Annotated in this window: 187 protein-coding genes, 2 tRNA genes and 1 pseudogene; 117 read left to right on the top strand and 73 right to left on the bottom strand. The window is 35.8% G+C overall.

All coding sequences use genetic code 11. The features are described from left to right. Nucleotides 1–114: 114 nt before the first annotated feature. The 3 genes from EKL99_RS07540 to metG all read right to left on the bottom strand — a co-directional run bounded on the left by EKL99_RS07540 (nucleotide 115) and on the right by metG (nucleotide 4,615). On the bottom strand, nucleotides 115–1,371 hold the full coding sequence (locus EKL99_RS07540) for an OmpA family protein (protein WP_126576685.1): 1,257 nt from the start codon (nucleotides 1,369–1,371) through the stop codon (nucleotides 115–117). Between the two features lie 284 nt (nucleotides 1,372–1,655). Then, the gene (locus EKL99_RS07545) at nucleotides 1,656–2,348 is read right to left on the bottom strand and encodes an HAD family hydrolase (protein WP_126457686.1); all 693 of its coding nucleotides are present in this window, start codon (nucleotides 2,346–2,348) and stop codon (nucleotides 1,656–1,658) included. Between the two features lie 206 nt (nucleotides 2,349–2,554). After that, on the bottom strand, nucleotides 2,555–4,615 hold the full coding sequence (metG, locus tag EKL99_RS07550; protein ID WP_126576686.1) for a methionine--tRNA ligase: 2,061 nt from the start codon (nucleotides 4,613–4,615) through the stop codon (nucleotides 2,555–2,557). A gap of 385 nt (nucleotides 4,616–5,000) precedes the next feature. Between metG and EKL99_RS07555 the strand changes: the two genes are divergently transcribed. Further along, complete coding sequence (locus tag EKL99_RS07555; protein WP_126576687.1) at nucleotides 5,001–6,548, top strand: aldehyde dehydrogenase family protein; 1,548 nt, start codon at nucleotides 5,001–5,003, stop codon at nucleotides 6,546–6,548. 295 nt (nucleotides 6,549–6,843) lie between these two features. On the opposite strand, the gene EKL99_RS07560 is transcribed toward EKL99_RS07555, so the two are convergent. The 4 genes from EKL99_RS07560 to EKL99_RS07575 form a co-directional block, all read right to left on the bottom strand. After that, complete coding sequence (locus EKL99_RS07560) at nucleotides 6,844–7,569, bottom strand: metallophosphoesterase family protein (RefSeq protein ID WP_126576688.1); 726 nt, start codon at nucleotides 7,567–7,569, stop codon at nucleotides 6,844–6,846. Between the two features lie 274 nt (nucleotides 7,570–7,843). Next, on the bottom strand, nucleotides 7,844–8,983 hold the full coding sequence (locus EKL99_RS07565) for an ATP-binding protein (protein WP_126457683.1): 1,140 nt from the start codon (nucleotides 8,981–8,983) through the stop codon (nucleotides 7,844–7,846). Between the two features lie 244 nt (nucleotides 8,984–9,227). Further along, nucleotides 9,228–9,980 carry an SDR family NAD(P)-dependent oxidoreductase gene (locus EKL99_RS07570; RefSeq protein ID WP_126457682.1) on the bottom strand — a complete coding sequence of 251 codons (753 nt, stop codon included), beginning with the start codon at nucleotides 9,978–9,980 and terminating at the stop codon, nucleotides 9,228–9,230. 49 nt (nucleotides 9,981–10,029) lie between these two features. Beyond that, nucleotides 10,030–10,902, bottom strand: a complete 873-nt coding sequence (locus EKL99_RS07575; protein ID WP_126452142.1) for an aldo/keto reductase family oxidoreductase — start codon at nucleotides 10,900–10,902, stop codon at nucleotides 10,030–10,032. A gap of 212 nt (nucleotides 10,903–11,114) precedes the next feature. Here EKL99_RS07575 and EKL99_RS07580 point away from each other — a divergent pair, with 212 nt between their 5' ends. From EKL99_RS07580 to EKL99_RS07615, 8 genes are all read left to right on the top strand, one after another. Next, nucleotides 11,115–12,119, top strand: a complete 1,005-nt coding sequence (locus tag EKL99_RS07580; RefSeq protein WP_126576689.1) for a MoxR family ATPase — start codon at nucleotides 11,115–11,117, stop codon at nucleotides 12,117–12,119. Between the two features lie 80 nt (nucleotides 12,120–12,199). After that, on the top strand, nucleotides 12,200–13,063 hold the full coding sequence (locus tag EKL99_RS07585) for a DUF58 domain-containing protein (protein ID WP_126457681.1): 864 nt from the start codon (nucleotides 12,200–12,202) through the stop codon (nucleotides 13,061–13,063). Between the two features lie 17 nt (nucleotides 13,064–13,080). Next, nucleotides 13,081–14,709 (top strand): hypothetical protein, encoded by a 1,629-nt coding sequence (locus EKL99_RS07590; RefSeq protein ID WP_126576690.1) that lies wholly within the window; start codon nucleotides 13,081–13,083, stop codon nucleotides 14,707–14,709. Next, nucleotides 14,709–15,710 (top strand): VWA domain-containing protein, encoded by a 1,002-nt coding sequence (locus EKL99_RS07595; RefSeq protein WP_126576691.1) that lies wholly within the window; start codon nucleotides 14,709–14,711, stop codon nucleotides 15,708–15,710. The genes EKL99_RS07590 and EKL99_RS07595 overlap by 1 nt, the downstream gene beginning before the upstream one ends. Nucleotides 15,711–15,840: 130 nt before the next feature. Then, nucleotides 15,841–16,872: a VWA domain-containing protein gene (locus tag EKL99_RS07600; RefSeq protein WP_126554062.1), complete on the top strand. Its 1,032-nt coding sequence runs from the start codon at nucleotides 15,841–15,843 to the stop codon at nucleotides 16,870–16,872. Between the two features lie 46 nt (nucleotides 16,873–16,918). Then, the gene (locus EKL99_RS07605; RefSeq protein WP_126576692.1) at nucleotides 16,919–17,671 is read left to right on the top strand and encodes a tetratricopeptide repeat protein; all 753 of its coding nucleotides are present in this window, start codon (nucleotides 16,919–16,921) and stop codon (nucleotides 17,669–17,671) included. A gap of 20 nt (nucleotides 17,672–17,691) precedes the next feature. Then, nucleotides 17,692–19,437 (top strand): BatD family protein, encoded by a 1,746-nt coding sequence (locus EKL99_RS07610; protein WP_126452129.1) that lies wholly within the window; start codon nucleotides 17,692–17,694, stop codon nucleotides 19,435–19,437. Between the two features lie 73 nt (nucleotides 19,438–19,510). Further along, on the top strand, nucleotides 19,511–20,254 hold the full coding sequence (locus EKL99_RS07615) for a tetratricopeptide repeat protein (protein ID WP_126576693.1): 744 nt from the start codon (nucleotides 19,511–19,513) through the stop codon (nucleotides 20,252–20,254). Nucleotides 20,255–20,490: 236 nt separating this feature from the next. Here EKL99_RS07615 and EKL99_RS07620 read toward each other — a convergent pair whose 3' ends face one another. The 4 genes from EKL99_RS07620 to EKL99_RS07635 all read right to left on the bottom strand — a co-directional run bounded on the left by EKL99_RS07620 (nucleotide 20,491) and on the right by EKL99_RS07635 (nucleotide 27,227). After that, a complete protein-coding gene (locus tag EKL99_RS07620) occupies nucleotides 20,491–20,928 on the bottom strand; it encodes a hypothetical protein (protein ID WP_126576694.1) in 438 nt (145 codons plus the stop codon). Nucleotides 20,929–21,164: 236 nt separating this feature from the next. Beyond that, complete coding sequence (locus tag EKL99_RS07625) at nucleotides 21,165–21,554, bottom strand: Dabb family protein (protein ID WP_126576695.1); 390 nt, start codon at nucleotides 21,552–21,554, stop codon at nucleotides 21,165–21,167. Between the two features lie 294 nt (nucleotides 21,555–21,848). Continuing rightward, nucleotides 21,849–25,070 carry a glycosyl hydrolase gene (locus EKL99_RS07630; RefSeq protein WP_126576696.1) on the bottom strand — a complete coding sequence of 1,074 codons (3,222 nt, stop codon included), beginning with the start codon at nucleotides 25,068–25,070 and terminating at the stop codon, nucleotides 21,849–21,851. Nucleotides 25,071–25,583: 513 nt separating this feature from the next. After that, the gene (locus tag EKL99_RS07635; protein ID WP_126576697.1) at nucleotides 25,584–27,227 is read right to left on the bottom strand and encodes an amidase family protein; all 1,644 of its coding nucleotides are present in this window, start codon (nucleotides 27,225–27,227) and stop codon (nucleotides 25,584–25,586) included. 706 nt (nucleotides 27,228–27,933) lie between these two features. Here EKL99_RS07635 and EKL99_RS07640 point away from each other — a divergent pair. Next, nucleotides 27,934–28,926: an HNH endonuclease gene (locus tag EKL99_RS07640; protein ID WP_231507402.1), complete on the top strand. Its 993-nt coding sequence runs from the start codon at nucleotides 27,934–27,936 to the stop codon at nucleotides 28,924–28,926. Here EKL99_RS07640 and EKL99_RS07645 read toward each other — a convergent pair. The 3 genes from EKL99_RS07645 to rseP form a co-directional block, all read right to left on the bottom strand. Further along, nucleotides 28,892–29,509, bottom strand: a complete 618-nt coding sequence (locus EKL99_RS07645) for a phage integrase SAM-like domain-containing protein (RefSeq protein WP_126576698.1) — start codon at nucleotides 29,507–29,509, stop codon at nucleotides 28,892–28,894. The genes EKL99_RS07640 and EKL99_RS07645 overlap by 35 nt on opposite strands. A 224-nt stretch (nucleotides 29,510–29,733) precedes the next feature. Beyond that, nucleotides 29,734–29,807, bottom strand: a tRNA-Asn gene (locus EKL99_RS07650). A 138-nt stretch (nucleotides 29,808–29,945) separates the two neighbouring features. Continuing rightward, nucleotides 29,946–31,289 carry an RIP metalloprotease RseP gene (gene rseP / locus EKL99_RS07655; protein WP_126515356.1) on the bottom strand — a complete coding sequence of 448 codons (1,344 nt, stop codon included), beginning with the start codon at nucleotides 31,287–31,289 and terminating at the stop codon, nucleotides 29,946–29,948. A 200-nt stretch (nucleotides 31,290–31,489) separates the two neighbouring features. Here rseP and EKL99_RS07660 point away from each other — a divergent pair, with 200 nt between their 5' ends. From EKL99_RS07660 to EKL99_RS07670, 3 genes are all read left to right on the top strand, one after another. Further along, nucleotides 31,490–32,557 carry an NADH:flavin oxidoreductase/NADH oxidase gene (locus EKL99_RS07660; protein WP_126576699.1) on the top strand — a complete coding sequence of 356 codons (1,068 nt, stop codon included), beginning with the start codon at nucleotides 31,490–31,492 and terminating at the stop codon, nucleotides 32,555–32,557. A 374-nt stretch (nucleotides 32,558–32,931) separates the two neighbouring features. Further along, nucleotides 32,932–33,972, top strand: a complete 1,041-nt coding sequence (locus EKL99_RS07665; RefSeq protein WP_126576700.1) for a Gfo/Idh/MocA family oxidoreductase — start codon at nucleotides 32,932–32,934, stop codon at nucleotides 33,970–33,972. Nucleotides 33,973–34,143: 171 nt separating this feature from the next. After that, entirely contained in the window at nucleotides 34,144–35,355 is a 1,212-nt protein-coding gene (locus EKL99_RS07670; protein ID WP_126452111.1) for an MFS transporter, read from the top strand. A 45-nt stretch (nucleotides 35,356–35,400) separates the two neighbouring features. Here the strand turns inward: EKL99_RS07670 and EKL99_RS07675 are convergent, their stop codons facing one another. Continuing rightward, the gene (locus EKL99_RS07675) at nucleotides 35,401–35,847 is read right to left on the bottom strand and encodes a hypothetical protein (protein ID WP_126576701.1); all 447 of its coding nucleotides are present in this window, start codon (nucleotides 35,845–35,847) and stop codon (nucleotides 35,401–35,403) included. A gap of 103 nt (nucleotides 35,848–35,950) precedes the next feature. Here EKL99_RS07675 and EKL99_RS07680 point away from each other — a divergent pair, with 103 nt between their 5' ends. Next, entirely contained in the window at nucleotides 35,951–37,096 is a 1,146-nt protein-coding gene (locus EKL99_RS07680) for a cystathionine gamma-synthase (protein ID WP_126576702.1), read from the top strand. A 79-nt stretch (nucleotides 37,097–37,175) separates the two neighbouring features. Here EKL99_RS07680 and EKL99_RS07685 read toward each other — a convergent pair whose 3' ends face one another. Further along, nucleotides 37,176–37,886 (bottom strand): glutamate dehydrogenase, encoded by a 711-nt coding sequence (locus EKL99_RS07685; protein ID WP_231507403.1) that lies wholly within the window; start codon nucleotides 37,884–37,886, stop codon nucleotides 37,176–37,178. Between the two features lie 364 nt (nucleotides 37,887–38,250). On the opposite strand from EKL99_RS07685, the gene gdhA reads away from it, so the two are divergent. The 8 genes from gdhA (at nucleotide 38,251) to EKL99_RS07725 (ending at nucleotide 48,396) form a co-directional block, all read left to right on the top strand. After that, nucleotides 38,251–39,594, top strand: coding sequence for an NADP-specific glutamate dehydrogenase (gene gdhA / locus EKL99_RS07690; protein WP_126457645.1), 1,344 nt, complete (start codon nucleotides 38,251–38,253; stop codon nucleotides 39,592–39,594). Nucleotides 39,595–39,719: 125 nt separating this feature from the next. Continuing rightward, nucleotides 39,720–42,008 carry a T9SS type A sorting domain-containing protein gene (locus EKL99_RS07695; protein ID WP_126576704.1) on the top strand — a complete coding sequence of 763 codons (2,289 nt, stop codon included), beginning with the start codon at nucleotides 39,720–39,722 and terminating at the stop codon, nucleotides 42,006–42,008. A gap of 54 nt (nucleotides 42,009–42,062) precedes the next feature. Further along, the gene (gene recO / locus EKL99_RS07700; protein ID WP_126576705.1) at nucleotides 42,063–42,776 is read left to right on the top strand and encodes a DNA repair protein RecO; all 714 of its coding nucleotides are present in this window, start codon (nucleotides 42,063–42,065) and stop codon (nucleotides 42,774–42,776) included. A gap of 109 nt (nucleotides 42,777–42,885) precedes the next feature. Further along, nucleotides 42,886–43,350: a hypothetical protein gene (locus EKL99_RS07705; RefSeq protein ID WP_126576706.1), complete on the top strand. Its 465-nt coding sequence runs from the start codon at nucleotides 42,886–42,888 to the stop codon at nucleotides 43,348–43,350. Further along, complete coding sequence (locus EKL99_RS07710) at nucleotides 43,340–43,543, top strand: helix-turn-helix transcriptional regulator (RefSeq protein WP_126457642.1); 204 nt, start codon at nucleotides 43,340–43,342, stop codon at nucleotides 43,541–43,543. The genes EKL99_RS07705 and EKL99_RS07710 overlap by 11 nt, the downstream gene beginning before the upstream one ends. A gap of 316 nt (nucleotides 43,544–43,859) precedes the next feature. Further along, entirely contained in the window at nucleotides 43,860–47,324 is a 3,465-nt protein-coding gene (gene ileS / locus EKL99_RS07715) for an isoleucine--tRNA ligase (RefSeq protein WP_126567751.1), read from the top strand. Between the two features lie 6 nt (nucleotides 47,325–47,330). Beyond that, complete coding sequence (locus EKL99_RS07720; protein ID WP_126561423.1) at nucleotides 47,331–47,711, top strand: TraR/DksA C4-type zinc finger protein; 381 nt, start codon at nucleotides 47,331–47,333, stop codon at nucleotides 47,709–47,711. A gap of 85 nt (nucleotides 47,712–47,796) precedes the next feature. Further along, nucleotides 47,797–48,396, top strand: coding sequence for a lipoprotein signal peptidase (locus tag EKL99_RS07725; RefSeq protein WP_126576707.1), 600 nt, complete (start codon nucleotides 47,797–47,799; stop codon nucleotides 48,394–48,396). 66 nt (nucleotides 48,397–48,462) lie between these two features. Here the strand turns inward: EKL99_RS07725 and EKL99_RS07730 are convergent, their stop codons facing one another. Genes EKL99_RS07730 through EKL99_RS07740 form a run of 3 tightly spaced genes read right to left on the bottom strand, consistent with a single transcriptional unit; the run spans nucleotide 48,463 to nucleotide 50,272 of the window. Continuing rightward, entirely contained in the window at nucleotides 48,463–48,660 is a 198-nt protein-coding gene (locus tag EKL99_RS07730) for a hypothetical protein (RefSeq protein ID WP_126567750.1), read from the bottom strand. Nucleotides 48,661–48,696: 36 nt separating this feature from the next. Further along, a complete protein-coding gene (locus tag EKL99_RS07735) occupies nucleotides 48,697–49,260 on the bottom strand; it encodes a 5-formyltetrahydrofolate cyclo-ligase (protein ID WP_126576708.1) in 564 nt (187 codons plus the stop codon). 49 nt (nucleotides 49,261–49,309) lie between these two features. Then, nucleotides 49,310–50,272, bottom strand: coding sequence for a succinylglutamate desuccinylase/aspartoacylase family protein (locus tag EKL99_RS07740; RefSeq protein WP_231507404.1), 963 nt, complete (start codon nucleotides 50,270–50,272; stop codon nucleotides 49,310–49,312). Nucleotides 50,273–50,399: 127 nt separating this feature from the next. Between EKL99_RS07740 and uvrC the strand changes: the two genes are divergently transcribed. The 12 genes from uvrC (at nucleotide 50,400) to EKL99_RS07800 (ending at nucleotide 70,524) form a co-directional block, all read left to right on the top strand. Beyond that, nucleotides 50,400–52,199 carry an excinuclease ABC subunit UvrC gene (uvrC, locus tag EKL99_RS07745; protein WP_126563583.1) on the top strand — a complete coding sequence of 600 codons (1,800 nt, stop codon included), beginning with the start codon at nucleotides 50,400–50,402 and terminating at the stop codon, nucleotides 52,197–52,199. 74 nt (nucleotides 52,200–52,273) lie between these two features. Beyond that, nucleotides 52,274–54,472 carry a patatin-like phospholipase family protein gene (locus EKL99_RS07750; protein ID WP_126576709.1) on the top strand — a complete coding sequence of 733 codons (2,199 nt, stop codon included), beginning with the start codon at nucleotides 52,274–52,276 and terminating at the stop codon, nucleotides 54,470–54,472. Between the two features lie 189 nt (nucleotides 54,473–54,661). Then, nucleotides 54,662–55,819, top strand: a complete 1,158-nt coding sequence (locus EKL99_RS07755) for a homogentisate 1,2-dioxygenase (RefSeq protein ID WP_126576710.1) — start codon at nucleotides 54,662–54,664, stop codon at nucleotides 55,817–55,819. Nucleotides 55,820–56,014: 195 nt separating this feature from the next. Beyond that, a complete protein-coding gene (gene hppD, locus EKL99_RS07760) occupies nucleotides 56,015–57,175 on the top strand; it encodes a 4-hydroxyphenylpyruvate dioxygenase (protein WP_126457633.1) in 1,161 nt (386 codons plus the stop codon). A gap of 292 nt (nucleotides 57,176–57,467) precedes the next feature. Next, nucleotides 57,468–58,238: a DUF3108 domain-containing protein gene (locus tag EKL99_RS07765; RefSeq protein WP_126457632.1), complete on the top strand. Its 771-nt coding sequence runs from the start codon at nucleotides 57,468–57,470 to the stop codon at nucleotides 58,236–58,238. After that, a complete protein-coding gene (locus EKL99_RS07770) occupies nucleotides 58,238–59,173 on the top strand; it encodes a tryptophan 2,3-dioxygenase family protein (RefSeq protein WP_126457631.1) in 936 nt (311 codons plus the stop codon). The genes EKL99_RS07765 and EKL99_RS07770 overlap by 1 nt, the downstream gene beginning before the upstream one ends. A gap of 22 nt (nucleotides 59,174–59,195) precedes the next feature. Beyond that, nucleotides 59,196–60,416: a peptidoglycan DD-metalloendopeptidase family protein gene (locus tag EKL99_RS07775; RefSeq protein ID WP_126457630.1), complete on the top strand. Its 1,221-nt coding sequence runs from the start codon at nucleotides 59,196–59,198 to the stop codon at nucleotides 60,414–60,416. Nucleotides 60,417–60,596: 180 nt separating this feature from the next. Then, nucleotides 60,597–62,240, top strand: a complete 1,644-nt coding sequence (gene pgi / locus EKL99_RS07780; protein WP_126457629.1) for a glucose-6-phosphate isomerase — start codon at nucleotides 60,597–60,599, stop codon at nucleotides 62,238–62,240. 379 nt (nucleotides 62,241–62,619) lie between these two features. Then, entirely contained in the window at nucleotides 62,620–65,856 is a 3,237-nt protein-coding gene (locus tag EKL99_RS07785) for a carboxypeptidase regulatory-like domain-containing protein (RefSeq protein WP_126567736.1), read from the top strand. 261 nt (nucleotides 65,857–66,117) lie between these two features. Continuing rightward, nucleotides 66,118–69,411: a TonB-dependent receptor gene (locus tag EKL99_RS07790; protein WP_126561432.1), complete on the top strand. Its 3,294-nt coding sequence runs from the start codon at nucleotides 66,118–66,120 to the stop codon at nucleotides 69,409–69,411. 96 nt (nucleotides 69,412–69,507) lie between these two features. After that, nucleotides 69,508–69,942, top strand: a complete 435-nt coding sequence (locus tag EKL99_RS07795) for a hypothetical protein (RefSeq protein ID WP_126457626.1) — start codon at nucleotides 69,508–69,510, stop codon at nucleotides 69,940–69,942. 84 nt (nucleotides 69,943–70,026) lie between these two features. After that, nucleotides 70,027–70,524 (top strand): septal ring lytic transglycosylase RlpA family protein, encoded by a 498-nt coding sequence (locus tag EKL99_RS07800; protein WP_126561433.1) that lies wholly within the window; start codon nucleotides 70,027–70,029, stop codon nucleotides 70,522–70,524. A gap of 1 nt (nucleotide 70,525) precedes the next feature. Here EKL99_RS07800 and EKL99_RS07805 read toward each other — a convergent pair whose 3' ends face one another. Further along, nucleotides 70,526–70,993 carry a CYTH domain-containing protein gene (locus EKL99_RS07805; RefSeq protein WP_126457624.1) on the bottom strand — a complete coding sequence of 156 codons (468 nt, stop codon included), beginning with the start codon at nucleotides 70,991–70,993 and terminating at the stop codon, nucleotides 70,526–70,528. 422 nt (nucleotides 70,994–71,415) lie between these two features. On the opposite strand from EKL99_RS07805, the gene EKL99_RS07810 reads away from it, so the two are divergent. From EKL99_RS07810 to EKL99_RS07820, 3 genes are all read left to right on the top strand, one after another. Continuing rightward, nucleotides 71,416–73,500 (top strand): site-specific recombinase, encoded by a 2,085-nt coding sequence (locus tag EKL99_RS07810; RefSeq protein WP_231507405.1) that lies wholly within the window; start codon nucleotides 71,416–71,418, stop codon nucleotides 73,498–73,500. A 54-nt stretch (nucleotides 73,501–73,554) separates the two neighbouring features. Continuing rightward, the gene (gene dinB / locus EKL99_RS07815) at nucleotides 73,555–74,637 is read left to right on the top strand and encodes a DNA polymerase IV (protein ID WP_126554018.1); all 1,083 of its coding nucleotides are present in this window, start codon (nucleotides 73,555–73,557) and stop codon (nucleotides 74,635–74,637) included. A gap of 94 nt (nucleotides 74,638–74,731) precedes the next feature. Continuing rightward, complete coding sequence (locus tag EKL99_RS07820) at nucleotides 74,732–75,247, top strand: PAS domain-containing protein (RefSeq protein ID WP_126457622.1); 516 nt, start codon at nucleotides 74,732–74,734, stop codon at nucleotides 75,245–75,247. Between the two features lie 60 nt (nucleotides 75,248–75,307). On the opposite strand, the gene EKL99_RS07825 is transcribed toward EKL99_RS07820, so the two are convergent. After that, the gene (locus EKL99_RS07825) at nucleotides 75,308–76,078 is read right to left on the bottom strand and encodes a Bax inhibitor-1/YccA family protein (protein WP_126457621.1); all 771 of its coding nucleotides are present in this window, start codon (nucleotides 76,076–76,078) and stop codon (nucleotides 75,308–75,310) included. Nucleotides 76,079–76,250: 172 nt separating this feature from the next. Next, the gene (gene lepA / locus EKL99_RS07830) at nucleotides 76,251–78,047 is read right to left on the bottom strand and encodes a translation elongation factor 4 (RefSeq protein ID WP_126452060.1); all 1,797 of its coding nucleotides are present in this window, start codon (nucleotides 78,045–78,047) and stop codon (nucleotides 76,251–76,253) included. A gap of 294 nt (nucleotides 78,048–78,341) precedes the next feature. On the opposite strand from lepA, the gene dusB reads away from it, so the two are divergent. Next, nucleotides 78,342–79,334, top strand: a complete 993-nt coding sequence (gene dusB / locus EKL99_RS07835; RefSeq protein ID WP_126561434.1) for a tRNA dihydrouridine synthase DusB — start codon at nucleotides 78,342–78,344, stop codon at nucleotides 79,332–79,334. 122 nt (nucleotides 79,335–79,456) lie between these two features. Here the strand turns inward: dusB and EKL99_RS07840 are convergent, their stop codons facing one another. Beyond that, on the bottom strand, nucleotides 79,457–80,656 hold the full coding sequence (locus EKL99_RS07840) for an FtsX-like permease family protein (RefSeq protein ID WP_126554014.1): 1,200 nt from the start codon (nucleotides 80,654–80,656) through the stop codon (nucleotides 79,457–79,459). Between the two features lie 3 nt (nucleotides 80,657–80,659). Then, entirely contained in the window at nucleotides 80,660–81,052 is a 393-nt protein-coding gene (gene rbfA / locus EKL99_RS07845) for a 30S ribosome-binding factor RbfA (protein WP_126452046.1), read from the bottom strand. A gap of 557 nt (nucleotides 81,053–81,609) precedes the next feature. Here rbfA and EKL99_RS07850 point away from each other — a divergent pair. The 3 genes from EKL99_RS07850 to EKL99_RS07860 are packed head-to-tail and all read left to right on the top strand — an operon-like array spanning nucleotide 81,610 to nucleotide 86,335. Beyond that, on the top strand, nucleotides 81,610–84,447 hold the full coding sequence (locus EKL99_RS07850; protein ID WP_126576711.1) for a carboxypeptidase-like regulatory domain-containing protein: 2,838 nt from the start codon (nucleotides 81,610–81,612) through the stop codon (nucleotides 84,445–84,447). Nucleotides 84,448–84,457: 10 nt separating this feature from the next. After that, a complete protein-coding gene (locus tag EKL99_RS07855; protein ID WP_126576712.1) occupies nucleotides 84,458–85,813 on the top strand; it encodes a DUF5689 domain-containing protein in 1,356 nt (451 codons plus the stop codon). A 60-nt stretch (nucleotides 85,814–85,873) separates the two neighbouring features. Continuing rightward, entirely contained in the window at nucleotides 85,874–86,335 is a 462-nt protein-coding gene (locus EKL99_RS07860) for an FKBP-type peptidyl-prolyl cis-trans isomerase (RefSeq protein ID WP_126576713.1), read from the top strand. Between the two features lie 326 nt (nucleotides 86,336–86,661). On the opposite strand, the gene EKL99_RS07865 is transcribed toward EKL99_RS07860, so the two are convergent. Then, entirely contained in the window at nucleotides 86,662–88,842 is a 2,181-nt protein-coding gene (locus EKL99_RS07865) for a glycoside hydrolase family 97 protein (protein WP_126563591.1), read from the bottom strand. A 597-nt stretch (nucleotides 88,843–89,439) separates the two neighbouring features. Between EKL99_RS07865 and hflX the strand changes: the two genes are divergently transcribed. Beyond that, nucleotides 89,440–90,690 (top strand): GTPase HflX, encoded by a 1,251-nt coding sequence (gene hflX / locus EKL99_RS07870; RefSeq protein ID WP_126456307.1) that lies wholly within the window; start codon nucleotides 89,440–89,442, stop codon nucleotides 90,688–90,690. A 226-nt stretch (nucleotides 90,691–90,916) separates the two neighbouring features. On the opposite strand, the gene truB is transcribed toward hflX, so the two are convergent. From truB to EKL99_RS07890, 4 genes are all read right to left on the bottom strand, one after another. Beyond that, nucleotides 90,917–91,618: a tRNA pseudouridine(55) synthase TruB gene (gene truB, locus EKL99_RS07875; protein WP_126457614.1), complete on the bottom strand. Its 702-nt coding sequence runs from the start codon at nucleotides 91,616–91,618 to the stop codon at nucleotides 90,917–90,919. A gap of 6 nt (nucleotides 91,619–91,624) precedes the next feature. After that, complete coding sequence (locus EKL99_RS07880; RefSeq protein WP_126576714.1) at nucleotides 91,625–92,446, bottom strand: undecaprenyl-diphosphate phosphatase; 822 nt, start codon at nucleotides 92,444–92,446, stop codon at nucleotides 91,625–91,627. A gap of 69 nt (nucleotides 92,447–92,515) precedes the next feature. Then, nucleotides 92,516–92,758, bottom strand: coding sequence for a DUF3098 domain-containing protein (locus EKL99_RS07885; RefSeq protein ID WP_126455479.1), 243 nt, complete (start codon nucleotides 92,756–92,758; stop codon nucleotides 92,516–92,518). Between the two features lie 71 nt (nucleotides 92,759–92,829). Then, complete coding sequence (locus tag EKL99_RS07890) at nucleotides 92,830–93,705, bottom strand: ABC transporter permease (protein ID WP_126516266.1); 876 nt, start codon at nucleotides 93,703–93,705, stop codon at nucleotides 92,830–92,832. 273 nt (nucleotides 93,706–93,978) lie between these two features. On the opposite strand from EKL99_RS07890, the gene EKL99_RS07895 reads away from it, so the two are divergent. Both EKL99_RS07895 and EKL99_RS07900 read left to right on the top strand, forming a co-directional pair. Next, nucleotides 93,979–97,326 carry a class I tRNA ligase family protein gene (locus EKL99_RS07895; RefSeq protein WP_126576715.1) on the top strand — a complete coding sequence of 1,116 codons (3,348 nt, stop codon included), beginning with the start codon at nucleotides 93,979–93,981 and terminating at the stop codon, nucleotides 97,324–97,326. A gap of 161 nt (nucleotides 97,327–97,487) precedes the next feature. Continuing rightward, entirely contained in the window at nucleotides 97,488–98,174 is a 687-nt protein-coding gene (locus EKL99_RS07900; protein ID WP_197037224.1) for a zinc metallopeptidase, read from the top strand. A 167-nt stretch (nucleotides 98,175–98,341) separates the two neighbouring features. On the opposite strand, the gene EKL99_RS07905 is transcribed toward EKL99_RS07900, so the two are convergent. The 3 genes from EKL99_RS07905 to EKL99_RS07915 form a co-directional block, all read right to left on the bottom strand. Continuing rightward, complete coding sequence (locus EKL99_RS07905; RefSeq protein WP_126457606.1) at nucleotides 98,342–98,812, bottom strand: Lrp/AsnC ligand binding domain-containing protein; 471 nt, start codon at nucleotides 98,810–98,812, stop codon at nucleotides 98,342–98,344. Nucleotides 98,813–99,093: 281 nt separating this feature from the next. Then, the gene (locus EKL99_RS07910; RefSeq protein ID WP_126457605.1) at nucleotides 99,094–99,843 is read right to left on the bottom strand and encodes a uroporphyrinogen-III synthase; all 750 of its coding nucleotides are present in this window, start codon (nucleotides 99,841–99,843) and stop codon (nucleotides 99,094–99,096) included. A 13-nt stretch (nucleotides 99,844–99,856) separates the two neighbouring features. After that, nucleotides 99,857–100,528: a DUF4271 domain-containing protein gene (locus EKL99_RS07915; protein ID WP_126457604.1), complete on the bottom strand. Its 672-nt coding sequence runs from the start codon at nucleotides 100,526–100,528 to the stop codon at nucleotides 99,857–99,859. A gap of 103 nt (nucleotides 100,529–100,631) precedes the next feature. On the opposite strand from EKL99_RS07915, the gene EKL99_RS07920 reads away from it, so the two are divergent. The 3 genes from EKL99_RS07920 to EKL99_RS07930 are packed head-to-tail and all read left to right on the top strand — an operon-like array spanning nucleotide 100,632 to nucleotide 103,165. Beyond that, a complete protein-coding gene (locus EKL99_RS07920) occupies nucleotides 100,632–101,357 on the top strand; it encodes a polyprenol monophosphomannose synthase (RefSeq protein WP_126576716.1) in 726 nt (241 codons plus the stop codon). A 12-nt stretch (nucleotides 101,358–101,369) separates the two neighbouring features. Continuing rightward, nucleotides 101,370–102,710, top strand: coding sequence for a dihydroorotase (locus EKL99_RS07925; RefSeq protein WP_126576717.1), 1,341 nt, complete (start codon nucleotides 101,370–101,372; stop codon nucleotides 102,708–102,710). Between the two features lie 11 nt (nucleotides 102,711–102,721). Next, nucleotides 102,722–103,165, top strand: a complete 444-nt coding sequence (locus EKL99_RS07930) for a DUF4296 domain-containing protein (RefSeq protein WP_126561444.1) — start codon at nucleotides 102,722–102,724, stop codon at nucleotides 103,163–103,165. On the opposite strand, the gene EKL99_RS07935 is transcribed toward EKL99_RS07930, so the two are convergent. Further along, nucleotides 103,162–104,163 (bottom strand): NAD-dependent epimerase/dehydratase family protein, encoded by a 1,002-nt coding sequence (locus EKL99_RS07935; RefSeq protein WP_126576718.1) that lies wholly within the window; start codon nucleotides 104,161–104,163, stop codon nucleotides 103,162–103,164. The two genes, EKL99_RS07930 and EKL99_RS07935, sit on opposite strands and share 4 nt — an antisense overlap. Nucleotides 104,164–104,259: 96 nt before the next feature. On the opposite strand from EKL99_RS07935, the gene tyrS reads away from it, so the two are divergent. The 3 genes from tyrS to EKL99_RS07950 are packed head-to-tail and all read left to right on the top strand — an operon-like array spanning nucleotide 104,260 to nucleotide 106,051. Next, complete coding sequence (tyrS, locus tag EKL99_RS07940) at nucleotides 104,260–105,558, top strand: tyrosine--tRNA ligase (protein ID WP_126576719.1); 1,299 nt, start codon at nucleotides 104,260–104,262, stop codon at nucleotides 105,556–105,558. A 32-nt stretch (nucleotides 105,559–105,590) separates the two neighbouring features. Further along, nucleotides 105,591–105,797 carry a hypothetical protein gene (locus EKL99_RS07945; protein WP_126457598.1) on the top strand — a complete coding sequence of 69 codons (207 nt, stop codon included), beginning with the start codon at nucleotides 105,591–105,593 and terminating at the stop codon, nucleotides 105,795–105,797. Further along, nucleotides 105,797–106,051 (top strand): type II toxin-antitoxin system RelE/ParE family toxin, encoded by a 255-nt coding sequence (locus EKL99_RS07950; RefSeq protein WP_126553988.1) that lies wholly within the window; start codon nucleotides 105,797–105,799, stop codon nucleotides 106,049–106,051. Before EKL99_RS07945 ends, EKL99_RS07950 begins: the two co-directional genes overlap by 1 nt. 51 nt (nucleotides 106,052–106,102) lie before the next feature. Here EKL99_RS07950 and EKL99_RS07955 read toward each other — a convergent pair whose 3' ends face one another. From EKL99_RS07955 to EKL99_RS07970, 4 genes are all read right to left on the bottom strand, one after another. Next, entirely contained in the window at nucleotides 106,103–107,209 is a 1,107-nt protein-coding gene (locus EKL99_RS07955) for an acyl transferase (RefSeq protein ID WP_197037225.1), read from the bottom strand. Between the two features lie 143 nt (nucleotides 107,210–107,352). After that, nucleotides 107,353–107,691: a T9SS type A sorting domain-containing protein gene (locus tag EKL99_RS07960; protein ID WP_126561447.1), complete on the bottom strand. Its 339-nt coding sequence runs from the start codon at nucleotides 107,689–107,691 to the stop codon at nucleotides 107,353–107,355. Between the two features lie 106 nt (nucleotides 107,692–107,797). After that, on the bottom strand, nucleotides 107,798–109,009 hold the full coding sequence (locus tag EKL99_RS07965; protein ID WP_126576720.1) for a hypothetical protein: 1,212 nt from the start codon (nucleotides 109,007–109,009) through the stop codon (nucleotides 107,798–107,800). Between the two features lie 178 nt (nucleotides 109,010–109,187). Next, nucleotides 109,188–111,968 carry a TonB-dependent receptor gene (locus EKL99_RS07970; protein ID WP_126576721.1) on the bottom strand — a complete coding sequence of 927 codons (2,781 nt, stop codon included), beginning with the start codon at nucleotides 111,966–111,968 and terminating at the stop codon, nucleotides 109,188–109,190. 175 nt (nucleotides 111,969–112,143) lie between these two features. On the opposite strand from EKL99_RS07970, the gene EKL99_RS07975 reads away from it, so the two are divergent. The 3 genes from EKL99_RS07975 (at nucleotide 112,144) to EKL99_RS07985 (ending at nucleotide 116,503) form a co-directional block, all read left to right on the top strand. After that, nucleotides 112,144–112,827, top strand: coding sequence for a response regulator transcription factor (locus tag EKL99_RS07975; protein ID WP_126455532.1), 684 nt, complete (start codon nucleotides 112,144–112,146; stop codon nucleotides 112,825–112,827). Then, nucleotides 112,828–113,880: a cell wall metabolism sensor histidine kinase WalK gene (locus EKL99_RS07980; protein WP_126457593.1), complete on the top strand. Its 1,053-nt coding sequence runs from the start codon at nucleotides 112,828–112,830 to the stop codon at nucleotides 113,878–113,880. A gap of 361 nt (nucleotides 113,881–114,241) precedes the next feature. After that, entirely contained in the window at nucleotides 114,242–116,503 is a 2,262-nt protein-coding gene (locus EKL99_RS07985; protein WP_126576722.1) for an inorganic phosphate transporter, read from the top strand. Nucleotides 116,504–116,574: 71 nt separating this feature from the next. On the opposite strand, the gene EKL99_RS07990 is transcribed toward EKL99_RS07985, so the two are convergent. The 4 genes from EKL99_RS07990 to EKL99_RS08005 form a co-directional block, all read right to left on the bottom strand. Continuing rightward, a complete protein-coding gene (locus EKL99_RS07990; protein WP_126567713.1) occupies nucleotides 116,575–117,666 on the bottom strand; it encodes a glycosyltransferase in 1,092 nt (363 codons plus the stop codon). 94 nt (nucleotides 117,667–117,760) lie between these two features. Then, on the bottom strand, nucleotides 117,761–121,192 hold the full coding sequence (locus tag EKL99_RS07995) for a hypothetical protein (protein ID WP_126576723.1): 3,432 nt from the start codon (nucleotides 121,190–121,192) through the stop codon (nucleotides 117,761–117,763). Nucleotides 121,193–121,350: 158 nt separating this feature from the next. Further along, nucleotides 121,351–122,607, bottom strand: a complete 1,257-nt coding sequence (locus tag EKL99_RS08000; RefSeq protein WP_126553975.1) for an aspartate kinase — start codon at nucleotides 122,605–122,607, stop codon at nucleotides 121,351–121,353. Between the two features lie 26 nt (nucleotides 122,608–122,633). After that, nucleotides 122,634–123,140 (bottom strand): GNAT family N-acetyltransferase, encoded by a 507-nt coding sequence (locus tag EKL99_RS08005; RefSeq protein WP_126561452.1) that lies wholly within the window; start codon nucleotides 123,138–123,140, stop codon nucleotides 122,634–122,636. Between the two features lie 259 nt (nucleotides 123,141–123,399). Here EKL99_RS08005 and fbp point away from each other — a divergent pair, with 259 nt between their 5' ends. Next, nucleotides 123,400–124,419: a class 1 fructose-bisphosphatase gene (fbp, locus tag EKL99_RS08010; RefSeq protein WP_126457587.1), complete on the top strand. Its 1,020-nt coding sequence runs from the start codon at nucleotides 123,400–123,402 to the stop codon at nucleotides 124,417–124,419. Between the two features lie 46 nt (nucleotides 124,420–124,465). On the opposite strand, the gene EKL99_RS08015 is transcribed toward fbp, so the two are convergent. After that, nucleotides 124,466–124,897: a TerB family tellurite resistance protein gene (locus EKL99_RS08015; RefSeq protein WP_126457586.1), complete on the bottom strand. Its 432-nt coding sequence runs from the start codon at nucleotides 124,895–124,897 to the stop codon at nucleotides 124,466–124,468. 179 nt (nucleotides 124,898–125,076) lie between these two features. Between EKL99_RS08015 and EKL99_RS08020 the strand changes: the two genes are divergently transcribed. From EKL99_RS08020 to EKL99_RS08035, 4 genes are all read left to right on the top strand, one after another. Next, nucleotides 125,077–125,670, top strand: coding sequence for a HupE/UreJ family protein (locus EKL99_RS08020; protein WP_126457585.1), 594 nt, complete (start codon nucleotides 125,077–125,079; stop codon nucleotides 125,668–125,670). Between the two features lies 1 nt (nucleotide 125,671). Continuing rightward, nucleotides 125,672–126,103: a dCMP deaminase family protein gene (locus tag EKL99_RS08025; protein WP_126576724.1), complete on the top strand. Its 432-nt coding sequence runs from the start codon at nucleotides 125,672–125,674 to the stop codon at nucleotides 126,101–126,103. A 70-nt stretch (nucleotides 126,104–126,173) separates the two neighbouring features. Further along, nucleotides 126,174–127,745, top strand: a complete 1,572-nt coding sequence (locus EKL99_RS08030) for a S41 family peptidase (RefSeq protein ID WP_126576725.1) — start codon at nucleotides 126,174–126,176, stop codon at nucleotides 127,743–127,745. A 20-nt stretch (nucleotides 127,746–127,765) separates the two neighbouring features. After that, complete coding sequence (locus EKL99_RS08035) at nucleotides 127,766–127,948, top strand: hypothetical protein (RefSeq protein ID WP_126457582.1); 183 nt, start codon at nucleotides 127,766–127,768, stop codon at nucleotides 127,946–127,948. A gap of 44 nt (nucleotides 127,949–127,992) precedes the next feature. Here EKL99_RS08035 and EKL99_RS08040 read toward each other — a convergent pair whose 3' ends face one another. The 4 genes from EKL99_RS08040 to EKL99_RS08055 all read right to left on the bottom strand — a co-directional run bounded on the left by EKL99_RS08040 (nucleotide 127,993) and on the right by EKL99_RS08055 (nucleotide 130,324). Beyond that, entirely contained in the window at nucleotides 127,993–128,742 is a 750-nt protein-coding gene (locus EKL99_RS08040; RefSeq protein ID WP_126576726.1) for a 1-acyl-sn-glycerol-3-phosphate acyltransferase, read from the bottom strand. 67 nt (nucleotides 128,743–128,809) lie between these two features. Next, complete coding sequence (locus EKL99_RS08045) at nucleotides 128,810–129,376, bottom strand: NAD(P)/FAD-dependent oxidoreductase (protein ID WP_126576818.1); 567 nt, start codon at nucleotides 129,374–129,376, stop codon at nucleotides 128,810–128,812. A 44-nt stretch (nucleotides 129,377–129,420) separates the two neighbouring features. After that, complete coding sequence (locus EKL99_RS08050; RefSeq protein ID WP_126456406.1) at nucleotides 129,421–129,621, bottom strand: hypothetical protein; 201 nt, start codon at nucleotides 129,619–129,621, stop codon at nucleotides 129,421–129,423. Between the two features lie 127 nt (nucleotides 129,622–129,748). Next, nucleotides 129,749–130,324, bottom strand: a complete 576-nt coding sequence (locus EKL99_RS08055; RefSeq protein WP_126457580.1) for a MarC family protein — start codon at nucleotides 130,322–130,324, stop codon at nucleotides 129,749–129,751. Nucleotides 130,325–130,753: 429 nt separating this feature from the next. Between EKL99_RS08055 and EKL99_RS08060 the strand changes: the two genes are divergently transcribed. From EKL99_RS08060 to EKL99_RS08100, 9 genes are all read left to right on the top strand, one after another. Further along, complete coding sequence (locus EKL99_RS08060; protein ID WP_126456402.1) at nucleotides 130,754–131,320, top strand: DUF3109 family protein; 567 nt, start codon at nucleotides 130,754–130,756, stop codon at nucleotides 131,318–131,320. 261 nt (nucleotides 131,321–131,581) lie between these two features. Then, nucleotides 131,582–132,559, top strand: a complete 978-nt coding sequence (locus tag EKL99_RS08065; RefSeq protein WP_126457579.1) for a ribonucleotide-diphosphate reductase subunit beta — start codon at nucleotides 131,582–131,584, stop codon at nucleotides 132,557–132,559. A gap of 335 nt (nucleotides 132,560–132,894) precedes the next feature. Then, nucleotides 132,895–135,309, top strand: a complete 2,415-nt coding sequence (locus tag EKL99_RS08070; RefSeq protein WP_126576727.1) for a ribonucleoside-diphosphate reductase subunit alpha — start codon at nucleotides 132,895–132,897, stop codon at nucleotides 135,307–135,309. Between the two features lie 19 nt (nucleotides 135,310–135,328). Next, complete coding sequence (locus EKL99_RS08075; RefSeq protein ID WP_126576728.1) at nucleotides 135,329–135,949, top strand: hypothetical protein; 621 nt, start codon at nucleotides 135,329–135,331, stop codon at nucleotides 135,947–135,949. Between the two features lie 47 nt (nucleotides 135,950–135,996). After that, a complete protein-coding gene (locus EKL99_RS08080; protein ID WP_126576729.1) occupies nucleotides 135,997–136,899 on the top strand; it encodes a hypothetical protein in 903 nt (300 codons plus the stop codon). 73 nt (nucleotides 136,900–136,972) lie between these two features. Next, nucleotides 136,973–137,815, top strand: coding sequence for a DNA damage-inducible protein D (dinD, locus tag EKL99_RS08085; protein WP_126576730.1), 843 nt, complete (start codon nucleotides 136,973–136,975; stop codon nucleotides 137,813–137,815). A gap of 57 nt (nucleotides 137,816–137,872) precedes the next feature. Beyond that, complete coding sequence (locus tag EKL99_RS08090) at nucleotides 137,873–138,352, top strand: RDD family protein (RefSeq protein ID WP_126576731.1); 480 nt, start codon at nucleotides 137,873–137,875, stop codon at nucleotides 138,350–138,352. A gap of 104 nt (nucleotides 138,353–138,456) precedes the next feature. Beyond that, complete coding sequence (gene dgt, locus EKL99_RS08095) at nucleotides 138,457–139,800, top strand: dGTP triphosphohydrolase (protein ID WP_126459023.1); 1,344 nt, start codon at nucleotides 138,457–138,459, stop codon at nucleotides 139,798–139,800. A 90-nt stretch (nucleotides 139,801–139,890) separates the two neighbouring features. Further along, nucleotides 139,891–142,548, top strand: coding sequence for a T9SS-dependent M36 family metallopeptidase (locus tag EKL99_RS08100; RefSeq protein WP_126576732.1), 2,658 nt, complete (start codon nucleotides 139,891–139,893; stop codon nucleotides 142,546–142,548). 43 nt (nucleotides 142,549–142,591) lie between these two features. Here the strand turns inward: EKL99_RS08100 and EKL99_RS08105 are convergent, their stop codons facing one another. Next, on the bottom strand, nucleotides 142,592–143,542 hold the full coding sequence (locus EKL99_RS08105) for a DUF3078 domain-containing protein (protein WP_370453908.1): 951 nt from the start codon (nucleotides 143,540–143,542) through the stop codon (nucleotides 142,592–142,594). A 123-nt stretch (nucleotides 143,543–143,665) separates the two neighbouring features. Continuing rightward, nucleotides 143,666–145,447, bottom strand: a complete 1,782-nt coding sequence (locus tag EKL99_RS08110; RefSeq protein ID WP_126576734.1) for a 1-deoxy-D-xylulose-5-phosphate synthase — start codon at nucleotides 145,445–145,447, stop codon at nucleotides 143,666–143,668. Nucleotides 145,448–145,570: 123 nt separating this feature from the next. On the opposite strand from EKL99_RS08110, the gene EKL99_RS08115 reads away from it, so the two are divergent. After that, entirely contained in the window at nucleotides 145,571–146,014 is a 444-nt protein-coding gene (locus EKL99_RS08115; protein ID WP_126576735.1) for a nucleoside deaminase, read from the top strand. A 192-nt stretch (nucleotides 146,015–146,206) separates the two neighbouring features. Here the strand turns inward: EKL99_RS08115 and EKL99_RS08120 are convergent, their stop codons facing one another. Further along, nucleotides 146,207–147,751: a ribonuclease E/G gene (locus tag EKL99_RS08120; RefSeq protein WP_126457572.1), complete on the bottom strand. Its 1,545-nt coding sequence runs from the start codon at nucleotides 147,749–147,751 to the stop codon at nucleotides 146,207–146,209. Between the two features lie 315 nt (nucleotides 147,752–148,066). Further along, nucleotides 148,067–148,357, bottom strand: a complete 291-nt coding sequence (locus EKL99_RS08125; RefSeq protein WP_016989051.1) for an HU family DNA-binding protein — start codon at nucleotides 148,355–148,357, stop codon at nucleotides 148,067–148,069. 132 nt (nucleotides 148,358–148,489) lie between these two features. Between EKL99_RS08125 and mutY the strand changes: the two genes are divergently transcribed. From mutY to gldD, 4 genes are all read left to right on the top strand, one after another. Next, complete coding sequence (mutY, locus tag EKL99_RS08130; protein ID WP_126553957.1) at nucleotides 148,490–149,527, top strand: A/G-specific adenine glycosylase; 1,038 nt, start codon at nucleotides 148,490–148,492, stop codon at nucleotides 149,525–149,527. A 44-nt stretch (nucleotides 149,528–149,571) separates the two neighbouring features. Next, nucleotides 149,572–150,012, top strand: a complete 441-nt coding sequence (locus EKL99_RS08135) for a single-stranded DNA-binding protein (RefSeq protein WP_126576736.1) — start codon at nucleotides 149,572–149,574, stop codon at nucleotides 150,010–150,012. A gap of 23 nt (nucleotides 150,013–150,035) precedes the next feature. Then, nucleotides 150,036–151,331: a gliding motility-associated protein GldE gene (locus tag EKL99_RS08140; protein WP_126576737.1), complete on the top strand. Its 1,296-nt coding sequence runs from the start codon at nucleotides 150,036–150,038 to the stop codon at nucleotides 151,329–151,331. A gap of 80 nt (nucleotides 151,332–151,411) precedes the next feature. Then, nucleotides 151,412–151,975 carry a gliding motility lipoprotein GldD gene (gene gldD, locus EKL99_RS08145; protein WP_126455137.1) on the top strand — a complete coding sequence of 188 codons (564 nt, stop codon included), beginning with the start codon at nucleotides 151,412–151,414 and terminating at the stop codon, nucleotides 151,973–151,975. Between the two features lie 193 nt (nucleotides 151,976–152,168). Here gldD and EKL99_RS08150 read toward each other — a convergent pair whose 3' ends face one another. Continuing rightward, nucleotides 152,169–152,546 carry a heavy-metal-associated domain-containing protein gene (locus EKL99_RS08150; RefSeq protein WP_126455139.1) on the bottom strand — a complete coding sequence of 126 codons (378 nt, stop codon included), beginning with the start codon at nucleotides 152,544–152,546 and terminating at the stop codon, nucleotides 152,169–152,171. Between the two features lie 108 nt (nucleotides 152,547–152,654). Here EKL99_RS08150 and EKL99_RS08155 point away from each other — a divergent pair, with 108 nt between their 5' ends. Continuing rightward, nucleotides 152,655–153,521 (top strand): DMT family transporter, encoded by an 867-nt coding sequence (locus EKL99_RS08155; RefSeq protein ID WP_126576738.1) that lies wholly within the window; start codon nucleotides 152,655–152,657, stop codon nucleotides 153,519–153,521. A gap of 95 nt (nucleotides 153,522–153,616) precedes the next feature. Here EKL99_RS08155 and EKL99_RS08160 read toward each other — a convergent pair whose 3' ends face one another. Together EKL99_RS08160 and EKL99_RS08165 are read right to left on the bottom strand one after the other, a co-directional pair. Continuing rightward, complete coding sequence (locus tag EKL99_RS08160; protein WP_231507406.1) at nucleotides 153,617–155,665, bottom strand: insulinase family protein; 2,049 nt, start codon at nucleotides 155,663–155,665, stop codon at nucleotides 153,617–153,619. Nucleotides 155,666–155,676: 11 nt separating this feature from the next. Next, nucleotides 155,677–157,002 (bottom strand): pitrilysin family protein, encoded by a 1,326-nt coding sequence (locus tag EKL99_RS08165; protein WP_126457567.1) that lies wholly within the window; start codon nucleotides 157,000–157,002, stop codon nucleotides 155,677–155,679. Nucleotides 157,003–157,239: 237 nt separating this feature from the next. Here EKL99_RS08165 and rplU point away from each other — a divergent pair, with 237 nt between their 5' ends. From rplU to EKL99_RS08185, 4 genes are all read left to right on the top strand, one after another. After that, nucleotides 157,240–157,662 carry a 50S ribosomal protein L21 gene (rplU, locus tag EKL99_RS08170; protein ID WP_126455145.1) on the top strand — a complete coding sequence of 141 codons (423 nt, stop codon included), beginning with the start codon at nucleotides 157,240–157,242 and terminating at the stop codon, nucleotides 157,660–157,662. A 23-nt stretch (nucleotides 157,663–157,685) separates the two neighbouring features. After that, the gene (gene rpmA / locus EKL99_RS08175) at nucleotides 157,686–157,952 is read left to right on the top strand and encodes a 50S ribosomal protein L27 (RefSeq protein WP_086453627.1); all 267 of its coding nucleotides are present in this window, start codon (nucleotides 157,686–157,688) and stop codon (nucleotides 157,950–157,952) included. Between the two features lie 1,158 nt (nucleotides 157,953–159,110). Continuing rightward, nucleotides 159,111–162,698 carry a M4 family metallopeptidase gene (locus EKL99_RS08180; protein ID WP_197037226.1) on the top strand — a complete coding sequence of 1,196 codons (3,588 nt, stop codon included), beginning with the start codon at nucleotides 159,111–159,113 and terminating at the stop codon, nucleotides 162,696–162,698. A gap of 70 nt (nucleotides 162,699–162,768) precedes the next feature. Further along, the gene (locus tag EKL99_RS08185) at nucleotides 162,769–166,059 is read left to right on the top strand and encodes a reprolysin-like metallopeptidase (RefSeq protein WP_126576740.1); all 3,291 of its coding nucleotides are present in this window, start codon (nucleotides 162,769–162,771) and stop codon (nucleotides 166,057–166,059) included. Between the two features lie 290 nt (nucleotides 166,060–166,349). Here EKL99_RS08185 and EKL99_RS08190 read toward each other — a convergent pair whose 3' ends face one another. Together EKL99_RS08190 and EKL99_RS08195 are read right to left on the bottom strand one after the other, a co-directional pair. Then, a complete protein-coding gene (locus EKL99_RS08190; RefSeq protein ID WP_126561469.1) occupies nucleotides 166,350–166,688 on the bottom strand; it encodes a DoxX family protein in 339 nt (112 codons plus the stop codon). Between the two features lie 7 nt (nucleotides 166,689–166,695). Beyond that, a complete protein-coding gene (locus EKL99_RS08195) occupies nucleotides 166,696–167,034 on the bottom strand; it encodes a DoxX family protein (RefSeq protein WP_126553940.1) in 339 nt (112 codons plus the stop codon). Nucleotides 167,035–167,259: 225 nt separating this feature from the next. Between EKL99_RS08195 and EKL99_RS08200 the strand changes: the two are divergent. Continuing rightward, nucleotides 167,260–167,346, top strand: a pseudogene (locus tag EKL99_RS08200) (transposase); the annotation flags it as partial. 28 nt (nucleotides 167,347–167,374) lie between these two features. Here EKL99_RS08200 and EKL99_RS08205 read toward each other — a convergent pair. Then, nucleotides 167,375–168,439 carry a serine hydrolase gene (locus tag EKL99_RS08205; RefSeq protein WP_126576741.1) on the bottom strand — a complete coding sequence of 355 codons (1,065 nt, stop codon included), beginning with the start codon at nucleotides 168,437–168,439 and terminating at the stop codon, nucleotides 167,375–167,377. A gap of 252 nt (nucleotides 168,440–168,691) precedes the next feature. Here EKL99_RS08205 and EKL99_RS14530 point away from each other — a divergent pair, with 252 nt between their 5' ends. Then, nucleotides 168,692–169,015: a hypothetical protein gene (locus tag EKL99_RS14530; protein ID WP_197037227.1), complete on the top strand. Its 324-nt coding sequence runs from the start codon at nucleotides 168,692–168,694 to the stop codon at nucleotides 169,013–169,015. 215 nt (nucleotides 169,016–169,230) lie between these two features. Here EKL99_RS14530 and ahcY read toward each other — a convergent pair whose 3' ends face one another. Next, complete coding sequence (ahcY, locus tag EKL99_RS08215; RefSeq protein WP_126457562.1) at nucleotides 169,231–170,547, bottom strand: adenosylhomocysteinase; 1,317 nt, start codon at nucleotides 170,545–170,547, stop codon at nucleotides 169,231–169,233. 281 nt (nucleotides 170,548–170,828) lie between these two features. Between ahcY and EKL99_RS08220 the strand changes: the two genes are divergently transcribed. The 8 genes from EKL99_RS08220 (at nucleotide 170,829) to EKL99_RS08255 (ending at nucleotide 179,891) form a co-directional block, all read left to right on the top strand. Continuing rightward, complete coding sequence (locus EKL99_RS08220) at nucleotides 170,829–171,458, top strand: 4'-phosphopantetheinyl transferase superfamily protein (protein WP_126576743.1); 630 nt, start codon at nucleotides 170,829–170,831, stop codon at nucleotides 171,456–171,458. A 138-nt stretch (nucleotides 171,459–171,596) separates the two neighbouring features. After that, nucleotides 171,597–172,316 carry a geranylgeranylglyceryl/heptaprenylglyceryl phosphate synthase gene (locus tag EKL99_RS08225; protein WP_126576744.1) on the top strand — a complete coding sequence of 240 codons (720 nt, stop codon included), beginning with the start codon at nucleotides 171,597–171,599 and terminating at the stop codon, nucleotides 172,314–172,316. After that, nucleotides 172,316–172,945, top strand: a complete 630-nt coding sequence (gene pnuC, locus EKL99_RS08230; RefSeq protein WP_126561472.1) for a nicotinamide riboside transporter PnuC — start codon at nucleotides 172,316–172,318, stop codon at nucleotides 172,943–172,945. Before EKL99_RS08225 ends, pnuC begins: the two co-directional genes overlap by 1 nt. Continuing rightward, nucleotides 172,900–175,020, top strand: coding sequence for a DUF4301 family protein (locus tag EKL99_RS08235; RefSeq protein ID WP_126576745.1), 2,121 nt, complete (start codon nucleotides 172,900–172,902; stop codon nucleotides 175,018–175,020). Before pnuC ends, EKL99_RS08235 begins: the two co-directional genes overlap by 46 nt. Nucleotides 175,021–175,033: 13 nt before the next feature. Further along, entirely contained in the window at nucleotides 175,034–175,438 is a 405-nt protein-coding gene (gene arfB, locus EKL99_RS08240) for an alternative ribosome rescue aminoacyl-tRNA hydrolase ArfB (RefSeq protein WP_126457557.1), read from the top strand. 314 nt (nucleotides 175,439–175,752) lie between these two features. After that, nucleotides 175,753–177,843 carry a TonB-dependent receptor gene (locus tag EKL99_RS08245; RefSeq protein ID WP_231507408.1) on the top strand — a complete coding sequence of 697 codons (2,091 nt, stop codon included), beginning with the start codon at nucleotides 175,753–175,755 and terminating at the stop codon, nucleotides 177,841–177,843. A 209-nt stretch (nucleotides 177,844–178,052) separates the two neighbouring features. Further along, entirely contained in the window at nucleotides 178,053–178,769 is a 717-nt protein-coding gene (locus EKL99_RS08250) for a DsbA family protein (RefSeq protein ID WP_126455170.1), read from the top strand. A 138-nt stretch (nucleotides 178,770–178,907) separates the two neighbouring features. Then, nucleotides 178,908–179,891, top strand: coding sequence for a Gfo/Idh/MocA family protein (locus EKL99_RS08255; protein ID WP_126457551.1), 984 nt, complete (start codon nucleotides 178,908–178,910; stop codon nucleotides 179,889–179,891). A gap of 81 nt (nucleotides 179,892–179,972) precedes the next feature. On the opposite strand, the gene EKL99_RS08260 is transcribed toward EKL99_RS08255, so the two are convergent. Beyond that, nucleotides 179,973–180,644, bottom strand: a complete 672-nt coding sequence (locus EKL99_RS08260) for a hypothetical protein (protein WP_126576747.1) — start codon at nucleotides 180,642–180,644, stop codon at nucleotides 179,973–179,975. 390 nt (nucleotides 180,645–181,034) lie between these two features. Between EKL99_RS08260 and EKL99_RS08265 the strand changes: the two genes are divergently transcribed. Then, entirely contained in the window at nucleotides 181,035–182,309 is a 1,275-nt protein-coding gene (locus tag EKL99_RS08265) for a Y-family DNA polymerase (protein ID WP_126553926.1), read from the top strand. Next, nucleotides 182,300–182,740, top strand: a complete 441-nt coding sequence (locus tag EKL99_RS08270; protein ID WP_126576748.1) for a LexA family transcriptional regulator — start codon at nucleotides 182,300–182,302, stop codon at nucleotides 182,738–182,740. The genes EKL99_RS08265 and EKL99_RS08270 overlap by 10 nt, the downstream gene beginning before the upstream one ends. A gap of 108 nt (nucleotides 182,741–182,848) precedes the next feature. Here EKL99_RS08270 and EKL99_RS08275 read toward each other — a convergent pair whose 3' ends face one another. The 4 genes from EKL99_RS08275 to EKL99_RS08290 form a co-directional block, all read right to left on the bottom strand. Next, nucleotides 182,849–186,025 (bottom strand): efflux RND transporter permease subunit, encoded by a 3,177-nt coding sequence (locus EKL99_RS08275; RefSeq protein WP_126456161.1) that lies wholly within the window; start codon nucleotides 186,023–186,025, stop codon nucleotides 182,849–182,851. Nucleotides 186,026–186,101: 76 nt separating this feature from the next. Then, nucleotides 186,102–187,169, bottom strand: a complete 1,068-nt coding sequence (locus EKL99_RS08280) for an efflux RND transporter periplasmic adaptor subunit (RefSeq protein ID WP_126457547.1) — start codon at nucleotides 187,167–187,169, stop codon at nucleotides 186,102–186,104. 5 nt (nucleotides 187,170–187,174) lie between these two features. Continuing rightward, nucleotides 187,175–188,539, bottom strand: coding sequence for a TolC family protein (locus tag EKL99_RS08285; RefSeq protein WP_126561480.1), 1,365 nt, complete (start codon nucleotides 188,537–188,539; stop codon nucleotides 187,175–187,177). Beyond that, entirely contained in the window at nucleotides 188,536–189,135 is a 600-nt protein-coding gene (locus tag EKL99_RS08290; protein WP_126561481.1) for a TetR/AcrR family transcriptional regulator, read from the bottom strand. Before EKL99_RS08290 ends, EKL99_RS08285 begins: the two co-directional genes overlap by 4 nt. Nucleotides 189,136–189,336: 201 nt before the next feature. Between EKL99_RS08290 and EKL99_RS08295 the strand changes: the two genes are divergently transcribed. Continuing rightward, nucleotides 189,337–190,311, top strand: a complete 975-nt coding sequence (locus EKL99_RS08295) for a polyprenyl synthetase family protein (RefSeq protein WP_126553913.1) — start codon at nucleotides 189,337–189,339, stop codon at nucleotides 190,309–190,311. A gap of 127 nt (nucleotides 190,312–190,438) precedes the next feature. After that, nucleotides 190,439–190,789, top strand: coding sequence for a hypothetical protein (locus tag EKL99_RS08300; RefSeq protein ID WP_126457543.1), 351 nt, complete (start codon nucleotides 190,439–190,441; stop codon nucleotides 190,787–190,789). Here the strand turns inward: EKL99_RS08300 and EKL99_RS08305 are convergent, their stop codons facing one another. After that, nucleotides 190,790–192,121, bottom strand: coding sequence for an alkaline phosphatase (locus EKL99_RS08305; protein WP_126576749.1), 1,332 nt, complete (start codon nucleotides 192,119–192,121; stop codon nucleotides 190,790–190,792). A 9-nt stretch (nucleotides 192,122–192,130) separates the two neighbouring features. Then, a complete protein-coding gene (locus EKL99_RS08310) occupies nucleotides 192,131–192,673 on the bottom strand; it encodes a hypothetical protein (RefSeq protein WP_126576750.1) in 543 nt (180 codons plus the stop codon). Nucleotides 192,674–192,793: 120 nt separating this feature from the next. Between EKL99_RS08310 and EKL99_RS08315 the strand changes: the two genes are divergently transcribed. Continuing rightward, entirely contained in the window at nucleotides 192,794–195,568 is a 2,775-nt protein-coding gene (locus tag EKL99_RS08315; RefSeq protein ID WP_126568961.1) for a 2-oxoglutarate dehydrogenase E1 component, read from the top strand. 159 nt (nucleotides 195,569–195,727) lie between these two features. Further along, nucleotides 195,728–196,954, top strand: a complete 1,227-nt coding sequence (gene odhB, locus EKL99_RS08320; protein WP_126553909.1) for a 2-oxoglutarate dehydrogenase complex dihydrolipoyllysine-residue succinyltransferase — start codon at nucleotides 195,728–195,730, stop codon at nucleotides 196,952–196,954. A 54-nt stretch (nucleotides 196,955–197,008) separates the two neighbouring features. Here odhB and EKL99_RS08325 read toward each other — a convergent pair whose 3' ends face one another. After that, a complete protein-coding gene (locus EKL99_RS08325; protein WP_231507409.1) occupies nucleotides 197,009–197,764 on the bottom strand; it encodes a hypothetical protein in 756 nt (251 codons plus the stop codon). 28 nt (nucleotides 197,765–197,792) lie between these two features. After that, on the bottom strand, nucleotides 197,793–198,230 hold the full coding sequence (locus EKL99_RS08330; RefSeq protein WP_126457538.1) for a retropepsin-like aspartic protease: 438 nt from the start codon (nucleotides 198,228–198,230) through the stop codon (nucleotides 197,793–197,795). 155 nt (nucleotides 198,231–198,385) lie between these two features. On the opposite strand from EKL99_RS08330, the gene EKL99_RS08335 reads away from it, so the two are divergent. The 5 genes from EKL99_RS08335 (at nucleotide 198,386) to EKL99_RS08355 (ending at nucleotide 202,584) form a co-directional block, all read left to right on the top strand. After that, a complete protein-coding gene (locus EKL99_RS08335; protein ID WP_126576751.1) occupies nucleotides 198,386–199,165 on the top strand; it encodes a TatD family hydrolase in 780 nt (259 codons plus the stop codon). A gap of 67 nt (nucleotides 199,166–199,232) precedes the next feature. Further along, nucleotides 199,233–200,369: a 1-acyl-sn-glycerol-3-phosphate acyltransferase gene (locus tag EKL99_RS08340; RefSeq protein ID WP_126553905.1), complete on the top strand. Its 1,137-nt coding sequence runs from the start codon at nucleotides 199,233–199,235 to the stop codon at nucleotides 200,367–200,369. Beyond that, nucleotides 200,359–201,387 (top strand): asparaginase, encoded by a 1,029-nt coding sequence (locus EKL99_RS08345; protein WP_126553903.1) that lies wholly within the window; start codon nucleotides 200,359–200,361, stop codon nucleotides 201,385–201,387. The genes EKL99_RS08340 and EKL99_RS08345 overlap by 11 nt, the downstream gene beginning before the upstream one ends. Nucleotides 201,388–201,447: 60 nt before the next feature. Further along, nucleotides 201,448–201,532, top strand: a tRNA-Ser gene (locus tag EKL99_RS08350). 350 nt (nucleotides 201,533–201,882) lie between these two features. After that, the gene (locus EKL99_RS08355) at nucleotides 201,883–202,584 is read left to right on the top strand and encodes a porin family protein (protein WP_126454357.1); all 702 of its coding nucleotides are present in this window, start codon (nucleotides 201,883–201,885) and stop codon (nucleotides 202,582–202,584) included. Here EKL99_RS08355 and EKL99_RS08360 read toward each other — a convergent pair. Further along, on the bottom strand, nucleotides 202,579–203,184 hold the full coding sequence (locus EKL99_RS08360) for a hypothetical protein (protein ID WP_126457532.1): 606 nt from the start codon (nucleotides 203,182–203,184) through the stop codon (nucleotides 202,579–202,581). The genes EKL99_RS08355 and EKL99_RS08360 overlap by 6 nt on opposite strands. Before the next feature lie 223 nt (nucleotides 203,185–203,407). Here EKL99_RS08360 and EKL99_RS08365 point away from each other — a divergent pair, with 223 nt between their 5' ends. From EKL99_RS08365 to EKL99_RS08415, 11 genes are all read left to right on the top strand, one after another. Continuing rightward, complete coding sequence (locus EKL99_RS08365) at nucleotides 203,408–205,849, top strand: bifunctional UDP-N-acetylmuramoyl-tripeptide:D-alanyl-D-alanine ligase/alanine racemase (RefSeq protein WP_126576752.1); 2,442 nt, start codon at nucleotides 203,408–203,410, stop codon at nucleotides 205,847–205,849. Between the two features lie 92 nt (nucleotides 205,850–205,941). Next, entirely contained in the window at nucleotides 205,942–206,358 is a 417-nt protein-coding gene (mscL, locus tag EKL99_RS08370; RefSeq protein WP_126576753.1) for a large conductance mechanosensitive channel protein MscL, read from the top strand. Nucleotides 206,359–206,720: 362 nt separating this feature from the next. Further along, nucleotides 206,721–207,710 (top strand): aspartate-semialdehyde dehydrogenase, encoded by a 990-nt coding sequence (locus tag EKL99_RS08375; protein ID WP_126457529.1) that lies wholly within the window; start codon nucleotides 206,721–206,723, stop codon nucleotides 207,708–207,710. A gap of 100 nt (nucleotides 207,711–207,810) precedes the next feature. Beyond that, nucleotides 207,811–208,164, top strand: coding sequence for a hypothetical protein (locus EKL99_RS08380; RefSeq protein ID WP_126553897.1), 354 nt, complete (start codon nucleotides 207,811–207,813; stop codon nucleotides 208,162–208,164). A gap of 128 nt (nucleotides 208,165–208,292) precedes the next feature. Further along, nucleotides 208,293–210,500 (top strand): TonB-dependent receptor, encoded by a 2,208-nt coding sequence (locus EKL99_RS08385; RefSeq protein ID WP_126576754.1) that lies wholly within the window; start codon nucleotides 208,293–208,295, stop codon nucleotides 210,498–210,500. 352 nt (nucleotides 210,501–210,852) lie between these two features. Next, nucleotides 210,853–212,955 (top strand): prolyl oligopeptidase family protein, encoded by a 2,103-nt coding sequence (locus tag EKL99_RS08390; protein WP_231507416.1) that lies wholly within the window; start codon nucleotides 210,853–210,855, stop codon nucleotides 212,953–212,955. Between the two features lie 333 nt (nucleotides 212,956–213,288). After that, on the top strand, nucleotides 213,289–213,684 hold the full coding sequence (locus tag EKL99_RS08395) for a (deoxy)nucleoside triphosphate pyrophosphohydrolase (protein WP_231507410.1): 396 nt from the start codon (nucleotides 213,289–213,291) through the stop codon (nucleotides 213,682–213,684). After that, on the top strand, nucleotides 213,681–216,821 hold the full coding sequence (locus EKL99_RS08400) for a DEAD/DEAH box helicase (protein ID WP_126576756.1): 3,141 nt from the start codon (nucleotides 213,681–213,683) through the stop codon (nucleotides 216,819–216,821). Before EKL99_RS08395 ends, EKL99_RS08400 begins: the two co-directional genes overlap by 4 nt. 20 nt (nucleotides 216,822–216,841) lie before the next feature. After that, nucleotides 216,842–217,111, top strand: a complete 270-nt coding sequence (locus EKL99_RS08405) for a hypothetical protein (RefSeq protein WP_126576757.1) — start codon at nucleotides 216,842–216,844, stop codon at nucleotides 217,109–217,111. 120 nt (nucleotides 217,112–217,231) lie between these two features. Continuing rightward, on the top strand, nucleotides 217,232–217,546 hold the full coding sequence (locus EKL99_RS08410; RefSeq protein ID WP_126576758.1) for an HPF/RaiA family ribosome-associated protein: 315 nt from the start codon (nucleotides 217,232–217,234) through the stop codon (nucleotides 217,544–217,546). A 189-nt stretch (nucleotides 217,547–217,735) separates the two neighbouring features. Next, the gene (locus EKL99_RS08415; protein WP_126576759.1) at nucleotides 217,736–218,563 is read left to right on the top strand and encodes a Bro-N domain-containing protein; all 828 of its coding nucleotides are present in this window, start codon (nucleotides 217,736–217,738) and stop codon (nucleotides 218,561–218,563) included. Nucleotides 218,564–218,751: 188 nt separating this feature from the next. Here EKL99_RS08415 and EKL99_RS08420 read toward each other — a convergent pair whose 3' ends face one another. Continuing rightward, on the bottom strand, nucleotides 218,752–220,329 hold the full coding sequence (locus EKL99_RS08420; RefSeq protein WP_126576760.1) for a murein L,D-transpeptidase: 1,578 nt from the start codon (nucleotides 220,327–220,329) through the stop codon (nucleotides 218,752–218,754). A gap of 505 nt (nucleotides 220,330–220,834) precedes the next feature. Here EKL99_RS08420 and EKL99_RS08425 point away from each other — a divergent pair. The 7 genes from EKL99_RS08425 (at nucleotide 220,835) to EKL99_RS08455 (ending at nucleotide 225,589) form a co-directional block, all read left to right on the top strand. Continuing rightward, nucleotides 220,835–221,344: a nuclear transport factor 2 family protein gene (locus EKL99_RS08425; RefSeq protein ID WP_126576761.1), complete on the top strand. Its 510-nt coding sequence runs from the start codon at nucleotides 220,835–220,837 to the stop codon at nucleotides 221,342–221,344. Between the two features lie 359 nt (nucleotides 221,345–221,703). Continuing rightward, the gene (gene trmB, locus EKL99_RS08430; protein ID WP_126459008.1) at nucleotides 221,704–222,381 is read left to right on the top strand and encodes a tRNA (guanosine(46)-N7)-methyltransferase TrmB; all 678 of its coding nucleotides are present in this window, start codon (nucleotides 221,704–221,706) and stop codon (nucleotides 222,379–222,381) included. A gap of 45 nt (nucleotides 222,382–222,426) precedes the next feature. After that, a complete protein-coding gene (locus tag EKL99_RS08435; protein WP_126457519.1) occupies nucleotides 222,427–223,062 on the top strand; it encodes a LysE family transporter in 636 nt (211 codons plus the stop codon). A 49-nt stretch (nucleotides 223,063–223,111) separates the two neighbouring features. Next, nucleotides 223,112–223,441: an MGMT family protein gene (locus EKL99_RS08440; protein WP_126568968.1), complete on the top strand. Its 330-nt coding sequence runs from the start codon at nucleotides 223,112–223,114 to the stop codon at nucleotides 223,439–223,441. Nucleotides 223,442–223,631: 190 nt separating this feature from the next. Beyond that, nucleotides 223,632–224,786, top strand: a complete 1,155-nt coding sequence (locus tag EKL99_RS08445; RefSeq protein WP_126563637.1) for an Mrp/NBP35 family ATP-binding protein — start codon at nucleotides 223,632–223,634, stop codon at nucleotides 224,784–224,786. A gap of 71 nt (nucleotides 224,787–224,857) precedes the next feature. Beyond that, nucleotides 224,858–225,097: a NifU family protein gene (locus EKL99_RS08450; protein WP_126454312.1), complete on the top strand. Its 240-nt coding sequence runs from the start codon at nucleotides 224,858–224,860 to the stop codon at nucleotides 225,095–225,097. A gap of 174 nt (nucleotides 225,098–225,271) precedes the next feature. Then, nucleotides 225,272–225,589: a 2Fe-2S iron-sulfur cluster-binding protein gene (locus EKL99_RS08455; RefSeq protein WP_039110363.1), complete on the top strand. Its 318-nt coding sequence runs from the start codon at nucleotides 225,272–225,274 to the stop codon at nucleotides 225,587–225,589. An 85-nt stretch (nucleotides 225,590–225,674) separates the two neighbouring features. Here the strand turns inward: EKL99_RS08455 and EKL99_RS08460 are convergent, their stop codons facing one another. The 5 genes from EKL99_RS08460 to EKL99_RS08480 form a co-directional block, all read right to left on the bottom strand. Then, nucleotides 225,675–226,457, bottom strand: a complete 783-nt coding sequence (locus EKL99_RS08460; RefSeq protein WP_126457517.1) for a DUF3050 domain-containing protein — start codon at nucleotides 226,455–226,457, stop codon at nucleotides 225,675–225,677. Between the two features lie 91 nt (nucleotides 226,458–226,548). After that, on the bottom strand, nucleotides 226,549–227,727 hold the full coding sequence (locus EKL99_RS08465; RefSeq protein ID WP_126562149.1) for an acyl-CoA dehydrogenase family protein: 1,179 nt from the start codon (nucleotides 227,725–227,727) through the stop codon (nucleotides 226,549–226,551). 372 nt (nucleotides 227,728–228,099) lie between these two features. Next, the gene (locus tag EKL99_RS08470; protein WP_126454304.1) at nucleotides 228,100–228,807 is read right to left on the bottom strand and encodes a tRNA1(Val) (adenine(37)-N6)-methyltransferase; all 708 of its coding nucleotides are present in this window, start codon (nucleotides 228,805–228,807) and stop codon (nucleotides 228,100–228,102) included. A 77-nt stretch (nucleotides 228,808–228,884) separates the two neighbouring features. Beyond that, nucleotides 228,885–229,409, bottom strand: a complete 525-nt coding sequence (rimM, locus tag EKL99_RS08475) for a ribosome maturation factor RimM (RefSeq protein WP_126457515.1) — start codon at nucleotides 229,407–229,409, stop codon at nucleotides 228,885–228,887. A gap of 15 nt (nucleotides 229,410–229,424) precedes the next feature. Then, entirely contained in the window at nucleotides 229,425–229,979 is a 555-nt protein-coding gene (locus EKL99_RS08480; RefSeq protein WP_126454300.1) for a 30S ribosomal protein S16, read from the bottom strand. A gap of 201 nt (nucleotides 229,980–230,180) precedes the next feature. Between EKL99_RS08480 and EKL99_RS08485 the strand changes: the two genes are divergently transcribed. Further along, a complete protein-coding gene (locus EKL99_RS08485; RefSeq protein WP_126562148.1) occupies nucleotides 230,181–230,657 on the top strand; it encodes a DUF6252 family protein in 477 nt (158 codons plus the stop codon). Nucleotides 230,658–230,686: the final 29 nt, after the last annotated feature.

Raw genomic sequence — 230,686 nt, forward strand, 5'->3', positions numbered from 1 at the left:
AATGAGCCCGATAAAATATCGAGCTCATTATTATCAAAATTAATTATAAATTTGTCTAAACTTTTGGGTGCAGTCTATTTTCCTTTAGGGCTTTTTTATAAGTAAGTATGAAGCTTATTTTACGGAGAACGTAACTCTTCTAACTAATTTTCTTGCATTTACTGAATTTTTATCTACAGAGGTATCTTCACCGTTTGCAACAACATTCAATCTTGATGCATCAATGTTAGCTTTTACCAATGTAGTTTTAACATGGTTAGCTCTTGCTGTAGATAATTTATCATTGTAAGCAGATCCTCCTAATTCATCAGCATGACCAATAATGTCTACTGAAGCAGAAGGATTGTCTCTCAAGTATGTTAAAATAAAACTAGTAGCTTCTGTAGATACGTCAGTTGGTCTTGATTGATCAAAGTTAAAATAAACAGCAACATAACCACCATTAATTAAACTTTTGATCAATTCATTATCGTAAATAACAGTACTGTCACCTGTTTTGCTCGCATAATTTTTCATTATAAAAGCTTCTGTTTCATCAGGAACATTGTTGTTGTTTTTGTCAATTGATCTTCCTTTAGTATCCACCATTGCTCCTGCAGGAGTATTTTCTTCTTGATCTAAATAATTAGCTACGCCATCTCCATCCGTATCCAGCATTTTATTTTCGATAGCCATAAATCTTGTATCAATTGCATCAAATTTACCTTCGTGATCGATAACCCAGTCCGCATGTTTTTCGTTTTTACCTAAGTAAACTGTTAAACCTACTGTACCATTAAAAAGAATTCCTGAGAAACCTCTGGCATCACGAGTACTTGCACCATCAAAAGCGGCATCTTGCGCAGCATTAAGAATAGTTGTGAAATCTCCCGTTAGAGCAATTCTGTTTGATAGTTTAATTTGACCTGTAACACCGGCCATAAAGTTACCCATTCTGTCTTTCAACGCCGAATTTTGGTCTTCTAATTGTGCTAAACCAAAACCTGCATGACCCAATAAACCGAGAGTGTTTGTCCATGTTTCAAAATTCATGATTCTTCCTAAATTAGCGACGGCTTGAATATCTGCTCTGTAATATTTAGTGTCAAAATCAATTGAATTGTTTTTGCCTTGGAAGCTGTTGTATCCAATGTCAGCCTTTAAACCAAATTTGTTGTTGAACATATATCGAACTCCAAGATCAGCAACAAAAGGACTAGGTGTAGAGGTGAAATAACCAGCAGTCATTGGTCTTTGTGTTTTATTAACACCACCTGCTAATTCAACAGACCATTTGTTGTAATCGTTTTCAGTATTTTTCTGAGGTTCTGTTTGAGCGCTTAAAGTTGTAATCGCTGAAGCAAAAACTAACGTAAGTATGATTTTTTTCATCATATAAAAATTTAAAGTTTTTACAAACCTACAGTACAAAAATGGAGGATAGCCGGTAAAGAGTAAATTATATAAGGATTCGTTCCAATTGTAATAAACAATGTACTAAAACGGGCATTTTTTGAATGTTTTAAAGCGTTTTTGATAGCTCAAAATAGGTATTTATATGCTGAATTTGTGTCTTTTTTACTTAAAAAAGAGGTTTAAAGGGGCTAAATTTAAGACAGAACAGATCCGACAAATGCACTCGCATACTCTAATTTTAGCCAATTGGATTGGTGGATTTATCGTAATTCCAATCGTTTTAAAACGTCTGTTATTTTTTTGAAAGCAATGAAATTTTCGTGTTCTATTTTATGGTCAATTTTTTCATGTGCCCAAGTGGTATGAAACGGAATGTGAACGGCATGTCCGCCAATGGCTAAAACCGGAAGTATATCTGATTTTAAGGAATTGCCAATCATAAAAAATTCCGAAGGTTGTATTTCCAATCGTTTGATGAGATCGGAATAATCTTTTTCCTGTTTGTCTGACATCACTTCTATATGGTGAAAATAATGTCCCAAACCAGAATTGTGCAATTTTCGGCGTTGGTCTAATAAATCGCCTTTGGTAGCTACAACCAATTTGTATTTTCCGTTCAATGCGTCTAAAGTTTCTTGAACACCATCCAATAAAACGATAGGTTTCTCCAGCAATTCTTTTCCATATTGAATAATTTTTTCGATTATTTCAATAGGAATGGTATTATTCGAAATATTCATCGCGGCTTCAATCATCGAAAGAATATAGCCTTTGATTCCGTAGCCGTATAATTTCAGATTGTCAATTTCGACCTTGAAAAGTTCTTTAGAAATTCCCTGATGCGATAAATAATCTTCCATCAAACCGCAGAATTTTTTCTCCGTTTCATCAAAATAGGTTTCGTTGATCCATAAGGTATCATCGGCATCGAAGGCAATTACTTTTAAGCTCATATTTTTTTATTTACCGCGAATTCGCTAATTAAGTAAGTCGAAAGTTTAAAAGTCGTAAAGTCAAAAGAATTAACTTTAAGTAAAACAGCTTAAAATCAGATTGTTACATAATTTCATCCTGATTTTAAAATACGACATTATACCATGGTTATTACTTAATATATTTAAGATTACATATTAATTAGCAAATTTGCGGTTGTTTTTTCTTAATTTATAGTCTCTCCATTGGCAACGCCATCGGTATCCGGATTTACAAAAACCAGTTTTCCTTCGGCATTAGTGGTCATCAATATCATGCCCTGACTTTCTACGCCACGAAGGTTTCTTGGAGCCAAATTCACTAAAACAGTAACTTTTTTCCCTATTATATCTTCGGGCTTAAAACTCTCCGCAATTCCTGAAACAATGGTGCGCACGTCAATTCCAGTATCTATTTTCAAAATCAAAAGCTTGTTCGCTTTTGGCATTTTTTCTGCTTCCAAGATTGTTCCCGTACGGATATCCATTTTGGCAAAATCCTCAAATTGAATTGTTTCTTTCTGTGGTTCGGCTACTTTATTCTCTGCTTTGTTAGCCGTTTTAGTCGCCTCTAATTTGTCAATTTGTTTCTGTATTTCCTCGTCTTCAATTTTGGCAAACAATAATTCCGCTTCTCCAATTTGGTGACCAGCTGGAATCAAATCAGAGTTTTGAGCAACAGTATTCCAATTCAAAGGACTTTTTATTTTTAGAATTCTTGATAATTTTGTAGCTGTAAACGGCAAGAAGGGTTCGCAAAGTGAACTCAACGCAGCCGCAATTTGCAACGCAACGTACATTTGTGTCTGCACGCGCTCCGGATTGTCTTTGATTACTTTCCAGGGTTCTTCGTCGGCTAAATATTTATTTCCTAAACGAGCCACATTCATCAACTCGCTCAACGCTTCCCGGAATCTGTAACGCTCCAGAGAACTTGAAATCACCGCTGGATACGCTTTCAATTCCGTCAAAGTAGCTTCGTCCACTTCCGAAAGTTCATTTGGAGTAGGTACAATTCCGTTGTAATATTTATTGGTTAAAACTACCACGCGATTAATGAAATTTCCGTAAATCGCCACCAATTCATTATTGTTTCTCGCCTGAAAATCTTTCCAGGTAAAATCATTGTCTTTTGTTTCCGGTGCATTTGAGGTCAACGCATAACGCAACACGTCTTGCTGATTCGGGAATTCTTCCAAATATTCGTGCAGCCAAACCGCCCAGTTTTTTGAAGTCGATAATTTATTTCCTTCCAAATTTAAGAACTCATTTGCAGGCACATTGTCCGGCAAAATATAACTTCCTTCGGCTTTCAACATCGCTGGGAAAATAATGCAATGGAAAACAATATTGTCTTTCCCTATAAAATGAACTAGTTTCGTGTCTTTATCTTTCCAGTATGGTTCCCAATCTTTTCCTTCGCGCAAAGCCCATTCTTTTGTAGAAGAAATGTAGCCAATAGGCGCATCAAACCACACGTATAATTTTTTTCCTTCGGCACCTTCAACAGGAACGTCAATTCCCCAGTCCAAGTCACGAGTTACTGCACGAGGCTCTAAACCACCGTCAATCCATGATTTTACTTGTCCGTAAACATTCGGTTTCCAGTCATTTTTATGTCCAACAAGAATCCATTCTTTCAGGAAATCTTCATAACGATCCAAAGGCAAAAACCAGTGTTTCGTTGCTTTCATAATTGGCGTTTCGCCTGTAATGGTCGATTTTGGATTAATCAAATCCGTAGCATTCAACGTAGAGCCACATTTTTCGCATTGATCGCCGTAGGCTTCTTCGTTGCCACATTTTGGACACGTTCCCACCACAAACCGGTCTGCCAAAAATTGATCCGCTTTTGCATCATACAATTGCTCGGTCACTTCCTCAATAAAATCACCTTTATCATACAGCTTTTTAAAAAATTCCGAAGCGGTATCATGATGGATTTTAGCCGAAGTTCTGGAATAATTATCAAATGAAATTCCAAAATCAGAGAATGATTTACGTATAATTCCGTCATATTTATCGATTACTTCCTGTGGTGTAATACCTTCTTTTTTAGCTTTCATCGAAATCGCCACGCCGTGCTCGTCACTTCCGCAAACAAACAAAACGTCTCTTCCCTGCAATCTTAAATATCTGGAATATATGTCCGAAGGTACGTAGACACCCGCCAAATGGCCAATGTGAATTGGGCCGTTCGTATAAGGCAATGCCGCTGTTATTGTATATCTTTTTGGATTCTGTATCATGATTCTATTTTATTGAGCACAAAAATAAGCAATCCAATTTTTATTTGGAGCTATTTCCCACTATCCCTTGCAAATATATTCACGGAACGTCGCAGGAAATAAAAGTTAAGATAAGTAATTGTTCTGTTTTTAAGATAAAATAGAATAGATTTACAACTATAGGGGATTAAAACTATAGTGTGTATCCGATTTTATTTTGCCTACCGATAACAAGGAACCTCAAAAGAAGATCATTTGGATAGAATTCTGAGATCTATAAAAGGGTTTGTTTTATAAAAAACAGATTTTGGATCCAAAGAACAAAATAAAAGTAGCAATGTTTAGTATTTGACGTTAAATCAATATATTTGTAAATAATATAACAATTTTTAATAAAAAAGTTACAATGATAACAATAGCAGATCAATTCGGAATCAAAGACGCCCTAAAGCAATTAGGGATTGAGGAGGTAAATGAAGGAACATCAACAGGAGCAGCTAATTTTGCCAATGGAAAAATCATCGAAAGTTATTCACCAGCAGATGGGACTTTAATTGGAAAAGTAAAAACATCTTCTAAGGAAGACTATGAAAAAGCAATGAAAAAAGCTTCGGAAGCATTTTTAGAATGGCGTATGGTTCCAGCTCCTAAAAGAGGGGATATCGTTCGCCAGATGGGAGATGAATTAAGAAAATTCAAAGAGCCTTTAGGAAAACTAGTTTCTTATGAAATGGGAAAAAGTCTTCAAGAAGGATATGGCGAAGTACAGGAAATGATTGATATCTGTGATTTTGCGGTGGGATTATCCCGTCAATTGTACGGATTAACCATGCACTCTGAAAGACCTTTGCACCGGATGTATGAGCAATACCATCCAATAGGAACGGTTGGAATCATTTCAGCGTTTAACTTTCCGGTAGCAGTTTGGAGTTGGAACGCTATGATTGCTTGGGTTTGCGGTGATGTTGCCATCTGGAAGCCAAGTTCAAAAGTACCTTTATGTGGAATTGCTTGTCAGAACATCATTAAAACAGTGTTAAAAAGAAATAACGTTCCTGAAGGCGTTAGTTGTTTAGTAACAGGAAATGAATCCGGAGACTTAATCAATAATGATAAGAGAATTTCGCTGGTTTCTTTTACAGGTTCAACTAGAATAGGTCGTCACGTATCAAAAACTGTTGCCGAACGTTTTGGAAATACTATCCTTGAATTAGGAGGGAACAATGCTATTATCGTTTCGGAACACGCGGATATCAGTATGGTATTAGTCGGAGCGGTTTTTGGAGCGGTAGGAACAGCAGGACAGCGTTGTACCTCAACCAGACGTTTAATCATTCACGAAAGTGTATATGACAAAACGATCAGCGTGTTGAAAAATGCGTACGGACAATTGCAAATAGGAAATCCATTGGATGAGAATAATCACGTAGGACCGCTGATCGATAAAGGTGCTGTTCAGGAATATTTGAATGCGATTGAAAGCGCTAAAAAAGAAGGTGGAAAAATTATTGTTGAAGGTGGTTTGGTTGAAGGCGAAGGATATGAAAGTGGTTGTTATGTAAGACCATGTATCATTGAAGCTGAAAACCATTTTAACATTGTGCAAACAGAAACTTTTGCTCCTATTTTATATGTAATGAAATACAGCACGATTGAAGAAGCGATTGCGTTGCAAAACGGAGTTCCACAAGGACTTTCTTCTTCTATTTTTACAAACAGCATGAGAGAAATGGAATTGTTCCTTTCTCAATCGGGTTCCGATTGTGGAATTGCCAACGTAAATATTGGTACTTCAGGAGCTGAAATTGGTGGTGCTTTTGGAGGGGAAAAAGAAACTGGCGGCGGCCGTGAATCGGGTTCTGATGCATGGAAAGCCTACATGAGAAGACAAACTAATACTATCAATTACGGAACCCAATTGCCATTGGCACAAGGAATAAAATTTGATTTGTAACCCCAAAATAGAATTAACTAAAAAAGGCAATTTGAATATTTCAAATTGCCTTTTTTAGTATTACAAATTCCTTGTAAACTTATTAAAAAACACGCACAATAATCTTTGTGATGTAATCTAACCCGTCATACACATCGAAAAAAACAAACCCTTTTCTACAGCAATAATAAAATCCAAAGTGCCCAGACAAATATATTTGACTTAGACGATTTTTTTTTGTTTTTTAAAGCTTGTGCAAGTGTTAATGTGGCAGTAATAGATCACTTTTAAACACAGGTTTAAAAAAATAGGACATCTAATTTCTTCCTTTTTCGTCAAAATACAATTGGTTCAAAGGTTCACTTTGCCAAAACTCCTTGGTGTCAACATCCATAATAGTCAATGGTCCTTTGAAGGCTGCTCCGGTATCTACATTCCAAACATTTGCCTTTTGAACGGGAGTCATTTCACCTATTCGGGTGACAGGCGTGTGACCAATATAGATTTCATTATATAAAGTAAAGCGTTTTGGGTAAAACGCATGGTCGGTTTTCATTGTCGTGTCTAATGCCAAGGCCGTTTCCCATAAGGTTCTGTCCCAATAGAAAAGCCCGGGAAAATATTCAAAGTCAACACCATTCATATTCGTAAAACCGGCATGGACAAAAAGCCGTTGTTGCTCGTCCAGATGAAAATTTTCTAATGATTTCAGGAATTCAATGTGTTTTTTCTTGGTTTCTAAGCCAACCGTTTCGTAGGCTAAAACAGTTGCTTCTCCACCATGTTTGTGCCAAAGCAGATTGTCTTTGCTTTCGCCGAGCCATTCCAGCAATAAATCATCATGGTTCCCACGGATGCAGATGCAGTTTTGTTTGGTTTTCAGAGCAATGATAAAATCTAGTACTTGAGGCGATTGACTCCAGCCATCGACGTAATCTCCCAGAAAAATCAGGGTGTCGTTTTTAGTAACATTGGCTCTTTCCATAATTTGGTGCAATGCTCGCAAACCACCGTGGATATCGCCTATAACAAGTGTTCTCATGTACGGGTTGTTCATTTATTAGTCTAAAAACAGCAAGAAATACGAGCTGTCTTTCAAGGTATAAAATTAAGTAAAAGAGTGGTGAAGTACTACTTTTTAACTTATTTTTTTAACTAAAGTTAAAGGAGCTCTTTTTTAAAAATTCTGATTTTTATAGCAAATAACAGGGCTAAATTCCTCAAATCTCATTTTAAAGTAAAACTTAAAATATCACTGCTTTACGGGCTTATTTTACTTTTCAGGACATTTTAAAAATAAATAAATCAACAAAAAATTACTGCACATCATATTTCATCTTTCTCAAAATTCGCAACGCTTCCTTAAACGATAAATACACGTGGTTGAAAGGTTTCAACAGTACTTTGGCATCTATTAGCTTTTGTTTGGCTTCTTCAAAACCGTTGAGGTAGCAAATCATAAATGTTGAGGGTAAATTCTCTAAATCTTTTTCTTCTCGTTTGCTTAATGAAAGTCCTTTTTGGAGTTTGTTCAGCAAAGTAATATTGGCATTATAAATATGGAACAGCATTTTCTTGTTGAATTCCGGTGGTTGAAAAAGCATCTCTCTCTCAATTTTATAATAGCCATTGTCGTGAAAATGAATCGTTTGTTTTTCTAAAGGATAATAACTCGTTTTATCATTCAGACCCAAAGGAACATACTCAATAATGGTAAAAGTATCTTCGTCAAAAGTGATTTCGACCACATCCTGAGCCGAATAAAACAGCTTGATTTGTTCGTTGATCAATTCAATATCCACGCGGGATAAATACGTTTTATCACGGGATTTTTTTGCAATTCCTGCCCAGCAAATCACAAATAACTCCTTGAATACTTTATACTTTGGCGACATGTCTTTGTGGCGTAAATTCATAAAATCAATCACGCCATCAAGTGTGTATTCAATGCTGTTTCGGGAGTTGTTTTCAATGCCAATTACGGTTTCCGTATTCTGATAATTCTTTTCAATTTCGCCTTCAACCGGTGTCGTGTTGCTGCCTCTTCGGATAAAAATACTGTTGGCAGGAATCGTGTGAATTCCTTTTTTGAAATAGGAGGTGTTGCTTTTTGGCTTGATTGTTACCAGTCCGATAACCTTGTCCTTTGGTAGATTTGGAAAAGGTATATTTTCATATTGAATTTTGGGTGGATTCTCCAGATAGGCATTCACTAAATTCTGAATCCGACTGTCATCAAAAAAATCATCCCCCACAATAGTATTGTCTTGGTCTTCAACCCCCACTACAATATAGGAGTTATTCATAGGGTTTGAATTGGACAGCGCGCAAATGTGTTTGAGAAACTTGGCTTTTCCTTCCCGTGTATGCAAATTTAACTGGCGCTTTTTGTCATAAAAACTACTTTCATCATTGTGAGCAAGCAGGTTTTTAATAAGAATGCGTTTGTTGATCATTGGTACTGTTTATTATGTATTTTTTTTTTCAGTGTTGTAAAGACATATTTGTTGATCCTATTTTGATCCTTTTCTATCAGAATATTTTAATAAACTACCGCTAATTCGCAGATTTTAAAATTAATTAGAAAATCTGCGAATTAGCGGTTGCATTTTTACCTGTTGCATTTTTTGTTTATTCCCTTTTATAAATATAATGATAACTCGATGTATTGTAGTGTTTTATAATAAATAATGGGGATAATCAATTCCTTTTTAAAATAGTAGCAGCGGCTTGTGCGGTTGGCAACACCATCAAATCGGCAATATTTACATGGTACGGTCTGGAAACTACAAAGTGAATAATGTCAGCAATGTCTTCAGGATGTAATGGCTCAAAACCTTTGTATACATTGGCGGCTCTGTCTGTATCGCCTTTGAAACGCACTTCACTGAATTCTGTTTCCACGGCACCGGGATGAATGGCTCCCACCCGGATTCCATAAGGATTCAAGTCCATTCGCATAGCTTGGTTTAAGGCATCAACAGCATGTTTGGAAGCACAATAGACGTTTCCGTTTGGATATACTTCTTTTCCGGCTATGGACCCAATGTTGATAATATGACCTGATTTTCGTTCGATCATTTGTGGGATTATGGCTTTTGAGACATACAAAAGTCCTTTTACATTGATGTCAATCATGGCATCCCAGTCGTCTAAATCTCCTTTTTGAATGGGGTCTAAACCATGTGCATTTCCGGCATTATTAATCAAAACATCAATTGTAGCAAAGACTTCCGGAATAGAATTGATGCTTTCGAAAACCGCTTTTTTATCTCGAACGTCAAAAGACAACGTATGCACTTTGGTAAATGCTGAAAGCTCCTTTTTGAGTTCAGTCAATCGGTCCTCACGGCGTCCGCAAAGAATAATCTGATAGTTATTTTTAGCTAATATTTGTGCTGTTGCTTTACCAATTCCGCTGGTGGCTCCGGTCACTAAGGCTGTTTTAGTCATGAAATTTTTTTCTTTTTTGATTCTAAAGTTGTTGAGTTGAATAGGGATTCTAGGCTACATTTGTTCCCATACTTGCTGCCCAAATAGCAAACCAATCTTCTTTGTCTAATTCTAATTCAACGGCTTTCATCAAGGATTGGATTCGGGCTACATTTACCGTTCCGGCAATAGGAATTACTTGAGCAGGGTGTTTTAAAATCCAGGACAGCAAAATCGAGTCGGAGCCTAAATGGTATTTTGAAACTAAGGTCGCCAATAATTTTTTTAAGCGATGGGTTTGCGGAATATCTTTTCTGAAAACAGATCCAAGTGGATTCCAAGACATAGGCCGAATGTTATTGGCCTGCATATAATCAAAACTTCCATCCACCATAGGTTCGAAATTAGTGGCCGAAAATTGGACTTGATTGTACAAGACTTCTGTTTTTTGACCAATTAATTCGGTTTGTGTAGAAGTGAAATTAGAAACTCCAAAATCGATGATCTTCCCTTCTGATTTTAGCTTCAAAACGGCTTCGGCAATTTCATCCGGCTGCATCAAAGGACTGGGTCTGTGTAGTAAAAGCACGTCTAAATAATCGGTATGCAGGTTTTTTAAGGAGTTTTCAACGGACCAGATGATGTACTCTTTTGAATATTCATAATGTTTGATCGTATTGTTCCGGTTTTCGGTCACCATTTGGATTCCGCATTTGGATATCAATTGCATTTTTTCCCGGTCAATACTGCTGGCTGCAAATGCTTTTCCAAAATCAGACTCGGTGGTGTAATCCCCGTAGATATCAGCATGGTCAAAAGTGGTGATTTTATTTTCTAAACACACATTAATCATGTTTTCCATTTCTTTGGTATTGAGATTTTTATCCCAAATCCCCCAGTTCATGACGCCTGCTACAATGGGTGATAATTTAGTTTTATTCATGTTTTTTATTTTTTATTAAAATGCGTAAATCTTCAAATTCGAAATATATTTTTCAAAGTTCTTAAAAATATAAAAATTGTATCATAATTCGGCCTTAAAATTAAGTCTTTTGTCGAAGTTTTAACCATTTTTTAACATCTTACTTCTAAAAAAAAATTCAATTTGCACCTTCAAAACGACGGCATTAAATTCAAGGTTTTAAAAATAATAAAATGGAAGAAAATACAGCGGCTTTAGACATCAGAGCAATCAATGAAAAAATTGAAAGAGAGAGTGCTTTTATAGACCTTCTCACAATGGAAATGAACAAGGTTATTGTAGGTCAAAAGCACATGGTGGAGCGTTTGTTGATTGGACTTTTGGGTCAGGGTCATATTTTATTAGAAGGAGTTCCCGGATTAGCAAAAACATTAGCGATCAATACGCTTTCACAAGCGGTACATGGCTCTTTCAGCAGAATACAATTTACGCCGGATTTATTGCCTGCGGATGTTGTGGGAACAATGATTTACAATATTAAGCAAAATGAGTTTTCGATAAAAAAAGGACCAATTTTTGCTAATTTCGTCCTTGCGGATGAGATAAATCGTGCACCTGCCAAAGTACAATCCGCCTTACTGGAAGCCATGCAGGAAAAGCAAGTAACTATTGGAGACACTACTTTCAAACTAGACCGTCCATTCTTGGTTTTGGCTACTCAAAATCCTATTGAACAAGAAGGAACGTACCAATTGCCTGAAGCCCAGGTGGATCGTTTTATGTTGAAAACGGTTATTGATTACCCAAAAATGGAAGACGAACGTTTGATTGTTCGCCAGAACCTGAAAGGGAGTTATGAAAAAGTTAATCCAGTAGTTTCAGTAGAGCAAATCTTGCGCGCACAGGAAGCCGTTCGGGAAGTATACATGGATGAAAAAATAGAGAAATACATTCTGGATATCGTTTTTGCCACACGGTACCCGGAGAAATACAAATTGGCTGATTTGAAACCGTTAATCAGTTTTGGAGCATCTCCTCGAGGAAGCATCAATTTAGCAAATGCTGCAAAATGTTACGCTTTTGTCAAACGTCGCGGTTATGTAATTCCAGAAGATGTTCGGGCGGTAGTGCATGATGTATTGCGTCATAGAATTGGTGTTACCTACGAAGCAGAAGCCGAAAACATTACTTCGGTTGATATTATTAACAAAATTGTAAACGAAATAGAAGTACCATAAAAGTGAATAGTAAAAAGTGAATAGTAATTAGCCTTTTTTGGTTGCTACTCACCACTCACTTCTCACTAATTACCAAAGAAATGGATACAAAAGACCTCTTAAAAAAAGTACGAAAAATAGAAATCAAAACCCGAAGATTGAGCGATCACATCTTTTCGGGGGAATACCACACATCTTTTAAAGGGCGCGGAATGACGTTCAGCGAGGTGCGTCAATACCAGTTTGGAGATGATATTCGTGCTATTGATTGGAATGTTACGGCGCGATACAATGAAGCGCACGTAAAAGTGTTTGAGGAAGAACGGGAATTGACCATGATGTTGATGGTGGATATATCAGGATCAGAAAGTTTTGGTTCGAAAAATCAATTCAAGAAAGATATTGTTACGGAGATTGCGGCAACAATGGCTTTTTCAGCCACACAAAACAATGATAAAATAGGTTTAATTTTGTTTTCTGACGCAATCGAATTGTATATTCCGCCAAAAAAGGGAAGATCGCATGTATTGCGCATCATCAGGGAATTGATCGAATTTCAGCCCAAAAGCCGTAAAACAGATCTTGCCCAAGCCTTAAAATTTTTATCGGGAACCCAGAAAAAGAAAGCTATTGTGTTTGTAATTTCTGATTTCATGTCGGAAGAGTATGAACATACATTAAAAATAGCCTCTAAAAAACACGATATAACTGGGATTCGCGTGTACGACATTCGGGAAGAAAAAATGCCGAATTTAGGGATGGTTTCTATGCTTGATGCCGAAACCGGAGCAATTGAATTGATAAATACCAGCTCGAAAGCAGTGCGAATGAATTATGAAAAACAGTACCATAATAAAGTAACCTATTTTAAAGAAACATTCAGTAAATCAGGTTCAGGTGTGGTAAACACAAGAGTTGATGAAAGTTATGTGACTAAATTGCTGAGTTATTTTAAATCGAGATAAGGGTTCAATAATAAAAGATGAAAAAACAATTATACCTACTATTGCTGCTTTCTACGGCTGTTTTTGCACAACAAAAGCAAGTAGTCACAAGTATTGATACAATTAAAAATAAAATTGGTGCCGAATTTAAATTATCCATAAAAACTACTGTTGATACTTCGTCTAAGGTCATTTTTCCAAACTTAAAAAACCTTGGCGCTTTAGAGGTGATTCAGTCGTATCCTATTGATACGGTCAAAATGGATGGCCGTTATGAATTAATCAAGAAATACGGGTTGACCCAATTTGATTCTGGCAGATATGTGGTTCCAAGTATCAAGATTTTTATCAACAGCAAACCGTTTTTTACGGATTCGCTTTTGGTTGAGGTAGCGAATGTTCAAGTGGATACTTTGAAACAAAAAATGTACGACATCAAGGACATTGCTCCTGCGGATAATTCAATTGGGGATTGGTGGAAATACCTGCTGATTGTTGCTTTGATTGGTGGTATAGGAGCGTGTATTTATTGGTTTATTAAAAAACGACAAGAGAAAAAACTACACAAAGAAATTTATAAAACGCCTATAGAAAGAGCGACTAGTTTGCTGGATTCTTTGGAGAAAAAAGAACTTTGGCAAAAAGGAGAAGTCAAGGCCTATTACAGTGAATTGACTGATATTGCCCGAAATTATATTGAAGAAGCCATAGAAATTCCAGCTATGGAAAGTACTACATCAGAGCTGATTCTTGGACTTAGAGCGGCTTCTGTCAAAAAGAAAATGACGCTTTCGAAGGAAATTATCGATAATCTGGAGCGTGTTTTGAAACAAGCCGATTTAGTGAAATTTGCCAAATCGAAACCATTGGATTTTGAAATAACCGAAGACCGAAATAAAATTCAAAAAGCAATTTTAACCCTGGACAGCTCCATTCCGCTGGAAGTTCCAGAAGCAGAAGAGATACTGTTGAATGAAGCACAAAGACAAAAACAAATTCAAATTCAGTTGCGCAAACAAAGAAATAAACGGATTCTTACGGCCAGCGCTATTGTACTTTTTTTATTGGCAGCGACCACCACTTTTTTTATTGCTACCAAAGGGTTTAGTTATGTGAAAGACAATATCATTGGTCATCCTACAAAAGAATTATTAGAAGGCGAATGGGTAAAAAGTGAATATGGAAATCCAGGAATTATCATAGAAACACCAAAAGTACTCAAGAGAATAGATCTGACTAAAACGCTTCCTAAAAATGGAATGGCATTGATTAAAGAGATGCAATCGTTTGTGTATGGTAGTGTTTTAGATCGTTTTTATGTGATGGTTTCTACGTTAAAATTCAAAGCAGAAACGCAAATTGATTTGGCTAAATCGATGGACGGGATATTGCAATCATTAGAATCCCAAGGAGCTCAAAATATGATTGTTAAACAAGAAGAATTTGAAACCAAAGAAGGGGTCAAAGGGATTAAAGCCTACGGCACTTTTTCCCAAGTTGATGGCGGTGATGCGACAGGTGTAAAAATGTACTATGAAGCAGTATTGTTCAGTCAGGAAGGTGGATTACAACAAATTTTACTTTTTCATGAAGAAGGAGATACCTATGGCAATGAAATCTCAGAACGAGTTTTGAACTCGGTCGAATTAAAACAAGCAAGTAAATAATGGATAAAATAACTTTTTTGAACCCAGAATTTTTTTGGCTGTTTCTACTGATTCCAGTTGTGATTGCCTGGTTGCTTTGGACAAAAAACGAACAGATCGCAACATTAAAAATTAGTTCTATAGCAGGATTTAAAGGCGCAGAGTCGTATTTGACAAAGTTAAAGCCACTGTTGAATGTATTCCGGGTTTTGGCATTGTGTTCTTTAATTGTTGCCATGGCCAGGCCAAGAACGGTGGATGTAAGCAGTAGAACAAAAACAACTAAAGGAATTGATATTGTTATGGCAATAGATGTTTCTGGAAGTATGCTGGCCAAAGATTTGAAACCAAACCGAATGGAAGCATTGAAAAGAGTCGCAGCTGATTTTGTTGAAGAACGACCAAATGACAGAATAGGATTAGTGGTGTATGCCTCGGAAGCGTACACAAAAACACCGGTGACCAGCGATAAAGCAGTAATCCTAAATGCGATTAGCACTATAAAATACGATACTGTTTTGCAGGACGGAACCGGAATCGGGATGGGATTAGCCACTGCCGTAAACCGATTAAAAGACAGTAAAGCCAAAAGTAAAGTCATTATTCTTTTGACAGATGGTGTGAATAATGCTGGGTTCATTGAGCCGGAAACAGCCTCAGACATCGCCAAGCAATATGGAATAAAAGTATACACAGTAGGAATTGGAACTAACGGAATGGCCATGTTTCCCTATAAAATAGCACCTAATGGAACGTTTTTATTCCAAATGATGAAAGTGGAAATCGACGAACAATTAATGAAAAGTATTGCCAGAAAAACGGACGGAAAATATTTTAGAGCCACCAGCAATAGCAAGCTGGCCGAAATTTATGCCTCCATCAATAAACTGGAAACTACAGAAATAGAAGAATTAAAATTCTATGATTACGATGAAAAATTCAGGCCTTTTATATGGTTTGCCGGTTTTTTGTTGTTGCTGGAAGTAGGACTAAGGAATACAGTTTTTAAAAGCTTTATATAAAATCCCCACCCCAGCCCTCCCCGAAGGGAAGGGAGCACGAACTGGAATATTGGAATTAGAATGACCAAGTTTAGAATTTTTGATTTAGGGTAAAAATCTAAGATCAAAATTCATAAATCTAAAATTAAAAATGGAATTAGACGAAAAAAAATATTTATACCTTCTTTTTATACTGCCTCTTTTAGTGCTGGTTTTTCTGGCTAATTTATATTGGAAAAGAAAGAAACAGCGCGAGTTTGGAGATTTAGAAATGGTAAAAAAATTAAGTCCGGAAAGTTCCGTTTTTAAGCCAGTATTAAAAATAGTCGTGCTGATTTTAGCTTTTCTTGGGCTGATTTTTGCTTTGGTAAACCCAAAGATTGGCACCAAGATGGAAACCGTAAAACGGGAAGGGATTGACATTGTTTTTGCAATGGATGTTTCTAAAAGTATGCTGGCCGAAGATGTTGCGCCCAATCGATTGGACAAAAGCAAGCAAATTGTCTCACAAATCATCAACCAGCTAGGAAGCGATAGAATAGGTATTGTGGCGTATGCCGGAAGTGCTTTTCCGGTATTGCCCATCACTACGGATTACAGCGTTGCAAAAATGTTTTTGCAAAGCATGAATACTGATATGGTTTCCTCCGTAGGAACATCGTTCAACGAGGCAATCAAATTATCGTCAACCTATTTTGATGATAAAAAAACGAGTAAGTTATTGATCATGATTTCGGATGGTGAAGACCATAATGAAGGTGCTGAAGAAGCGGCTGAAGAAGCCAATAAGTTGGGAATTAAAATTATTACAATTGGTGTTGGAACTGAAAAAGGAGGTACAATCCCATTGAAAAGAAATGGAATTATTGAAGGTTTCAAGAAAGACAATAACAACCAAGTGGTTATAACGAAGTTGGTTCCAGAAAGTCTGACAGCGATTGCTAAAGCCACAAAAGGGGGTTATGTAAACGGAAATAATACCAAAGAAGTGCTTGAATATGTAAAAAATGCATTGAATAATATTCAAAAAACCGAATTTGAAGCGACGGAAATGGCGGATTTTCAATCGCAATTTCAATGGTTTTTGGGCTTTGCCTTCTTGCTGTTATTTGTGGATGTCTTTCTGTTGGAGAGAAAAACAAGCTGGGTTAAGAAATTGAATTTATTTAACGAAAATAAATAATTATTTCCTAAAGGTTCTTAGCCTTCTGGATTTATAGATACAATAAATGAAAAGATTTAAAATTATCATAATTGCTTTTTTAATGATTGCTTTCTGCGGAACGGCCGGTTTGTACGCACAACAAAAAGACCGAATTTTGCCTAAAGCAAATGCAGAATATGCGGAAAACAAATTCGCAGAGGCAGAGGCTAATTACAGAATTTCGGATTCAAAATTCCCTAATAGTACCGCTGCGTCCTTCAATCTTGGAAATAGTATTTACAAGCAAAAGCAGTCTGGAGAAGCCAAATTTGCGTACGCCAAAGCATTTAAAAATTCAAAAACGAGACCTCAAAAACACAGAGCCCTGCATAATTTGGGAAACGTATTCATGAATGAAAAGGATTATACTCAGGCGGTAGAAGCGTATAAAAACGCCTTGCGAAATGACCCAACCGATGAGGAAACCCGTTATAATTTTGCTTTGGCCAAAAAAATGCTGAAAGACAATCCGCCAAAGGATGACAAGAAAAAAGACGACAAGAAAGATAAAGATAAAGACAAGAAAGACGATAAAAAGGACGAGAAGAAAGACAAAAAAGAGGACGATAAAAAAGACGATAAAGGCGATCAGGACAAAGATAAAAATGAGCCAAAACCCAATGAAAATGGGGAGCCAAAACCAGCACCTGGAGGTATCTCCAAACAACGTCTGGAAAATTTACTAGATGCTGTAAATAGAGAAGAAAAGAAGGTTCAGGATAAGGTGAATGCCCAGAAAGTAAAAGGAAAACCAGTTAAAACGGAGAAGGATTGGTAATTCAATTAGACAGTTTGAAAATGAAAAAATATATAGCAGCAATCGTTTTATTGGTGTGCAGCTCCCTTAATGCTCAGGTTCAGTTTGAGGCCAAAGTCAGCAAAAGTACGTTGGGCTTAAATGAGAGGTTGCGTATTGATTTTATGATGAATGTAGATGGGGATAATTTTGTGAAGCCTTCATTTGAAGGATTTAGAATTGTTGCCGGGCCCAGCCAGCAAGTAAGTCAGTCCTGGGTAAACGGGAGAAGTTCTTTTGAGAAAGTCTATTCATATATTCTTTTGCCAAATCAAAAAGGAACCTTGGTTATCAAGCAGGCAGCCATAGAGTTTAATGGTCAAATTTATAAGACAGCACCAGTAAAAATAAATGTTACTGAGGCTACGCAACAACCCAGAGATCCAAACGATTCACAAGTGTCTGCGGATGAAAACTTATATCTTGTTGCCGATGTGTCTAAAACAAATCCGTACATCAACGAACCCATTACGGTCGTGTACAAATTGTATTTTGCAAATATTGGCATCTCAAATTTAGGAGAACTGACCAAGCCAAAATACAATGATTTTTGGAGTCAAAATATTGAAATAAAACAGCTTGCTGCCGAAGAGGGGATGTTTAAAGGCCAAAATTATCGCTATATCGTGCTAAAAAAAGTAGTGCTATATCCGCAAAAATCAGGAAAACTTAAGATCGAGCCCCTATCATTAGCAGTTGATGTGCAGTTACCAACGAACCAAAGGGATATGTTTGGTCGAATGGTACTAACGGAAACGACCCAAAGAGTTTCGGCCGGAGCCAAAACCATTACCGTTAAACCACTACCCGAGTCTGGAAAACCAGAAAATTTTACCGGAGCGGTTGGAAGTTTCGACTTCAAAGTCACACCGTCTAAAACCGATTTAAAAAACGGAGAAAGTCTGGATCTTGTTGTCAGCGTAACCGGAAAAGGGAATCTAAAATTGTTCAGTTTGCCAAAACCAGTTGTGCCAAATGCGCTGGAAATGTATGATGCCGTTCACAGCGAAGACATCAGTACACCACTTTCCGGTATGAGCGGAAAAATGTCAGACAGTTATACTATAATTCCGCAATACAGAGGAAATTATCCGGTAAAACCAATGCTGTTTTCTTATTTTGATCTGGATTCCCGTACGTATAAAACACTCCGTTCTCCAGAGATTATGATCCATATTCTTGATGGCCCTTCTCCGGCAGATTCTTCTGCTACAGCTGGAAATAAAAATAAAATTGCAGCGGTTGAAGAATTTAAAACGATCAAGTCAAAAACCAATCTGGTTACCATTGATAAAGAGGATTTCTTTGGATCGAATTTGTTTATTGGATTGTTAGTACTGCCTTTTTTATTGGTTCCAATAATTGTGTTATTCAAAAAGAAAAAGGAAGCTATGGATGGCGATATTTCCGGAAACAGAATCCGAATGAATAATAGACTGGCCAAGAAATATTTATCAGTGGCCAAGAAACAAATCAATAACAAAGAACTGTTTTACATTGCACTGGAGAAAGCGATGCATAATTTCCTGAAGGCAAAATTACACATTGAAACCTCTGAAATGAGCAAGAATAATATTCAGGAATTATTGTTGTCCCGAAATGCAAAACCAGAAGCTGTAAACGATTTTATTGCGCTTACTGAAAATTGTGAAGTGGCTCGTTATGCACCTTCATCCAGTGTTACAATACAACAGGATTTTGATAAAGCAGTTTATATCATCGCTGCGTTGGAAAAACAGATTGCTTAATAAAAGTACTAAAATTAATTTTTGAGTAAATACACTTTGAGCCTTTGTGCCCTCGTTGCAAAAAAAGATAATGATGAAAAATATACTATACATACTTTTACTTTCAACTCAGTTTTTCTTTGCCCAAAACGGCTTTGAAAAAGGGAATGCGTATTATGAAAAGGCAAAGTACACTGAAGCCGTGGCTGCCTATGAAAGTGTTTTGAAAACCCAGCAGCACTCTTCGGAATTGTATTTTAATTTAGGAAATGCCTATTATAAATTGAATCAGGTTGCGCCTTCGATCTACAATTATGAAAAAGCATTAGTGCTCAATCCAAACGATCAAGGAAGTATAAACAACCTGAAATTCGCTCAAAAAAGAACAATTGATGAAATTAAAGTAATCCCAAAAGTAGGTTTTGCAAAATTAGTTCGTGATTTCACGGGAATTTATCATTATAATACCTGGGAATGGGTTTCTGTAGGATTGGCTGCCGCTTTTTTGTTGTTTTTTATCGGGTACTATTTTTTACAAAGAACACTTCCTAAACGGATTTTCTTTTTTGGAATGTTTCTGGCTGTTTTTCTTTTACTAATGACGCTGGTCGCAGCTATTATTGAGAAAAGTCATTTTGATACCGAAAAACCAGCCATTGTTTTTGCCGAAATGGCGAATGTGAAAAGCGAACCCAGAAATGGCGGTAAATCTATTTTTGTGCTGCATGAAGGAACTAAAGTTTATGTGAAGGAAGTCATCGAAAAATGGAAAAAAGTGCAACTAACGGATGGAACCGAAGGCTGGATAGAGAGCAGTGCAATTAAGGAAGTGAAATAATAGTTCACGGTTTCAAATTGTCCAGTTTCTTTATTTATAGCAGAAACAGGGCGGTTTTCATGGTAATTAAACTGACCGCCACCATATTTAAAATCAATTTCAAAATTGCAAATTCTACAGTTGGCATTTAATATTTGTCCCATGTTTTTATATTGAAACTTTAAAAACATAATCACCCCATGACATAAGTATTATTGCGATTAAATGCCCAATTTACTCTGAAACTTAGTGAGAATTTAATGCAGATATAAATACAGTAAATTATGAAAAATTGTTTTCCATTTAATTTGGTTAATTTTACCATCATGAATTAATAAAATCCTCCCTTTCGTAAGTTTTAATGATTGACTTTCTGCAATTTCAGAGTTTATAAAAACGCTATCACCTTTTGATATCTCCCAGTAATTTTTTTGATGTACTGTAATTTCTGTTTCAGAAGAAGTTTTGTAAATGTTAACTGTAAAAATCTGTATTATTGTATTGTTTTTGACTTCATATATTTTTTTTTCGTTGCTTATTTGATATGAGCCGTCTTTAATAACCTCATTGTTTATAGATACTTTATTTCCAATTTCTACTTCTGCTAAATAATATGATCTTTCTATTTCAAAAATTTTGCCATCAACAAGTTTTTGCTCAACAATAAATAATTTTTCCCGACGAATGTTATTCAAATAATTTCCAATATCTAAATCTGGAATTACATTTTCATTTGCTAAAGTGAAAAGCTTAATGCCTGTTTTGCACGAAATCGCAAGCTGGGGTAATTCAAATCAAGCAAAAAAGATTATTGCAAAAATGGTAAAGTAGAAAATTGTAATGGCTGAAAAAAATAAGAATTCATTAATTTTTGTTTAGAATCTCTTAATTATGGTAAAAGTATTTGATCTAATATCTCAAGATTCAAGGCCTATAAGTCTATTGCATCATAAACCAAAACTTTCTCCCAAAGATGGGAACAGTTTTTTACAAAATCCTGATGAATAGGGTGGTCCTGATATATTTTTTGACCCGCTTCATCATCAAAAAATAACAGCTCTGAAACGTCCCAAGAAGTGTCTACTACTTCCCGTTTTTCCGTAGAAGCTAATATACCCAAATGAAATTGGCGAACCGTTGGAATTGCTGCTAAAGTTTTCAAGCCGGAAATCAATTGCTGTTTATCTTCTTCCGATTGGGGGTTCTTTAACCAAAAAAACACATGGTGTATTAAATTTTTTTCATTGGAGTGTTTTGTGAATCCAAAAGCAGCTGCAATACCTACTAAAGCCGCCGAACCAATAAACTGTCTTCGTATCATCTGATTAATTTTAAATGTAAATATCTAAATTAAAAATAGAATAGGATCACTATTTATCTCAAATTTTAAAAGGAGAATGACTGCTGTTTTTGAAACAGAACGGTTTTTGCAAAACAAGATAGTTTTTCTCATTAATCACCATGAAGCCCGGCTTTCACTAAAGCCTTAAAACAAAAAAGACCTTACATTGCTGTAAAGTCTTTTTAAAAAGCTCCTCTCTTGGGCTCGCCCCTCGGGACAGATTAGCAGTTAAATCTCGACTGCGCTCCATTTGACAAGATTGATACGATCTAATTATTTTATTTCCTTATCTAAAATAATGGCAGGAATTTGCTGTTTCATTACAAAAGCATTAAATTTCTTGACATCGTTATCCACGATATCTTTTATTTTCTGGAGTTCGGCATCTATTTTCATAGCTAAATCTTCATAAACAACATAAGCATTTCGGGTTGGTTTTGATTCCGATGACGAAATATTGGATCCTAATCCAGCCATTTTATCGTTCAATTGAATTGGGAAAGCTAACACATCTTGTGGTGCTTTAGCTTTTGGCTGCATTAATGATGACTCAATTTTATCCAAATTTTCCAGAGTCGATTTCGTCATTTTTTTCATTTGATTGACTGCCACAGTATCTTTTACAGTTGCTATGTATCCATTAATTTGCGTGCGTATTTTTCGCAGTTGGTTAATCGCGAGATGAGCTTCATTGACTTTTTTATTTACTTTTTGGTGCAAGTCAAATTGCTCTTTTAAATCAGCATCACTCGTGGTCATTCGAGGATCAAGTTTGATTTCAACAGCTGACTCTGCAATAATGGTTTTGTCTTCAATTAACCGAACAATATAAGATCCCGGTACTACTTTTGCGCCAATACCAGATCCTGCCCACATTACATTAGTTCCGTCAACTGCAGTTGCATTTGGATAGCGCATGTTCCATACAAATGAATTCATACCTGCTTTTGCGGTGATGAAACCCGCTTGCTCTTTTTTTGGATCTTGATAAAATTCCTTGGAAATTTTCATGGGTTCACCCTTCATGTCTTTGGTTGAAGAGTAGGTATTTATCGTATCTCCTTTGAGTGTTAGAAACTGTAATCTTATCTCAGTTGAAGGTTTCTTTTTGAAAAAGTAACGTACAATTACTCCATTTGGGGCATTAGTTCCTGAACTCATGTCATCGCTTTGTCCGCCTTGCATTCTATAAGCAGGACGCGGTTTGAAAAGGTGTTTGTCTCCTTTTACTGTTTTGTCTTTTATTTCATAAAGCGGTGTAATATCATCTAATACCCAAAAAGATCGGCCGTGGGTTGCAACGATTAAATCCTTTTCTCTTTTTTGAATTTGTAAATCTCTAATAGGAGTAACCGGTAAATTCAAGTTTAGTTTTTGCCAAGAATCTCCATCGTTGAAAGAAACATAAACGCCTCGCTCAGTTCCAGCAAACAGTAATCCAGGTTTGTTAGGATCTTCACGCAATACTCTGCAATATTCATCAGATGGAATTCCATTGGTTATTTTAGTCCAACTTTTTCCATAATCAACCGTTTTGAACATATACGGTGTACGATCGCCGTACATGTATTTATTGGCTGTTAAATATGCTTTTCCTTTTTCGTGTTCTGAAGTGTGAATCATACTAATCAAAGAAAAGTCAGGCAATACTGTTGTTGGTAATGAGATATTCTCCCATTTTGCTCCATTGTTTTTAGTGATATGTACTAAACCGTCATCAGATCCGGTCCAAATTACCCCTTTTTCTAGCGGTGATTCTGAGAGGGTGAATATGGTAGCGTATACTTCCGCTCCTGTTTGATCCTTAGTTATTGGTCCGCCCGTTTCTCCTGTAGTTTTTGGATCATTTCGGGATAAATCAGGACTTATAATTTCAAATGAATGACCTTGATCTTCCGTCACGTGTACTACCTGAGAGGTAACATACATTCTTTTTGGGTTGTGAGGCGAAAAAACAATTGGGTACGTCCATTGAAAACGGTATTTTTTAGCACTAGAAGGAGCCCCAATATTCGATTCTGGATACGGAGAGATATCTTTTCCTTGGCCTGTTTTTTTGTTGTAAGAACTCAATTGACCGTCGTACTCGCCACCGTATGTAATGTCAGCATTCGTTGGATCTGCCTCGATGTATCCTGCTTCGCCACCCGCAACGGCGTACCAAGATTCAGGACCTATACTATTGCCACTAGTTCTAGAAGCAATCCGAATGGAAGAATTGTCCTGTTGAGCTCCGTAGATATTATACGGGAATTCATTGTCTACTGATACATGATAAAATTGAGCGGTTGGTGTGTCTAATTCCGTGAAGGTTTCCCCACCATTAAAGGTAACTTCGCCACCGCCATCATCGCCAATTATAAAGTTATCTGGGTTTAAAGGATTAATCCATACATCATGCGTATCTCCGTGTCGGACATTTATTTTTTTAAAGCTTTTACCGCCATCGCTAGTTTTCCAAGCATCTACATTTAATACAATTAATCCATTTTCGTTTTTAGGATCGGTTTGTAAATTCATGTAATACCATGGTCTTTGCCAAAGATTTTTATCTTCATTAATCAATTCCCAGTGCTCGCCTGCATCGTCAGATCGATACAGTCCGCCTTTTGTATTTTCGATCAAAGCATACAAGCGATTCGAATTTATTGGAGACACAGCGATTCCTATTTTTCCGAGGATTCCAATTGGCATTCCTGGTTTTTCGTTAAGCGATTTCCAAGTATCACCGCCATCAATAGATTTGTACATTCCAGATCCTTTTCCTCCTGATGACATAGAATGACCGTTACGATACCCTTCCCAAAGCGTTGCGTAAACAATTCTAGGATTGGTAGGATCGATACGAACACACATGGCGCCCGTTTTTTCATCTTTAGAAAGAACTAATTGCCATGTTTTTCCACCATCTTTTGATCGGTAAACACCGCGTTCCGGATTAGATTTAAAAGGATTTCCCATTGCTGCAACAAAAACGATGTTAGCATCAGAAGGGTGTACTTCAATATTAGCGATTGCATCCGCTTTATCGAGGCCAGATTTTGACCAAGTTTTTCCGCCGTTTACAGATTTATACATTCCGTCACCAAAAGAGATATTGGATCTCATATCTGCTTCGCCCATTCCTACATATACCACATTTGCATCAGATGGGGCAACTGTAATTGCACCTACAGCAGATGATTTAAAAATACTATCAGAAATAGGAAACCACTCATTTCCTCCATCAATTGTTTTCCAAACGCCACCTCCTGTTGCACCAAAATAATACGTCAAAGGGTGGTTGGCATGTCCTGCTACCGCAAGTGATCTTCCCGATCGAAAAGGTCCGATATTTCTCCATTTAAGCGCATTAAATACGCTATCTGAGACAAAATTTGAAGTTGTTTTGTTTTTTACATTCTTTTTTTGAGCATAGCCTAAGCTAGTGGAAAGTGTTATAAAAAAGACAAGAACGATACTAAAGTTAATTCTTTTAAAATAAGTTTGGTTCATAGGTTTTAATAGATTGGTTAGTGGTTATTAAATTTTAAACTTCAATAAGGATTTGCCATTTTTAGTTTTAAACACTGCATATTGGAAAAACACATACCTAGTTATTTATCAAATATAAGAATTAATTTAGTAGTAATTGTAGTTGTTAAACGGCGTTGCATGGAAGCACAGATTTGTAACCAAGTTAAAATGGTTATCAACAAATTTTCCTATTTCTATCTTTGAACTAGGTGAGGTCTTACTTTCATTGTGAATTTAAAACAAAAAAGACCTTACATTGCTGTAAAGTCTTTTTTAAAAAGGTTCTACCGATAGCTATTGAGGCTTGTTCGGGTGATTTATTCGATGATTAACTTTTTATATGTTTTCAAGTAATCTCATTGAAATTTCAGGATTCTGTATTAGGTTTTCAATATCAATTTTGCTTTGCATCTTCTTGCTTTAAATTAAAGTTGTAGCCAACGTACAAGTGATTTAATAGATGCGGGTATTTTTAATTTTAATCTTTTAAAACTATTTATAGTCTTGCGGTAATTTTCGAATTTTTGTTGCTTTTTCAAAGGCAAATCCCATTTTTAAAAGGCTGTCTTCATGATACGGTCTGGCTATAAATGTAAGACCCCATGGCTCTCCCGTTGTTTTGTAGCCCATAGGAATAGTAAGGCAAGGGTAGTTGGCCGCAGCGGCATGACCGGCGTTATTATTGTTTATGGATAAGATAGCGTCGAGTTGGTATTTTACCATCGGTTTTTCAAAAAAATTGACTCCTTCTTTTTTGATTTTGGCCTTTATTTGCAGTAATTCTGCTTCAGTAGTGTTTTCGGCTAGCATTTGTTCAAAACGTCCTTGTCCGTAGGGAATTTTTAGTATCGAATCATTTTTATTGTACGCTATAATGTCAGCAATAGAGCGGATAGTAAGTTCATTTGATGCATATTTATTCAAATAATTAGGAAGATCAACTTTCATGTCGGCACTAAGTATGGTGCCAAAACCGTCGAAGTTCATTGGTTCTGGATCATATTCAACGACTATACCACCTAACTTAATTATGGTATTGATACTCTGCTTATAAATTGAATCTCCTAAAAAGTTTTTAATGGCACCAAATCGTAATCCTTGCAGCGTTCCCGACTTTAGATCATCGAGGTACTTTATGTTTTTTGGATTGTTCTTGGTTGCAGGATCATTATTGTCTTCTCCACTCATAGCCGAAAGAAGGATTCCACTATCAGTAACATTTTTTGTCATTGGCCCAGGCGTGTCTAATGTACTTGAGATTGGAATAATACCCGTTCGGCTCAATAAACCAGTAGTTGGTTTTAGACCAATAATTGAATTTTGCCACGAAGGAGAAAGAATAGAACCTGAAGTTTCAGTTCCCACTGCTGCCGCTGCATAATTGGCGGCTACCGCAGCACCACTTCCTGAGCTCGAACCACCAGTGTCAAATATTTTCCGTCCATAGGGATTAAGCGTTTGCCCTCCCACTGCACTATAGCCATTAGGACCAGTCAGGAAAAGGAAATTAGCCCATTCGCTTAAGTTTGTTTTACCTAAAACAATAGCACCTTTATCTTTTATTTGGGTAATTATAAATGCATCTGCAGCGGTATTGTTTCGTAACAAATGTGTTCCTGCGGTGGTAGGCATGCCCTTTACGTTTGTATTGTCTTTTACAAGTATTGGTATGCCGTAAATTGGATGGTCGTGATTGGATTTGTTTTTGTCTCTCTTTCGTGCTTCATTAACTGCTTCAGGGTTAATAGCTACAATTGCATTTAGCATCTTATCTTTATCATTTTCATATTTGACAATTCTGTATAAATACCACTGTGTCAGTGTTTCATAGCTAAGGCTGCCAGATTTAATATGGAATTGAATGGTGGGAATGTTTTGTTCTAAGATTAAAGGTTTTAGTCTTTGATAATCGTCCTCCGAAAAAGCACCTATCTGTTGTGTTATGTTTTCCCAAATAGTGTTTTTATCCAGAATTTTTGACTGGATCAATTTGTATTGCATTCTTGTTGATGCGTTGGTAGCATTTTTTGCTAGTTCTTCGGTTTCGTCATAAGGGGCCCATGCCGGAATAACTGTTTTTTGAGTTGGCTTACAAGCCAGTATAAAAAAGAGAGAGAGGAAAAGAATTTTCTTCATTAAATCTAAATTTAGGGTTATGTATTGGTTTTTTTTAGGTCAGTTCTAGTTCGTTTTTACACTATTTACTTAATCGAAGCAACTATAAACAAAAGGTGTTGGATGTATATTCGAAAGAAAAGATATTAAAATCCGCAAGTTCAAACAGCATTAAGTGTCTTTATTTATTCCCGAACCTATTTGTAAATAATAAGTCATGTGATCGAAATTCAAAGATATACAATTAATGTACTATTAGCGTAAAATTATAGTAAAGACAGGATAGGATTCTTCAAAAAAAGGAGGTGGGTTTTTGGCAAGAGGCACCATTAGAATTGTAGTTTTTTCTTGATTCATGTTTCAGTTTTTTAGAGTTAAACAATTGGCATGACAAGTCAGAATATAAAATGGGTACCTCGAGATTTTAGATGGGTACCGAATAGGGTGCCTTTTTTTTATAAACGAACCTAGCAACTTGGCAAAATCTAGAATTAGCTTTTATCTACTGAATCACCCTGAAGTCCCGATTTCACTACCGCTTTAAAACAAAAAAGACCTTACATTGCTGTAAAGTCTTTTTAAAAAGCTCCCCTAGATATTGTGTGATAGAACCAATTTAAGCATGGTTTAATAAAAGTTATTTGTTTTAAGCAAAGAGATTCAAAATAATTATGACTTTGTGTTTTAATAATGAAATATTCATAGTTTTACTAAAACTTATTCGAGTATGATTATTGAAGAATTATTGGAAAAATATATAAAGCAGTTTAAGATCCTTAACCGAGCGTCGCATAAAATAATGGGGAAAGCACCTCATAAACCAATTTTATTGTTGTCGGTATTACAGTTAATTAAAAAAGGAGATATTCAGACGAATAGGATATATATTACTGGTGAGCTGGTTATAGCTTTTAAGAGTAACTGGAACCGATTAGTAGAAACAAACCATACTCCAAATTTTTCTTTACCATTTTTTCATTTGAATAGTGAACCATTCTGGCGGTTAGTTTTTATAAATGGACTTACTAATGGCCACGATAAAATAAAAAGTATCGGTAGTTTTAAAAATCTAAAGAATAATGTTGCTTTTGCTGAAATAGACAGAGATTTATTTAATCTATTGTTAAATCCAGTATCAAGGACTATGATTGAGAATTTTTTATTAAATAATTATTTTCCTTCATCAAAAGATAATTATCAAGCAGTAGAGATTTTGGGTAAGTATGATATTGAGAGAATAATAGAAGAGCAAATTGTTAACGATACAAAAGAAGAATATCAGAGCTTAATGAATGAAAATCTACAGAAATTATCCGAGGATGAGATTGAAGAAGATAGATTTATTAGAGGAAGTATTTTTAAAAGAGAGGTTCCTAAAATTTATAAGTATCAATGTTGTATCTCAGGAATGCGAATAGAATCATCTAAAAATGCGCAAATGATTGACGCTTGTCATGTGGTTCCATTTTATATTTCTAATGATGATACTTTACCAAATGGTATTTCATTATCGCCAAATTTACATAGAGCTTACGATAGAGGATTAATAACAATTAACGAGGATTATATTGTTAGAATTTCACCAACAATTAAGGAAAATGATTCTCCATTTTCAATTTCACAATTTGGTGGAATTAGAATTTTTTTACCAGATGATAATAAAAATTACCCCTCGCCTGAAAACCTTATGTGGCATAAAAAAGAGGTCTTTGTGTTTTAGATATTATTATTTTTAGCCTTTTGGGTATCCGTATTTGTTCTTGCTTCTTCTCGGTCTTTAAATAGTAGTCAAAATCACTTAGAAACTGCAGACTTAGTTCTTTTAGTGGGTAATCTGTTTTCTTATATTTCCATTTTAGGAAAGCTTCTAAATGGTTGCCTACATAAATGAACTTGTTATAGGTATTGTCTTTGATTTCTAGTCCTACTAGTTTTTCGATTTTGGAGAGATACTGTTTGTAGTAGGAGAGAATAAATTCACTTTTCTTTAGTTCTTTGCCTAAGTATTTGTCGTGAATGTCTTCAATAGAAAAAGGATTTTCCTGTAATTGTAAAATCATGTAGATGCTATTGATCTTGGATTTTATTTTGTCAAGCTGAGAGTTGTATAGAACTGCAGATTTATGGGATTTTAGAATTACTTGGTTCTTGGTATCCCAATGCTCGGACTCAATATTAATGCCTGTGCTAAGCTGTTTTCTATTCCCATTTAGGGTTAGTCGGCAAAATAATGGAGATTGATTCTTCTTGTTTTTTCTATTCTTTCCTTCAATAAATAGAATTTTGAAATTGTCTGTTGTCATAACTTTTTGTTTTAGTCAGACATGCAATTGGTTACGATAAAAAAAGTGATGCCTTTTAGAAAAAGAGATGATGCCTAATATGTTGCCTTTTTTTGCAAAATAAGTTGGCAAGTTGGCGAAATTCAAAAAATCTCTATTCTCTACTGAATCCCCATGAAGTCCCGTTTTCACTACCGCTTTAAAACAAAAAAGACCTTACATTGCTGTAAAGTCTTTTTAAAAAGCTCCCTCTCTTGGGCTCGAACCAAGGACCCTCTGATTAACAGTCAGATGCTCTAACCAACTGAGCTAAGAAGGAAACTGTATATTTTTATTCTGGTAAAAAATGAACGTTTTTGTGTGCTTATTAATGAAGTTTATTTCACTTGTAAAGCGGTGCAAATATAGGGCTTAATTTGATTTCTGCAAGCAAAAATAAATTTTTTTTTAATTTTTTTTACTTCCCTACAATTGCCTTGTAAATGTCGTTTCCGTTAGCAAATAATAACAGTGTTATAAGTAATACGAAACCAACCATTTGCGCATTCTCTAGGAATTTGTCACTTGGTTTTTTACCACTGATGATTTCATATAATAAAAACATAACGTGACCTCCATCAAGTGCCGGAATAGGCAATAAGTTCATTACACCTAGCATTATGGATAACAATGCAGTGATGTTCCAGAACACTTCCCAGCTCCAAGTATTAGGAAAAATGTCGAAGATGGCTTTGAAACCTCCCACTTGTTTGTAGGCTTTAGTCTCCGGATTGAAAATCATTTTCAACTGTTTTCCGTATCCTACTAATTGATCTTTTCCTTTAGTAATCCCAACCGGAATAGATTCTAAGAAACCAAATTCTTGTTTGCTAATTTTGTAATAGCCCAGTTTTTCAAGTGAAGCCATTCCTAATGACCCAACAGTAATCCCTAATTCTCCATTGCTAGAAACAATAACAGGTACTTTTATCTCTTTTTCATCTCTTAAAACAGTGGCTGCAATTGTTTTATTCTTGTTTTTTTCTAAAACAGATTTTACTTGGTCAAAATATTTTGTGGACTGTCCGTTTAATGAAGTAATAATATCTTTAGGCTGCAGGGCAGTGTTCAAAGATCCTTCGGAGATAGATGTTATTGCATACGGCATTCGGATCGATACCAATGGTACTTTTTCCTGTTTTGACAATTGGTCTACAAAGTCATTTGGCATTTTGATTGCTTGTTCCGCACCATTTCTTTCAATAAGAATCTGTTTTGCCATAATAACCTTCATGGTTAGATCATTGTCAAATCGGGTAATTTTTTCACCATCAACAGATAAAATATGATCACCGGTTTTGAAACCAACATTTTGCATCGCTTTATTTTCAATCAATAAACCATCTTTCAAATCCGCATTTGCTATGAAAATATCGCCATAAGCAAATGCCATTCCGATATATATAATGAAAGCCAAAATAAAATTTACGGTAACGCCTCCCAACATAATAATCAAACGTTGCCAAGCCGGTTTAGAGCGAAATTCCCAGGGTTGCGGAGGCAAGGCCATTTGTTCCTTGTCCATGCTTTCATCAATCATTCCGGAAATTTTCACATAACCGCCAAGAGGCAACCACCCGATACCGTATTCAGTTTCGCCAATTTTCTTTTTGATAAGGGAATATTTAACATCAAAAAATAAGTAGAATTTTTCGACTCTGGTTTTAAACAGTTTAGCAGGAATGAAATGTCCTAATTCGTGAAGTATAATCAGTAATGATAAGCTCAATAAAAATTGAGAAAGCTTGATAACTATGTCCATTTTTTAATTTTAGTTCTTTTACAACTCACAAAAGTAAGGTTTTCTATTTGTTTAATTCGCAATAATTGTTCCATACCGTTTTAAATGTTTGTTAATTAATGAAAATTCAGTCCCTCGTTTCGCTGCTGTCTCGTAACTTTACTTTTTTTAAAAGGAAATTCCCTTTGTCTTTATTTTAATTACATACTTAAATTACTACTATGTCATCTCAATTATTTTCTCCACTCCAAATAAAAAGCATCACGCTTAAAAATAGAATTGCAATTTCTCCTATGTGCCAATATTCTGCTCATGATGGCTTTGCTAATGATTGGCATCTTGTGCATCTGGGAAGTCGCGCCAGCGGAGGCGCAGGATTAATCATTCAGGAAGCGACTTCGGTTTCTCCAGAAGGCAGGATTTCTCCGGGCGATTTGGGACTTTGGAAAGACGAACAAATCGAAAAAATGCAGCAAATTAATCAATTTATCATCAGTCAGAATTCAATTCCCGGAATCCAATTGGCACATGCCGGAAGAAAAGCCAGCGCCGCATCACCATGGAACGGAGGTAGAAAAGTAGCTAAAATACAAGACGGTTGGGATCCAGTAGCGCCAAGTGCTGTAGCCTATCATGACAATGAAGCAATACCAATTGCATTAGACCAAACAGGAATTCAAAAAGTAGTTTCCGACTTTAAATCAGCCACAAAAAGAGCGCTTCAAGCAGGTTTTCAAGTGATGGAAATCCATGCCGCACACGGGTATTTGTTGCATCAGTTTCTTTCGCCTTTGTCTAATTTTAGAACCGATGAATACGGTGGAAGTTTCGAAAACCGAATCCGATTGACACTCGAAGTCGTTGTAGCAGTTCAAGCTGAGTGGCCGGAAAACTTGCCTTTATTCGTTAGAATCTCAGCAACAGACTGGGCAGAAGGCGGGTGGAATTCTGAGGAATCTGTACAACTTTCGAAAATACTAAAAGAAAAAGGAGTGGACTTGATTGATGTTTCTTCGGGAGGATTAGTTTCGCACCAACAAATTCCGTTGGGACCAAATTACCAAGTCCCTTTTGCAGAAAGCATAAAAAAAGAAACCGGAATCCGGACTGGCGCCGTAGGTTTAATCACTGTTGCCGCCCAAGCCGAGGAGATTGTTGCTTCAGGTAAAGCGGATTTAGTGTTATTTGCCAGAGAGTCCCTGAGAAATCCAAATTTAGGATTGACATTTGCCCATGACTTAAAGGCGGAGATCGAATGGCCAAAACAATACGAAAGAGCAAAAAAGTAAAATTTTGAAACATATAAGTAATGACTAAAATTTAATGTCGTATTTTAATAAAGCACTAAATTTCTTTGCCACAGATTTCACAGATTAGCACAGATTAATTCGTTATGTAATTTTAAAAATCTTTTTAATCCTTACAATCTGTGGCAAAAATTTTTTTTAATAATTGCGACAATATATCTTTCTTGCTACTTAAGTCATATAAGTAACAGCCACTGTATAATGTCGTGTTTTAAAATTAGACAAAATGACGCAACAGATTGATTTTAAACTACTGTTTGCAATAGTGTTCCTTTTGACTTTATGACGTTTAAACTTTCGACTTACTTAAGTTTTGTTTTTAAAAAGTATAAATCAATGTTATATAAAATAATACCATGCAAAAAATAAAAACAGCTTTGCTTTCCTACGGAATGTCCGGAAAAGTATTTCATGCTCCTTTTTTAGAATTTCATCCCGGATTTGAGCTGCTTGGTTCTTGGGAACGAAGTAAAAAATTGATTCATCAAGATTATCCTTCGGTGAAAAGTTATGCCACGATGGAAGAGCTATTAGAGGATGATCTTGATCTGGTGGTAGTCAATACCCCTGTAGAGACACATTACGAATATGCTAAAAAAGTGCTGTTGGCCGGGAAACACGCCATTGTCGAGAAAGCATTTACCACAACGGTTGCCCAAGCGCAGGAATTAGCTGCTATCGCTAAAGAAAATGGATTGAAACTGGCCGTTTTTCAAAACAGACGATGGGACAGTGATTTCAAGACCGTCCAGAAAATCATTTCAGAGAAAGTTTTGGGAGATCTTATAGAAGCCGAAATCCATTTTGATCGGTACAATCCGCTTTTGAGTCCAAAACAACACAAAGAAACCGCCAATTCCGGTGCTGGAATTCTCAAGGATTTAGGGCCACATTTAATCGATCAGGCCTTGTGCTTGTTTGGATTGCCACAATCTGTTTTTGCTGACATCCGCATCACACGGGAACATTCTTTGGTTGATGATTATATCGATATTTTACTGTATTATTCTAACTTTCGTGTCCGATTAAAAGCGGGTTTTTTTGTCCGGGAAGCGATTCCCGCTTATATTATTCATGGAAAAAAAGGGTCATTCCTGAAACCGCGTGGCGATGTACAGGAAGACGAATTAAAATTAGGAATGAAACCCAATCTGGATGTTTGGGGAACGGAATCAGTTGAAAAAAGAGGGTTGTTACACACGGAAATAAAAGGCAAAACGGTTCAAGAAATCACACCTACGCTTCAAGGGAATTATTATGACTTTTTTGACGGCGTATATCATTCGATTACAAATGAATCTATAGAACCGGTTACGGCACAAGGGGGTGTTCAGGTTATGCGAATTATTGAAGCGGCAATCCAAAGCAGTGCGCAGAAAAAAGTAATTGACCTATAAAATCTACCGCGAATTCGCTAATTTTTTTAAACTTTTGTGAAAATTAGTGAATTCGCGGGAATTACTTTTTATGAACAATAACGTTGTAGCTTGCATCAAATGTGTGGCTCTGACACAACCAATCGTTGCTTTTTGTAATTTTGGCACAATAAAATTCTAAAACAAATCACTTTGATAGATTTAAACTTTTTAGGAAGGTCAAAAACGAAAGCTAAATTCAAGAAAACATATAAAGATGCTAAGATTTCGTATCTGAAAAGAATTCGTTGGGCAGTTTCTATGTTCTATTTTGGTATGGGTTTGTGTTTTGCTACTTGGGCCAGCCGAATTCCGGATATTAAAACAGCATTGCACCTAAGCGAAGGGGATTTAGGGAGTATTTTATTTGCTTTGCCACTAGGACAACTGGTGGTGATGCCTTTTTCCGGTAAATTGGTCACTCGTTTTGGCAGTCATCGGATCTTGATTTTTTCCTTGCTTTTTTATGTTTTTAGCTTGACAAACTTGGGCTTGGCTGTTGCGGCTTGGCAATTGTCATTGGGATTATTCGTGTTTGGAATTTTTGGAAACTTGTCTAACATAGCCGTGAATACACAGGGTGTTTACACAGAAGTACTTTTCAAAAAAACAATTATGTCCTCTTTTCATGGGATGTGGAGTTTTGCCGGATTTACAGGTGCTTTAGTAGGATTGGGTATGCTGGCATTTGAGTTGACTCCGTATGTTCATTTTTTGATTGTTGCCGGAATAGTACTATTGATGATGGCATTTAATTATAATTTTTTGGTCAAAGCCAAAGAAACGATCCAAGTCGAGAAGAAAAAAATGTTTTCAAAACCAGATAGCGGTTTAATTTGGCTTGGTGTCATTGGCTTTTGTTGCATGGCCAGTGAAGGTGTTATGTTTGACTGGAGCGGCGTTTATTTCAAAGATGTTATCAAAGCACCCGGACCATTAGTGATTTTAGGATACACTTCTTTTATGATTATGATGGCAGGTGGGCGTTTTTTAGGGGATGGACTGATTCGTAAATTTGGAAGAAAAAGAGTCTTACAAATAAGTGGTATCATGATTTCGGCAGGACTTTTTACAGCAGTACTTTTTCCTTTTATTATTCCCGCAACCCTCGCTTTTATGTTTGTAGGACTAGGTGTTTCTACTATTGTGCCTACTGTATATAGTGTTGCCGGGAAAACACCAAACGTTTCTCCCAGCGTAGCCCTAACCACAGTTTCCAGCGTAAGCTTTCTTGGATTTTTGATGGGTCCGCCTATTATAGGGTACATCGCTGAGTTGTCCAGTCTGCGATTTTCATTCGCATTTATAGGTATTTTTGGATTTCTGATAGCACTGATGGTATCCCGAATTAAAGCTATAGACTAATTGAATTTTTGATTTGTAAAACAAGTTGTCTTCGTGTTTTTAGAATCAGATCTCCAAAAGACCTCTGTTGGAGTAAATTAAACCGAAAGACTGGTGGTCAGACATGCTTTTATAATTTAAAATATTTTCAGATTTGTATTTTATGCTTTCTTCAACCTGAGCTTCCCATCCAAAGGTATCATTCGGAAAATCGTTTTGGAATTTTTCGTAGGAACCAATAAAAGCAGTCGTTAGTTCCTTGTAATTTGATGCAGTGTATGGCTTTTCGCCAAAATAAATAATTTTCTTCAGTACAGAAAATACTTTTTTATTAATGCTGTCTGCTGCAATTGGGACTTCTTTAGCAATTGGGATTTTTAAGCTTATTGTAGGACATGGCTTTTTGCAGGGTAATGTAGTTGTCGTTACAAAATTCTGGTATTCAAAAACTAATTCATTAGAGCACCGTGTGATAGAAAAAAGGATAAGTGAAAATAAGACAATGTATTTCATCTTGTAATAGATAATTAAATACTATGGTACCTACTTGAGGCTTGGTAAGAATGAATTAAACGGTAAATTTGTAAAACAATCGAGCATTTTAAAATTAGAAGATATGAAATTTAATACTAAAGTGATTCACGGTGGACAACACCATGACCCAAGCACAGGAGCCGTTATGCCACCGGTATATCAAACATCTACATTTGCACAAACAAGTCCCGGACAACCCATAAATCCGGATTATGAATATAGCAGAGCTGCAAATCCTACCAGAACCGCACTGGAAAATGCATTAGCAAGTATAGAAAACGGAACCCGAGCATTGGCTTTTTCTTCAGGGTTAGCGGCTACAGATTGTGTTTTGCGTTCTTTCAAAGCAGGGGATGAAATTATAGCAATGGATGATTTATATGGAGGAACCTATCGCATGTTTACCCGTATTTACAAAGATTCCGGAATAAAATTTCATTTTGTGGATATGAATGACATAGAGAAATTCAAGTCATTGATAACTGAAAACACAAAATTAGTTTGGGTAGAAACGCCAACAAATCCTTTGATGAAATTAGTAGATATTCAGGAAATTGCTAAAATCACCAAAGAAAAGAAAATACTTTTTGCAGTTGACAATACTTTTGCAACGCCTTATTTACAAAAACCATTAGACTTAGGTGCTGATATTGTCATGCATTCGGCGACGAAATATCTTGGCGGTCATTCTGATGTAATTGCGGGAGCTTTAATTGTAAAAGAGGAGGCGCTTGGGGAACAATTGCATTTTCAACAATTTGCAACTGGAGCTACATTAGGGCCAATGGATAGTTTTTTAGTACTTAGAGGAATAAAAACGTTGCATTTGCGTGTCGAAAGACATTGTCAGAATGGAGAGAAAGTAGCGAATTTTTTAGACAATCATATAAAAGTAAAGACGGTGTATTATCCAGGATTGCCAAGCCATCCGTTTCATGCAATTGCAAAAAAACAAATGAGCGGTTATGGAGGAATGGTCTCGTTTACCTTTGTTTCTGGTAAAAAAGAAGATGCTATTGCATTTCTAGAAAAAATTAACGTATTTACCCTTGCAGAATCCCTTGGAGGTGTAGAGTCATTAGCAAATCATCCGGCTTTGATGACTCACGCATCAATTCCGGAAGACAAACGGGCAGCAGTTGGTATCACAGATGATTTAGTCCGGTTAAGCGTAGGAATCGAAGATATCGAAGATTTACTGGAAGATTTGAAACAAGCCTTAGCGTAAGATTTTTTCAAAATAAAAACAAACCCCCAATTCTAATTTAGAGTTGGGGGTTTGTTGTGTAAAAGTATTGCCATTATTATTACAAATAATAAATATACCCTACATTAAACCAGACCAGCCAGTCGTTTGCTTTGTTTTCTTTATAAATTTCCGGATTAGGATTTAAACCATCTACCCAGTTGGAAAAATAATACTGCATTCTTAAGTCGACCATTAAATCCGATAATGGAGATAATTTATAGCGGGTTCCCACGCTGGATACCACGGACCAGACAGATCCGCTTTCAGAAGAAAACCCATACGGACGACCATCAGTTGGGGTTAGATATTTAGGAAATGTAGTTAACGGAGTTCCTAAAGGGCCTAGTGAGGACGAAGCTTTTGCATTGTAATAACTAAACTGACCTCCCAGGCTTATAAAAGGTCCTAAGCTTCCTGTTCGGGAACTGAAATCACGAATACTCCAGGGAAAATATTCCAGTTGCATTCCAATGTTAGTAACAGCAGTGCTTCCTGTCATTGCGCGCAATTGATCTGCTTCCAGTGAGGGTTTCTCTGGAGCGACCCATTCGCCAAAGTGTTTTAAGTGGGTTTTATTATACGATAGCTCACTTCTTAATTTGAAGTGGTTGTTAAAATACGTTTCCGGGGTATAACAATTACAGTCGGCTTTATAAGAAAAATTCAAATAATGAATAATCCCTATTCCTATACCTGTATTTCCTGAGTTTGTTGAAAGGTCATTTCGTTCCCCATAATCAGATTGAAAAGCAACAGGCCCAACAACCACTCCTATTTCATGCGAAAAACCACCGAATTGTGCATTAGAATGAGGTAAAAACCCAAAAAAAAAGGGTAAGCAGGGTTATTTGTTTGATCATTAGGGGGATAAATTTTCTAATCCTGACAAATATATAAAAACATCATTCACTAATAAAAATAAAATTATAAATAAGTTTACAAATTCTTATTTTACTTACGAAAGTCATAGTGATTTTAGATTAAATGGTATATCTTATACACAATTGATTGCAAATGGGTAATAAAAAAATAATTCTATTGATAAAGTGGAAAAACTAAGTCTGAATATTTTTATAAAATGTATCTTTGTATAGTTTAACGAAATCGTTTTCTTAATCAATTATTTATAATCTATGTTACTAAAAGTAAATGAATTTATGGCTCAAGTTGAAGCCAAAAATCCAAATGAACCTGAATTTATTCAAGCTGTTAGGGAATTCGCTGAAACTGTAATCCCATTTATTGCAGAACAGAAAAAATACGACGGAAAAAATTTGCTTCTCAGAATAGCTGAACCAGAACGGTCGATTATATTTCGTGTTCCGTGGGTTGACGATAGTGGTGAAATACAGGTTAACAGAGGTTTTAGAATTCAAATGAATTCAGCAATCGGACCATACAAAGGGGGAATACGCTTCCACCATACGGTAAATTTATCAGTGCTTAAGTTTTTAGCATTTGAACAAGTATTCAAAAATAGTCTGACCACTTTGCCAATGGGCGGAGGAAAAGGAGGATCGGATTTTGATCCACAAGGAAAATCAGATGGGGAAGTGATGCGTTTCTGTCAGTCTTTCATGACGGAATTGTGCAGACACATCGGGCCACAATTAGACGTTCCTGCAGGAGATATTGGTGTTGGAGCCAGGGAAATTGGGTATCTATTTGGTCAATACAAAAGAATAAAAAACGAATTTACTGGAGTGTTAACCGGTAAAGGACTGGCTTACGGAGGTTCTTTGATCAGACCGGAAGCAACAGGGTATGGAGTGGTTTATTTTGCGGAACAAATGCTTAAAACCATAGGCCAAACTATCAATGGAAAAACAGTTTCCATTTCTGGATTTGGGAATGTGGCTTGGGGAGTCGCTTTGAAAGTAAATGACCTTGGCGGAAAATTAGTTACTATTTCAGGTCCGGATGGGTATATTTATGATGAGGAAGGTATTTTCGGAGAAAAAATTGACTTTATGCTAGAGATGAGGGCAAGAGGCGATAACAGATGCGAATCGTATTTAGAAAAATATCCAAATGCCGCTTTCCACAGAGGTAAAAGTGTGTGGGAAGTAAAAACAGATATTGCCATTCCTTGCGCAACTCAAAATGAGTTGAACGAGGAAGATGCAAAAAACTTAATTGCAAATGGAGTTATTTGTGTAACCGAAGCAGCAAACATGCCATGTACGTTAGAAGCTATCAAAGAATTCTTAAACGCAAAAGTCCTTTTTGCACCAGGTAAAGCGGCAAATGCAGGTGGTGTTGCAGCCTCTGGATTAGAGATGACACAAAATTCTATTCGTTTAAACTGGACCAGTGAAGAAGTAGATAGCAGACTAAAAGAGATTATGGTAGGAATCCACAATCAATGTAAAAGATATGGTACGGACGAAGAAGGATATGTGAACTATGTAAAAGGAGCAAACATTGCTGGATTTGTAAAAGTAGCAGATGCTATGCTGGCACAAGGGGTCGTGTAAATCAGCTTTAATTATTGTATAAAATGCCTTTTGTCTTTATTCTGGACAGAAGGCATTTTTTGTGTGTAACAAAATGCTAAGACTTTCGTTTGTTCTATATTTGTAATTCAATAGTCATACAGATAATGAACAAGAGCGTTTTATTTTTTTTGCTGCTACTTTTTGTGCAAATGGGTTTTGCTCAAAACGATTTGTCGTGGCAGGGTTATTTCTCCTATAATGAAATAAAAGATGTCTCCGTATCTGCAACAGCCGTTTTTGCTGCTTCTGAAAATGCGTTGTTTTCTAAAAACACAACCAGTAATATAATCAAAACCACCAATACAGTAGACGGACTCTCCGGACAAACCATCTCGTCGGTATTTCATAGTACAGCCTCCAATAAAACAATTGTAGGATATGAAAACGGACTGCTAATCGTGATTAATGAAGTTGATGGAAGCATGCTCAATGTAGTCGATATTATCAACAAACAACTTCCTTCGGATATAAAGAAAATCAATCATTTCATGGAATTTGAAGGGATAGCTTATCTCTCGTGTGATTTTGGTATTGTCCAATTTAATTTGGCCACCATGCAATTTGGGGATACTTATTTTATTGGGAATGCCGGTGCCGAAATCAGTGTGAGCCAAACCGCATTGTACAATGGTTTTATTTATGCTGCCACAAATAATGGAATAAAAAGGGCTGCTGTTTCTAATAAGAATTTAGTCGATTTTAACCAATGGACCACAATAGCCTCTGGAATCTGGTCTGGCATAACAACAGTAGGTTTAAATCTGTATGCTGTGGACGCTTCGGGATACATTCATAAATTTAATTTGGTTACGGATTCGTTTGCGGGATCTGTTCAGCTTTCTCAACCTGCATTGGATATGAGAACATCGGATGGTTATTTAGTAGTTACAACTTTAAGCAGGATTTATATTTATAACAGCCAAATGGCATTGGCACATCAAATAAACACCAACCAACTGCCGGAACCCAATATTAGTTTTACGTGTGCTACTATAATAGGCGACACTGTTTTTATTGGAACAAAAGAAAATGGATTGACTACAACTACGCTTTCTTTGGGGGTAACTTTTGAAAACATAACACCCATTGGTCCGTCAAGAAACAATATATTTTCGCTTCAGGTGGCGCCCAGCTCGCTTTGGGGGGTTTACGGAGATTATACGTCCGATTATAATCCGTATCCGTTAGACAGTTATGGGATTAGTAAATTTAGCGCTACAGGGTGGTTAAATATTCCGTATGAAGCAGTTTTAGGAGCGCAATCAATGACCAGAATAATAGTTAATCCAAGCAATGAAAACGAAGTATATGCCAGTTCTTTTTTCTCAGGACTGTTGAAAATAGAAAATGACGTACCAAAAATTTTGTACAATCAAACCAATAGCGGCTTAGAGTCATTAACCTTTGCAGGGCCTAATTATAAAGACATTAGGATCAATGGAACCGCATTTGACAAAACAGGAAATCTTTGGGTTACCAACAGCCGAATAAAAAATGGATTGAAAGTCTTGAGGCCTTCGGGTCAATGGCAAAGTTATGCGATGGATGCTATTTTGGACTCGCCAAATGACAACAATTTTGGAACAATTGCAATAGATAGAAATGGAACCAAATGGCTTTCTACGAATGGTGATGGTGTGATTGGTTTTAACGAAAGTAACACTAGATTTAAAAAAATAACAACAGGCGCTGATTTGGGTAATTTACCAGTTTCGGATGTTCGAACTATTGCAATAGATACCAGAAACCAGCTCTGGATCGGTACTACAAAAGGGTTGCGAATTTTGTCAAATGTAAGTAGTTTTCAATCGGATGACCAGATGACGACCAATCCCATAATTATTACAGACGATAATCTGGCCCAAGAATTGTTATACGAGCAATTTATTACGGATATTGCTGTTGATGGTGCCAATAATAAATGGATAGGAACGGCTGATTCCGGTTTGTTTTTAGTCTCGCCAAACGGTCAGGAAACCAAATATCATTTTACAATAAGCAACTCGCCGTTGCCCAGCAATGTGATCAATGACATTGAGATCAATAGCGCTACGGGCGAAGTTTTTATTGCTACTGCAAAAGGGCTGATTTCTTTCAAAGGAATTGCAACTGCTGCTAATGATGATTTAAGTAACGCGTATGTGTATCCAAATCCGGTACGACCGGAATACCAAGGAACCGTTAAAATTGCCGGATTACTGGATAAAGCCAACATTAAAATCACTGATATTGGAGGAAATCTGGTTTATGAAACCACTTCCGAGGGTGGAACAATAGAATGGGATACCACCGCCTTTGGGAAATATAAAGTGGCTTCCGGTGTGTATATGATTTTTATTTCGGCACAAGACGGAGTGGAAACTAAAGTTAAAAAAGTAATGATAATCAGGTAATTTAGAAGAATGAATTTTTCAATCTTTAATTTTTTCAATCTTTAAATTAAAATTGTGCTCGTAAAAACCAAAGCCATTGTTCTTTCATCTTTAAAATTTCAAGAAAAAAGCTTAATTGTGAAATGCTTTACGCTGTCACATGGCTTGAAATCGTACTTCGTTCGGGATGCTTTTTCGAGTCGAAAATCAAATCAAAAAATCGCTTATTTTCAACCTTTGACGATACTCGAAATTGAAGCCGTTCATAAAAACAAAGGTACTTTAGAAAATTTCAAGGAAATAAAAATCGGGACTCCTTTTCATTCGATACATTCGGATATTTATAAAAGCACGATTGTAATGTTCATTTCCGAAATGCTACACCATTCCATTCACGAAGAAGAGGCAAATGAACATCTGTTTACCTTTCTGGAAACCGCTTTGCATTGGCTCGACAATCACGATGAAATTGCTAATTTTCATTTGATTTTATTATTGGAAACCACAAAATATCTGGGTTTTTATCCGGATATTTCTGATATGGACATGCCTTTTTTCGAAATGAACGAAGGTGTCTTTACGCCTTTCAATGCCATCAGTTCGCTCACGGAACATGAAAGCAATTTGTTCAAAAAACTAATCGATTTGAAATTCGATACCGATCAAAAAACATTCCATGTCATCGAACGGCAAATCGTTTTAAGAATACTGATCGATTACTACAGTTTTCACTTGGACGGCTTCAAAAAACCAAAATCGCTGGATGTTTTAAAAGAAGTTTTTTCTTAAACTTAAAATTTTTGAGAAAATATAGTTTTGTGTTTAAAAGTAAAGTATATTTGTCTTTTAATCAAGTTTGTTGTTCTTTATGGAAAGCAGACTTTAACTAATTAACTTTATGGAATTAAAAGTAAAACAAGGTGGGGAAATCGAAAAAATTGAAAAAATCACCGGCTACCAACTTCCTAATAAATTTAAAATTGTTGGTTTAGTATTATTTGTTGTTTCAGTCCTTTCAATTATTACATCGCTTAAGCTGTATTTGGTGGGAGTAAAACACTATGATTTATTTGAGCGAATAGCTTTGACTAATATGGTTTTAGGATTACTTATCATTTCAATTTCGCGAGAGAAAATAGAAGATGAGTTAATTGCGAAAATTCGTTTGCAATCTTATAATTATGCAGTTATAGGAACAGTGTTGTTGTATCTAATATTGCCATTTATTCATTATGCTATTACTTTTAGTTTCTCATCTACGCCAAAAATAGAAGGTAGTAAGGATATTCCTCTTTTAGCAGTTATGCTCGCAATTCAGATTATTACCTTTAAAAAGCTAAAAAGAGCATATAATGAAGAATAGATTAAAAGTAGAACGCGCCATTTTAAATTTAACTCAAGAGGAATTAGCGGAGAAAATAGGAGTTTCAAGGCAAACTATAAATTCAATTGAAACCAATCGCTTTGTGCCATCAACAGTTCTTGCGCTAAAATTATCAAGGTTGTTTGGAAAATCAGTTAATGATTTTTTCGAACTGGATGATGATGACAAATAAGGGTTAAATACTTCAATTTGATAAGAAATTGTATTTAATACAAATTCTTTCAAAACAAATTCACTTTAGAAAATTGCAAAGCCATAAAAGTTTCAAGAAAACCAAAATCGCTGGATGTTTTAAAAGAAGTTTTTACCTAGAAATTCGGGCGTGACCCTACGTAAAAACTTCGGGTCGGGCTGTTCGTTCCAATCTTTTATTTCGTAAACTTCATAAAAGGATTTCCTCTTCCATCCCTCACGCAAAAACTCGTAACTCATAACTCATAATTCATAACTATTCCTTACTTTCGCACCTCGATTTAGAAAAGGATAAAATGAGCACAAAATTTACTGAATACAAAGGACTTGACTTACCAACTGTAGCGTCAGAGGTACTTGATTTTTGGAAGAAGGAAAACATATTCGAGAAAAGTGTAACCACTCGTGAAGGAAACACCCCATTCGTGTTTTTTGAAGGGCCGCCTTCGGCAAATGGATTACCGGGAATTCACCACGTAATGGCACGCGCCATTAAAGATATTTTTTGCAGATATAAAACTCAAAAAGGGTTCCAGGTAAAGCGTAAAGCCGGCTGGGATACGCATGGCTTGCCGGTGGAATTAGGAACCGAAAAAGAATTGGGAATCACCAAAGAAGATATTGGAAAAACCATTTCCATCGAAGAATACAACGAAGCGTGCAAAAAAACCGTAATGCGTTATACAGATGTATGGAACGATTTGACCGAAAAAATGGGCTATTGGGTTGATATGGAAGATCCGTATGTGACCTATAAATCTAAATATATGGAAACGGTTTGGTGGATTTTGAAACAAATCTACAACAAGGATTTGATGTACAAAGGCTACACCATTCAGCCTTATTCCCCAAAAGCAGGGACAGGATTGTCATCTCATGAAGTCAACCAACCAGGAAGTTATCGTGATGTAACGGATACGACTGTTGTGGCACAATTTAAAGTCCTTTCCCCAACCCTCTCCAAAGGAGAGGGAGCTGAAACTGAAAATTCGGTATCAAAGGCTTTCGGACTCGACTCCCTCCCCAAAGGGGAGGGCTGGGCTGGGGATTTTTATTTCCTCGCTTGGACGACAACGCCTTGGACATTGCCAAGTAATACCGCTTTGACTGTAGGTCTAAAAATTGAATATGCTTTAGTAAAAACATTCAATCAATATACATTTCGTCCGGCAACATTGATTTTGGCTAAAAAATTAGTTGCAAAACAATTCGGGAAAGGGTTCTTTGAAAGTACAGAACCTGCTGATTTTGAAAATTTCAAAGAAGGCGACAAGAAAATTCCGTTTCAGGTTTTAGCAGAATGCAAAGGAGCTGATTTAGTTGATATTCGGTACGAACAACTAATGCCATTGGTGCTTCCGTATCAAAATGCTGAAAATGCTTTTAGAGTAATTTCAGGAGATTTTGTAACTACCGAAGATGGAACAGGAATTGTACATACCTCACCTACTTTTGGTGCTGATGATGCAAGAGTAGCAAAAGAAGCTACGCCAGAAATCCCGCCGATGTTGGTGCTGGATGAAAATGGAACTCCGGTTCCATTAGTAGATTTACAAGGAAAATTCACCTCACATGTGGGCGAATATGCCGGTAAATATGTGAAAAATGAATATTACAACGACGGTGAAGCGCCAGAGCGTTCAGTAGATGTTGAAATTGCCATTCGATTAAAAGAAGAAAACAAAGCCTTCAAAGTAGAGAAATATGTCCACAGTTATCCGCATTGCTGGAGAACCGATAAGCCGATTTTATATTATCCATTGGATTCCTGGTTCATAAAAATCACGGAGGTTAGAGACAGAATGTTCGAACTGAACGAAACGATTAACTGGAAGCCAAAATCGACTGGAGAAGGACGTTTTGGAAACTGGATAAAAAATGCCAATGACTGGAATTTATCGCGATCCAGATTCTGGGGAATTCCATTGCCAATTTGGAGAACTGAAGATAAACAAGAGGAAATCTTAATTGGTTCTGTTGAAGAATTATACAACGAAATTGAAAAATCTATCGCTGCAGGTTTTCAAAAAGAAAATCCTTTTAAAGGTTTTGAAATTGGAAATATGGCTGAATCCAATTACGATTTAGTTGATTTGCATAAAAATGTAGTCGACGAAATCACCTTGGTTTCTGCTTCTGGAAAGGCAATGAAACGTGAAGCTGATTTGATTGATGTTTGGTTCGATTCTGGTTCCATGCCTTATGCGCAATGGCATTACCCTTTTGAAAACAAAGATAAAATAGACGCAAACAAGGATTTTCCTGCTGATTTCATTGCTGAAGGAGTGGATCAAACGCGTGGTTGGTTTTATACTTTACATGCCATTGGGACATTAGTTTTTGATAAAGTTGCCTATAAAAATGTAGTTTCTAACGGATTGGTTTTAGACAAAAACGGACAAAAAATGTCTAAACGTCTGGGCAATGCCGCAGATCCATTTGAAACATTAAAAGAATACGGTCCAGATGCGACGCGTTGGTACATGATTTCGAATGCAAATCCTTGGGACAATTTGAAATTTGATTTAGAAGGAATCGCTGAGGTACGTAGAAAATTCTTTGGAACCTTGTACAACACGTATTCGTTTTTTAGTTTGTATGCTAATATTGATGGTTTCAAATATGAAGAAGCAGAGATTCCATTAAGCGAAAGACCGGAAATTGACCAATGGATTATCTCTGAATTGAATACCTTGATAAAAGATGTAGATACCTATTATGCAGATTATGAGCCAACGAAAGCGGCTCGCGCAATCTCTGAATTTGTTCAGGAAAATTTGAGTAACTGGTACGTTCGTTTGTGCAGAAGACGCTTCTGGAAAGGGGAATATGCACAAGACAAAATCGCGGCATATCAAACTTTATATACGTGTTTGTTAACCATAAGTAAACTTGGTGCGCCAATCGCTCCGTTCTTCATGGACAAACTTTACAGAGACTTAACTGTAGCAACACAGTCGGAAAAATATGACAGCGTACATTTGGCCGAGTTTCCAATTTCGGTTGAAAACTATGTTAATAAAATGTTGGAGAGCAAAATGCAGAAAGCACAAACCATTTCATCATTGGTTTTATCACTCCGAAAAAAGGAAATGATCAAGGTGCGTCAGCCGTTGCAAAAGGTAATGATTCCGGTGCTTGACGACAATCAAAGAGCCGAAATTGAAGCTGTTTCTGACCTGATAAAAGCAGAGGTAAACGTGAAGGAAATCGTACTTTTGGATGATGCATCCGGTGTTTTGGTGAAACAAATCAAGCCTAATTTTAAGGCACTTGGACCCCGTTTTGGAAAGGATATGGGGTTGATTTCTAGGGAAATACAAGGGTTTTCTGCGGCACAGATCAGTCAATTGGATAAGGATGGAAGCCTAAGTATTGTTATTGCAGGAAATACCGTAATTTTAACACAAGAAGATGTCGAAATTACCTCACAGGATATTGAAGGCTGGTTGGTAGCAAACGCTAACGGAATAACGGTTGCGCTGGACATTACAATTTCACCAGCATTAAAACAAGAGGGAATTGCCAGAGAATTAGTAAACAGAATTCAGAATATTCGTAAAGATTCCGGATTTGAAGTTACGGATAAAATTAAAGTGCAACTGAAGAGAAACGGACTTTTAGAGCAGGCAATTTTAGAAAATGAAGCCTATATAAAATCAGAAACACTGACCAGTGAATTGGTATTTGTAGATGAAATAACAAACGGTACGGAAATAACATTTGATGAAATAAAAACAATGATATTAATTTCAAAATAATATAAGATGACAGATGAAATCACAAGATATTCTGATACTGATTTAGCAGAATTCAAAGAGATAATCCTTGGGAAAATTAAAAAAGCACAGGCTGATTTAGATCTGATAAAAAGTGCGTACATGAATGATTTAAATAACGGAACTGACGATACTTCTCCAACTTTTAAAGCCTTTGAAGAAGGAAGCGAAACGATGTCTAAAGAAGCAAACTCTCAACTGGCAATTCGTCAGGAAAAGTTTATTCGGGATTTGAAAAATGCCCTTTTCCGTGTCGAAAATAAAACGTATGGAGTGTGTAAAGTCTCAGGCAAATTAATCGGGAAAGAAAGATTGAAAATTGTCCCTCACGCTACAATGAGTATTGAAGCAAAGAACCTGCAACGATAAACTACTAGTTAAACAATATTTAACGCTCCATTGGGAGCGTTTTTTTTGATTAAATTGCTATTTTTGCGCCATTAAAATTTATAAAATGTCATTACGAAAAGCCTATCTCCTTATTTTTATTTTACTGCTTGTTGATCAAGTCACTAAAATCTACATCAAAACTAATTTTATCTTAGGGGAAGAAGTCGAAGTATTCAAATGGTTCAAAATCCTTTTCATTGAAAATGAGGGAATGGCATGGGGAACAGTAATTCCGGGGGTTTACGGAAAATTATTTTTAACCCTTTTTAGATTGGTCGCTGTAGGCGGAATTGGGTACTGGCTATGGGATTCTATAGAAAGAAAAAATAGTTCTAACTATCTAATTGTTGCCATTTCATTGATTTTGGCAGGTGCTTTTGGGAACATCATCGATTCTGTTTTTTACGGAATTATTTTTGATGATAGTCAGCAAGAAGTGGCTACTTTATTCTCGGATCAACCGTATGGAACCTGGTTTCACGGAAAAGTGGTAGACATGTTTTATTTTCCTTTTTGGCACGGAAATCTACCCAGCTGGTTGCCTGTTTGGGGCGGAAAAGAATTTACTTTTTTCAACGCTATCTTCAATATTGCCGATATGGCGATTTCAACAGGAGTTGGAATCTTGATTTTTTTCAACAAAAAAGCTTTTCATCACGAATAGGTTCGACGTTTTTTATAACATACAAAAAGACCTGTTCCTGATTTGAGCAAGTCTTTTTTGTTTGTATTAATTTTTATTGTGTCCGGGGGCATATTGCTTAGCGCTTTTCCCTCCATATTTTTTTTTTGCTTGACCTGGAGGTAGTTTTTTAGCTTTATAGGATGATCTGCTGGTTCCAGTGTGAATACTGCAGCTTGAAAAGGAAACTGCAAAAAGGATGACCATAACGCTTACGGCAAATCTTGAATTTTTGAATGTTCTCATAAGTTAAGTTGATTGTATCAGTTACAAAAGTACGGATTAAAATTTATAAACTTGATTCGGAGTCACACAGTAATCCAGTTGTATATCGCCTTCAAAAATATCGGTAATCAATTCTTCGGGTTCGAAGAAAGAAAGTCCAATTTTGATTGCATCCGGTTTGCACTCTGATAAAAATTTGTCATAAAATCCTTTGCCGTAACCCACCCGATGTCCTTTTTTGTCGAAAGCCAAAAGCGGAACAAAAATCACATCGATTTTAGTAGAAGGAACTTCAATACCATCTACCGGTTCGGGAATGTTATATTCATTTTTTTTGATTCGGGTATTATCAGTCAAAAGAAAATGCGTCATCTTTCGGGTGGCAAAATCAGCTTTGGAAACAATAATCTCTTTGTCTTTTCCGGATAATATGTGAAGAATAAATTCAGTATTAATCTCTTTTTGTTCTGTTATAGGTAGGAAAATATGAAAGTAGGTTTGCTCCCAAAGAGGAAGTGTCAGTATTTTATTGGCTATAGCCAAACTCTTTTCCTCGATTTCATTTTCGGAAAGGAAGTTCCGTAAGGCTTTGTATTTTTTCCGTAAGGCTGTTTTATTCATGTTTTATTATTTTGAACCGGATGCAAAAGTATGGATTGTATACTCGTATTTAAAGAGAAAGATGGTAGATGGCATCACCTTGGTATACGATGGGCGCATCATTTACATTAAAAATATAACCTGAATTGGGTGCTTTTACTTTGTGTTCAACCTTTCCGTAAGGATCAGAAATCGAGCCCAAGAGTTGTCCTTTGGTTACGTAATTGCCAATTTTAGTATAACCGTGAAACATCCCGGAGTATTTGGCTCTGACCCAGACGGATTTTTCTATATAAATCGTTTCTTTTTCAGGAATGATGGTTTTTTTCTTTGCATTTAACATCCCCAGATGATGCAATATTCGTTTAGAACCTTCAACTCCTTCCTGTGTGACCGTTTCATTTATGTCAATGGATTTTCCGCCTTCAAACAGCAACATTTTTACCCCCAACTTGTTACATGAATTTCTAAAAGTTCCCGGAATGTTTTTTGAATACATCGTAAAAGAGGTGTTGAAAATATCCGACAAGGCTTTTAGTTCTGGATTATTAGGAACAATACGAATTTGTGGGGCATTGAAGCGACTGGCGCCACCGGAATGAAAATCAATTACATAATCTACATGTGGAATAATTTCTTTAAGTAAATTATACGCAAACCGGCTTGCAAGTGAGCCTGTTTTACTGCCAGGGAATACCCGGTTTAAGTCCCGTTTGTCTGGAAATTCTCGGGATTGATTCACAAATCCAAAGACATTAATCACGGGAATACAGATAATGGTTCCTGTTTTTGGTTTATTGATTTTTTGTACAATCAGCTGGCGTACAATTTCGATCCCGTTAATTTCATCTCCATGAAGCCCCGCGGTGAATAATACGGTAGGCCCGTTTATTTTTGACCGTTCTACAATTATTGGAATTTTCAGTTTGGTCATGGTATGGAGTTTTGCAATTTCCATATTGATGGTTTTGCTGTCTCCCGGTAAGATGGGCTCTTTTAAGATCGTTATGTTTTTAGGTTCTCGTAGATTCATAGAAAGTTTAAAGGCTAAATTTAGAAAATTATTCGGGAAGAAATAAGAAGTGCGTCATTTTTCGCTTTTGAAAAATGTTATTTGTATTTTTGAAGTGCAAAATTAAATTAAAAAGAATCAATCTAAAATGCTACTTCCTTCACTTGAACTCCAAATCCAAACCTTACCTGATAATCCAGGCGTATACCAATATTACGACAAGGAAGGGAAAATTTTGTATGTAGGCAAAGCCAAAAATTTAAAAAAAAGAGTTTCTTCGTATTTCAATAAAATTCATGACACGGCCAAAACCAATGTGCTCGTTAAGAAGATCGTGACCATAAGACACATTGTGGTTCCTACGGAAACCGATGCCCTTTTACTAGAAAATAACCTAATAAAAACCTTGCAGCCGCGCTACAATGTGTTATTGCGGGATGATAAAAGTTATCCGTGGTTGTGCATCAAGAAAGAACCTTTTTCGCGCATATTTGCGACTCGGAGAATGGTCAAAGACGGGTCGGAATATTTTGGGCCGTATACTAGTTTCAAGACCGTAAGTACTATTTTAGAACTGATCAAAGAGTTGTATCCGCTTAGAACTTGCAATTATGATTTGAGTAAAAGCAATATCGAAAGTGGAAAATTCAAGGTGTGTCTTGAGTATCATATTGGTAATTGTATGGGGCCTTGCGAAGGATTAGAAACTTTAGAAAATTATCAAAAGCAAGTGGATGCGATTCGCGAAATCCTGAAAGGGAATTTCAAGGAAAGCATGAAGGATTTCAAGCGGGTGATGACCAATCTGGCCGCCGACATGCATTTTGAAGAAGCACAAAAAATAAAAGAGAAAATCGAAGTGTTGGAGAATTACCAGTCGCGTTCCACGATTGTAAATCCAAAAATTACGAATATTGATGTCTTTTCGATTGTATCGGATGAAAGTGCGGCGTACGTAAATTTTCTACAAATTTCGCACGGTTCGATTATTCGTTCACACACGATGGAAATCAAAAAGAAACTTGACGAAACCGATGAAGAATTACTGGAATTAGCAATTATTGAACTGCGGGAACGTTTTCAATTGCTGTCGCGTGAAATAATCGTACCGTTTCCCGTTGATTTAGGGGAGAATATAAAAGTAACTGTTCCGCAATTGGGAGATAAAAAGCAAATTTTGGATTTATCCATTCGCAACGCTAAGTTTTACCGAATTGAACAACTCAAACAACTGCAAATTGTAGATCCAGACCGTCATACAAAAAGGATTATGGCACAAATGCAAAAAGATTTGCGATTGCCTGTAGAGCCAAGACATATTGAATGTTTTGACAACTCGAATATTCAAGGGACAAATCCTGTAGCGGCTTGTGTGGTTTTTAAAGATGGAAAACCCAGCAAAAAAGACTACCGCCATTTTAATATAAAAACAGTCGAAGGACCGGATGATTTTGCTTCAATGACCGAAGTGGTTTATAGAAGGTACAAACGATTGCTGGACGAAAAGGAACCGTTACCGAATTTAATAATTATTGACGGTGGAAAAGGGCAATTGTCATCAGCGCTGAAGAGTCTTGACGAATTGGGTCTTCGCGGAAAAATAGCCATAATTGGCATTGCCAAAAGGCTCGAAGAACTTTTTTATCCGGGTGATTCTATTCCGTTATATTTAGATAAAAAATCAGAAACCCTTAAAATAATCCAGCAATTACGCAACGAAGCGCACCGTTTTGGGATAACGCATCACCGGGATAAAAGGAGTAAAGCAGCACTGAATTCTTCGATAGAATCCATTCCCGGTATTGGCGAAAAAACGATGCTGACCTTGATCCAACACTTCAAAAGTGTTAAAAGATTGAAATTAGCAACAGAAAAAGAAATTTCGGACGTTATAGGTGTGTCTAAAGCCAAAAAAATTACCGAATTTTACAAGGCAACAAATCAATGATTAATCTAGAGTATCTAAACTTGGACAAATAATACCCAATCGCGTCCAGTTTTAGTACTGCCAAATTGCTGCTTATGAAGAAAATTGCACTAATATTTCTTGTTTTTACTAGTTTGATGGTGTTTTCGCAGGAGCAAAAAAGACCCAAAGTAGGATTGGTTTTAAGCGGTGGTGGTGCAAAAGGATTTGCTCATATAGGAGTCCTTAAGGTGTTAGAAGAAGCGGGTGTCAAGATTGATTACATAGGCGGAACCAGTATGGGTGCAGTTATTGGAGGGTTGTATGCTTCAGGTTACAATGCAAACCAGATCGATTCTATTTTTCAAGCGACCGATTTCAATGAATTAATAAATGATTTTATCCCCAGGTCTTCCAAGAATTTTTATGAAAAAAGAAACGACGAATTGTATGCATTGGTTTTACCGTTTGACAAATTCAAAATAGGAATTCCAGAAGCCTTGTCTAAAGGGATCTACAATTATAATTTATTGAGCAGAATTACCAGAAACGTAAGACACATTAAGGATTTTAACCAGCTTCCAATTCCTTTTTTATGTATTGGAACTAATATTGAAACGGGAGAGCAAGTGGTATTGAACAAAGGGAATCTGGCACAGGCCATGATAGCCAGTTCCGCATTTCCTTCCTTATTTTCTCCGGTGGAAATTGACGGAAAAATTCTGGTAGATGGAGGCGTTGTTAATAATTATCCCATTGAAGAGGTGCGAAAATTAGGTGCGGATATCATTATAGGAGTTGATGTTCAAAATGATTTATTAGACCGAACAGAACTCAAGGATGCTACTAAAATTTTAGTTCAAATCACCAATCTTCAATCTATAGAGCGAATGAAAAAAAATGTAACGGATACTGATATTTACATTAGACCAGACGTTACACAATATGGTGTGATCTCATTTGACAAGGGAAAGGAAATAATAAGAAAAGGGGAAGAGGCAACATTTGGGATTTATGAGCAACTCAAACAACTTGTTGATGCGTCCAATCCCTACACGAAGCCCAAGTTAAAACTACTGTCAGACAGTCTTCAAATAAGAGCAATAAACAGCAATGAATTAAAGAATTACACGAAAGAGTATGTCATAGGGAAGCTAAGATTTAAGCCCGGAGTAAAAACGTGCTATGATGATTTATTAAAAGGCATTAATAATATCAATGCAACCAAAAATTTCAGCTCTATCTCATATTCATTGGAACCTAATAAAAGGGGTGTAGACCTGAACATAAATTTAGAAGAGAATTCAACAAAAACCTATTTAAAATTTGGCCTGCATTATGATAATTTATTCAAAAGTGGCGTTTTGGTAAATTTGACCCGTAAAAAAACACTTTTTAAAAATGATATAGCCTCTCTGGATATTGTTTTAGGAGATAATATTAGATACAATTTAGATTATTATATTGAAAATAGATTTAATTTGAGTTTTGGTTTTAAATCTTATTACAACCAATTTAACAGGAATGTAGCCAAAGAAATAAGCAGTACAACGTTTAATAATCCGGATATAAATTCGATTAATGTAGATTTTACGGACTTGACAAATCAAGCGTATTTCCAGTCTTTATTTGTTCAAAAATTTCTGATAGGAGGCGGAGTCGAACTCAAATATTTAAAAATAAAATCAGAAACACTCGCCAATGTAGATCCAATAATTGATAACAGTAATTACTTCAGTCTTTTTGGCTACATGAAATTTGATTCTTTTGATAATAAATATTTTCCTAAAAAAGGATGGTATTTTACTGGTGATATTCAAACCTATTTGCTTTCGTCTAATTACACGGGCGATTTTCAACCGTTTTCTATTGCTAAAGCAGATTTTGGTGTAGCCGCAACTTTATTTAAGAACGCTACAGTAAAATTCCAAACCGATGCCGGGTTTTCTTTTGGTCAGGAAAGCGTTGCTTTTTTTAATTTTATTTTAGGAGGATATGGATATAATCCGCTTAATAATTTCAAATATTTATATGGATACGATTATTTAAGTGTGGCCGCTAATAGTTATATAAAATCAACAGGAACGATAGATTATGAGTTTTATAAAAAAAACCACATCAATTTTTCGGCAAATTTTGCTAATATTGGAGATCGGATTTTTGAGACCGTGGATTGGGTTTCAATTCCAAAATATTCTGGCTATGCCGTAGGATATGGTTTAGAAACAGTCATTGGACCTATAGAAATAAAATATTCCTGGTCCCCGGAACAGCCTAAAGGATTTACATGGTTTAGCATCGGGTTTATGTTTTAATTGTAATTTATTTGAATTTTAATTCCGATATTTGTTATTATGAAAACAATTTGGAACGGTTTGTTAGGATATCTGCAATTCCTCATTAAGAGGAATCCGGAATAGATTGTATTTTTTTTGATTTAATTAAATAAGTTTATTTCGATAAAACGATAAACTTTTAAACTTTAACTTTTAAGCAAAAAAATCATGCCTTTATACCATAAATTGGGAAAATTTCCCCAAAAAAGACATACTCAATTTAAAAAGCCTACAGGTGGTTTGTATTACGAACAGCTTTTTGGAACGGAAGGTTTTCATGGCCATTCCTCATTACTATATCACGTTCACAGACCAACACAGGTAAAGGAAATTTTAAAATCCTATTCAGTAGAACCAAAAATTGCCATTGGAAAAAACATCAAATCATTACTTTTAAAAGGTTTTGAGTTAAAGCCGGAGGACGATTTTCTGGACAGTCGTAAAGCCATGTTGATCAATAAAGATTGTATCATAGGATTAGCCGCACCCAGACAATCATTACGCAGTTATTTCTATAAAAATGCCGATGCCGATGAAATGATTTTCATTCATAAAGGGAAAGGAAAATTGCGCACCATGATGGGAAATATTTCTTTCGAATATGGAGATTACTTGATTATTCCACGTGGAATGATTTACCAAATTGATTTTGAAACTTCGGAAAATAGATTGTTTTACGTCGAATCATTTGCTCCTTTTTACACGCCAAAACGCTATAAAAATGAATCAGGTCAACATCTAGAACATTCGCCATTTTGCGAGCGCGACTTTATTTTGCCAACAGAATTAGAAACGCACGATGAAAAAGGTGATTTTCTAATAAAAATCAAGAAAGAAGGAATGATGCATGAATTCGTTTATGCCACACATCCCTTTGATGTAGTAGGTTGGGACGGTTATAATTTTCCATACGGATTTAGTATTCATAATTTCGAACCTATAACAGGTCGGGTACACCAGCCACCACCAGTGCATCAGACTTTTGAAACTTCAACTTTTGTTGTTTGTTCGTTCGTTCCACGATTGTACGATTACCATCCAAAATCCATTCCTGCGCCTTACAATCACAGTAATATAGATAGTGATGAGGTTTTGTATTATGTAGATGGGGATTTCATGAGTCGCAACAATATAGAGCAAGGTCACATTACACTACATCCAAAAGGGATTCCTCACGGACCGGCGCCAGGTGCTATGGAACGCAGCATTGGTCATACAGAAACCCACGAATTAGCGGTTATGGTTGATACCTTTCGTCCCTTAATGGTCACCGAAGAAGCGATGGGATTGGACGACGGTCAATATTACAAATCTTGGGTCGAGTAATTAGAAGCTATTTCCTGCTGTACGCTTTATCTTTTCCTGGCTAAAGAAGCCAGAAAAAGGATGCCGTTTCCATCAGGGCTAGGGCTTTAGAGTAAACAACAACATAATTTTAAATTAATACATCCGTGTACATCTGTTTTATCCGCGTCAACCGCGTTCCAAAACTAGAGATGCCGAATCAAAAAATAAATCACAATGAGCAAAGAAGTAAAATCAGTAGAATACGGACTCGAAAAAATATTTGAAGGAGCACAAGATTTCCTTCCGTTATTAGGAACCGATTATGTAGAATTCTACGTAGGAAATGCAAAACAATCCGCACATTATTATAAAACGGCTTTTGGGTATCAGTCTTTGGCGTATGCAGGATTAGAAACCGGAGTGCGAGACAGAACGTCGTATGTGTTAAAACAAGATAAAATCCGCATTGTATTAACTACGCCATTAACACAAGATTCTCCAATACACGAACATTTAAGAAAACATGGAGACGGCGTGAAAGTTGCAGCGCTATGGGTAGAAGATGCCACCAGTGCGTACGAAGAAACCATGAAACGTGGTGCGCGCTCTTTTATGGAGCCTACGGTAGAGAAAGACGAATTTGGAGAAGTAGTACGTTCCGGAATTTACACTTACGGAGAAACGGTACATATTTTTGTAGAGCGCAAAAACTATAATGGTGTTTTCCTTCCTGGTTATAAGGAATGGAAATCCGAGTATAATCCGGAACCAACAGGATTAAAATACATTGACCACATGGTAGGAAATGTGGGTTGGAATGAAATGAATACTTGGGTTAAGTTTTATGAAGACGTGATGGGATTTGTAAATTTCCTTTCTTTTGATGACAAACAAATCAATACGGAATATTCAGCATTGATGAGTAAGGTAATGTCAAACGGAAACGGAAGAATCAAATTTCCAATCAACGAACCTGCTGAAGGAAAGAAAAAGTCACAGATTGAGGAATATCTGGACTTTTATGGTGGACCTGGAATTCAGCATATCGCAATAGCAACGGATGATATTATCAAAACCGTATCGCAATTGAAAGCCAGAGGAATTGAATTTTTGTCCGCTCCTCCACATACCTATTATGAAGCCATTCCGGAGCGATTGGGAGATCACATGAAAATGATGAAAGAAGATTTAAACGAAATCGAGAAACTAGCCATCATGGTAGATGCCGATGAAGAAGGGTATTTGTTGCAAATTTTCACAAAACCGGTGCAAGACAGGCCAACCTTATTTTTTGAAATTATACAAAGAATGGGAGCCAAAGGTTTTGGAGCGGGGAACTTTAAAGCGCTATTTGAATCAATTGAGCGAGAACAGGAATTGCGAGGAACGTTGTAAAAAAGCATTATTTTTACATATTGTGAAAAAATAACTAATAAACAACATGTTTTTTTGTAAATGTTGTGTTAAACTTTTTTTTTAACAAAAAAAAGTGGATTTGTTAACTACCTTTGCACTCGCAAAAAGGGAAGGGGTGGTTTCCTTCCTGATTTCATATAAATTTCATAGTTTATAGTTTTTTGGTTAGTTAATAGCATAAAAACTCAGTCATTATTTGACTGAGTTTTTTTGTTTTGATATATTTGGAACAAAATTTGCTAATAGAGTCAATAAACAGACAAATTAAGTGATGAAAAAACTATTCTTATTCTTTGTGTTGATTATAACAGTAAGCTTTGATTCTCCTCAGGAAGATGCTTACGGAGTGGGTGAGTGGTTCAAATTCAGGATACACTATGGAATAGTCAATGCCGGTTATGCCACGCTGGAAGTAAAAGAGGCCATTTTAAACAACAAAAAAACGTTTCATGTTGTTGGTAAAGGATACACCACGGGGATGTCTCGTTTTTTCTTTAAAGTAGATGATTTATACGAAAGCTACATTGATAAGGAAACAGGAAATCCGTACCAGTTTGTTCGAAAAATTGATGAAGGCGGCTATACTAAAAATCAAGAAGGGTTTTTTGACCAATCTACAAACAGAGTTGTTGTAAAAGATTATAAACATAAAACCGAAAAAACACTTTACATTCCAAAAAATACTCAGGATATTCTATCGGCCTTTTATTATTTAAGAAACTATCCTAGTATCGATAAATTAAAAATTGGAGAATCAGTGGCAATCGATATGTTTTTTGATGATGAAACTACTAAATTCAAGCTAAAGTTTATTGGACGAGAAAATATTACCACTAAATTTGGCGTTGTTTCAGCTATGATTTTTAGACCTTTGGTACAATCAGGACGCGTTTTCAAAGAGAAAGAAAGTCTTACTGTCTGGATTTCGGACGATGACAATAAAGTACCGCTGAGGATAAAAGCCAGTCTGGCAGTAGGGTCAATCAAGGCAGATATTGAGGGATACAGAGGATTGAAAAATCCTTTTAAAACAAAAAAATAATGAGTACTAAAGACAATTCAGAAGCTATTTTAAAAGAAATTGAGCTTAAATATGATGCGATAAATCAAAAAACAGAAACACAGCTCGAAGGAGTATTATGGTCTAAGCCAATCACCTATTGGGATTATATTCAGACAGATGCCCTGTTGAATCTTCAAATTCAGAGAACGACGCTTCCGGACGAAATGGTTTTTATCATGTATCACCAGGTTAATGAATTGATATTTAAAATGATTCTCTGGGAGATGCGGCAAATTTCCTATTGTGAAAGCATTAATACAGTATTTTTCACGGAACGATTAATGCGAATCAGCCGTTATTTTGACATGTTAACCACCTCTTTTGATATTATGGGAAATGGAATGGAAGTGGAGCAATACATGAAATTTAGAAATACACTAACTCCGGCCAGCGGCTTTCAAAGTGCGCAATACCGCTTGATAGAATTTTCATCAACAGACCTAATAAATCTGATTGATTACCGTTATAGAGATACCATTGACCGGAATACAACGTATGAGTTTGCACTGGAACATTTGTATTGGCAAGCAGCCGGAAAAGAGTATCACAGCGGTAAAAAATCATTTTTACTGGAGGAGTTTGAAAAAAAATATAAGAAGGAATTCTTAGCCCACATGGAGGAATACAACACCATTAATATTTGGCAAAAATTCAAACAATTACCGGAATCAGATCAAAAAAATCCAGAACTAATTCAAGCCATGCGTCATTATGACCATACGGTAAATATTACTTGGGTAATGCAACACCTTAATACAGCAAAAAAATATATTGATCAAAGTGGAAAAGGCGATGGAGAAGCTACTGGCGGGAGTGACTGGAAAAAATACATGCATCCAAAATATCAAAGAAGAATTTTCTTCCCGGAATTATGGAGTAGCCACGAATTAGAAAATTGGGGAGTAGAAATGTAGATTGAATAAAAAAAAACAAGATTTGAAACAAATATTTATAATTATAATAGCACTTTTTTCTTTAGTATCATGTAATAAAATGAAGGAAGTTGTGCCGGAAAAAGTAGTGAAACTTGTTCCTAAAAAGAGTGAGTTTGGGTTTGTTCTTGCTGATTTTAATATCGTTAATGATACTATAGAAAGGGGAGATACTTTTGGAACTATTATTCAAAATCAGAATATTGGGGAACGAAAAGTATATGATATTATTGCTAAAGTGAGAGATTCGTTTGATGTAAGAAGTATTAGAATCAACAGGCCTTTTACGTTGTTGAGGTCCAAGGATAAAAAACATAATTTACAGGCTTTTATTTATCAACCCGATGCGCTGAGTTATTACGTGATTGATATGCGGGACACAGCGGTAGTTGTTTATAAAAAAACCAAACCAATTACAATTAGGCGACGCACCATTGGTGGAGTTTTGAAAGAATCATTGTCGGAAACTTTAGACAATGCTAAGATTGAAGGGGCTCTAGCGAATAAAATAGCTAAAATTTACGCCTATTCAATTGATTTCATGAAACTCAAAAAAGGAGATCGTTTTGCGATAACGTTTACAGAGCGCTTTATAAATGATTCCGTTTATGATGGAGTCGAAGAACTGGAAGCTTCTTTTTTTGAATACGGAGGAAAAATTATTTATGCCTTTCCCTTTGCGCAGAACCCCAATTCAGATAAAATTCAATATTATAATGAAGAAGGGAAAACACTAAAAAATTTCTTTCTTAAGTCTCCAATAAAATTCAGTAGAATTTCGTCAAGATTTTCAAACAGTAGATTTCATCCGGTTCAGCACAGATGGAAAGCACATAAAGGAACGGATTATGCGGCGCCTCATGGCACACCTATAACCACTACGGCAAGCGGCGTTGTGGAGCAAAGTGGTTTTACTGCCGGAAACGGGAATTTTGTAAAAGTTAAACATAACGGAACCTACTCAACACAATATTTGCACATGTCAAAAATACTCGTGAGACGCGGACAACGGGTCAGTCAGGGACAGGTTATCGGTTTAGTAGGAAGCACAGGTTTGGCAACAGGGCCACATGTTTGTTATCGATTTTGGAAAAACGGAAGACAAGTAGATGCATTAAGACTTAAATTGCCTAGTGGTGAGCCGATGAATGGCGCTAATAAAAGTCGGTTTTTGACACAAATAACGCCCTTGAAATTTGAACTGGATAGTGTGGCTAACCTGTAAATAACATTTGTAAAATCATCACAATTTTTTTCAAAAAAGACGAGTTGCTTAGTGTTAGTCCCAAAAAACACTGAAATCTTGTTATATTACTATAGTTTAATATAATGCAAAACCATTTTTCATTAAAACTAATTTCACTATTTTTACCCTATTAAAATAATACTACAAAACACACAATAAATGGCTTTAAATACCACAAATCCAACCGAAACAAGCGCTTGGAAAAAACTTGAAAAGCATTACAGCGAAATGCAAAAAGCGTCGATTCAGGAATTATTTCAATTGGACGAATCCAGAACAAAAAAATTCAATTTGAAATGGAATGATTTTTTAATTGATTATTCAAAAAATATTATTAATCAAGAAACACTTCAGTTGTTATTACAACTAGCAGATGAAGTAGGACTTAAAAGTGCTATTGCTGATTATTTTAATGGTGCAATAATTAATCAAACCGAAAATAGAGCAGTACTTCACACCGCATTGCGTGCCAAAAAATCAGCAATAATAAATGTTGATGGAAGTAATGTACTTACTGAAATTAATGAAGTAAAAAGTAAAATTAAATTATTTACCAATGAAGTAATTTCCGGCAAAAGAACAGGTTTTACAGGGAAACCGTTCACGGATGTGGTCAATATAGGCATTGGAGGCTCGGATTTAGGGCCTGTTATGGTTGTTGAGGCATTGCAATTTTATAAAAATCATTTAAATGTTCATTTTGTTTCTAATGTGGATGGGGATCATGTAAATGAAATCATAAAAAAACTAAATCCAGAAACAACGCTTTTTGTGGTTGTTTCCAAAACATTTACAACTCAAGAAACATTAACCAACTCTGAAACCATCAGAAAATGGTTTTTAAAATCGGCTACTCAAGAAGATGTGGCCAAGCATTTTGTTGCCGTTTCTACCAATATTCAAAAAGTAACAGCGTTTGGGATAAACCCAGACAACGTATTCCCTATGTGGGATTGGGTTGGAGGGAGATTCTCTTTGTGGAGTGCCGTTGGACTTACGATAAGTTTAGCCGTTGGGTACGATAATTTTGACGGCTTGCTAAAAGGAGCCAATGAGATGGACGAGCATTTCAAAACTGCCGATTTTGACCAAAACATGCCGGTTACGTTAGCGTTATTGAGTATTTGGTACAACAATTTTTTTGGTGCCGAAAGTGAAGCTTTGATTCCGTACACGCAATACTTACAAAAATTAGCCCCCTACTTGCAACAAGGAACAATGGAAAGCAATGGTAAAAGTGTGGGTCGGGACGGGAAACCAGTCAATTACCAAACTGGGACGATCATTTGGGGGGAGCCGGGGACTAATGCACAACATGCTTTTTTTCAGTTAATTCACCAAGGGACAAAACTGATACCTGCAGATTTTATTGGATTTGTAACTCCGCTATACGGCGACAATGATCATCATGATAAACTAATGTCTAACTTTTTTGCACAAACAGAAGCATTAATGCATGGGAAATCAGAAGAACAAGTACAAGCTGAATTTGATACACAAGGAATTTCAGCTGATAAAGCAAAATTCCTTTTGCCATTTAAAGTTTTTACAGGTAACAAGCCTACAAACACTATTTTAATCCAAAAACTGACACCCGAGACGCTAGGCTCTTTGATTGCCTTGTACGAGCACAAGATTTTTGTACAAGGAGTGATCTGGAATATTTTTAGTTTTGATCAGTGGGGAGTTGAATTAGGAAAACAATTGGCTAATTCTATCTTGGAAGAAATTAATACGAAAACGGTTCAAACACATGACGGATCTACCACTTTTTTATTGAATCATTTTTTGAAGAATAAATAGGAGCAAATAAGCTACTGATTTTTATGATCGTATCAATTTTCATTTAAGGTTGATTACTGCTCTGTTTTTGATGGAGGTATAAAACACTAAAAGCCCTGATTTTAGCTAATTCAGGGCTTTTTAGTATTTAAGTAATTCTGTTAGAGTACTTTTTTTAAATTTGTGTTATTTTTTTTAGTATTTGCAATTGGTAATTTGGTGTGGATAATTTAATATAAAATGATTTTAATTGAAAATTCTCTTTTTTTTTAATTAAAAAAAGCGTGATTATTGTTTTGAGATAAAAATTCTGTTTAAAAGAAATGCTATTCTTAACGTTATGTTAACTTATTTAAGTAAAAATGTTATATTTTTGCCAAATATTAATTAACTAGACAATATGAAAAATTTTTTAAAGTTGTTTTTTACATTAGGGGTATTATTTTGCGCTAATCCTAACCTTTACGCACAGGGAAATACAAATTCCTCTGTAAGCGGAAATGTTTATGATAACGATTCTCAAACTTTACCAGGGGCATCTATTCTTGCAGTACATACTCCTTCAGGTTCCCGTTACACTGCATCTACAGATGGGACAGGTAATTTTAGTATTTCAAACATGAGAGTTGGTGGGCCTTATAAGGTTACCATTACTTATGTAGGTTTTAAAAACTATGAAGAAAACGAAATTTATCTTCAATTGGGAGAAAATAAAACTTTTAAAATTGCTTTGGCTGAAGATTCAAATGAATTGAAAGAAGTTGTAGTTAGAGCGTCAAGAGATAATACGTTTAATTCTCAGAGAACAGGAGCTCAAACGGTAATCAATTCAGATAAAATCAAGTCATTGCCTTCCTTATCCAGAAACATTTCTGATTTTGCAAGATTGACACCTCAGGCACAAATTCGAGGCGATGATCAATTGTCTATTGGGGGACAAAATAATAGATTCAATGCAATTTATATTGATGGAGCTGTAAGTAATGATGTTTTCGGACTAGCTGCAAACGGAACTAACGGAGGGCAAACGGGTGTAAGTCCAATTTCTGTGGATGCAATTGAGCAATTTCAAGTAAGTGTAGCTCCTTATGATGTGAAACTTTCAGGTTTTGCGGGTGGAGCAATTAGTGCAATTACGAAATCAGGAACTAATGATTTTGAAGGATCTGCCTATTTTTTCAATAGAGACGAGTCTATTTCTGCTAAAACGCCTCCTTCATTGGCAGGTGCAGACGGAAGACAAAAGTTAGCTGATTTTTCTGCGCAAACGTACGGAGTTCGTGCAGGTGGATCAATTGTCAAAGACAAATTGTTTTATTTTATCAACTATGAAAAACAAAATAATGAAACACCACAACCTTTTGATTTTGGTACCTACGCAGGAGATTCTAAATTAGCTGATATTAATGCCTTAACTGCAAAATTAGCAGGTTTTGGATATGATCCAGGTTCTTACAATAATAATGTCAGAACACTTAAGAGTGATAAAATCATTGCTAAGTTAGACTGGAACATCAGTGATAATCATAAATTATCATTTAAGCACAGTATTGTTGATGCAGAGAATTTTTCTCCTAGCCGTTCTTCTGCTACAGCAATTAGTTTTATCAATGGTAGTCAGTTATTTAAATCGACAACTAATTCAACAGCTTTAGAACTAAACTCAAGATTTAGTAATAAATTTTCTAACAATCTTGTTATTGCTTACACAACTGTAGCTGATGACAGAGACCCATCTGGAGATCCGTTTCCTACCGTTCAAATTATAGATGGTCCAGGTAGTATTTTCTTTGGTGCAGAAGCTTTTTCAACTGCAAATCTTTTAGATCAAAAAGTATTGACTATTTCTGATAATTTTGAAATCAATCTTGGAAGAAATAAAATCACGATTGGAACTCACAACGAATTTTCACAATCTAAAAACGTATTCTTTGGTAACAATTTTGGAGCTTATCGTTACTCCAAATTATCTGATTTCTTAACAGATGCAAGAGCAAATAGGTTTTTAATGAACTATTCCTTGATTGGTGGTAGTGGAGATGAGTCGCTAGGAGCAGCTGAGTTTGGTACAAAACAATTTGGTTTGTATATTCAAAATGACATGAGATTGACTGAAAATTTCAAACTTTCTTACGGAGTAAGAGTTGATATGCCGGTATGGGAAGATGGTTTAGTAAATAATGATTTTAATGTTAGAACGGTTGGGTTATTACAAGCAGCCGGTAAAAACTTGAAAGATGCCAGAGTAGGTCAAGGGATATCTAATTATGCTCATTTTGCACCGCGTTTGGGTTTTAATTATGATGTAAATGGTGCAAAATTAACTCAAATTAGAGGTGGATTTGGAGTATTTACTTCTAGGTTACCGCTAGTATGGCCAGGTGGGACATATAACAATAATGGAGTTACTCAAGGAGCGATTCAAATTACCGGAGGGACAACGCCAGTGTTCAATCCTAATCCAAGCGTTGATAGTCAAATAGCGCCGCTTCCTGCTTCTGTCCCAAGACCAGGTTCAGGTAGTACGGGCGGTAATATTGATATTTTTGCAAAAGATTTTAAATTACCACAGGTATTTAAAGCAAGTTTTGCAGTAGATCAAAAATTGCCATTAGGCTTCGTGTTTACTTCTGAAGTTACTTACAATGATAACATCAGTGCTATCACCTATGAAAATTTGAATATCAAAGCGTCTACAAGTAACTTAACTGGAGCGGATACAAGACCAACTTACAATGCAAATAATAGAGTTGATAACAAGTATCTAGGAATTTATTTGGCCTCTAATACAGATGAAGGAAAAGCTTATAATGTGTCTTTTACTTTAACTAAAAACTTTAGATCACCATTTATTGACGGTAATATTTCTGGTACATATTCCTATGGTAAGTCTACCGTTCTATTGGATGCAACCTCATCTCAAAACAGTTCTCAGTGGAATAATACTGAAACCGTTAATGGAGCTAATTTTCCAACATTGTCAAGATCTGATTTTGATCAAGGTGCAAGAGTTATTTCGAACGGAAATGTTACTTTGAAATGGAGTAAATTCACAAAATCAAGAATTGGTTTCTTCTACGAAGGAGCTCAAGGAACACCGATAAGTTATGTGTATAATGACCGTGGAAATTTGTTAAAAGATACATTCTCTAGTTCAGCATTGATTTATGTTCCTGCTGCTAAATCTGAAATTAATTTAGTAAGCACAACTAATGGCTTAACCGCTGATCAACAATGGGATGCGCTTAGTGCTTTTATCGAAGGGAATGAGTATTTAAGAAGTAGAAAAGGTGGATACGCTGAGCGTAACGGAGATCGTTTAAAAACGACTCATGTTGTCGATTTGAAATTTGCACAAGAGTTTACTATCAACGTAGGGAATAAGAAACATACCTTAGAATTTACAGCTGATATTTTCAACTTTACCAATCTTATAAATAAAAATTGGGGTAAACGTTATTTTACAAGCTTTGACCAAGTGCAATTGCTTCAGCAAGTTGGATTCTTAGCTAATGGTACCACACCAACGTTTAGATACAACCCTGCTGTAGGAAATAATGTTAACCAAGTTGATGATGTAGGTCTTAACTCATCAAGATGGCAAATGCAAACTGGTGTTCGTTATACATTCAACTAGTTTAGCTTAAAATAATCTAACCCTCATTTCAATTTGGAATGAGGTTTTTTTTTTATAACTAAAAACCACATTTTAAGTCTTTTAAAAAAAGAATAATCTTTAATAAAAAAAATAAATACTTTGGTTTTCGATCTAAAAAGAAATAATGGTTGAGGGCGAAAAAATTGTTTTGAAATACCGTATTCTTAACAGTATGTTAACTTATTTAAGTAAAAATGTTATATTTTTGCCAAACTTTTTTAACTAAACAAAAAAACAAAAATGAAAAGAATTATTTTTATTTTGATTATTTTTTTATCAGTTGTAGGTCATTCGCAGGTCACTAGTTCTGCTATGTCTGGTACTGTTAAATCGAATGCTGGAGAGACTCTTCCAGGAGCGTCAGTTGAGGTCGTTCACACGCCTACAGGAACAAAATATTTTTCAACTACAAGTGCCAATGGAGGCTATGCAGTTCAGGGTATTAGACCAGGCGGTCCCTACACTGTAAGAGTGACTTATGTGGGCTACAAAACAACAGAAATCACGGATATTAACGCTCCTTTAGGGAATAATTTAACTGTAAATATTGTTGTAGAAGAAGAATCAAATGCGTTGAATGAAGTAATTGTTTCTACAAAATCGAAAGGGACTTTCAATAAAGGAAGAACTGGAGCATCTCAACAATTTTCTAACAGAGAAATCACTGCCGTGCCAGTAACAGGTGCACGTTCCATAAATGCAATTACTAAGTACAATGCTAATGCAGGTAGTAACGGTACTTTTGGTGGTCAGGATTCAAGATTAAACAATTTTACTATTGACGGATCTGTTTTTAATAATGGTTTTGGTTTAGGTAGTGACTCACAAGCCGGAGGAAGAACCGGTTCTACAGCTATTTCATTAGATGCTATTGAGCAATTACAAGTAAATATCGCTCCTTATGACGTACGTCAATCCGGATTTTTAGGTTCTGGAATCAATGCGGTTACCAAAAGTGGAACGAATGAGGTGGAAGGGTCAATATACAACTCATTCCGAAGCAACAAAAAAGACTTCATAGGAAGTAAAGCAGGAGAAAGAACAGTAGTACCTGGAAAATTTGAAGAAAAAATTTGGGGCGCCAGAATTGGAGCACCAATCATTAAAGATAAATTATTTTTCTTTGGGAATGTTGAAACTATAGAGAACATTAGCCCGGCTACTACTTGGACATCTACAGGTTCGCCACAAGCAAGTGCACAGGTTTCGGCTCCTACTTTTGCACAAATGCAAACACTTTCTACTTTTTTGCAAGATAAATTTAATTATACCACAGGACCATGGGAAAACTATGATGCTGAAAGAATTTCAAAAAAATTCCTAGCCAGACTGGACTGGAATATTAATGATAATCATCAATTGACCGCTCGTTATGTTTTTCATAACTCTAATTCTGATGAGTTAACTTCAAACTCAAATTCATTAGGTTTTGGAAACAGAAGAACAAGTCCGTTAGCAATGTCTTTTAAAAACAGCGGATATGTAATTCAGGATAATACGAGATCAGTAGTCTTAGAATTGAATAGTAAATTAAGCAATTCTTGGTACAATAACTTTATTGCAGGTTACGATAAGCAAATTGAAGACAGAGCATTACAAGGTGGTGGTTTGTTTCCAACAATTGATATCTTAAACGGTTCAAACACATTTATTTCGGCAGGTTTAGATCCGTTCACTCAAGGAAATAAACTTTCGTATTCTACATTACATTTTACTAATAATTTGACCAAAACGATAGGTAAACATTCATTATTGTTTGGTACTAACTTTGAGTACTTCAAATCAAGCAACTTGTTTTTCTCTGGGTCTAATGGTGTTTATACTTTTAATTCACTTTCTGACTTTTATGCAGCAGCTAATCAGTCTGCAAACACAGGTGGGGCGCCATCAACAACTGCACTTCCTGCACGTCTTCAATTCAGATATTCTGCATTGCCCGGCGCTCAAGAGCCATTACAAATCTTCAAGTCAAACAAATTAGATTTGTACACGCAAGATGAAATGAAATTGAGCGATAGATTTAAATTAACAGTAGGTCTTCGTGCCACAGCTGTTTGGTTTGCTGATACAGCTCTTGAGAATCCTGCAGTTACTGCATTAACTTTTGGACAAGGCCAAAAATTTAATACAGGAAAAATGCCTGATACTCAGTATTTGTTGGAGCCAAGAGTTGGTTTTAACTTAGACTTAAATGGCGATGCAACGACGCAACTTCGTGGAGGTAGTGGTGTTTTTACAGGAAGAGCACCTTCAGTTTATTTATCTAATGCAATTGGTAATAATGGAGTGCTTACAGGTTTTGTTGATGTAAGTGGCACTGCATTGGCTTCTGGTGGGTATGGTTTTACTCCAAACCCAAATGATTATTTTATTCCGGATACCCCAACGCTTCCTACTACTTTTGAATTGGCTTTCACCGATAAAAAATTTAAGTTTCCGCAAGTTTGGAAAACTAATATAGCGGTTGATCAAAAACTTCCTTTTGGTTTTGTAGGTACAGTAGAAGGGATTTTTCAAAGAAATATTAATGCGATACATTATTATAATGCTAATTTTGATGCGCCAGTTGGAACTTTCAGCGGTCCGGATAACAGACCAAGATATGCTCGTACCGATGCAGGTGTTCGTGTTAATGATAATGTTTCCAGTGCCGTTGTTTTAACAAACACGGACAAAGGATATTTTTATTCTTCAACCTTTAAATTAGAGTATCCATACAAAAAAGGGCTATGGGGATCGTTTGCATACACGTATTCAAGTGCTAATGATTTGTTATCTCCGGGTTCTATTGCTTCTGGTTCGTGGACGGGCGCTAGATCTGTAAATGGAAATAACGACTTACCTTTAGCATTGTCTAACAATAATACACCACATAGATTAGTTGGTATTTTAGGATACAAAATTGAATACGGTAAAAATGTAGGGGCGGCAACTTCAATCAATTTAGGATACATTGGAGAACAATCCGGACCGTTTTCCTATTCTTACGGGGGTGATATGAATGGTGACAGAGTAAATAACAATGACTTGATTTATGTCCCTAAAAATGCAAATGAAATTCGTTTTCAATCACTTTCAGTAACAAATGGGACTGTGACAACAGTCTACACTGAAGCGCAACAACAACAAGCTTACGAATCCTATATCAATCAAGATGATTACCTTTCTACTAGAAGAGGGCAGTATGCAGAGAGAAATGGAGGAGTTTTACCTATGCTACATAGATTAGATTTATCAGCAACTCAAGATTTTTATATTACAATTGCGGGTAAAAAGAATAATTTTCAATTCAGAGCTGATATCCTGAACTTTACTAATTTCATTAATAAAGATTGGGGAGTTACACAACGAGTTACAAATACAAATGTTTTGAACTACAGAACAACGACTACGAATGTTCCTTTTTATCAATTAGCGACTCAAGTAGAAGCTAACGGAACTCGAGTTTTAATAAAAGACACTTTTCAAAAAAATGCTTCAACTTTTGATGTTTGGCAAGCACAATTTACACTTAGATACATTTTTGGTAAGTAGGAGTAATTTAAGTGTTTGAATATTTAAAACCACGTTGAAAAACGTGGTTTTTTTATGCCTTTTTTGCTTATATTTGTTAAAACAAAAATATTATTTATGGAGGATTTTATTCAAAAATTTCATTCTGGCTGGGCTTATCTCGCACTTTTAGTTTTAGTGGTGGCTGTGGTTAATTCTTTGATAGGGATGTTTTCTAAAAAAGAATTTACTTCCAAAGACAGAAAGATAGCGCTGTTTGGCTTAATAGCAATACACACTCAATTAGTAGTAGGTGTACTTTTATACTTTGTGTCTCCCAATGGTTTGAATATGATAAAAGCCGTTGGAATGGGTGGGCTGACAACGGAAAGCCGATTGTTGGCTTTAGAACATCCTTTGATCAATATAATAGCAATTGTCTTGATTACTATTGGGTGGTCAAAACACAAAAAAGCAACTACAAGCGAATCTAAATTTAAAACATTTTCTATTTTTTATGGTTTAGGATTAGTGCTTATTTTAAGCCGAATCCCATGGAAAATATGGTTTTAAAAAAAACCGTGAAAGCTCTAGAAATAGAGCTTTTTTTATCTAGGTATGGTTTTTGTAAAATAGATTTAACTAAAAAAGACATAAATGAAAAAATCAATAACATTATTTTTTTTGTTGGCAATAATCACTTTAGCCAGTAGCCAAAGTTCCATCTCTGAAAGACAAAAAGCCACCATACAAAAAGCCACCATACAAAAAGACAGCATCAAAAAAAGTCGAACCGCAATGGAGCTGGAAGAAAAAAAAATAGACTCATTGATCTCTTCTTTAGGAAAATTTAAAATCTACAAAAAAGCCGCTCACGCATCCTATTACGCAGATAAATTCAATGGCAGAAGAACGACCAGCGGTACAAAATTTGACAATAATAAATATACCGCCGCCCACAAAAAACTGCCCTTTGGTACCAAAGTCAAAGTGACCAATGAAAAAAACGGGAAGTTCGTAATTGTAGAAATTACAGATAGAGGCCCATTTGTCAAGTCTAGAGAGATTGATCTTTCTAAACGAGCATTTATGGATATTGCAGCTAATAAAAACAGCGGAGGGCTGCAGGTAACTATAGCCGTAATGAGTAATTAGATTACCAGTTTCTAAAAGGCGAAGTGCTCAAATAAGAATTGTAATAGCGGGAGTCTCCGGTGACTTCCTTGTCCAGCCAAGCTGGTTTTTCAAAAAATTCTTCTTCAGAGTTTAATTCAATTTCTGCCACAACCAGTCCTTGATTTTCACCATGAAATTCATCTACTTCAAAAATATGAGAGCCCACTTTTATTTCAAAACGAGTTTTATCAATAGCTCCCTTTTCACACAAAAGCAGTAATTTTTCAGCGTCACTAATGGAAATTTCTTTTTCCCACTCAAAACGGGACAGTCCGGAGGTATTAGAAATCCCCTTTATCGTCAGAAACCCCTTTTTTCCTTTTATTCGTACCCGTACCGTTCGCGCTGGCGCGGAACTCAAATAGCCCTGCGCAATATGATTTTGAGTAAAAGCAGATTCTTTATAGGAATCATCTTTGACTAAAAATTTTCTTTCTATTTCTATCATTTCAAGCGAAATTTGTTATTTTTAGTTATTTATTTTGTCAGTTCACTTGGCTCGTATCCAGATATTCATTTCAATTTTTACTCATAAATCTTTTTTCAATTTGTAAAAAATAGCGTCTTGGGTTGCTCTTTTTTAAATGAAAAATAGTTTTTTTCAATCGAAGATTTTTCATTGCTATCTGGGCTGATACCAGCAACCAAAGGTATTAAATATTTTGCTTTTGTTCCGTTTTTATCTCTTTGACAAAAGCGGAGTTTATGCTAGTTTGCTGTTTTTTATGTTCCAATTCTGTGTGTCGATTACCGATAATAGGAAGGAAATTTTGCGAATAGGTCTTTTTGTGCGTCCTTGAGCAATAATTTCAAGGATTTATTAATGAAAAATGATCAGTCTGTTCGTATTTTTACAAAAATTAAACAAAGTTGATAAAACCATTTTTTAAAAGAAAACACAAGCCAACTCCAGTGGGAGTGCTAACTGAATTTTTTGGGGAAGCAGAGTCTTGGCGTGATACAGAAGACAACCTGGAGCCTTTAGTGGAGTTAATTCGGTTGATTCGGCCTTTGCAAACAAAAAAATTGGCAACCGTGGATTTGCAGGATATTATTACTTTTTTGAAAGAAAATTATTCTTGTCGGAAACAACTTTCCCTTTATCTCAAAGAAATTCTCAAAGACATTAAGTTTAATAAAATCCTCACAGACGCAGCTATTTTGCAAGATGTAGATTTTCTTTTTGAAGTCAAAAAAAGAATCTTTGCTAAGATATTGCCTTATCAACCTCAAAAAGACACTTTAGAATACATTTTCAATCAGGTTTTTTATCTAGCCAATGATGGGATTTGGGTAAATAAAATTCCAGTGGAGCAATTAGAGGAATTATACAGCCTTTTAAAATTCAAATCTATTTATGAAAGTGTAGCACCTCACTCCGTTTTATCAGAAATACTTGTTGCAATGCATCTTATTACACAACGCATCAGCGGTCGTGCCATGGAAACGGATGTGATTAAAATGGTACCTGAATTTGATGATTTTGAAAGTCCTTTTTCAGCTTTTGAAAAGGAATTGTTTCAAATAGAAGATCAAGTCCGGAGTTCTGAAAATCATTTCATCACTATAGATGATTTATCTTATTCCCAATTGATGGTTTTGCATAAGCAATGCGAAGAATTTGTGGACAGAGCTTTTCATAATAGTTCTAAATATGGCATTTCACTTCGGGTAAACCAGAATTTACTAAAAATCAGACAGCAATTAGAGCGGCTTAAATTTTTAATTCCGTTGCTGATCGTTGAAAAAGAGAGTGATAAAAAAAACAATGGGATTGTTTTAGCCTTGCGTTTGATAAAATTCAATTGCTACAAGAACAATGTTAGGAAATTTATAGCCGAAAGTACGCAATTAATCTCCTATGAAATTACCCAGCACACGGCTAAAACAGGGGAACATTATATCACAGAAAGTCGCAAAGAATATTTTAAAATGTTCCGTACCGCCCTAGGTGGAGGGTTTATTGTAGGTATATTATGTGTCATTAAGGTTTTGCTTGCTAGCGCTGACACTAGTTTTTTTGGGCATGCTTTTCTTTATAGTATGAATTATGCTTTTGGATTTATTGCTATTTATCTTCTGGGGTTTACTTTAGCTACAAAACAGCCAGCGATGACTGCTGCTGCCTTGATAAAAGCTCTAGAAAAAGGAGTTGCAAAACAAGGGAAGGAGGCGGAGAAATATGAAGCTTTTGCCATTCTTTTTGCACGTGTTTTCAGGTCCCAGTTTATTGCATTTTTGGGGAATGTAATTATGGCTTTTCCAGTTTCATTGCTTGGAATTTGGGCTATTGATTACTTATTCCATTATAATATTGCTGCAACTAAATGGGAAACGTTACTTACAGACATTAGTCCCATTCATTCATTAGCTATTTTTCATGCGGCAATAGCAGGATTTTTTCTGTTTTTATCTGGAATTATTTCGGGAAGTATTGCCAATAGGGATAAACATAATCAGGTTTTTTTCCGGATAACGGAACACCCCATGTTGAAAAGAAGCTTAGGGAAAGTACGTACTTTAAAATTAGCCAAGCTGTACGAAAAAAGAGGGGCCGGAATTATTTCTAATTTTTGGTTTGGCGTTTTTATGGGAAGTACGGCTTCCGTTGGCTTGTTTTTAGGGTTGAATCTGGATATTAGACACATCACTTTTGTAAGTGGCAATCTAGCCTTAGGAGTGTATGGAGCAAATTATCAAGTAAGCAATACTATGTTGTTTTGGGGCATTTTTGGGATTGGAGTTATTGGGTTAGTGAATTTTACGGTCAGTTTTAGCCTTTCGTTGGGATTGGCGCTCCGCTCCAGGGCTATTTCTTTGTTTGAATTGCGATTTATTGCCGCTTCTATCTGGAATCATTTTAAATCCAGACCCATTAGTTTCTTTTTTCCAACGGAAAACAAAAAAAAATCAGAAGTAGTTGTCAATTATTTGAGTTCAGACGGTAAGAATTAATCAGAATGCTAGGTTCTTTGGAAGAAATCGAAGGGAATATTCAATTAGAACATTATGCAGGGATTCATTCCAGTAAGAAAAATTATTCACGTTGACATGGATGCTTTCTACGCCTCTGTGGAGCAATTGGACAATCCATTGTTGCGGGGAAAACCCATTGCAGTGGGAGGTTCAGAGAATCGAGGAGTTGTCGCTGCAGCAAGTTATGAGGCTAGGAAATTTGGCGTAAGGAGTGCCATAAGTGGCGTTATGGCTAAAAAAAACTGCCCAGAACTTATTTTTGTTACACCGAGATTTGATCGGTACAAAGAAATATCAAGAAAAATTCACAAGATTTTTTATGAATATACGGATCTAGTAGAGCCACTCTCACTCGATGAGGCGTATTTAGATGTCACTACAAATAAAAAAGGAAATCCTAGCGCCACTTTATTGGCACAGGAAATAAGACAACGCATTTTTAATGAAGTAGGTTTGACAGCTTCGGCAGGGATTTCAGTTAATAAATTTGTCGCTAAAATCGCAAGTGATTATAATAAACCCGACGGGCAGAAAACAGTCGATCCAAATGAAGTGATTGCATTTTTGGAAGAATTAGCCATTCACAAATTTCATGGGGTTGGAAAAGTAACCACCGAGAAAATGTACCAATTAGGGATTTTTACGGGAGTAGAATTAAAAAGTAAATCATTGGAGTTTCTGGAGAGACATTTTGGAAAATCAGGACATTTTTACTACAACGTAGTTAGGGGAATTCATAATAGTGAGGTTAAATCCAATCGAATCACAAAATCAGTAGCGGCAGAACATACTTTTGACGTCAACCTTTCTTCAGAAATTTTCATGATGGAGCAACTGGATCCTATTGCAAGTGCCTTAGAAAGAAGATTAAAAAAACAAACTATAGCTGGAAAAACAATCACTTTGAAAATTAAATACAGTGATTTTACCCAACAAACCCGCAGTAAAACCTTGCCTTATTTTATATCTGGCAAAGGACTGATTCTAGAGGTTGTGAAAGAACTTTTGTACCAAGAGCGCATGAAGGATTCCGTTCGTTTGCTGGGGATTTCTCTAAGCAATTTGAATACAGAGCAGAAAAAATTTGTTGTGGTGCAGCTGAAATTTGATTTCTAATGGAGAATGAAGGAGTTCAACAATGGTTAAAATCTGAAATTTGTAATTTTATCTTTGTGAATAAAATTACATTTGGTTCATTAAATTATGTGTTATGAGCAATTTTAAAGAATATGAAGACGCTATTGCGATGTATCACAGCGCTTTAAGTATTAAGACGGTTCCTGTTTGTTCTTGGGATTTTCATAATGAATTTTTGAGTTCAGTCAAGAATGTTTTTTTGGATTTAAACAAGCTAAACTCAATTGCTTTGCAAAATAAATGGTCAAAAAATGATTGGGATCTCAATAGTAGCCTGAAAGAAGAGGTTGTTATTGTTACGGATGTAAAATTGAATATTATATTTGCTTCACACAACATGAAAAAAATGAACGGCTATGCAGAATCCGAAGTTTTGGGAAAAAGCCCTAAGATTTTTCAAGGGAAAGCAACGAGCAAGAGTACTTCAAGTGAAATTCGTACGGCAATAGTAGAGCAGAAACCTTTTGAAAAAACAGTGTTGAATTATAAAAAAAATGGGACTATTTATGTTTGTTTCATAAAAGGGTTTCCTATTTTCAACAATAAAGGGCTTTTAAGTCATTACATTGCTTTTGAGAAAGCAGCATAAAAAGAGTGACTCTTTTACACTTTAAAAGGTTCACTCTTTTTTATACAGCTATTAGCACGATTAGTTTTTACTGTTTAATTTTGAGAGCAATCTTAAAAATTCAATATACAGCCAAACAAGGGTGATCATTAACCCCATGGCACCATACCATTCCATGTATTTTGGCATTTTTTGTTCTGCTCCTTTTTCGATGCGGTCAAAATCCAAAAACAGATTTAAAGCAGCAATCACAATTACAAAAACACTGATTCCAATACTCATCCATGAGCCGCCATAATGCACGGGCACAAAACTGGTGAACATTGAAAATACCCAAGATATAAGATAATACGTGGCAATAGCCAATGTTGCAGCCACAACTACCGATTTGAATTGTTCTGTTACCTTCACAATTTTATATTTATACAATCCCAGACAAATCATGAAGGTTACAAATGTAGCTCCTACGGCCTGAATGACAATTCCAGGATACATTGCTTCAAATATTGCTGAAATTCCACCAATAAATAAGCCCTCAAAAAGTGCGTAACCAGGAGCTAAATAGGGGGAGTATTGAGGTTTAAACGCTGAAATTACGACTAGAATAAGCCCAACTACTGCACCGCCAATTGCCGGGACCATTGGGTTCATCCCATTAAAGGTCAACCACCATATTACTATAGCCGAAGCAGTAAGTAGTAAAAATAAAATCAAACTTTTATTTATGGTTCCTGACAAGGTCATCTCGTCATTATAATCAAGAATTGTGGTTTGATGTACTTGATCATTTTTTGAAACTGCAGTAGAAAAAGTTTTAGTATTTAAAAATGGATTTTTAGAATTAAAATTCATAATTGTTATATTTTTTTGTTATTCAAATATACGCTTTTGTCTCTTTGTTTCTGAACACTAAAGTAAACAACCAATTTCGTATTTAAATCTGGGATGAAATACCTAGTTCACTCCTCTAAAAAAACCGGTACTATCGTCAGGGTAATTAATGACGAGAAAAAACGTCAGGTCATTAATCATTCAACTTCAAAACAGCCATGAACGCTTCTTGCGGAATTTCAACATTTCCAACCAATCTCATTCGTTTTTTACCTTTTTTCTGTTTTTCCAATAATTTACGTTTACGGGAAATATCTCCACCATAACACTTAGCGGTAACGTCTTTACGCAATGCTTTTATTGTTTCGCGAGAAATCACTTTTACCCCAATAGCCGCTTGAACAGGAATATCAAATTGTTGGCGTGGAATCAATTCTTTCAGTTTTTCACACATTTTTTTTCCTATTTGATATGCGTTGTCGGCATGCATCAAGGAGGATAATGCATCCACAATCGTAGCGTTCAATAAGATGTCTACTTTCACTAAATTAGAAGTTCGCAACCCAATTGGCGTATAATCAAAGGAAGCATATCCTTTAGAAACGGTTTTCAAACGGTCGTAAAAATCAAATACAATTTCTGCCAATGGCATATCAAAAGTCAACTCTACACGTTCCGTAGTCAAATAGGTCTGATTCGTAATCAACCCACGTTTTTCAATACACAAACTCATTACATTTCCAACATAATCGGATTTGGTGATGATAGTTGCCTTAATAAAAGGCTCTTCCACGTGGTCTAAACGAGAGGGCTCCGGCAAGTCCGAAGGATTGTTTACAATAAGTGGAGTTGTTGGATCCTTTTTGGTGTAAGCCAAATACGAAACGTTGGGAACCGTAGTAATCACTGTCATGTTGAATTCACGCTCCAAACGCTCTTGGATAATTTCCATGTGCAACATTCCCAAGAATCCACAACGGAAACCAAATCCCAAAGCAGCTGAACTTTCCGGTAAAAATACTAATGAAGCATCATTCAACTGCAATTTTTCCATAGAGTTTCGCAACTCCTCATAATCTTCCGTATCCACAGGATAAATTCCCGCAAAAACCATTGGTTTTACCTCTTCAAATCCTTTAATTATATTCGTTGTTGGCGTTTTCGCATCTGTCAATGTATCACCTACTTTTACTTCTTTCGCTTCTTTAATTCCAGAAATTAAATACCCAACATCACCGGCTGAAATCACTTGTTTCGGAACTTGGTTTAATTTTAAAGTCCCAATCTCGTCTGCAAAATATTCGTTTCCGGTAGCCATGAATTTTATCTTCTGACCTTTTTTAATCTGACCATTTTTTACCCGGAAAATAACTTCGATTCCTCGAAATGGATTGTAATGCGAGTCAAAAATCAAGGCTTGTAATGGCTCATCAACACTTCCTTTTGGAGGAGGAATTCGATCGATGATGGCTGCCAAAATATTTTCGACACCAAAACCAGTTTTACCAGATGCATGAATAATATCTTCTAATTTACATCCAAGTAAATCAATAATATCGTCACTTACTTCCTCTGGATTCGCGCTTGGTAAATCTACTTTATTCAAAACCGGAATAATTTCCAAGTCATTTTCTAAAGCCAAATATAAATTCGAAATCGTTTGTGCCTGAATGCTTTGCGCTGCATCTACAATCAAAAGTGCGCCTTCACAAGCGGCAATCGACCGAGAAACTTCGTACGAAAAATCCACGTGTCCAGGAGTGTCAATCAAGTTCAAGATGTATTCTTGTCCTTTATACGTATATTCCATCTGAATCGCGTGACTCTTAATCGTAATCCCACGTTCACGTTCTAGATCCATGTTGTCCAGCAATTGCGCTTTTTCCTCACGAGCGGTAACGGTTTGTGTAGCGCCAAGTAATCGGTCAGCAAGCGTGCTTTTCCCGTGGTCAATATGTGCAATAATACAAAAATTCCGTATGTGTTTCATTTTCTGTTGATATCAAATTTATTTGGGTTTACCCTGATTTTTTTTCAGGGCGTGACCACAAGGGTCGGGCTTTCCGCTACAATCTTTTCCTTTTTTAAAGAAAAAAGGAAAAGGATTTCCACTGCAATCCCTCACGCAATCGCCAAACAGCGACTATTAATCTGCAAATATAAGCTAAATTCAACAGTTTCAAAGTCCCGAATTCGTAAACCAACACCTTTAATACGAAGTCTTTCTCCTTTCTTCTTTTATCCTTTCAGCTAAATGTCGTAATTTTGCAAAAAATTAAGGACGATGATCAAGATTGGCAACATAATATTACCCGAATTCCCTTTACTTCTCGCACCAATGGAAGATGTGAGTGATCCGCCTTTTCGCAGATTGTGTAAAGCGCACGGTGCCGATATGATGTATTCTGAGTTTATTTCTTCCGAAGGATTGATTCGGGACGCCATCAAAAGCCGCATGAAATTAGACATCTTTGATTACGAACGCCCCGTTGGGATTCAGATTTTTGGTGGAGACGAAGAAGCGATGGCCATGTCCTCTAAAATTGTGTCTGCCGTAAACCCGGATTTAATCGATATTAATTTTGGTTGCCCTGTTAAAAAAGTCGTTTGCAAAGGTGCCGGAGCCGGCGTTCTTAAAGATGTAGATTTAATGATTCGCCTGACTAAAGCCGTTATCGATAGTACCCATTTGCCGGTAACCGTAAAAACCCGTTTGGGTTGGGACGATAACTCCATTAATATTGATGAAGTAGCAGAGCGTTTGCAAGATATTGGTGTTGCTGCTTTGAGCATACACGCCAGAACTCGTGCCCAAATGTACAAAGGCCATTCCGATTGGTCGCATATTGCCCGAGTTAAAAATAATCCAAGAATCACGATGCCTATTTTTGGTAATGGCGACATTGATTCTCCGGAAAAAGCATTGCAATATAAAAATGAATATGGTATCGATGGCATTATGATTGGTCGTGCTGCCATTGGTTATCCTTGGATTTTTGACGAAATCAAACATTACTTTAAAACGGGAGAACATTTGCCAAAACCTACCGTTATTGATAGAGTCGAAGCAGTTCGAAATCACCTTACTTGGGCCATGGAATGGAAAGGCGAAAGATTAGGAATTGTGGAAACAAGACCACATTACACCAATTATTTCAAAGGAATTCATTCTTTTAAAACCCACAAGCAAAAATTAGTTACACTAGATCGTCCCGAAGAATTGTTCGCTGCTTTAAATGAAATCGAAGAAGCGTATGCGGGATATGAGTTGGTTTAAGCAGTATATATTAATCAACTTCTACCGCCAATTCGCTAATTTATAATAGCTTATTAATTAAACATCTTTGCTAAATCTAAAGAGTAATTTTTTTAAAAATTAGCGAATTAGCGGTAAAAAACTTACTCCAATAACTTCTTACTCACGCGACTACTTGCAATCAAGGATGCAATAAAGCCAAGCGTAATAATCGTCCCCATAACAATAAGTACATTTTCGAGAGAGAAAATCACAGGATAAGCCAGTGTAGGAGTAATCATTACAAGCTGAAGATGTTCTTGAAGTAGTACAATTATAATCCCTAAGGTTAGCCCAATAATTCCGCCAAAAACACTCAATAAAGTCCCTTGAAGCAGGAATATTTTTCGCAAATTTTTGATTTCAGTTCCCAAATTAAAAAGGGTTTTTAGATTCCCTTTTTTGTCTAAAATCATCATAATTAACGCGCCAATCAAGTTGAATAGTGCCACAACAATTACCAGAGTAAAGATTAAATAAACAACGATATTCTCGGTATTCAACATTTTGTAGAGCGAGTCGTTAAGTTGAGCCCTATTTTTTACGGTGATTTTATTCTTAAAAATAGTTTGAAGTTGATTTATAATAGCAGTTTCATCAGCACCAGTTTTTGCTTTGATTTCAATCCCGGAAACCTGATTGGTTTTGTATTCCAATAGTTCCTGCGCTAAACCCAAATCAGCAAAAACATATTTAGAATCTAAATCTTCGCTAATGGCGTAAATACCAACAGGAATTATATCCGTTTTGTTAAAGGCCTGTTCTTGATTTTCAATCGTGCCTTTTCCAGCTTTAGGCACCATTACTTCCAAATGATTATTAAAATCCAATAATCCCATCGAGAATTTCTGAGCAATTCCATACCCAACAACTACTTGATAGGTGTCAGGTTTAAACCATTGCCCATTGAAAAGTTTGGATTCAATAGCATTTACTTTGCTAAAATTAGCATCAACCCCTTTTAAGTACGTAACTTGTTGTTTTCCGTCAAAAGTAAATAAAACACGCTCTTCGATGATTTTGGTATACCAAGCAAGACCGTCTATTTTTTTGATTTGGCTTTCCTGATTGGGAGAAATCAAAAAGGATTTTCCTAAAGTGCTGCTTATTTTTAAATCCGGATCGATGTCATTGGTAAACGAAAGACTAAATACTTTTAGCCCGCTAAAAACGGATAAAACAACAAACAAAGCCATTGCACCAACAATAATTCCCATGCTGGCAATGCGATTGATGATGTTTATAGCATTGTTTTTACTATTGCTGAGGATGTATCGTTTGGCTATGTAGAGGGAGAAATTCAAACTTTATTGGAATCTGCGTTTGTCTAAAAGATCCCTGTTTTCTATAGGATTATCTCTGTTGGCTAACGCATTGTCAATTTTTTCAATGTAATCTAAAGAGTCGTCAATAAAGAAAACCAAATTAGGAACTTTTCTTAATTGCAAACGAACGCGTTGTGATAAATCATGTTTTATAGTTTTAGCATTGGACTTCACCGCCTCTAAAATTTCTTTGGCTTTGTCCTGAGGAAAAACGCTTAAATGTACTGTCGCCACTGATAAATCTGTAGTTACAGTAACTTTGGATACCGAGATAATTAAATTAGCTACTCCATTTTTTCTCACTTCACCTTGCAGAATATCAACCAAATCTTTTTGGATAACCCCACCTATTTTTTTCTGTCTATTTGTTTCCATAGTGCAAAAATACTACTTTTAAGTTTTATCCCGAAGTTTCGGGGCAAATTTTAAAAGTTACCTAACAATTGGTGCGTTTTTAGACGCTTTTTCCGAAGAATAAAAAAACACTTTAACTTTTATCAGGCCTTCAAATCGATAAAATCGCTAGTATTGGAAGCAAAAACAACAGATAATATTTGAATAAATAAGCTTAGGATCGTTTGAAAAGAATGAAAATTTTCAACTAAAACCGCGATGTTTTTGTATGTTTTTTATTTTTAACCTAAAGAGTAATTTATTTATTGAAAATCAATATGTTAGTGTTTTTTTTGTACATTTAACATTATAATTCGTTCGTGACAACAGGCTGAATTTTAAATACCACTTTTTTCAGCATTATAGTAGTAAGGTTTTATACTCTTTTTCCAAAATTCATTTTTAATTGTTTTCAAAGTTATTCCCTTTCGGATGACGCTTTCTATGTTTTAGTTCAACCGTTGCAATTCATTGTAACGGTTGAACTTTTTATTGGAATTTATAATTTTTATTAAATAGAACCCTCATCGTTTGAATATATGAATAATTTTTACATAGCTTTCTTTTTCATGGTTCAACTGGGATGCATTACGGCACAAAATAACACAGGCTTTTTTGGAAAAATCATCGATTCAAAAACGCAAATTTCGTTAGGTTTTGTGGTAGTCAGTGTTCAAAATACGACTTTAATGCAACTCACTAAAACGGATGGTAATTTCAGTTTTGATACCGTTCCCACAGGAAATATTTTGCTTCTGGTACACAGTCAGGGTTTCAAAGATGGCTTGTATCCCGTTGAAATTACCGAAGGACAAATGCTGGATTTGGGAACCATATCTTTAGAACAAGACCAATCCATAGAGCAGCAAAACAGTATCATCACACTTATTGAAAGTGATTTTGGCGAAGACAACAGCAGTTCCGAAAGTACTTCCGGACTCTTGCAATCCTCCCGAGATGCTTTTTTGCAAGCTGCCGCTTTCAACTGGGGACAAGCTCGTTTTAGAGTTCGGGGATTAGACAGCGAACATTCCACAATGATGATCAATGGCGTTTCCATGAATAAAATTTATGACGGCAGACCGCAATGGGGTGCATGGGGCGGATTGAATGACGCGCTACGTAATCAGGAATTTACCTTGGGAACTGCCCCTTCGGATTATACGTTTGGGGGTATTTTAGGGACACAGGAAATCAATACGCGAGCCTCTATTTACAGACCAGGTTCTCGAATTTCATTTTCTGGGACCAATACCAATTACAGTTGGCGCACCATGGCTACGCATGCTTCCGGAATGAATTCCCGTGGCTGGGCTTTTGTAGTTTCGGCAGGAAAGCGCTGGGCGCAAGAAGGGTATTTTGAAGGCAGCAGTTATGATGCGAATTCCTTTTTTATAAGTCTCGAAAAAAAAGTAGGCGAGAAGCATTCGTTGAATCTCACGGCACTGTACACTCCGAATTCCAGAGCCAAAAATTCCCCTAATACAGCTGAAGTTACCCAATTGACAAACGTAAAATACAATTCGTATTGGGGTTTTCAAGAGAATGAAAAAAGAAACGCCCGCATCAAAACCATTGAAGAACCCATGATAATGCTGAATCATTATTTTAAAATCAATGATAAAACCAATTTGAATTCGAGTGTGACGTATCAATTTGGAACAATTGCCAACAGCAACATCGATTATCAAAATGCGAATAGTCCTGATCCAACGTATTATCGAAATATGCCCAGTTATTACAGCTCTCTTTATGCGCCTGATAATGGAGAATTCTCGGGTGCATTTACTCCGGATTATGAAAATGCAGAAAAAAGTAAAGCGGAATTTTTAGCCAATTCGCAAATTGATTGGACCGCATTGTACCGAGCCAATCAAAATCCGGTTTTGGATGCTAATGGAACAATTACGGGCTACGAACCCACAAAAAGCAAGTATGTTTTGTATGAAGATCAAGTAGAAGATCAGACAGCGGTGGCCACAACAAATTTGAGTGCGCAACTGTCGGAAAATATTTTTTTGAATGCAGGAGCATCTTTCAAAAAACTAAAATCGCATAATTCACAAAAATTGTTGGACTTGCTTGGCGGTTCCTATTTTGAAGATATCGATGCTTTTTATAGTGGAAATCAATCCCAGTCTGATTTGAATAGTCCCGACCGTCAAGTAGTTGTTGGGGATACGTACGGATACAACTATAATTATTTTGCCAATACTGTAGAAGCGTTTACCCAATTCAAATTCACCTACAACAAAGCGGATTTTTATCTGGCCCAGCATTTTTCTACTGCCAATTATCAAAGGGAAGGTCTGTACAAAAACGGAATTTATGAAACCAATTCCTTCGGGAAAAACGAAAAAACAGCATTTGAAAACTTTGGCTTCAAAGCCGGATTCAATTTCAAAATCTCCGGCAAACAGCTGGTGACTTTTAATGCGGCACATTTAACCAAAGCACCATCTTTGAAAAATACGTTTGCGAATTCCCGATTGAATAATGCGATTGTAGACGGTATTGAAAGTGAGAACATCAGCAGTTTGGACGCCAGTTACATCTATCGTTCCCCAAAACTCAAAGCCAGACTAACTGCGTATTATTCCTTAATTAAAAATGCTACTCAAATTTCCTTTTTTTATGCCGAAGGAATTTTTGATGATGGCTCCGGTTATTTAAATACCGATGCTTTTGTGAGTCAGACATTAACACAATTGAATAAGAAAAATGTAGGGGCCGAATTCAGTTTGGAATACCAATTAAGCCAAACATTTAAAACCACTTTTTCGGCCGCTTTCGGGGAATATACGTATGACAGTAATCCAAGAGTGACTTTGACAAACGATGCTGAAGCAACTCCAGAAAATACCAGTCCGGTTTTTGATTTTGGAACGGCTTCCCTCAAAAATTATAAGCAAGCGGGAATGCCACAACGCGCATATTCCGTGGGAATTGAATATCGAGATCCAAAATATTGGTGGATTAGCGCCAATGTAAATTACCTCACCAACAGTTATATTGATATTTCTCCTATTTCCAGAACCGAAATATTTTATAAAAATCCCGCAAGCGGTTTCAATTTTCCAGAGGCAACGGAGGAACGGGCTACAGTACTTATAAAACAAGAAAAATTTGATCCAACGATGTTGCTCAACCTTGTGGGTGGAAAATCATGGAGAATTTACGGAAAGAATGTCGGGATTTTTGCCAGCATCAATAATGTACTCGATGTTACCTATAAAACGGGTGGTTATGAACAAGCCCGAAACGCAAATTTCAGACAAATTAATCAAGATGTTTCCAGTGGCACGCCTTCTTTTGGACCAAAATATTTTTACGGATACGGAAGAACGTATTTTGTCAATCTTTATATCAATTTATAAATTAAAGCACATGAAATCAATATTTTGCAAACCGGTTATATTTTTACTGTTGACAATCACTTTCAGCAGTTGCGTAACGGATGAGGTTGTGGCTCCAAAACTCATTTGCACCCAGCGGGATTTAGTTGTAAATAAAACAGTTAACGAAGTTCTTGCTGTTGCGAATGCCATTGTAACACAGTACAAATACGAGGATATCATCGAGGCGTATGTGGTTTCCAGCGATGAATCGGGAAATTTTTTCAAGTCGATTTCCTTTCAGACTTTGGCAACAGCCACAACGCCAGCCATAGGATTTAGCGTTCCTGTGGATGCTACCAACTTGTATATTGACTATAGATTGGGCAATAAAGTATATATAAAATTGAAAGATCAATATACGGATATTTCATTTGGCGGGATGCGTATCGGAAGTATTTTTGTGAATTCCTATAATGAAGGTGGCGTGGGGCGACTTTCACAAAATGAGTATAAAAAAGTGCTGAACGCTTCTTGTACAACCGTAAAGGAGGAGGTTTTGGTTCGGTCGTTAACCATGTCGGAACTGCTGAATGATTCTAATTTGAATACGTTGGTCGAATTGTCTGATGTTCAGTTTTCAGCTTTGGCCATAGGGCGTCATTATTTTGAGGAAACCAATAATGTGGGCGGTGCGACAAATTGGGGATTAGTAGATAAATTAGGCAATCAAGTCTATTTTAGAACGAGTAGTTTTTCTGATTTTTCGACTAAAGTTGTTCCCGAAGGAAGCGGAAAAGTAAGGGGAATTTTGACAAAATACGGAACGGATTACCAATTATTGCCGCGATCCGAAAAAGATGTGGTGATGACCGGAAGCAGAGCTGTTCCTTTTTTCTCCCAAGATTTTGAAAAAGTTGTCGATAAGTCGAATTTGAGTCTTCCCGGCTGGGCAAATATGGTTCAAAAAGGAACACTTTTCTGGAAAGGCACCGTTTATTCCGGTAACGGGTATGCCGAGTTTGCCATTAGCGGAACTAAAGTTGTTTCGAATGTGGCTTGGTTGATCTCGCCAAAAATTGACATGGATGTTCATACGAAAGAAGTCCTTACTTTTAGAAGCGCTCAGCATCATTTAGACGTTGATTCCCAGTTAAATTCCTTGGAAGTGTATGCTTCCAGTAATTTTGACGGATTGAATTTTGCAACTGCCACTTGGATTCCTTTAATGGTTAATTTGCCCAAACAAGCCACGCCTTGGTATCAATTTGTAGGAAGTGGCGCAGTAGATTTATCTGCATTCCAAGGTAAAATCAGCATTGCTTTTAAATATACAGGCTCCGGAAAAAACCTGGCTTTGGATGGCGCTTTTCAAGTAGATGACGTCCAGATTTTTGGTGATAAATAATTTTTATAAAAGACTTTGCTTGAATTACTATATTTGCAGCATTAACGTTTAAATTAAATTATGAAATCTACTTTATTAGCCCTAATTTCTTTATTATTTGTTTCTTGTTTATCGGATAACGAAGCATCTAAACCTGTTGATTACACGGTTCAAAACGAAAAAGAAATCGTGGATTACATTGCGAAAAATAAATTGACTGCCACAAAAACCGATTCAGGATTGTATTATGTGGTTAATGAAGCGGGAACTGGCGCTCAACCAACAGCTTCATCTAATGTAACAGTAGCCTACAAAGGATATTTTACTAATGGAAATGTTTTTGATCAAAGTGATGCTTCAGGCATTTCATTTGGTTTGAACCAAGTGATAAAAGGATGGACAGAAGGTATTCCCTTTTTTAAAGAAGGAGGAAGCGGAGTTCTTTTAATTCCTTCTCATCTGGGTTATGGAAGCAACGGTAGTGGACCTATTCCAGCAGGATCTGTTCTTGTTTTCAATGTTAAACTGATTAAAGTAAATTAGTTAAAGAGAAAGATAAAACTAAAAAAGGCTGTCTAGATTTTCTAGGCAGCCTTTTCTGTTTTATGAATTTATGTGGTAGAATGAATTACAATACACGGATTATTATTATGAACTCGTTGGGTGTAATTAAAGAAAATTTCAATTAATCTTTAATAAAAAATTTGAACCGCATAGAGACATAGAAAAAAGAGTAAGATAGCCTAATTCTTGGGTTCACATAGCTATGGTTTTCTAGGAAAAAGTGGAACGCATTACGGAATTTTAAAATCTATATTTCTATGTGGTTAAAAAATTAAACAAATTGAATTACACCCAACGGCTTATTATTATTTAATTTCAACGATGCTTATCGCATAACCTCCACCGGGCGCACTGAGTTGTGCCAGTTTTGATTTGTTAGTCACCGTCATTTTACGAATCGTATAGGCTTGTGGATTGGTTTTATAATGTGCCTCTTTTGCATCAGCATAAATAGTGGCAACATATTTTTTTCCTTTTTCCAAAAAATCAAATTTGATGGTTGATGTACGAGAAGTATCGCCATTTACATTACCAATAAACCAATTGTTCGTCACTTTTGCTTTACGCGCAACAGTAACATATTGACCAGGTTCTGCTTCAAGGTATTTGCTGTCAGACCAATCTACGGCTACATCTTTGATGAACTGAAAAGCATCAGGAAAGCGATCGTAATTTTCCGGCGTATCGGCTGCCATTTGCAACGGGCTGTACATCGTTACGTACAATGCCAATTGATTTGCAATCGTACTGTTGACATGGGAATTATTATCCGGATTCAATTTGCTTAAATCCATTTCAAAAATCCCAGGAGTATAATCCATCGGTCCGCCTACTAAACGGGTAAAAGGCAACACTGTCACGTGATTGGGTTTAGAACCACCAAAAGCTTGGTATTCTGTTCCTCTTGCTGCTTCGTTACCAATTAAATTGGGATAGGTTCTTGAAATTCCCGTTGGACGAACCGCTTCGTGAGCATTCAACATAATTTTATATTCGGCTGCTTTTTCCAAAGCATATTGAAAGTGATTGACAATCCATTGGCTGTAGTGGTTTTCGCCTCTTGGCATAATATCACCTACATAACCACTTTTTACAGCATCGTATCCATTGTCTTTCATAAACTGATACGCTTTATCCATGTGGCGCTCATAGTTACGCACAGATCCTGAAGTTTCATGGTGCATCATCATTTTAATACCTTTTGATTTGGCATATTCATGCAATCCTTTGACATCAAAATCAGGGTATGGCGTCAGAAAATCAAAAACATAATCTTTGGAATGACCAAACCAGTCTTCCCAACCTTCATTCCAGCCTTCTACTAAAACGGCATCAAAACCGTGTTTAGCGGCAAAATCAATGTATTTTTTTACATTAGTGTTGTTGGCACCGTGTTTTCCATTTGGTTTCGCTTTTGAAAAATCAGAAACGCCAAGTTGTACCGTTGGAAATTCATCCGTATACGCCCAAGAACTTTTTCCGGTGATCATTTCCCACCAAACACCTACATATTTAACGGGTTTTATCCATGATGTATCTTCAATTTTGCTTGGGTCATTCAAGTTCAATGTCATTTTTGAAGCCAGAATTTCTCTTGCGTCATCACTAACAATTATTGTACGCCAAGGCGAATGATTTGGGGCCTGCATGTATCCTTTGTCTCCTTTGGCATCTGGTGTTAACCAAGATTCGAATACCATATTTTTATCATCTAGATTCAAATGCATGCACGAATAATTGATTAATGCTGCTTCATGTAGATTGATATACAATCCATCTGCTGTTTTTAGCATTAGCGAAGTCTGTACTCCTGTTGTAGAAAAAGACTTTTGAGAAACATTTGCGGTAGTTGCTTTTTCTGATAAGCCTCGGATTTCCGATAATTTTGATGTGGTGTAATCGTATTCTTGAGTGTCATAATCACCCGGAATCCAAAATGCAGTATGATCTCCTGTCATGGCAAACTGAGTTCTTTCTTCTTTAATTACAAAATAAGTAAGGTTTTTTTGCGAAGGAAATTCATAACGAAATCCTAAACCATCGTCAAACAAACGGAAACGAATCACAATCTTTCTGTCTGTTTCTTTTTGATTTAAGGTTACTGCCAATTCGTTATAATGATTGCGAATGGAAGCTACTTCTCCCCAAACGGGTTTCCAGTTTTCATCAAAAGTAGCTGTTTGGGTATCTGTTATCGTGAAATTATTTAACAACGAATTTTTATCAAAAAGTAATTTTTTTTCAGCGGGATTAGTACTATATGTCAAATCAAACAACATTGTTTTTTTGTCGCTTTTTAGTTCAAGACCCAGTTTACTAGGTTTTATAACGACGTTATTTTTGTAGCTCAAAGTGTAACTTGGAGTGCCGTCACTTAACAATGAAAAATCCATTGTGAATTTTTGGTTGGGTGATTTTAATTGTTGTGCCGCAACGTTACTCAAGAACGTTAAAGTGAATAGTAGTGAAAAAAGATAATGCTTCATTTTTATTGAATATAAATTACTAGTTGATTTTTGGTTTTATAATTCGGCTTGATTTTTACGAGATCGTTTTATTTAAAACAGTAACAAAATTGTAGTTATCGCTGCAATTTCTTAAAAAGTAAAAGTAAACTCTTTATTGTTTATTTCACACTCTTTCCAGTGGAATAAAATTTGGAATGATGTACTGTTTTGTTCAATTTAATTGATAGTAAGTCAAAATTAGCGCCTAAACTGTTTTCAAATGATGCACTTTATTAAAATAGAACTAACATTTAATGTGCGTAAGACAAAAACAAGGGTTTTTAAAATAACTTCAAATTCGACAAATTTTTTTAGCCACGAATTATCCGAATTTTCACTGATTTTTTTGAAATCAAATGGTGATTTGTGGCAAAATTTTTCTCGTTCTGGAGTTAAATAGCAGTTTCATCTGGAGAAATACACGGCTGAATTTATTTTATTCGCAGAAAAACATTTCAGCAGTATAATTTTCGGATCGACAAAAAAACTATCATTATTTACGGCTTCTAATTTTTTATAAACCCAGAACTCAATAAGTCCCTGACAAATCATTAAATTTGTAACTTATTCAAAAATATGTTAGAAAAAGAAGTAATAAATTTCGAAAAGACGGCTATAGTTGGTATTGTAACTCAAAACCAAAGTGAAGAGAAGCTGCGCGAATATCTTGACGAATTAGAGTTTTTGACTTTTACCGCAGGAGGGCAAGTGGTGAAACGTTTTTCGCAAAAAATGGAACGTCCTAATCCCAAGACTTTTGTTGGTACCGGAAAAATTGAAGAGATTCATCTTTTTGTAAAAGAAAATGATATCTCGACTTTGGTATTTGATGATGAATTATCACCTTCACAACAAAAAAATATATCTAAAATCATAACGGAATGTAAAATTCTGGACAGAACGCACCTTATCTTGGATATTTTTGCGCAACGTGCTGAAACTTCGTACGCCAGAACGCAAGTAGAATTAGCGCAATGTCAATATTTATTACCAAGGCTTTCCGGAATGTGGACGCACCTTGAACGCCAAAAAGGGGGAATTGGAATGCGTGGTCCCGGGGAAACGGAGATTGAAACCGACAGACGTATTGTTCGTGACCGAATCGCGTTATTGAAAGAAAAAATAAAAACCATCGACAAGCAAATGGGTGTGCAGCGCGGCAATCGTGGCGCTATGGTTCGTGTGGCTTTGGTGGGATATACTAATGTGGGGAAATCAACCTTGATGAATGCCGTTGGTAAAAGTGATGTTTTTGTAGAGAATAAACTTTTTGCTACGCTGGACACCACCGTCCGAAAAGTAGTTATTAAAAACCTTCCTTTCTTGCTTTCGGATACGGTAGGATTTATCAGGAAATTGCCAACACAACTGGTTGATTCTTTCAAAAGTACGCTGGATGAGGTTCGCGAAGCGGATTTGTTATTGCACGTAGTTGATATTTCGCATCCTGAATTTGAAGATCATATTGCATCCGTAAACCAAACTTTATTGGATATTAAGGCAAATGACAAACCGGTAATTATGGTTTTCAATAAAATTGATGCTTACCAGCATTTGACTATTGACGAAGATGATTTAATGACCGAAAAAACGCCAAGACATTATACGCTGGAAGAATGGAAATCGACTTGGATGAGCAGAGTAGGCGAGCAAAATGCGTTGTTTATTTCGGCTACTAACAAGGAAAATTTTGAGGAATTCAGAGAACGTGTTTATGAAGCCGTACGTCACATTCACATTACCCGTTTTCCGTACAATAAGTTTTTATATCCGGATTATAAAGACGCGGTGGAGAAAGAAGACAAAGACGCGGAAGAAATGGAATAATTTTCTCCAAAACATAAAATAAACCAATCCCTTTTGAAGTTTTAAGAGGGATTTTTTTTGGGCATGCCCAGCTGTATCAGGTTGTACGCTGCACAACAAGTTCTCATAAAACGTGGCTGAACGAAGTAATTAAAAAAAGATATAATTAGGGATGAATTAATTTGGAAATTATTCTCGTTTTAAAAAAGCAACTAAGAATGTTGTTAGGGTTGAAAGTCTCAAAACACTAATTATTGGAGTCTAAATTATTTTCAAAAACAGTAACAGCTACACCATTCTTTACATCATAATCGCCAATTTTGGTTCGGCGTAAAGCCGTTAAGTGCGAACCAGAACCCATGGCTTTTCCAAAATCAAATGCCAAGGAACGAATGTAAGTTCCTTTGCTGCAAACTACTCTAAAGTCTATTTCAGGAAGTGCAATTCTGGTGATTTCAAATTCGTGAATCGTTGTTTTTCTGGTGGCAATTTCAACAGTTTCTCCTGCTCTGGCATGTTCATACAAGCGCACGCCATCTTTTTTTATAGCCGAATAAATAGGGGGTTTTTGATCTATTTCGCCTAGAAACTGTTTTATGGTATCATGGATTAAAGCATCATCAATATGATCTGTCGAGAAAGTTTGATCGATCTCCGTTTCTAAATCATACGAAGGCGTAGTCGCTCCAATGTAAAAAGTTCCGGTATATTCTTTGGCTTGACCCTGAAGTTCAGTGATTCTTTTAGTGAATTTTCCGGTACAAACTAACAGTAATCCGGTTGCCAAAGGGTCTAACGTTCCAGCGTGACCTATCTTGAATTTTTTTGGCAGATTCAGTTTAGTGATTAATGCCCATTTCAATTTATTCACCGCCTGAAATGAGGTCCAGTTCAAGGGCTTGTCAATCAGTAAAATTTGTCCGTTTTGGTAATCTTCGGCTGTCTTCAAAAGGAATTATTTAGAATATGAAAAGTAGATCAATAAAAAGACACCTACAATTATTCGGTACCAGCCCCATGGTTTGAAACCATATTTTTTGATAATTTCAATAAAAAATTTAATTGCTATAATGGCAACGATAAAAGCCACGACATTACCAATCAGGAATAATTGGATGTTTTCGTTAGACTTTAAAATCAATTCATAGCCTTTCATTTGTGAAGTTTCGTAGGTTTTCAAGAACACAGAATAGCATGTTACCGCCATCATTGTTGGCACGGCCAAAAAGAAAGAGAATTCTGCCGCAGCATGCCGCGTTAATCCTTGTTGCATTCCCCCAATTATCGAGGCAGCGGAACGACTTGTCCCCGGCATCATGGCTAAACATTGCCAGAAACCAATAATTACAGCTTTTTTTACAGTAATATCTTCTTCTTGAATGACAGTGGGGCTTTGAAAACGACTGTCAATAAAAAGCAGAATTACACCTCCTATAATCAATACGATCGCAATAGGAATAGGATCTCCAAGAACGGCTTCAATCGTTTCGTCAAATAACTTTCCTAAAACCAGTGCTGGAATAACGGCATAAATGAGTTTGAGATAAAATTTGATGGCGATACTTCTGGAGGAAAAATCAAAAAATTTCTTCCAATATAAAGCTACAACGGCTAAAATGGCTCCGAACTGAATAGAAACCTGAAAAAGCTTCACAAAACCATCTTCTTGAATTCCAAAATAGGAACTTAGGAAAACCATGTGGGCTGTGGATGAAACGGGAAGATATTCTGTTAATCCTTCGATTATGGCAATTAAAAAAGCTTGTAATGTATTCATTATAGCGTGATCAGTGTTCTGTTTTTAGTAGTCTATTAATCAGTATTGTAACTTATAATTCGTCACTGTTTATTGTTTTTTTGGGCTTTTGAGAATGGCATATATAGTTATGCCAAAACCAATTAAAACAGTTGTTGGCGCAAGTCGAATTCTTCTAAAATTGAAGATGTCTTCGCTAAATACATTTGGATCATCACTTCCTCCGCCGGCCATTAGAACAAATCCCAAGGCAATTACACCAATCCCGATTAAGAGAATTTTATAATTTATTTTGTCAAAAAGAAATTCTGGTTTGTGGTTGTTGTTTTCCATTTTATGAGATTGATTTAAACGCTGAATGGTGAGAATTTGAGTAAACAAATAGCCAAATCAACGAATAAAAATTAATATAAATCGTCCGTTCTTAAATTCAAGAACCGTTGTGTTGCAAAATGCGTGCTTAACCAGGTAATTAAAATACCAATTCCTAGAACACTCAATAAAACAAGTCCAATTAATGCTTTGTCTTCTAATATGCCAAGATTTGGAAAACTGGTTTCTATATAAATCAGTACACCAGTCAAGGCTATTATGGCTAAAAAAGCTCCAATCATGCCCAGTTTTATACTTCGCATTACAAAAGGTTTTCTGATAAATGATTTGGTAGCACCTACCATTTGCATGGTCTTAATGATGAATCTGTTAGAATGTATGGACAAACGCAGCGAACTATTGATCAGTAATACGGCAATAAAAGACAAAAAACCGCTGATTATCAAAATCCACATGCTTACTTTTTTGATGTTGTCGTTCACCAGATTTACTAATTGTTTGTCATACACAATATCGGAAATCATAGCGTTTTTGCGTAAGCTAGCTTCGATTTTTGTGATGCTGTCTTTTATTACATAATCTCCTTTCAGGTGAATGTCATACGAATTTTGCAACGGGTTTTCTCCCAGAAATACCAGGAAATCCTCCCCTATAATATCGGTATGTTGTTTTGCAGCAGCTTCTTTGGTTACATAATCGTATGATTTTACAAAGTGACTTGCTTTTAATTCAGTTCCAAAAGCTTTTAATACCGTGTCATTGGCTTCGTTTTTGAAAAAAACGGTCATAGCAATATTTTCCTTGAAATCGTTCGCTAATTTTTTAGAATTTATAATGAAAAGACCCAATATTCCCAACAGAAATAAAACCAAGAATACACTTAGCACTACTGAGAAATAAGAGGAAATTAAACGGCGTTTTTGAAAATTATCAAAGGAAGAACTCATAGTTTACTGAAATTATTGGGTAAAAATAACAAAGAATTTCTTTATTTAAAGTTAATAACGCTCAAAGTTTCAACTTTCGTACAATAAACGTAAATTTGCGACCTAAAAATAGTCATCGTAATAAAAGGTAGAACCTCAGTTGCTCATTTGTTCAGAACCTTATAAAAAGGACTTGAGTGCGCGACAGCATGACTCCATTAAAAAACAATAAAAAAGAGGAATGACTTGAGTGCGCGACAGCATGACTCCATTAAAAAACAATAAAAAAGAGGAATGAAATACAATCCGAACGAAATAGAAGCCAAATGGCAGCAATATTGGTTAGAAAACGAAACATTTAAAGCTGAAAATAACGCAACAAAACCTAAATATTACGTACTGGATATGTTTCCTTATCCATCTGGAGCAGGATTGCACGTAGGACATCCGCTGGGATACATTGCCTCTGACGTGTATTCCAGATACAAAAGACACCAAGGTTTTAACGTGTTGCATCCTATGGGCTATGACAGTTTTGGTTTGCCTGCTGAGCAATATGCCATACAGACTGGTCAGCGTCCTGAGGATACTACTTCGGTAAATATTGACGGCGGAACGGATAAAGAAGGAAATAAAATTGCAGGATACAGAAAGCAATTGGACAAAATTGGATTCTCTTTCGACTGGAGTCGAGAAGTGCGTACTTCAAATCCCGATTATTACAAACACACACAATGGATTTTCATTCAATTATTCAATTCATGGTACAATAAAAACAGCGACAAAGCCGAAGATATTTCGACTTTGGTTTCGATTTTCCAAAAAGAAGGAAATGCAAATGTCAATGCGGTTTGCGATGAAAATAGTGAAGTTTTTTTAGCAAATGAATGGAACGCTTTCGCAAAAGAGCAACAGGAGCGAATTTTATTGCAATACAGATTGACCTATTTGGCCGAGACTGAAGTAAACTGGTGTCCGGGATTGGGAACGGTTTTAGCAAATGACGAAATCGTAAATGGTGTTTCAGAGCGTGGCGGTTTTACAGTGGTGCGCAAGAAAATGACACAATGGAGCATGCGAATTTCGGCTTATGCAGAACGTTTACTGCAAGGCTTAAACGATATTGACTGGAGCGAAAGCATTAAGGAAAGTCAGAGAAACTGGATTGGGAAAAGTGTTGGGGCGATGGTAACCTTTAATCTCCTCCCCTCAGCCGCCTCCAAAAGAGGGGGAGCCGAGCCTGGGTACATGACAGGGGATTCTCAGAATGCTAAACATTTATTGGTTAATGCCAAGGAAATGCGAAAAGAACCAACATTTGCTGAAGCGTTATTGTGGGATGCTGTTCGGAATAAAAAATTAGACAGTAAGTTTAGAAGACAACATTTAATTGGTAATTATATTGCTGATTTTGTTTGTTTGGAAAGTAGATTGGTTGTTGAAGTTGATGGAGAATATCATAATACTCCTGAACAAATAGAACTTGATGAAGAAAGGACTTTTGAATTAGAACAAAAACACAGATTCAAAGTTATTCGATTTTCAAATGATGAGGTAAAAAAAGATATTGAAGCAGTTTTGTCTAAAATTCAAACTGAATTAAATAATAGAAAACGAGAAGATATTACGAATTCAGCTTCGGCTCCCTCCCCTTCGGGGAGGGTTGGGGTGGGGATTTTCACCACTCGGCCCGACACCATCTTTGGAGTTACATTCATGACTTTGGCTCCAGAGCATCCTTTGGTTCAAGAAATAACAACTGAGGAACAAAAAGCGGCAGTCAATGCATATATCGAAAAAACGTCAAAACGTTCTGAAAGAGAACGTATGGCTGATGTCAAAACCATTTCTGGAGTATTTACTGGTGCTTACGTAGAGCATCCTTTTACGAAAGAACCAATTCCGGTTTGGATTGGGGATTATGTTTTGGCAGGTTACGGGACAGGCGCGGTTATGGCGGTTCCTTGTGGCGACGAAAGAGATTATGCTTTTGCGAATTTCTTCAAAGGTCAAAACGGAATGCAGGAAATCATAAACATTTTCGCGAATGTCGATATTTCTGAGGTTGCATACGGTTCGAAAGACAATGTAATTATCGCCAATTCTGATTTCCTAAACGGACTGACATACAAAGAAGCAACTAAAAAAGCGATAGAAGAATTAGAAAAACTAAACCAAGGAAAAGGAAAAATCAATTACCGTTTGCGTGATGCTGTTTTCTCGCGCCAGCGCTATTGGGGAGAGCCGTTTCCGGTATATTATGTGAATGGCTTGCCGCAAATGATTGCAGCAAAACATTTACCAATCATCTTGCCAGAAGTAGAGAAATACTTACCAACCGAAGACGGGCAACCGCCTTTAGGTAACGCTTTGGTTTGGGCTTGGGACAGTGTAAATAATAAAGTGGTTTCGAATGAGCTTCTCTCCCCTCCTTCGGAGGGGTTGGGGGAGGAAACTATATTTCCATTAGAATTGAACACGATGCCAGGTTGGGCGGGAAGTTCATGGTATTGGATGCGTTATATGGATGCGCAGAACGAAAGCGAATTTGCAAGTAAAGACGCATTGGCATATTGGGAAAGCGTAGATTTATATATTGGCGGAAGCGAACATGCCACCGGACATTTATTGTATTCCCGTTTTTGGAACAAATTCCTAAAAGACAAAGGTTTTGCACCAACTGAAGAACCGTTCAAAAAATTGATCAATCAAGGGATGATTTTGGGAATGAGTGCGTTTGTGTATAGATTAGACGGAACAAATACGTATGTTTCTAAAAATAAAATCGGTGGACAAAACGTGCAGCCAATTCATGTTGATGTTTCAATGGTTAATTCTTCTGATGAATTAGATATTGAAAGATTCAAAGCTTGGAGAGAAGATTATGCAGATGCGGAATTTATTTTAGATGAAAACGGAAAATTCATTGTAGGTCGCGAAATCGAAAAAATGTCGAAATCCAAATACAATGTAGTAACGCCAGACGATATTTGTAACGAATATGGAGCTGATACATTGCGTTTGTATGAAATGTTCTTAGGACCATTGGAACAAGCAAAGCCTTGGAATACAGCAGGAATATCAGGAGTTTTTGGTTTCTTGAAAAAATTATGGCGTTTGTATCATACTGGACCAGACGACTCTTTCTACGTTTCTGACTCCCCTTCTTCGGAGGGGTTGGGGGAGAATCTAAAATCATTGCACAAAACTATCAAAAAAGTGGCAGAAGATATCGAAGGTTTTTCATTTAATACTTCGGTTTCACAATTTATGATTTGTGTGAATGAATTGTCAACGCAGAATTGTCATTCTCGTGCAATCTTGGAGCCTTTAGCGATTGTGATTTCGCCGTATGCACCACACATCGCCGAAGAATTATGGTCGTTGCTAGGAAATAAAGGTTCGATTACAACAGTTGCTTTTCCTGTTTTTGAAGCTAAATATTTAGTAGAAAGAGAAAAGGAATATCCGGTTTCTTTCAATGGAAAAATGCGTTTCACGATGGTTTTGCCTTTGGATTTAACCAAGGAGCAAATCGAGAAAATTGTAATGAAAGATGAAAGAACCATCAAACAATTAGAAGGAAGAACGCCAAACAAGGTAATAATTGTTCCGGGAAAAATTATTAATTTAGTGGGGTAAATTTTTAACAAACATACTAATCCGTATAAATCTGCGCATATCCTTTTCATCCGCGTAATCTGCGTTCCATTTTTAGGAATGCCAAATTGACGCAATAAAAAAATGGTTCAGATTTTGATAATTCTTTTGTAACTTTAAATAATAAATTAAAAAACAAAAATATGGGAATGGGTTATTTGATTCTTGCCGGAGCAATCATGCTTTTCAGCTGGTTAGTTAGTTCAAGACTAAAAAGCAAATTTGAATATTATTCTAAATTGCAATTGCAAAACGGAATGTCCGGTGCTGAAATCGCCGAGAAAATGCTTGCCGATAACGGGATTCGTGATGTACGAGTAATCTCTACACCGGGACGTTTGACGGATCATTATAATCCATCTGACAAAACTGTGAATTTAAGCGAGGCCGTTTACAACCAAAGAAATGCGGCAGCGGCAGCTGTTGCGGCTCACGAATGTGGACATGCGGTGCAACACGCTGTAGGGTATCAGTGGCTGACAATGCGATCTAAATTAGTGCCGGTGGTAAATGTAGCCTCTACGTATATGCAGTGGATCTTGCTAGGAGGAATCTTGATGATGAAGACTTTTCCGCAATTACTACTGGTGGGAATTATCATTTTTGCAGCAACTACTTTATTCTCTATAGTTACTTTGCCGGTCGAATATGATGCGAGTAATCGGGCGTTGGCTTGGTTAGAAAACAAAAGAATGCTGACACAGCAAGAACAAGCGGGAGCCAAAGATTCGCTTAAATGGGCTGCTAGAACGTATGTTGTGGCTGCTTTAGGATCCATCGCGACACTCTTGTATTATGTTTCGATTTATATGGGAGGAAGAAGGAATTAGATGTTTGCTAAAAAAATACAAATCCGTCTTGTGTAAGAACAAGACGGATTTTTTTGCCTCTATTTCATCTCGACGGAGAAGAAATCTCATCAAGTTATTCGGAGTGTATGATTTATCCTACGCAGAAATAACAAAGTTCATGGAGTCACAAAGGGATAAAAGTGGTGCTACAATTGAATTTGTCTTTCAATTTGTTGGTCCAGAGAAATAAAAGTTTCTGTTCTGGAAACGCCTTCTATCGCTTGGATTTTGGTATTGAGTAATTGCATTAAATGTTCGTTATCTCGACAAATTATTTTAATAAGAATAGACCAGTTTCCTGTCGTATAATGGCATTCTAGTACTTCAGGAATTTTTTTTAGATCACGTACCGCCTCTGGATTTCTAGCCGCTTTGTCCAGATAAATTCCAACAAAAGCCATCGTGTTATAGCCCAAAATTTTATTGTTTACCGTAAATTTTGATCCCGAAATAACGCCGGATTGTTCCAGTTTTCGCAAACGTTGATGAATCGCAGCTCCGGAAATTCCAATTTTATTGGCGATTTGAAGAATTGGCTTTCGGGCATCTTCCATCAAGTCGCGCAAGATTTCTTTATCGATACCGTCAATTTCTACTACTAGTGAATTGATTTTCATAGGTTGTTGTTTTAAACTAAACTATTAAATTTAGTTTGAATTGAAAATCAAATTTAAAAAAAAAACGATTAAATTTAGTATTTGTTGAGTTTTATGTGATATTGAGCGCAGTCTGGATGCTAAAATGATTTTCGATTGTGCTCGAACTGACAGTAGTACTAATTTATATGTATCAGTAATACACGATAAAGAACCACAACGGAATTTTAGATTTTGTATTATCAAAAAAGCCATTCGGATTGCGAATGGCTTTTTTTGATTTTATTTCGAAAAGTAATTTTTTATTTTCCTTTGTTGGCTTCCATAACATATTTCTCTAAAGCCATTGTCATCGAGGGAGTTTCCGGGGTTGGCGCAAGAATATCGATTCTTAAGCCATGATCCAAAGCTTCTTTTTGGGTGGTACTGCCAAAAACAGCAATTCGAGTATTGTTTTGTTCAAATTCCGGAAAATTCATGAACAATGATTTTATTCCGGTTGGACTAAAGAAGGCCAAAACATCATAATATACATCGGCTAAATCAGACAAATCGCTCATCACTGTTTTGTAAAAAATAGCGGGAGTCCAGTCTACTTTTAAGGCGTCCAGCGTTATTGGAGCATCCGCATTGAGTTGATCTGAAGCAGGTAATAAGAATTTTTCGTCTTTGTATTTTTTAATCAGTGGGGATAAATCGGCAAAGTCTTTTGGTCCAACGTAAATTTTCCGTTTTCGATATACCACATATTTTTGCAGGTAAAAAGCGACTGCTTCTGATTGGCAGAAATATTTTAATCCCTCGGGTACTTTAAATCGCATTTCTTCGGCCACTCTGAAAAAGTGGTCTACTGCATTTCTACTGGTTAAAATAATTGCGGTGTAATGATTAAGATCAATTTTTTGAAGGCGGATCTCTTTAGCATTAACTCCTTCTACATGAATAAAAGGCCTGAAATCAATTTTTACTTTATGCTTTTGTTGAAGTTCAAAGTATGGGGAATTTTCCACTTTAGGCTCTGGTTGTGATACCAAAATTGTTTTCACTTTCATATTTTAACGTTTTCTAAGCACTCCCTTTTGTGAACCAATAATACATGAAATAATAGGGAGCTATTTCGAGAGCGCAAAGATATAAAATAAAATAAAACAACTTACCGATTATTAAATTTTGATAATTTTTTATTGAAATAAAATAAGTTATAACATTGATTGTCAATATAATGCCTATAATTAATAATGGAATATTTATTGAGATTGTGTCGTTATAAAACAAAATAATATTGAATGGCAGTATGATTAATCCAATATAGGTCCTGTAAGTTACCTTTTGAAGGTTGAACTGCTCCATAAATTCTTCAATATTGAATGAGGTTGCAATTATTTTTTCGATTAAATACTTTGCTAAAACGAAGAAGATCAAGAACGTAAATATTTGAATATAAAGCAACCAGTCCGTTTTTGAAACAGGGCCAAAATAGCTCAATGCAATTTGGATGAAGAACGCAAGGGAGATGATTTGAACCAAAAATAAAGCAACAGTGAATCCGCTTTTGAGATGACTGCTGTCACGGTATACTTTGGTGTATTTATTGGAGAAAATAAGGTTCGCAAAATCACCAAAACGATTTTCGAAAATGGATCTAGTAATAGCAATAATAGCAAATGACAGCACAAAAAGTACGGTCGCCCAGTCTTTGTTCTCTGTTATTCTTGGATGAAGTATGGTTTCTATCATAACGGGGTAAAATTACTAATTTTTATACCATTCTTTTTATTATAATTTTATTAAGGATCAAATGGCATAAAAAGTTTACTTTTGCGGTGAAATTAGCCTAAATATGAATGATTGTATTGTTATAATTCCTACCTATAACGAAATTGAAAATATTGAAAGTATTATCCGATCGGTGCTTTCGCAACACAAACCCTTTCATGTGCTTATTATTGATGATAATTCACCAGATCACACTGCTGATAAGGTTGTTTTGCTTCAGAGAGAATTTGGAGGCAGGTTGTTTTTAGAAAAAAGAAATAAGAAATCAGGTTTAGGTACAGCTTATGTGCATGGATTCAGATGGGCATTGGAGCGCCGATATGAATATGTTTTTGAAATGGATGCCGATTTTTCTCATAATCCCAATGATTTAGAAAAATTGTACAGTGCCTGTCATTTTGGGGATGCTGATTTAGCAATTGGATCTAGATATGTAACCGGTGTCAATGTGGTGAACTGGCCTTTAAGCCGGGTGCTAATGTCATATTTTGCCTCTGTTTATGTGCGCATGATTACCGGAATGAAAATTCATGATGCTACCGCTGGGTTTGTCTGTTACAAAAGAAAAGTTTTAGAAGAAATCCATTTAAATTCCATTAAATTCGTTGGGTATGCCTTTCAAATTGAAATGAAATATAGAACATATTGTAAGAATTTTCAAATCGTAGAGGTTCCAATTATTTTCACTGATAGAACCAAGGGGCAATCCAAAATGAGTAATTCAATAATTATTGAAGCCGTTTTTGGAGTTATTTCGCTTAGATTAAAAAGACTTTTCAATACATTATAAGAAAAAAATACGATGAACAGGGTTTTAATAAAGAATGCCAAAATAGTAAATGAAGGAGTCATTTTTGAAGGTGATTTGTTAATTGAGAATGACCTTATTGTTGAAATTGCAGAAAGCATCAGCGCTAAATCCTCTGAATGTAAAATCATTGATGCCGAGGGAAATTATTTAATTCCCGGAGCCATTGATGATCAGGTGCATTTTAGAGAACCAGGACTCACGCACAAAGGCGACATCGAATCCGAATCTAAGGCCGCAATTGCAGGGGGAATTACGTCCTTTATTGAACAGCCGAACACGGTTCCGAATGCGGTTACCCAAGAAATATTAGAACAAAAATACGAGTTGGCTGCCCAAAAATCGTATGCGAATTATTCGTTTATGATGGGTGCAACCAATGATAATTTAGAAGAGGTTCTAAAAACAAATCCAAAGAATGTTGCCGGAATCAAAATATTTTTAGGATCCTCAACCGGAAATATGCTGGTGGATAATGAAGCCACTTTAGAAAAAATATTTTCCAGTACACCACTGCTTATCGCGGTACATTGCGAGGATGAAACGACTATCCAAAATAATTTAGCAAAATACAAAGCAGAGTATGGAGAAGATGTTCCCATTACCGCACATCACCTGATCCGCAGTGAGGAAGCGTGTTATATTTCGTCTTCCAAAGCGGTTGCGCTGGCGAAGAAAACAGGAGCGCGTTTGCATGTTTTTCACCTTTCAACTGCTAAAGAAATGGATTTGTTTACCAATAAAATTCCATTGGAAGACAAGAAAATCACAGCTGAGGTTTGTATCCATCATTTGTGGTTTACCAATGATGATTATGCAACCAAAGGCAATCTGATCAAGTGGAATCCCGCGGTAAAAACTGTGAATGACCGGAAAGTGCTTTGGGAAGCCTTGCTGGATGATAGAATCGATGTGATTGCCACAGATCATGCGCCACACACATTAAAAGAAAAAAAACAATCGTATTTGAATGCGCCTTCCGGTGGGCCTCTGGTTCAACACGCTGTTGTGGCTATGTTTGAAGCCTTTCATCAAGGTAAAATTAGCGTGGAGAAAATTGTGGAAAAAATGTGTCATAATCCGGCAAAGATTTTCAAAATAGAAAAACGTGGTTTCATTAAAGAAGGCTATTATGCGGATTTAGTGATCGTAAATTCAGGTTTGCCGTGGAGTGTTAAGAAAGAAAATATTATGGCTAAATGTGGGTGGTCACCATTTGAAGGTTTTACTTTTAAGTCCAGAATTACCCATACTTTTGTAAATGGACAATTAGTATATAACGCATTTAAGGTAAAAGACATTCGTGTGGGCAAACGGTTGTTGTTTGAAAGATAAATTTTTGATAAATGAAAAAAATTATAGCATTTTTAGCGATCGGGACTCTCTTATTAGGTTGTAAAGAGGAAGTAGTCAAAAAACCGGAACGGCTTATTGATAAAGACGTTATGATAAATGTGATGTATGATTTGTCTGTTTTAGAAGCGATAAAATACCAAAATCCAGCCTCCCTGGACACGTTCAAAATAAATCCTACACAATATATTTATAAAAAATATAAAATTGACAGCCTGCAGTTTGCCAAAAGTAATATTTATTATGCGTCCGATTATGAGGGTTACAAAGTGATGTTTGAGCAAATGACCCAACGATTGGAGGATAACAAAAAACAAGTTGATTCTTTACTTACCATAGATAAAAAGAAAAAGAAATCCCTTCTTTTGAAAAAGAAAAAAACGCCTGTAATTGTTAAGGATACTTCGCGATTAAAACAGAATGAAGCGCCCTTTTAAAGCGCTGAAATGTCTTTTATGTAGTCGGTGATATTTGTAAAATCTGTTTTTAATCTGTTTTTAATCTTTTCATTGGAATACCTGTTTTTCGAGTAGGAAGCTTTTGCGGTAGCGTGCGATAATTTTCTCTTTTGTTGAAAAATAGTAGAAACGCACCAATCCAATCTCCAGAGAATTTCCATGAAAAAGGGTTTTGTATGAGTTTCAGGTCGTTTCACGCCCAATGCATCCGCCATAGTATTCAGGATGTCCCGGTAAACACTGTTTTCTGCAATCAAGGTAAAGCGTTCATTCTTGATTTCGCTTTGCATCAATTGATGCGCAATTCGGACCACATCAGTAACGGCAACAAATCCGGTTGAACCTAGCGTGTAAAATTGCAATCCCTTTTTTACTTTCGTAAAAAGTTGTCCGCTTCCTTGCTCCCAATCCCGAAACTTCGGGACAGGCCCGAGAATGATGCCTGGATTTACAATTATCACATCTAAACCTTCTTGTTGTCCGCGCCAGATTTCCATTTCGGCACCATATTTAGAAATAGCATAATCAGTATGGTACTTTTCCGGATTCCATTCGGTTTCTTCGGTGATGAATTTTTCATGAGGCAGCAAATCACCCAAAGTGGCAATGGAACTTACAAAACACAGTTTTTTTATTTTATAAGCGATACAAAAATTCACAATATTTGCGGTGCCTTCAATGTTTGTTTTTCGCAAAGCATCTTCATCTTTTGGATCAAAGGAAATCAAAGCGGCACAATGGTAGACGGAATCAATATTCTGGAAGGCGATTTCTAACGAAGGGATTTCGGTAATATCTGCGGGAATCCATTCGATTTGCTCGAATAACGATTCCTTTTTGTAGATGGCAAATAGGGATTTCGTTTTCTCCATCGAGGCGGCACTTCGATAAATAGCACGTACTTTTTCTCCATTTTCAATTAAATGAAGCAATAAATGCGTGCCTACTAAACCCGTTCCTCCTGTGACTAAAATCATGCTACGAAAATACGAATAATTTTTTTCGAATAACCTATTAAACAAATAACCGAATCCACAATAAATTTTATCTTTGTGGAAATTGATTTTTATACAATGAAAAATATTATTTCCGAATTACAATGGCGCGGCTTAGTTCACGACATCATGCCTGGAACCGAAGAGCAACTTCTAAAAGAAATGACAACTACATATATAGGATTTGATCCAACATCGGATTCCTTACATATTGGAAGCTTAGTACCTATAATTCTTTTGGTTCACTTGAAAAATTTCGGACATAAACCGATTGCATTAGTGGGTGGAGCAACAGGAATGATAGGGGATCCATCTGGGAAATCGGATGAGAGAAATCTCTTGGATGAAGCGACTTTAAATTATAATGTGGAGGGGATAAAAAGTGTTTTATCTCGTTTTTTAGATTTTAATTCAAGCGAAATAAATGCGCCAGTTCTGGTAAATAATTACGATTGGATGAAGAATTTGTCATTCATTAATTTTGCTCGTGACGTGGGCAAACGAATCACGGTGAATTACATGATGGCCAAAGATTCTGTAAAGAAAAGATTGTCCGGTGAAGGCGAAGGAATGTCTTTTACGGAGTTTACGTACCAATTAATTCAAGGATATGATTTTTACCATTTGCACAAAGAATACAATTGTTTGTTGCAAATGGGAGGTTCTGATCAATGGGGAAATATTACAACTGGAACTGAATTAGTGCGTCGGATGAATGTAGGTGAAGAGGCCAAAGCATACGCGATGACTTGTCCGTTAATCACAAAAGCGGACGGAACCAAGTTTGGAAAATCCGAAGGAGGAAATGTTTGGTTGACGGCTGATAAAACATCGGTTTATAAATTTTATCAGTTTTGGTTGAATACCACCGATGTGGATGCGGAAAAATACATTAAGATTTTTACTTTTTTAGATGCAGCAACAATAGACGCATTAATAGTAGAGCATAAAACGGCACCGCATTTAAGAGTCTTGCAAAGAAGATTGGCCGAAGAGCTTACCGTTTTTGTGCATTCCAAAGAAGACTTAGAAAATGCCATAAAAGCATCGAATATTTTGTTCGGAAATTCCACTTCAGATGATTTGAAGCAATTGAACGAAGCTACTTTCTTAGATGTTTTTGATGGTGTTCCTCAAGCAGAAATCAGCAGAGCCGAGATTGAATCAGGAATCAATATTGTTGATGTTCTAAACGAAAAAACAGGATTTCTAAAATCGAATGGCGAAGCAAGACGCGCTTTGACAGCTAATTCTATTTCAGTAAATAAAGAAAAAGTAACCGAAGAATTCTCGCTTTCGAACAAAGATTTAATCAACAATCAATTTGTATTATTGCAAAGCGGTAAGAAAAATTATTTTGTGCTTCGGGTTAAATAATTGTATAACTTTACTTGAAATAACGAAAAGCTATGGAAACTCAATTTTTAACTGACGAAAAAGGAAATAGAACCGCAGTTGTATTGCCTATCAAGAAATATAATAAATTGATTGAAAAATTGGAAGATTTAGAAGATGTACGTCTTTATGATGAAGCCAAAAAAGAGGATGACGGTTATCGAATTTCTATAGACGAAGCTTTTAAAATTATTGAAGAAAAGCGCAAATTAGCGAAGTAATGGCTTATGCTATCGAATTTCGAAATAAAGTTTTGAAAGCTTTAATCAAAATTAATGAGCCTCACTATTCAGCAATCAAAAAGCAAATCTATGATTTAGCTGAAAATCCACGGCCGCAAGGGTATAGAAAATTGAAAGGAAGAAAAGGATATAGAATTCGTGTTGGAGATTACAGAATTATTTATGAAATTTTCGATGATATTTTGCTAATTGATGTTATCGACTTAGGTCACAGAAAAGATATTTATGAATAATTTTGCTCGTTAATTTGGTTAACCGATGAAATAAATTAACGATTAACCTTTTTACAAGACCATCAAATTACAACCTCGAATATCAGAATTATCAAAACGTCCCAATACTTCAAAAGAGTTGTTGGGATTTTTTTTGCCCAAATCCTGCGTAGCAATAAAGGAACAGGAATTGATGTTAGCTAAATCAATCACGTTGATACCGCCCGTTTTTCCGTCTGGAATGTAGGTCAAAGCATCTTCGGTATCGCGAACAAGGATTTGCATCCAAGATGGGCATTCAAATACGCCGTTTCCTAAGGAATACGCTTGCGAAAGCAACTCGGTCATTCCATATTCAGAATGTATGGCTGAAACGCCAAATCCTTTACACAATTGTTCGTGTAGTTCTTCTCGAATCATTTCTTTACGTTTTCCTTTCATGCCGCCTGTTTCCATGATAATGGTGTGCTGCAGTTGAAACGAATGTTTTTTTTCTGAAAGTTCAGTTTTTTGCCCAAGGTCATCAATAGCCTTCTTTTTTTTATCTGAAAAAGAACTTTTTTCGTTGAAGGTTTCAATTAAGTCCAATAAAGCAAAAGTAACCCCAATCAGGATTACATTTTGACCCGCTAGATCTAAAGCGATAAGTTTGGCAATCAGTTCGTCGTGATTGTGCAGGTAAAAACCACTCTCAGGATGATTGGAAAGTTCAATTAAATCCTTGACCATGTAAATTAAGGAAGATCCTTCCCGTTCCAGATAGGAAGGAAGCAAGGCCAAAACAACATAATCTTCAATATTGCCATAAAATTCGGAAAACCCTTTGCGGTAACTTTCTTCATACAGAGTGACGTCCGTAACTAAATGTTTGCTAGTTATGGGAATTACTTTTTTATCCAAATTTCCCCCTTTATGGGCTACGGGGCTTGTGGTTCCGCTGCTGGTAAAAGTTTCCTGAATGGGATTGGTATTCGAAACCACTTCATGACTCTTAAAAAACTGAATCGGTAAAAATGGAATTTGTTGTAGCGATTTTACTTTGTGAGGATCTGTTTTTAAAAAATCGCAAAATTCCTGATAGACCAAGTTGTTTTCGTATTGGAAACGAAACACTTTCAAAGCAATTTTCTCAAACTGTTTTTGACTGGAAATGGCAAATATATCGGAAGATGTGATCAATATTTTTTTTGCAAAAGTAATCAAAAATTTAAAGGCAAACCAATAACGGAATGGTATAAACTTGAATCTGGGAGTTGATTTGGTTTAAGCATTATACAAAAAAGCCCCAACAGGATTGGAGCTTTTCTGATGTATTTTTGAAATTATCGGATGATTAATTTTCTGGTCGCTGATGCTTCTTTTTCATTGATCTTGATGATGTAAACACCAGAGGTTAGATTAGAGACATTTAGTTCTTTTGAGCTCAATATGGTTTGAAGTACTTTTTTTCCTAAAACATCAAAGATGATAATTTCTTTATCAAAATCGTTTTTTGTAGAAATGTACACTCTACCATTACTCACAGGGTTCGGGTACAAGCTTAATCCTTCAATTGAGACGTTTTCTTGTGTCTTTGGTTGTTGCTTAGTTTCCTGAGCACTAATGCCAAGGGAAAATAAAAAAACCAATAAAGTAATAGTATAAAAGTAGTTTTTTGCCATTAGATTAATTTGAATAGTAAATATACAAAATATATTTCAAAAAGCATACCAAAAAAAAACATCCTGAATTTTCAGGATGTTTGATATAAATCGATTGGATTGTTAATTACAAATTCCCTAACAAATTAACGCCATCAACAATTGCCCATGTTCCAGGAGTTAATGCCGCTCCAGTTGCTGAAGTGCTTGTTGTGTAGTTTGCAGATGGGAAAGCTACAGTAAATGTACTTGCACCAGCTCCAGATAATGGAGTATTATCAGAAATTTTAACATTCAACATTTTTATTTTACCTGAAAGAACTTGATTTGTGTTCGTATTGGCATCTTGAATTCTAACGGCAACGGCATTTGTTGTTGTAGTTCCGGAAGTTACAGAATTAGTATATCCTGAAATTACGACATTAGAATATTCTCCGTTTCCTTCTTTTTTAAATTGGATTGCATCTATTTCTGTAGGATTGCCAGACTCAGTTACAGTTCCAGCGGCTCTTCTTAAAGTGATGTTTGATACTTTAGGACCAAATGAATTATTTACACTTTTCGATTCGATTTCCATTCCGAAATTTCCAGCTCCAGTTTGATAAGCATACCAGTTAGTATTTGCTTGACCTTGCCATCCATCTTGCCAGTCAAAAGAATCATCTGTATTGCCGTATGAAATAAGATTTTTAGCACTTACTGTTCCTCCATAAAATTCAAAACCATCATCGGCTCCTTTATAAGCAACAAGGTTTTCTAAAACTGTTCCGGAACCTACTGAATAAAATGAAAATCCATTCATCTCAGAATTTCCATCAAGAATCTTTTTACCAGCGTATTCTACTCGTACATATTTTAATGAACCACCATTATGTGATGCATTTGTACCTCCGTAAACAATATTTGTACCATCCTCAGAAGTTGCTGTTGTAATCGGAGTTCCATCACTTGTTTTTCCTGATACAATTGGAGCATCACCAAACATGATAATACCACCCCAAGAACCTGCAGTTTTTGATTTTTCAGTAAAGACAACAGGCTCTGCAGCTGTGCCTGAAATATTTAATTTTCCTCCATTTTCTACTAATAGAGCATCAGAACCATCCGTAACGTCAGCAGTAATTACTGAGCCCGCTTCAAAAGTTAGTGTTGCACCACTTTTAATTCTTACGGCTCCAATCAATTTGTAAGTACCTTTAGTGTAGGTTTTTGATGTTGTAACGTCACCTGTGATATCGCCTGTTGCAGTTGGTGTAGTTGTTACTGTTTCATTATCACTTGATGTGCAACTTGTAAAAACCAAGGTAAGTAATGCAAGACTAAATACTAATTTTTTCATTTTTAATAATTTAAAATTATAAGTTTTTTTGTTTATTATTTTAATCAAAATTACTCTAGAGTTTTTGTAATTTAGTTATGTAATTGTTACTAAAGTATTATATAACAATCAATTTGATGTAAAGTTTACGTTACTATAAAAACCAAAAAAAGAGCCGTTACAGCTCTTTTTTTGGTTTTTAAAACGTATACCCTATAGTAAAGGAGAACCCAACACCCTTTTTGAATTCTCTTAAAACTAGAGAGTCTTCAGTAATGTTCAAAGTGCTTTTCCTTCCTAACTCTTTTTTATAGCTTGGATTTAGTATATTGTCTATTCCAAATTTAAGTTCAATACTTTTAGAAATAGAATTTGTCCAGACAAAATCTAATTTACTAAAAGATTTCTCGTAGATATGATCAATTCCTGAAGAACCTACAGCAAAGATTCTATCTCCATAAACGTTATACACTAAGGTCATAGAGTTTTTCCAATCTTTGTTAAGAATGAAATCATACTTTAAATCAGAATTAATTAACCAGCTTGAAGCACCTTGTAATTTACGGTTGGTACTGTTTTCTAATTCATTTCCTTGTTTTTTAAGATCAATTTTAACATCAGTACTCATTAATGATGTGTTGAAACCTAGAGAGAAATTAGAAAGCGATTCGTTTATTCTGCTCAATTGGATTAGCATTTCTATTTCGGCACCATAAATAACGGCTTGCTGCGAGTTTTTAAAAGTAGTAATCTGACCACCACTATTCGCAGTAGGTTTGAATACTCTTTCAATTGGATTATTAATCATTTTTCCAAATACTCCTATTGCAAACATTTCTTTATTATTAGGAAATAATTCGTATTTAAAATCTACATTGTAGTTTTCGCTATCCTTCAAATCTTTATTTCCACTTTCAGAGGTTCCGTCAGCATTAATGTAATTTATTGGCAACAACTCCACAGCTACAGGTCTAGTGATTGTTTTTGCTAATGAAAGTCTAAGGTTGCTGTTTTCATTCAAAATACGTTTTGCATTTACTGATGGTAAGATATCAAGTTTGTCATCAGTTTTTTTGCGATAAGCGCTTCCAAAAGGATCGCCTTGCTCTCTATATTTTATTTCACGAGTAGAGCTTTCTGCTCTAATTCCAGCATTTAAATCCCATTTTTCTCCAATATTCATGAACAAATTGAAGTATCCCGCATTAACGAACTGATTTAATTTGACTTTATAATCACCATTGGATTCCTCTTTAACATATACAATTCCATTGTTTATGTCTTGATTAATATTCTCACTAACAGTGTTGACATTTGCAGTGTAAGGTTGTGTATTAGTTCTGCTTTTCCCTGAAAAGAAGCGATAAGTAGACTGCATGTCATTTAGGGAGCTATTATATCCTATTGATAATTTATTGGATTCTTCTTCATTTCCAAATTTTAAATTATATTCTAAGAGAGACGAATAATAAAAGTTTCCTTTTACGTCTAGATATTGACGGTTTAAATTATTACCACCGTATATCATGTCAATTTGATTGTCATTTATTCGTCCTGTAATGAATTTTCGGTCGGGCTGTTGGAATGAAGTCTTTACATAAGAACCTCCAGCTTTAAGGGAATGTTTGCCATCTTCAGTTAACTTATAGTCTCCAAATAATTGTGTATTCCAATACTTAGATTCCTCATATTGGTTCATTCGTATTAGATTATCAGTAATATTGGCAGCGCTATTAACATATCCTATTTGATCTTGAATTTTACTGTCAGTCGCTTTAATTAAAAAAGTATTGAAGTTTAAGTTGAATCGGTTTGTTTTGTATTTCATTCCAGCTAATCCAGAAAAAGTAGTCTGATAACTATATTGCTTGTTGTATAAATTATTATCGTAATTACTCTGTCCAAGGTTGAAGGTTCTGTCTACACCTTCTCTGTAAGAGTATTTATTATCAAAATTGAAAGACATAATGTAACTTATATTACTTTCGTTTTTAAGATTGAATTTTTGAGCATGTAAAAATCCAATGCTTGAATTCAAGGGGCTTTTAGTATTGTTAACGTCCCATGATTTTTTACCAAAACCATTTTCATATTCTGAAGGAGAAAGTTCTGCACCGTTAGGAATAGAACCAAAAGCACTAGGAAGTGCTCTGTCATTCCCAAGCATTCCTAAAGACCCTTTAGTAGAATTTGCATCATTGGACAGCAAAAATGCTTCAAGATTGTTGTTTGTGGTATAACCAAAACCAATATTCAATTTTGTGATATTTTTCGGCTGAGGTGTTTCAATATTGACAGTCGCTCCAGCAAAATCTCCTGAAATATTAGGATTGAATGTTTTGTATACATTTAAAACTCCTACAACGTCAGTAGGAAATAAATCCAAAGGAATAATTTTTTTGAAAGGACTATTAGAAGGGGATTGTAGATCGTTTATCAACAAGTTATTATAACGGTCTTCTAAACCTCTAATAAATAAACCTCTTCCGTCTACTTTTGTAATTCCGGTAATTTTCGTTAATCCTTCCTCGACATCGCTTACCCCTTTACGAGCCATTTCTTGTGAACCGATACTTTGTTTTATCACGACCGCTTGTTTTTGATCTAATAAAAGAGCGGTTTCCTTTTCTCTATTTACAGTAGATCGCACCACTACATCTTCTAGTTTGTAGCTTCCGGAACCTAAAGTTTTGTTTAATGTTACAGTTTGATTAGCAACTACCGTTACAGGAACTTCTACAGATTCATATCCTACAAAACTAAACTGTAAAGTATATTTTCCGGGAAGTATTGTTATGGCATATTTACCATCAATATCAGTATTTGTTCCTATATTAGTTCCTTTAATGAGAACGTTAGCAAATGGTAATGATTGGTTGTTAGAATCCTTATCTGTCAAGATACCTGCTATAGTTCCTTTGTTCTGTGAAAAAGAAACAGCGGTTATAAATAACGTTAAAAATAATAATTTGAATTTCATCTGGTTTAAATTTTTTGCAAAGTAACAGCCGAAATGTAAAATGTAAGTTATTGGTTTGTTATGATTATGTTTTATTTTACATCATAAAGAGGCTTCAATATTAAATTACCGTTAACAGCTTTTCAATAGCTCATTTATGATTACATTTACAATTCAAAATAATTTTTGGTGCTTTATGAAGAAAAAAAATACTAAAATTCTACTAGTAGACGATGAACCGGATATCTTAGAAATTGTAGGGTATAATCTCGCTCAAGAGGGATATCAAATCAGTACTGCCACAAACGGGAAAGAGGCTATAGCAATCGCTAAAAAAGAATTGCCGGACCTAATTATAATGGATGTAATGATGCCGGAAATGGATGGCATGGAAGCTTGCGAGAACATCAGAAAAATACCGGAACTCAGTAATGTAATCATAACTTTTTTAACCGCCAGAAGCGAAGATTACTCTCAAGTTGCGGGCTTTGATGCCGGAGCTGATGATTACATCACTAAACCAATAAAGCCTAAATTATTAGTCAGTAAAGTAAAAGCCTTACTGCGCCGATTAAAAGAAAAAGAACAAAATAGCGAAACTCTTAATGTTGGTGGAATCGAAATCAATCGGGAGGAATACAAAATTGTAAAAGATAATATCGAAATTGCCTTACCCAGAAAAGAATTTGAATTGTTTTATTTATTGGCTTCAAAACCGGGAAAAGTTTTCAAAAGAGATGAAATTCTGGATAAAGTGTGGGGCAATGAAGTAGTTGTTGGTGGTAGAACTATAGATGTTCACATCAGAAAATTACGTGAAAAAATTGGCGAAGAGTTGTTCAAAACAATAAAAGGAGTGGGATATAAGTTTGAAGTATAAATGACAATAAATTTTAAAAAAACATATCGTTTTGCCGTAAAGTCGGCCCTGTATATTACCCTTTTTTCTACTGCATTGGTAAGTTTGCTGATTTACCTTTTTTTTACTTTTTCCTACCAGTTTAGCCTGATTTTTGCCATTTCAATTGCTACTTTTTCATTTATAGTGATTCAATATCGGGTGGAGCGTTTTATTTATAAAAAGGTAAAAAAAATATACGATGACGTTTCTTTATTAGAATCTAGCACCTTCAGAAACCAGCCCATAACCACTGACATGGCGACTCTTACAAGGGAAGTCAAGAAGTTTGCTACTGACAAAAAGCTGGAAATTGAAACCTTAAAAGTTCGGGAGGAATACCGGAGAGAATTTCTAGGTAATGTCTCTCACGAACTAAAAACACCTCTTTTTATGGTTCAGGGCTATCTGTCAACCTTACTTGACGGAGCCATGAATGACAAAACAATCCGAAAAAAATACCTGGAACGCGCCGAAAAAGGAGTCGAAAGACTGATCTACATTGTGCAGGATCTGGACATGATTACCAAACTCGAAATAGGGGATTTGCATCTGGAAATTGTCGAGTTTGACATCGTTAAACTCGTTCAGAATGTATTTGATTTGCTCGAAATGAAAGCATCTAAAAAAGATATTTTGTTGATGTTTGACATGAAATACAACAAACCCGTTATGGTCATTGGAGATCAGGAAAAAATACAACAAGTGGTGATGAACCTTATTGTAAACTCAATTAAATACGGAAAATTAAAGGGCTCTACCGAAGTAAGTATTGAGGATTTGACAGCAGAAAAAGTCATCGTTCGTGTCACCGATAACGGGGAAGGAATTGAGAAAAAAAATATCCCAAGACTTTTTGAACGTTTTTATAGAGTAGATAAAAGCGGAGCAAGAACAGAGGGAGGCTCTGGGCTGGGATTGTCCATAGTAAAACATATTATCGAAGCACATGACGAGAAAATTTATGTAGACAGCACGTATCATGTTGGATCTGAGTTTTCATTTACCCTGGAAAAATCCAAGTCAGGGGAATAAGTACGGCCATCTAAATTCCTTCAGGTCAAATAGAATTAATAATATCCTTTACCTAATAAGCACAATTATTTTAGGATCATTCACTTGTGTTATTGATGTTATTAAGTTGATGTCAAAATAATAATTTAGTAACGGCAGTCTTACTTTCGAGGGTCATATTTGCAAAAGACACCGGAAGTTTGTTGTGGTATATTTATGATGACATCCAATTGTAACCGTACCATCACGATTCTTTTTTGAACTATAAAGCAACACTCAGGCATAAATCATCATGAGGTTGTCGTACAATGAGACAGTTGTTTTGAAGGCCAACTAATTCCATCAGAGCAAACAAAATTTCACCTTTCACTTTAATACAGATATGGAACAAATATATATAGTAATGCTTGTGGTTTTAGGCATTTTGGCAATAATTGATCTAGTTGTCGGGGTTAGTAATGACGCAGTAAATTTCTTAAATTCGGCAATTGGTTCTAAAGCAGTGTCGTTTCGTACTATTATGATTGTGGCCAGTCTAGGTATTTTAGTAGGAGCGCTATTTTCCAGTGGTATGATGGAAATTGCCCGAAGTGGTATTTTTGTTCCCGGCATGTTTAGTTTTAATGATGTTATGATTATTTTCCTGGCCGTAATGATCTCAGATATTATATTATTAGATGTTTTTAACTCAATAGGATTACCAACTTCGACAACAGTATCCATTATTTTTGAACTTTTAGGGGCAGCGCTCTGTTTGGCAGTCTATAAAATTTATGTTTTGGATGATAGTTTTGATGCTTTAAGTGATTATATCAACACTGAAAAAGCATCACAAATTGTTTTTAGTATCCTACTGTCTGTCATTCTTTCTTTCACTCTTGGAAGTTTTGTGCAATATGTTTCTCGACTAATTTTTACTTTTCAATATGAAAAAAGAGTCAAATATATAGGTGCAGTTTTTGGAGGATTAGCCATTACTGCGATTACTTTTTTTATCCTGATTAAAGGATTGAAAGGAGTTTCTTTTATCGATCAAGCTACTCATGTCTGGATAAAAAGCAATCAATTACTGATAATAGGAGTAAATTTTGTTTTTTTTACACTGCTTTCTCAAGTGTTGATGACTTTCTTCAAAATAAATATTCTCCGAGTAATCATCATAGTGGGGACTTTTGCTTTGGCTTTAGCTTTTGCCGGGAATGATTTGGTTAACTTTATCGGCGTTCCTATTGCGGCCTATAATTCCTATGAAATTTTCAATGGTTCAGGAATTTCTGGAGATCAATTTATGATGGGAGCTTTGGCTAATGATAATATTGTGGCGCCATTTTATTTTTTAGTTTTTGCAGGAGTGGTTATGGTTATAACACTTTGGACTTCAAAAAAAGCCAAAACTGTCATCGAGACCGGCCTTAATTTATCCAGACAGGGTGATGGCGTAGAGCGTTTTTCACCCAATATGTTATCCAGATATATTGTGCGATTTGGCGTTTATATCGGACTGGGAATTAATTATTTTTCACCAAAATCAATCCAAATAAAAATTGATAAGCAATTTGAGAAACAGGAAGTCAAAGGAAAAAAAAGAAAGGACGAACCTGCTTTTGATATGGTTCGTGCTGCTGTAAATTTAATGGTAGCCAGCATTTTGATATCGATAGGGACTTCTTTAAAGTTGCCACTTTCTACAACTTATGTTACTTTTATGGTGGCCATGGGAACTTCATTTGCAGATCGAGCTTGGGACCGCGAAAGCGCAGTGTATCGTATTGCAGGGGTTTTTAATGTGATTGGGGGATGGTTTGTAACAGCAATTGTTGCATTTGTTTCGGCCTTTATCTTTGCGTATTTCCTCAAAGTAGGTCAAGTATATGCTTTCATCGGATTGCTGGTTGGATTAGGAATTCTTTTGTATCGAAGTTCAAGAAAGCATACTAAAACCATTAAAGCCCAGCAAGAATTATTGCTCTTGAAAAGAGAAGATATTGTTACCATAAATGAAGTTATTAGGGAGTGTACCATTCAGATTTCCAGAGTGATAAGCGGTTCAAACACGATTTATAGAGAGGTTATCGAAAATCTTAGCCTTCAGGATTTAGGGAAGTTAAAGGAGAATAAAAAAGACCTCAAAAAACTCGAAAAAGAAGTCGATGAATTAAAGAGTAATGTATACTATTTTATAAAGAATCTGGATGAAACCTCGGCAGAGGGCAGTATGTTTTATGTCATGATTTTGGGTTATCTTCAAGACATGATTCAGTCCCTTGGATTCATCTCACAAAACAGCTATGCACATATCAATAACAATCACAAACAATTAAAATTCAATCAAATTAGGGATTTGAAAAGCTTAGACAATAAGCTTGAAAAATTATTTGAAGATATTATTGTTATTTTTCAAGAAGGTTCGTTTGACAAAATTGATGTTCTTTTAGAAACCAAAATGGAGATTTACGATCAAGTATCTAAATTAATTAAAAAACAAATTGAAAGAATTAGAACGGTAGAAACCAGTCCTAAAAACAGCAAGTTGTATTTCGCGTTACTTTTAGAAACTAATGATTTGATAAAAGCAACGATGCACTTACTCGAATTATTCAAAGAATTCAATAGCCATGCTAATTTAAAAGGTACAAATCTGTAATTCAGTAGTGCTTCTTTTTTTGGTAAACATTCAATACTAATCTTAAAAAAACCATTTGAGAGAATGGGTTTTTAGGGGTTAAGGGTACTTATTTTTGTGTTTTGGAAAATATCAAAAAGCGATTTCCAGTCAATATTGCAATGCAAGGTTTGTAAACCACGGTAGGACGCTACTTCACTAAGATTTTCAATTTTGAAATCGTCTTGATTTGCATAGGGAACTAACCCTTCTTTTTTTAGCTTTCTGGCTAAATATTCCTGTTCGTATTGGCCTGGAGTTGGAATAAAAAAAGCCTTTTTACGGAGTTGGGCTAGATCCATAATTGTGGTGTATCCGGAACGGCACAGCACCATTTCACTTTCGTTAAAAGCCTGCTCTAACTGGAAAGAATTCATGTAATTATAATAGGTAACAGGATTGATTTGAGTTACTATTTGTTCGGTTTCAATCTTTCCTTCAATAAATATGACATTCCCGTGGTATCGTGCGATTTCTTTTTTCAGGGAATCCTCCAGCAAGCCGCGCTGAGGTTCTGGTCCGGAAAGAATAATCATTAAATCATATTTTTTTGGGACTAATTTTTTTTGCAATCGACTCAAAGGACCAATGTATCTAATTTTGAGATTTGGATCGTCAACATGTCCCATTTTTCCGGTTAGATTAATTGATCCGGCAAGATCTGGAACCCAGCATTCTGTGTATTTTTTTATAATATGTTGGTGGATCTTACTGGTAATCCAAGTGGTATTGCCAGTCATTACATTCAATTGATGGGTAATAAATACCGAAGGAATTTTTTTGCTGAACACACCCAGTCGGTTGTCGGATATAATCCCGTCTATCCTATATTTTGAGATCCATTTTTTAATTATTTTTTTTTCTTCCCAAATTGCTTCAAGCATTTTTGGGCTATTTTTTAATAATTTCCATTTAAAGTGAGCTCCATTTTTTGCATATTCTATCTGGTAGGATGGCAGTTCCAGCGTTTGTACAGTAGGGAATTCCTTTTTTAGCAAAGCCAATGCAATTCCATCAGAAGCAATTATAGGAATGTAGTTGTTCTCTAATAAGGCCTTAATAATTGGAATACAACGTGTAGCATGGCCTAAGCCCCAGTTTAATGGCGCAATCAAAATAGTTTGTTGGTTGGCATTCAAATCCATGTGGCTCTGTAGTTTAGTGGTTTAAATTTGAAAGATAGACAATGAACGTGTATTTAATATTGCGAGGGCATTACCAAACTATTAAATTGTGGTATTAAAAATAGGCTCTCAATTGAATATTTCCAGTATGTATGGCCTGGGTTGTTTCACTTTTCCGACCCTGATAATTAAAATTAACATCTAAAAACTGGGTGATATTTTTTTGTAAAAGAAGCCTCCAAGTGATGTTTTGTCCGGTTTGTAGCCCTTCCAGCATTTGAAATCCAACCGAAGAGAATTCATTTCCTTCGAATTTATTTTGGTAAAAAGAGACTTCGCCGTTCATCGTGAATTTTTTTGTGCCTGCATACGAAAAGGCAGTTCCAAAACGGTTTTGCAGCAGCGTTTCTGAAACCCCAATTTGGTTTTTTTTATTCTGTAATTCATAAAAGAGGTCCCAGCTCGTGCTTTTAGAAAATAGATAACTGATTTTAGGAGCTAATTGATAACCGTTTATAGCATAGTTTTTCTCCGGGAAATTTTCTGATTCAATGGTTGTTTGTATCGTTTTGGCAAAAAAACCTAGCAGCCAGCTTTTCTGGTACAAATGATTGTACTGCAATTGATGCGAATTGTTGGTAGCCTCTTGAAAACCTATAGACAACAAGTTTTTAGTTTTATTTTGCAGATAGGAATACGTGGCGGAGTGGTTTTGTTTTCCTCTATTGTAAAACAAACTGTTCCTTAAACTCGAGTTTAATCCCAACACATTTTCAGTAGAACTGCTGAACGGATTTAATTCGAAATTATCACCCTCACTTCTAGTTTTTCGGTCGATTATAAAAGCGGTTTGATTGTAGAAATACGAAAGTATTTTCTTAAAACCTTTTTCGTTCTGCCATTGATTGGGATTCAGGGTCACGGATTGCGAGAATTTGTTTTGATGTGTTTTTATGTAAACCCTGTTGGGAAGAAAGATGCGGATGAATTTTGCCTGGTCAATAAACGTGGCGACTTCAAACTCCTGTAATTCCTGAATTCCATTGCCGTTATAGTCGTTCCAGGTGTAAATTCCCTGGCCCGCAGGAACTTCCAGATACGTGAATTCCTGTTGGGGAATGGTCCCGGAATTCGTTTCATAAACCGTTGTGCTTTGTATCAATTGATTGAAAAAACGATCCGTGTACACGATTCTGGAGTTCAATGTTGGTTCTTTTTTTCGTGTAGCGTCCACAAATTCCAAGATCCTATAATTGGCAAAAAGGGACAAATCGCTTTTATTAGTTTGAATTAATTTTGATTTCAACAACCAAGTTTGAGATGAATTTACCCTTTGGATCAGACCATTTTGTAAACTGTCATTGGATCTTCTTAGGTATCCCAATTCTACAAAAACTTTGGTGCTGTCTCCGCGACCGGTAAAAAATCCGTACTCTGTAAATTTTTGACTCAAAGCCGAAAATTCATTTGAAATTTTATTTTTCTCCTGATTGTCCTCTAAGCGCAAGCGAGAGCCAATCCAGTTTTTGTCAAAATGAAAACGGATTTGGGATTGGTTTCTTAAAAATTCAGAGGATGAAATCGTTCCGTCACTTTTTAGGGAACTGCCTTGATTTTGAAAAGTCCAGTTTTTTATTTGAAACAAGCCATTTAAAACGTGTCGATTTCCCGAAAAATTTCCCGAAAAATCTAGTTTTTCAAACTGATACCGCAATAGTCCTTTGTTTGTTGTGTTGGGTTTAGGGTTTAAATCCAATTGCAGTCCGGAAATTAACAAACTTTGATTTCCTCTAGCCTCAGTTCCTAAGTTCCAATCCCGGTCAAATTCGATGTTGTAAAGCCGTTCTACAGCCCTGAAATTTTGCTGAATAAATTGATAATTCGCAAAAGCATCTACTTGCCATTTTTTTGAAAAAAGCCGTTGCTTGGCATTGATTTTTGCAGCCAGGCCTTGATTGTTTGCATCGTCAACGGGCGAAAATAAATTGCTGTCGTTATTGCTGAGACCAATTTCAAAATCGAGAACTGTTTTCTCAGTGGGATTGTATTTTCCTAAAAAGGTAGTCACTTGGATTTTTGTAGGAGCAATCAATTGTATGATGGGTGCATAATTTCCTTGCGGAACGCCGTTAATAGGAGCTATATACTCATAAACCCTGGTGATCGTGGCTGAACTTGTCAAAATGTAATTTCCATTATTCAGTCCTACTAAAGTAAATCGCACATTGAATAATTCCTGCTGTGCTTCATTTGAGTACTCAAAAATTTCCACAGCATTGAGGATTGTTTTTCGGTACAGCACCTTGTTTTCAGAATAGGAATCTGCAAATGCTGACGGGGCAACCATTAAATCAGGATTATCTCCCGCATTAACTAATATCTGGGCTTGTTCTTGGGATAAATTTTGTTGTAAAGGTTGGTTTTTGAGGTCGTTTTCCGAATATAAATAGCCTCCAAAACTCCAGTTTTTATTCTCGTGTGTGGCGCCTGCATAGGTTATAAATCGAGTGTAATTTCGATCTGAATATTGGTATTCTATGGCAATTCGCATTTCGGAGGTAATCGTGAAAAGCGGGGTAAACACGATTTCACCCGCATTATAATCAATCGTGTAATCATTGTTTTCGCCTCGTTTTAATAAAACACCATTTACATACACCCGCTCTGAACCTGAAATAACGAGTACATACAACTCTCCATTTTGCCCTTTTAATTTATAGGGACCCTGATTGCCTTCTTGGCCCACGATATCGCTTTTTGCATATTGTCCTCGGACCAGCGCTGCTGAGGCAAATACATTTGTTTTGTTTTCTTCGGTTCCAAAGGTGAAGGTGGTGGCGAGTCCCCGCACTTTTTTATTGAAATTCAGGAATTGGGATTTCTTGTTCTCTAGAAAAATATCACCCGCTCGAATGTTCCAATCGGCACTGAATAATTCCATGAATACATTATCGAACTGGTCTAATTTTTGGGAATAACCGCCATCCTGCAGCGGAATGTTACTGTCTTGAATGGAGGCTCTTAAGCTTACTTTTTCAGAGATTTTTCCTGTGATTTGTAAGTCTAAATTGGAGTTCAAAACGGCATTTTGATTGTTTCCTATGGTAATGCCACGGGTAATACTTCCGGATGTATTCAAGCCGTCAAAAGGCACATTTTTATTTGGGTTTTTATTTTTGAGGGTATATAAATCACCTGATCCGGCTTCGTTGCTTACTACTTTGGCAGAATCATAAATGCGGTATTCTTTAGTAAGGATCTCCGGAAATTTCAAATAGTGTACGGTTATTGAATCGTTGTATTGGGCGCTGTTTTCTTTTAAAAACAAAGTCCCTTCACTGAAATTTACCGTATAAAAAGTGATTTCGATGGGTTTGCCATTGGCGTCAAGCAATTTGAAAAAACTGGAATTAATGCTTTCTTTTTCAAGATGAATGGTGTCACGGGAAAAAGGGATTTTTTTTGTTTTGTACAACGAATTTATTTCCTGTGCGTGGAGCCCAGAAATACAGCTTATTACAGTCCAAAAAAGTAATTTTTTCAACATAAATACTATAACTCGAAAGTGTCAAAAGTAGTATTTATAATTTGATAATTACAAAAGGTTTTGATTTTAGCGTTTGGGTTTTAAAGTATTAAAAGAATGGAGATCAGAATCAATTTCTGATCTCCATTTATATTTTGGGTTGCGCATCTTTTTTAGGGTTACACTTCCTTTGTGATCACTTGTATGGTTTCCCGACTGACCTGTTTCAATAACACAACTTTGTTTTTTTCAACGGTTTCGGCTGCTGTTTCGTTAAAATGTCGGATGGTGTATAAGGTGACATTTTCATTAAACTCTACCTTAAACTTTTTAGACAAGATAGCATTCAGGGCTTTGAAATTGTCAAATTTATCTTCTACACATACGGAGAAACTAATTGCTGAATTCTGAATCAAGTTCACTTTTATTTTGAATTGATGGAATAATGCAAAAATTTCGCTGATGTTTTCTTCCATGATAAAAGAGAAATCGATAGAGGAAAGCGAAATCAAAAGCTGGTTTCTTTTGACGATGAAACACGGTAAATAAGGTTCTAAGTCGACTCCTTTGGAAACGCTCGTTCCTTTTAGTAACGGATTTATAAAGGATTTTACATACAACGGAATTTCCTTTTTTTGCAAAGGTTGTAGTGTTTTTGGGTGAATAACCGTTGCCCCATAAAAAGCCAGTTCTATGGCTTCACGGTACGAAATCTGATTCAATAAACTCGCATTTTCAAAATATCTTGGATCGGCATTCATTACTCCGGGAACATCTTTCCAGATGGTCACGCTTTCGGCATTTAAGCAATACGCAAAAATTGCAGCCGTATAATCAGATCCTTCTCGGCCTAAAGTGGTGGTAAAGTTATTTTCGTCAGAACCTAAGAATCCTTGTGTAATGTTTAGTGTTTTACGTTTTACGTTTTTGGCAATGTTCTTCTGTGTCAATTCCCAATCTACTTCCGCATCCCTGTATGTAGCATTGGTTTTTATGAAATTCCGAACATCCAGCCATTGTGTTTTTATGCCCATGAAATTCATGAAATGACTTAGGATTGTGGTCGAAATTAATTCGCCATAACTGACAATTTGATCGTAGACAAAATTATAATTGGGTGATTTATTGTGGGTCAGGAAATACTCTAAATCTGAAAATTGAGTGTTAACAGCTTTGAAGACTTCGTTTTTTTCGTCCTCGAATAAATCTATCAAAATTTGATTGTGGTACTTTTTTACTTCTTGAACAGATGAATTTAATTCAGCGGATTTATCGAAATAATTTTTTATGACAACCTCGAGCGCATTTGTGGTTTTTCCCATTGCAGAAACGACCAACAATACGTCTTCATAACCCACTTTTTGTAAAACGTCATACACGTTTTTAATTCCTTCAGCATCTTTTACAGAAGCTCCTCCAAATTTGAATACTCTCATATTTTAAACAAAAATTGTTCTTTATTTTATTTCAATTTATTCTCCACAAAATTGGTGATTCCCAATTCGTCCATGTGAACAACATACCAATCACGGAGTACTTTGGCGCCTGATTTTTCATAAAATTCTATTGCCGGAGTATTCCAGTCCAATACATTCCATTCTACTCTTCGAACCTGATCTTTTTTACCCTGTTTTATAATTTCAGAATATAAAGCATATCCTAATCCGGTGCCACGCATTGTCTCTTTTACCACTAAATCTTCCAGGTGAATTGTTTTTCCTTTCCAAGTAGAAAATCGGTAGTAGTACAAGGCGATACCTACGATTTGCTTTGCCTGTTCGCTATTGCTCGGGTCCGCTTGAACCTCGGCAACAAAAACATGAAATAGTGGCACCGGGCCAAAACCATCTCGAATTAAATCGGCAACAGTTACAAGGACGGCATCGGGTTCTTTCTCAAATATTGCTAATTCTTGAATGAGCCCTAAAACAGCTTCCATATCTTCAGGATTTCCTTTTCTGATCGTCATGTGCGGAATGTATTTGTGTTTTTTAGTTGAATAAGAAATTTGCTTTTTCGATTGGCTATTGGATCAATCTCCAATACGGCTCATTTCATAATTTTTTATTTTAATGCTTCAATATCACAATAAAATTAGATTTTTACGTATTAATTTTATGTTTTAATCAGCAAATATACAATACGGTTAAACTAAGTAAATATTTTTCAAATCAATTTCACAAAAAAAACGATATTTGTGACTTCAAAACAACTACAACGATTTCTTAATGGAAGAACGCAACAAAACACTTGGAGAATTTATCATTGAAAACCAGAATGCTTTTCAATATTCGTCCGGCGAATTATCTCGAATTATCAACTCCATCCGATTGGCTGCCAAGGTAGTCAATTATAAAGTAAACAAAGCTGGACTGGTTGATATTGTGGGTGCTGCCGGAGAGCAAAACATACAGGGGGAAGATCAGCAAAAACTAGATGTATATGCCAATGAAGTTTTTATTCAAACATTAATTAATCGCGAGATCGTATGCGGAATCGCTTCTGAAGAAAATGATGATTTCATTACTGTGGAAGGAAGTGACCACAGCCACAATAATAAATATGTTGTATTGATGGATCCCCTTGACGGCTCGTCTAATATTGATGTTAATGTTTCTGTAGGGACAATATTTTCGGTTTACAGGAGAATTACCCCAATAGGAACTCCAGTTACGTTGGAAGATTTTTTACAGCCGGGGATCAATCAGGTTGCTGCAGGCTATGTGATTTACGGGACTTCGACTATGTTAGTTTATACAACTGGGCACGGTGTGAACGGATTTACGCTGAATCCTGCTATTGGTACTTTTTACTTGTCTCATCCTAAAATGAAATTCCCAACCGATGGCCATATTTATTCCATCAATGAAGGTAATTATGTCCATTTTCCGCAAGGAGTAAAGGATTATATCAAATATTGTCAGCTGGAAGAAGGAGACAGGCCTTATACTTCTCGATACATCGGAAGTTTAGTTTCTGACTTTCATCGCAATATGATTAAAGGAGGGATTTATTTATATCCTACAAGTTCAAAAGCATCCAAAGGGAAATTACGATTGTTGTATGAATGCAACCCATTAGCTTTTATCGCAGAACAGGCTGGAGGAAAAGCATCGGATGGATTTGATCGGGTGATGGAAATTGAACCAACGGAACTGCATCAGCGTGTTCCTTTTTTCTGTGGAAGCTACAATATGGTTGAAAAATCGGAAGAATTTATGCTTAAAGCAAAACTAAGCAAGTACTAAAAACAAAAAGCTTCCGTCTTGGCGGAAGCTTTTTTATAGGTATAATCTACGTATTGATATTTTGTATTTCAGTAATGAACGTATCCAAATCTACTTCTTTTTCTACAAGCAGAAGAGCATTTTCTACAATTTGATTTATATTTTCAGGGTCAAATCCTATTCCAATGCCAATTTTTCGTAACATCAGCTCTTGTTTGTCTCCTAAATGGTGGTCAACATGAACGATTCTGGCTAAATCATACAGTCGCTCTATCCTTTGTTCATATAAATAAGGAGGATTGATAGGGTATTTTAGCGGATCCTGTAAAATTTCTTCATATTCTGCAGGAGAAATTTCTAATCGAACGGCTAATTTATCGACAAATGCTTTTTCTTCTGGAGAAATCTTCTCGTCAGTTAGTGCTACGCGGACAATAGATGAAAAATGACCTCTATTTCTTTGTTTGAATTCGCTATCAAATAAATCTGAAAATGACATAATTGTGGTTTTTGTATCGTACAAAGATATATCTATTTTAAAGTATTAATTTTTATTTTTTTTTATATTTTTTCTTTCGACATACCTGCTTTTGATTTGTATTTATTTGAATGTTCAAATGAATCATTTTCAAAATTAATCGTAAGTTTACAACCCTTTATCAACTTAATACTTTACTGATGTCAGAATTTTGGATTTACTTTCAAATAGGATTAAAACACGTTTTGGATATTCACGCTTATGATCATGTTTTATTTTTAATCGCCCTAGCGGTTCCTTTTTCTTTCAAGGACTGGAAGCGAATTGTACTTTTGGTTTCCCTTTTTACCATTGGTCATACCATGGCTTTACTGCTTTCTGTTTTTGGTATAATTGCCATAAAAGTAAATATTGTTGAGTTGTTAATCCCAATTACAATTGTGATAACCGCATTGTTTAATCTTTTTACGGCAGGAAAATCGAGCAAGAAAGAAAGCCTCAATCTGATGTTTTTTATCACGCTTTTCTTTGGGATAATTCATGGGTTGGGTTTTTCAAATTATTTCAAATCGATTCTTGGAGGAAATGCTATGTCTAAAGTCTTGCCACTGTCAGAATTTGCACTAGGTATAGAAGCCGCCCAGATTGTAGTGGTTTTTTTGGTTTTGATTTTAGCCTACATTGTTCAGACTGTTTTTAGATTTTCAAAACGCGACTGGACATTAGTAATGTCAGCATTTATAATAGGAGTAGTGATACCAATGATTGTGGAAAGTGAAATCTGGATAAGATAAAATGAACAAAAAAAAATTAAATAAATACGACAAAGCATACCTTAGAATTGCCAAAGAATGGAGCTTGCTGTCCTATTGTAAACGAAAACAAGTTGGTGCAATTATTGTGCGTGACAGAATGATAATCTCAGATGGGTATAACGGAACGCCCTCCGGTTTTGAAAACTGTTGTGAAGATGAGCAAGGATTAACCCGCTGGGATGTTTTACATGCTGAGGCAAATGCGATCCTCAAGGTAGCGCGATCAACACAATCCTGCGAAGGAGCCACCCTGTATATCACACTTTCTCCTTGTAAGGAGTGCAGTAAATTGATTCACCAGTCGGGAATAAAAAGAGTGGTCTATCACAATGGCTATCGCGATGATTCCGGCATTCAGTTTTTGATAAAAGCCGGAGTAGAGGTTGAGCATATTCCAGTTTTGGAGGAATAAAAGAACGTGCAAAAAAAATTAAAACGATGATGCACGTCAGGTTATATTATTTTTTTAATAATAACTTTATATGAAATTTAATACAAAATATTTACCGCTACTCCTTTTCTCAACACTTGCTTTTGGCGTTGTGTTGGGCGGGATGTTGCATTTTCCCGGTAGAGCTGATTTCACAGCTAAAAATAATTCTAAAACTAAGCTGAATACACTCATTGATTTTATTGATACTGAATACGTTGATGCGGTTGATACGGATTCTATTGTAAATCTTACCGTTGATAATATTCTTGCGCAACTTGATCCGCATTCCGTATATATTCCCGCTAGCGAGCAGCAACAGGTAATGGAAAGCATGAAGGGTAATTTTGTGGGAATAGGAGTGAGTTTTTATATGTATAAAGATTCTGTAGCGGTCATAAAACCTGTAGAAAACGGCCCTTCGGCAAAAGCAGGAATAAAATCAGGTGATCGGATTCTATATGCTGATAAAACCAAATTGTTCGGACGTAAGTTGCCCACAGACAGTTTGTTTTCTAAATTAAAAGGGGCCGTAGGTTCTAATATTGAGCTTACAATATATAGAAAATCAGAACGTAAAAAACTCAAGCTAAAACTAAAACGCGATGTTATTCCCTTAAAAAGTGTTGATGCCGCTTTGCTCTTGAGTAATGCGACAGGATACATAAAAATAAATCGTTTTGCCGAAACTACTTACAAGGAGTTTATGCAAAATTTGTCTGCACTTAAGCAACGAGGTGCGAAGTCACTTATTATTGATGTTCGAGATAACGGTGGCGGTTATATGGAAGAAGCAATTGCTATCGCGGATGAATTGTTGCCAAACAAACAACTGATTGTTTTTACCAAAAACAAAAAAGGTACTATAGACAAGACATTTGCAACCCAAAAAGGTAGTTTTGAAAAAGGAAATGTTTTTATTCTAATTAATGAAAACAGCGCTTCAGCAAGTGAAATTCTTGCAGGAGCCGTTCAGGATAATGACCGGGGAACTATTGTAGGCCGCCGTTCTTTTGGAAAGGGATTGGTGCAACGAGAAATAGATTTTGCTGACGGTTCAGCAGTTCGCTTGACCACTGCCAGATATTATACGCCCACAGGCCGGTCTATTCAAAAACCTTATTCAAAAGGGAATGAAGCGTATTTTAAAGAATCAGAAATGCGTTTTGAAAATGGGGAACTGTATCAAAAAGACAGTATTAAAGTTTCAGACACCTTGCAATTCAAAACTAAGAAAGGTAAAATTGTATATGGCGGTGGCGGTATTGTTCCTGATGTTTTTGTCCCGCTTGAGGTGGAACATGGAAATGAAAGTACCGCTTATTTATTGCAATCGGGAATCGTAGGGAATTTTGTTTTCGAACAATTGGATAAAAATCGGAGCGCCTTTAAAGGACTTACTTTTGCTCAGTTCCAATCTAAAATGAATCAAACAGAGGAATATTTCAATTCATTTCAGAAATTTATTTTTGGCAACGGATTGGATTTGAAATTTGGAAAAAGCAAATCATTGGTAAAACGATACCTGGCTGCTGAATTTGCTCGGCAATTGTATGGGGAACGGTCTTATTATGAGATTATATTGAAAGAGGATGCCATGATTAAGGCAATTTTGAAAAAATAATAATCACTATATTTCACAGTATGGAAAGTAAGTTTTCTGGAATGACAGTTAATGAGCGTTTGTATGTTGGAGGCCTTATAAATGACTTTGATAATGCTCTGGAACAAAAAAATGTGGAAGGAATTAAAGCTGTTTTAAAGAAAGTGGCACTAAATGAAGATTCTATTTTTGAGATGCTTATTAGCTTAGGACTTGATGCTTAATTAGAAAATTGCACTCTTGATTTTGTTTGTCCTTAAAAGGAAAATTAATTTTGATTGTCCCAATCTTTTCTATATCGAATGAGTTCGTTATCTATCATTTTCTTTGACGTACTTAATAAACAGGCTGCATCTTCAGAATAAATAGGCGGAAAATAAGTTATTTTAATTTCAGTGGTCCGTTTTCCAAAGCATTTTAAAAAATGCGGAATGAAAGTGTCGTCACCAATAAAAGCGTCTGTTTTTTCTTTATAATCTATTGCAATAGGAATCACGGCAGCTTTAATCTTAGTAGCCATTACAAAAGAGCCGTAATTGAAATCAAGAGTCGTTGGCAAAACCGCTGTTGTCCCCTCTGGAAAATTAATGATCGAATATCCTTTGGCAAGAACTTCTCGGATATTTTCGGCGGTTTCTTGTCGGCTTTTTGGACACTTTCTATCTACAAATAAAACGCCGGATATTTTGCAGATGTAGCCAATCATAGGCCATGAGGCAACTTCTTTTTTCCCTACAGGAAAAGCATGTATTTGGTTTACGATAACAATTGGGTCAAAATAGGAACGGTGATTGGCTACGATTAGTCCTTGAACTTTCGGCTTGTCGCCATAGATAATAGTGCGTATGCCCAAAAGGGTATTTGAGGTGCGAATTATAAAATCCCGCAGTACAAGAGCTTTTTGGGCGTTAATTTCGTTGCTTCGAAAAAAAGAAAAAAGAAAAAACACAATCGAAAAAAAAGAAACAAATCCGATAAAAATCAGGAGTCTTGCCAGTCCCAAAAAAAATGATCCCATAAAACAGTGAATTGAAGGTGTAAACCTAACACTATTTTTTGAGAGATTTTCCAGAATGAAATTCTATTTATCTAATGCTATCATGAGCATGAGTCTGAATTCCGTCATTCCATAAAGTTAGAATATCTGTTGCTACTGCAGCTCCACTGCCTGCAGCAATGGCCAGTTGGCTTCTCCATCCCGCTAAAGTGCCTATCACGTAAATGCCTTCCTTGACTTTGTGATCGCTGTTTTTGAGTTGGATTCGTTGTTTTTCGGGAAGGGATTTTTGATGTGGTTCTACAGATGGCATTAAACCTTCAATAGCAAAAGTATTTGCAGATCCGACACCTACAACAATTATGCGGGTCTTGTAGGTTTTTTTATTTGTAGTTACAGCAAACTCAGGAGCGGTGCCCTCAATTTTTAGTACTTTTTCGTTGGGAATTTGTGTAATGTGCGGATATTTTTCTAAAAGATGTCCTGTGCTTTCTTTCAATAAATCAGCGCCTAATGTGCCTGCAGGGATTCCGTAGACATTATTGAATAGCGCTTCCTTAAGGGCAGAGGTTTTTTGATGGGTAAACACCCCGATTTTTTTATTAGACACAAAGTGTTTGTTGTTTGCAGAACCCAAAACTAGAGCGCATGACATGCCAGATACGCCACCGCCAAGGATAAGTACATCAAAGACCAAGGCTATTTTTCGTTTGTTTTTTCTTCTATTTTCTTTGACATTCTGAATATTAGAAGAATCAATACAGCACAAAAAGAGGCTGCCATTCCAATAAATGCAACTACGCTATCTCCTTGGAATGGATTTTTGAAATCCAGTAAAGTAACATTAAATAGGATTAGCGCTATTGCTAAAAATACCAAGATGTTAGTGAAAATTTTCATAAGATGTTTTTGTTTTTGGTAAAAAATGCAGATGTTTGGAGGGGTTATTTATTTAGAATAAAATGCTCCAAAAAAATCAGATTTTTTATTTTACAATAATTTAAGGGTAAATTTAGGAAATTATATTTTAGACAAACAAACCTTTAACATTCGCAGCGAATAATTTAACAGCAATCGCCAGAAGTACTACGCCAAAAGTCTTTCTGATTACACCAAGTCCGTTTTCGCCTAATAATTTTTCTATTTTTGAGGATGATTTTAAAACGATATAGACCAAAATGATATTTAATAAAATGGCAATTACAATATTTATGGTATAAAATTGGGAGCGTAAAGAGAGTAAAGTGGTCATTGTTCCGGCTCCAGCAATCAAAGGGAAGGCAAGGGGAACAATTGAGGCAGAGCTGGCTTCTTCGTCCCGGTAAATCCGAATTCCTAAAATCATCTCTAATGCCAAGAAAAACAACACAAAGGATCCGGCTACAGCAAAAGAATTGACATCGATTCCAATTAGTTTTAAGAGTTCTTCTCCGGCAAAAAGAAAAACAATCATGATGACGGCGGCTACAATGGATGCTTTTTCGGATTCAATATGTCCGTGTTTTGCTCTTAAATCAATGATAATCGGGATGGATCCCACGATGTCAATTACGGCAAAAAGTACCATTCCTACGGTGATTATTTCGCGAATATCGAATTCCATAACAGACTTTTTTTATTTATGGTAAAAGTAGATAATTTCCCTGATTATTGGAGGAGTAGATTTTTTAATTTTAATGCCTTTTTTTTGAGAAGATTTTTTTTCCCAGGAGGGAATAGTTGACCTGTATTTCATAGTCCTAAAAAAGTAACAGTTTGATTTTTATCGTTTTTAGGGCACAACTAAGGCAATTAATACTCAATATTTTTTAAAACCATTTCAAATGGTTCTGTGTTTTTGGTTGGTGAAAGAGGATGAACTGTAAAGAAATAAAAAATGCAATTGTTTGTATAAGTTTGAAAACAAAAGTAAACGAAGTTAAAAAATCAGGAGTATAAAATTAGGTAAATTCGTTTTAATTTTATTCGGTTTTGTTTACGAATTTATGAGTTGCTGAGGTGCTTTTTCAAATTTCTTGAATATCTTTGCAGAATGTTTCAACTAGGAAAAACCATAGTCTCAGAAGACTTACTCGAAAAAGATTTTGTTTGTAATTTGACTGCTTGTAAAGGCGCTTGTTGCGTAGATGGTGACGCTGGTGCACCATTGAGTTTTGAGGAGACTCAAATCCTCGAATCTATTTATCCAAAGATCAAGCCTTTTTTACGCAAACAAGGAATTGCTGCAATTGAAGCGCAAGGAACTTGGGTAAAAGGTACCGATGGTGATCTTGAAACGCCACTGATTGACGACAAAGATTGTGCCTACGCAATATTTGACGGTAAGACCGCTCTGTGTGGTATTGAACAAGCCTATAATCAAGGAGCAATTAGTTGGAAAAAACCAGTTTCTTGTCATTTGTATCCAGTTCGGGTGAAAGATTTTACGGAGTTTGCCGCTGTTAATTATGACAAATGGGATATTTGTGATCCCGCCTGCTCTTTAGGTCAGGAACTTGAAGTTCCGGTATATAAATTTGTCAAAGAAGCCCTGATTCGTAAATTTGGCGAAGACTGGTATGCTGAACTTGAAAAGGTGGCGCAAGACATGAAAAAATAAGTAAATAAGAATTCTGTTTTTCTTGTTTAATTATTTAAAAAAACTATATTTTACGGTGCTTCATTCCTTTAATTATTATTTAAAATACTGAATTTAAGTGTTTTAAAATTTGTATGAAAAATATCTTAATTTTTCTATTTGTTAAAAACTATAGGGGATTGTGAATAAGTTTGGCTTTTATTAACCGCAATATTTTACAATCTTTGTATCTCTCAAAAAGCTTAAAAATTTGTTAAAACCTCAAAAAAACAAACAATTATAATGACTCAAGTTGAACCAATTTTACAAGAAAATAAAAATCGTTTCGTAATTTTTCCTATCAAACACCATGACATTTGGGAATTTTATAAAAGTATGGAAGCCAGTTTCTGGACGGCTGAAGAAATCGATTTGTCACAGGATTTAAATGACTGGAACAACAAACTCTCGGATGATGAGCGTTATTTTGTGAAGCACATTTTGGCATTTTTTGCTGCTTCAGATGGCATTGTAAATGAAAATCTGGCAGAAAATTTTGTAAACGAAGTGCAATATGCGGAAGCGAAATTCTTTTACGGTTTTCAAATTATGATGGAAAACATTCACAGCGAAACCTATTCGTTATTGATTGATACCTATGTAAAAGATGAAGTGGAGAAAGATGAATTATTCAATGCTTTAGAGGTTTTTCCGGCGATTAAGAAAAAAGCGGACTGGGCTTTGCAATGGATTGAATCGGATTCATTTGCAGAACGTTTGATTGCTTTTGCAGCAGTGGAAGGAATTTTCTTTTCGGGAGCATTTTGCTCGATTTATTGGTTGAAAAAACGGGGTTTAATGCCAGGATTGACGTTTTCTAACGAATTGATTTCTCGTGATGAAGGAGTTCACTGTGATTTTGCCGTGCATTTACACAACCACCACTTGGTGAATAAAGTGCCAAAAGAAAGAATCAGAAGCATTATTGTAGATGCTTTAAACATTGAAAGAGAATTTATCACCGAGTCACTTCCGGTAAGTTTGATAGGAATGAATGCCGTATTGATGACACAATATTTAGAATTTGTTGCTGACAGATTGTTAGTGGAATTAGGTTGCGACAGAGAATATAATACTACAAACCCATTTGATTTTATGGATATGATTTCGCTTCAAGGGAAAACAAATTTCTTTGAAAAGAAAGTGGCTGAATATCAAAAAGCAGGTGTAATGAACACTGATGGTGATGCTCAGAAAATATCTTTTGACGCCGATTTTTAGATTTTTATCAAACCATGAAGGAATTAAGATCGATTAAGTTTTGTCTTAATTTTTCTAAATATTTTAATGTTAAAGAAATATTTTGATTTTTTAAATCTTAAATGATTTACTGATTTCTTTTTGTTTCTAATACTGATTAGCCCAGATAGTAATGGAAATCCTTTCTAGTCCTGAACTTTTTTCAGGACTAGAAAGATTGAAATGGATAGCTGGATATGGCTCCAAAAAAAATTGAGCAAATGAAACAATAATTGAGATTGTTTCGTTCCTCGCAATGACTAACAAATAACGAAAAACAGCGAAGGGATTTTCTGTTTTAAAAAACAAACAAAAGTATGTACGTAGTAAAAAGAGATGGCCACAAAGAGCCGGTAATGTTCGACAAAATCACAGATAGAATTAAAAAACTATGCTATGGTTTAAATGATTTAGTAGATGCCGTGAAAGTCGCAATGCGAGTAATTGAAGGGCTTTATGATGGAGTTTCTACGTCAGAATTAGATAATTTAGCAGCCGAAACTGCGGCTTCAATGACTATTGCGCATCCTGATTATGCACAATTGGCGGCGCGAATTGCAATTTCGAATTTGCATTCCAATACTAAAAAATCATTTTCGGAAACAATGAACGATATGTTTCATTATGTAAACCCGAGAAATGGACAAGATGCACCTTTATTATCTGAAGAAGTACATCAGGTGATTATGAAAAATGCGGAATTTTTAGATTCCCATGTGATATACAATAGAGATTTTAATTATGATTATTTTGGGTTTAAAACTTTAGAACGTTCTTATTTACTAAAAATAAACGGTAAAATCGTGGAGCGTCCGCAACACATGTTGATGCGTGTTTCGGTCGGGATTCACTTAGATGATTTAGATTCAGTGATTGAAACGTACGACTTAATGTCGAAAAAATTCTTTACGCATGCAACGCCTACATTATTCAATGCAGGAACTCCAAAACCTCAGATGTCTTCTTGTTTCCTTTTGGCGATGCAAGATGATAGTATTGACGGAATTTACGACACGTTGAAACAAACGGCTAAAATCTCGCAATCAGCTGGTGGTGTTGGACTTTCGATTCACAATGTAAGAGCAACGGGTTCCTATATTCGTGGTACCAATGGTACGTCAAACGGAATTGTTCCGATGTTGCGTGTTTTTAATGATACAGCCCGTTATGTAGATCAAGGTGGTGGAAAACGTAAAGGAAGTTTTGCGATTTACATCGAAACTTGGCATGCGGATATTTTCGAATTTTTGGACTTAAAAAAGAATACCGGAAAAGAAGAAATGCGCGCCAGAGATTTGTTTTTTGCGATGTGGACTTCGGATTTGTTCATGAAAAGAGTACAAGAAGACAGTTATTGGACGTTGATGTGTCCTAATGAATGTCCGGGATTGTATGATGTGTATGGCGAAGAATTTGAAGCCATGTACATTGATTACGAGAAACGTGGAAAAGGTAGAAAAACCATTAAAGCACATGAATTGTGGGAGAAAATTCTAGAATCGCAAATCGAAACTGGAACGCCTTACATGTTGTATAAAGATGCAGTTAATAGAAAATCAAACCAGAAAAATTTGGGGACGATTCGTTCTTCGAATTTGTGTACCGAGATTATGGAATTTACATCCAAAGATGAAATTGCAGTTTGTAATCTAGCTTCTCTTTCCTTGCCGATGTTTGTTTCTAATGGAAAGTTTGACCATGAATTGATGTATACCGTTACAAAACGGGTAACTAGAAACTTAAATAAAGTAATTGATAGGAATTATTATCCGGTAATCGAGGGAGAGAATTCTAATAAACGCCACAGGCCAATTGGTCTTGGAGTACAAGGATTAGCCGATGCTTTCATTATGTTGCGTTTGCCGTTTACGAGCGACGAAGCTAAAAAACTAAATCAGGAAATTTTTGAAACATTATACTTTGCTGCGGTAACCGCATCGATGGAAATGGCCAAAGAAGAAGGTCCTTATTCGACATTTAAAGGCTCGCCAATATCTCAAGGAGAATTCCAATACAATTTGTGGGGAATGAAAGATGAGGAATTATCTGGTCGTTGGGACTGGGCTTCCTTGCGAAAAGAAGTGATGGAACACGGAGTGAGAAACTCGTTGTTAGTGGCGCCAATGCCAACAGCATCGACGTCACAAATTTTGGGTAACAACGAAGCATTCGAACCCTATACTTCTAATATTTACACCAGAAGAGTACTTTCGGGAGAATTTATTGTGGTAAACAAACACTTGTTGCACGATTTAGTGGAGCGTGGTTTGTGGAACGAAACATTGAAACAAGAATTAATGCGAAATAACGGTTCGGTTCAAGACCTGAATATTCCGCAAGACCTGAAAGAATTGTACAAAACAGTTTGGGAAATGTCTATGAAAGACATTATCGACATGTCTCGTCAACGTGGTTATTTTGTGGATCAATCACAATCGTTGAACTTATTCATGCAAAACGCCAATTATTCTAAATTGACATCGATGCATTTCTATGCTTGGCAATCTGGATTGAAAACGGGAATGTATTATTTGAGAACAAAAGCTGCGGTAGATGCGATTAAATTTACATTAAACAATGATAAAAAAGCGGAGCCAATCGAAATCAAGGAGCAATCAATCGTTATTCCTGCAGTCGCTGAAGCAGTAGAAATGACTTCGGATGAATACAGAGCCATGCTCGAATTGTCTAAAAATGCAGGTCCGGACGAGTGTGAAATGTGTGGGAGTTAATCTTAAAAACTTAATGGCAATGAAAATATTTAATACAAAACATATTGAAAACACTTCGAGTGATATTTTTAAAAAGATTCATTTGATTGTTGATAATCTGACAAAAAATGAAATTTTAAAGAAAAATTTGATTGATATAAAATTTAGAATTTTTAACGATGTGAAATTGGAAGCTCTTGATTTTAATGTTAATGAAAGAAGTCAGCCTTCAAGTGAGTTATTTGAATTAACAGAAATTGAAGTGAAAAGATTTTCTCAAGGGATTGATTATTCACCCGGAATAAAATATTTAAAATATTTTTTTGAAATCACTTTGAAAGAAGGGAATCAAGACTTATTATTTAATTGTCCAAATAAATATAATCCAGTAGAAATAAAAGGAAGAGTTGTTAAGGATAAAATTACACTTGAATTCCAAACAATATATCAAACAATTAGTGAAATATCAGAGAATCAAGTGATACTTCAAAAACGTTTTAAAGAAACTTTTGATAAATTAGAGGAAGGAAAATTAGCTATCAATGAAGATGTTAAAAAATTTAATTCAGAATATGAGAATCTAATTTTAGATTTATTAAAAAAGAAAAAAAAGAAAATTGAAGACGATGATGATTTCAACAATAGTCTAAATAATTTTTAATTGTAAAGCTATCATTTAAATGATAGCTTTTTTTAACCCCAAATTTCATGAAACTAAACATCTTTCAAAAAATTGCATTCTTAATATATTTATCAATAATCTTATTGATTTGCGTTTATTTTGTTCCTTATCAAGGAATTCAAAATAATTTGGATTTTATGATGAGGCATTATAAAACTACCAGTTCATACCATTCTGATATTTTGAACGATGGATATGGGTCAATGAGCTATTTAAGATTTCTAATTTATCTTGTCATACCTACATTATCGTTTTATTTTGTCTGCAAATATTTGAATAAGATGAATTCCATAGAATCAAGTAGTTATAAGAAAATGGCAAAGAGGGAGTTGTATTTTTTCTTTGTTTTTATAGGTGCTATAATTGGGACTATATTGTTTTCATATGGTAATAATGAATATCATAAAATTAGAAAAGATACTTTGAAAAATGAGATTTTAAAGATTGAAAATCTAATAAATAAAGTTGAGGAAGAATTACTTATAATACCCCTTCCTGAATCGAATGTTGATGAATTTGGGATAGTCATAAAAAAACATCCATTTGACTTAAATGAAGCTTATGAGATTGTCGAAAAAAAAAGTGAATCAACATCAATGAAAAAAGAAGATGTATTTAAAGAGGGGAAGGAGGTTGTAACAGATAAAGACCATAATTTAATAGTTAGTGAATTAAGAAATTATGCTAAAGAAGGCGCAACTGATGATGAACTGCGAGAGTTTAAATATGCTTTTGTTAAAGCCATAATAAATAAAAAAAGGGAATTAAATAAACAAAATTTTGAATTGAAATTAAAAGAGATATTGTTTTATAATAAAGAAGAAATTGAAAATAATATAATTTTGCTGTTTTTTGGAATGTTTATATTGCTTTATATAATCAGACCATTGTTTTCAATGTTTAAAGGAATGTTGAAAGAAGTGAATTAACAAATATTTACATGAATTTAAAGGAGGCATAAAAAAAATGGGTGATTCTAAAATTTTTTAAAAACATAAATACATGAAGAAAGAATTAATAAAAAGTTTGACAAATGATTTTGAAGGCCATTCTCAAAATACAGAAAATGGAATTGAATTTTGGTTTGCAAGAGACATTCAGCATTTATTAGGATATTCGGAATGGCGTAATTTTAATAAAGTAATTTCTAAAGCAAAGACTTCTTGTGAAGTCTCTGATAATCTGATATTAGACCATTTTGTTGACGTCAACAAAATGGTAGTTATTGGGTCAGGTACAGAGAGAGAAATTGATGATATAATGCTTACTCGTTATGCTTGTTATTTAATAGCTCAAAACGGTGATCCGAGAAAAGAACAAATTGCTTTTGCTCAAAATTATTTTGCGGTTCAAACAAGAAGATTTGAATTAATTGCAAAAAGAATTGATGATTGGGAACGATTAAATGCCAGACAAAAACTGACTTTATCTGAAAAGGAATTGTCGGAACTTATTTTTGAAAAAACAGGTAATGATAAAAATTTTGGGATAATTAGAAGTAAAGGAGACCAAGCTTTATTTGGTGGAAAAAACACTTCGCAAATGAAAAAAAAGCTTGGTATTCCAGAAAGTAGACCACTTGCTGATTTTCTTTCGACAATTGTTATAAAAGCTAAAGATTTTGCTACTGAAATTACCGTTTTTAATACAAAAGATAAGGGGTTGTCTTCAGAAAGAAGTATTTCTTCTGAGCATGTTAAAAATAATTTAGGAGTAAGAAAATTATTATTGGACAGAAAGATTGTTCCTGAAAATCTTCCACCAGAAGAAGATATAAAAAAATTAGAAAGAAGAGTAAATTCTGAGACCAAAAGTATAAGTAAAAATCCTGATAAATTGACTTAATTTTGCTATATTTGAGATGGTTATCATCATAAAGAATCATTTTTAATACGAACTACTATGGAAAATAAAAAATTTACTATTACAGATGATTTATTAGCTTCCAAAAGCCAGCGTCTCCTGAATCTACTTATCGATATATTGATTATTTATATTATAGCAATAAGTATTGTCGCTACCATTAATATAATTGGAGATACAACAAACAGTCATGAGGCATCGAATTGGGTTTCATCATTAAGTTTGATTGAAAATTTATTCTTTGGACTTATTATTTTGTTTTTTTACTATGCATTTACGGAGATGTACTTCTCCAGAACCTTTGCTAAGTATTTTACCAAAACGATTGTAGTACGAGTTGATGGATCTAAACCCAATACCAAAAACTTTATGATACGAGCAGTATCCCGCCTTAATCCTATGGACCCTTTTTCATTTCTGGGTAAAACAGAAAGAGGTTTGCATGATACTTTATCCGCAACGTATGTGGTGAAAAAACACGAGTTTATAACCAAGAAAAAATTATTTACGGAAGAATAAGAAAGTAGATAAGATAAAATTAGCAGTCATTTTAGACTGTTTTTTTGTTTATAAACACAACCTTTTCTTTATATTCGCTCCTTGTAAAAACCAAAAATATAATGATGCACTGGGAACAACTTTTATCACTAAAACGACAAGGAGACAAAGGCAAACGATTGCGGATAGAACAAGACGACACCCGTTTGGGTTTTGAGGTGGATTATGACCGTATTATCTTCTCGGCTGCCTTTAGAAGTTTACAAGATAAAACGCAGGTTATTCCGTTATCAAAAACTGATTTTGTACACACCAGATTGACGCACAGTTTAGAAGTTTCTGTCGTGGGGCGTTCTTTAGGGCGATTGGTGGGTAAAAAAATCATCGAGAAATATCCGCATCTACAAGAAGTGCATGGCTATCACATGAATGATTTTGGGGCTATAGTTGCCGCTGCATCATTGGCTCATGATATTGGGAATCCGCCTTTTGGGCATTCCGGTGAGAAAGCAATTGGTGAATATTTTTCCATTGGGAAAGGACAACAATACAAAAACCAGCTTACGGCAAAAGAATGGCAGGATTTAATTGATTTCGAAGGAAATGCGAATGGATTTTCGGTGTTGACGGCCAGTCGTCCGGGAATTGAAGGAGGACTTAGAATTTCGTTTGCAACTCTGGGTGCTTTTATGAAGTATCCAAAAGAAAGCTTGCCGAAGAAACCAACCGCAGCTATTGCCGACAAAAAATACGGTTTCTTTCAAACGGATAAAACTTTTTTTCAAGATGTGGCTTTAGATATGGGATTGATTCCAAATAAAACAGGGATGGATATTGGTTTTGAAAGACATCCTTTAGCGTATTTAGTCGAAGCGGCTGATGATATTTGTTATACCATTATTGATTTTGAAGACGGAATCAATTTAGGACTAGTTTCCGAAGATTTTGCTTTAGAATATTTGATAAAATTGGTAAAAGACAGCATTGATACTTCAAAATACAAGACCTTAGAAACCAAAGAAGATAGAATAAGTTATTTGCGCGCTTTGGCAATTGGAAGTTTAATCAATGATGCCGTAAAAGTATTTGTCGAAAATGAAGTGCTGATCCTGAACGGAAAATTCCCGTATGCCATAATGGATAAGAGCAAATACAAAGCGCAGATGGACGATATTATCAAAATAAGTGTGGATAATATTTACCAAAGTCGGGAAGTCATTGAGAAAGAAATTGTAGGCTACCAGATTATTCAAACCTTGTTAGATAAATTCATAACGGCTTTCAATAATAAATTCGATGGGAATGCATCTAATTACGACTCTTTAATTCTGAAAATGTTGCCTGAAAAGCATCATTTGGAAAAAGAAAATTTATACGGAAGATTACTTCATATTTGTCATTTTATCTCATTACTGACAGATGGAAATGCGTTGTTGTTTTATAAAACAATTACTGCTGTTAAAAATTAACAATTGTGTACTAATCATTAATTTGTTATTGTAGATTAAAAAAATTAGATTTGTTTTCAGCTTTTATGATTGATGAATTATTAGATTTTTATGAAAAAAATTATACTTTTTTTAGTTTTTTTAACGCATTTTTTTGCTTTAGGACAATCGAACACTTTAATTATTCAACGATATTTAAATACTCCTAATGCTAAAATTAATGTTTCGAAAAGCGATTTTAAGGATTGGGTAATACAAAGCGATGGTGGAGCGACCAGCTCCGGAATACAAAATTGTTATGTAGTGCAACGTTATAAAGGTATTGAAATCTTTAGGGCAGTTTCTAATTTTTCAATACAGAATAGTGAAGTTATTGATGTTCAAAAACGAATAGTGGATGGCGTTTCTAAAAAAGTAAATACAACCAAACCCTCATTATCAGCAGTAGATGCTTTGACTAAAGCGTATTCGCTCTTGGGCATGAAAGCCGATGAAATTTTCACTGTTATAGAAAATAAAGAAGCTCATAAATTTAAAATAAGCAATGGGTTAGGCATTCAGGAGCCAGTCACTGCTAATTTAGTTTTTCATCAAGCCAGTAATGGTAAATTAATTTTGGCGTGGGATTTTACCATTTATACACCAACTCAGGACCATATATGGAGCGTGAGAATTGATGCCACTGATGGGGGACTGTTAGAAAAAAATGATTTTGTTATTTCTTGCAGTTTTGATCATAGTAAAGCAATCGGTCATTCTCATGAGTCTTGGGCAAATTCATTTGACTCCAGTTACAAACAAATTTTTTCGGCCTCTCCAACGCAAACAACTAGCGGGTCCTACCGAGTGATACCATTCAATTTTGAAAGTCCCAACCACTTTGCTTTTCAACTTGTTTCGAACCCAGCGAACAGCCATGCATCTCCTTTTGGCTGGCATGATGTTGATGGTGTGGCGGGACATGAATTTACGATAACCAGAGGAAATAATGTATGGGCTAAAGAGGATTTTGTCAGCACTAATTCAACTTCGGGTTTTAGCCCTTCAGGTGGAGCATCACTACTTTTTGATTTTCCTTATGGTGGTACAAATGTACAGGCATCAACCTATATAGATGCGGCAATTACGAACCTTTTTTATATGAATAATGTCATGCATGATGTTTGGTATCAATATGGTTTTGATGAAGCAAATGGAAATTTCCAAGTGAATAACTACAATCGTGGCGGGAAAGATACGGATCATGTTAATGCTGATGCACAAGATGGATCATTAGTGGTACCAATGAGTTTAAATAATGCTAATTTTTCAACTCCGGTGGATGGGAGTAGCGGAAGGATGCAGATGTTTCTGTGGGATCGAGGTCCAGAAATTAAGCCAATAATAATTAATTCGCCTGCAAGTATTGCTGGAAGTTATGTAGCAAGGCAAAACTCCTTTAACCCAGGACGTGTTGATTTGCCTGTGGCTCCCAATTTCCTGCAATCTGATGTAGTGCTCTACTTAGATAGTACGGGCGGCACCTCCCAAGGGTGTGTAGCACCTTCTAATGCTGCGGCAATGAGTGGAAAAATCGTTGTGCTGAGAAGAGGGAGCTGTACGTTTGTAGTAAAAGTAAAAGCGGCGCAAAATGCTGGGGCTATTGCTGTAATTGTTGTTAATAATGCTGATGGAGATTTAATTATGTCGGGAGCTGATGAATCGATTACCATACCTGCGATAAGTGTTACTCAGTCCGTTGGGGAGAATATTATAACCCAGATGCAGACTCAAACCGTGAATATAAAGATTCAATTAGAGGCTTCTCCTTTCATAAATTCAGATGGTGATTTCGATAATGGGATTATTGCACACGAATATGGTCATGGGATTTCTACTCGTCTGGCCGGCGGGAGCAATAACTCCAGTTGTTTGAATAATGCGGATCAAATGGGAGAAGGTTGGTCTGATTGGTTTGCATTAATGATGCAAATTAAACCTGGAGATTCTGGTGGTGCCAAAAGAGGAATAGGGACTTTTGTTTCTTCACAAGCCACAGATGGCAGGGGAATACGAGATTTTCAGTATTCTACGGACAGGGCGATTAATCCAATGACATACGCCTCTACCAATAATTATCAGTTTATTGACACAGATAATGTATCAAAAACCTCCGTACACGGGGTAGGTTCCGTTTGGGCTACTATGCTGTGGGATTTAACGTGGGCTTATATCAATAAATATAGTTTTGATAATAATAAATATACAGGATCAGGAGGGAATAATAGAATCATGCGAATTGTATTAGATGGAATCAAATTACAAGCTTGCAGTCCTACTTTTATAGATGCAAGAAATGCTATTATAGCTGCAGATCAGGCAATAACAGGCGGTAAGGATTTCTGTTTGATTTGGGAAGTTTTTGCTGCCAGAGGCCTTGGGTTTAATGCATCTGCTGGAGACAATAATGTCGGGAATGATCAAGCTGAAGATTTTACAAGACCCGTATCAGGACCAAATTGCGCCTTAGCGGTAGACAACTTTGAGAGTGATGTGATGCGCGTATTTCCAAACCCATCCAAAGGGCCAATAACAATTAAAATTGATCAATACTCTGGTATGGTAAATATCCAAGTAATAGATCTTAACGGACGAGTGCTTTATGATGTTAAAAACCAAGAATTCAGTAGAGCAAAATCAATTGATTTAAGTGCATTGGCAACCGGGATTTATATATTGGATATAAAAGGAGAAAATTTACATTATGTTGAAAAAATAATTAAAAATTAATAGCATAAATTTTAAAGCCCTGAAAAAATTTTTCAGGATTTTTTTAAAACAAATATTGTATTCCAACACCTATAGCTTGCCGTACTTGTACTTTTGGGCCTTCAGTGACTTGAATTCCCGCTATTTCTCTTTTTGATTTAATGTCATCATCATAAATAATATGTGCGCCAATATTCGCTTTTACGTATTGGTTTACCACTAATTCAAATTGGAGGTCGTAATCGATATCTATGTTGCCAAAATGATTCACATAATCAGAATATAAACTTAGGCGATTTTCTAAATGAATATTTTTAAAAATTTCTTTTTTCAGATGACCCGTAAATAAAAATCCGAGCTCTGTTCTGGATTTTTCGCCTTTTTCGATCAAATTTCCGTTCAGATCGTAAATGGCTTTAGAGACACCAAAAGCACCTTGATTCGCTAATCTTTGATCTAAAACCAAGGTTGTTTTAAATGTAAATGGGGAAATATAAAACGTTCTTTTTTTCTCTTTATTTATATTCTCAGCTCCTATTCCCATGAAGGCATAAGCTGGAGCAAAGGGCTTTGATATTGCAGTTTCAGTATTTGGATAAGAATAACCATTAGTGAACTGCGTATTGAAATTTAATTTTGCGGAATGGTACCAATTCGAAAGGGTGTCTTTTCGATAACCAAATGTTGAGTTTAATAAAAGGGCATCATCCGTTTTTCTTACTTCGATGCGGTCTTGTTTGTTTAAACCATATCGGATTAAAAGTTCATTGGTCCAATTGTAATTGCTTCGGTTGTACGTTCTCAGAAATTTTCCGTTGAACAACCCGGAAACGGAGCTTGTTCCTCCGGGACTCCAGTTGATAAAAGCGACTTCGGATATGTCAAATCCTAAACTATTTTTTTTTGTCCAATACGATAAAGGGACATGTGGTTTCTTAGTTCGTATATTGACTACTACGGTCAGCGGTTTCTTTACTTTTGTGAGTGTTGTTACAGGTTTAAGTGCAGTTTTCATAGTACTGACTGTTGCTTCTTGGGAAAAACTATTTATAGAAACTGAAAATAAAAAAAGTAAAAATGCAGTAGGGAGTAATTTCATTACGGGGGAGATTAAATTTAAACGTGCAAAATAATTATTTTAATAGCTTGAAAAAAGGATTTCAAGACTTTTAACGTCAATTTTGCAATATTGTTGTAATTCAGCGACTGTTCCCTGTTCAATAAATTCGTCAGGAATGCCTAATATTTTTATTTTTGAAGTGTAATTATTTTGGGAAGCAAATTCAAGTATAGCACTCCCAAAACCGCCATTTACTACGCCGTCTTCTAGCGTGATTATAGTTGAAAATTTAGTAAAAATGGTATGTAGTGCTTTTTCGTCTAATGGTTTGACAAATGAAAAATCATAATGGGCAATGGTTTCCTGATGGTCTGTCTTGGCTATAGCCAAAGTGACATTGTGACCAATAGTTCCATTTGATAATACTGCGATATGTGTTCCTTTTTTAATACAAATGCTTTCTCCAATTGCTATTTTTTTATACTTTCCCAGATGTTGATCGTGCCAATTCTGAATCACACCACGACCTCTTGGATAACGGATAGCGATGGGTTGATTCAATCCCAGTTGTGCAGTATAGAGAATGTTTTGAAGCGCTATTTCGTTCATGGGGGAATAGATAATCATATTAGGAATACAGCGCAAATAAGCAAGATCAAAAACACCGTGATGCGTTGCGCCGTCTTCTCCCACTAATCCCGCTCTGTCCAAACAGAAAATTACCGGTAAGTTTTGCAGTGCTACGTCATGAATGACTTGGTCGTATGCTCTTTGCAAAAAAGTAGAATAAATATTGCAAAATACGATCATTCCTTGTGCCACCATTCCGGCCGCTAAGGTAACGGCATGTTGCTCGGCGATTCCTACATCAAAGGCGCGTTTTGGGAAAGCTTCCATCATGAATTTGAGGGAACTTCCCGAAGGCATTGCAGGTGTAATTCCTATTATTTTTTCGTTTTTTCGGGCCAAATCCAATACGGTCAAGCCAAAAACATCCTGGTATTTCGGCGGTAAATTCTCTTCTGATTTGATGTGAATTTCCCCAGTTGTAGCGTCAAATTTCCCCGGCGCATGGTATTTAACCTGATTTTCTTCGGCTTGTTGCAGTCCTTTACCTTTGGTGGTGATGATATGGAGAAATTTTGGTCCTTTTACTTTTTGCAAGCGTTTGAGTTCCTTGATAACCGCAAAAAGATTATGCCCGTCAATAGGACCCGAATAATCAAAATTCAATGATTTAATCATGTTGTTCTGCCTCGGATTTTTCCCTTCTTTTACGGCAGTAAGATACTTTTTTAACGCACCAACGCTCGGGTCAATGCCGATGGCGTTATCATTAAGGATCACCAGTAAATTAGCATCAGTAACTCCGGCGTGATTTAATCCTTCAAAAGCCATTCCTGATGCGATGGAGGCATCTCCAATCACTGCAATGTGTTGTTTATCGTATTCGCCTTTCAAATTAGAAGCGATCGCCATTCCTAATGCTGCTGAAATGGAAGTCGAAGAATGTCCTACGCCAAAAGCATCATAGATACTTTCACTTCTTTTTGGAAAACCGGAAATACCGCCGAGTTGCCTGTTGGTGTGAAAATTTTCTCTTCGGCCGGTGAGTATTTTATGTCCATAGGCCTGATGGCCTACATCCCAGACCAACAAATCATTTGGTGTGTCAAACACATAATGCAAAGCGATGGTGAGTTCAACAACACCCAAACTGGCCCCAAGATGGCCTTCTTTTGCGGCTACAATATCAATTATGAAATTGCGTAATTCTTGAGCGACCTGAGGAAGTTGGGTTTCATCAAGCAGGCGTAAATCGGTTGGATTGTTTATGTTTGAAAGTAAATTATCTGACATAAAGCAAAGGTACGATTTGAAATTGTATTTTTACATTTGATAAAAAACTTGTTTTATAAAGAATCACAAAATAAAGCGAAGATTTGCAAAGAACTTAAATATGCGAATTCGCAGACTTATACTATGATAAATCCTTTCACCGACGAATATTTTATGAAAAAGGCTTTGCTGGAAGCCGAAATGGCTTTTGAAAAAGGCGAAATTCCTGTTGGTGCTCTAATTGTTATTGATAATAAGGTCATTGCTCGAGGACATAATCTTACCGAATTACTCCATGACGTTACGGCCCACGCCGAAATGCAATCCATTACTGCTGCTGCGAATTATCTTGGCGGAAAATATTTAATGGGTTGTACGCTGTACGTCACACTGGAACCTTGCCAGATGTGCGCCGGCGCTTTGTACTGGAGTCAGATTTCGAGAATTGTCTATGGAGCCACTGATGAAAATAGAGGTTTTGTGAAAATGGGAACACAATTGCATCCTAAAACAACTGTTGTGAAAGGTGTCTTGGCTAATGAAGCTTCGGAGTTGATGAAGCGGTTTTTTGTGGAGAGAAGAAAATAATTCTATTTACACAAATCCCTAGCCCAGATAGCAGTGGAAATCCTTTTCTTTTTTTCTTTAAAAAAGAAAAGATTGTAACGTATAGCTGGATTAGCTCCAGATTGCTTCGTGCCTCGCAATGACCGCTTGCTTCGAAAAATCTCGCAATGACGCACAAAAAAACCGCCAATCTTACGAAAGGCGGTTTATAATTTATTCTATGACAGCATTTTCTTTTTTGTCGTAGAAATGATATTCTAAATACGTGTAAGCATCACGAGGTATGATTTTCACCCACTTTTTATGTTCAAGAAACCATTTTGAACGTAATGATGGAAAACCTTTGGTAAGGTATGCAGCCACAAACGGATGTACATTAAGCACAACATCTTTGTGGTTTTTTAATACTCTTTCCAGATCAAAAGCGATTTTATCAATGATTTGAATCGGCGCTTCAATTTCGCCACTTTCATTGTTTGGATCTTCTTCTCTGGTCTTAATATTTACTTCTGGTCTTACTCTTTGTCTTGTAATTTGAACTAGTCCAAATTTGCTAGGGGGTAAGATCTTATGTTTTGCTTTATCATCGCTCATTTCTTCCCTGAGGAAGTCGAACAACACTTTGCGATTTTCAGGATTAGACATGTCGATAAAATCAACCACAATGATTCCGCCCATATCACGAAGACGCAGTTGTCTTGCAATTTCGGCTGCTGCTATCATGTTGACTTCCATGGCTGTATCTTCCTGGTTGGTAGCTTTATTAGAACGGTTTCCGCTGTTTACGTCTATAACGTGCAAGGCTTCAGTATGTTCGATAATAAGATACGCCCCTTTACTCATGGATACTGTTTTTCCAAAAGAAGTTTTGATTTGTCTCTCTATGTTGTATTTCTCAAAAATAGGTGTGTCATTTGATTGATAAAACTTCACTATTGATTGTTTCGAAGGGGCAATTTCTTGCAAATAATCCTTCGTTTGGTTGTACAACTCTTCATCATCAATTTGAATACCACTAAAGGTATCATTAAATACATCTCTTAATATCGAAGAGGCTCTATTGAGTTCTCCTAATACTTTGGAAGGATGATGAGCAGTTGGTAATTTTTTACACATTGCAGTCCATCTGCTGAGCAGGTTCTGCAAATCTTTTTCTAATTCGGCTGTATTTTTGCCTTCGGCTACTGTGCGAACAATAACACCAAATCCTTTTGGTTTGATGGATTGTACTAATCGTTTCAAGCGTTCTTTTTCTTTTTTGTCTTCTATTTTTTGAGAAATAGAAACACGATCAGAAAACGGAACCAAAACTATAAATCTTCCGGCAAGAGAAAGCTCAGCGCTAATCCTTGGTCCTTTTGTAGATATAGGTTCTTTGACAACTTGTACTAAAACAGATTGATTGGCACTCAAAACATCAGTAATGGTACCATCTTTGTCTATTTCTTTTTCAAACTGAAAGTTTTTTAGGGAGAAATCTTTTAATTTACCTGCGCTTACAAGTTTTATGAATTTCAGTTGGGAAGCTAAATTGGGTCCTAAATCATGATAATGTAAAAAGGCATCTTTTTCAAAGCCAACATTTACAAAAGCAGCATTTAGTCCGGCAACTGGTTTCCTGATTTTGGCAATAAAAATATCGCCAACTTGGAAGTTGCTTTTTTCTTCTTCTTTGTGTAATTCAATTAGTTTTCCATCTTTTAATAAGGCAAAATCTACGGCTTCAGAACTAGATCGGATGATTAATTCTTTATTCACGCTGTACATTTTTATCTATTCGCTGTGGCGAACAAATGGATTAAACAATATTTTTAACAGGTATTGAACCCGGGGAAAATTAGCTGGCAGTTTGCAGTGTTAAGTTCGCAGTTGACTGACTACTAAAAACTGAATACTGATTACTAACTTTCAATTTCAATGAACATTTAAAAAGAAAAAAGTAGTTTAAAACTACTTTTTCTTTTTGTGACGATTAGCTCTCGCTCTTTTTTTACGTTTGTGAGTTGCTACCTTATGTCTCTTTCTTTTTTTACCACTTGGCATATCTTATGATTTTATGATTAATTAATATTATTATTTTGCTTCGTTATTTATTTTCACCCCTTCAACAAAAACTTTTGCAGGTTTGAATGCAGGAATGTTGTGTGCAGGAATTTTTATTGTAGTATTTTTAGAAATGTTTCTTCCAGTTTTCTCTGCTCTGGTTTTCACTATAAAGCTTCCAAAACCTCTTAAATAAACATTGTCTCCAGTTTCTAATGAATTTTTTACTTCATTCATAAAAGTCTCTACAGTTGCCTGTACATCTCCCTTTTCAAGACCTAATTTTTCTGAAATTTTTGCTACGATATCTGCTTTCGTCATTTTCTTTCCTATTTATAATGTTGTACTATTTTTTTGAGTTTGCAAATATAGGAATTTAAAAAACAATTATTCAAGCTAATTCATTAAATTTTAATCACATAAACTTTTACTTTTGCAGTCTAATATTTAAAAATGAATTTTTCTAACCTGCTGATAAAATGGTATTTACAAAATAAACGGGATTTGCCATGGCGAAACACTACGGATCCGTATCCTATTTGGCTCTCCGAAATCATGTTGCAGCAGACACGCGTTGCCCAAGGAATGCCTTATTTTATGTCTTTTACTGCCGCTTTTCCTACTGTTTTTGATTTAGCAAAAGCCAATGAAGAACATGTTTTGAAACTTTGGCAGGGATTAGGATATTATTCCAGAGCGCGAAATTTGCATAAAACGGCGCAATATGTGGCCTCAGATTTAGGGGGAAGTTTTCCGGATAACTATGCGGATTTACTAAAATTAAAAGGCATTGGGGAATATACCGCTGCGGCCATCGCTTCTTTTTCTTATAACGAAGCCGTTCCGGTTGTTGATGGAAATGTATTCCGAGTTTTATCGCGTTATTTCGATATAGATACAGATATTGCTCAGGCTTCTGCCAAAAAAGAATTCGCTGCTTTGGCATTCGAACTGATGCCAAAAGATAACCCGGCAACCTTCAATCAAGCCATTATGGAATTTGGGGCTTTGCAATGTGTTCCTAAAAGTCCAAATTGCGGTATTTGTGTTTTTAACGAAAGTTGCGCTGCTTTGCAAAAAAACAAAGTTAATCAGTTGCCTGTTAAGACTAAAAAACTAAAAGTGAGAAGCCGTTACTTTAATTATCTGGTTGTTGCAGATGAAAATGACAACACCATAATTCAAAAACGAACAGACAAAGGAATTTGGCACAATCTCTATGAATTCCCTTTGATAGAAACCGAAAAAGAGGAAGATTTTGATTGTGTTAGCGAAGCTATTCAAGCGGATTATTTTAAAGAAAATACTGTCGTAAGTATGTTAGAATACAACGAAAAAAGTATCCTTCATAAATTGTCACACCAGCATTTACATATTAAGTTTTGGAAAGTGAAAATTGAAGGAACAATTGAAAACGGAATTGACGTTGAAACTTTGAGAACTTTTCCGTTCCCAATTGTGATTCATAATTTTATTGAAAAGGATTTATAGAGTTTCTAAAAAAATGTATCTTTGATAAAATACCATATTCTAAAATGAACGGAACATTAAATAAGGTTATGCTAATTGGTTTTCTTGGCGACGACATCAAAATGCATTATTTTGATGGAGGCAATTGTATTGGAAGATTTCAGTTGGCCACAAACGAAGTGTATATCAACAAAACCACCAATGAAAAAATCACTTCTACGGAGTGGCACAATTTAGTTGTTCGCAACAAAGCGGCGGAACTTTGTGAAAAATACCTTTCTAAAGGCGATAAAATTTACGTGGAAGGACGCATTAAATCCCGTCAATGGCAGTCAGATGATGGAAGTACAAAACACACCACTGAAATTCAGGTAACCGAATTTACTTTTCTGTCAACTAAGAAAGACACTGAAAGTAATAAACAAATTCCTGTATCTGATGTCCCGAAAAACACTAATTTTGACACCGAAAAGAATGTCTTGCCTATAAACGACTTGCCATTTTGAGTGTTTAACTAATCCTTACCAATTTGGACTCAGAGCCCAGTTTGCTTTTTGCTTACGCAATAGATACTAATTTAGCATTTGGTTTTACAGTAATAATCATATTGCTGTTTTGTTCCGCATTAATTTCAGGTGCCGAAGTTGCCTTGTTTTCGTTGTCACAAAAAGAGATTGATGAAACCATTCAGGAGAATGATTCTAAAGGAAAAATTATTGCCGCGCTATTAGAAAAACCTAAAAAACTGCTGGCCACACTTCTGGTTGCTAATAATTTTGTCAACATAGCGATAGTAATATTGTTTTCATATACTGGCAAAAGCATGTTTGCAGCGATAACCCAACCGGTATTGAAATTCATCTTGGAAGTATTGGTAGTCACTTTTTTGATTTTGCTCTTTGGAGAAGTCTTGCCTAAAGTATATGCCAGTCGAAATAATACCAAGTTTGCCAAACTTATTGCTTACCCTATTTTCTTTTTAGATAAGCTTTTGACGCCTATTAGTTTACCAATGCGTGCAGCAACGATTTATTTGCATAACAAATTAGGAAAACAAAAAACAAATTTTTCTGTTGATCAATTATCACAGGCTTTAGAACTTACGGCTTCGGATGAAACCTCTTCCGAAGAGCAAAAAATATTAGAAGGAATTGTGAGTTTTGGAAATACGGATACCAGACAAGTAATGAGTCCGCGAATCGATATTTTTGCTTTAGAAATAGAAGAATCTTTTGCTGCTATTTGTCCCAAAATTATAGAAAAAGGATATTCCAGAATTCCGGTATATCGAGACAATATAGACCAGATAGAAGGCGTTTTGTTTGTCAAAGACTTGCTTCCGCATATTAATACAAATGAATTTGACTGGAAAGCATTGCTGCGAGAACCTTTTTTTGTCCCTGAAAACAAAAAGCTGGATAATTTGCTGAAAGATTTTCAGAACAAGAAAAGTCATTTAGCGATCGTGGTAGATGAATATGGAGGAACCTCAGGGTTAGTTTCTCTTGAGGATGTTATTGAAGAAATTGTTGGGGATATCAGCGATGAATTTGATGATGAGCAGATTAGTTTTTCTCAAATTGATGAAAAAAATTACCTTTTTGAAGGAAAAATAAACCTGAGAGATTTTTATCGGATTATTGATGTTGATGAAGAATTATTCGAAATTAAAAAAGGAGAAGCCGAAACATTAGCCGGATTTATTCTGGAAATTTTAGGCAATTTCCCTAAAAAAGATCAAAAAATTGTATTCGAAAACTGTCTGTTTACTATAGAAGCAGTGGATAAAAAACGAGTTAAACAGATAAAAGTAACGATTGAATAATCCTTCCATGGTCCTCTGCGAAGGAAAGAGAGCCATTGGAATGCGTTTTCTTAAAATTTGTAAGATTAAAAAAAATAGAAATGTTTAAAAAAACAATCCCTTTTCTGGTAATAGCACTAACGTCATTGTTGAGTTTTAGTTGCAAAGACGCCGTGATCCCAAAACCATCCGCTTATTTGCGGTTGGATTATCCGCAAGCCAGTTATATGAATTTTGAAAACGAATGTCCTTTTGCTTTTGAAATGAATTCAGAGGCCGTTATCCAGAAAGAGCCCAATTGTGGTTTCACGATTACCTATCCAAAAATGAAAGCGACTATTTATCTCACCTATAAACCAGTCACTAAAAACATTAATGAACTGTTGCGGGATGCACAAAAATTGACTTATGAACACGTGATAAAAGCAGATGATATTCTGGAACAACCGTATTTGAATCCCGATAAAAAAGTGTACGGTATGTTTTATCAGGTAGAAGGAAATGCAGCAACGAATTCCCAGTTTTATGCTACGGACAGTACTAGTCATTTTTTGACGGGATCCGTTTATTTTTATGCGAAACCCAATTATGACTCGATTATGCCAGCGGCAAGTTATATCAAAAATGATATGCAGCGGCTAATGGAAACCTTGAAGTGGAAATAACAACAATAGCCATTTACCGGAATAGTACAAAATAAGCAATACTCTTTTTAGAATAAATAAGGCTTTTAAGTTTAAATTAGCCTGTTAACACTAACTGTACGCTTTTTTTAATGACCTTCAACATCCTTGTGTGGTTCAAAAAAAAACATCCCCGTAAAGAGAATGTTTTGTTGCGATAAAGGTAAAGTTCTATTTAGGACTTCATTTTAGAAACCTTGTATGTTTTGCCATCAGCAGCGGCTTCAACTACTGTTGTCAATTTTTCTGGTGTTTGAACTGTTTTGTCAAAAGTTACAGTGGCCATTTTAGTATCAAAATCTACTGTTGCTTTTTGAACACCATCCTGTGCGGTTAGATCTTCTTGAATCGTTTTGGCGCAGCCTACAGCGCACGTCATTCCTTCTACAGAGAAACTCGCTGTTTGAAGATTAGCAGCTGCAATTTCCTTTTTAACTTTTGGCGCAGTTGTTTCTGCCGTTTCTTTTGAAGCTATGTCTGTTTCTTTTTCTTTGCAACCTACAAATAAAAGACTTGTAAGTACCAGTGTTGCGATTGATTTTTTGAAATTCATTATAATGTATATTTTGAAGATTAACTACTTTTTTATGAATTACAAAATTAATTAAAAAAAGAAGGACTAATTCATAAAATAATTACAATTTTGGGCAAAATTATTTTTATGGAATCGAAGCAGTTAAAATGGGTGTATTTGTTGGTTCTTGCCTTGGTTTGGGGAAGTTCCTTTATACTGATAAAAAAAGGATTAATAGGTTTGACAGCGTTACAATTGGGATCGTTGCGAATTATTTTTGCAGCTGTTTTTTTAGTATTAATAGGGTTCAAAAGTTTGTCTAAAATCCCAGTATTTAAATGGAAATACATTGCTTTAACATCTTTATTCGGGACATTTATACCCGCTTACTTGTTTGCAATTGCACAGACTGAAATTGATAGTTCCGTGAGTTCTATTTTGAATTCCCTGACCCCTTTGAATACGCTGATTCTTGGCGCTTTGGTTTTTGGACTGCAGTTCAAAAGAAATCAAATTTTTGGAATTCTAATTGGTTTATTAGGAAGCGCTTTGTTGATTTTGAACGGCGCCATGCATCATCCGGAACAAAATTATTATTATGCTATTTTGGTTTTAATAGCTTCGATATGTTACGCAGTCAATGTCAATTTAATCAAAAAATATTTGCATGATTTGAGTCCGCTGAGTATTACTACCGGGAATTTTATGGTGCTGTTTGTTCCGGCATTCATAATCTTGTTTTTCTCCGGTTTTTTTGAAGTGGTACATGATGTGAAAGTGCAGGAATCAATTTTGTTTATAATGGTTTTAGGTGTGGTAGGAACTGGAATTGCGAATATTCTGTTCTTTAAATTGATCCAGATGTCATCGCCGGTTTTCGCTACTTCGGTAACGTATTTGATTCCCGTAGTTGCTTTTTGCTGGGGATTATTGGATAATGAAATGCTAACGCCAGTTCAGTTTTTTGGTGCGTTTATTATTTTAATCGGCGTGTATTTGTCGGCTAAGAAGTAGTAGCTGTTCTTGATCAGTTTGTGTTTAGGATCTTATTAAAAATAATAAAGGCTGTCTAAAAATAGACAGCCTTTATTTATTTATTCAAGATTTGATTATAAAAAATCATTATCTGAAACACCTTCATTGATTTTTACATCAGACATTTTTATGTCTAATTCAAAACCTACATTCTGGATGATGTTAAAAGGAACTTTAACTCCTTTCACTTCTTTGTAATCTCCATAATTTGTAGTTTGAGTGATGCTTTGCCCGCCTTGTTCAACAATTTTAGATTCGGCTAATTTTAAACCGGAAGTTACATCGTAAAACAAGGTTGTTTTTCCGTTTTTGACGGCGTACGCATCTTTCCCATTAATGGATTCAATAGTTTCCAGCGTTAAACCTTGGTTTTTAGCAAGAGACAATTCTTCAAATGGTGTGGCAGCTGCTTTCATATCAGCAAGTGTACTGCCTTCAATATTTTGGCGTTGCCCTTGTTGCATTACGTAAGCTCCTTTTTCATTTACCACTTGTTTCATTAGGCTCATTGTGCCCATCGTTAATTCAACCATCAATTTTCCTTTGGCATCAATTTTTGAGGTGAAGCTTAATGGAGAAGGCGCTTGCGGAATAGTTGTTGTCCCGTTCATTACAATTGTTTTTACAGCCAATGCTGCTTTTTCTCCACCGATAGCTTTGATGTAATTCTCAATGACACTTTTGGCAGTGACTCCTGCTGGAACTGGTTTTTTTAATTCTGGTTTAGCTGTTGCATTTCCGTATTTATCAAAGTAGGAAACTGGTATTTTCAATTTTTCCAGATTAGTAGCTACATCAGCTGCTTTTCCAACAATTACAATTCGGCTGTTGTCCGTTAAAAAATATTTATTTGATACTCTTAAAATGTCATCTGCTGTTACAGCGCTGATATTTTTGATGTAGTTTTCGTAGAAGTCAGCTGGTAAGCTTTGTGTTTGAATTCTCAAAGCATATCCTGCCACGGTTTGTGGCTTTTCAATTTGCATTACAAAACGTCCAATGTATCCTGCTTTTACGCTGGCTAACATTTCATCCGTCACTTTCTCAGTTCTGATTTTTTTGAATTCTTTAAAAATTTCAACAACAGTACTGTCCGTTACGGCATTACGAACTTGCGTAGAAGCACTGAAAGTAGAAATGCGTTTGTCTCCGTAAATGCTTGTTCTTGCACCATAAGTCCATCCGTGCGCTTCTCTTAAGTTCATGTTGATGTAACTGTTAAAGTCGCCACCAAGGATTTGATTGGCCACCAAAACTGCGAAGTAATCTGGATCAGTCATTTTAAGATTTGACATATTTACAACCGCAACTTCTGATTGAACTGCATTTGGCATGTCAATAAAGTTGATTTGTGTAGCGGAAACATCTATTGGATCGCTATAAGAGATCGATGGAGCAGCTGCTTTTTTCCATGAGCCAAAGAATTTCTCTACCATTTTTTTTGTCTCGCTGAATTTTACATCACCCACAATAATTAGGTAAGCGTTGCTTGGCACAAAATATGTTGTGTAGTTTGCTTTTACATCTGAAAGAGTTACGTTTTTCAAGGTAGCTTCGCTAACATATTCGCCTGCAGGATGGTTTTTTCCATAAGTCAAAACATCTACAACTCTTGCTGCTACTGCTGAAACGCTTTTTTCATTGGCTTTCAAGCCTTCAATAAGTTTCGCTTTTTCTTTGTCAAATTCCTCTTGGGTGAAGTTTGGGTTTAATGCACCATCTGCCATTAGCTCTAAAACTCTCCCCGAATATTTAGATAAGGAACTTGCTGAAGCGCCATTAGAACTAAAATTGATGTTAGCGCCTAAGAAATCTACTTCTTCATTGAAAGCTGTTTTCGAAATTTTAGTGGTGCCGCTTCCGATTAATGTACTGGTCATGTCGGCAACTCCTTTTTTGTCGCCTTCAGCATACGGATCATTGTCTAAGGTAAGACTGAATGCTACTCTAGGAAGTTTATGGTTTTCGACAACCATAACTTTTAATCCATTTTTTAATTCAAAAGTTAACGGTTTTCCGATTTTTATTGATGGTGCTACACCAGGTTTTGGCTGAGGGATGATTTGTCCTTGCATAATTACGGTTAAGAACAAGCTTGATAAAATTAATATTGATTTTTTCATAATGATGTATCTTAGTTTTGAGCTTTGTCTTTAGATGGAACATAATCCAAAACTAATCTTTGGTTTGGATTTAAATATTTCTTAGCAATATCTCTGATTTCTTCCCGAGTGATAGAATGATAGATTTCAATTTCGGTATTGATTAAGTTTACATCACCGTATAACAAATGATAGGAAGCCAGGTTGTCTGCAATACCGTCAATGGTAGAATTGCTGTTGACATATTGGTTTTCGAATTTGTTTTGTAGTTTTTGTAAGTCTTTTTCTGAAATTAATTCTGTTTGTAATTTTACAATTTCAGAGTCAATTTCGGCAAGAATATTTTCGGTTGTGTTAGGCGCTTGAGGCAAACCGTAAATGATATAGCTGCCGTAGTCTTCTTGGCTGTTACTAAAAGCGCCAATTTGCAAGGCCATCTTTTTGTCATCAACTATTTTTTTGTATAGTCTAGAACTTTTTCCATCGCTTAAGATAGATGAAATCATATCCAGTACTCTTGCGTCTCTGGTTTTCATAGATGGCGTTCTGTAGGCTGCTACAATTGCAGGGATTTGGATATTAGCATCTTGAAATTCTGCTTTTATAGTTTGAGTAATCGGTTCTTCAACAAATGTTTCTCTTTGTATGGGAGCTCCTTTTTTGATCGGTCCAAAATATTTTTGAATCCATTCTTTTGCTTGCTCTTTTTTGAAATCACCAGCGACAATTAAAACAGCATTGTTCGGAATGTAAAATTTCTTGTTGAAAGCTTGGAATTCTTCTAATGTTGCAGCGTCTAAATGGCTCATAGAACCTATAGTTGCCCAACGGTATGGGTGTTTTGTGAAAATATTCTTTTTTACTTCCGCCAAAAAATTTCCGTAAGGCTGATTGTCAACGCGCAATCTCTTTTCTTCTTTCACCACTTCGTTTTGAGTATCAACACCAATTTGATTGATCACTGGGTGCAGCATTCTTTCTGCTTCCATCCATAAACCTAATTCTAAGTTGTTAGATGGGAAAACCTCGTAATAATAGGTTCGGTCATCCGTTGTGTTGGCATTATTTACACCACCGTTTCCAGTTACAATCTTAAACCACTCACCGCGTTTGATGTTTTCGGTTCCTTCAAACAATAAATGTTCAAAAAAGTGAGCAAAACCAGTTCTTTCCGGATTTTCATCTTTAGCGCCTACATGGTACATTACTGAGGTAATAACAGTAGGGGCAGAAGGATCGTTGTGCAAAATCACATGCAGTCCATTGTCTAATTTGTATTCTTCAAAAGCTACTTTCTGAGCAGAAGCTACTCCTCCTAGCATAAACAAAGCACCTAAAGCCATTAATGAATTTTTCATAAGGTTAATAATTTTGTTAATATGCATAATTAGTAGTGGTTTTTAATTTTTGTTACATAAAAGTGTTTCGCTGTGAGAAATTTAACACTAGTTAAGCGTTTTATTTTGTAAAATTATTTCAAAAGTCTATTTAATAAGTAATTATGATGTATTGGGTATTTTTTTTTCTTCAACAAATTGCGAGGTAATTATTTAATTGTATATTTGCAACCTTAAAAATTTATAAAACAATTTGTTATGTATGCAATCGTAGAGATAGCAGGGCAACAGTTTAAAGTTAGCAAAGACCTAAAGGTTTACGTTCACCGTTTAGCAAATGAAGAAGGAACTCAAGTTTCTTTCGACAAAGTTTATTTGTTAGATGATAACGGTACAATCACAATAGGCGCCCCAGCTATAGAAGGTGCTTCAGTAGAAGCCAAAGTGTTACAACACTTAAAAGGAGATAAAGTTATCATTTTCAAAAAGAAAAGAAGAAAAGGATACAAAAAGAGAAACGGACACCGTCAGTATCTTACTCAAATTGTAATCGAAGGTATTACTGCAGCAGGTGCTAAAAAAGCGGCTCCTAAAAAAGCAGCAGTTGAAGCAACTACAGAAGAAGTTGAAGCTCCTAAGAAAAAGGTAGCTAAAGCTAAAAAAGAAGATACTCAAGAATAATAACAAAATAAAACTAATACGTCATGGCTCACAAGAAAGGTGTCGGTAGTTCTAAGAATGGTAGAGAATCAGAATCAAAACGTTTAGGTGTTAAGATTTTTGGTGGTCAAGCTGCTATTGCTGGGAACATCATCGTAAGACAAAGAGGTTCAAAACATAATCCAGGTGCAAATGTTTACATCAGTAAAGATCACACCCTACACGCAAGAGTAGATGGAGTTGTTTTTTTCCAAAAGAAAAGAGATAACAAATCTTATGTATCTATACTTCCATTTGAAGTTGAAGCATAATTGATTTTCTCAATTATTAAAAAACCCGTTTCGAAAGAAATGGGTTTTTTTTTTGACCTTAGCCAAGCGCCTCCGGAATCTTCAAAGGAAAAGAAGGCAAAGTCAAAATTGATGGTTTGCCTGATTTGTAAATTATATTTGATTTTATCAGGGTATAAGTATTGATTATATTCGTAGTTTTTTATTGCTGGTCTAGGGGAGTTTAATGAATTAAATTTCGGTTCAAATAAAATGCCGTATACTGTTTTGGAAGGGATATTTTGTAATTAGAAACTGTTGTGATTCTTTTATAGGTTTTACAAATCAGAACTGTTTTTAGAAAATCATCTTCTAATTAAAATATAAATTTTCACTTGTATAGGTGATTACTGCTTGTCTGTAATTTTTTTGGACACTCAAAGACACTGTAGTGTTTTTTTTCTTTCAAATTTTCCCTCTCCATTATATTCTTTATAAACGCATCTCTTTTTTTGATATAATTTCACTAATTCAGAAGGTTATTTCTAGTTTTAAACGGTATCTGATTTTATATGGCAACATAAAGATTAGATTCATTACTCTCTAATAGTTTAAATCTATAGGATTTTTTTTTAATTAATAAATTGAAATTAATTTTTAAATAATTTATTGTTTTAATATTGATTAGAAATTAAGTTTATTTTTTTTAACCTTTTTTTTTGATAAAAAATTAATTAATTAATTCTTTTTTGGATTAAAATATAATAATTATGTTTTTTAAAGTCAAAATTTTGATTAAAATTTATTTTAATCAATTTTAATCAATTTTAATCAAATATTTTTTTTGGAATAATAGTTACGAGAATGTTGGTTTTACGAGTCAAAACAGCATACCGTGATATAGTTAATATGATTCTGTTTAATCAGATTAGACATTAAAAATGATCTTGTCTAAGTGGTTTATTGATTGTTCGTTTGAATTAATGATTTTAAAGACTACAAATACTATTAATTAATAAATATTAGCGCTAATGAAATAAAGTATCAAATTACACAGCATTAAACAATAAGGACAAACTCAATTAGTACACCAAATTTTACAGCACAACTATGAATAAACTATTACTCACATCTAGTTTTTTGTTTTTTACCTTTTTAATTTTCGCTCAAAAAAGTAAAACTCAAAATAATGAAAAATATTTGCAATCAAATACAAATATCCAGGAATTTAAATTTAATAAAAGTCGCCAGAGTCCTTCTTTACTAAAAATTAAACCGGACTATAATTTAAATTTAGCTGGTGTTCCTGCTTTTTTAGTGGAAGTACTGCAATTAGATAAAAATTCATTTGAATTTAAAGAAATTCACACCAATACCACCAAGGGGAATTTTAATATCGTTACTTTTTCTGCCTTCTATAATGGGGTGAAAGTGGAGCATGCGCGATATAATATTGTTCTTAAAAAAGATAAAGTAACTGCAATTACACTAGAGCATTATGTTATGGGTGCTAATGTTTCTAAGACAAAGTCATTGTCCCAAGACCAAGCATTAGAAAAGGCAAAGCAACATGTTGGTGCTGAGAATTATGTTTGGGAAGATATTTCAAAAAGTTTAAAAGTTACGGTGAATCAGAAAGAGATACAACAATTACAAAAATCATATAATGAATATTTGCCTAAAGGCGAATTAGTATATGTTGATAATTATAAGACAAAAGAGGTTGACTTAACGCTTGCATACAAATTCAATATATACGCATCAAAACCATTATCAAGAAACAATGTTTTTGTTGATGCTGCCAATGGCCAGATTTTATTAACGGATGCAATTATTAAACATGCAGATGAAATTAATAAAAACATCGAAAAGAATAAAATAAACACCACTAATTCAGCAGCAATTTTAGCCTCAGTTGAAGGGAACGGAGCTACAAGATATGCTGGAAACAGAAAATTTCAGACTACATTAGATGCAGTCAATAATCGCTATTCATTATTCGGGACTATTCCGGTTCTTGTGAATGGATTGCCGGTTGTTATAGAAAACGAAACGCGTTCTTATAATGGAGTAGGTGGAGCGCCTATTGGTGTGCCTAATATTCCATCGTATTCTATTTATGATGGTGATGCTCCATCAGGACAATTAAAAGTTGAAATTGGAGACAACAACTGGACCGCAGATGAACACTGGAGAAGTCGTTTCACTACTCTAAAATACCCTGTTGACAATGAAACAAAAAATGATGATATTGCTTTAGATGCGCATTGGGGAGCTGAAATAGTAATTAAATATTGGGGAGCTATTCATAATCGAAGTAGTTATGATAATCGTGGTACCAAAGTTATTAATTATGTACATTATGGTGATGCGTATGACAATGCTTTCTGGAATGGTACTGCAATGACCTACGGAGATGGAAGTTATCAAGGCGGTACAAAGCCTAATGGTTCTTTTGGGCCTTTAACATCCATGGATGTTTGTGGGCATGAAATAGGACATGGTGTCTGCTCTAATACATCTGATTTAGTTTACGCCAGAGAATCCGGTGCTATGAATGAAGGTTTTTCGGATATCTGGGCAGCATCTGTAGAAAACTATGTATTGACTACAATTGATAGTTCGTTGCCTTATGACCCGTGGGGAATTGGAGAACAAATTGATGAACGTGATGGTGGGTTAGCTCCGGGCGCAGCTGGATCTACTGCTTTGCGTTGGATGGATGATCCAAAAGCAAATACAGATCCCGACAGTTATGGAGGTAAATTTTGGTCTGACCCACAATGTGTACAACCTAGTTTAGCGAATGACCAATGCGGAGTCCATAGTAATAGTGGAGTTCTAAATAAATGGTATTATTTATTAGTAGAAGGTTCTGGAAAGAGTTTTACTCGTGGGAAAGCTAAAGCGGCTGCAGATGATCAAATAAATGATGCTTTGAAGGTCTACAGTGTCAAAGGTTTAGGTTTTCTTATTGCTGAACAGATTACTTTTAAGGCCGAAGTGCTACTTACTCCAAACGCTACTTTTCAAGAGATGAGAGATGCAAGTATACTTGTTGCAGGACAAGAATATGGAACGTTTTCTAATGAAGTGAAACAAGTAACGAATGCCTGGTATGCGGTTAATGTAGGGAATGAATTTATTGCGCCTGATCCAAACCAACTTTTCTTTGAATCGGCTAATGTTTCTGTAGTCAACGAGCAGACAGCAACACAAGGGTGTGCTGTTTTTAATACAATAGAGGTTAAGGTTACTGGGGTAAACATCACTTCTCCTCAAACCATTAATTTAGACTTCTCAGGTTCTACAGCAACTATTAATAAAGACTTTACTACATCAGCAACTAGTTTGTCTTTTGATAAAGATGGGACTAAAACAATTTTACTCAACATTTTTAATGATGGTATAGTTGAAGGTGTAGAAAATATTATAATCAAGTTTAATGTAAATACTCCTGTAGCGCAATCTAGAATTCAAAACATCACAATTGTTGATAATGATTATGTACCAGCTATTGGTATAGGTACGGTAGAGATTTTTAAAGAAACTTTTACTACTTCAAATATTCCATCTGGTTGGGAAACTAAAAGTGTAATAGGATTGGATCCCAATGTTTGGCTTTTTAATGGGCCAAATACTTTAGGAAAAGCATACGTTTCAAATGGCACTGCATCTCAAGGCGCCACTTATGATTCAACCCAAAACGGAAATCTACTTCTCATAAGCAAATTGATTGATACAAAAGGGATGAGCGATGTTACTGTAGCTTTTGACTGGGAAGCAGGAGGAGAAACGGACCAAGTAGATAATACTGCGTTGTTTGATTATGGTGAATTTGTATACTCTTTAGATGGCGCTAATTATAATTCTTTAGCCTTTTTTGCAGGTACAGCATCAGGAGCTGTTATGTCTTCAGGTAAGTATAATAAAGCGACACCGGCATTAAATAATACACAATTTCATTTAGCTTGGAGATGGTATAATGATGCTTTACTAGGTACTGCTTTTAGTTTTACTTTAGACAACGTAGTAGTAAGCGGAACACCGGCTTCAGTAGAATCTGATTTGATGCAATTTGATAGTGAAACCGTGAAAATTGGAAATCAAGTATACTTTTTGAGCGATCAAGATGGAGATGTCATTGGTTTGATAGAAAATGCGACTAAGGATCTGGGTTGTGTTACGCTAACTATTAGTGAGTCAGGTAGTAAATCTAACTTTACTAATATAGCAGGATCTCATTCAGGGAAAGTTATCAAAGTAGAAGCAGATGGATTGAATGCACCAACAACTTCCTATGACTTAACACTATTCTTTACAGATGCTGAAACAAGTGAATTTTCAGACCCTAGCGGGTTAAGAGTTATAAAAGTAAATAGCAACTCTATCAATGATGCTAAAAATTACCCTAAGAATTTTCAAATAAACGGAGGGTTAGGTGCTGCATATTCTGCGGAGCAATATCGTACTTATAAAGGAAATCATACCGGATCTGGAACTTTTGCTTTGGTAACACAAGCAACTTTATCTACGCAAAAAATTAATGGGGAAGAATTTAAAATATACCCAACTGTATTGTCGGCTGATAAAGTAATTACAATTTCCAGTGCAAGAACGCCAATTGATCGAGTTGACATTTATACCCTAAATGGAGGTTTAATAAGCGCTTTGCAATTAGAAAGTAGTAATGAAGCTAAAATACCTGTTAGTAAATTATCCAGCGGAATGTATTTTCTTGTTATAAATGGTAATAAATCAGATACATTTAAGTTTCTGATGCAATAAATAATTGATTCAAAATCCCCCATCGTAGAAATGCAATGGAGGATTTATTTTTTACCTAAATTTAAAGATAATGAATACTAAAAATAATTTTCTTTTACCCCTACTGTTTTGTTTTTCCTTAAGCATATCATGGGGGCAGAATAAAAGTGATTGGACCGCTTTATCCGAAAACAGTCGGCTCAAAATTAATAATATTAGTTTTGATAAAGAAAAAATGCCCACAAAATTTAAACTTTACACGGTTGGTATAGCCACTGTTAAAAATAAACTACAGAATGCTCCTAAAAGAGGTGTGTTTTTTGGGACTTCTCAAAATATAATCAATGTGCCTAATGAAGACGGTTCTGTTGAAAACTACCAAGTTTTAGATGCCCAAATTTTGCATCCGGATTTGGCTGCAAAATTACCAAATATTAAAAGTTATGTTGGTAGTTCATTAGTACATCCTGGTAAATATATTCGGTTTAGTCTGTCGCAAGCCGGATTTCATGCTCAGGTTTTTGAAGCTGGAAAATCAACTTATTTTATAGATCCCTATACAAGTGATAAGTCAGTATATATTGCTTACAACAGAGATGATCTAGTCAATAATTCATCTGATGTTTTTACTTGCGAGACTGATAATTCACTTTCTAAAAAAACTGGAAATACGCAAATAAATAAAACGATAGGTGCTACTGATGATAGTAAAATTCGGTTGTATGAATTAGCAATGTCGTGTACAGGAGAGTATGGTGCCTTGTTTATTGGTAATGCTACTACCGATTTTGAAAAAAAATCAAATATCATGGCGCAAATGGTTGTCACAATGACACGAGTAAATGGTATTTATGAGAAAGAATTAGGTATCACATATCAGTTTGTACCTAAGAATTTTGATGTAATGTATTATGATGGAACTACTGACCCTTGGGGTACAGAATATAATAAGCAAACTCAATTGACCATAGATGCTAATATTGGAGACGCAAACTACGACATAGGGCATAATTTTAATACAGCTGGCGGCGGTAATGCAGGTTGTATTGGTTGTGTTTGTAATTCCGGAAATAAAGGAAGCGGTATGACTGGTAGATCAAATCCTACTGGAGACTCTTTTGATGTTGATTATGTAGCACATGAAATTGGACATCAAATGGGAGGGTATCATACCCACAATGGGACAACTACCTGTTTGAAAAGCGGGAATAATACCGAAGTGGAACCCGGAAGCGGATCGTCAATAATGGGGTATGCCGGAATTTGTACGGGGCAAAATGTACAGGAAAATTCGGATGATTATTTTAATTATGTAAACATACGAGACATAAGTGCTAACATTCAAGGGGGTGTGAGTTCCGCTTGTTTTGATGAAATCAAGGTTAGCAACTTACCGCCAAAAGCCAATGCGGGAGCTAATTATAGCATTCCTGTAGGTACCGCATTTCAGTTGTCAGGAACAGGTTCTGATCCTGACTCAGGAGATCTTCTTACTTATACGTGGGAACAAAATGACAATGAAGAGATGCAAAGTCCTGTTCAGCCTGTCCCAACGGCTATTCAAGGTCCTATGTTTAGAACCCGAAGAGGAACCACAAAACCTAATAGGTATTTCCCCCAATTAACTGATATTTTAAGTAATAATCTGATGCCTACTTGGGAGGTAATTCCCCAAGTTCAACGGAGTTTTGAGTTTGCTTTTACGGTTAGGGATAATGTTGTTTATGGCGGACAAACGGCAGCTGATTTAATGACATTAAATACAATCCAAACGGCAGGACCCTTTAAAGTTTCAAGTCAAAACTCAAACACGACTTGGATACAAGGTGAAACTCAACTGATAACTTGGGATGTTGCGAATACCAATTTACTTCCGGTAAACTGTTTGTTTGTAAATATTTTATTTTCGGCTTTAGGGGATTTTACCGATACTATTATATTAGCGGATAAGGCTTTAAATAGTGGTTCTAAAAGCATCATTGTACCCTCTTCTTTAACGGAATCAGGGCGTTTAATGATAAAAGCGGCTGACAATGTTTTCTTAGATGTAAATGACGCAACTATAATAATTAAGCAAGTTACAACTCCAACATTCTTTTTGACAGCGCTTGAAGTCTCAAAAATCCAATGTGCTAATGATAATAAATCAACTTTTAGTTTTGATTATATTCCTTCTGCGGGTTTTACGGGGGTAGTGAGATTTGCTGCGACAGGTTTACCATCTGGTTCCACAGCTAGCTTTACACCAACAACAGCAAGTACCTCAAAAGAAACAATACTAATGACCGTTAGCGGATTTTCTAATTCAAACCCTAAGGATTATTCTATCACTTTCGCGGGTACTTCTCCGTCAGAAACCAAAACTCAAGTTGTTGTATTAACGCTAAAGGGAGGTGTTTTTTCGGAGCCTGTGCTGAGTAGTCCAGCTAATACAAGTGTGAAACAATCAACTTATCCATCCTATATCTGGTCTAAAGATGGGAATAACAGTGCTGAATTTTTTGATGTGGAAGTTGCTTCTGATTCAAATTTTCAATCTATAGTAGAAACCGCAACTGTCTCAAAAAATGGATATAATCAAAATAAAGGGTTAAGCGAAAATACGTTATATTATTGGAGAGTTAGGCCTAAAAACGAATGTGCAAACGGTGTTTTTAGTAGGCCAAGTAGCTTTACAACTGGTTCAAACAAGTGTTTTAGTAGGACTAACACTAATCCTTCTGTAATAGTATCAACCTTAACAACAACAAGCACAATAGATATAGCAACTGATATCCCAATTTCAGATATTAATGTTTCGATGAAAATTACCCATAGTTATATAGGAGATATAGTTGCGGTACTGACAAGTCCATCAGGGACCAATGTTTCACTGATAGCTAGTAAGTGTGATTCTAAGTCGGATTTGGATGCTACTTTTGATGATCAAGGGTTGGCTGTAATAAACTGTTCTTTAACAAGTCCAGCAATCTCTGGTGTTTTAAAGCCGGCGCAACCGCTTTCTGCTTTTAATGGAGAAAGTGCTAAAGGCGAATGGAGACTTAATATAACGGATACAGGATTAGGGGATGATGGTATACTTACATCATGGGCAATAGCATATTGTGGAGTAGAAAGCTTAAGCCTTAGCGCTAAAAAATTCGATACTTCCCTAATTCAGGTCTATCCAAATCCTGCAAAAAATAGCATTACGGTTCAATTTGAAAAAACACAGCACTTAGATGTTGCAGTATTTGATTTGTTAGGAAGACAGATTTTAAGTACAGTACTAAAGTCTTCTAGTAATACAATAGATGTTTCTTCTCTTTCGTCTGGAACGTATATCATGCAGCTAATTGATGATGAGAATAATAAAACCAGTAAAAAAATTATTATTGAATAATTTCAAAATGTGATAAAAGCGTTATGCTGAAGCATTATTGATTTTCTCAATTATTATAAATAAGTCGAAAGTTTAAAAGTCGTAAAGTCAAAAGAATTAACTTTAAGTAAAGCAGCTTTAAATCAGATTGTTATGTAATTTTATCTTGATTTTAAAATACGACATTATACCATGGTTATTACTTAGTACCCATTTCAATTATTATTGGAATGGGTATTTTGTTTTAATTTAAAATTAGAACAAATAGTGAACTGTTTGGTGGTAAATATTAAAAACAACTTAGTGTTGATTTATTCTAAGGTTCTGCATAAAATATAGAGATTCAACACAAAGTAAAAAAACGCGGGTAAAGAAACCAATAAAGAATCTTTCATCTTTATTCTTACCCCTGTACCAAGAAGCATAAGCAAAGCTAGGCCTCCGGAAGCAAGAACTAAAACAGTATGATTTTGAAGCCCAATAAATAAACCGATAGCCCCTGCCAATTCTAAAACAGCAATTAATGGTCCAAATTTTTCAAGTCCAAAGCGTTTAAATTCATTTTTCATATTCGACGAGGCAAAATACGCCATTCCATAGATAAGAAAGGAGGTTGCCGAAAATAAAATAAGTAAATGCAATAAATTCATGTTTTGATTATTTGGAAGCGCATAATGCAACAAAAAGAGATAATGCCAAAAGGAATAAAGAAGGAAGGTGTTTAGACCATGGGTTTTTTGCTTTAAAATGAAAAAATTGTGCGCTTATCATTAGAAAGGCCATTATAAGTGCCGGTATAAATACTAATTCAGGATACCAAATTCCTGTTATTAACAAGGTTGATAAGGCTATTTTTGTGGCTCCAACAACATTTCTTGTCAAATCCGATATGCCGTATTGTTTAAATTCGTTAACAATGTTATCAAACCTAAAAATCCATACGTAACCTACGGACACTGCGATTACAAGCTGAGCGATAATAGAATAAGTATTCATGGTTTTATAATTAAAGGGTTTTATCTTTTGTTGTGATATACAAATTAATTAGCAGCTGTATGTCTCTTAGAATTTATGTTATTCAAAGATACCATAAACTTATATTATTATAAGGATTACCGAATTGATTTATTTGTAAATCGAGAGGTTTCTTTATTATTTTATCGGATTAGCTCTCAATTTGAAACTAAAACAGGTTGGTTTTTTTGGTTCAAAAATGCATCAGAATTTATCAGGCATTTTGCGTTGCATATTTTGCCTAAACGTTTTGTCAAAATCCGGCATTATGGTTTTTTAAGTAGCACTTGTAAGCCCTAGCTGTTAGCAGCAGTTGTTATTTTTAGTTAATGTATAATTTAGCAATTTCTTCTATAAAAGCTTGAGGATGAGAACCCATTAAATTTGTCAAAATTACTATTGAAACATTTTTATTAGGATAAATAAATAATGCATTTCTTGCACCACCCATTGAAGCAATTATTGGATTTTCAGCTCTTGAACTTAATGAAAAACCAATTGAAGTTCTGTCGAGCAAACCATTCTCTTCATATGGTTTTCCGTTTTCTAATTCAATAGGTTTTAAAAGAATTTTAAGATTTTCAGCATTAATTAATTGATTAGTTTGTAATGCAATTACCCATTGTGCCATTTCGGTTGCTGTTGCATATATCCCACCTGCAGGCAATAAATTTGAAGGCATTGGTTGATAAACATTAGTTAGAACATTATTTCTAAAATAAGTATATGGTCTTGATGAGTTATTAATAATGTTATAAAAATCCCCAATTCCTGCCTTCATGGCGTTTTTCATTCCTGCTTTTTTGAATTGGTTTTCCATAATAAATTTTTCAAACGACTGTCCACTAATTTTTTCTATAAGCATTCCTAGAAGCATGTAATTTGCCAAGCCTTCTCTCACATGTTTTCCAGGTTCAAAAGCAAGGGGTAGCTTTTTGACGTTTTTGAACAAAATATTACCATCCTCGGAAAGCATATTGCCTTGTGAATCCCAAACATCAGGAAGTCCCGATTTATGGGTTGCAAGCTGTTCTACGGTAATTTTTTGCCAAGTTTGGGGTAATTTATCTAAATAATTTGAAATAGGTTCTTCTAGATTTAATTTTCCGTTTTCTACTAATTGCATGATTGCAACTCCTGTGAATGCTTTGGTAATAGAATTAATGCTAAAAACGGTTTGACTATTTACAGCAATTGAATCTTGAATATTGGAGAATCCATAATGACTTGTTTTTACAATAACATTTTCTTTAATAACCGATAATTGTAAACCGACAATTTTATTTTTTTGAATAAGTTCTTTTATTGCAAGATCGACTTTGTCTTCTTGTGAATAAGTATTATTAAAAACCGTTAAAAGAGCGATTAAAAGCAATGTTTTTTTCATGTTTTCTTTTGTTTTATTTTACGGTTATAGTGGGTGCGATTCCCGCTAACGTCAGTTTGTCTAAAAACCTTTAAACGAACTGTATTTTGTTAATCATTGAGTAAATATATGTTATTTAAACTACAATTAAAATTCATTCTGGCAAAAGTCGCTGATGATTATTAAAATAAAACAGTCCGTATAAAGGGTTAAAATTGCTCTTAACATCACAAAATACAACGCCAGTATTCTTAGATACTGTTTTAGTAGATTGTGATCAATCAGGTTGAAGATTCGGCGCAGGTTGTAGGCTGTAAAAATCAATCCAACATCAGCTGCGGCGCGTTTTATGGTTTTCGTTGCCATGATATAATAAAAATCCCATTGCCGCTTTATTACTCTCTTGCAAAGAGCGGGACAGGCTGCTGGATGTTTGACGATGGCTTGTCGTCTGCGGTATATTTTATAATTATTTTGGATTCTGACTTTATTTTGATAAATAAAATCGGCATATTGGAAGCGTTCAATGAGTCTGCCTTTGGCATTTTTGGTGCATTTTTTAAAAGTTCACAACTCAGACAAGCACTAGATTTATAATGCTTCATCTGGCTTATTGACGTGCCGTTCTTTTTGGCGTACCAATTTCCATTGGTCGTTGGGGTTTCATTAGCAGGGCACGTATAAGTATCCGACCCGTAGTTTTTGCGAAGGGTCACGCCCAAAAACAAAAAACCCTTGCTCCCGAAACTTCGGAACTGCAAGGGTTTGTATTATAATAGTGAGAATTGCTTCGTTTCCTCGCAATGACTCGACTAGTATCTGTAATATTCTGGTTTGAACGGGCCTTCAACTGGAACGCCAATGTAATCCGCTTGATCAGTACGTAACGTCTCTAATTCAACACCCAATTTAGCTAAGTGTAACATGGCTACTTTCTCATCAAGATGTTTTGGTAACATGTACACATCATTGTTGTATGCCGCACTGTTTTTCCATAATTCGATTTGAGCCAGTGTTTGGTTAGTAAAGGAGTTACTCATTACAAAACTTGGGTGACCTGTAGCACAACCAAGATTTACCAGACGGCCTTCAGCCAAAACAATAATATCATTTCCAGCAATAGTGTATTTATCAACTTGAGGTTTGATTTCGATTTTTGATGCACCGTGGTTAGTGTTCAACCAAGCCATATCAATTTCGTTGTCAAAATGTCCAATGTTACAAACGATAGTTTTGTCTTTCATTTTCTCAAAATGAGAACCCAAAACAATATCTTTATTTCCAGTAGTGGTAATGATAATATCAGCAGTTGCAATAACCGTATCTAATTTTTTTACTTCAAAACCGTCCATTGCTGCTTGAAGCGCACAAATTGGGTCAATTTCAGTAACTGTAACAATAGAACCAGCACCTCTAAAAGAAGCTGCTGTCCCTTTACCTACGTCACCGTATCCACAAACGATTACTCTTTTTGCAGCAAGCATCAAGTCAGTGGCACGACGAACTGCATCAACTGCTGATTCTTTACAACCGTATTTGTTGTCAAATTTCGATTTAGTAACCGAGTCATTCACGTTGATTGCCGGCATTGGCAATGTTCCTGCTTTTACTCTTTCGTATAATCTGTGTACTCCAGTGGTAGTTTCTTCGGATAATCCTTTGATTCCTGCAACTAATTCCGGGTAACGGTCTATAACCATATTGGTCAAATCCCCACCGTCATCAAGAATCATGTTCAATGGTTTTCTGTCTTCACCAAAAAATAATGTTTGCTCAATACACCAGTCAAAATCAGGTTCGTTCAACCCTTTCCAAGCATATACCTGAATTCCAGCAGCAGCAATCGCTGCAGCAGCCTGATCTTGTGTAGAGAAAATGTTACAAGAACTCCAAGTCACCTCAGCACCAAGAGCGATCAACGTTTCAATCAAAACCGCAGTCTGGATTGTCATGTGCAAACATCCCGCAATACGAGCACCAGCAAGTGGTTGTTCGTTTTTGTATTCCGCACGAAGCGCCATTAAACCTGGCATTTCAGCTTCTGCTAATTCAATTTCTTTTCTTCCCCAAGCCGCCAGGGAAATGTCTTTTACTTTGAAAGCCACAAAAGGCATAGTTGTAGTACTCATTTATAGTATATTTGTAATTACTTCGTCCGTTCGCCTTTCAGGCTCGGGTGAAAATTTTTTGCAAATTTACGCAATAACTTTAGAATTTTACGGTTTTCCAGAAGATTTATGAATTGTTTAATTCGCTAATCTTTTGAACATTAACTAAATAATTTCTTTAAGCTGAACTTGTTTCAGTTTCTGGAGCTATTTCCCGTTATTCGCTATATCTTTTTACACGCAAAAAAGCGTGAAAAAAGGATATCACTGCTACCGGGGCTAAAAATCAAGATCACAACACGATGCCGCTTTATAAAATCATACATCCTAATGCCGCCACCCAAATTTTAATTTGGAAAATAACGGAACCTTTCTCCGAATTAAACCAACAGATTGTTCTTAATGTAAACAATCAAAATCGACTGGACGGAATGAAATCCGAAATGCACCAACGCGCCTTCTTGAGCGTTCGTAAGGCATTGCAACAAGCCGGATATACTGATTTTGATTTGTATTATGACACCTTCGGAAAACCCCATTTACACGATGGGAAGCACATTTCCATCACACATTCTCATGAGTTTTCGGCCATTATAATCAGTGACGAAACTGTAGGAATCGACATTGAATTGCAACGCAATAAAATCATCAAAATAGCACATAAATTTTGTGACAGCGAGTTTCAATTCTTGGATATGGATAGTGAAGAATATATCCGAAAATTAACGGTTATTTGGGGTGCCAAAGAGGCTATTTTCAAAATTAGAAACGAAAGAGGAATCAGTTTCAAAGACCATATAAACGTTCATTCATTTGAATTAAATGCTAAACAAAATAAAGCTAAACTTCATTTTAATAATGTATTGAAGGATTTCAATATTCATTTTGAAGAAATAGAGGATTTTACGTTAGTTTATGCTTTCGAAAAATAGTACACAGTATTTCATCGCGCAGTTTGTCATTGCTTTGCCCGTACTGGTTAAGCAATGAAAAGACAATTAATAAGCAACAATATAAAGTATCAGAAATCCGTTTAAATCCACAAAATCCGCGTTATCTGCGTACCAAAAATGACAAACATTTATAACGAAATCATACAATCTAAAGTCGAATGTCAAAAGCTCCTGGCGATTCTTCTGGATCCTGATAAAATAGTTTTGGAAAATTTACCTAGTTTAATTTCAAAAATCAATCAATCACCCGCAACACATATTTTCATTGGCGGAAGCCAGGTTGAAAACAACATTTTAGACGAATTAATTATAGAAATAAAAAAAAGCAGCACATTGCCTATCGTTTTATTTCCTGGAAACCCATCTCAAATTTCAGATAAAGCCGATGCAATTTTATTTTTGTCTTTAATTTCTGGTCGCAATCCTGATTTTTTAATCGAACACCAAGTAAAAGTGGCACCCATTTTAAAACAAACCCAACTCGAGATCATTTCTACCGGTTATATTTTGATTGAAAGCGGCACTGAAACCGCAGTAGAACGCATTAGTAAAACAAAGCCTTTAGATAGAAATAATCTGGATTTAGCATTGGCTACGGCACAAGCCGGCGAAATGTTAGGTAATAAACTGATTTATCTCGAAGCGGGAAGTGGCGCTAAACAAGCTGTTCCGTTAGAAATGATTGCATTAGTTACTCAAAATATTGAAATTCCGTTACTTGTTGGTGGTGGTATTGTAGATTTGCAGGGAATTCAAAACGCGTATGCTGCCGGAGCCGATCTAGTAATTATAGGAACCGCTTTTGAAAAGGATATTAATTTTTTTAACCTTAATTAATGATAGACTATTTTTTTTCGCAGTACAGCGAGTATTCAACATTAGATATTATCTTGGAAATTATAGCTGTCATTTTTGGATTATGGAGTGTTTGGTACGCCAAAAAAGACAATATTCTGGTTTTTCCAACCGGATTAGTGAGTACATCCATATTTGTGTATTTGCTCTGGAAATGGACCTTGTGGGGTGACATGATGATTAATGGCTATTATTTTGTAATGAGTATTTATGGCTGGTACCATTGGACCCGAAAAAAAGGCGATACGGAAGAATTCCCAATTTCAAAAATTTCAAGTTCTGAAAAACGAATTGCGATAATTCTTTTTATATTTACGGTCGCTTTTGTGGTTTCAGTATATCACTATTTTGGTAAATTTACCACTTGGTATGCCTATGTAGATACATTTATTACAGGGATTTTCTTTGTGGGAATGTGGCTCATGGCCAAAAGGAAAGTCGAGAATTGGGTATTTTGGATTATTGGAGATGTAATTTCCATTCCGTTGTATTTTGCCAAAGGCTATACCTTTACCAGTTTTCAATACATAGTATTTACAATAGTTGCCATTTTTGGCTATTTAGAATGGAAGAAAATCTCAGACAGCTCTCAAACGGAGTTACAAAAATAATTAAAATAGCTTTATTTGGTCCTGAAAGCACTGGCAAAACTACCTTGGCCAGACAGCTTGCAGACTATTATAAAACGGAATGGGTTCCGGAGTTTGCACGTGATTACCTGCAAGAAAAGTGGGATTTAAGTCAGCAAATATGTACCGTTGATGATATGCTGCCCATTGCTTACGGTCAAGCTAAATTAGAAAATGAACGAACGCTGATTGCCAATAAATATCTTTTTTGTGATACGAATCTAATGGTGACCAAAGTTTTTTCGGAGGTGTATTACAACTATTGTGATCCTTTGTTGCATGAAGCAGCTCGCGCACATGAATACGATTTGTTTTTTCTGACAGATATTGATGTACCCTGGGAAAAAGATGATTTGCGAGACAAAGCAGAAGGAAGAGAATCTGTTTTTGCCGTGTTTAAACAATCTTTAATCGATAATAATAAACCATTTATAACCCTTTCCGGAGACCAGGATTTGCGTCTCAAAAAGGCAATTGCAAGTGTTAATGACTTAACTTTAGCAAGGGAACTCGGGTTTTCCTCGGATGATTTTCTGTATATTCAGGAGTATGGAATTTCAATGAAAAACATTCAAAAGCAATTGAATTTTTTTAAAAACGGTATCCCCAAAGCAGATTTGGTTCGTCCGGCAACAGTGTCTAATGGTATTTTAAAGCTATCTGAAAAAGATTTTCAAGAAAAATCCCTTTTTTTTGATGCCCATAAATCAAATCTGAAATTACAGAAATTTGTGCCTGCTTCCGGAGCAGCCAGCAGAATGTTTAAGTTTTTGACGGAATTCATCAATGAATTTGATGTTGAAAATGAATCAATTAACTCCTATATCAACCGAAAAAAAGCAAATAAACTTGCTGTTTTTATCGTGGGAATGGAAAAACTTCCCTTTTTTGATGCAATCGATAAACGACTCAGAGCCGAGTATGCCGCTTTTGATACTTTAGATCCAAGTTTGAAAAATTATTATTTTATAAAATTTATTTTGTCATCTGATTATTTTGACTTTGCAAATCAGCCAAAAGGGACTCTTCCTTTTCATAAATACAAAACCCATATTGCAACTCCTGTGGAAGAGCATTTACAGGAATGTACGCATTATACGAGCACTAATAACTGTTCTCATTTGCATTTTACAGTGTCAGAATCCCATCAAAAAAAGTTTGAAAGCCGCATTGATGCAATTAAATCTAAAATTGAAAAGCAATCGGGTGTAACAATACAAGTTAGTTTTTCCTATCAAAGCAAGCGAACTGATACACTTGCGGTTACTATGAAAAATAAGCCGTTCCGAGATGAAAAGGGACAATTAGTTTTCAGGCCCGGAGGACACGGTGCTTTGATTGCCAATTTGAATGATTTAGAGGCTGATATAGTATTTATCAAAAACATTGACAATGTAATTCAAAACAATTTAGAGAAAATTTCTTTGTACAAAAAAGGGTTGGCGGGCATTTTGCTAGCAATACAGCAGCAGGTTTTCAGGTATTTAAACGCCTTGGATACTGTGGCAATTGAGTCCGCGTTTGTAGATGAAATTATTCTTTTTTTGAAGGAAAAATTGAATACTACAATGAAGGACGGTTCTCATACGGACAGTCTGGACAATAAAGTCAAGGAAATAAAAGCGATTTTAAATAGGCCGATTCGCGTATGCGGAATGGTAAAAAACGAGGGTGAACCCGGAGGAGGGCCGTTTTGGGTCCGGGATCATCAAGGAGGAATTTCATTGCAAATCGTAGAAGGTTTCCAAGTCGATTTGGCAAACGACAATCAAAAGGCAATTCTGGATGCTGCTACCCATTTTAATCCGGTTGATTTAGTCTGTAGCCTAAAAAATTATAAAAAAGAGAAATTTGATCTCACTCACTTTGTGGATTATAGTAGTGGTTTTATTGTGGAAAAAAATGTAGCGGGCAAAAACATCAAAGGGTATGAATTGCCTGGTTTATGGAACGGCGCAATGGCTAAATGGCTGACTGTGTTTGTTGAGGTGCCTTTGATTACTTTTAATCCGGTCAAAACGGTGAATGATTTGTTGAAACCGGCACATCAGTTCTAAAATTTATGCATCAATGGAAATAGAAAAAATCGTATCCGAATTAAGTTTTAAAGCAGTCCGCAGCAGTGGAGCCGGCGGTCAGAACGTAAATAAAGTATCCTCTAAAGTGGTGTTGACTTTTGATCTGCACCATTCTCTGGCTTTAACGGACGAAGAAAAACTTTTGATTGCAACTAAATTATCGTCCAGACTTACCACTGATGCTGTTTTAATTTTAAATTGTGAGGAAGACCGAAGTCAATTTAGAAACAAAGAACTCGTAATCAAACGATTTTTGGAATTAATAAAAAATGCATTGCTTGTTCCAAAAGAAAGAAAACCCACCAGAATCCCTAAATCAGTCATTAGAAAAAGAATAAAGGATAAAAAGACTATTTCTGAAGTCAAGAAAAACAGGAGAAAACCAAATTTAGAATAAGATTTTATTTTTTATTTTCTAAAATTCTAAATTTCGAACAAAAAAAACTACTTTTGCGCTGTCTCAAAGGGGTGCTCTAAATAACGAGCTGAGATCATACCCAACGAACCTGGGCGAGTAATGTCGCTAAGGGAAAAAATGACAAAGAAAATAGCGTGCACACTATCTATTTGTCATAGGAAACAATCATTTATTAATTTAACAAAAGGAATAATTCCCCCTTTTATTCGTAATCTTATTTACGGATGAATACTATTTTAGTCTCAAAGTCTCAAAGTCTTAAAGTTTCAAAGTCCAAGAATCTGACATATTTTATGTCTTCTGTCTTTCTCTTTACATCATTTATCTCTTTTTCTCAAGTTAAAGACACTACGAAAGTAAACCAACTTGATGAAGTCTTGGTTTCGGCGGTGCGGGTCACTACTAAAACGCCGGTAAGTTTCAGTAATTTGGACAAAAAGGAAATCAAATTCCGAAACTTAGGACAGGATATTCCTATTTTAATGAATTATTTGCCGTCAGTTGTGACGACTTCTGATGCGGGAAATGGAGTAGGGTATGCCGGAATTCGCGTACGTGGTAGCGATGCAACAAGAGTGAATGTCACTATCAACGGAATTCCTTACAATGATTCTGAAAGTCAGGGAACCTTTTGGGTAAATATGCCAGATTTTGCTTCATCATTAGAAAGTTTGCAATTGCAACGTGGCGTAGGAACGTCTACGAATGGAGCGGGTGCTTTTGGGGCGAGCTTAAACATGTTGACGGACAATTTTGCCAAAGAAAGCTCTGGTGAAATATCGAACTCTGTGGGTAGTTTCAATACCAGAAAACACACCGTAAAATTCAGTACGGGTTTGATGAACGACCATTTTGAAATCGCAGGAAGGTTATCAGCCATCAAGTCTGACGGGTTTGTAGATCGTGGCGCTTCTGATTTGAAATCCTATTTTCTACAGGGAACGTATGTCGGCAAAACGACTTTGATAAAAGCATTGGCTTTTGGAGGTACCGAAAAAACGTACCAGTCTTGGAACGGAATAGATGCAGAAACGCTGCAGAATGACCGAACGTTTAATTCATCAGGTGCTTTTACGGACGAGCAAGGAAATGCTCGTTTTTATGATAATGAAACGGATAATTACCAGCAAGATCACTCTCAATTGCATTGGAACGAAAAAATATCTGAAAACTGGAGTACTAATTTTGCTTTGCATTACACCAAAGGAAAAGGATTCTATGAAAATTATAAAGAAGATGCTAAATTTTCCAGCTATAACTTGACGCCAATTACTATTGGAGGAACAACAATAAATAGAACGGATTTAGTGCGTCAAAAATGGTTGGATAATGATTTTTACGGTACTACTTTTTCTGCTAATTATAAAGAGGAAAAACTGGATGTAATTTTTGGTGGTGGATGGAATAAGTATGAAGGCGACCATTTTGGAAAAGTGATCTGGGCACGAAATGCTTCACAGAGTGAGTTAGGAGATCGCTATTACGATGATTATGCCAATAAAACGGACGGGAATATTTTTGCGAAAGCCAATTACCAAATCACAGAACAGCTAAGTTTATTTGGAGATTTGCAATATCGTTCAGTGAATTACAAGGCTAATGGTGTTCAACCAACACTTGTGGATGATACGTTTAATTTCTTTAACCCTAAAACGGGATTGACCTATACGATCAATTCCGGAAATTCCGTGTATTTGTCTTATGCCAGAGCCAATCGCGAACCGAATAGGAGTGATTATGAAGGCGGAAACGTAAAGCCAGAGAAACTAAATGACTTTGAATTGGGGTGGAGATATGTTGCGGAAAAAGTACAATTTAACTCGAATGTGTATTATATGGCCTATAAAGACCAATTGATTTTGACAGGGAGTTTAGACGATGTAGGTGCTCCTATACGCTCCAACAGCGAAAAGAGTTACCGTTTAGGGCTGGAAGTGGATGCTACAATAGCGTTGACAGACCAATTGATTATTCGTCCAAATTTTACCTTGAGTGCCAATAAAAATTTGGATTTAGCTGTTGAAGGTCAAAATTACGGAACTACTGAAATTGCGTATTCACCATCAATAATTGCGGGAAATATTTTGGTTTATACGCCCATTGAAAATCTTCATATTTCATGGTTGCAAAAATTCGTTGGGGAACAATACATGAACAACATCGAATTACCGGCTGCAAAGTTGGCGGATTATTTTGTGAATGATTTGAATGTTGCTTACACCTTTAAACCCAAATCAATTTTTAAAGAAATAATTGTAACAGGTCTTGTAAACAATTTTTTAGATAAAAAATACGTTTCTAACGGATACATATATGACATCTATCCGTATTATTATCCACAAGCAGGAATTAATTTCTTAGCGGGATTAACGTTGAAGTTTTAGTATAATGATTATAGTTGACAAAAAACCATCACGAGCAATTTTGATGGTTTTTTTGGTTCTATTATAAAGGATTACTTTTCTGACTTTCTGATTCAAATAAATATTTACTATTCCAGTATCTATAATTAAACACTAAAACCCCAAAAGCTCAAAACTGAATTGATTAATTTTGTATTATAAAATTAATTTTTGAATTTAATTAAAGGAAAATGGGAAATACATTAAAAATACAAATCTGGTCGGATATCATGTGTCCGTTTTGTTATATTGGAAAAAGAAGAATAGAAGGTGCTTTACAGAATTTTGAGCATAAAGATGCAGTTGAAATTGAATGGAAAAGTTTTCAGTTAGACGCCGGCTTTGTTGCTTCTCCAGAGGATGATATGGTTGAGCATTTGGCCGAAAAATATAGAAAAGATAAAGATTGGGCACAAGAGATGCTGAATAATATGACTGAAAATGCTAAAAATGCAGGATTGGATTTCAATTTTGAAAAAGCGGTTATGGCCAATTCGCTGCATGCACATCGCTTGTTGCATTTGGCTAAAAAATATGATTTGGCAAATGACTTAGAAGAATTACTGTTCAAAGCCTATTTAACGGATGGTAAGAATATTAATGATTTGGATACATTGAAAGCGTTAGGACTGGAAGTAGGACTGAATGGCGAAGCTATTGATGAAGTGCTAAATTCTGATGCGTACGCAAATGAAGTGCAGCAGGATATAAATGAGGCGCAATCTGTCGGGGTTCAAGGAGTTCCTTTTTTTGTTTTCGATAATAAATATGCAGTTTCGGGTGCGCAACATGTGGAAACCTTTGTGAAAACACTTGAAAAAGTATGGGAGGAAGGCAAATTTGATTCGAAAGTCACGGTATTGAATACCACCGATGGAGACAGTTGTGGAATTGATGGTTGTGAGTAAAACGAGAATTTCAAACGATAAGCAATTAAGTTCCATCCAGCGTTGTATCTACAAGAAGCATAATTTCTTTCTGGTTAACTATTACGCAAAACAGTCGCAGTAGCGCACAATCGTCTGAGGCAATGAAAAATTATCATTATGAGTGAACCTACAAAAGTAATCCGCTGGGGAATATTAGGCTGTGGCGATGTTACCGAACTGAAAAGTGGTCCTGCGTACCAGAAAACGGATGGTTTTCAAGTGGTAGCAGTAATGCGAAGAGATGCGGTTAAGGCTGCGGATTATGCTAAAAGACACGGAATCAGCAAATATTACACAAATGCCGATGATTTGATTAATGATCCTGAGATTGATGCGATTTATATTGCCACGCCTCCGGATGTGCATAAATTGTATGGACTCATGGTGGCTGCAGCCGGTAAAATATGTTGTATCGAAAAACCTTTGTCTCCAAATTATCAAGACAGTCTCTCGATTTGTACTGCTTTCGCAGCAAAAAAAATTCCGTTGTTTGTAGCCTATTATCGCCGAACATTACCTCGTTTTGAACAAATAAAAGCGTGGCTTGATACCAATAGCATTGGTGACATCAGACACATAAGATGGCATTTGAGTAAACCTGCAAGTTCTACGGATTTATCAGGCGAATACAATTGGCGAACTGATGCGTTGATTGCTGCAGGCGGTTATTTTGATGATTTAGCAAGTCACGGCCTGGATTTATTCACGCATTTACTGGGAAATATAAAAGAAGTTTCGGGGCTTAGTATTAATCAACAGGGATTGTACGCTGCTAAAGATGCCGCGACTGCCTGTTGGTTGCATGAATCTGGAATTACAGGTACCGGAAGCTGGAATTTTGGGTGCTATGAACGGGAAGATAAAGTGGTCATTTATGGAAGCAAAGGAAAAATAACGTTTTCTGTATTTGAAAACGATCCTGTAGTGCTTTCGAACGCACAAGGACAAACAGAAGTACTCATTGACCATCCTGAAAATATTCAGTTGTATCATGTACAGCAAATGCGAGAGGACCTTCTTGGCCACAGTACACACCCTTCTACAGGTTTGACAGCAACGCATACGAGTTGGGTTATGGACCAAATTATGGGGAATTTGTAGTGTTTTCAATTGTTCAAACAAAAATCCCGTTGATACGAATACCAACGGGATTTTTCAAACAAACCATTTATAACTAACAAACTATCTTCTATTGATTACGATGGCTACGCGACCGGTTCCTTTCGTTTTTTCAATTTTTGCTTTGGGGCCATTTGTTCTGTAATAGTAAGAGTCGTCGTCCTCTGAGTTTTGGTTGCCACCAAAATCATTGTCGTAATCACGATCATTTCTGTTTTGACCGTATTGGTAACTTCTACCACCTTTTACAGCGCCAACAGTTTCAACAATCTGGCCATGACGGTTGTAGATTATTTCTAAACCTCCTACGCGTTCCAATGCAAATCGGTTGTAGGTCATATACACGGAACCCACTCGTTTGATGCGGTCATTTGAATCATAGTTGATAAACACATTTCCTACTTGTCTTACTCTCCCCATATTATCGTGTGCTACTTTTACCCCATAATTCCCGTTTCGCACATTGCCTGGCACACCATGGGTTTTGTTTACCCCATTTTTTCGGCTTGACTTATAATAGATATCCCGTCCAATTGTAGGACGTGTATTAAAATCTAATTGTCCGTCAGGGAAAATAAAAAACTCAATTCCTCTTTCTGTGAACACAATTGGGTCGGCATCTCTAAAATCTACTGGAGATCTTCTTTCTACAGAAAAATCGATTTTTTCTGTGGCATTCGCTATACTACCTCCCAAAATGAAGATACTAGCTACTAAAAAGGTAATTTTTTTCATGATACAGTTCTTTTGAATTTTGCCTACTCTTGAGCTTTTCGGCTTTCGCTTTTTGTGTTATTTGATAAGGGATATTCAAGGAGCATGCCAAAATTTTTAATCAAGGGATTGTGTCTTTAAAGTACGGCCTGATTTTGTAGGCTTAATCCACTTAAAATCAGTATTTTAATTTGTATTAAAAACAAAAAACAATTTTATTGAAAAGCAATTATTATGATTTTTTTTCATAAAATTACTGTACCTGTTGATGTTTTTCATAAAAGAAGAATGCCAGTAAAGGAGCATTAGCTACTTTTAAATCCTTTTCACTACAAAAACTACTTATCAACAGTGCTTAAAATTAACTGTTGTTACGAACTCGCTTCAACTGATATTGAGTAATTTTGCAACATGTATGCTTTAGTTGATTGTAACAATTTTTACGCTTCCTGCGAACGTGTTTTTCAGCCGAAATTCAACGGAAAGCCGGTTGCAATATTATCAAATAACGACGGTTGCGTGATTTCCAGAAGCAATGAAGCAAAAGCGGCCGGGATTCTTATGGGTGCGCCGGCATTTCAGATTAAGGAATTGGTAAAAGAGAAAAATATAACATTATTTTCATCCAATTATGCACTGTATGGAGACTTGAGCAATCGGGTGATGGCTATTTTAGGGCAGTTTACACCAAATCTAGAAATTTACAGCATTGATGAAGCCTTCCTGAATTTTGATGGTTTGACGATTTCCGATTATCATGAGTATGGAATCCAAATGAAAACTCGGATACGAAAATGGGTAGGGATTCCGGTTTGCATTGGCTTTGCCGAAACCAAAGCATTGTCTAAAGTAGCCAATAAAATTGCCAAGAAATTCCAAGACAGAACGCAAGGCGTTTACGTTATTGATACGGAAGAAAAACGAATCAAAGCCTTGAAATGGATAAAGATTGAAGATGTCTGGGGCATTGGTTACCGGATGAATAAAAAGATGAAAGCTAAAAATATTGTGACCGCTCTGGATTTTACGGCACCACAACACGAAGCTTGGATCAAAAAAGAAATGGGTGTGATTGGGATGCGTTTAAAATATGAACTCGAAGGAAAATCAGTATTGGATTTAGAGCCCATTGTTGACCAAAAGAAAAGTATTGCTACGACCAGAAGTTTCCCAAAACAAATTGCTGATTTTGATTTGCTGCGCGAACGTGTAGCAACTTTTGCCGCGGTTTGTGCAGAGAAATTACGCAAACAAAATTCCTGCTGTCATACCATTATTGTAATGTTAGTGGTGGATAAACATACGGTACAAACCTCAAAATATTATTTTAATATGGCGATTACATTGCCGTATGCGTCAAATTCTACATTGACAATTTCTAATGTTGCTATCGCAATGTTGAAGAAACTGCACCAAGGAAATGAACATTTGAAATTCAAGAAAGCGGGCGTGATCGTCACGGAATTGATTGATCAAAACAAGAAACAATTGCAGCTGTTTGACGAAGAAAACCCAAAACATTTGCTGCTGATGAAAGTGATGGATGGTCTCAATAACAAAATTGGAGACAAGAAAGTAAAGTTGGCTACCCAAAATTTAAGTCTGACCTGGAACATGAATCAGAACCATTTGTCACCCGGATACACCACTAATTTTAAAGACATACTCGAAATCAAATGCCAATAAATAACGGACAAAAACTAATGTTCTTTCTGCCTGATTTTGAAAGTGAATTGCGAATTCCTTTCATAAACGAAGGGGTTTCGGCGGGATTTCCATCACCGGCCGCAGATTTTATGGAAATGAGCATTGATTTGAACAAGCAATTGAGTGAAAGCCCATTAGCTACTTTTTACATCAGAGTCAAAGGAAATTCTATGATTGATGCTGGAATCAATGATAAAGATGTTCTTGTTGTGGATAGAAGCTTGGAGCCACAGAACAATAAAATTGCAATTTGCTTTATCGATGGAGAATTTACGGTGAAACGCATACAACTGGAGAAAGACTGTTTGTATCTGATGCCTGAAAATTCCAATTATGCTCCGATAAAAGTCACGGAAGAAAATCAATTAATCATCTGGGGAATTGTGACCTATGTGATTAAGAAGGTGTAAAAGCCAGTTGTTGCTATTGTTAAAATTGAATTCTTAATGGATTTTTAGCCATAAAAAAACCTGTTCAAACTAATGAACAGGTTTTATCTTTTATAATAAATTCAGATTTTAAACGGTATGTTTTGGATTAAATCCATCTTCACTTAGTTCTTTATGCTCATAATCGGCAACCATTTCAGCTTCATAATCAACTTTTTCTCCTTTCGAAAGTCTACTGATGGCTTTTTCCATAATTTGGTAAATTACCGGAACTACTACTAAAGTCAAGAATAATGAGGAAATTAATCCCCCAATAATTACCCAAGCCAAACCGTTTTTCCATTCCGCTCCAGCTCCAGAGGCTAGCGCAATGGGGAACATACCAAATACCATCGCGATAGTGGTCATCAAAATTGGACGAAGACGCGCATGATTTGCTTGGATTAATGCTGTTCTGACCGTTTCGCCAGCTTTACGCCTTTGATTGGTATAATCTACAAGCATAATCGCATTTTTACACACCAGACCAATAAGCATGATGATACCTAAAATGGTAAATATATTCAGTGTATTATTGGTTAAAGCCAAAGCCAACATTGCACCAATAAAGGAAAGCGGGATGGCAAACAATACCACAAATGGATGTACAAAACTGTCGTATAACGAAACCATTACCAGGTAAACCAAGACAATTGCAGCTAATAACGCAATTCCTAATGTACCAAAACCTTCGGACTGGTTTTCCTGATCACCACCCCAAATATAATTTACACCGGTTGGTTTTTTTAATTTTTCAATTTTTTCTTGCCATTGTGTTACAATAGTTCCTGAAGCCACACCCACATTTTGGCCTTTTACAGTTACCGATGCTGATTTGTCTCTTCGTTCTAATTCACTTGGACCGGAACCTTCGGTTACGGTTGCAAATTGATTCAGTTTTATTTGTTGACCACTATCGTTTATGAAAATTAAGTTTCTGACATCTGCGATACTTTTTCTGTCGAATGCATTGTATTTAATGTTGATGTCATATTCGTATTCACCAGCTCTAAATCTACCATCAGTATTTCCGCTAAAAGCAGTTTGCATGGTCATACCTACTGTTTGCAAACTCAATCCTAAAGCGGCCATTTTATCTCTATCGACTTTTACGTTTACTTCTGGATTTCCATCTTCTACAGACAATTCGATTTCTGTTGCTCCAGGAATGGTACGTAATTCTTTTTCTGCTGCTTTTGCAAATTGCATGGCGCTTTCTACATTTGGCCCCGTTACAATTAATCCTAAAGTAGCATCTTCTGCAGTTCCTAAAATACCAACTGGAACTGTTTTTACTTTGGCACCAACTAGTATTTTTTCTAATTTGCGTTTGGTTTTTGCAGCATACACATTTGCAGGTTCATTACGTTTGTCTAATCCAACCATTTTTACGTTTATCTCCGATTTGTAAGCAGTGGCTTGCGAAGCACCAAGACCTTCACTGGTTTGACCAATCGTTGTAATTTGACTAAAAACATACTCTTCTTTCTGCAAGAATGCTTCTGCTTTTTGCGTCATGAAATTGGTTTGCTCTAATGAAGCATCTTTTGGCATTTCTATCTGAACTAAAAACTCACCACTATCAGACGCGGCAAAGAATTCCCCACCAATAAATCCACCGCCAAATAAACTAATCATCGATCCAAAAAAGAGTACTAAAACGATAGCTAGTGTTTTAAAATAATGATCCAAACACCATTCTAATAATCTGGAGACCCAATTTGTAAATCGTGTCAAATAGCTTTCAAATCCCAGGATGATTCTTCCAAAAAGATTTTTACCTTGAATGTGTTCTAATTTCCCGTATCTGGAAGATAACCATGGGATGATTGTAAATGAAGCGACTAATGACAGCAATGTCGAGATAATAACCGTTACACAGAATTGTGTAATAATGTTAGAAACCAATCCGGTACTCATTGCAATTGGTAGAAACACTACTACAATTACTAAAGTAATCGATACAACAGTTCCACCAATTTCTGCAGTTCCATCATAAGCAGCTCGAACTTTATTTTTCCCCATTTCCATGTGCCTGTAAATATTCTCGAGAACCACAATGGCGTCATCCACAAGAATACCCACCACAAGAGAAAGTCCTAATAAACTCATTAAGTTTAAGGTATACCCCATCAAATAAATTCCAATGAACGTAGCAATTAATGAAGCAGGAATAGAAACCATTACAATCAATGAGTTTCTGATGCTGTGCAAGAAAAATAACATCACAAGAGCCACTAAAAGTACCGCAATTAGTAAATCATGCACAACAGCATCGGCAGCTTCTAATGTGAAAATAGTACTGTCTTTTGCTATTTCAAGTTTTAATCCGTTTGCTTTATAATCCGTTTCCAGTTTAGCAATTGTTTTAACTAACTCTTCACTTACGGCAACCGCATTGGCATCCGATTGTTTGATGATTTGTAAAATAATAGCACTTTTTTGATTGACACGCGCTATTTTTTCAGGAATTTTTTGAGTATCCTGAACATCAGCAATAGCGTCTAAACGAACTTGTATTCCGTTTTTAGAAGATACAATTAAGTTTCTTAATTCATCAACAGTTTTATATTTTCCGGCTAAACGAATTAGTATTTTCTGCTCACGAGTTTGAATGTTTCCTGTTGGAAAATCCAAATTAGAAGATAAAATAGTTTGTTGCACTTGCGGAATCGAAAGTCCGTAGGCTTGCATTTTTACCGCATCAAGATTTACTTGAATTTCTCTTTCTTGTCCGCCAATAATATTTACTTGTGCTACACCTTCTACTCGAGAAATAACGGGTGCTAATTTTTTATCAATTAAGTCGTAAAAAGCAACTTCATCCATTTTTCCGTTGGCACCAATAGTCATAATTGGTAAATCGCTTAAAGAAAATTTAGTCAATGAAGGCGTTTCAACATCATCAGGCAAATCACTAAGAATAGCATTTATTTTACGCTGCGCATCGTTCATGGAAATATTAACATCAGCCGAAGACGTTAATGTAATGGACACTGTTGATAAACTTTCGTAGGACTTCGAGTCTATTTTTTTAATATTTTCTAAGGATGCAATGGCATCTTCAATTTTTTTGGTAACCGTATTTTCTACCTCACTTGGTGATGCACCCGGATAAATAGTGGCAACAGTAATTACATTGGTTTCGAATTTTGGAATCAATTCGTAACCCAATTGGCTGTAACTGAACAGTCCACCAAGTGTTAGAATCGTAAACAATACAATTACTAACGAAGGACGTTTTATGGATATTTCTGCTAATTTCATATATTTATATTTTTAGGTCTTAACGTATAAGGTCATGCCGTTTTCTGCTTTTGACCTTTGGGTTTACAACTTTCGACTATTTAATGACATCCACTTTAGATCCGTCCTGAAGGTTGATTTGACCTGTGACAATTACAGTTTCGCCATTTGAGAGTCCGTTTAGAATTTCTACTTTGTCCCCAAGAATTCTTCCAGCTGTAACTGTTTTCAATTTGGCAGTTCCGCTTTCAATTACAAAAACCTGATTGCTGCTTACACCTCCTACAAAAGCATCTCTAGGAACAATCATCAACGATTGTTTTTGTTGTTTCGATGCAAATTCAGCGGTTCCGTACATACCCGCTTTTAAACCGTTGGAAGCGTTGTTTGTAATTTCAATCTCGATGGGGAAATTTAAAATTTCGTCCGCTTTTGAGGCGATAAAAGTGATTTTCCCTGAGAAAATTTGGTCTGGATAAACGCTTGCTACAACTTTTGTGACGGTACCTACTTTTAAACTGGCCACTTGGCTTTCGTTAACGTTAACTTTTAGTTTTAGTTTGGAAACATTTACAATATCAAACAATTCCGTAGCAGGTGTAGCAGAAATGATTGATCCAACCTCGATGTATTTCTTATTGATAAACCCACTAATTGGCGCTTTGATTCTTGTATCTCCAACATTGATATTTGCTTGTGTTAACTGGAATTTAGCATTTACCATTGCTAGTTTTACCTGATCTACTTGTTGTTTAGTTACGCCGCCTGTTTTGTATGCATTTTCAAATCGGGTGTAATCAGCCACCGCATTTTGATACACCGCATTAGCGTTTTGCGCATTTACGTTTATAACATCACTTCGTACAATGGCGAGTGTTTGTCCTACTGAAACATAATCGCCTTCTTTTACAAGTATCTTTGTTATTTTACCTGATTTTTCAGCAGAAAATTTTAATTCTTGTATGGGTTCAAAATTTCCATTGGATGAGAAATCTAATGAAACAGCTTCGGTTTTTACGGTTTCAACTCTAACAGAAACGGAGGCGTTTTTCTCCGCAACAATAGTTGTTTTAGCTTCGTTTTCTTTTTTATTATTGGTTAATACGTAGGCAATTAGTCCTAAGGATGCTACAATTACTACTACTGTTATTATTATTTTTTTCATTTTGATTATTTATTGGTTAGTGTTTTTAATTCCCCTTTGGATTTGACTAATTGTATTTCTGCCAGTTTGTACTCTAATATGGCTGATGTGTAGTTGTTTTGAGCTTCGGTCAATGAGTTTTCGGCATCCAGTAAATCAGTCAGTGTGGTTAATCCTTGTATATAGTTGTTTCGGGTGTTATTTAAAACCTCTTTGGCTAATTGGGCATTTTCTTTCTGATTTTTGATTGTGGTTAAGCTGTTGTCAATTTGCGTTTTTGCATTGGCAAAAGCCAGGTCAAGTGACAACTTGGTATCAACCAACTCTTCGTGGATAGTTCGTAGGTCAACATCGGCTTGTCTCACTTTTGCACGAGTGCCAAATCCAGTAAATATCGGTACTTTCAAATTCAAGCCAATCGAAGAGAAATCAGACCAGTACACTCCTTTAGAAGGTTTTCCGCCCAAAGGCATTACAGGACCCTGACCAATATAATTGTACCCGGCATTCAGTGATAATGTTGGGTAATAAGCAGCTTCAATAGCCTTTTTTTGATAAAATAATAGTTGTTCTTGTTTTTTCAAAAGCAAGTATTCCGTTCTGTTTGCCGTATTTGGAATTTCAGACAATGCTTGTGACCCTACTTCAAAGGCAGTTTGTGGAATCTCGATTTGGGTTTCTATGGGCATTCCCATATAAAATTTCAAGGTATTTTCTTGTATTTGTACGGCATTCAGTACCTGTTGACGTTGTGTATTGATGTTTGAAATTTTTACTATAATTCGATCCAAATCAATTTTCTTGGCTAGACCATTGTCATATTGTCCTTTGATGATGTTTCTTACTTTGGTGGTATTTTTTAAAGTGCTGTCAATCACCGTTAGTTTTTGTCGCTGCACATAGACTTGGTAATAATTATTGGCCACACGCTCAATTACTTGCTCTTCTGTTAGTTGATTGTTGATCTGGTAAAATTCTCTGGTAGATTTTGCTGCTTTTAGGCCGGTAAAAACAGTTTGGTCGAAGATAGCCTGTGTCAGAGAAACTCCGGCAGTAGAAATCCATGGTTGGCCAAAAGCGGCTTGGATGGTAGTTCCCGGAGCGCCAAATCCTGCTCCGTCAATAACAGTTGTTTGTATTACAGGATTGTACGTCAAATTGCCATTAGCTGAAATTTGAGGCAAAGCTCTGGAGCGTATTTCCTGAATTTGGTATTCACTGTTCTCTACTTGTAATTGTGCTTTTTTGGCATCTGCTTTGTTTTCTAGAGCATAGTTGATGGCTTCTTTTAGCGTAAGTGTTTGTACGGGACTTGTACCTGGGTTGCCTGAGTTTTGTGATTGAGCCGAAATCCCAAAGGTCAGGATGGCTAGTAAAATTATAGTTTTCATTTTGTAGTATAGTTAAGTAAATGTTTTTCAAGTTCAATTATCCCGCTGGGAGTTGCCATAGCTCTGGTATGGTATTCTAAAATCTCAAGTTCTATCTTTTGAGCTTCTTTTTCGGAACTGGTACAGCCCTTTATACTGAAAATTAAATAATAATAAAATCGCGTGTAACTTTCAATATTTATATTCTCGCGGTAAAAACCTTGTTCGATTCCTTTTTTTATGTTTTGTTCAAAAGTGGTGTTGCATTCATTGATTTCTCTTGTCATCACTTTCTCATAAATTTCAGGATAATGTTTTTTTAATTGGTAAATGGGGGAGTCGTCTGAGGATTGAAACATTTCTTTAAACATTTTTCGTATTTCAAAATTTTCTGCGATAGCATTATAATTCTGGGCAATAATACGGTCAATAATTTGATGGATTTGTTTGTGAATTGCAGTGGTGCTTTCCTCAATAAGTAATTCTTTATTGCAGAAATATTTATAAATCGTTTTTTTAGAAATACACATTTCTCCTGCAATATCATCCATGGTGATGCTCTTAAAACCTAGTTTTAAAAACATCTCACTTGCTTTAGTTATAATTTTTTCTTTCATTTTTAAGGCTGAAATGGTTTCAGTATTTTTTAATTAAATTCAAATTTGTTGATTTGAACGATTAATTTCGAGTGCGAATATAAGACGGAAACTTTAAACACCAAAATAGTTTCCAATGTATTTTGGTTTATTTAACATTTGAAGGTAAAACGATGTTTGTAATACAATTTGAATAGAGTAAATTAGCCAAAAATTTATTTTATGCATTCCATTTATCAATATCAGGGGTTTCTTTCGGAGTATTTGCAGGCACAATATGAAACCAAAGAACCAAGAAATTTGTACGAGCCCATCCGGTATATTTTAGACCTTGGCGGAAAAAGAATTCGTCCGGTACTGACCTTAATGAGTGCCGAAATTTTTGATGCGCCGTATCAAAAAGCATTGCCTGCCGCATTAGCCGTTGAAGTTTTTCATAACTTTTCGTTGGTTCACGATGATATTATGGATGATGCGCCACTACGAAGAGGAAAAGCAACGGTTCATGAGAAATGGAATATAAACACCGGAATTTTATCTGGGGATGCGATGCTGATTTTAGCCTATCAATATTTTGAACAATATGAGCCCGTTATTTTTCGGGATTTGGCCAAGTTGTTCAGCAAAACAGCGCTTGAAGTTTGCGAAGGGCAGCAATGGGATGTCGATTTTGAAGAACGCAATGATGTTACCATTCCGGAATACCTGATGATGATTCAATACAAAACGGCTGTTTTGGTAGCAGCAGCCATGAAAATGGGAGCGATTATTGCAGGAACTACCGAGGAAAACGCAAATCTGGTGTATGATTTCGGCCTCAATTTAGGCTTGGCTTTTCAATTACAGGATGATTTCTTGGATGCTTTTGGGGATCCAGAAACCTTTGGAAAACAAGTAGGCGGTGATATTATAGAAAATAAAAAAACGTATTTGTATCTAAAAGCAGTAGCTTTTTCAAAAGAAGAGGAAGCTAAAGAATTGCGGTATTTGTTTTCTGTTCAGCCGGAAAATAGTACGGATAAAATAGAGACGGTGAAAGCACTTTTTAATAGTTCTGGTGCGGCTACGGCAACACAGGAAGCAATACAAGATTTTACTTTTAAGGCGTTTCAGACCTTGGATAAAATGAATATTAGCGCCGATAAAAAAGCAATGTTGAAATCTTTTGGGGAGAATTTAATGGGCAGAAAAGTGTAATTCAATTTCAATAATCAATTTCAACATTGACTTTGAAAGTTTATATTTATAATTTAACAAGAAGTATAGTGTATAATAATAACAATATTGAAAATTGACATTCATATTGCCATTGATATTTAAAGATATGTTTATAGTTCCAAAAAATACCGATTTACTACTTGCTGAAGCCGCGGGTGAAAACTTATATTTGAAATTAATCGAACAAATGAATAAGGATTTCAATCTCGCTAACGAAGCAATTGATTTTCCGTTGGGTATTTCTCCCAGTGAATTGAAGTTGCAGCTTCACGAAAAAATATATCGACTTATTCAATACAAATTTGCTGAATACCTCAATTTATTATACATAATTGATGTTTCCGAAGAAGAAATAAAAAAACTAGACGGATCTGATTTAGTAGTTCTGGCAGAACAAGTCGCTTTTTTGATCCTAAAAAGAGAATGGCAAAAAGTGTGGTTCCGGAATAAGTATTAGTTATTGTAAGTCTTTTTTTAAGATTGTTTTATTCCATAATTCAGTTCCCGCAGTATCAAAAACAGTTAGTTTTATTTGGCGGTTTTCCTTTGAACCCAAGAATGAAATCATACCAAAATTATGTTGCGTAATCAAACTGCCTTTGGATCTGTAAATATTGTTTTCCTTTAATGCCCCTTCAGCGGCAACACCGGAAGTTAGCGGTGAAACGGTCCAGTCAAATAAAGAGTAGGCATTCTCGCGGGGAACTTCGGAAAATTCAGTAAAATGCCTATCACCGCTTAGGAATAAAACGCCCTTAATTTTATTATCAAGAATTTCTTTTAGCAATTTTTCTTTCTCTTTGGGGTAGTTGCTGTAGTTTTCCTTTTCCGCTACGGAATTTAATACTTGTACGCCCATTACAATTATTTTAAAACTGGCTTTAGAGGAACTTAGTGCGTTAATCAGCCATTCTAATTGGGTATTTCCTAAAACCGTTCTTTCGCCCGTAATTCTGTTATTTGGGGTCTTGAAAAACCGATCGTCCAATAAAAAAAACTGTGCATCACTCCAGCTAAAGGTAGAATAAATACCCTCGTTTTGTTCAGCATTCATACCGTAGCTTTTATTTGCCCAGAAATCTTTAAACGCTTTTTGAGTTAGAAATTTGTTATAAAAACTGCCATCGCTATCATCCGGACCAAAATCATGGTCATCCCAAATGGCAAAATTTTGAGTTTTTGCCAGCAAAGGCTGAATTTCTTTTACCGACCTTGAATGCGTATACCGATGATAAATCCCGGTTTTACTATCCCAGTCCGCTTCTCTGAGATAAATATTGTCACCACTCCATATCATGATTTCTGGATTTTTTTTGGCAATACTTTCAAAAATGCCATACTCACTTCCGTAGGCTTTTCCTGGTCTGTCCAGCGGAGTTTCATTAAAATAGGAACAACTTCCAATGGCTACTGTGAAATCAGGAGCATCTTCGCGCCATTCCCAAAGTTTCTTTGATGAAAAAGAAGTCTCGTAGGGCAAGATGATTTTTTTGTCATTTATGAAAACAGCATACGTATATTTTTTTCCGGGTTCTAATTGATCTAAAATAATATGATGCGTGAAGCCAACTTCTTTTGAAGATGAATACACGTCGGAGTAGAATATATTAGTAGGATTGTCAAGGGCAAAATAAGCTATTTTCACCGAAGCTTTTTTGTTGGTTTGCAACCAAATCATCGCTTCGGTCATTTCGCAATACCCCACCATGGGCCCAGATTGTAAAATATTGTTTTGAGCAAAACTGTAACTTATAAATAAAATACAGCATAATTGAAAAGTTTTTTTCATCGCAGATAATTAAAAATACACTCTAATAAAAGGCATAAAGGCACTGCCGTAAATGTTGTTTTTGTCAGTCAAAACATTATATCGCCCACCAATAGTGGCGTTTCCAGATCTGTAACCAAGGCCGATGAATAAACCTGTATTCCAGTAGTTTTGAGAATTGCTATTGGATCCATCCAGATTTACATTGACTCTTAATTGTTCCAGTTCCGTCGAAAGTTGGATTTCGGGGATTGGATTAAATAATCCTATAACACTACCGCCATACAAATGAGAAGCAAAAAAATCGCGTTGCTTCAAATATTTATACTGCACTCCCAGTCCCAAAGCCACATATTCATTAAAATTATAAATGGCACTTGGCGCTAACGAAATGTCCGTGTAGCCGGAACCAAAGCCTAAACCCAGTCCACCTCCAAATTGTACATTTCTCCAAAACTGGTTTGGCATAGTGGTATATATTGTATTTTGTTGTGCAAACAGAGCACTTGCAAAAAACAAGGCAATAAGTACTAAAAACGATTTGGTAACCTCGAAAAAGCGCTTTTTTGCCATAAGTTTCTAGATTTTTAACAATTTAAGATGTAAAAGTATCTTAAAATAAATTATAAATTTATTGTATTATTGTACTTTTGCCAAACTATTTTAATCAAAAAGGTATATTCACTAAATATTATGGATAGGTTTTCATTTTTAAACGCAGCACATACAGAATTTTTCGCTCAATTATACGATCAATATATAGAAAATCCAGACAGCGTTGAGCCTAGTTGGAGAAGTTTCTTTCAAGGTTTTGACTTTGGGATGAGTTCTTACGGCGAGGATCATAAAGTCGAGCAAATTGCAAATTTTGCGGCTAATAATACAGATATTAGCTTGGTTTCTGACAAGCTTCAAAAGGAGTTCAATGTATTAAAATTAATAGATGGATACCGTTCTCGCGGTCATTTGTTTACTAAAACAAATCCGGTTCGAGAAAGACGAGTATCATCACCAACTCTAGAAATCACAAATTTTGGACTTTCATCAGCAGACTTAAATACTGTTTTTGATGCAGCCAAGGTTATGGAAATACAGCCTTGTACGCTTCAGGAAATCATAACGCATCTTGATACAATATACTGCCAGCACATCGGGGTGGAATATATGTATATCCGTAAACCGGAAGTAGTGGAGTGGATTCAGAAAAAATTAGGCTACAATGACAATCAGCCTAAATTTTCATTGGATGAAAAAAAATCCATTCTTAATAAATTAAACCAAGCCGTTTCTTTTGAGAATTTTTTGCACACTAAATATGTAGGTCAAAAACGCTTTTCTCTAGAAGGTGGGGAATCAATTATTCCTGCATTAGATGCTTTAATCGAGAAAGCAGCTGAAAAAGGAGTTGAGCAATTTGTTATGGGAATGGCACATCGTGGTCGTTTGAATGTGTTGGCAAATATTTTTGGCAAATCGACCCAAGACATCTTTGGAGAGTTTGACGGTAAAGATTACGATCAAGAATATTTTGACGGCGATGTAAAATACCATTTAGGACTTACAGCGGATAAAGTGACCAGTACCGGTAAAAAAATTAATATCAATTTAGCTCCTAATCCGTCGCACCTTGAAACAGTAGGTGCAGTAATCGAAGGAATCACAAGAGCCAAACAAGATAAATATTTCCCTAACGATTTCTCAAAAGTATTGCCAATCGCCGTTCACGGAGATGCTGCAATTGCGGGTCAGGGAATTTTGTATGAAATTGTGCAAATGGCACAATTGGATGGTTATAAAACGGGAGGAACTATACATATTGTTATCAATAATCAAGTCGGTTTTACCACCAATTATCTGGATGCTCGTTCCTCTACCTATTGTACTGATGTTGCTAAAGTTACCCTTTCGCCCGTTTTGCATGTAAATGCGGATGATGCTGAAGCAGTAGTTCACGCGATGTCCTTTGCATTGGACTTCAGAATGGAATTTGGTAGGGATGTGTTTATTGATTTATTGGGATATAGAAAATATGGACATAATGAAGGCGATGAGCCTCGTTTTACCCAACCCGTATTGTACAAAATCATTGCAAAGCATAAAAACCCAAGAGACATCTACATGGAGAAATTGCTTGCCGAAGGAGTTGTTGACAGTACTTTTGTAAAAGGATTAGAAAAAGAATACAAATCAAATCTAGAGGTGAATTTAGAAGCCTCCCGTAAAAAAGATTTGACTATTATAACGCCATTCATGAAAAACGAATGGAAAGGTTTTGAACAGGTTTCGGATGTTGAAATGCTCAAAAAAGTAGACACTACTTTTCCAGTAGCCGGACTTACTGAGGTTGCAAACGTAATTTGTAACTTACCTGCAGACAAAAAATTTATCAGCAAAATACAAAAACTTGTCAACGATAGAAAAACAATGTTTTTTGAAACAAACAAGCTGGATTGGGCCATGGCAGAGCACTTAGCCTATGGGTCACTTTTAAAAGAAGGATATGATGTTCGTATTTCGGGGCAAGATGTAGAGCGAGGCACGTTCTCTCACCGTCATGCCGTTGTAAAAGTAGAGGATTCAGAAGAAGAAGTGATTTTGTTGAGTACTTTAGAAGGAGCAACAGGGAAATTCAATATCTTCAATTCGCTGTTGTCTGAATATGCTGTTTTAGGGTTTGATTATGGGTACGCTTTAGCCAACCCAAATACATTAACCATCTGGGAAGCACAGTTTGGTGATTTTAGTAACGGTGCCCAAATTATAATTGATCAGTATATTTCTTGTGGCGAAGATAAATGGAACAATCAAAACGGAATTGTTTTATTATTGCCGCACGGATACGAAGGACAAGGAGCGGAGCATTCATCAGCCAGAATGGAGCGATATTTACAACTTTGTGCCAGACACAATATGTATGTGGCAGATTGTACTACACCAGCCAACTTCTTTCACCTTTTGAGAAGACAAATGAAAACAACGTTTCGTAAACCACTTGTTGTGTTTACGCCTAAAAGTTTGTTGCGGGATACAAGGGTAGTATCTACCGTTGAAGAATTTGCAACAGGGAGTTTTCAAGAAACATTTGATGATGAAACAGTGAATAAAGCGCATGTGAAAACGCTGGTTTTCTGTACCGGAAAATTCTATTATGACATTACTGCCGAAAGAGAAATTCTGGACAGAAATGATGTGGCTGTAGTTAGAATCGAGCAATTGTTCCCATTACCGGTAGAACAATTAAAAGCCATTATCGCTAAATACCCTAATGCAGATGATTATGTTTGGGCACAAGAAGAACCAAAAAACATGGGGGCTTACAGCTTTATGCTAATGAATTTTGATTTAGTAAAATGGAGATTGGCTTCACTAAAAGCGTATGCGGCACCGGCCTCAGGAAGTTATACAAGAGCAAAACGCCGTCAGGCTGATGCATTGCGAATGGTTTTTGATAAAAATTTATACCGATAATAAGGAGCTATTTCCTGCTGTACGCTATATCTTTTCCTAGCTAAAGAAGCTAGAAAAAGGATGTCGCTGCCATCAGGGCTAAAAAACAATACATCTAACACACATAAGTTGTTCAAGAACAATTTAAAACTTAAAATTCATAATTTAAAATAATAGAACATGATTTTAGAAATGAAAGTCCCATCACCAGGGGAATCTATAAAGGAAGTTGAAATCGCAACTTGGTTGGTAAAAGACGGAGATTATGTAGAGAAAGACCAAGCCATTGCTGAGGTTGATTCTGATAAAGCAACATTAGAATTGCCAGCAGAAGCCAGCGGAATCATTACTTTGAAAGCGGAAGAAGGAGATGCAGTTGCAGTAGGAGCAGTAGTTTGTCACATTGATACGGACGGCGTAAAACCAGCAGGCGATGCGCCAGTTGCTGAAGCTACAAAAACAGTTGAAGCGCCAAAAGTGGAAACTAAAACAGAAGCACCAAAAGCCGCTCCAGCAGCAGCAACTTACGCTTCAGGAACTCCATCTCCGGCAGCACGAAAAATATTAGACGAAAAAAATATAGCAACAACTTCAGTAACAGGAACTGGAAAAGACGGAAGAATCACTAAAGACGATGCCGTACATGCGGCGCCTTCAATGGGGACGCCTACTGGTGGGTCTCGTGGATCCGAACGTTCAAAATTATCAATGTTACGTCGTAAAGTGGCAGAACGATTAGTGGCTGCTAAAAACGAAACAGCCATGTTAACTACTTTTAATGAAGTAAACATGACGCCAATCAACTTGATTCGGAATGAATACAAAGACGCATTCAAAGCAAAACATGGCGGAATTGGTTTAGGGTACATGTCTTTTTTTACTAAAGCAGTGACCAGAGCATTAAAATTATTTCCAGATGTAAACTCAATGATGGATGGGGATCATAAGATCGCTTTCGATTTTTGCGACATTTCTATCGCAGTTTCAGGACCAAAAGGATTAATGGTTCCTGTAGTTCGTAATGCGGAGAACTTGACTTTCCGTGGAGTTGAAGCCGACATTAAAAGATTAGCCCTTAAAGCGCGTGACGGACAAATCACAGTGGATGATATGACTGGTGGAACGTTTACGATTACTAACGGTGGTGTTTTTGGAAGTATGTTGAGTACGCCAATTATCAATCCGCCACAGTCAGGAATTCTTGGAATGCACAACATTATCGAGCGCCCAATTGCCGTAAACGGAAAAGTAGAAATTCACCCAATGATGTATGTGGCGTTGTCTTATGACCATAGAATTATTGATGGTCGTGAGTCTGTTGGTTTCTTGGTGGCCGTAAAAGAAGCCTTAGAAAACCCAATGGAATTATTGTTAGAGAACAATCCTAAAAAAGCATTAGAATTGTAATTGAATTAATAAAAAAATAAAAAATCCGTTTAGTTTTAGAACTAAACGGATTTTTTATTTTTTTATTAAAATTCCTTTGAATTCCACAACATCAAAAAGTGCGTAATTTTGGCTTTTCGGAATGTGGTCGCCTATAAATTGTAAATTTTCGACACTGCAATAGATGTTAAATTTGGTGTTTTTACCATAATTAAGTCGGACACTTGCCATAATTGCATCATTGATTTTCCAACTTACATTGTATCGCCCATTAGAAGTAAGGGATAATTGTAGTGTAAGATTATACCATTGTCTTCTTTTGATTTTCCTTTGAACAGATTGGAACGGATTGCCCTGTGAGATCATGTATACGATAAGATCGTCTGGTTCTGCTGCTAATTGATTTCGAATGGCTTGTGATCCATAGCCAATCTCAAAATCGAGTTCGTGTGTGTCATTATTATATAAAAAAGCTCCAATGCTAGCCATGTCACCAACGCCCATTTCGGGGATATAAACATTCCAGCTATAGGTTCCAGCGGCAAAACTTGAAATCGTTTTTACTTTTGATCTTTCCCACGTATTTGGATTTGTGAAAATACGTAAATTCCCATTTTCAATCCAGTAATTTGGATTGCCAACTTGAGTAGCATCTTCCCATTCCGTTAAATTATCGAAGTCCCAAATTTTTGAATAGCTGGTTTTTAAAATACTGAGATTGTTGGAATCTGAATTAGTTATTGTTTCATTTTCGTTAGTTAAGTCGGCGGGAGAACAAGAAAATAAAAGTAGTCCCATAAATACCAATAATTTTTTGAAAATATTTTTCATGTTTCTTTAAGGTTTTAAGGTCGTTTTTCTATTGTAAATATAAGCAATAATTAAAATAGTCCACGATTCCTTTTCCTTTCATTAAAACATCGGCTCCTATGATTCCATGAACGGGTTTTGATTTGTGTTGTGTTAAAGCTTCGTTTATATGAGATAAATCGAAAATTACGACGTCAAAAGCACTGTCTTTCCAAGTGCCTAGTTGCAATTGATTTTTTGTAGCTATTTGTGTCAACATTCCGGAAGCTCCAGCTCCTGAAGCTTTAGTTTTTGATTTTTTAGCTTCCAATAGAAACAAATCAACACATTCAAATCCGATACAACTACTTGAAGCACCTGTATCTAAAATGAAATTTCCTTTGATACCGTTGATTTTGGCTTTAATCAAAAGGTGTTGGGTTTTAGTAATCTTAAATTTTACTTTTTTGTAGTTTTCTTTTTTAAGGATTTTGTGGAGGTTTTTCATCTAGGCAGAATTTGTTTTCGGAATTATAGTGTCCCTTTTACAAAGATACAAGTTGTTGTATGCAGTTTTGGAATCTTTTTTCTATCGCAATCTTTGTTAAACCATTTTTTTGACTAGTTTAATTCTTGTAATTTTGTATTCTTAAAAGACGACACTTGGAAACAAAAGTAATAATTACCGATACCCATACTCATTTATATTCTGAGGAATTCAATCAAGACCGAGATGAAATGATTCAACGCGCCATTGAAGCGGGTGTGTCGCGTTTTTTTATTCCGGCAATCGATTCGACGTTCACGGAATCCATGTATACTTTAGAAAAAAAGTATCCTGAAAACGTATTCTTGATGATGGGCTTGCATCCCACGTATGTGAAAGAGAATTATCTGAAAGAATTACAGCATGTGGAAAACGAACTGGCGAAAAGAAAATTCTACGCTGTTGGTGAAATTGGGATCGATTTGTATTGGGATAAAACCCATTTGCCTCAGCAACAAATTGCTTTCAAAAAGCAGATTCAATTGGCTAAAGAATATAAGTTACCTATTGTGATTCATTGTCGGGATGCATTTGATGAAATTTTCGAAATTCTGGAACAAGAAAAATCGGATGATTTATTTGGTATTTTTCATTGTTTTTCTGGAACGTATGAACAAGCTTTAAGGGCAATTTCGTATAATATGAAGCTTGGAATAGGCGGGGTTGTTACTTTCAAAAACGGAAAAATCGATCAATTTTTGAAACAGATCGATATAAAGCATCTTGTTTTAGAAACAGATTCCCCATATTTAGCCCCAATTCCTTTTCGTGGAAAAAGGAATGAAAGTAGTTATATAGTCAGCGTAGTCGATAAGTTAGCCCAGATTTATGGCCTTTCAACACATGAAATAGCAATGCGAACCACCGAGAATTCTAAAGCTATTTTTGGGATTTAAAGTAGAATTCACTTTATTTTGACTTTTTTTTTGTTCATTTGCCCACACAAATATAGAAAAATCAACAATGCAGAAATTTGACGCTATTCGGCCATTTTATGATTCCGAAATAAACGAAGCACTTCAAGATGTGATTAATCACCCAATGATGAAAGCATTGATGAACTTTACTTTTCCGGGTGCTGCTGACGAAGTTTGGAAAGAACAACTCAGGAAAACGCACTCCATTCGGGATTTTCAATGTAATTTTATATACCAATCGGTTCAAAGAATACTAGAAAAAAGTTCAGAAGGAATGACCACTTCCGGTTTTGAAAAGTTAAAGAAAAACACTTCTTATTTGTTTGTCTCAAATCATCGGGACATCCTTTTGGATACTACGTTATTAAACACAGCTTTATTTGAACATGGGTTAGTGATGACAGCCTCAGCGATTGGGGATAATTTAGTAAAAAAATCGTTTCTGAATACCTTGGCAAAACTGAACCGTAATTTTTTAGTACAACGGGGATTGACTCCAAGAGAAATGCTGCAGAGTTCAAAACTATTGTCGGAATATATAGGGAATTTATTGCTTCATGAAAACCGTTCTGTATGGATAGCACAGCGAGAAGGAAGAACGAAAGACGGCAAGGATGAGACCAATCCGGGTGTTTTGAAAATGGTGGGTATGGGTTCTGATGAAAAGAATTTAATGGATTATTTCAAGAAAATTAAAATTGTACCCGTATCTATTTCGTACGAGTATGATCCTACTGATGCTCTGAAAATGCCACAATTGATGGCTGAAGCCAATAATGAAGTGTATGTCAAGGAAAAGAATGAAGATTTCATGACGATTCTGAGTGGTGCTCTAGGGCAAAAGAAGAGAATACACATTCATGTTGGGAAAGTTTTAGATATTGAAATTGATGCCATTATTGCAGAAAACGAGAACTCAAATAAGCAAATAGTAGCTTTGGCACAAGTAATTGATAATGCCATATTGAGTAATTACAAATTATGGCCAACGAATTTTATTGCTTTTGATATTGTAAATAAGACCGATAGATATTCCCATTTGTATACTGAAAATGAAAAATCATTGTTCGAGCGCAGACTGGAAATGCGAATTGATCATGACAATCCAGTGGCTCTTGAAAGTTTTTTGGCCATGTATGCAAATCCAGTTGTGAACAAATTAAAATACCACGATGTTGTATAAAGCCAAAATACTTTTAATATATACCGGAGGAACTATTGGTATGCGAAAAGATTTTGAAACAGGAGCCCTTAAGGCATTCAATTTTAGTAAATTGTTACAGCGAATTCCAGAATTGAAACAATTGGATTGTGAGATCGAAACCGTTTCTTTTGAAAATCCTATAGATTCCTCGAACATGAATCCTGAAAAATGGGCAAAAATGGCTATAATTATTGCAGATAATTATACTTCATTTGATGGATTTGTTGTGCTTCATGGATCCGATACTATGTCGTATTCTGCTTCAGCGCTGAGTTTTATGCTTGAAAATTTGTCAAAACCAGTTATTTTTACCGGTTCACAATTACCCATAGGGGATTTGCGTACCGATGCTAAAGAAAACCTGATTACAGCCATTCAAATAGCTTCTCTGCAAAATAATAATCATCCGGTTATCAGTGAAGTGTGTCTTTATTTTGAATACAAATTATACCGAGGCAATAGAACTACAAAGATTAATGCAGAACATTTTAAAGCATTTACGTCTCCAAATTATCCGGAATTGGTGGAGTCTGGGGTGCATTTAAAGTTGAATCCTGAATTGTTTTTGCCTAAAAAAGGAACGGAGGAATTCAAAGTGCATAAAAATTTAGACAATAATGTTGCCATTATCAAGATGTTTCCTGGAATCAGTGAAGCAGTTTTATCCGCTATTTTAAATATTCCGAATCTTAAAGGTGTTGTTTTAGAAACCTACGGAGCTGGGAATGCACCTACAGAGGATTGGTTTTTAAACCTCTTGAAAAAAGCGATTGCCGGCGGGTTACATATTGTTAACGTTACCCAATGTTCTGGCGGGAGTGTCAGTATGGGGCAATACGAAACCAGTACCGGACTGAAAGAAATTGGTGTGATTTCCGGAAAAGACATCACCACCGAGGCGGGAATCACAAAATTGATGTATTTATTGAGCAAAAAAATAGCCCCAAAAGACTTCAAAACTATTTTTGAAACTTCTTTACGAGGAGAAATGACATAATATTCAGATTTTACTTTTCTAACTCGTTTTTTTTCGTGTTCTTTGCAGCCGTAATAAAATAGAGAGGTGGCCGAGTGGCTGAAGGCGCACGCTTGGAAAGCGTGTATATGGCAACATATCGAGGGTTCGAATCCCTTCCTCTCTGCGATGAAATAATGCTTCCTAAAAGGGGAGCATTTTTTGTTTTAGGGCGTGGTCAATTTTTTAGTTTGTCAAGAGAGTAAACAAAAAAAGATCAGCAGGCAATACCAGTATTAATTTTTTGTGAGCCGTCCTTCCTTTAGGTCAACAAGGGTAGTTCAGTCCTTTCTGTCAAATAGAATTCCGTGGCTGCAAGAACTTAGAGCGTTTTTATCTTTAAAGGTCTTAAAAAGGATTATTTGTGGTTGTTATTTATCACAAAACGATCAAAAGGGTATATTTGTATCGTTTTAATGAGAATTGGAAGCCAAGGGTGTTTGATAGAATCATTGAGCGATTTAAAACCAAAAAATTATGCGAATTTTTCTTAGTTGTTTTCTGCTGCTAATGGTTGCTACTGTTTTTTCTCAGGAAAATACACCATCACAAGATACTCTAATTATGAAAGTGGATTCCTTGTATCGTGAGGATCAGTTCTATTTTGGGATCACTTACAATATATTGACGGACGGCCCTTCGGGGTTGTCACAAAGCAAATTTTCGTCGGGTTTGTCAGGTGGTTTTTTGCGGGATATGCCTTTAAATAAAAAGAGAACCGTTGCAATAGCTTCCGGTATTGGATTTACATATAATAATTACAATCAAAACATAGCCATTTCTGCAACAGACGGTATGCCAGTTTATGCCCTGATTGATGCCAATAGGGATTATAATAAAAATAAGTTTTCCCTACTTTCAGTTGATGTTCCTGTTGAGTTTAGATGGCGAACCTCTACTTATGAAAGCCATAAATTTTGGCGCATTTATACAGGAATAAAGTTTAGTTATTTGCTCTACGACAAGTCCGTTTTTGATAGTGCTCAAGGCAAAGTGGTGGTTACAGGAAATAAAGATTTTAATAAATTACAATACGGGGCTTATGTCTCTGCAGGATACAATACAATTAATTTGTATGCCTATTATGGTTTAAATTCAATATTCAAATCGGCAAAAATAGAAGACAAGTCAATTACCATGAAAGCATTAAATATTGGCATAGTATTTTATATTTTATAGCCATAAAACCAATAGAAGCAATTGTGGAATAATTCCCAGAACAAAACCTAAAAGGAGTTCTTTAATGGTATGCGCTTTCATTTCCAGTCTAGAAGTCGCGACCACGCCATTCAACAGTAGTAGTAATGCAATAGTAAAAATATTTTGAATTTGAAGGTGCAGGCTTAATCCAATGATAAATACAGTCAAAGAGCTGAAAGCTATCATGTGCAGGCTTGCTTTTATCTGCAGAAATAATAGGATTAGAGCTAATAATGAACTCAAAAGTCCCCCCAATAAAAAAAAATGCAACTCTGGATAGGAATCAATAGTGATACTTTTTCGAACTAATAAGATGATCAAGAAACAATGAAGTATTAAGGGTATTTTACGCTGGGATATTTTAGAAACCATTATGGAATCTATATTTCCTGTAGCGCGTAAGAGAAAAAAGGCCAAAACAGGAATTAACACCGTCACAATCAACACCTGAAAAAAAATGAATATCTTTTCTTGACTCACAAAATCAGATCCATTAAAAAAAAGGTAGAACAATGTTGCCATTGCCGGAATGAATATTGGATGGAAAATATAAGAGAAAAGGGGAAGGGTTTTTTTCAATAGTTTTGATTTTGTATCAAACAAATATAGGTAATCTGTCAAAATTAGTAAAGCATATCAAAAGAGTTTCTTGTTTTTAATAAACGAAATTGCTCATAATTATCGTAAATCTGTCGCTTCGTTTTGAAAAGAAGTGCTATTTTTGAGGAAGTTTTGCAAATAAACAGCCTGTTGAAAGTATCATTTTCAAAAAAGAAATTCACCTCAATCTTTTTTTTATTCCATGAGCAAAAAAATTCTAAATAGCATACAAAATATCCCCGCAAAGTTTATTGGAACCAGCAGTACGATGGCTATTGATTCTATTTCTATAGACAGTCGTTCTTTGCAAAATGGCCCGAAAACGCTGTTTTTTGCATTGGTTGGAGCCAATACGGATGCGCACCTTTATCTCAAAAATTTAATTGCAAGTGGCGTCCAGAATTTTGTAGTTACCCATATTCCTGAAGATTGTGAAGGGAAAGCTAATTTTTACGTAGTGACCAATACCTTGTTGGCTTTGCAACAATTTGCCGCAGCATATCGCAGCCTCTTTGATTTTCCTATCATTGGGCTTACGGGAAGTAACGGTAAAACGATAGTCAAAGAATGGCTTAATTTTTTATTAAGTCCGGATTATAACGTTATCCGAAGTCCAAAGAGTTACAACTCTCAAATTGGTGTTCCGCTGTCTGTGATTGCGATAAATGAAAAACACAATTTAGGAATTTTTGAAGCCGGTATTTCTACGGTTTCAGAAATGGAAAAACTCGAAAAAATCATTAAACCTACGATTGGAATTCTCACGAATATAGGGACGGCACATGACGAAGGTTTTGCTGATATCAGTGACAAAATCAAAGAAAAATTGAAACTTTTCCAGGATGTCCAAGTCATTATTTATCATAAAAATCCAACAATTGATTTGTTGATCCGTCCCGATACCGCCGTTTTTTGCTGGAGTTATAACGATGCTAAGGCTTCGGTTCTGATTGCTAAAAAGGGAGTTTTAGACAAGACCGTTTTGACGGTGCTACAAAACAACAACAAGTTTGACATAAAAATACCATTTCAGGATGAGGCGTCGATAGAAAATGCAATTTCCTGTTTGATGGTTTTGTTGTATTTTAAATACGATGACAGAACGATTCAAAACCGCATGGAGTTGTTGTATCCGGTAGAAATGCGATTGAAAGTCAAAAACGGAATCAACAATAGCAGTATTATTGATGACAGTTACAGTTCTGATTTTCAATCCTTAAAAATTGCGTTGGATTTTCTTGAAAGTCAAAAACAGTATAAAAAGAAAACAGTCATTCTATCTGATATTTTTCAAAGCGGTTTGCCTAACGATGTGTTGTACTCGAAGGTGGCTGAGCTAATTGTTTCCAACCGGATTACACGGGTAATTGGTATTGGCGAAACCATTTCAGCATTTAAAAACAAGTTTGCTAACTGCAGTACTTTCCAAAACACAGCTGCATTTGTCGCTGATTTTGAAAACTTGGACTTTGGTAATGAAACCATTTTGATAAAAGGGGCGAGATCGTTCCAGTTTGAAGAAATTGTGTACTTATTAGAGGAGAAGACACATGAAACGGTCCTAGAAATCAACCTGAATGCTATTAGTTACAACCTGAATTTTTTTAAATCAAAGTTGCTACCAAAAGTAAAAATTATGGTTATGGTAAAAGCATTCGGGTACGGAAACGGCGGACTCGAAATTGCTAAATTACTGGAACATCATAAAGTAGATTATTTGGGCGTGGCTTTTGCCGATGAAGGAATTTCATTAAAAAACGGGGGCATTAATTTGCCTATTATGGTCCTTAATCCAGAGAATACTAGTTTTTCGGCTATTATTCAACATCAGTTGGAACCGGAAATTTACTGTTTAAAAGGTTTATATGCGTTCTTGAAAATAGCAAAACAAAAAAATTTAAAGCATTTTCCAATTCATATTAAATTCGATACCGGCATGCATCGATTGGGCTTTGAAGAAAATACCCTCGATGAACTGATAGCTGCGCTAAGAGGAAACAGTACCGTGCAAATAAAAAGTATTTTATCACACTTGGCTACGAGCGATGATCTTGAACACATGGATTTTGCTCATTCCCAAATTAATTTGTTCGAGAAAGTATCCTCTAAATTGATGTCTGAATTGCAAATAAAACCCTTGCGTCACATCCTGAACACCTCTGGAATAAGCAATTTTCTGGATTCGCAATACGATATGGTTCGGCTAGGAATTGGTCTTTATGGAGTTTCAAATGATGCCCAAGAACAAAAGCAACTCGAAAATGTGGGGACACTAAAATCCGTGATCTCACAAATAAGAACGATTGCTGCTGGAGAAAGCGTAGGCTATGGCCGCCGATTTGTAGCCGAAAAACCAACAAAAATTGCTACAATTCCCATAGGATATGCTGATGGGATTTCCAGAGGCTGGGGAGATGGTTTGGGATTTGTTATGGTAAAAAATACCAAAGCCTATATCGTTGGGAGTATTTGTATGGACATGCTGATGGTTGATGTCACCGGCATTGAATGCAAAGAAGGTGATTCAATACTTATTTTTGGCGAAAATCCAACGGTTTCTTTTATAGCCCAGAAATTAAATACAATTCCCTATGAAATTTTGACCAGTATTTCGCAACGGGTGAAACGCGTGTTTTATAGGTAGCGATTAAATTTAGAAGAAGGGACTGTTACTACTTTTAAAATTTTTATTAAATTCGTTTGTCAGAAGTAAATTTTAACCTAAAAAAATAAATTATGGGATTTTTTAGTGATTTCAAAGCCTCTTTGATGAAGGGAGACGTTTTAAGTTTAGCGACGGCGGTGGTTATTGCTAGCGCATTTGGCAAAATTGTAGGCTCAGCTGTTGATGATGTTATAATGCCAGTTGTTGGTTTGTTAACCGGAGGAATTGATTTTACCCAAAAATTTATCACCTTAGACGGAAATAGTTACGAAACCCTGGCTGCTGCAAAAGCTGCGGGTGCCGCCGTGATTACCTACGGTAATTTGGTCCAAGCCATTATCAACTTCATAATAATTGCATTCTTTATTTTTGTGGTTTTAAGAGCTGCTGAAAAGGCCAAGAAAAAGGAAGTTGTTGCCGTCGCTGCTCCAGCTGGACCAACACAGGAACAATTGCTGACTGAGATTAGAGATTTATTGAAAAAGTAATTTCGACTACAGTATAGCTAAACCGCTTTGGAATAGAGGCCTTTTTTCTTTATTCAAAAGGTTATATAAAACAAGATGATTTTCATCCTTAACATAATAAGGTGCCGGGAGAAATACTTTACAACTTAGTTTTCTTAATCTCTTAATGGTTTAAAATACTATTTATAGGTTTGCGATTAAAAAAGAGCAGATTTTTTAATGGGAAATTTGAGGTTGTCTTTTAATTTGTTGAAAATATAACATTTTGTTATTTTTTGTTAACCTCCTTGTTTTGATTTCAATATTACTTACTTTTGTACTTCAAATTTAATATTCACCCGAGCCTGAAAGGCGAACGGACGAAGTAATACTAAAAATATACTATGAGAATAGCAGTTGTAGGAGCTACCGGAATGGTTGGCGAAGTAATGTTGAAAGTTTTGGCAGAAAGAAATTTCCCTGTAACCGAGTTAATTCCCGTTGCTTCACAGCGCTCAGTGGGTAAAGAAATTGAATACAAGGGCAAAAAATATAAAGTGGTAGGCATGCAAACTGCAGTAGATATGAAAGCAGATATTGCTTTGTTTTCTGCAGGAGGCGACACTTCACTGGAGTGGGCTCCAAAATTTGCAGCAGCAGGAACAACCGTTATCGATAATTCATCGGCTTGGCGAATGGATCCGACTAAAAAATTAATCGTTCCGGAAATCAATGCAACAGAATTGACCGCCGCAGATAAAATCATTGCAAATCCAAATTGCTCTACCATTCAAATGGTATTGGTTCTGGCTCCGTTGCACAGAAAATACAACATCAAACGGGTCATTGTTTCTACCTACCAATCCATCACTGGAACAGGCGTAAAAGCAGTGCAACAATTGGAAAATGAATACGCAGGCGTTCAGGGTGAGATGGCCTACAAATATCCAATTCACAGAAATGCGATTCCACAATGTGATTCTTTTGAAGAAAATGGGTACACGAAAGAAGAGATGAAATTGGTACGTGAAACCAAAAAAATATTAAGCGATAATACAATTGCTGTTACAGCGACTGCGGTACGGGTGCCAATTGTAGGCGGACACAGTGAAGCGGTAAACGTAGAATTCACGAACGATTTTGATGTAAACGAAGTACGAAACATTTTGCATCATACCGATGGCGTAGTCGTACAGGACAATAATGACACCTACACGTACCCAATGCCAATGTATGCGCAAGGAAAAGATGACGTTTTTGTAGGTAGAATTCGCCGGGACGAAAGCCAAGAAAATACTTTAAATATGTGGATTGTTGCGGACAACTTGAGAAAAGGAGCGGCGACAAATACCATCCAGATTGCTGAATATTTGATCGCAGCCAAATTGGTATAAATCGATTTTTATTTTTAAAATGAAACCATTTGTTTCGCAAAAATATATTTTGTGAGATAAATGGTTTTCTTTTTTCTTGTTTTTGTTACCTTTGGCTCGAATGAAAAAGAATAAACTCATAGTAAGTCTTTCTCTGGTTGTTACGGTCTTGTTCTCAATACTGTTTCAGTCACTGCACACCTATGAGCATTTGGCTAAACAGCTTTCCGAAAAGCAGTGCCACCATAAATACAATGTTACCGGTACAGAGATAACACACCAACACCAGAAAGTTGACCATTGTTATGTTTGTGAATTCGCTTTTGGCAGTTACATTACGCCAAAAGATTTCTCCTATCAATTGTACTCCAGTATTGAAGAAATCCCTTATTTTTTTACTGCAGCGGAAACAGTTATTTCGTTTTCCGGCAGTTTGTATTCCCTCCGAGGTCCACCCGTAAATAGTTTAAGCTGAATTTATTTCAGCTTCTGTTGAATTTATTTCAGCAAGTTTTACACGTTTTATTTACTAAATAATTCCGGTCTCGGCTCTCTCTCTTTTGGAGAGGGCTGGGGAGAGGAAAAACTATACAATCATTTTCAATGAAAAAATTTATAATAGCCCTATTCTTGGGATTTTCGGCAATGCTTCAAGCACAAAATACGCTATCGGGAACCGTAACCGATTTAAAAAACCAACCTGTAAAAGGCGTTTCAGTGTATGCGTCCGAATTGCATAAAGGAACCACAACAGATGATAACGGAAAATATGCATTTTCAAATATTCCAAATAGAAACGTAAGAATTAGCTTTACTTTCTTAGGATTTGCAACCCAAAATAAAACCATAAGCAGTCTTCAAAAAGAAAATATATTAGATATTATACTTGTGGAAGCAATTTTCGAGATGGATGAAGTAATCGTTTCAACCGCTTTCAATAAAATACAATCGCAAAACGTGATGAAAGTGGAGCACGAAAGCATCAAAAATTTACAACGAAAAGGAACTGCCACTTTAATTGAAGGATTGGCGACTATTCCCGGAGTTTCTCAGGTTTCTACCGGTACGTCTATTGGGAAACCGGTAATTCGTGGTTTGAGTGGCAATCGTGTTTTGGTATATTCACAAGGTGTTCGAATAGAAAACCAGCAGTTTGGTGACGAACACGGTTTGGGATTGAACGATTCTGGAATAGGAAGTGTTGAGGTGATTAAAGGACCGGCTTCTTTGTTGTACGGTTCTGATGCCTTGGGTGGTGTTTTGTATTTTAATCCCGAAAAATTTGCTGACGCGAATACTTTTAAAACAAACTTCAGTCAAAAATATTTCTCGAATACTGCTGGAAGCAGTTCTTCTTTGGGTTTGAAAACCTCCACAGACAACTGGAAATTCATGGCTCGTGGAAGTTACAACACGCATGCTGATTATAAAATTTCAGGTGGCGATAGAGTAACAAATACCCGTTACAATGAAACCGATTTTAAAACAGGAATTGGTTATAGTAATGCCAAGTTTTCAAGTGTACTGCGTTACAATTACAATGAATTAGATTTGGGAATTCCGGAAAATGGTATTGCGGACCAAACGACTAGCAAGAAAACTGGATTTCCAAAACAAGGAATTTTTAATCATTTGTTGAGTTTAAACAATGTTTTCTTTTTCGAAAAATCAAAGTTGGATGTCGACTTAGGGTATATTGCCAATGATCGAAGCGAGTTTGAAGACAGCAATGTGGCGGTTTTACACATGAAACTAAAGACATTCAATTACAATGCAAAATACCATTTACCAAAAATGGGAAAAATAGAGACCATTGTTGGAATTCAGGGAATGCACCAAACCAATATAAATTCAGGGGAAGAATATTTAATTCCGGATGCGGTTACCAATGATTTTGGTGTTTTTGGGACGGCTAATTATGAGTGGAATACGAATGTGTTGCAAGCCGGTTTGCGTTTCGATAATAGAAATATCATTACGGATGCACAAGGAATTACAGGCGAACAAGGTTCTTTTGAAGCCATTAATAAATCGTACGACAGTTTTAATGCATCGTTGGGTTACAAAACCGATCTGGTCGATGATTTGACGTTGCGTTTGAATGTAGCTTCAGGATTTAGAGCGCCAAACCTTGCCGAATTAACTTCTAATGGAGTTCATGAAGGGACGAATCGTTATGAAGTAGGAAATAGCGATTTAAAAACTGAGCAAAATGTGCAAACGGATTTAAATTTAGAATACAAAACGGATCATTTTGAGTTTTTTGTAAACGGATTTTACAATCACATCAACAATTATATCTACACTTCGCCAACAGGAGAAATGGTTGCAGAGAATGCTATTTTTGATTATATTCAGAATAACGCCAAATTATACGGAGGCGAAATCGGACTGCATTTTCATCCGCATCCATTGGATTGGTTGCATTTTGAAACGAGTTTTGAAACGGTAACCGGCGAAAAACAAAACGGAGATTATTTGCCGTTAATCCCGGCTAACAATTGGAACAACACCATTAGAACCGAATTCAAAATCAAAAACTGGTTAGAAGATGGTTTTGCAACACTAAATGTTTCCAGTACGTTCAATCAAAAAAATGTAAGCGGTTTTGAAACAGAATCAAATGGATATAACTTAGTGAATTTAGGTTTTGGCGGAACTGTAAAACTGGGTAAAACCGCTTTTGATGTCAACATCAACGGGAATAATTTATTTGATAAAAGATACATCGCACATCTTTCCCGTCTAAAAACAGATGGTATTCCAAACATTGGAAGAAACATCATTTTGGGTGTGAATTTTAATTTGTAAGCTCGACCCATTACATTTAATTAATTTTTTTCACCACATAAGGAACATAGATTTTTTTAGTTTTTAAAAGAAAATATAGCCATTTCACTTTCACTAGCCAAGCTATGCGAAGAATAGAACTATTTTCTATGCTTTCTTTAACTGTTAGTCAGAAATCTATGTTTCTATGTGGTTGATTTTTTTTAACTTAATTAGTATTTTTAAACTTCAAAGAAATATTTTATAAAATCACCTTTCTCCAAACACTATTTTTTAGTTTTATTAAAGACTTTCACACCGTTACAAGACTAACTATTTTTCCTATTTTTGTAACAACCTAAAACAGAATCTAATGAAAAACACTTTTTTAATAATGGCTGTAACTTCTGCAATGGCGACTTTCGGCCAAAACCCAAATCCAAAACCGCTAACCTATCCCACTACAAGTAAAGGGGAAACCGTGGATGTGTACTTCGACACTAAACTTCCGGATCCATACCGCTGGCTCGAAGATGACAAATCAGCGGAAACGGGTGCCTGGGTAAAAGCCCAAAATGAAGTGACCTACGGGTATTTGGCGCAAATTCCGTTTCGCGATGTCTTGAAATCAAGAATGGAAAAACTGTGGAATTACGAAAAAATAGGAGCGCCTTTCAAAGAAGGAAATTTCACGTATTACTATAAAAATAACGGATTACAAAACCAATCAGTGTTGTACAGAAAAGACGCCAAAGGAACTGAAACCGTGTTCTTGGATCCCAATACGTTTTCTAAAGACGGAACAACTTCGTTGGGTGGGTTAGATTTCTCTAAAGACGGTTCTAAAGTAGCCTATTCTATTTCAGAGGGCGGAAGCGACTGGAGAAAAGTCATTATCATGGATGCCATTACCCAAAAAATAATCGAAGACACTATTGTCGATGTAAAATTTAGCGGTGTGTCTTGGAGAGGAAATGAAGGTTTTTACTATTCCAGTTATGACAAACCAAAAGGAAGCGAATTATCAGCAAAAACTGACCAGCATAAACTGTATTTCCATAAATTAGGGACTGCACAAAAACAGGATCAAGTGATTTTTGGTGCCGACCAAAAACGACGTTATGTAGGTGGTGGAGTTACGGAAGACGACCATTATCTGGTAATCACAGCGTCTAATTCTACCTACGGAAACGAATTGTACATCAAAGATTTGACAAAGTCAAACAGTCCTATTGTGACTATAGTTGATAATTTCAAGAGCGACAACAACATTATTGAAAACGAAGGCGGAAAACTATTCATAGAAACCGACTTAAATGCGCCCAACAAACGCATTGTTACCGTAGACGTAAAAAACCCGAAACCGGAAAACTGGAAAGATTTTATTGCTGAGACGGAGAATGTGTTGTCTCCATCCACAGGTGGCGGGTATTTCTTTGCTAATTATATGAAAGATGCCGTTTCGGTGGTGAAACAATATGACTATTCCGGAAAACTAGTTCGTGAAATTAAATTGCCGGGCGTAGGAACTGCCGGTGGTTTTGGCGGAAAGAAAAAAGAAAAAACGGTGTATTATTCCTTCACGAATTATATTACTCCGGGTTCTACTTTTTCATTCGAACCAGCAACCGGAACTTCTGCGGTGTATGAAAAACCAAAAGTAGATTTCAACAGTGAGCAATACGAGTCCAAACAAGTGTTTTACACTTCCAAAGACGGAACCAAAATCCCGATGATTATCACCCACAAAAAAGGATTGAAACTTGACGGGACAAATCCAACAATGCTTTACGGTTACGGAGGATTTAACGTGAGTTTGACACCAAGTTTCAGTATTGCCAATGCCGTTTGGATGGAAAACGGAGGCGTTTATGCCGTACCCAATTTACGTGGTGGTGGCGAGTACGGGAAAAAATGGCATGATGCGGGAACCAAAATGCAAAAGCAAAACGTATTTGATGATTTCATCGCAGCGGCTGAATATCTGATTGCTCAAAAATATACATCTTCACAATATCTTGCCATTCGTGGTGGGTCAAACGGAGGATTGCTAGTGGGAGCTACCATGACGCAACGTCCGGACTTGATGCGAGTTGCATTACCAGCAGTGGGCGTAATGGACATGTTGCGCTACCACACCTTTACTGCAGGAGCAGGTTGGGCGTATGATTACGGAACGGCGCAGGACAGTAAGGAAATGTTCAGCTACATCAAAGGCTATTCTCCAGTACACAACATACAAAAAGGGATTCAATATCCAGCAACCATGGTCACTACAGGGGATCACGATGATAGAGTAGTGCCAGCACACAGTTTCAAGTTTGCTGCTGAATTACAAGAAAAACAAACCGGAACAAACCCGACACTAATCCGTATTGACATCAATGCAGGACACGGTGCCGGAAAATCCGTAGCAGCAACCATCCAGGAAAATGTAGATCTTCAGGCCTTCACGTTGTACAACATGGGAGTGGTGTTATTGCCAGAATTGGAATAATAACAATTGTGATACCGATTTTACCCTGAGCGCAGTCGAAGGGAGGAGCTTATTCCTGCTGTACACTGTATCTTTTCCTCCGCCGAAAGTGGCGGAACGAAAAGGATGCCGTTCCCATCAGGGCTAGGGCATTCGATTCCTTAGATAATTGTCATTACGAGGAGTTGCGAGGCACGCGGAAAAGCAGTCACATCACAAATTATAAGAAGTTAAAAAAACGCTATTCGAAAGAGTAGCGTTTTTTTATCAGTTAGCTTTTATTTTAAAATAGTGATATAAAAACTAACTATCTTTCGTACAAATTAAACATTACTCTTGTTAATTATTCATAAAATGTTAAACATCATAAACGTCACTTGTGCTATTATCTTAATTGAGAATAAAATTTTAGTTGCTCAGCGCAGTGATAAAATGAAATTGCCTTTGAAATGGGAATTTCCAGGAGGAAAGTTAGAAGAAAACGAGACTGAAATAAATTGTGTTAAAAGAGAAATTAAAGAGGAGATAAACATAGATATTGAAGTTGTAAAAAAGCTTTCCAGTAGTATTTATGATTATGGAGCTTTTAAAATTAATTTAATTCCTTTTATAGCAAAATATATTCATGGTGAAATTAGATTGGCAGAGCATAAAGATTACAAGTTATTAGAAAAAGTAGAACTATTAAGTCTTGATTGGGCAGAAGCAGATTTGCCAATCGTTGAAGAATTTTTAAAACTCGAATTATGAACCAAGGACTGTATGAGGAATTAGTTACTAAGCTAATCAACTATAAAATAAACGAATTAGATAAAGATACTTTTCAGGTTAAGAAAACTTCAATAGATAAAGCCGAAGCCGCTCAATTATTATCGCAACATATCGGTAAAACAATTAAACATGCTTTTACTTTAATTAAGGGTGATGATGTTGTAGAGACACAAATAGAGATTGCTAATAAAATTATTTTATTTCTGAAAGAAGAATTAAAAAAAGAAGAGTTTGAGGATGATTTAATAGAAACAGAAGGTAAAATTCTAAAAGCTGTTTTTACAAAAGTGGATGCTCATTTCACTGATTTGGATTTGCATTTAAAAGAAATTACTCCTTACACAAGATTGATTCATAGTGAACTTTTTACAGGTGGAAATTCAGGAACAACTCTTGAAAGCGAATTGAGAAAAGAGATTTTATCTTCAGATAGAATTGACTTATTAGTTTCTTTTATCAAATGGAAAGGAATTAGAATTCTAGAGCGTGAACTTAGAGAATTTACAGAAAGAGGCGGGAAATTAAGAGTGATTACAACTACGTACATTGGAGCTACAGATGCTAAAGCGGTAGAGTTTTTAGCTTCTTTAGAAAATACAGAAGTAAAAGTTTCATACAATACGGGTAATGAAAGATTACATGCAAAAGCCTATTTGTTTCGAAGAAATACGGGTTTTCATACAGCATATATCGGTTCTTCTAATTTTTCCCGTTCGGCTTTAACTGATGGTTTAGAATGGAATTTAAAAGTAACAACGAAAGAAGTAGGGCATATTATTGACAAGTTTAAGAAAACATTTGAAGCATATTGGCAAAATTCAGAATTTGAATTATATGATCAAAATATTCATTCTGTTAAATTAGTCGAAGCTTTAAAACAAGGAAAGTTTTCAAAAGAATATACTTTTACAACATCGTATTTTGATATTAAACCGTTTCATTATCAGAGTGAAATACTTGAAAAATTAGAAGTTGAAAGAACGGTTCATAATAGATATAGAAATCTTTTAGTTGCCGCTACAGGAACTGGAAAAACAGTTGTTTCTGCATTTGATTATAAAAACTTTAGAAGTATTAATAAATCATCAAAGTTGCTTTTTGTGGCTCATAGAAAAGAAATTTTGCAACAAGCAAAAGCCACATTTCAAGGAGTTTTAAAAGATAATAATTTTGGAGATTTATGGGTTGATGGAATGGAACCAAGTTCTAATGAATATGTTTTTGCTTCGGTTCAAACTTTAAATAACAGATTAAAAGATATTACTCTAACTCCCGAATATTATGACTTTATAATTGTTGATGAAGTGCATCATATTTCGGCATCGACTTATAGACCAATAATAAATTATTTCAGACCAAAAGTTTTATTGGGATTGACAGCAACTCCTGAAAGAATGGATAATGAAAACATATTAGAAGATTTCTGTAATCGTATCGCTGCTGAAATTAGACTTCCAGAAGCATTAAACAAAAAATTATTAAGCCCATTTCAGTATTTTGGAATCACAGACAGTATAGATTTAACAAATGTGAAATGGGAGAAAGGGAAGTATGTAGCAAGTGAATTGACTAGTTTATATACTAAAAACAATATTCGAGTTGGAGAGATAATTAGCAACCTTGATAAGTATACAAATGATTTAAATGAAGTTCGTGCAATTGGATTTTGTGTAACAATTGAACATGCCTCATTTATGGCTGAAAAATTTAATTTAGCAGGATTAAAAGCAGAATGTTTAACGGCTAAAAACTCAAGTGAACGTGATAGAATTAGGGAGCAATTCAAGAAAAAAGAATTCAATTATTTATTTGTTGTTGATATTTTTAATGAAGGTGTTGATATTCCTGAAATTGATACAGTTTTGTTTCTAAGACCAACGGAAAGTTTGACGGTTTTTCTTCAACAATTAGGACGTGGATTGCGTTTATCAGAAGGAAAAGATTGTTTGACAGTTCTAGATTTTGTTGGAAATTCTAGACCTGAATATGATTTTGAAAGTAAGTTTAGAGCGTTAATTGGGAAAACAACAACTTCAGTACAAAAAGAAATTGAAGATGATTTTCCGCATTTGCCATTGGGATGCTCCATAGTTTTAGAGAAAAAGACGAAAGAAACTATTCTTGAGAACATAAAAAAGGCGTCATCTTTAAATGTAAATCAACTAATTACCAAAATTAGAAATTTTCAACATCAAACTAGTCTGCCTTTAACATTAAATAATTTTATTGAATTAAATCATATTTCAATTGAAACGATTTACAAAAAAGATAGTTGGTCAAGATTATGCCAAAGAGCCGGAGTAATTGAAGATTTTGAGAACATTAATGAAAAACAAATTTATTCTGCAATAAGCAATAAGTGGCTTTCTACAAACTCAACAAGTTATTTTAATTTTATTCTTAAAATATCGAACCAAGGATTTGATATTGATTTTGATGATTTCGATGAGAATGGAAAAGCTATGTTGTTAATGCTACATTATGATGTTTGGCAAAGTGCTGGTGGTTTTGATTCTTTAGAAAAAAGTATTAAAGCTATTAACAATAATGAAGTTTTAGTAAAAGAGATTATCGAAGTATTGGAAATATTAATTGACAAAGTGGATTTCAAAGAAATTGATGTTCAATTGCCATATAATCAGCCTTTGAAATTACATGCCCGATACACAAGAGATCAAATTTTAGCTGCTTTTGGTCTTAGTACTTTTGATAGAAAATCACCAAGTCGAGAAGGTGTAGCAGAGAATGTTGGTTTAAATACAGAATTGCTTTTCATTAATTTAATTAAATCAGAAGAAAATTTTTCTCCAACTACAATGTATGATGATTATGCAATTAGTGAAACTATGTTTCATTGGCAAAGTCAAAATTCCTCAAGACCAGATATTGGTAGAGGTTTATCATATATTAAACATCAAGAAAATGATAAAAAGATTTTACTTTTTATTAGAGAAAAAGCAAATGACGAAAAGGGAAATACTATGGGATATGTTTTTATAGGAGAAGGAAATTTTAAAGAAAATGAAGGAAAAAAACCAATGAATATTAAATGGGAACTTAGTGAACCTATGCCAAATTATCTTTGGAAAGACTCCGCTAAAATGTCAATTGGATAATTAATTTAAATTTTACGGTAATGACATTACTCAAAAAAATCGAATACTTAGAGCAACTTCTCAATCAAACAGAAGAGAATTATGCTGACACTTTCAAAGCAGACATTACAATGTTCTTTGATGATAATTTTTCTGAAGAAAATTCACAGTTGCTTTTTTTGGATAATCTAAATTCAAAACAAGAAATTGAAAATTGGATAGAAAAACTAACTTCTAGGTTTGTAATGAAATTTGATTCAGAGTCTGAAACCGAGAATGACTTTATTTATGATTATTTAGAAAATGGATAATCCATTCCCTTCCTTAACTCCACAATTTCTCTCTCTTATTTTCCCAATGTTTTATTAATTGGTTCGTTTTTTCATACTGCAATCGGTAAATTTGAAAGACAACATTAAATTAATAAAAACATGACAGTACAAATCAACACAGACAACAATGTAGAAGGACACGCACGTTTGAAAGCGTATATTACGGAGGAATTGGGAACGGCTTTGGTGCGTTTTGAAGATAAAATAACCCGTTTAGAAGTACACCTTGGTGACGAAAACAGCGATAAAGGTGGCGTGAACGACAAACGATGTTTGATCGAAGCAAGACCAAATAACATGCAACCTGTAGCGGTTACCAATCATGCTGATACTACCGAAAAAGCATTTCATGGTGCCTTAGACAAAATTAAAAAAGTGTTGGAAACAACTTTCGAAAAAAAGAAAACTCATTAAATAGTTGCCATTTGGCAAACAAAAAAAGGACACTGTCTCTATAGGATAGTGTCCTTTTTTTTGGTTGAGATTCTTTAGAATTTGGATAGTGGTTTTAATAATTTTAGCAGTAAATTAGTACTTTCAATATAATTCCGAAAAGCGTTGAAAAGTTGCAATTTGAGAAAATGAAATTTATAGAATAAATTAATGGAAAACATAAAATTATTTGAAAGCCAAAAAATCCGTTCCTCTTGGGATAACGAACAAGAGAAGTGGTTTTTTTCGATTGTAGATATTATTGCCGCTTTAACAGATAGTAATAATCCACAAGTGTATTGGCGAGTTTTAAAAAAACGACTTTTGGCTGAAGGAAATGAAACCGTTACAAATTGTAACGGTTTGAAAATGGTAGCTCCTGATGGTAAGATGCGTTTAACAGATGTTGCGGATACAGAGCAACTATTCCGTTTGATTCAATCCATTCCTTCGCCTAAAGCAGAGCCTTTTAAACAATGGTTAGCCAAAATAGGCTATGAAAGAATAGAAGAAAGTCAAGATCCTGAAAAGGCGATTGATCGTGCTATGGAAAATTATTTGACACTAGGGTACAGCACTGCCTGGATTAATCAGCGGTTGAAAAGCATCGAAGTTAGAAAAGAACTCACCGATGAATGGGAAAATAGAGGTGTTAAGAAAGGACAGCAATTTGCTTCACTTACCGATATAATTACCCAAGCTTGGAGCGGAAACACAGTAAAGCAGTACAAGAATTTAAAAGGCTTAAAAAAAGAAAATCTAAGAGATAATATGACCAACTTAGAATTGGTATTAAATATGTTAGCAGAAGCAACCACAACAGAAATTAGCAAAGAAAACAATCCTAAAACCTTTGCAGATAATAAAAAAATTGCCCGAAAAGGCGGTGAAATTGCCGGCGATACCAGAAAGCAAATAGAAGCACAAACGGGCAAAAAAATTGTTAGCTCACAAAATGCTAAAGTTTTAAAAGAGGAAAAGAATAAATTAAAAGAATAGTTCAAACAATAAACAGGATAAAATACTAGTTCTAAGTTAGTCTCAAATTTACTTTAAACCGATATTTTTGTCGTATGTCGCTTTCCGTTTTAAAAATATTTACCGCAAATTCGTAAATTATAGATATGGATTCGATATTTTTAATTAGCGAATTTGCGGTTTTAATGATTATTTAAACAAAATAAATTTTACTTATCAAACAACAAGGTTGCTAATGCTTCGTCTCTTTTATAGACATCTTCATAGAAATGAACCACGCCGTCCGCATCTACCCAAGCGGTAAAATAACCGATGTATACCGGAATTTTATTTTTTAACGTGTACCAATATTCTTCTCCGCCGTTCATCGCAGTTTCTATTTTAGCAGGATTCCATTTCTTGTCATCTTTCATAATCATGGCAGCAAGTTCCTTTGGCTTGGCGACACGAATGCAACCGTGGCTAAAAGCGCGATCTTCCTTGCCAAATAGACTTTTGGATGGCGTATCATGCAAATATATCGCATTCGAATTTGGGAATAAAAACTTCACTAATCCCAATGAATTTTCAGGACCTGGTCTTTGTCTTACGTTGCTGTCTTTCCATTCCATGTCGTGTTCAGCTAAGTAATTGGGATTGTTTTCAATGGCAGGAAGAATCTCTTTTTTGAGAATACTTGCCGGCACGTTCCAATACGGTCTGAATACAATGTATTGCATTGGCGCACTAAAAATTACGGTTTTATGCATGGCTTTTCCTACCACAACCTTGGAGCGTAATTCTGGTTTCCCATCTCTTAAAAAAGTCAGTTCATAGGCCGGAATATTCACCACGATTAATTCCTTGGATTTGGTAATATCATTCGAAATCCATCGGCAGCGTTCCATATTGACCATCACAGTTTTGATACGATCCGCAACAGAAACATTCATATAGTTGATGTGTTCCGGAAGAATCGTTTTGTTCAAGAGATTGCCACTTCTCTTTTTGAATTTTAAAATTCCGGTGGCTAATTCGGCATCATACACGGCACTTTTTGAATCTCTGGAAAGATCATCCGTGATAAACAAACGGGTCCTGATTTGCGTAATGGCTGTGGCACTGTCGCCAGGTTTGTATGATTTGATGTTTGGATCCAGTGCAATGGTTTTCCAACCGCCTTTTTTTTCTATTTTACGGTATTCCTGCAAGACATCTTTAAGTAGGTAATACTGTTTCAATACTCCTTTTTCTTCTTTGTTGATTAACGAAGGGTTGATTAACAACGAATCTAAATAATTGACATACGATTGTTTTTTTCGAGGCAAAAACCACTCTAAATCCTTCGATTTTTGAGTGTCGATCCCATCATATACTTTATCCGCATAAAAGAAGTATAACGCAGAACTCAACAACTCAGTATTGATACTTGCTTTTTGATTGTCTTCCGGATTGTCATAAATGTCATCTAGTTTTTCCTTGTACGGAATCGCAGTTTCAATTCCTTCCTGCGTCAGATTATTCACTTTGTTGTATAATAAACCTGCAAATTCATTGAGGCCATCCTTGTCAAACCAGATGTAATGAAACTGATGCTTGCGGTATAACTTTTCTACGTCTGTTTGGTAAGGCTGCAGTTTAGGATATTTTTCAAAAAACGTTTTGATTTGTGTACTGTCAAAAGCAACTGCAACGGTATTTAAACTCGTTTCCTTTTTAGTGTCATTTACATCTTTCTTTTTACAGGAAACGAGGGTAAATAGTAGTGCAAAAATAATAAGTAGTATGGAGGTGCTTAACTTTCTCATAATCTTAACTTTAAATCTTACATTTTACTGTCTAAACAATACAAAAATACGTCAAAACTCGATGTGTAATACCGCCTTGGGTTGGGCGGTTCTTTTTAGTTTGAAATCAGATTTGTAATTGAAGTGTCTAGATTAAAAATAAATTATATTCAATAATCTTTTAATCAATTGGTTACGGTATTTTGTTTTGTTTCTAAAACTAAATTTGAAATCAAATAGGATTGTCAAAATCCAAAAATTATTTCTTTCGGCTGCGTTCTATGAATCAACACAACCACTTTACAAAAAATAGAGCTATTGCTTTACGTATTTTGGACTTTGTGGTTTGGATTTCAAATGACTTTCAGTTGTTTGAATAATTAGTTTAGAGCGATTCATTGCTATATCGGATGTTTTTATGCTACCTTGTAATTCAAACAGAAAAGGACTACGAGGAGACCGGTAGCTGTTGATCGAAAAATAAAAATAAGATGGAATAAAAAACCATAAATAAATACCGAATGAAATGAAAAAACTACTAGCTTTTTTGATAGTAATAACCGTGTCTGGTTGTAAAAGTGTGATGGTAAAACAAAGCGATTCGAAAAACGAAATCAATGTTACATTAGATACTTGGCATAAAGCTGCTGCAGATGCTAATTATGACGCATACTTCGGCTTGATGTCAGATGATGCAATTTTTATAGGTACTGATGCAACAGAGAATTGGAATAAAACAGCTTTTCAGGCCTATGCAAAACCACATTTCGATAAAGGAAAAGCATGGAGTTTTACAGCTTTAGAACGTCATATTCATTTTGACAAAACAGGTAAAATAGCTTGGTTTGATGAATTACTGAATACTCAAATGAAAATTTGTCGCGGCTCAGGCGTGTTAGTCAAAATAGGGCAAAAATGGAAAATAAAGCAATACGTTTTGTCTATGACAATCCCAAATGATAATTCAGGTGAAGTGATTAAAGTTAAAACTTTTATCGAAGATGCCATGATCAAAAAATTACAAGCAAAGCAATAAAATTTTTAGTTTTTGTTTTATTCTTAAGTAGCAAGAAAGATATATTGTCGCAATTATTAAAAAGAGTTTTTGCCACAGATTGTAAGGATTAAAAAGATTTTTAAAATTACATAACGAATTAATCTGTGCTAATCTGTGGCAAAGAAATTTAGTGCTTTATTAAAATATGACATTAAATTTGAGTCATTACTTAGTTTAAAATTTCTTCATAAAATGTACTGTTGTTTAAAAGCCATCTTTAATTAAATAATAGTTTAAAGGGTGCATTAAATGTTGTTTTTAAAACGTTTTTCATTTTTTGGTCCCTAGTTCGCTCCGTCTTATATATTTCCTTAATTTTGCCAAAATATACTAAAAAAGTGGGAAGCAAAAACAAATTAAAAAGATTCAAGGAAAACGAGACATTCAACAACGTTTTTCAACCAACGAGGGAAGAAGTAGTAGGTGATTTATTTCCGTTGAAAGGGAAATGGAATACAGAATTTTTCAAAAATGAAAATCCATTGGTGCTGGAACTAGGCTGTGGGAAGGGAGAATATTCAGTAGGACTGGCAGAAAGGTATCCCAATAAAAACTTTATCGGAATTGATATCAAAGGCGCGCGTTTCTGGCGTGGTGCTAAAACTGCTGTGGATACCGGATTGCATAATGTGGCTTTCATTAGAACTCAGATCGAATTGATCAATCATATTTTTGATGAAAATGAAGTAGACGAAATCTGGATTACTTTCCCCGATCCCCAAATAAAATACAAACGGACCAAACACAGAATGACAAATTCCGAGTTTTTGCAATTGTATAAAAAAGTACTTAAAAAAGACGGTATTGTAAATCTTAAAACAGACAGTGAATTCATGCATGGATATACCTTAGGTTTGCTGCATGGCGAAGGGCACGAAGTTTTATATGCCAATCATAATGTGTATGTAAATGAAGGAAGTCCCGAGGAAGTAACTGCTTTTCAGACATTTTATGAAAAACAATATTTGGAAGTTAATAAAGCAATTACGTATATTCGATTTAAAATTAAAGAATAGTTTTATATTTGGGATTGTTTTTTTGAATACTGGTACCGTTTGCTTATGAATTTAATCACTTCCTTGTTTTTGGGTTTTGTTACTGCCTTTGTGGGGATTACTCCCCCGGGACTTCTCAATATGACAGCTGCTAAAGTAAATCTGAAAGAAGGGAAGAAAAGCGCTTTTTGGTTTGTTTTGGGAGCAGTAATCGTAATTTTTGTACAAGCCTATCTCGCTATTTTATTTGCACAATTTATCGAAGTGCGCCCGGATGTGATTGTTTTATTGCGAGAAGTAGGATTTGTCATCTTTACTGCGTTGACTATTTTTTTTTTGTTGGTTGCTAAAACCCCAAAAATTAAAAAAGGCAAAATAAAAAAGAAGAGTACTTCCACTCGTTTTTTCTTAGGAGTTTTGCTCTCCTCTCTTAACTTTTTCCCGATCCCTTATTATGTTTTTGCAAGCATTACTTTGGCTTCTTATAATTTGTTTCTGTTTGATTTTTCAAATGTTTTTGTTTTTGTGACAGGAGTGGTGTTGGGCTCTTTTTTGGGGTTTTATTTGTACATTACTTTTTTTCAAAAAATACAAGAGAAGTCGGATTATATTATGCGAAACATGAATACAATTATTGGTAGCATAACCGGGTTTATATCATTAGTTACTTTGATTAATATTGTCCGTTATTATATGGGGTAATTGGCTCACCGGGTCTCCCATAAAACCTTTTTTCACTAGATTTAAAATCATGTCAAACGATACTTTTTTTGAACGCGTGTATGACATCGTCAGGCAAATTCCATACGGTAAGGTTACTTCGTATGGCGCTATTGCAAAGGCCTTAGGAACGGCACGCTCTGCCAGAATGGTAGGCTGGGCAATGAATGCCTCCCATGGTTTTGAGGATGTTCCGGCACACCGTGTAGTCAACAGGAACGGTTTGCTTACGGGGAAATTACATTTTGACGGCACCAATCTGATGCAGCAATTATTGGAAAGCGAGGGAATAATCGTGACCAACAATCAAATTGTAGATTTAGAAAAATATTTTTGGCAACCGGAAGTCAGGACAGAATGATTTATAATAGTTCAGATTCCGGGGTTCTAATCTCAACAAATACCCAATAACGACCAGCAATCTGTGCATCAATAAATGCGATGCAAATCCTTTATAATAAGAACTTTTCATAGTATCTTTGTAATCTGAAATCAGTTTAAATAAAGATAATATTCTGGTGGTATAAGCCAATAGAAACAGTAAACTAAAAATGAAATTAGAAAGAAAAGAAATTCTTAAAGCCTTAGAAACAATTACTATAGCCGGAGAAGGGAAAAATATGGTTGAAAGCGGAGCAATTGCAAACGTAGTCACTTTTGGCGATGAAGTAGTGGTAGATCTAGTATTACATACCCCAGCAATGCACATCAAAAAACGTGCGGAAGACGACATCAGAAAAACAATTCTTGAATTAGTATCTCCGGAGGCTAAAATCAAAATTAATAGTAAAGTGGAAGTGCCGGACAAACCGGAAATCAAAGGAAAACAAATTCCAGGTATAAAAAATATTATCGGAGTAGCCTCTGGTAAAGGCGGTGTAGGTAAATCTACCGTTACTGCAAATCTTGCAGTATCATTAGCTAAAATGGGATTTTCAGTAGGGATTCTCGATGCGGATATTTATGGTCCGTCCATGCCTATTATGTTCGACGTAGAAAGTGAAAAGCCCATTTCTGTCATGGTAGACGGAAAATCAAAAATGAAGCCTGTAGAAAGTTATGAGGTAAAAATTCTTTCGATAGGATTTTTTACAGCACCAAGTCAAGCAGTAATATGGCGAGGACCCATGGCTTCTAAAGCCTTGAACCAAATGATATTTGATGCAGATTGGGGAGAATTAGATTTTATGTTAGTCGATTTGCCACCAGGAACAGGAGATATTCACCTTTCTATCGTGCAATCCTTGCCAATTACAGGAGTTGTCATCGTAAGTACTCCTCAGGCCGTAGCTTTGGCCGATGCCAAAAAAGGAGTTTCAATGTTCCTCTCAGAAGCTATAAATGTACCAGTTTTAGGAATTATAGAAAACATGGCGTATTTTACACCGGAAGACTCGAGCGAAAGCGAACAGGCGAAGCAATTGCCTGAAAACAAATACTATATCTTTGGAAAAGAAGGGGCCAGGAATCTTGCCGAAGACTTAGATGTTCCATTCCTTGGTGAAGTGCCCATCGTACAATCGATTCGGGAAGCAGGTGATTACGGTCGTCCCGCAGCCATGCAAACCGGTTCAGTTATCGAAACAGTTTTTGAGGAAATCACAAAAAATGTAGTGCAGGAAACCGTCAACAGAAATAAAAATTTACCTGCTACCGAAGCTGTGAAAATTACAACTATGGCAGGTTGTTCCGCAGTAAAAAAATAAAAAATTAGAACGCATGAAAATAATTTTCAATCGTTCAATTTTCTAATCTTTTGAATCTTTAAACAAAGACAATGACAACAGAACAATTAACCCTAGAAGTTCAAAAAGCGCTAGAAGAAATAAGACCTTTTTTGAATTCAGATGGTGGTGACATTACCCTTATTTCCATAGAGGACGGGAAACACGTAAAAGTGCGTCTCGAAGGAGCCTGTACCAGTTGCAGCGTAAATCAAATGACATTGCGTGCCGGAGTAGAAACAACCATCAAAAAGTTTGCACCACAAATAGAAACTGTTGTAAATATCCTATAAATTAACAGGGCGTGCCCCTTTTAAGAAAAAAGGCTACTTGTTTTAACGGGTATAGGCCTTTTTTCTTAAAACGGTCGGGCTATCCGCGCTACTTCGGTAGCTAGCTTCTATCCCTCACGCAGTCCGTATTTAATAACCAACACCGATTGCCTAAAAACAAACACCCACAATCATATGGATGTATTAATAAAAATAAAAGATCGAGAAGGAGTCGTGCATGAGTTACAGGCTCCCACGGATATGGCCATGAATATCATGGAATTATGCAAAGCCTATGAGCTTCCTGTAGAAGGAACCTGCGGCGGTATGGCCATGTGTGCTTCCTGTCAATGTTATGTTCTTAATGATGTTGCCTTGCCAGAAATGGGCGATGATGAAGAAGCAATGCTTTCAGAAGCCTTTTATGTAAAAGCAAACAGTCGTTTGGGCTGTCAGATCCCAATTACCGAAAGCCTCGAGGGATTAGAACTCGAATTGGCTCCTGAAAATTAATAAAAAAGCATCTTGTTACTAAAACAAGATGCTTTTTTTAAGGGTATTTTCTAAAGAAGTGTTGCGTTATTTGAAAGTATTAGTTTTATGCCAATTCAACATTCATTAGGATAGTTTCTTCGATGGCATCCCAAAGACCAATGCGTTTCTCTAAAGCTAATTTTGATACTTCCTCAACATCAGACCATTTTTGAGCATCTGTACCGCAAAGTTCTGTTATCATTTTCATCGCCATTGGCCCATGTTCATCCGCATCCAATTCGATGTGTCTTTCAAAATAATAAATCAGTTTGCTCAAATCCGTTTCAGGGAAATTCTCCTGAAAGTTTTTCAAAATAGCGGTAAACATACTCGGTATCAAATCTTCTCTTCCAAAAGTAAAAGCCGCTGCAATTTCATGGGATTTCCCTTCCTCAATAACCCTGAATGTGAAATCCAGGAATGCTTTAATATTGGGGTGTAAAGTGCTGGTTTTTATAGCGACAAATATGTTTTGAAGGGAATCTACTTCAGTTAAAAAATGTTCAATACCTTCAGTATTTGCTCCACAGGATTGCATGGCTTCAATATACATTTCATAATGACTCAAACGGCGTCCGTCTAATGTTAAGTCAGATTCTTCAGCAAGGACAATTTCGTTTATTAAATATCGGGTTTGTGGATTTTCCGTTGCAAACCAGGGTGTTGTTGTACAAGTTAATTTGGATTGTAATGCTTTTAATAAAGACATGAAATCCCAAACGGCATAAATATGATTTTCTAGAAAACATTGTAAATCCTCAATAGTTTTTACTTTTTTATATAAAGGATGGTGTAACAACAGTTCTTTTTGAGGCTGAATACTATTGTTGATGGTTTGGATATTCATAAAGAGTATTTTTGTGTAAATATAAAAAAGCTTCTTGGTATCAAGAAGCTTTTATTATCAATTTTATTAATAGTTTAATAACTGTTTACCACTACTTGAAAGCAGGAATTCCAGTGATGTCCATACCGGTAATTAACAAGTGTATATCGTGCGTCCCTTCATAGGTGATTACAGATTCCAGGTTCATCATGTGACGCATGATCGAATATTCTCCAGTAATTCCCATTCCGCCTAGCATTTGTCTGGCTTCTCGGGCAATTTCCACAGCCATCATTACATTATTTCTTTTGGCCATTGAGATTTGGGCCGTTGTCGCTTTACCTTCATTTCTTAAAACACCTAATCTCCATGTTAATAATTGCGCTTTTGTGATTTCAGTAATCATTTCGGCTAATTTCTTTTGTTGTAATTGGGTTCCTGCAATGGGTTTGTCAAACTGAATTCTTTCTTTAGCATATCGCAATGCGGTATCATAGCAGTCCATGGCAGCACCAATAGCGCCCCAGGCAATTCCGTAACGTGCTGAATCCAGACAACCAAGCGGTGCTCCTAATCCAGATTTATTGGGCAATAAGTTTTCTTTCGGAACTTTCACATTGTCAAAAATCAATTCTCCAGTTGATGAGGCACGAAGCGACCATTTGTTGTGCGTTTCCGGAGTGGTAAAACCTTCCATTCCGCGTTCTACAATTAAACCGTGAATTCTTCCTTCTTCATTTTTTGCCCAAACAATGGCGATGTCTGCAAACGGAGCATTTGAAATCCACATTTTGGCACCATTCAATAAATAATGGTCGCCCATATCTTTGAAGTTGGTAATCATACTTCCTGGATCTGAACCATAGTTAGGTTCCGTTAAACCAAAACAGCCCATGTATTCTCCAGTGGCTAACTTAGGTAAATATTTTACGCGTTGTTCTTCGTTTCCGTATTTCCAAATAGGATACATTACCAAAGAAGATTGTACAGATGAAGTGGAACGAACGCCAGAATCACCGCGTTCTATTTCTTGCATGATCAAACCATAAGATATTTGGTCTAGACCCGCACCGCCGTATTCTTCTGGGATGTAAGGACCAAAACCGCCTATTTCGCCCAAACCTTTAATGATTTGTTTTGGGAATTCGGCTTTTTGAGCATATTCTTCTATAATAGGTGATACTTCACGTTTTACCCAAGCACGAGCAGAGTCACGTACTAGTTTGTGTTCTTCTGTTAGTAAATCGTCAAGGTTGTAGTAATCTGGAGCTTGAAATAAGTCTGGTCTCATGGTTATTAATTTTTATGGAACAAATTTACAGAAAGAAATATAACAAAAGCATTAACAAATGTTATATTTTTTTATTTGAAATAGAAATAAGTAAGTCGAAAGTTTAAAAGTCGTAAAGTCAAAAGAATTAACTTTAAGTAAAACAGCTTTAAATCAGATTTTTACATGATTTTATCCTGATTTTAAAATACGACATTATACCATGGTTATTACTTAGCTTATTTTTTAACAAATAAGTCCTTTTATATACGGGATTTTATTAAAAAAGGTATTATCCTCTAAATTACAATAAAAATTAACTTTAGCAGAGATCAAAGGTGTTTTAAATAAGATTACGGAATGGTTTAGGTGTTATTTAGAATCATTTTGGACTTACATCTTCATATAAAACTCTTTAGTCAATGCAATGTATTCGGGAGTATAAATGTGTCTTGCAGTTTCGATAATCAATTCGTCAACGGGATAGTTCGAGCTTTCTTCTCGGCTAAAGGCCAATAAACTGCGTTTAATTTCGGTAGTTGGAGTTCCTTTTACGTGTGTAATTTTAATTGGATACAATTCGTATTCTTTGGCAAGAGCCAAGAAATTTTCTTCTTCTTTGAAAGGAATTATAACTGTGAATATTCCGTTTTCTGAAAGCAATAAATCAGCAGCCTCGATTAAATCCTCAAAAGGCATCGCGTCAGCAAAACGGGCTAAATCACGTTGTTCGTTATCAGATTTGTAATCATCAGTATAAAATGGAGGATTGGAAACAATTAAATCATACTCGTCTTCCGGTTCTTCGACGAATTCATCTAAACCGGCATGAAAACAAAATAAGCGATCACTCCAAGGGGAGTTTTCAAAATTATCTACGGATTGTTCATACGCTTCTTCGTCTATTTCCAAAGCGTCAATTTGTTCCGCGTTACTTCTTTGTGCCAGCATTAGTGCGATTACTCCTGTTCCGGCTCCAATATCTAAAATACTAATAGGATTGTTTTCAATAGGAGTCCATGCACCAAGTAAAACGCCATCGGTTCCAATTTTCATGGCGCAACGATCTTGCTGGATTGAGAATTGCTTGAAACTAAACATAGGGAATTTTGATTTCAGATTGTAGATTAACGATTTTTGAGGAATTGAACACTAAAAACTGAATACTGAACACTAATTTAAAGGTACATTTCAATAAGTCCTTCTGGTAGATCCATGATAACTTTTTTGTTTTCACGGTCAATTTTAACCAAGAAAAGATCAATCATGGGGATAAGAATCTCAACATCACCGTTGAGGACTTCAAAAAGGGGTTGGGCAGTAGTATCATTAATGGATTCGATCTTTCCAACAACACCAAGACGTTTGTCTTCAACTTCAAAACCAATTACTTCGTGGAAATAGAATTTATTGCCGCTAAGTTTCGGCAACATCTTCAAAGGAAGGTAGATGGCATTGCCTATAATGGCGTCTGCCTCTTCTTCGGTAGTCATGTCTTCAAAACGAATTCTAAGTAAATCGTTTTTGTGCAGCGAACTACTTTCAATAAAAAAAGGAACCAAGTGTTTGTTACATTCAACAAACACTGATTCCAAGTTTTCATATAACTCAGGTTCGTCCGTGTCTAAATAGGCTAGAATTTCCCCTTTGAAACTAAATTTTTTAGCGATTTTACCTAAATAGAAACAATCTTCTTTACGCATAGTCGCCTTCTAAAATTATGCTTCAGTTGTTTCGTTATTTTCTTCTGCGGCAGGAGCTTCTTCAGCTTCAGCAACTTCTTCTTCAACAGCTGGAGTTGCAGCAGCGATAGCGTCAGCTTCTGCTTGAGCAGCTGCAGCTAAACGTTTTGCATTTACATCTTGTTCTGCTTTGAAAGCTTTAGCTTTAGCATCCGCTTGCACTTTTGTTAAGCCGTCTTTTTTAGCATCTACTTTTCCAGTTTTTGCCTCTAACCAAGCATTTAATTTAGCATCAGCTTGTTCTTGAGTTAAGGCTCCTTTACGGATACCACCGTCAAGGTGATGTTTCAATAAAGCTCCTTTGTAAGAAAGAATCGCTTTAGCAGTATCTGTTGGTTGAGCACCATTGTGCAACCATTTTACTGCACTATCAAGGTTTAAGTCGATAGTTGCTGGGTTTGTGTTTGGATTGTAAGTACCAATTTTTTCTAGGTATTTACCATCTCTTTTTGAGCGCGCATCTGCAGCTACAACCCAGTAAAAAGGTTTTCCTTTTTTACCGTGTCTTTGTAATCTAATTTTTACTGACATAATCTTGTGATTAAATTTTGAGGTACTCGACCTCTGTTAATTAAGGGTGCAAAGATACCTTTTTTATTGATAAATACTAATTGGATTGTGGTTTTAATCTGTGGCAGTGCGCTGTAGGTGGTTTTGATTCGTGTTTTTTTGTCCTGTTATGTTTTTTTTTTTAGCATTAATGCCCTATTTTTGTTAGTAAAAGAAGGTTTTATGAAAAAATATTTGATATTTCTAGGGGTACTTTTTTTAATGATTTCATGTGCGGAAGAGGTGAGTTTTAATACTCCTTCTTTACAAGGAAGGAAAGACAATGTGTTTTGGAGAGCGACAGCTTCCAAAGCGACTTTAGCTTCTGATGGTTCACTAGTAATTGAAGGGTTTACTGGAAATGAGGTTTTGACTTTGAAGACAACCTCCATATCACCTCAAGTGTATCCATTGGGAACCAGTAATTCCAAGACAGCTGTTTACGTATTGACTGGAGGAAGCGATTTTTCATTTGCAACAGGTATTGACATGGGTAGCGGGCAAATAGTAATTACTGATTATGATGAGAAGGGTCTTACGGTTACAGGTACTTTTAAATTTAGTGCAGAAAATGCAAATGGCAACCCATCAGCAGGGACTGTTTTGAATTTTCAACAAGGCGTATTTTATAAGGTTCCGGTAAGTCTGCGGGTTCCCTAAATTCACACGGTTAAGATTCTTAAATTGCA

It is taken from the genome of Flavobacterium sp. ZB4P23, from assembly GCF_003970375.1.
GTDB lineage: Bacteria > Bacteroidota > Bacteroidia > Flavobacteriales > Flavobacteriaceae > Flavobacterium.

Excerpts from the sequence above, each read along its gene's own strand:
- EKL99_RS07540 (WP_126576685.1), bottom strand. The coding sequence starts at position 1,371 with ATGAAAAAAATCATACTTACGTTAGTTTTTGCTTCAGCGATTACAACT.
- EKL99_RS07545 (WP_126457686.1), bottom strand. The coding sequence starts at position 2,348 with ATGAGCTTAAAAGTAATTGCCTTCGATGCCGATGATACCTTATGGATC.
- metG (WP_126576686.1), bottom strand. The coding sequence starts at position 4,615 with ATGATACAGAATCCAAAAAGATATACAATAACAGCGGCATTGCCTTAT.
- EKL99_RS07555 (WP_126576687.1), top strand. The coding sequence starts at position 5,001 with ATGATAACAATAGCAGATCAATTCGGAATCAAAGACGCCCTAAAGCAA.
- EKL99_RS07560 (WP_126576688.1), bottom strand. The coding sequence starts at position 7,569 with ATGAGAACACTTGTTATAGGCGATATCCACGGTGGTTTGCGAGCATTG.
- EKL99_RS07565 (WP_126457683.1), bottom strand. The coding sequence starts at position 8,983 with ATGATCAACAAACGCATTCTTATTAAAAACCTGCTTGCTCACAATGAT.
- EKL99_RS07570 (WP_126457682.1), bottom strand. The coding sequence starts at position 9,980 with ATGACTAAAACAGCCTTAGTGACCGGAGCCACCAGCGGAATTGGTAAA.
- EKL99_RS07575 (WP_126452142.1), bottom strand. The coding sequence starts at position 10,902 with ATGAATAAAACTAAATTATCACCCATTGTAGCAGGCGTCATGAACTGG.
- EKL99_RS07580 (WP_126576689.1), top strand. The coding sequence starts at position 11,115 with ATGGAAGAAAATACAGCGGCTTTAGACATCAGAGCAATCAATGAAAAA.
- EKL99_RS07585 (WP_126457681.1), top strand. The coding sequence starts at position 12,200 with ATGGATACAAAAGACCTCTTAAAAAAAGTACGAAAAATAGAAATCAAA.
- EKL99_RS07590 (WP_126576690.1), top strand. The coding sequence starts at position 13,081 with ATGAAAAAACAATTATACCTACTATTGCTGCTTTCTACGGCTGTTTTT.
- EKL99_RS07595 (WP_126576691.1), top strand. The coding sequence starts at position 14,709 with ATGGATAAAATAACTTTTTTGAACCCAGAATTTTTTTGGCTGTTTCTA.
- EKL99_RS07600 (WP_126554062.1), top strand. The coding sequence starts at position 15,841 with ATGGAATTAGACGAAAAAAAATATTTATACCTTCTTTTTATACTGCCT.
- EKL99_RS07605 (WP_126576692.1), top strand. The coding sequence starts at position 16,919 with ATGAAAAGATTTAAAATTATCATAATTGCTTTTTTAATGATTGCTTTC.
- EKL99_RS07610 (WP_126452129.1), top strand. The coding sequence starts at position 17,692 with ATGAAAAAATATATAGCAGCAATCGTTTTATTGGTGTGCAGCTCCCTT.
- EKL99_RS07615 (WP_126576693.1), top strand. The coding sequence starts at position 19,511 with ATGAAAAATATACTATACATACTTTTACTTTCAACTCAGTTTTTCTTT.
- EKL99_RS07625 (WP_126576695.1), bottom strand. The coding sequence starts at position 21,554 with ATGATACGAAGACAGTTTATTGGTTCGGCGGCTTTAGTAGGTATTGCA.
- EKL99_RS07630 (WP_126576696.1), bottom strand. The coding sequence starts at position 25,070 with ATGAACCAAACTTATTTTAAAAGAATTAACTTTAGTATCGTTCTTGTC.
- EKL99_RS07635 (WP_126576697.1), bottom strand. The coding sequence starts at position 27,227 with ATGAAGAAAATTCTTTTCCTCTCTCTCTTTTTTATACTGGCTTGTAAG.
- EKL99_RS07640 (WP_231507402.1), top strand. The coding sequence starts at position 27,934 with ATGATTATTGAAGAATTATTGGAAAAATATATAAAGCAGTTTAAGATC.
- EKL99_RS07645 (WP_126576698.1), bottom strand. The coding sequence starts at position 29,509 with ATGACAACAGACAATTTCAAAATTCTATTTATTGAAGGAAAGAATAGA.
- rseP (WP_126515356.1), bottom strand. The coding sequence starts at position 31,289 with ATGGACATAGTTATCAAGCTTTCTCAATTTTTATTGAGCTTATCATTA.
- EKL99_RS07660 (WP_126576699.1), top strand. The coding sequence starts at position 31,490 with ATGTCATCTCAATTATTTTCTCCACTCCAAATAAAAAGCATCACGCTT.
- EKL99_RS07665 (WP_126576700.1), top strand. The coding sequence starts at position 32,932 with ATGCAAAAAATAAAAACAGCTTTGCTTTCCTACGGAATGTCCGGAAAA.
- EKL99_RS07675 (WP_126576701.1), bottom strand. The coding sequence starts at position 35,847 with ATGAAATACATTGTCTTATTTTCACTTATCCTTTTTTCTATCACACGG.
- EKL99_RS07680 (WP_126576702.1), top strand. The coding sequence starts at position 35,951 with ATGAAATTTAATACTAAAGTGATTCACGGTGGACAACACCATGACCCA.
- gdhA (WP_126457645.1), top strand. The coding sequence starts at position 38,251 with ATGTTACTAAAAGTAAATGAATTTATGGCTCAAGTTGAAGCCAAAAAT.
- EKL99_RS07695 (WP_126576704.1), top strand. The coding sequence starts at position 39,720 with ATGAACAAGAGCGTTTTATTTTTTTTGCTGCTACTTTTTGTGCAAATG.
- EKL99_RS07705 (WP_126576706.1), top strand. The coding sequence starts at position 42,886 with ATGGAATTAAAAGTAAAACAAGGTGGGGAAATCGAAAAAATTGAAAAA.
- EKL99_RS07710 (WP_126457642.1), top strand. The coding sequence starts at position 43,340 with ATGAAGAATAGATTAAAAGTAGAACGCGCCATTTTAAATTTAACTCAA.
- ileS (WP_126567751.1), top strand. The coding sequence starts at position 43,860 with ATGAGCACAAAATTTACTGAATACAAAGGACTTGACTTACCAACTGTA.
- EKL99_RS07720 (WP_126561423.1), top strand. The coding sequence starts at position 47,331 with ATGACAGATGAAATCACAAGATATTCTGATACTGATTTAGCAGAATTC.
- EKL99_RS07725 (WP_126576707.1), top strand. The coding sequence starts at position 47,797 with ATGTCATTACGAAAAGCCTATCTCCTTATTTTTATTTTACTGCTTGTT.
- EKL99_RS07730 (WP_126567750.1), bottom strand. The coding sequence starts at position 48,660 with ATGAGAACATTCAAAAATTCAAGATTTGCCGTAAGCGTTATGGTCATC.
- EKL99_RS07735 (WP_126576708.1), bottom strand. The coding sequence starts at position 49,260 with ATGAATAAAACAGCCTTACGGAAAAAATACAAAGCCTTACGGAACTTC.
- EKL99_RS07740 (WP_231507404.1), bottom strand. The coding sequence starts at position 50,272 with ATGAATCTACGAGAACCTAAAAACATAACGATCTTAAAAGAGCCCATC.
- uvrC (WP_126563583.1), top strand. The coding sequence starts at position 50,400 with ATGCTACTTCCTTCACTTGAACTCCAAATCCAAACCTTACCTGATAAT.
- EKL99_RS07750 (WP_126576709.1), top strand. The coding sequence starts at position 52,274 with ATGAAGAAAATTGCACTAATATTTCTTGTTTTTACTAGTTTGATGGTG.
- EKL99_RS07755 (WP_126576710.1), top strand. The coding sequence starts at position 54,662 with ATGCCTTTATACCATAAATTGGGAAAATTTCCCCAAAAAAGACATACT.
- hppD (WP_126457633.1), top strand. The coding sequence starts at position 56,015 with ATGAGCAAAGAAGTAAAATCAGTAGAATACGGACTCGAAAAAATATTT.
- EKL99_RS07765 (WP_126457632.1), top strand. The coding sequence starts at position 57,468 with ATGAAAAAACTATTCTTATTCTTTGTGTTGATTATAACAGTAAGCTTT.
- EKL99_RS07770 (WP_126457631.1), top strand. The coding sequence starts at position 58,238 with ATGAGTACTAAAGACAATTCAGAAGCTATTTTAAAAGAAATTGAGCTT.
- pgi (WP_126457629.1), top strand. The coding sequence starts at position 60,597 with ATGGCTTTAAATACCACAAATCCAACCGAAACAAGCGCTTGGAAAAAA.
- EKL99_RS07785 (WP_126567736.1), top strand. The coding sequence starts at position 62,620 with ATGAAAAATTTTTTAAAGTTGTTTTTTACATTAGGGGTATTATTTTGC.
- EKL99_RS07790 (WP_126561432.1), top strand. The coding sequence starts at position 66,118 with ATGAAAAGAATTATTTTTATTTTGATTATTTTTTTATCAGTTGTAGGT.
- EKL99_RS07795 (WP_126457626.1), top strand. The coding sequence starts at position 69,508 with ATGGAGGATTTTATTCAAAAATTTCATTCTGGCTGGGCTTATCTCGCA.
- EKL99_RS07800 (WP_126561433.1), top strand. The coding sequence starts at position 70,027 with ATGAAAAAATCAATAACATTATTTTTTTTGTTGGCAATAATCACTTTA.
- EKL99_RS07805 (WP_126457624.1), bottom strand. The coding sequence starts at position 70,993 with ATGATAGAAATAGAAAGAAAATTTTTAGTCAAAGATGATTCCTATAAA.
- dinB (WP_126554018.1), top strand. The coding sequence starts at position 73,555 with ATGCAGGGATTCATTCCAGTAAGAAAAATTATTCACGTTGACATGGAT.
- EKL99_RS07820 (WP_126457622.1), top strand. The coding sequence starts at position 74,732 with ATGAGCAATTTTAAAGAATATGAAGACGCTATTGCGATGTATCACAGC.
- EKL99_RS07825 (WP_126457621.1), bottom strand. The coding sequence starts at position 76,078 with ATGAATTTTAATTCTAAAAATCCATTTTTAAATACTAAAACTTTTTCT.
- lepA (WP_126452060.1), bottom strand. The coding sequence starts at position 78,047 with ATGAAACACATACGGAATTTTTGTATTATTGCACATATTGACCACGGG.
- dusB (WP_126561434.1), top strand. The coding sequence starts at position 78,342 with ATGATCAAGATTGGCAACATAATATTACCCGAATTCCCTTTACTTCTC.
- rbfA (WP_126452046.1), bottom strand. The coding sequence starts at position 81,052 with ATGGAAACAAATAGACAGAAAAAAATAGGTGGGGTTATCCAAAAAGAT.
- EKL99_RS07850 (WP_126576711.1), top strand. The coding sequence starts at position 81,610 with ATGAATAATTTTTACATAGCTTTCTTTTTCATGGTTCAACTGGGATGC.
- EKL99_RS07855 (WP_126576712.1), top strand. The coding sequence starts at position 84,458 with ATGAAATCAATATTTTGCAAACCGGTTATATTTTTACTGTTGACAATC.
- EKL99_RS07860 (WP_126576713.1), top strand. The coding sequence starts at position 85,874 with ATGAAATCTACTTTATTAGCCCTAATTTCTTTATTATTTGTTTCTTGT.
- EKL99_RS07865 (WP_126563591.1), bottom strand. The coding sequence starts at position 88,842 with ATGAAGCATTATCTTTTTTCACTACTATTCACTTTAACGTTCTTGAGT.
- hflX (WP_126456307.1), top strand. The coding sequence starts at position 89,440 with ATGTTAGAAAAAGAAGTAATAAATTTCGAAAAGACGGCTATAGTTGGT.
- EKL99_RS07880 (WP_126576714.1), bottom strand. The coding sequence starts at position 92,446 with ATGAATACATTACAAGCTTTTTTAATTGCCATAATCGAAGGATTAACA.
- EKL99_RS07885 (WP_126455479.1), bottom strand. The coding sequence starts at position 92,758 with ATGGAAAACAACAACCACAAACCAGAATTTCTTTTTGACAAAATAAAT.
- EKL99_RS07890 (WP_126516266.1), bottom strand. The coding sequence starts at position 93,705 with ATGAGTTCTTCCTTTGATAATTTTCAAAAACGCCGTTTAATTTCCTCT.
- EKL99_RS07895 (WP_126576715.1), top strand. The coding sequence starts at position 93,979 with ATGAAATACAATCCGAACGAAATAGAAGCCAAATGGCAGCAATATTGG.
- EKL99_RS07900 (WP_197037224.1), top strand. The coding sequence starts at position 97,488 with ATGGGAATGGGTTATTTGATTCTTGCCGGAGCAATCATGCTTTTCAGC.
- EKL99_RS07905 (WP_126457606.1), bottom strand. The coding sequence starts at position 98,812 with ATGAAAATCAATTCACTAGTAGTAGAAATTGACGGTATCGATAAAGAA.
- EKL99_RS07910 (WP_126457605.1), bottom strand. The coding sequence starts at position 99,843 with ATGAAAGTGAAAACAATTTTGGTATCACAACCAGAGCCTAAAGTGGAA.
- EKL99_RS07915 (WP_126457604.1), bottom strand. The coding sequence starts at position 100,528 with ATGATAGAAACCATACTTCATCCAAGAATAACAGAGAACAAAGACTGG.
- EKL99_RS07920 (WP_126576716.1), top strand. The coding sequence starts at position 100,632 with ATGAATGATTGTATTGTTATAATTCCTACCTATAACGAAATTGAAAAT.
- EKL99_RS07925 (WP_126576717.1), top strand. The coding sequence starts at position 101,370 with ATGAACAGGGTTTTAATAAAGAATGCCAAAATAGTAAATGAAGGAGTC.
- EKL99_RS07930 (WP_126561444.1), top strand. The coding sequence starts at position 102,722 with ATGAAAAAAATTATAGCATTTTTAGCGATCGGGACTCTCTTATTAGGT.
- EKL99_RS07935 (WP_126576718.1), bottom strand. The coding sequence starts at position 104,163 with ATGATTTTAGTCACAGGAGGAACGGGTTTAGTAGGCACGCATTTATTG.
- tyrS (WP_126576719.1), top strand. The coding sequence starts at position 104,260 with ATGAAAAATATTATTTCCGAATTACAATGGCGCGGCTTAGTTCACGAC.
- EKL99_RS07945 (WP_126457598.1), top strand. The coding sequence starts at position 105,591 with ATGGAAACTCAATTTTTAACTGACGAAAAAGGAAATAGAACCGCAGTT.
- EKL99_RS07950 (WP_126553988.1), top strand. The coding sequence starts at position 105,797 with ATGGCTTATGCTATCGAATTTCGAAATAAAGTTTTGAAAGCTTTAATC.
- EKL99_RS07960 (WP_126561447.1), bottom strand. The coding sequence starts at position 107,691 with ATGGCAAAAAACTACTTTTATACTATTACTTTATTGGTTTTTTTATTT.
- EKL99_RS07965 (WP_126576720.1), bottom strand. The coding sequence starts at position 109,009 with ATGAAAAAATTAGTATTTAGTCTTGCATTACTTACCTTGGTTTTTACA.
- EKL99_RS07970 (WP_126576721.1), bottom strand. The coding sequence starts at position 111,968 with ATGAAATTCAAATTATTATTTTTAACGTTATTTATAACCGCTGTTTCT.
- EKL99_RS07975 (WP_126455532.1), top strand. The coding sequence starts at position 112,144 with ATGAAGAAAAAAAATACTAAAATTCTACTAGTAGACGATGAACCGGAT.
- EKL99_RS07980 (WP_126457593.1), top strand. The coding sequence starts at position 112,828 with ATGACAATAAATTTTAAAAAAACATATCGTTTTGCCGTAAAGTCGGCC.
- EKL99_RS07985 (WP_126576722.1), top strand. The coding sequence starts at position 114,242 with ATGGAACAAATATATATAGTAATGCTTGTGGTTTTAGGCATTTTGGCA.
- EKL99_RS07990 (WP_126567713.1), bottom strand. The coding sequence starts at position 117,666 with ATGGATTTGAATGCCAACCAACAAACTATTTTGATTGCGCCATTAAAC.
- EKL99_RS07995 (WP_126576723.1), bottom strand. The coding sequence starts at position 121,192 with ATGTTGAAAAAATTACTTTTTTGGACTGTAATAAGCTGTATTTCTGGG.
- EKL99_RS08000 (WP_126553975.1), bottom strand. The coding sequence starts at position 122,607 with ATGAGAGTATTCAAATTTGGAGGAGCTTCTGTAAAAGATGCTGAAGGA.
- EKL99_RS08005 (WP_126561452.1), bottom strand. The coding sequence starts at position 123,140 with ATGACGATCAGAAAAGGAAATCCTGAAGATATGGAAGCTGTTTTAGGG.
- fbp (WP_126457587.1), top strand. The coding sequence starts at position 123,400 with ATGGAAGAACGCAACAAAACACTTGGAGAATTTATCATTGAAAACCAG.
- EKL99_RS08015 (WP_126457586.1), bottom strand. The coding sequence starts at position 124,897 with ATGTCATTTTCAGATTTATTTGATAGCGAATTCAAACAAAGAAATAGA.
- EKL99_RS08020 (WP_126457585.1), top strand. The coding sequence starts at position 125,077 with ATGTCAGAATTTTGGATTTACTTTCAAATAGGATTAAAACACGTTTTG.
- EKL99_RS08025 (WP_126576724.1), top strand. The coding sequence starts at position 125,672 with ATGAACAAAAAAAAATTAAATAAATACGACAAAGCATACCTTAGAATT.
- EKL99_RS08030 (WP_126576725.1), top strand. The coding sequence starts at position 126,174 with ATGAAATTTAATACAAAATATTTACCGCTACTCCTTTTCTCAACACTT.
- EKL99_RS08035 (WP_126457582.1), top strand. The coding sequence starts at position 127,766 with ATGGAAAGTAAGTTTTCTGGAATGACAGTTAATGAGCGTTTGTATGTT.
- EKL99_RS08040 (WP_126576726.1), bottom strand. The coding sequence starts at position 128,742 with ATGGGATCATTTTTTTTGGGACTGGCAAGACTCCTGATTTTTATCGGA.
- EKL99_RS08045 (WP_126576818.1), bottom strand. The coding sequence starts at position 129,376 with ATGTCATGCGCTCTAGTTTTGGGTTCTGCAAACAACAAACACTTTGTG.
- EKL99_RS08050 (WP_126456406.1), bottom strand. The coding sequence starts at position 129,621 with ATGAAAATTTTCACTAACATCTTGGTATTTTTAGCAATAGCGCTAATC.
- EKL99_RS08055 (WP_126457580.1), bottom strand. The coding sequence starts at position 130,324 with ATGGAATTCGATATTCGCGAAATAATCACCGTAGGAATGGTACTTTTT.
- EKL99_RS08060 (WP_126456402.1), top strand. The coding sequence starts at position 130,754 with ATGTTTCAACTAGGAAAAACCATAGTCTCAGAAGACTTACTCGAAAAA.
- EKL99_RS08065 (WP_126457579.1), top strand. The coding sequence starts at position 131,582 with ATGACTCAAGTTGAACCAATTTTACAAGAAAATAAAAATCGTTTCGTA.
- EKL99_RS08070 (WP_126576727.1), top strand. The coding sequence starts at position 132,895 with ATGTACGTAGTAAAAAGAGATGGCCACAAAGAGCCGGTAATGTTCGAC.
- EKL99_RS08075 (WP_126576728.1), top strand. The coding sequence starts at position 135,329 with ATGAAAATATTTAATACAAAACATATTGAAAACACTTCGAGTGATATT.
- EKL99_RS08080 (WP_126576729.1), top strand. The coding sequence starts at position 135,997 with ATGAAACTAAACATCTTTCAAAAAATTGCATTCTTAATATATTTATCA.
- dinD (WP_126576730.1), top strand. The coding sequence starts at position 136,973 with ATGAAGAAAGAATTAATAAAAAGTTTGACAAATGATTTTGAAGGCCAT.
- EKL99_RS08090 (WP_126576731.1), top strand. The coding sequence starts at position 137,873 with ATGGAAAATAAAAAATTTACTATTACAGATGATTTATTAGCTTCCAAA.
- dgt (WP_126459023.1), top strand. The coding sequence starts at position 138,457 with ATGCACTGGGAACAACTTTTATCACTAAAACGACAAGGAGACAAAGGC.
- EKL99_RS08100 (WP_126576732.1), top strand. The coding sequence starts at position 139,891 with ATGAAAAAAATTATACTTTTTTTAGTTTTTTTAACGCATTTTTTTGCT.
- EKL99_RS08105 (WP_370453908.1), bottom strand. The coding sequence starts at position 143,542 with ATGAAAACTGCACTTAAACCTGTAACAACACTCACAAAAGTAAAGAAA.
- EKL99_RS08110 (WP_126576734.1), bottom strand. The coding sequence starts at position 145,447 with ATGTCAGATAATTTACTTTCAAACATAAACAATCCAACCGATTTACGC.
- EKL99_RS08115 (WP_126576735.1), top strand. The coding sequence starts at position 145,571 with ATGATAAATCCTTTCACCGACGAATATTTTATGAAAAAGGCTTTGCTG.
- EKL99_RS08125 (WP_016989051.1), bottom strand. The coding sequence starts at position 148,357 with ATGACGAAAGCAGATATCGTAGCAAAAATTTCAGAAAAATTAGGTCTT.
- mutY (WP_126553957.1), top strand. The coding sequence starts at position 148,490 with ATGAATTTTTCTAACCTGCTGATAAAATGGTATTTACAAAATAAACGG.
- EKL99_RS08135 (WP_126576736.1), top strand. The coding sequence starts at position 149,572 with ATGAACGGAACATTAAATAAGGTTATGCTAATTGGTTTTCTTGGCGAC.
- gldD (WP_126455137.1), top strand. The coding sequence starts at position 151,412 with ATGTTTAAAAAAACAATCCCTTTTCTGGTAATAGCACTAACGTCATTG.
- EKL99_RS08150 (WP_126455139.1), bottom strand. The coding sequence starts at position 152,546 with ATGAATTTCAAAAAATCAATCGCAACACTGGTACTTACAAGTCTTTTA.
- EKL99_RS08155 (WP_126576738.1), top strand. The coding sequence starts at position 152,655 with ATGGAATCGAAGCAGTTAAAATGGGTGTATTTGTTGGTTCTTGCCTTG.
- EKL99_RS08160 (WP_231507406.1), bottom strand. The coding sequence starts at position 155,665 with ATGAAAAAATCAATATTAATTTTATCAAGCTTGTTCTTAACCGTAATT.
- EKL99_RS08165 (WP_126457567.1), bottom strand. The coding sequence starts at position 157,002 with ATGAAAAATTCATTAATGGCTTTAGGTGCTTTGTTTATGCTAGGAGGA.
- rplU (WP_126455145.1), top strand. The coding sequence starts at position 157,240 with ATGTATGCAATCGTAGAGATAGCAGGGCAACAGTTTAAAGTTAGCAAA.
- rpmA (WP_086453627.1), top strand. The coding sequence starts at position 157,686 with ATGGCTCACAAGAAAGGTGTCGGTAGTTCTAAGAATGGTAGAGAATCA.
- EKL99_RS08185 (WP_126576740.1), top strand. The coding sequence starts at position 162,769 with ATGAATACTAAAAATAATTTTCTTTTACCCCTACTGTTTTGTTTTTCC.
- EKL99_RS08190 (WP_126561469.1), bottom strand. The coding sequence starts at position 166,688 with ATGAATTTATTGCATTTACTTATTTTATTTTCGGCAACCTCCTTTCTT.
- EKL99_RS08195 (WP_126553940.1), bottom strand. The coding sequence starts at position 167,034 with ATGAATACTTATTCTATTATCGCTCAGCTTGTAATCGCAGTGTCCGTA.
- EKL99_RS08205 (WP_126576741.1), bottom strand. The coding sequence starts at position 168,439 with ATGAAAAAAACATTGCTTTTAATCGCTCTTTTAACGGTTTTTAATAAT.
- ahcY (WP_126457562.1), bottom strand. The coding sequence starts at position 170,547 with ATGAGTACTACAACTATGCCTTTTGTGGCTTTCAAAGTAAAAGACATT.
- EKL99_RS08220 (WP_126576743.1), top strand. The coding sequence starts at position 170,829 with ATGCCGCTTTATAAAATCATACATCCTAATGCCGCCACCCAAATTTTA.
- EKL99_RS08225 (WP_126576744.1), top strand. The coding sequence starts at position 171,597 with ATGACAAACATTTATAACGAAATCATACAATCTAAAGTCGAATGTCAA.
- pnuC (WP_126561472.1), top strand. The coding sequence starts at position 172,316 with ATGATAGACTATTTTTTTTCGCAGTACAGCGAGTATTCAACATTAGAT.
- EKL99_RS08235 (WP_126576745.1), top strand. The coding sequence starts at position 172,900 with ATGGAAGAAAATCTCAGACAGCTCTCAAACGGAGTTACAAAAATAATT.
- arfB (WP_126457557.1), top strand. The coding sequence starts at position 175,034 with ATGGAAATAGAAAAAATCGTATCCGAATTAAGTTTTAAAGCAGTCCGC.
- EKL99_RS08245 (WP_231507408.1), top strand. The coding sequence starts at position 175,753 with ATGTCTTCTGTCTTTCTCTTTACATCATTTATCTCTTTTTCTCAAGTT.
- EKL99_RS08250 (WP_126455170.1), top strand. The coding sequence starts at position 178,053 with ATGGGAAATACATTAAAAATACAAATCTGGTCGGATATCATGTGTCCG.
- EKL99_RS08255 (WP_126457551.1), top strand. The coding sequence starts at position 178,908 with ATGAGTGAACCTACAAAAGTAATCCGCTGGGGAATATTAGGCTGTGGC.
- EKL99_RS08260 (WP_126576747.1), bottom strand. The coding sequence starts at position 180,644 with ATGAAAAAAATTACCTTTTTAGTAGCTAGTATCTTCATTTTGGGAGGT.
- EKL99_RS08265 (WP_126553926.1), top strand. The coding sequence starts at position 181,035 with ATGTATGCTTTAGTTGATTGTAACAATTTTTACGCTTCCTGCGAACGT.
- EKL99_RS08270 (WP_126576748.1), top strand. The coding sequence starts at position 182,300 with ATGCCAATAAATAACGGACAAAAACTAATGTTCTTTCTGCCTGATTTT.
- EKL99_RS08275 (WP_126456161.1), bottom strand. The coding sequence starts at position 186,025 with ATGAAATTAGCAGAAATATCCATAAAACGTCCTTCGTTAGTAATTGTA.
- EKL99_RS08280 (WP_126457547.1), bottom strand. The coding sequence starts at position 187,169 with ATGAAAAAAATAATAATAACAGTAGTAGTAATTGTAGCATCCTTAGGA.
- EKL99_RS08285 (WP_126561480.1), bottom strand. The coding sequence starts at position 188,539 with ATGAAAACTATAATTTTACTAGCCATCCTGACCTTTGGGATTTCGGCT.
- EKL99_RS08290 (WP_126561481.1), bottom strand. The coding sequence starts at position 189,135 with ATGAAAGAAAAAATTATAACTAAAGCAAGTGAGATGTTTTTAAAACTA.
- EKL99_RS08295 (WP_126553913.1), top strand. The coding sequence starts at position 189,337 with ATGCATTCCATTTATCAATATCAGGGGTTTCTTTCGGAGTATTTGCAG.
- EKL99_RS08300 (WP_126457543.1), top strand. The coding sequence starts at position 190,439 with ATGTTTATAGTTCCAAAAAATACCGATTTACTACTTGCTGAAGCCGCG.
- EKL99_RS08305 (WP_126576749.1), bottom strand. The coding sequence starts at position 192,121 with ATGAAAAAAACTTTTCAATTATGCTGTATTTTATTTATAAGTTACAGT.
- EKL99_RS08310 (WP_126576750.1), bottom strand. The coding sequence starts at position 192,673 with ATGGCAAAAAAGCGCTTTTTCGAGGTTACCAAATCGTTTTTAGTACTT.
- EKL99_RS08315 (WP_126568961.1), top strand. The coding sequence starts at position 192,794 with ATGGATAGGTTTTCATTTTTAAACGCAGCACATACAGAATTTTTCGCT.
- odhB (WP_126553909.1), top strand. The coding sequence starts at position 195,728 with ATGATTTTAGAAATGAAAGTCCCATCACCAGGGGAATCTATAAAGGAA.
- EKL99_RS08325 (WP_231507409.1), bottom strand. The coding sequence starts at position 197,764 with ATGAAAAATATTTTCAAAAAATTATTGGTATTTATGGGACTACTTTTA.
- EKL99_RS08330 (WP_126457538.1), bottom strand. The coding sequence starts at position 198,230 with ATGAAAAACCTCCACAAAATCCTTAAAAAAGAAAACTACAAAAAAGTA.
- EKL99_RS08340 (WP_126553905.1), top strand. The coding sequence starts at position 199,233 with ATGCAGAAATTTGACGCTATTCGGCCATTTTATGATTCCGAAATAAAC.
- EKL99_RS08345 (WP_126553903.1), top strand. The coding sequence starts at position 200,359 with ATGTTGTATAAAGCCAAAATACTTTTAATATATACCGGAGGAACTATT.
- EKL99_RS08355 (WP_126454357.1), top strand. The coding sequence starts at position 201,883 with ATGCGAATTTTTCTTAGTTGTTTTCTGCTGCTAATGGTTGCTACTGTT.
- EKL99_RS08365 (WP_126576752.1), top strand. The coding sequence starts at position 203,408 with ATGAGCAAAAAAATTCTAAATAGCATACAAAATATCCCCGCAAAGTTT.
- mscL (WP_126576753.1), top strand. The coding sequence starts at position 205,942 with ATGGGATTTTTTAGTGATTTCAAAGCCTCTTTGATGAAGGGAGACGTT.
- EKL99_RS08375 (WP_126457529.1), top strand. The coding sequence starts at position 206,721 with ATGAGAATAGCAGTTGTAGGAGCTACCGGAATGGTTGGCGAAGTAATG.
- EKL99_RS08380 (WP_126553897.1), top strand. The coding sequence starts at position 207,811 with ATGAAAAAGAATAAACTCATAGTAAGTCTTTCTCTGGTTGTTACGGTC.
- EKL99_RS08385 (WP_126576754.1), top strand. The coding sequence starts at position 208,293 with ATGAAAAAATTTATAATAGCCCTATTCTTGGGATTTTCGGCAATGCTT.
- EKL99_RS08390 (WP_231507416.1), top strand. The coding sequence starts at position 210,853 with ATGGCTGTAACTTCTGCAATGGCGACTTTCGGCCAAAACCCAAATCCA.
- EKL99_RS08395 (WP_231507410.1), top strand. The coding sequence starts at position 213,289 with ATGTTAAACATCATAAACGTCACTTGTGCTATTATCTTAATTGAGAAT.
- EKL99_RS08400 (WP_126576756.1), top strand. The coding sequence starts at position 213,681 with ATGAACCAAGGACTGTATGAGGAATTAGTTACTAAGCTAATCAACTAT.
- EKL99_RS08405 (WP_126576757.1), top strand. The coding sequence starts at position 216,842 with ATGACATTACTCAAAAAAATCGAATACTTAGAGCAACTTCTCAATCAA.
- EKL99_RS08410 (WP_126576758.1), top strand. The coding sequence starts at position 217,232 with ATGACAGTACAAATCAACACAGACAACAATGTAGAAGGACACGCACGT.
- EKL99_RS08415 (WP_126576759.1), top strand. The coding sequence starts at position 217,736 with ATGGAAAACATAAAATTATTTGAAAGCCAAAAAATCCGTTCCTCTTGG.
- EKL99_RS08420 (WP_126576760.1), bottom strand. The coding sequence starts at position 220,329 with ATGAGAAAGTTAAGCACCTCCATACTACTTATTATTTTTGCACTACTA.
- EKL99_RS08425 (WP_126576761.1), top strand. The coding sequence starts at position 220,835 with ATGAAAAAACTACTAGCTTTTTTGATAGTAATAACCGTGTCTGGTTGT.
- EKL99_RS08435 (WP_126457519.1), top strand. The coding sequence starts at position 222,427 with ATGAATTTAATCACTTCCTTGTTTTTGGGTTTTGTTACTGCCTTTGTG.
- EKL99_RS08440 (WP_126568968.1), top strand. The coding sequence starts at position 223,112 with ATGTCAAACGATACTTTTTTTGAACGCGTGTATGACATCGTCAGGCAA.
- EKL99_RS08445 (WP_126563637.1), top strand. The coding sequence starts at position 223,632 with ATGAAATTAGAAAGAAAAGAAATTCTTAAAGCCTTAGAAACAATTACT.
- EKL99_RS08450 (WP_126454312.1), top strand. The coding sequence starts at position 224,858 with ATGACAACAGAACAATTAACCCTAGAAGTTCAAAAAGCGCTAGAAGAA.
- EKL99_RS08455 (WP_039110363.1), top strand. The coding sequence starts at position 225,272 with ATGGATGTATTAATAAAAATAAAAGATCGAGAAGGAGTCGTGCATGAG.
- EKL99_RS08460 (WP_126457517.1), bottom strand. The coding sequence starts at position 226,457 with ATGAATATCCAAACCATCAACAATAGTATTCAGCCTCAAAAAGAACTG.
- EKL99_RS08465 (WP_126562149.1), bottom strand. The coding sequence starts at position 227,727 with ATGAGACCAGACTTATTTCAAGCTCCAGATTACTACAACCTTGACGAT.
- EKL99_RS08470 (WP_126454304.1), bottom strand. The coding sequence starts at position 228,807 with ATGTTTAGTTTCAAGCAATTCTCAATCCAGCAAGATCGTTGCGCCATG.
- rimM (WP_126457515.1), bottom strand. The coding sequence starts at position 229,409 with ATGCGTAAAGAAGATTGTTTCTATTTAGGTAAAATCGCTAAAAAATTT.
- EKL99_RS08480 (WP_126454300.1), bottom strand. The coding sequence starts at position 229,979 with ATGTCAGTAAAAATTAGATTACAAAGACACGGTAAAAAAGGAAAACCT.
- EKL99_RS08485 (WP_126562148.1), top strand. The coding sequence starts at position 230,181 with ATGAAAAAATATTTGATATTTCTAGGGGTACTTTTTTTAATGATTTCA.